The following is a 230,686-nucleotide window of genomic DNA, read 5'->3' as shown; positions in this document are numbered from 1 at the left end:
AGTACTTTTGAATAAAGTGCAAATTATTATGGGTGAATAAATTTAACTCTTGAAATTTACCAAAATTAGTCATGAAATTTGTCCATTTAACAAAGAATAAAATGAGGAGATATTATGGAAAATCAAAATAAAAACAAGTCAGAAGTTATTAGTGTTTGTGTGGACATAAGGAATTCAACAAACCTACATAATGTTGTTGGTGATCTTGAAGAAACAGCAGATATAATTTCAGGTTTCATTTCTAAGGTTTATGATGCTATGAGAGGAGTTAATGAAAATTATGTTGACAAGTGTATATATTCAGGAGATGGCATTATTTTTGTTATTGATGTTGATAAAAATAATAGAGATGATTCTTTTGAAAATGTTGTCAAAATAGTTTTTGAAATTAAAAGTATAATTGAGTATTATGTTGAAGAGTATAGTCAGCATAAATTTATGGTAGGAATTGGTGTTGATACGGGTAAAGTTTATCACAAGAAAGTTGAAAATTTAAAAAATATTTTCAATAATACTTTATATGTAGGTAAAGCAGTTTCATTTTCAACAAAAATTTGTAATACTATGCCATTTAAAAACAAAAAGGATAAGAAAAATAAATATATAGGTTTAGGCATTGAATTTTTCAAACAATTAAAAGGAGAAAATTTGAAAAAGTTTACCACAACTAAATCAAAGAAAAAGACGGTGGAGAAAATTGATTTGTAAAGAAGAAATAGTTTTAAAGGAATTTGATTTTTTAAAGGCTGAACAGAGATATATGGAAAGTAAGCTAAATATTCTAGGTGCATCAATTATTTCAGCTAATTCTTTTATACTGATAGCTATAAATAATTTTTTTCAATTTAGTAAAATAGAGATACTGATATTATTATTTTTTACATTATTTCCTATAATATTTTTATTGATTGGCATCTTACCTTTGCGTAAAGTGGTTGAAAAAAATGAAAACTATGAAAAAAATAAAAATTTTAACTTATTCTCACAAGAAAGAGAACCAATTAATGAAGATAATTTTATAGATCAATTTAGATTTCAAAGTAATCTAGCAATCAGAATTATAAGACGAAAGAATAAGTATTCAAATTTAATAATATGAAGTGAAATATTATGAATTGCAATTATGATTATTATTGTAATTATTTCTTGGGTTAGACTATAGATTAAAACAAATTATGTAGTTTTAGATAATTTCTCTTAAATTATTATATTTATATGAAAATTGATTTTTTTGGTTGTAAAGATGCAGGGAAATTAAGTTTATATAAATTTATTAAGTAAAATAGAAAAGCACTTTTCACTTTAATCAACCAAATGAAATTGAAAATTTTAAAAATTTTGGCGATAAGAAAAGATTCAGGAAATAAAAAATGTTACTTGCTAAACTTGAAAAGTAAAATTATCTTTCCCAAGAACCATGCAATAATTTTATTAAATTTCCTTGATTTTATCAAGTTCTAAGTGCAACAACATATTCATCATGATAATTATCCTTTTCATAATCTGGAACATTAATTCATTTTGAAATTACCCATTCAACTACATCAAAACTGTGAAGGATAGTATCAAGTGCTAAAGTGTTGGCACCATTGGTTTTGATTGTTTCTAATCAGTCAATATCTGAAAAATATTGTATGACAACAAATCCAGTGAGCTGGGTAATTTCTCTAACTATTTGGTGTAACCTTTTCCCAACAATAATTAATCTATCTTGACTGGGATTAAATTTTGCTAAAATATTTTCAACCTTATCAACATGACAAATGTTGATTTTTTTATTTAGTTTATTATAATACTTTTTTTCACTGCAATATAAGTAAATCATAAATTTCCTGTCCTTCTATTTTTTATTATCTATTATGGATTTAATATGTAATTCTGTTAGTAATTTAATATTTTTGTCACCAAGAGTACTTGAACCTAAAACTAGGATTTCAATGGGACCAATGTTATTTTGGTAGTCTTCATAATAATATTGACATGAAGTATTAAAAGTTACATTATTTTTTAGTGCTTTTGCCAATAAATTGGTAAAAGCAATCCCTGTGATTCACAGAACAAATCCAAACTCACAATTATTACTTTTAAATTCTTTGATATAATTTTTTACATTTTCAACTAAATCAGTTGAGATATTATCAAGATGAATTACATCCAGTTGATCTTTACTTTTCTCAAATCTGCTAATTAATGATTTTTTTAATTCTAAAAAACTATCATTAATTAATACCAAAACTTTTTTCTTCTTTGTATTAGTCATTTTTACTCCTTTTTCTCATTATAGATAAATACAGGCTTAAAATAATTTCAAAATAAGGCATTTATTCCTGATAAAAGTACATAAAAGCGAATTAATATATAATAATATTTATAAGAGGGGTGAAAAATAATGGATGAAAAAGTATCTCTACTTTACAAGATTGAAGAAATTAAAAAAAATGGCCAAAACCCAGTTTACAAAAGTATTGCTGGAGCTGTCTTATTAAATCTGCCAAGAATTGGTGAACTTAAAGTTAGCACAATTGCCAAAACAGCACAAGTTTCAACTTCATCTGTAACCCGATTTTCTCAAATGCTTGGTGCAAGTGGCTTTAAAGAACTAGCATTTAGTTTGGTTTGAGAAAGAGATTTACAAACAAAAAATTATCGCTCAGAGATTGTTGAAAATGTTTCAAACATTTCACACAAACTCCCAGAGGTTGAAAAACTCTTTGTTTCAAAGCTTTGAACTGCTAATAGAAGTGATTGTAAATCAATTTGTAATATTGCTTCAGTTCTTAAACAAAATAAAGTTGTCTTTCTTTTTGGAACTGGAGAATATGCCCAACTGTTGCAAATATTTAAAAATGATTTGATGTGAGAAGATAAAACCATTATCTTTTCATCAGATTTAGATAACCAAGTCCATTATTCTAAAAATATTTCAAAAAATGATGTGGCATTTTTTGTGGATGATGCTATGATTGGCAATGAATTTTTAGAAATCTTAAAAAATGTTCAAGCAAAAACAAATAAAATCTGTATGTTAACTTTTAATTCCCGAATTTTTGAACCAAATATTTATTGATTAAATTTACTAGCAATCTCAGGGAAAAATAAAGTAGCTAAATTGGCTTTTGTTATTTTGGTCTTGAAAACTATTATAGCACTAATGGGAGGAGAAAAACTCAATGTCTAAGAAATTAGAAATTAAAGATGGATTTTATATCAATAATACCAAAACCAAAATTGTTTCTGGGGCAATTCACTATTTTAGAGTTGTGCCTGAGTATTGAGAAGACAGAATTATCAAACTTATTGAAATGGGTTGTAATACAATTGAAACTTATGTGCCCTGAAATTTGCATGAACCATATGAAGGTAATTTTTGTTTTGAAGGAATTGCTGATTTAAATCACTTTTTAGAATTATGCACAAAACATCAGTTAAATATCATTTTAAGACTTTCACCTTACATATGTGCTGAATGAGAATTTGGTGGTTTTCCTGGCTGACTCTTAAAGTATGATAACCTAAGACTGCGAAGTGATTGTGCTATTTTTTTGCAAAAAGTTGACAATTTCTATAAGAAAATTGCACCAATTGTTGGTCAACATTTAGGTAAAAATGGGGGCAACATAATTATGTTACAAGTTGAAAATGAGTATGGATCATTTTCATATGATAAAGAATATCTGCTTAAAATCTACAACATTATGGTTAAATATGGATTGGATTATAACTTATTTACAGCAGATGGCCCATGAGATAATTTAATGCAGCAAGGAGCAATTCCAAATTTAGCATTACCAACAGGTAATTTTGGTTCTAATGCACCAGAAAGATTTAAAAATCAACTAGAGTTTACTAAAAATAAAGATTTATTAATGTGTATGGAATTTTGAGATGGTTGGTTTGATTGTTGGGGTGATAAAAAACATAACACCAGAGCAGCTGCCGAAGCCACCACAGAATTAGAAGCTGCATTAAAGCTGGGGAGTGTTAATTTATATATGTTTCATGGAGGCACAAACTTTGGGTTTTGAAATGGTTCAAATTTCAAAGATAAACTTTTACCAAGAGTAACATCATATGATTATGATGCCCCATTGAGTGAAGCGGGTGAAAGGAGGACTAAATTTTTTGCTTTTCAAAATGCAATTAAAAAATACTTGCAAACTCCTGTTAAAAAAACTCTAAGTGTTGAATTAAATCAAAATTTTAGTGGGAGTTTTTCAAACCCAAAAAAATATTCTTTACTAGACAATCTAGAAACTGTTTGTAGAAAGAAAGTCTGAAATAAGTATCCACAAAATATGGAGAAGCTTAATCAAAACTATGGATACATTGTTTATAAGAATATTTTTACCTCAACTTACAATTTTGAAGGCAAACTAGAGTTATTTGATACAAATGATAGGGTACATATTTATGTGAATAAAGTTTTGACTGCCATTATTGAAAATGAAAACATCAAAAATGGGGTTACCATCCCAATTGTGACTGGAGAAAATGAAATCATTGTTATGGTAGAAAATCTAGGAAGAGTAAATTATGGTCCCTATATTCATATGCAAAAGAAAGGCATTGTGGACAATGTTACTTTAGACAAGATAATTCTTATTAACTGAGAACATTATGTTTTGGATTTTGAAAATATTGCAGATTTATACAATCATAATTTTTTTGAAACCTTTACTTATCAAGGTTCTCCCATATTAAATATTTTCAACTTAAGTGATACTAACATTTTTCAAGACACATTCATAGACACTTCAAAATATCACAAAGGTCAAATTTTTGTCAATGACTTTAATTTAGGAAGGTATTGAAAAATTGGTCCCCAAAAAAATTTGTATGTTCCAAAGTACCTGTTCAAAGCAAAATCTAATAAAGTACTAATCTTTGAAACAGATTGTGTGGGCATTAGTGAACTCCTATTTTCCAATAAAGAAAGTTTGTAATTAAAATTTTTTCATAAGAGCAAAAACATTTCACAACTAAGAAGTTGTGATTTTTTTTATCACTATATAATAAAAATGGATTGGAGGAAAAAGAGATTAAATGAATAAAATAATAAAATACTGGCGTTATAGTATTGCTGTCTTGTTCTTTACCTTACTATTTGGATTTGTCATGGTTAAATATGGTTATTTAAATGGTCAGTTTTATGGAAACATATCAACTTATTATGTTGGACTTGTCATAATGTTAGTAGCTTGATTAGTTATTGAAATTTGTCTTGCAAAAGAAGCACTACAAAAATTTGCCATTCCCACAGCAATAGTTTTATGTCTGACAGCCACTATTTTGATTAATGGTTATCTAGCAATGATTGGTGGAATGTTACTAACTGTAGATATTTCAATGTGGTACTTGTTAACTAACAAAAAGTTTACAACCAAAAAACAAACTAAAACAGAAGAGAGGGATTAATTATGGAGAATAAAATTAATATTGTTGCTTCAAGAATTGACCAAAGGTTATTGCATGGACAAGCTACTATGTTTGTTAAAAAACTTAATGCTAATTTGGTAATTGTGTGTAATGATGCCGCAGCCACTGATAAAATCCAACAAAATTTAATGAAGGTGTGTATCTCAAGTGACATTGGGTTAAGATTCTTTACAGTGCGACAAACAATTGATCTTATTTGAAAAGCAAGTCCTGAACAAAAAATCATTATTATCATTGGAAATGTGAAAGATGCCTATGACTTGGTAATGGGAGGTGTCCCACTCACTCAAATCAACATTGGCAATATTCACAGTTCTAGTGGTCGAAAAAAACTGAATCGATTTATAAATCTTTCAGAAGAGGAGTCTAAAATGTTAGCACAAATGTATAAAGAGAAAAATGTTAAATTCTCAAATTATGGTTTAAGCACAGATGTCACAGATAGCCCTCTGGATTGAGAAGGGATACTTAATAAATGGATATAAATTTTGGTCAAGCCCTAGGGATTGCTATCTGAAGTGGCTTTATAATTTCAGGACCTATTTTTACACCATTAATGGGTATGCTTAAACCTATGTTTTCAGGATTAGTAATTGGTTTAATCTTGGGAAATGTTGAATTGGGATTAATTGCTGGAGGAACATTTGATTTAGCTTATCTAGGATTTGGTAGAGCAGGTGGAGCTAATCCACCATCAAACGCAGCACCAGCAATTTTTGGAGTAATTTGAGTGGTTACTTTAGGAATGGATATTCAAGTGGCTTTATCACTTACTTTCCCATTGGCTGTTTTCATTGCTTTTATGAATACCTTCATATTTTCAATTATGGCACCAACTTCAAAAATTGTTGAACCAGCAATTAGAGCAAAGAATAAATTAGGATATTACTTCCTTGCCAATTCAACTTTATTTGTCTTATTTATTTTGGGGGTTTCTATTGGCTTTGCTGCTTGTTACTCACTTGATGGTATTAATGAAGCAATTCAAAGTTTACCACAATGATTGATGAATGTTTTTAAAGTTAGTGGTAACTTACTACCTGGAGTTGGATTTGCAATTATTTTAAGTATTATGATGAAAAAGAGTTACATTCCCTTTGCTTTATTGGGCTACTTTGGTACATCATACTTAGGATTAGGATCAATTCCACTAGTAATTTTAGGAGTAATTGTTGCTGCAATTATTCTACTTGTTGAAAAAAACAACAAAAATTATTTTGATGAAAAAATTAAAGATTTTTCAAATAACAATATAAATGGAGGTGTAGTTAATGGTATCTAGTAGTCAAATTGAATCAGTTGATACTGTAGAGATGTACCAAGATGGTACTTCAGCAAATCCTGGTAAAACTAGTAAATCAATTGTAGCAAAAATAATTGCTTTAACTTGATTTACATTAGCAAATGCATTTAACTATGCAACAATGCAAGGAATTGGCTATGGTTTTATCCTTTATCCTGCACTAAAACAAATCTTTAAAAATGATCCAGCTAGGTTAAATCATGAACTTATTGAAAATTCAACTTTCTTTAACTGTAATAATTCATGAACACCACTAATCATTGCCTTGCACATTAAAATGCTGGAAGCCGGAGCTTCAACTAAAGAAGCTATTATGGTTAAACTCTCACTAATGGGGCCATTGGCCGGAATTGGAGACACATTGTATTCATTTACTATGGTTCCAGTGTTTACCATTATTGGGGTACAATTTTCTCAAAATGGAAGTGCTTTTGGAGCAATTCTATCAGTGGTAGCTTTATCACTTTACTTCTTTGCTGTTATGCTTTCAGTAACCTTATTAGGTTTAAAAATGGGTGAAAAAATTGTTGATGATCTAGCACAAACTATGAAAACTATTTCATTAATGGCTTCAATTATTGGTATTACTGTAATTGTTGGTCTCTCATTAACATTCGTAAAATTTAACTTAGATATTTCTTGAACTCAAGCAGTAGGTAGTGGTCAAAAATCAAATAGTATTAAAGAGATTTTAGATAATGTGGCCCCAAATTTACTACCTGTAACTGCAATTTCAACATATGTAGCTTTGATCAGTAAAGCCAAATGATCGGTTATTAAAGTCATTATGTTTACTTTTGTAGTAGCTATTGTTGGAGCAACAGTTGGGTTCATTACTCCTGCTTAGTAAGATGTACAAAATTTTATTAACAGGACATGGTAAGTTTTGTGAAGGTTTAATTGATGTTTTTGAAATGTTAACTGGGGAAATTGGAGTGCTTGAAAGTTTAGCTTTAACCAAAGACATGGAATTTGATGTTTTTGCCAAGCTAGTTGCAAATAAAATTAATCAAGATAATTGAATAATTTTAGCAGATATCATTGGAGGAACTCCAATGAAGGTTTTTTTAGAAAAACTTCACCACCAAAATAACAATTCAGTTTTAATTGCTGGAATAAATTTACCATTGTTATTAGATATATACTTTAAAATTGGTAACGAATGTAATGAGATTGAAAAAATAAAAAAAATTATTAGAGAATCAATTGAGCAATCAAGAGAAAACATGGAAATGTTTGATTCTAGTTTTATAAGAGGTGAATAATGAAAAAATTATTAACTTATTTTGGGATCTTTGGGATCACAATCACAGCACCAACAACTGTAGTATCATGTCACTTTGGAGAAGAAATCCGAACCCCAAGTGATTTAAGTAAGTTTACAGAAAGTGACTTTGTCCCAACAATCATTAATTGATTAAAAAGTGAGACAGGTCCAACAGCCACCACAATGTATAGTGATGTTAAAAATGTAATTTTAAATTACTTGAAAGCAAATTCAATTACTATTAATGACTTTGATTTAACAGTATTAATTGAAGCTAATAGTCAAGTTTTACCAAAAGATAACACTGAGGTTGATTTAAACCATGATGGAGAAAATAACTTTACAATAAAGGCATGAGTGCCATCATTTATTACAGCTGTGAGCAATAGTATTGATGTAAAAATTGAAAAAATTAAAATTAATTTTTTAAGCATTAATGATTATTTTGCTGAATTAAACAAATTAAAATTTAGTGATTTCAATAAAGGAATTAGAAACCTAGAAAAAGTTTCAGGTGAAGAACTAGCAATTATGTTTACAAATATGACAAACAGTATTTTAGGAAATAAACCTTATGAAATCAACAACCCCTTAAGGGGAGTTGATTACTCATTTGAGATTTTGACTAAAAACAATAATGTCATTGATAATCAAATGACTTTTGATTTAAAAACATCAGGATTGAAAGAATTAAATATTAGTCTTAAATTAAATGATTGATCGATAAATATTTGAGATAGTCAAATGATTAATCTAATAATTTCTATTGACGATCAAGGTGATATAATATTTGTAAATGAAGACTCACTGTAGTTGAAAGTGAAATCCAAAAATAGGGTTTCATTTTTTGGAGGTAAGATAATGCCAGAGTATGTTTACTGAATAGTTATTGGTTTAATGTCTTTTGTTGTTTTATATTTAGCATTTGTGCTACCATTTTTTAGAAGAAAAACAAATAAAAAAGCACAAACAAAGCACAGTGAACTGGTAAATACCATTAAAGTAGGTTCGAAAGTCATAATAATGGGTGGAATCTACGGAGAAATTGTGAAATTTGATAAGTATTTAATGCACTTAAAGATTGCAGAAAATGTAGTAATTGTTGTTGACCGAAACTCAATTTATGGGTAAAGTCAAAATGAAGTCTGAAGATAAGAGAAAGATTAAAGGTGATTAGCATGGAAATATTAGGATGAGTGTTAATAGGTCTTGGATCATTGGCACTAATTATAGTGACAATTGTTAAACTTGCTTTATATGTTTCAAAATCTAAAAGAGAGTTGTTAACAGGGAAAAGCAAACCTCAAACTTTTGTAAGTAAAAACATTAATTATTTTTTGTTCTTCATTCCAATTTTGATAATTGCAGCAGGATTATTTATTAACTTTGGAGATATTAAACTCTAATGATTTTAAAAATTACTGGCTATACATTATTTGCCACAATTTGTTTAGTTGTTATTGCTTGATTACTGTTTGATCAAAAAAAGAAAAGAACAAAAAGAGCTGGAATGATGCCATTTTTAGAACAACAAAGAGATAGAGCTGCTGAATTGTTTGCTGAACTTGATGTAAAAAAATTAAGTGAAGTTTTAAAATATTGTGATGGTAAAGCATATCAATCTAGTTGATTTAACAATTATGATTGAAAGTTATTTTCCAATCTTAAATCGCAATACGATTCATTTGTGCTGTTGGTTTTAAATGTAGAAGATAATTCAGTAGTCCCAGTTTATTATTCTAAATGTGAATACAAAAATATCTACTTGTTTATGAAAGAAATAATTTATAGCATCGACATTAGAATTAAAGATGTTGATAATAAAAAACAATATGAAGATGTATATTTAGCAATAGCAGAGTATTTAATTTTTCATCAAGTAAGTTTAGATGACATAATTTTTTTGCCATTAAAAAATGAAATTGATGACAGTGAATTGTTAAAAATAAGTTATACTTTTGGCTTCAATAATGTTGAAAAACCAAGAAATCCATTTGAACTTGCTTCTAAAAGATTAAGTATAAACAACAGTTCGAATGACATTTCTTGAAACCAAGATCAACTTGGTGAAAGAAAGTATGATGATGTATTGACACAAACCAAAATAAAAGAATTAAAAAATGAAGATGACAATAAAAATATGTTGTTGATTTGACTTGAAAATTCAAGTCTAGATTATCAAAAAAATTTCAAAATACCTTTTTTAATATTAAATAAAAAAGAAATCCAAAAGTATTTTGATGAAGATGAAAATTTAGAAACACAAATTGAAACTATATTTAATAATAGTACTTTTGAAGAAGAAGTTGCAAATCCAATTTATAACTTAAAACAATTTAAGAATAAATTTGGTGGAGAGTTAAAATGAGAAATTGTTGACAGCAAACAATCACAAATAAAAAAAATAATTAAATCAAAAAGCAATTTAATTAGAACACTGAGGGTTTAAATATTATGGAGTTTTCAATATTATCAAAAATAAAATCTGCTTGCAAATTAGATTTAGCAGAGAATGGTATTTATGTTTCAATTGCAAACATTCTACTTGAAAAATTAAATGTTCTTGATAAAATTTCAATCATTTCATTATCAAAAGAAGCAAATGTTTCACCAGCTTCAATAACTAGATTTGCTCGAAAATTTGGTTACAGTGGTTGAAAAGATTTTATTGAAGCTCTTAAACGTGAATATAATATGTCATCAACTCCAATTGTTAGTAACTCAAGTAAATCCAAATTATTGTTATATGCAAAAACAATTACAAACTCGATCACTGCAGTAGCAAAAGAAAATGCTAATTCAATTGATGAAGTTGTTGCAAAACTAGATAATTTTAAAGATTGTATTTATCTTTTTGGTATTGGAGCCAACATGGATGTTATTAAAATTTTTAGTAGTGAACTTTCGGCATTGGGTTTTAATGTGAGATATGATTCAGATTATGCAAACCAAATTCGATTATCAAAAATTGCAAAACATGAAGATCTAGTATTTATTTTTTCTCATTCAATGATTGGGGAAACTATTGAAGCAATCTTTTCAAATATAAAAAATCAACAATGTGAAATAGTTTTAATTTCACATAATAAAATTAGTGACACAATTTTCATTAATGTCCCACAAAATGAAGCAGTACATAAAAATAGTCATTCAAAAAGTTCTTTTGCAATGTTATTTTTAGCATATGCAATTATCAACAACATTATTGAAATTAAATTAAAAAATGAAAAAAGGACGAATTAAATTATGAAAAACATAGATAAAGCAGTTAACCATATTGTAGAAAAAATGGAGCAAAATTATTTAACATTAAATAATCTTTTTCCTGATTCACATACAATTTGTGGGAAATACCCAAAAGTAAGCAATTATTTAATAGAGGCTGGGTGAACTTCTGGATTTTGAACTGGTATGCTATGGATGATGACGATGTATAGTAAAGAAAAAAAATATCAATTACTTGCTGAATATCATCTAACTTCATTTCGTGCAAGACTTAGAGAAGAAATTTTGATCAATCATCATGATTTAGGCTTTTTGTTTTTACCATCAGCTTATTCACAGTACAAACTAACAAATTTTTCAAAAGCCAAAGACACAGTTGTTTGAGCTGCTGATAAACTTTGTGAAAGGTTTGTAGTTCCAGGTGAATACATTCAAGCATGAGGTGAAATAGATAAAAATAAAAATGGGAAATTTATTATTGATTGTAATCTGAATGTACCTTTATTATTTAAAGCACATGACTTGACTGGTGAACAAAAATATTTAGACATTGCTGTAAAACATTTAAAAACAGCAAGTCAATTATTAATTAGAAATGATGGTAGTACTTTTCATTCATTTAATATGAATGCAATTGATGGAAAACCTTTATTTGGAGAAACAGTTCAAGGGTTCTCTGATACTTCATGTTGGTCAAGAGGTCAAGCTTGAGCAGTTTACGGTTTTGCTATTGCTTACAAAAGAACTGGTTTAGAAATTTTTAAACAACCTTACTTTAAAGTAACAAGTTACTTTATTAAAAACTTACCAAATGATTTAGTTCCATATTGAGATTTAGTTTTTACAGATGCAGATAGTGCAACGCAAGAAAAAGATACATCAGCTGCAGCAATATTTATTAATGGGGTTTTAACTATGAGTGAAACTCTTGGTGAAGAAAATAGTGAATTTAAAGATATTGCTATAAAATGTTTAGAAAGTCTAACCCAAAATTATCTTTCAGATCAAAATAGTGAAGGGATTTTAAGTCAAGGTGTTTACAATAAAAAATTAAATGTTGGAGTTAATGAATCAGTTATTTGAGGAGACTTTTATTTTATGCAAGCAATTTTTTTATTAAAAGGTTTAGATTTTTATAAAATTTGAGAATAATAAATTTATAATTTTATTGTTAAAAATTTGTTAGGATTAAAACTATGAAAAATAATATAAACCTTTATGAACAATTTGCTGTTGAAAATTTAACTGAGCTACATAACTGATGCAAAAACTTTGATAATAAAAATAATGAACTTAAATACCTTGAAGAAATTGTTGATTATAATTTAAAAAATAACCAACAAACAGTTTCAAACACAATTCTTGAAGCTGAATTAGTTGTAGATAATAAATTTCATTTTATTGATCCATGAGATATGGAAAGATGTGAGCAGTTAATCTCATTTACTGAAATTAATTGAGAGCATAAATACAATGGAGATCCAGAATGAATGTATATGATTTGTAGAATGTCATTTTTAAAAAAATTAGCAAGAGCATATGCTTATACAAAAAATCCAAAATTTGCAAATAAAATAATCGCTCTTGTTAAATATTTTTCAACTAAGTATAGTGACTATAATGGCAATGAAAACACAACCTGAAGAACAATTGATGCAGGAACTAGATTTTCAAATTTAATCTATGCTTTTTTGATAATTAAAAATTGTGAGATAATCTCAGAAAATGACATTGAAATGTTTTTTAAAGTATTTTTAAAGCATATTGAATTTCTTACTGTTAAATATGAAAGTTGAAAACGTTTGTCTAATTGAGGAATTTTACAATCTCTGCCCTTGTTGCAATTTTCACTAATTTTTAAAGAGATATTTCTTGAAAGTAATAATCTTTTTGAACTTGCAATGGAAAGATTAACTCAATCACTTAAAATTCAAATTTTAGCTGATGGAGGTCATTGAGAAAAATCACCTCTATATCATAATGAGGTGCTAGACACTTTTTCAAAAGTTGTAAACTTGTGCTTGATTAATAGTATAGAGATTGAAGATTGGATTCTTAAAAAAATAATTTTAGCTCATGAATATAATCTAAAAATTTTAAAACCAGATCGAACTCAACCAATGCAAGGAGACAGTGACAATACAAACTTAACTTCAAGATTACAAGTTGCTGCCTTATTATTTCAAAGACAAGATTTTAAATTCTTTACTGGTGAGACAGTTTATGAAGAGAATGTTTGAGATTATGGTTTTATGTTAACTAAAAATTATCAAAACCTAAAAAGTAAAGTTCCAGCATTCAAATCATTTTGTTTTCCAGTATTGGGTGAAGGGTATTATCGATCAAGTTGAGAGCAAGATGCTGATTGATTGTGGTTTTCTTGTGGTTCACTTGGTTCAGGTCATGGTCATGGAAATAGCTTGCACTTTAGTTTGACAATTAATGGTAAAGATTTTCTTATAGACCCAGGACGTTACACTTACAAAGGAACTGATAAAAATAGAGAATATTTAAAAAGTCAAGCAGCACATAATACAATTATTGTTGATGATACTCCAACTCAAAAATTTAAAGGTTCATGAGAAATAACTAAAACTCCAAGATATATCTGTGCAAATATGCAAGAATACAACAATGAATACACCTTTTTTGAAGGAACAGATCTTGGAAGGGTTGATAATGGTCAAGTTATTAATAGACAAATTTTAATAGTAGATAACTTTGCAACAATTATTGTTGATGATCTTTTTAATTATGCAAATATCACAAATGTAAAAAATAATTTTATACTTGATAAAAATGTAAATGTAAAAGAGTTTGAAAATTACTTTGAAATGACAAACAATGGCACTAGTATTTATTTTTATAATCTAAATCAAGTTAAACCAAAAATTTTAAGAGCTGTTGTTTCATATAATTATAATTCAATTGAAGATTCAAAAAAAGTTGTTTGTGAAATTTCAAATCCAAAAACTGGAATGATAAATATTTTTGCAAAAAGTAAATTAAATATTAAGAAGCATGATGTTTTCAATAAAGAAAACATCAAGTTAAATGATAAAAAATTTAAATCTTTTACTTTGACAAACAACAATCAAAGCTATACAATCTATTTTGCTTTTGAAGAACTGGTTGGTGGAAGTCCATTGGTTTACATTAATCATGAAACTTTCTATGGCAAAGTTGTTGCTAAAAATAATAATTCAGGTCAAGTAACTATTATTAAATAATATTTTAAATTAGAATTGAGGTTAAAAAATGAAGAATATCTTAGAGTCCATTAATCAGAATAAAATCATTGCAGTAGTGCGACATAAAAATTATGAAGAAGCAAAAAAAATGTGTCTTGGCTGTATTGAGGGCGGGATAAAAATTATTGAGATCACTTTAACAGTCAACAATGCCTTTGAATTGATTTCTGAAATGGTTAATTTATTTCCTGAAATTATTTTTGGTGCTGGGACAATTTTAACTTTAGCAGATGCAAAACAAGAAATTAAAAATGGTGCTGAATTTTTAATTAGTTCAAATACTAATCTAGAAATTTTAAATTGAACAGCAGAAAATCAGCACTTATATATTCCAGGTGTAATGACAATCAATGAAATTGAATTTGCTCGTAGTAAGGGTAGTCAAATTCAAAAATTATTTCCTGGAGATGTTTTAAAACCTGGATTTGTTAAAAGTGTCTTAGCACCAATGCCAGATGTAAAGTTAATCCCAAGTGGAGGGGTTGACATAAAAAATGCTAAGGAGTGATTGAATAATGGAGTTTTTGCAATTAGTGTTGGGGGTAATTTGGTAGGAAAAATAAATGAAACTATCAACCAAGATGAAGTTAAACAAAGATCAATAAAGTTTCTAGAGGCAATTAACTAATGAGTATTTGTTTTCTTGGAGAACCTTTATTGCGTTTTTCAACAACTAATTGCAAATTACTAAAAGATAGTATAAACTTTAATCTTAGTGTTGGAGGCACCGAATTAAACGTGGCTGCAAATATTTCAAATTTGGCCGCAAAACCATGTGCTGATTTTTATACAGTATTACCTAAAAATTTACTGGGTGAAATTGTAAAAAGACATTGTTTTAAAAATAGAGTTAATCTCATTGAGGGAAAACAAACCAGTGAGAGAATGGGTTTATATTTTTTAGAACCCAAACAAGGTAATAAAATGGGAAATGTTGTTTTTGATAGAAAAAACAGTGCCTTTGCTCAATCTCAAGCCACTGATTATGAAATCGAGTCAAAAAAATATAAAATTTTTCATACAAGTGGAATTGCCATCGGTACCAACCCACCAACAATACTTAATTTAGTCAGTTATTTTTTTAAAAATGTAAATAGTGATCTTTATAGTTTTGACTGTAACTATAGATCGAGTATGTGAAGTGCTCAAGAGGCCTTTGCAAGTTATCAAAAACTTTTAACAACTGCAAAAATAAATATTTTATTTGCAAATTCATGAGACATTTGTCAGATTTTAAAATTAACTAATCTTAATATTGATATTAACGATAAAAATCAATTTGCTGAACTTTGCAAATTAATATTTAAAAAATATAAAAGTTTAAAATATATTATTTGTACAAAAAGAAATTTTAAAAGTAATACTGAAACATTTGGTTATCAAGCAATGTACTTTGATGGTAAGGATGTTTATGAAAGTTCTGAAAGGTATGTTGCCACAATTATTGATAGAATTGGGTGCGGTGATGCTTTTGTGGCTGGAGTACTTTTCAAATTGCTTGAAAATTCATCAATCAAAGAGGCTGTTGAATATGGTTTGTGTTGCAGTTGATTGAAACATTCAATTTATGGAGACACATTAAATTTATTGCAAGCTGAAATTGAACCATATTTAGAATTTGATAATTCAAAATTAGTAAATAGATAGGAGAAAAAAATGAAAACAAATTATGTTATAGAAACATTTGGTTTACAAGATAAAGTTGTAATAATTACAGGAGGAAACACTGGACTTGGTCAAGCTTATAGTGATGCCATGGCTCAATCTGGAGCAAAACTCTTTATCACTTGTTATGATAAAACTGGTGTTGAAGAAATGCAAAATCTTTATGATCAAAATGGTTGAGAAGTGGCTTTTGCTTTTGGAGATTTGACAAATCCTCAAATTCAAGATGAAATTATTGCTAAGTGTTTAAAAAAATATAAACGAATTGATATTTTAGTTAATAACTCTGGAACAATTTCGCGAAATCCCATCCTAGAAGGAACAGATGCAGAGTGAAATAAAGTAATTGATATCAACATGAATGTCGTTTACCGACTATCTCGTGAAGTTTCAAAAATCTTTAAAAAACAGGGTGGAGGGAAAATTATTAATATTGCTTCAATGTTGTCATTTCAAGGTGGTAAATTTGTGCCAAGTTATACTGCCTCAAAACACGGGGTGGCTGGTTTGACAAAAGCTTTTGCAAATGAACTGGCAGAATTTAATATCAATGTTAATGCAATTGCTCCAGGATACATTGAAACCAAAAATACTGCACCAATTCGAGCTGATGTTAAAAGAAATAGTGAAATTTTAACTAGAATTCCTGCAAATAGATGAGGAAAGCCTAGTGATGTTGCTGCAACTTGTGTTTTTTTAGCAAGTAAAGCCAGTGATTACTGTAATGGTTTTGTCTTTGCAGTTGATGGAGGCTGACTAGCTAGATAGGAGAAAAAAAATGAAAAAAATACAATTAAGTGATGCAGTTTCAAAAAAAGAGTTTAGTAAATTAACTAAAAATGATTTAGTTGCAAATTTTAAATTTAATCTTTTTGAAACTGATGAAGTTAAAGCAGTTTACACATATTATGATAGAGTGTTATTAATGGGGGCGGTTCCAAAAACAAAATTGCTTGAAATATCAAAATTTGGAACAGAATTAAATGCTAAATATCTACTTGAAAACCGAGAAATTGGAATAATTAACTTAGCGGCTCCAGGGATTGTAATTGTTGAAAATAAAGAGTTTCTTTTAAACAAGAATGAGGCCATTTATATTGGTAAAGGTAATGAAAAAATCCAGTTAAAATCTCAAAACCCAGACACTCCAGCAATGTTTTATATGGTTTCAACCCCAGCTCACAAGGTTTTACCAACAAAAATTATCTCAATAAATGATGCAAAAGTTGTTAATTGAGGTAAAAAAGAAACCTTAAATGAGCGAACAATCTATCAATTAATTCATCCAGAGGTTGTTGAAACCTGTCAATTGTCTTTGGGGGTAACTTGTTTGAAACCTGGAAGTGTTTGAAATACTTATCCGCCTCACACTCATGAACGCAGAATGGAGTGCTACTTGTATTTTGACTTAGATCATGAAAGTGAAGTTTACCATTTTATGGGGCAAAAAGAGGATGTGAGAAATATAATAATGAGAGATAAAGATTGTGTTGTCAATCCACCTTGAAGTGTTCATTATGGTGTTGGGACAAAATCATATAGTTTTGTTTGAGCAATGGCTGGTGAAAACAAGGATTGGACTGATATGGATTTTATTGAAACTAAGGATTTAATTTAGAGCATATTGATGTAAGTGATGCTATTAAACCAATTAAAATGTGACATTATCATATAGAATTGACACGATCCTGAATTAAAATATTTTAAAAACTATTGATTTTTAAAATATTTATGGTAACATTTAATTGTCAGGCAACAGTCGTCTATTGCTTAGATATGTCAGAAACTAAGATAAACTTCTTAGTGAAGGGTTGAGCATCCCTAAACCTGCTCTTTTTTTTGTTTAATTTCTCCATTTTCTAAAATTTATGTTAAAATCATTAAGAATGATAGAAAATGGAGAAATTTATGAAGAAACATATACTTGGTTTAGACTTGGGAATTAGTTCTGTCGGGTGGGCTGTGACAACTTTTGATGATGAAGGTGGTTATGAACCATGAATTGATGATTTTGGAGTGAGACTTTTTGAAGTTCCAGAAAACCCAAAATCAAAAGTATCTCTGGCTACTGAGAGAAGGATGCTTCGAAGTTCAAGAAGATTAAACAGAAGAAAAAAAGCTAGAATAAAGTTAATTAAAAAGACTTTTGAAGAGTATGGAATTATTAGTGTTGAAGAAATTAATAATGGGGTTTTTGATTTTAAAAATTCTAAGTTAAAACCCACTAATAAGGTGGATTATGATGAAAACTTATTTTTTAATCCATATGTGTTAAGGAATAGGGCATTGACCCAACCATTAAGCAAAGAGCAATTGGTAATAGTTGTTACTCATATTGCAAAAAATAGAGGTTTTGCAAATCTATTTGATGTTAACAAAGGTGAGGATGTCTCAACTTTAACTGACCAATCAAAAGTTAAAGAAGATGACAGTTATACAAACTCAATTTTTGAGGCTAGAAAAATGATTGGTTATGATCTAAAAACTAAAAAATGTCAAAAAACCATTGCAGAAGCGATAATTGCAAATGAGTTTGGCAATACTCGGGTAAAAAACAATGATAATCTTTTAGATGTAAGAAATAATGTTAAAGACAAGAAAAGTGGTGAAGGGACAAAGAGTGGTGATTTCAAATTCTTGTTCCCTAGGGAAGCCTATCAATATGAATTAGAAATGATTTTAAATCAACAGGCAAAATATTTCCCAGAAATTACAAGTGAATTTATTAAAAAAATTATTGAAACTGCTTTTAGACAAAGGGATTTTGAGGATGGTTTTGGTCCAAAAGGTTATACAAGAGATCAAATCAAGAAAAAAATTCAAGATCAATTAGCAATTATGAAAGCAAAAAATGTTAAGGATAGAAATTTCTTAGCACTGAGAGATAGTTTGAAAGCATATAAATTGTATAAGCCATTTACTGAATTAACAGGTAAATGTACATTTTATCCAGATGAGAGTAGATATGTTAAATCAAGTATTATCTTTGAAATTTATCAGATGGCTGTTGAGGTTTCTAAATTTTCTTCTCTTTTAGAAACTGAAGAGAAAATTTGTGAATTTCACAACAAATTATTTGAAAAAGCACTTAAAGATGATAAATTCATTACTGGTAGTAGTAAAGCAATTGATAAAATATTAATTGAAGATTTTAAAGTTGAAAAAGAAGAAGTTAAAAACTCTAAGGCAATTGAAAATGCTAAAAAGACTACACTATTTGAGTTTACCAAGCGTTTTATTAAGGTTTTTGGAATGGAAATACTTAAAAAAATTGACTCAACTACCTTGGATAAAAATTTTATTGATGATTTGGGAATACTATTGAATCAAAACATTACCCCAAAAAGAAGAGAAGAGAAAATTAGAGATTGAGCAAAAAATAATAATCTAGAAATTGATAATGAACAAGTAAATGAATTACTTTTCCTACCTGCAAAAGTAACCACAACAAGTGGGTTGTCAAAAAAAGCAATGCTTGAAGTTATTGAAAAATTCTTGGAAGGTAAAATTGCTGGTGTTTATCAAGATGAAATGAAAGCAAATGCAGTAGAACAAACCTTGGCAAAACCAGGTAGATTTTTAGAACCAATTAAAGACCCTGATTTAGTGAGAAACCCTGTTGTTTTTAGAGCAATTAATGAGGCTAGAAAAGTTATTAAAGCACTCTTTAATAGATATGGAGACTTTCACAAAATCAATGTGGAAACATCAAGAGAGTTGGGGAAATCTGCAGAAGTTAGAAAAGAATTGAATACTCGTAACCTTGAAAATAGACTTAATAATATGGGGATTTCAAAAATTTTAGAAGACAATGGACTAAGGGCAAATCATACCAATATTTTAAAATATAAGCTTTGAAAATCACAAGATGAAAAGTGTATGTATTCATTAGAAACAATTTTATTGGAGCAATTTGATACATATGAGTTGGAGATTGATCATATTTTACCAATTTCAAAGTTTCCAGATGATTCAATTGAAAACAAAGTCTTGGTTTTTAATAGTGAAAATCAGAAGAAAAAAAATAGGACACCTCTGGAATACTTGAATGCTGACAATCCAGGTGTAGTTAGCAACTTCAAAAAAAATTGCTTAAATTTATATCGAAAAAACAAAATTAATTGAAACAAGTATGAAAATCTAATGGTCGAATCTGTTATGAAAATTGAAACTGATTTTGCTAAACGAAACCTAGTTGACAATTCATATATTGCAAGGTATTTTGCAAATTGATTGAAACAACAATTAACTTTTAAATATGCAAACGAAGGCAAAGAATATAAATCAAATGTCTTGATGATAAAGGGAATTGTCACATCAAGATTTAGAAGAAAATGGTTATTTAATTCACCATGAGGATTAGACACAAAAGTTAGAGATATTACTCCATACCATCATGCAGTTGATGCAATTGTTTTAGCTCAGTTTAAAAATCAAGGATCAATTGATTTTGCCTCAGACTTACTTATTTTAGGCGATGAATTTAGGAGTTGAAATAAAAAAATAATTACTGATGAACAATGAAACGAGCGAAAAACAGCAGTATTTAGTAAATGAAGAAAAGAGAATGGGTATATCTGGTACCATGAAATACCAAATGCTTTAGAAAGACTTGAAAATTATATTAATTCAGGTTGCAAACAGACAGGTATGTATGCACTTGTAAAAAATCTTAAAGAAGTTATTGAATTAAGAATGCCTGTTGAACTCACTATAGAATCAATTGAAGAAACTGAAAAACTAGATGAAAAACAAATTAAGAGAAAAATTAAAGAAACCAAGCGCTATGAAATCTTTAATGGATTAACTGAATTTAAAAGGAAAGTTAAAACTAAGGTGCCAAAGTTTGTAAAAGTTAAAGATCCAAAAGAATATTTAAAAACATTAGACGACGCTAATATTCAGGGATTCAAACATTATCCTTTTGTTTCTTACAAAATCAATAAAAAATTAAAAGGTGCAGTTACAGATAGCCAATTGATTAAAGGAAAAAATGTAGCAATTGACAAAAAAACAGGTAAATTTAATAGTGAAAAATACTTTACAAGTAAAAATGGTGATATTTGAGAGAGTACTATTTATTATGGCCTGAAGTTGAATAAATTAGAGCAAAAGGCAAAGCCACAGTGAGTTAAAAAAGTTGATATTTTTAAAGATAAAAGTATCTTAAGTCTTAAGGGTGGTGAAGTTTTGCTTGTTAAAAATACCACATTTTCATATATCAATAAACATAGTGAAATTGAGTATAAAGTATTGAGAGGAAAAAAGGGAGATACTAGCTATGTTCACAAGATAAATACAACTTTTATATCTGATGAAAATAAAAACAAAGAAATTTTTAAAGAACAAAATTTTCGAGCTACAACATCTCAATTATCTAATCAAATTTCAATTCTAAATATTAGCATCCTTGGTTATTCATTGATAGACTAAGATTTTAAGGTTTTAGTTATCTGACATATCTAAGGAATAGGCGACGTTTTATCAAATTCAATTGTGCTCAAGTGCGTTTTAGTTATCTGACATATCTAAGGAATAGGCGACTAAATGCTTTGTCTGCTCAATTTGCCAGGAGTTTTAGTTATCTGACATATCTAAGGAATAGGCGACTAAGGCACCATTTCCGAGAAAAGAAAAGAAGTTTTAGTTATCTGACATATCTAAGGAATAGGCGACCACTTAAGTAGTTAATCATACTTCATTCATGTTTTAGTTATCTGACATATCTAAGGAATAGGCGACGCTGAGTTTGTACTAGACTATTATAGAAAGGTTTTAGTTATCTGACATATCTAAGGAATAGGCGACTTTAAACTACCAAAGGTACCTGTTAAGTCTAGTTTTAGTTATCTGACATATCTAAGGAATAGGCGACTGATGATCTATAAAAATCTTCCTTACCATCGTTTTAGTTATCTGACATATCTAAGGAATAGGCGACCATACACTCCCTCACCTTGTTCATAATTGCGTTTTAGTTATCTGACATATCTAAGGAATAGGCGACCTTTAAAATCAAAAATCCAAATTTCAGCAAAGTTTTAGTTATCTGACATATCTAAGGAATAGGCGACTCATTAAAACTTGCATTAAACACAAGTGCAGTTTTAGTTATCTGACATATCTAAGGAATAGGCGACTGAGTTTAAGCGAAGTGATGGGTCAAGTCCGTTTTAGTTATCTGACATATCTAAGGAATAGGCGACTGGCCTTAGGGCCATATAACCGAGAAAAGAGTTTTAGTTATCTGACATATCTAAGGAATAGGCGACTCATGGTCGAATATGAGGAGTTTACTACAAGTTTTAGTTATCTGACATATCTAAGGAATAGGCGACATCCATCCTCAACTTCCAGCTTAGTCGCTCAGTTTTAGTTATCTGACATATCTAAGGAATAGGCGCTCCATTGTAGTTTCTCCTTTCTAACTATTTGTTTTAGTTATCTGACATATCTAACAAATAGACGACAAAATTTTAATTACTAGAGATCAATAAACAATTTACTTTAAATTAAAACCAGTAATCAAGATTTTAGAAATAAACTTATAAGTTTATTTTTTTTTGTTATAGTGTAAATAGGTGAAAACCTAAGTAATTTAAATGAAAGAAGGTACTTAAATGTCATGGAAGACATTATTAATTACTAATTATGACAAACTTTCTCTAAAAAATGGCTTGTTAATGGTGACAAACCTAAAAGCAAAGAAGGAACTTTATTTTGCAATGAATGACTTAAATTGTGTTGTTTTAGAAAATAATTACACTACTTTAACAACACAAGTTTTATCTAAACTTGTTGAAAACAATGTTTATTTAATAATTTGTGATGATAAGTATGAACCCAATGGTTTAATAATGTCCTTTCACAATCACTGAAAACCATTAACAATTTTTGAAAATCAAATTAAATTGCAAAACTATCAAAAAGAGCAACTCTGAAAGTTGGTTGTGGAAAAGAAAATTGAAAACTCAATTAATGTGATGGGGATGCTGGGCTGTTCACAAAGATCATTGACAATGATGTCAAACTTTTTTAATACAGTTAAACTAAATGATGCTTCAAATCGTGAAGCCTTAGCTGCTAAGGTGTTTTTTAGAGAACTTTATGGAAGTAGTTTTTTGAGATTTAGTGAAGACATTATTAATGCAGCTTTAAATTATGGTTACACAATTTTAGCATCAGCTATTTCTAGAACTTTAGTAAAATATGGACTGCATTGTTTTTTGGGAATTTTTCACAAAGGTAAAACCAATAACTGAAACTTATCATATGACTTGGTAGAACCATTTCGACCAATGGTTGATTTATGGGTTAGCACCAATATTGAGAGCTTACTTGCAAATGAAACTTTACATTATCAACATCGCTTGGAACTAATTAATCTTTTAAATCAAAGTGTAGTTATTGATGAAAAAATCCACACAGTGACTAATGCTATTGAAATAGTGGTTAAGAGTTATTATACTTATTTGAAAACTGCAAGTTTAACAAAATTGAAGTTACCAACAATTGTCCAATTTGAAGAAAGAAGTAGTCTTGATGAGACAGAAGAGTAGGTATCGCCAGATGAGATTAATGGTTTTTTATGATTTACCAAATACTACCAAAAGTGAAAACAAAGAATACACTAAATTTAGAAAATTTTTAATTCAAAATGGATTTTATATGATGCAGTTTTCAATTTATGTAAAACTCTGCATGAACCATGATATTGTTTTAATAACTCAAAAGAAAATTGAAAAAAATAAACCAAAAATTGGAGATGTGAGAATGCTAGCGATTACAGAAAAACAGTACAATGATATAAAAATTTTAGTTGGTCAAAAGTCAATCCAAGAAAGTTACCAAAATATTGATTATTTGGTGGAGTTATAAAAATGAGAAATTATTTATCACTTAATAGTAAGTATTTTGGCAAAGTTAAAATTTCATTTTTCAATAAGTTAGCAGTTTTGTATGGACCAAATGATAGTAAAAAAAGTTTATTATTAAATGAGCTTTCAAAAGTTTTAAACACAAAGTCAGGTAAAACAAGTGGTTTAAGTTTTGATTTGTTTGAAAATGGAGCCAGTGATTTTCAAGTGATTTATTTAAAAGAAGTTTTTGAACTTAGTTCAGAATTAAAGTTTTCAAAAACTGGATTTTTAAAAGATAGCATTTTAAAATATTTAAATAAAAAAATCTATGAAGAAAAGGTCATTAATAATTTTGATCAACAACTAAGTGATATTTCAAAAAATCTTGCATCAGCAGTTGAAGAGTACTTTGCTGAAAACCACTTGTTAGATGAGATTGTTGGGAAAATTGATTTTAAAACAGAATTACAGTTAAATTCAGTTGAAGTTATTTTAGAAAAATTAGTTAAGTTAAATATCTACAATGAAGACAACAGAACTGTTGAAGAGAAAAACTACAGTAAGTTTTTAGTGAGAATGTTATTATTAAAAATTATTTTAAATGATGTTGATTTAAGTGATACCTTAAGACCAGTAATAATTTTACTGGATTTACCAGAAAGTTGTGCTGATGATTTAAGTATTAGTAAATTAAGAAACTGAATTAAGTTATTTGCTCAAAATCAAATTGCTTGAATTGTTACTATTAACAATTCTCATAGTTTAAGGTTGTTAAATCCAAATATTCAATCAGTCAATTTCTTTGAAAAAGATAAAATTAACTTTGTTGTAAATTATAAAAATTATGTAAAAAACATCACTATTTTTTCAGCATTTTTAGAAAGTAAATACTCAAATTTAGATCAGTTTAAATTTGATTTAAATAAAGTTTTAACAGTTGATGATTTAAAAATTGAGGGGCAAAAGTTTCAAAAGTACTATGAAAATATTTTGTATAAGTGTTTTATTTATAAAAATATTGTTATTAATGAAGATGAAGCTTTAAATTTCTTTTGAGAAGTTAACACAACAAATGACTTAACATTCCATCTTAATGCAAAGAATATTTGCATAATCTTGATGATGATCATAGAATTAAAATTAAACCTTAAAGTCACATTTAATGTAAAAACTCAGAAGTTAAAAAATTTGATTGACTTAGTATTTTAAGAACATTATTACCATAAAATTAGAGAAAGTTTAAAACACAAGTAATTTAATACTTGTGTTTTTTTGTTTTTAATCAAAGTGTCTAACAAAATCGCATTTGATGCTATTTTTAAGTAAGGAACTATTATTTTAGTATTTTTATAAATTATTCTATATTTTTTATAAAAAAAGCAATATACTATATTTGTGGAGGCCAACAAGTTAAAAATATAGTAAAATTTTGATATTTCTTTTTTATATTTATTATGTATTAAGACTTGACTGGATTTATGTAGCTAAACTCTTTAAATTAGATTACATGAGTTTAATAGTAAAACTTAATAAATTTTATCTAGAATTACAGAATTTATTGAACTTCTGATTAGGCCCCTAAAATATTACAACTGAATATTTTTTAAAAAGAATGAATTATTAAAATTCATTATGAATAGTAAAATAACCTAATACATTAAGAGGTTTGATAAATAAGTTATTAATAAAAAATTTTAAGAGGAGGAAAAAAATGTCAGAAAGATATTTAAAATATAAGCAATATAGAAACATTGCAATAGATGTTAGTGACACTAAAGATGAGAAAAAAGTAAAGTTAATTTTAAACACCTCAATTAGAAATCTTGGAGAGCTAGTTGTATTGATTGGTCCAAATAATGTAGGGAAATCAAACATTCTTAGAAGTTTAAATTCTTTAAATCAAGCCACTCTATCAACTAAACTTGATAAACCTTCATTTTATGAATATGACAAAGCTGAGCCAGAAATATGTCTTGTTTATAATGAAAATAAATATAAATGTTCTTATTTTATAAATGAAAAAACTAATTATTATGAACATAATTTAAATGGGGAAAATATTGAAACAAAAATAACCGTTCCACAATTAGTTGAAAAAATTATAGAATTTGGAATATTAATTTTGAACCATTACTTAGAAGAATTAAGTCATGAAAATAGAAATCATGATTACCAATATGGCAGAAATATTTCACAATTAATTATTAATGCACAAAATGCAATTAGTTTTTTTCAGAACATAAGTGATTTTAATAAATACATTTTGCATATTGATGAAAATGATAATGTGATGTTTGATTTAAAGGGTGAAATGTCAACTGCAGTGCCAACTACATATGAGGCATATCTATATTTAGTGAAATCGGGCAAATATCAGTGAATTAAAGAAAAAGTAGATTCATCTGATGAGCATATAATTGGAGACGAGTATATTTCAATAAGGAAAATGTTTGCGAACTTAATATCAGCAGATGTCCATATATCAAATATATTTACTGAAAAATATGGTTTTAATATAGTACCAAAAGTTTATGAATTTATTGAGCCAAATTTTAATATAAATAATCTTACTTCTAGAATTGATAATGATATTTTGCCAACAAATTGTTTTAATATTTTTTTTAAAAACATTATTCTTGATAAATTTAAAATAGATAAAGACAAAATAAACAGTATATATGAAAAGGAAAAAAGTGGCAGCTACCCAGGGTCATTAAGAAAACTTGAAGCTGAAATAAATGAAAAACTAATTGAAGTTTCAAAAGATTTTAATGCAATTTATAATAAAAATAAATCAAAATATAAGTTTTCAATTGAAGTTTCAGAAAGCAAATTTAGTTTTGCAATAACAAGTGATAATGAAGTTATTAGTCTTGCAAGACAGTCTGAGGGCTTTAAGTGATTTTTTAGTTTTTATTTTGATTTTCTGATAACTAACAATATCAAAAAAGGGGATATTATTCTAATTGATGAAGCTGGTTCAAAACTTCACCCCCAAGGATGTGTTGAGTTAAGAAAATTTTTAAAAAAATTTGCACTTGATAATGAAGTTACAATTGTAATTGCGACACACTCACCATTTATGATCAGTAATGATCATCTTGATGAATTAAGAATTATAAAACAAAACAAAAACTCACTAGATATTATCAATAGATTTACTGTAGATGAGTTTGATAGTTCAGATTCAAATGTTACAAAAAATATTTTAGATGCCCTAACAGTTCAAAAACATGTAATATTTAATCCAGAAAATACAATAATTTTTGTAGAAGGAATCACAGATTATTGTTATCTGACAGCTTTTAAAAAACTACTAAATCAAGACAATGTTTATTTTTTACCGTTTCAAGGAGTAGCAGGTCCTGAAAAAATTTTAAGTGAATTATCTAATATTATGAAAAATCCAGTTTGTCTAGTTGATGGAGATGAGGCTGGAAGTGAATTTGCCTCTAAAGCAAAAGAAAAAGATATTAAGTGTTATTCACTAAAAGAGGCTGGAAGTACTTTTAAAGACATCGAAGATTTATTTTCAAAAGAAATGAGAGAAAAATTTAAATTGGATAGTAAAAAATTTAATAATGCAGTTCAATTTAAAAATGCAGTTGAAAATGAAAATATTAAAGTTGACGAGAAAACAAGAAAAAACTTTGAAAAAGTCTTCTCTTTAATTACAAGGGAAAGTTAAATTACCTGATAGTTCTTCATTGATAAAAAAATTGTTATTCAACCAAGCAAATACTTTTTGCATTAAAGAATAAACTTAGTTGCTGATTAATTAAAAATTATTGATTAAGTTGCATAGAGTGGATATAAATATTCAATACATTGTAATGCAGCAATGAATGAAAAAATTCATTAAAGAGGATTTTACTTTGAGTGATTAAAATGCATAAATCATTCCATAGTAACTTTAATAGAAATATGGTGAAACAATGATACTTTTTGAAAGAGAAATGATTTTAGATAATGATAAAAAATTTTCATATTTGAAAAATTTATTAGATAATGACTTTAAGTTACTTGATAAAAATCAAATAATTTTTGGTTGTAATGGTGCTGGTAAATCAAGCATCTCTAAATTTATTAAACAAAACAATAATGCTGTTTTCTATTTCGATCAAACAGATGAGATTGAAGATTTTAAAAATACTGATGATTGAAAAAAAATAAGAAAATATAGAAGAAATAAAGAACTTATCATAAAATATAATACCCTTAAAATTGATGAAAAAGAAGAAGAGATTGAATTGTTAAAAAGAGAAAATCAAATAAACACTAATCTTATAAGAGTGGTGGGTCACTCTTCTAAAGAAAATACAGATGTGATAAGTGAAAGAATTAGCAGTTACTGAAAAGATGAGTTGTTTTTTGATTATGAAATCCCAAAAGAAGACCTAGAGTACATAAACAGTGAATCTAATCTAGAAGTTATACGTCAACTATTAAATTATTATGTATGAAAATTATTTAAAGAAATTGAATTAAAAGATTCAGAATCTAAAAAAATAAGAAACTCAATTATAGGATACTCATTTGAAATTTTATTAAAATCAGAATTGGATGATAAAACTTGTCCAATTTGTAGTACTCAGTTAGAAAGTCTTAGGGAAATGCTTGCCACCAAAACTAAGGAATTTAATGTAGGAAAATCTAAAATTTTTGAGCTATTTAAAAATAAATCAGTAATTTTTAGTGAAGAATCTTTTAAAAAGTTTTATGAATTATATCTATATTTAAAAAATAGAGAAGACTTGCTGATTGGTCTAGCTATTTCTGAATGCAACTTAGAAAAACTTAAATTTATATGTGATAATTCAAAAAAAATAAATAAGGCAAAAAGAAAACTTGATAAATTGATAGATGAATCAAAAAGTAAATTTGAAATTCTAAGTAAAAACAAAACTGAATTTATTCATAATTTCAGTTCATATTTAAAGATTGATAAAAGAAATATAAATTTCAACTCTTTTTCATATGAAATTGAGATTGTGCTAAATAGATAGGTTGAAAAGCATAGCACTGGTGAGATTAACTTGATACACTTTTTATATAGACTTCATTTATTTAAAGGTAGTAACATCAAAATAGGAGTTTTTGATGATCCAATTTCAAGTTTTGATTTAGTTAATTGTTATAAAATAATTTATGAAATAATATTGGCATGTGCTCAAGATAAAAAGACTATTATTTTATTTACCCACTCAATAGATGTAATAAATATAGTAAATTCACAATATAAAGGTATGTTTGTCTATAAATATCTTGAGAAGTTTAAAGGGGTTACTTCAATAAAAGATATTGATACCAAGGATTTAAATGAGCACATATTATCATTAGATTCTTTAAAGGAGAAGTGTGTCAAAGGTGATTATTATAATGCATTGAGTGCATTAATAAAAAAAGAGAATCCAAGTTTTAACGAATTAGATAATATACATAAAATATTTCACTATACAATTGATGAAAAAATAAATGAATTAAACAATTCTAAATATTATATAAATTCAGAAAAACTAATAGACTTAATTGAAAATTATATTGAATTGAATAATGAGGATTTTTTCTCAAATACCATTAAAAAAGTAGTTCTACTTTCTAGTTTAAGAGCATGAATAGAATCAAAAATATATTCTTTGATTTCCAATGAAGAGGTAAAAAGTGAATTCATAAATTGTTACACTTTTAACGAAAAGATCAATATAATTTTTGAAAAAAATGGTAACTTGAAAGTGAAATTGTCAAAAAAACTTAGTAGAAAATACTTAATGTCTAAAAAGGTTTTTTTGAATCATTCAGTGCATTACAATAGCACTGTAATACCCCTTCAATATCCATTGAGTGTTTCAATTGATGACATCAATAATGATATTCAAGATTTAAAGGAATATTTTAAAAACTTGCAATCTTTATAAAATTAATTATTATATTTTTAATCTATCAATTAACTGCAGTAGTAGTTTATGGATAACAATCAATCTAGTGAAATGTTGGTGAAAATTTATAACAATAACTGAATTTATAATTAATTGTAAAAGGAATTTACTTATGGGAAAATAAATTTAGTAAATTGAAATAGCCATTAGTGGAGGGGTCATTCAAGAAAAAGTAGTGAATTTTGTAGTAACAATAGAAATATGTAAGAGTTATTTTAAAGTTTAAACCAAAAATGAGTATTGGTTAGGCTTTTTAAAAGATAGTAATATGCTGTATTAAATTTAAAAGGGTTTATTGGAAATAATATATCCTTTTTTTGTTATTCAATTAGTTACTCATATAAAAAAATTTTTTCTAATCAAAATTTAGTATATTTCAAGCCGTTAATTCTTAAAACTAATGATGAGATAACTATTGTTTCATCTATTAGTAAGATTATTCAAAGCCTCTAAAAATTTGTAATAAAACTATTGTGTATTTTCTTATATAGTTTTCTGAATCATTCATATGAACATAAATGACTGTTGGAAAGTATCTTAAAATTGGTATAAAATTAAAAGGTATCATAGACTAAGCAATGAAATTGAAGATATAGTGATATATCGAAGCAGGAGGAAAAATGAGTACACTAACAAAAAGAGAACAAGAAGCCTATGATTATCTAAAAAAACATTCTGACTTATTAAACACTTCAGTTGACAACATTTGCAAAGAGTTAAAAATAAGTTATGGAACCATTTATTCATTGATAGAGAAACTTGGTTACAAAGGCTATAAAGATTTAATTATAAATATAAGTTCAGAGATTATTAAAGAAAAGTCGGGATTAAGTCATAATTATCATGAGTTAATTGATGCAAATTTTAAAATTGACAATGAACAAAACTTAGAAAAATTCTTCAAAATAATAAAGGACAAAACAGTTGTTTTTATTGGAAAGTCCCACAGTCACATTATTGCCAAGAAATTCAGTCTTGATTTTAACAGATTAGGAATCAAGTCATATGTTTTAGAAAATGACTATGATCAAATAATTCTGTCAATTTCAAACATGACAGCAGATTGTGTTTTGGTAGCAATTACAAATTCAGGTACTACAGATTGAATTTTAAGTGCTTTAAAAATGGCAAATTCCCAAGGAATTAAATGTGTCACAATTACTTGTGTTAATTCAAAAAAATTAACAGAACTAAATGAATTAGTGATTACTATGGTTAACAGAAATAAACTGATGATTAAAAGCAGAATTACAAATTTCATCCCAATTTTAATATTTTTAGACATATTTTGAGAAAAAGCCATTGATAAATTATAAGATTTAAAATGCTTTTTAACAGAAATTTCCTTTTTCCAATGTAAACAAAACTGTACTAAGAATAAGTAGTATAAATTTTTACTACTTTTTTTAAAAAAATATAGTAAATTATTACATTACGATTTATAATAAATGTGGAAAGGAGATCATATGTTAACAAACCTTAAAGAAATTTTAGTGGCTGCTTACAAGGGCGGTTATGCAATACCTGCCTTTAATGTTGACAATTATGAAATTATGAAAGCTATTGTGGATGCTTGTGAAGAACAAAAACACCCAGTAGTGTTAATGTTCACCCAGTCAGCAATCAAGTATTATGGTTTGAATAATCTAATAGCAGTTGCTAACAATTTAGCAAATTCAGTTAGCATCCCAGTGGTGACTCACTTAGATCATGAACTTGATGTTGAAACTTGTAAGGCTGCCATCAATGAAGGTATTCAATCAATTATGTATGATGGTTCACACTGTTCACTTGAAACAAACATCAATAACACAAATCTAGTTTATGATTATGCAAAAAGTACTTTAAAAGAAATTTCTCTTGAAGCAGAACTTGGACAAATTGCTGGAGTTGAAGACTGAAAAAAAATCAGTAAATCAGTGTACACAAACCCAGAAGATGCATTGCGGTTTTGAACTGCCACTAATATTGATTGTTTAGCAATTTCAATTGGCACTGCCCATGGAATGTATCAAACAAAACCCTCACTAAACTTAGAGTTATTAGAAACTATTAATAAGTTATTGCAAAAACCCTTGGTGTTGCATGGGGGCAGTGGTCTAGCAAAAGAGGACATTCAAAAATGCATAAAACTTGGAATTGCCAAAATTAATTTTGGTACTGAAATCAAAATAAAATTTGCATCAGCTTGTGTTGAATACATTAAAACAAATCAAGATTGCCAAGATGTTCGCAAAATTTTAACTTATGCTATGACTGAATTAAAACAACTAATTTATGAAAAGATAAATATATGTAAAGGAAAGTAAAATGAAATATGATAAAAATTTGTTAAATGAATATGAAGGTTTTACTTGCTGAAAAGAAATGTTAAAAACTTGTGGTGCATCATTAATTGTCAACAATTACATAACTGCTAGTTATTTAGAAGTCATTATAGCTTCAGTAATAAAACATGGACCATATTTTGTGGTTGCAGAACAAGTGGCAATTGCTCATAGTGATATCAATTTAGATAATATCAAAAAAACAGGTGTTTCTTGAAACATATTAAAAAAACCTTGCCAAATTGGAGACATCAACCCCAAAGCAGTTAAGTATTTAATTATTTTAGCTACAACTAATGGTGTGGAACACTTAGGATTTTTAAAAAAATTCTCGCAAGTTTTTTTGGATGAAGCTAAAAGAACAGAGTTTTATCAAATCCAAACCAAAGAACAATTAATTATTTTTCTAGAGAAACACTTTTAAAGGAGGTAAATTATGTATAAATTTATGTCAGTTTGTGGATCTGGACTTGCTTCAAGTTTCTTAATTGAAGAAACTATTCAAGCAGCTTTAAAACAACTTAATACTGAAGGAGAGGTATCTCACACAAGTGTTGGGAGTTTTGCTCCTGACTGAGACTTAGACTTTGTCATTGTGGGTAATGATATCACAGATTCTGTGGAATTTCCCAGAAAAATAACTCTTGATAACCTTTTTGATGTTGAGGAATGTAAACAAAAAATTTCTCAAGCACTTACAAATTATAAAAAATAAGGAGGTCAATTATGGATGAATTTATAATATTTTTAAAAACCTTTTTTGGAACACCTTCAATCTTAATTGGAATTGTTGCTATGATAGGTTTATTAATTCAAAGAAAAAGTTTTACCCAAGTTCTTACTGGAACTTTTAAAGTTATTATTGGATTTTTAATTCTTGGTGGAGGAGCCACTTTACTATCTTCTTCACTATCACAATTTTCACCAGTCTTTATTAATCTTTTTGGTATTAATGGAGCTATCCCCAATAATGAAGCCACAATGGCACAATTGTTGGATGTAATTCCCAAAATTATTACCATTGGAACTGGGGTTATGATTGTGGCTATGCTAACAAATGTTGTGTTAGCAATTGTCACTAGATACAAATATGTTTATTTAACAGGACATGTCTTGTTTTATATGTCAGTTATGACTGCAGCTTGTTTGGTGTCTGCTGGAATGGATGACAGCAAAGATTTATGAATGATTATTTTAACTGGAGGTTTATTTATGGCAATTTACATGCTGTTTATGCCTTTAGCAAATCAAAAATTTATGCGTCAAGTTACTAAAGGTGATGTCATTGCCATGGGTCACACTGGAGGAATTGGTTATTTTATTGCTGGGTGAATTGGTAATGGGATTGGTGCTTTACAAAAAGGTAAAGTGAGATCTACTGAAGATATCAAATTCCCAAAAGGCTTATCATTTTTAAAAAATTCAAATGTTGCAATTAGTATTACAATGATCTTTTTCTTCTTAATAGTTTATATTGCAGCATATGCTGCAAAAGGGCTTGATGTCTTTATTGGTACAGATGTGCTTGATGGCACAGGGGCAATGGCAAATCATTGATTTGTTTTTGCAATCATTCAAGCCTTTACTTTTGCTGCGGGAATTGAAGTCATTTTACTTGGAGTCAGAATGGTTTTAAATGAACTAGTGCCTGCTTTTAAAGGAATTTCAGACAAGTTTGTTAAAAACGGAAAAGCAGCTCTAGATTGTGCAGTTGTGTTTACTTATGCACCCAATGCTGTTTTAATTGGATTTTTAGCATCATTTGTGGCTGGGATTATTGGAATGTTTATAACTTATGGGGCTGGTTTACCAATTGTTTTACCAGGAATTGCCGCTCACTTTTTCTTGGGAGCCACTGGTGGAGTATTTGCTAACTCAAAAGGTGGGATTTGGGGAGCAATTGTTGGTCCTTTTGTTCAAGGATTAATTATAACATTTGTACCAGTCTTATTTTTAAAATTAAATGCTTATGCTGGAGTTGAAGCCTCAATTTCAACTGGATGAGGAGATACTGATTACATTTTAGGGTTAATTCCTTTATTAATCACTAGACATTTAGGAAAATGAGTGACTTTTGGAGTAGTTTTAGCTTTTATTATTGGTTTGGTGGTTGAAGAACAAATCTTTATTCAAATTAAAAGAAAAAAAGCTAAACTTGCAGCACCGAGTTCAGTTGTCACTGGTGTTAATCCTGAACTGGTTGAGGAAGTAAATGACAAACAATAAAATTGGAATTGTTTGTTCAGGGGGAGATGCCCCTGGAATTAATAATGCCATTTATGGACTTGTTCATAAATTAGCACCAACATATCAAATCTTAGGATTTTATGATGGTTTAGAAGGCATTTATTTACAAAAGTATCTTGTTTTAGATCAAGTAAATGTTGAAGGAATTCAATTAGAAGGTTCTGCAATAATTGGGTGTGAAAGATTTGCTGAATTTAACAATTTCGCAATACAAGCACAAGTAGTTGAAAATTTAAAAGCTCTAAATATCCAACATTTAGTAGTGTTTGGTGGTAATGGAAGTTTAATGGCTGCAAAAATTTTAGTAAAACAAGGGATTAAAGTGCATTTTATTCCTACAACTATTGACAATGATGTGGTTGAAGTCAAAACCACACTTGGTTTTGATACAGCTTTGAATTCAGTTGTGGAGTTTATTAGAAGAGTAAACTATAGTGCTAAAAATCATAAAAAAGTCCAAGTTTATGAACTAATGGGTAGAGAATGTAGTGATTTAACTAATTCTGTCGGTCAAGCAGTTTATGCAGATTATGTAATTAATAATCAAAATTTTACAAATCCACATTTAGTGGCAGAAATTGTTAAAGCTCTTAAAGAATCAAATAAAAGAACAAATATTATTTTGCTTTCTGAAAAACTTTTACAAACTCAAGCTTTAATAACTGAAATTTCAGCTAAAATAAGTAAACGAATTTGATTTACAATTATTGGTCACTTTCAAAGAGGCGGAACTCCTAGTTTTGGAGATTGTCACTATGGTGCAAAGTGTGTTGACAAAATTGTAAAAAATATTCAGATGCAAAAAGCAAATCTGATTTATAGTTTGGCTGAAGAGGTGGTCATATAGAATGTGATTGTGAATGTCACTAGGTTTACTGCTTGGCTTGCTTACAATAGTAATTGTGCGAAACATAATTATAAAAATTATGGTCATTAAAACTTATAAGCAAAACAGTAAGAAACCAATTTTTAAACAAATTATTAAAAATCAATTTCGATTGTTAAACAATTATCAAGTTTTGGGTTGGTATTATGAGATCAAAACAAATTTATGAGCTACACAAGTAAAAGTTTATTTTACTTGTGAACTAAAAAATGACCTAAGTCCAAGCAAAATTAGAGGAACTATATTCTTTTCAAATGCTAGTAACAAAAACATAGATTTACAAGAAAAAATACAAGGAGCTGTTCTTGGTATTCATGCAAAAGAATGAATTTAACAAAGATAAAGGTAAATTTCTCTTAATCTATCGTATCTTGGTCTTGATATTTTTAGGAATAATTACAAGTGTTTTGATTTATTACGTAAGTCAGAATGATTTTGATTTAAAATTAATTGTTATTTTGTCTTTGTTTGTCATCTGTTTATTTTATTGCTTTATAAATTATTTTATGATTCCAATTTTGAGATTTAAAAATTTTAAACAATCATTACTTTGCAGTTTAATTTCTCAAAAATTCATTGTTAAGAAGTTTAGATGAAAAAAAGAAATTGTGGCTTTAAAAGGAGACACCATAATTTTGATAACAAGAAATGAAGACATTGATCAAAAATATCAATTGTTTGCACAAAATAACTGCTTAAAAATAGTTAAATCGAACAACTTCAAAACTGTTGGTTTACTTTGTTGTAAAAAAGAAAATGGATCAGACAATGAGGTTATTATCAAATTTCTAGAACTATAGATACTTATAAAATTAAAAAATAGACCTAAACCAAATGGTTTAGGTTTTTTGTGACTTACTTTGATAAAAATATGTAAGTAAATACTTTATTTTCATCATTACAATATGAGCCATTACTTAGATAATTTTAGTTAGAACACTATAAGATTATAAAATATTTCTAATTACACTAATATTTTGATAGAATTATTATAAAGGGGGATTTTTAATGGGTCATAAGTATGAATATATAACAAAAAGTGAATTAAAACCAGTAAGAGTAAAAATTGAAAAAGTAATCAATGAATTACAAAAAAAGTTAAAAGAAGTGCAAATTACATTTCAGTTTCATTTGATAGGTAGTGGTAAAAGAACATTAGTTACTAGATTGGTTGGTGAAAATAGGGAGTTTGACCTTGACTATAATTTCTATCTACAAAAATTTGATGAAAATATTGAACCAAAGGAAATTAGATCAATGTTTATTAAGAGTTTGAATGAAATTGTAATAAAACATGGATTTGAATATGTCAGTGATGGTGGACGTGCAATAAAACTAAAACTTATTGATAAAAAAAATAAAACCATTACCTATAGTTGTGACTTTGCAATTATGTATGAAGATATAGAAACAGAAAAAAAATTTATTCTTGAACATGTTAAAGTGAGCAACAAATGTGTTTGAGAGGAAGAAAAATTAGGCAGAAATTATGATGATAAGGTATCAAATATAATTGCAAATGGTTTATGAATAGATGTTAGAAGAGAGTATCTTAATTTAAAGGAAAACAATAACAAACAGGATAAACAAAGTTTTTCACTATATTATGAGGCAGTAAATAATATTTACAATAAATATGATTGAAAGTAAAAAGAAGAAACTGCCTTTAAATATAAGTATTGATAAGTTTGTAAGTAAAATGATTTTTCCTGATGAAGACAATAAATTGGAGGAAGAATGTAGGAATTATTTAAGACTTAAAGGAGTTGCATATCTCACTCAATTAGCAAATTTCATAGAGTTAAATGATAATGGGAAAATAGAATACTTAAAAGTTTCAAAATTATATAGATATGACAAAAGAATTAGAAATATCTTATACAAATTTCTATCAGCATTTGAAGAGAGCATCAGAGCATTTATAGCAAATAAATTTCTAGACAATGTTAGTGAATTTAAAAGTGAATCTCAAAAAAATGGTAAAAAAATTGGTAAAAAATTAATGGGTAAACTTAGTGAGTGTAAAAGCTTATCATTTTCACTTGGCTCTCTGAGTCTTTCTGAATTGATGGAATTGTTTAACATATTTACAGCAGATGAACAAGTGCTTTTATTTGAAAATCTTGACCATATTGACGAAAACCTATCCGCAGTTAGGGAATTAAGAAATGCTGTTAGCCATCATAGAATGTTGTTTGTATATGACGAGTTTAGTGAGTGTTGAATTGATGGAATTCAAAAGGAAGGAAATTTAATAAATAGTATAAAAAATCTTAGAGAATTAATTGATCCATTTTATAAAGATTATTTAACTAGTGCAATTAATGACAGTTGTGAAGATAAACAAGACAAACTATTTGGAGAATATTTAGTTAAAAAAGCAATAATTAAGTTGTAGGATATAGGCTTTTTGGTTTTAAATTACAAGTTTGAATAAACTTGTAATTACTAGGAAAATTATAAAAACAGTATTTTGCTAATTATAAGTAGTAAATATTAATTTTGATAATTTTTTTTAAAATATAAAAACATGATTTAACTAGAACAAATATCAAAATTAAAGTAAAAAAAATGAATGATATCATTTGTATTAATTAAATAGAAAGTTATAATTTAGAGTTAACATAGTATTTTATTTGTAAGATAGATGATTATGTAATTTTAGAATTGTTATATAGGCAAGCAAGATGAAGAATATTTATATTAAAGTTGATTCAGAAATAAAAAAAATTAGTGATACAATTGATGAAAATATTGAATCTTTAAATACCAAACCTGGTTTGTTATCCCAAAATATTTTGGCTCAACTTAGAACTCTTGTAGAGCACATTGCACTTAAAATTTTAATTAGAGATAAAAATGAAGAATATGCCTATGGTTATTCTAGTCTGACTGCTGCAATTAAACATTTAAGGGAAAGGAGCAACTATATATTTTTAAGACATTTTCACAATAACTTAAGAGTATCGACTTCACATTATATTTCATCAAAAGATAATTCTGAAAGGTTAATGTACAAGTACATTAAAGAAATTTTTGCTATAAAAGAATTTATGAAAGAAGAATTTAACCAAGAAATTATTGAAAAAATTAGTGAATTTAAGTTTTCTGTGGATGAACAGTTGGAGGACTATTATAATAAAATTCTTGAAAAAATTAAAAGTAATTTGAATAATCAAAATAAAACTTGATATAGGCTATATATATACAAAAAAAAGTTAATTTATTTAAATAATGAAATATACTATGAGTTGTCAGGAGCTTTAGCAAGAGGGTGGTATAATGATAAGGTAGATAGAATTATTATATACACAAAGGAAAATGTTCAAGAGAATTATGCAGTGGGTTTATATTTAGTAAAAGATAAGATTGATTTGTTTGATGAAAAAATTGAAATTAATATTGCAATAGAATCAGAAGTGTCAATTAGACCATGTGAATATGAGTGACTAGCAAAGGTGTTTGGTAAGAAAAATAAAGGCATAGGGAAATCAAGTGAGTCAAAAAAAATAAATGAATATATTACTAAAAATAATTTGAACTTAATAGATATAATTGATTTACCACAAAATAAATTTGATGAAATTGAAAATGAAATAAATAAAAAAAACAAGAATAAAAGTATATTTGAAATTTTAAGAATATGTAGAAAATTAGATGCAGGTAAAAATATTATAAGATATATTTTGTTTTCTATGAGATATAAGATAATTAAAGGGCAATATTTCGATAGAGGAAATCCTTTACTATCATCATTATTTTTAAAATTTGAATCCATCCCTTTTGACAGAATGCCTTTTTGCACAGATCCTGCAGGAAATATAGCAGTAAAAAGATGAGTATATTGCGCAATTGATTGTGACGCTAGGGAACACGAACTTTTGGCACTAGACCTTGAAAATTACATAAAAGATAGTGGCAATATTTATAATGATCTTAAAGATTATATGGACAAAGATAAATTAATTAAAGTATATAATAGTAATATTTATCAAAAGCATAGAATTCAAAGGTTAATAAAAAACTATGGAGATAAAAATTATCACTTTAGTGGAGATGAACTAGATTTGAAAAAAACTATTAAAAAATTTCAAGAGGGTTCATTATCTGGATTTGTGGGATATAATGAAAAGGTTAAAGAATGGTTAAAAACAGTTGATAGTGATGATTTTGATGAAAACAAAAAAGAAATATTAGAGAATTTATTCAAAGTATCAAAGGTTGCATTTGTTCATGGCCCAGCAGGTACAGGTAAAACCACATTAATAAAGTATTTATCTAATTATTTAAAAGAATACTCTGACAAGAAAATTCTTTATTTAGCACAAACAAATGTGGCAGTCACAAATCTAAAGAAAAAAGTAAATAATAATAATGCAGAGTATAGAACAATAGATTCATTTTTATTAAAGGAGTCTCAATCGCAATTTAGTCTTGTGGTTATAGAAGAATGCAGTACAATAAGTAATAGTGATATTATCAAAATTCTTGAAAAAATAGATACAGAACTTATTTTGTGTGTTGGTGATAAGTTTCAAATTGAATCAATTCAATTTGGGAATTGATTCAGTATTATTAAATCATTTTTAAAGGATCAAGTTTGATCAGAGTTAACAAAGCAACATAGAACACAAGATGCAGACCTGTTAGAACTTTGAAATGCTGTTAGGGAAAACAAACCAAATATTGTGGAACTAATTTGTAGGGGAGAATATTCAAAAGAATTAGACAGTGGAATTTTTAACCAAAAATCTGTTGATGAGATAATTTTGTGTCTAAATTATGATGGTTTGTATGGTATTAATAATATCAATAAGCTATTACAAATGAAAAACAATGGGAAAGAAATTGAAATTGGTATAATGAAGTTTAAAGTTGGAGACCCAATCATATTCAGAGATTCAAAAAAATTTAGGAATGTATTATATAATAATTTAAAAGGTGAAATTCTAGAAATCAATGAATTAGATGATATGGTTGAATTTAAAATCATAATTGATAAGAAAGTAGTTCAATTTGAGTTGAGTAATACAGGAATTGATTATTGTGATGATGAAGATGGAAAATCTATTATCAAATTTGAAGTAAAAAATTCTACAGACACTGATGAAGAAGATGAATTTGAGAATTCTCTTATTCCATTTCAAATTGCATATGCAATGTCGATACATAAATCGCAGGGATTAGAGTATGACAGTGTTAAAATAGTTGTAGATAATGATATTGATGAAAAAATTGATCATAATATTTTTTATACTGCAATAACAAGAGCAAGAAGTAACCTTGAAATTTATTGATCTAAAGAATCAATGAATAATGTAGTATCAAACTTTGAAATTAAAGATTACAGTAAGACTGTAAATGTTTTAAAAGAAATAATAAATAGAGACTAGTAATTATAAGTATAGAGATTATTTATACCATTAATAATTACATTCATAGGAGATTTTGATTATGGAATTTTTAGTTAAAAATGATTATTTTACTCATGAATTGAAATTAAAAATTAGTGAAAGGTTAACTATTATTTATGGTTCAAATGGATCTGGAAAAACTATGATTTCAAACCATTTGAAAGATAAATATAATGCTTTTGTTTTTAATCAAGATTACATAAGTAGGAATGTTTATATTTCAAATGAGAATGGATTTGTTGATGTATCTCCTGAAAACAGGAAAGAAAGATCAAAAATATTTGTCTCTGAAACTTGTCACAAAATTGATAACAAGATTTCAGAATTAAATAATTTAAAAGAAGAAATTGACATAAAAATTGATGTTAATGATTTTTTACTTGAAAATGATGATTATAAGAATTTTGTAGAAAGTATTGATGAAAAAAATAAAATTAGTATTAATGAAAAATTAAGTTCATTGATAGATAATGAAACCAAAAAGTCTTTGGAAAGATTTAAAAAGGATATTAGTTTAGTAACTAATTATACTGAGGTTATGAAAAAATATGTGTATGCAGTAAATAAGCATAAAGAATGATTAGAATTGAAAGGGGTGTATCTAAAAACCAAGGCTTATGATGAGAGTAAGTTTAAAAATTTTGTTACTTTGAATCTTAATCAGCAAATGGTAGAAAGATTTAATGAAAAGTATAAGTATTGAAATAATTATTTAAAAGGTACTATTTTTGAAATTAATAATTCACTTGATGATTACTATAATAATATACAAATGGATAATGTATTTAATGAATTAATTAAAAAATTTAAAAATGAATTAGAAAAGCATGTTAAATTGTCAGAAAGTGAATCTAAAAATATTTCTGACAATAAACATATTCATAGAATTAAGAAGTGAGTAAATGAAGGTAAGGATATCCACAAAGATATAGAAGATTTTTGCTATTATTGTAAGAATAACATGATATTAAAAAAACAAGAGATTGATGACATTCTAGATGGGATATCAAATAGTGATTTAGCTTCAAAATTGAGCTTGTTAAAAGAACTTTTACTAGATAAAATCAAGGAGATTAATGAACGAAATGTTGATTTGAAAAATTTCTTGAATGAATGTATTGGGCTTGGACATGAAAATTTAATTACAAGTAGTTGTAATATTTTAATTAAAAATATTAATGATTATCAAGATTTACTAGAATCATATCTATGTATAATAAATGAAGAAAAAAGCTTAAAAATTTTTATCAAAAAAAACAAAGTATTCAACCAAGTAGAAAATTTAGAAATTTCAACAGAACAAATAAGTATTGAGGATAATTTTGATATGATTATTGCAATGTTAATGTCAAAAAATAGAGATCTATTAATTAAAAAAATATATGATTATTACTTGTCAAATATTATAAAATTGACAATTGAGCGCATGAAGAATTACTTAGAGATTGAGAACTCAAAAATGTCTACAGATATTAAAAAAAGATATGATGAGTTAGTAAAGCAGAATATATCTCCAATCAGAAATATTAATCTATCATTAGTAAAAAGTGGTGCTAGAACAAGAGGGAAAGAAAATGTTCAATTGGAAATAAAAAACTCTAGTACAGATAAAGCTCCTTTTAATGTAATTAGTTCTGGACAAAGATCAATGCTTGCATTCATCATTTTCATTATGAGTCTAGAAAAAAAACTAAAAGTAAATAAGGACAGAGATGAAATTATTGTTATTGATGATCCTGTAGATTCTATGGATTTGTTTTCATATTTTGCTGTGACAAATATGCTCCAAGAAGTAATTAAATGTGCTCCAATAAAAGTTAAATTCATAATTTTGACCCATAATTTTGAATTTATTAATACATTATTATTTGCGTTTTTTGATAAAATTAGTCTTAAAAAGCTTGATTACTCAAAAGAGCTAATTGATTTAGAAATAAAAGATTTAGTTAATTCAGATATATCACTAATTATTGCTTTTATAGAACATTTTAATCTTACTAAGGATGTAAATTGCCATTGTTTAAATGCTTTTTATTTAATGACTACAGGTATTCTCCTAGCAAAGGTAATGGATAATTACTTTTATAGTCTAATAGAGAAAAACTTAGGAGAAAATAGAATACCAGCTGCAAAAATTTACAAAGATATTAGGGAAGTCTTAAATAATAATCGTGATAAAATTGAAGATTATGAACAAAATTTTGAACTATTTGAGTTTTATACTAGATTTAGAACAGGTGAAAAGGAAGACAAAACATCAGGTATTTTTAATTGTGATTTGTCCAATGTAAATAAGCACATAGAAAAAATGAGAGAACTCATTGAAAAATATGCTAATTTAAGTTCTGAACCAAAATTAATTAATGTAATGAAAAAATTATTATGTAAAAATATTAATGTTTCAATTAAAAATCTTAATTTTTTGCAATTTGAAATTCCCTTAAATTTAGAGTTTAGATTAGTTCAGGTAATAAAAGCTGCAAAAATAATGTATTATGCAAAAACAAGTGATGAAAAATGCGAAAACAAAACAATTAATAAAATTTCAAACCATTTTAGACACTCACCTTATTCAATGTCTAGCCCATTAATCTCATTTGATTATGATGAATTACTAAGGTTAATAGCAAATTTAAATAACTAGGTACTAGTAAAATCATTTAATTTTAAGATGCATTTAAATAAATAACCAGAATAATATGAATTAAAAGTTATAGTAATATTGAAATTGATCTATCCATTTAATGTGCTATGGATGTTATTATAGTAAAAAATATAGAAAATAATTCTGGATAAATATAATTAAACACCTGAGAAGCAAGTGATTAGTATAAAAAGCAATAAACAATTTCTGCAATTAAATATAGATGCTGAACTTTGGGGAATACCTCTCATTATGCATAATTTTGTACAGAAAAGATAATCTAAGCAAGTTGTATCAGGTTAAAAAATATCAATTTTAAACAAAATATACTACAACATATTATATAAAACTGATATTTCAAAAAATTTTATTTCTGAAATTTGTTGATTAGTCAGAGTAGCAGTGCAATAATCTATTTATTAAATTAGAAATGATGAGGTAAAAAATGATTACAAAAAATTTCACATATATTGCCACTAATAAAGCAGATATTAAATTGTTTACCAGCTTATTAACTAAAGCAGTTAACTCTAACTATCTTAAAAATGAGTTACTTGATTTGAAGGTTATAACTAAGAATGAACAAATTATAAAGATTAAAACCACAGATAAATTAAATAAACAATGGATCACAGTTTACAAGCTGTTATATGTTGATTATGAAGAAATTCAAGATTATCTATTTAAATTGTGTAACTCTTTATTAGAAATTGTTATGGCAAAACTACCAAAACTAAAAACCAGCAAAGGCTATGAACTCAATGTTGATGCAATACCTTCAGGTTCACAAATATCATGTTTAAATTCTTTCATATATTATGGGTGACATGATGCCCCAGAACATAATTGAATTAGCAAAGCCACTGATTTATTGATTAGGTTTTGCCAAGGACATTTTATTTTTAATGGCAACAAAAGAAGTGCTGTGTTGATGATGACAGCATTTCTATATGAAAATCGTATATATTTACAAAAATCATATAATAATGATGAATACATTGAAAGGTGAGAGAAAATAGTTTGTGAAATTGTTGATAGCTGTGAGTATAAAAAAGTAAGGAAAAATGGTAAAATTGTACTAGAAAAGATTAATTCAAAAATTTTTTCTAGTGAAGAATTGTTTCAATATGTATATAATCATTTATATAAAGAAGCATATTTAAGTTTATTTTAGGAGGGGTCAGATATGGCAAAAAAAATAATTGAACTTACAAGAGAAGACTTTAAAACAACCTCAGCAAGTGAACTAGTTGTTGACAAAGAAAGACTTCAAGAAGCAGTAGATTTTGTTGCAAACAATAAAAATATGCAAGAACTTTTTGAAAGATTGAGTAAAAAGTAAATCTCGTTAAAGTCATTTAAATACTAACAAAATACTATATTAATTTTTAAAAGGATTTATCAGAAATGATCTAAATCCTTTTTTTGATTTTCATAGTATAGTAGGTTTTAAAACTCATAATACGTTAGTTGTTTGTGAAATTTTTGATGCTGTAATTGTGGTTTAAAAGAATTTGACTAGTAAAAGAGAATTCAAAAACTATTTCTAGCAAAGAATTGCTTCAATGTGTATATAATCATTTATATAAAGAAGCATATTTGAGATTATTTTAGGAGGTTTAAAATATGGACAAAAAAATAAAAGTATTTACAAGAGAAGACTTTGAAACAACTTCAGCAAGCGAATTGGTTGTTGATAGAAAAAGTCTTCAAGAAGCAGTAGATTTTGTTGTAAACAATAAAAATATGAAAGAACTATTTGAAAGATTGAGTAAAAAGTAATTATTGATAAGGTTTATTAGAAATTATCTAATAAACCTTGTTTTTCTTACAAGAAACACATATTTTGGTAATAATTCTAAATATTCGTAGTATTATGTATAATATTTTTGCAGACAAAAATTTTAAAAATTACAGGAGAATATAGAAAAATGGCAAATAAATTGATAAAAAATTTCTCAGTTTTTACAATATCATTAATGCTAGTAATTTTTGTATTTACATTTATTGGATTTAACTATTCAACTTATGTTTATGACACATATACAGAAAAATTAGAAAAATATGGGGATATCTATTTAGATTCAATTGAAACAATTAAATATACATATGATTATTTTTGGGTAGGAAGTTCAGATTTTGAAATTATTAAAATTCCAACAACTTTATACATCTCATTTATTGTAATTGCAGTCTTTGTGAGCTTGCAAGTTGTACTAGTTTCATCATTGTTATTGCGTTTTAAAAATAAAAGAGTCTATATTTTATTAAAAATGCTTAACTTATTTATAACAGCAATTATCATAACTTTTGTGTTTGTTGTTCTATTTAATTACATAAATGATATTAGTAAAGTTAAAAAAGCACTAGAAAACATGACTCGTGGTGAACAGTATTATGAAATTGAGGAAAAATTCAGAATTACTATAGCTACTAAAACCTACATTTCTTTTGCATTGTTATTTACTGTAGTGATTGCTTCAGCAATTGCCACAGTTTCAAATAATTCATGTATCAACTCAATCATTGATAAAATTTTTGGTGGTAAAAAACCTGTTGATCTAAATGAAAATAAATTTGCAAACAGATCAGAATTATAAAAAATGACTTCAAAACAAAACTTTTAGATACTCTACAACCAGTACTTATAATGAAGATACTGGTTTTTTATTAAAGTTTTGTCATAGTTGTTTGTAAAGTTTGGTGATTTGTGAAATTGACAAAAGAAAGAAGTAATTGTATTATAAACAAGAGGTAAGAGAAATGACAGAAATTGAAAAATTATTAGAATTAAATTACACTGAATGTTGTGATTACTTAATAAAAAAATATGACTCAGTGCCTGGAGATTATTTTTTAGATGAAGAATGCACTAAAAAGAACACAAAAATCACCAGAGGAAAAGAGGGTTTATATATTCATCATATGGATGAGGACAAAGCAATTTTGTTATCAACTCCAGATTGAGCTAGAAAAAATTTATTTAGCTATCAAACAGCTGATAGGCTAGTTTATTGCAATCTTTTAGAACACTTGGTTTTACATATTAAAATCTTTGAGTTTCCAAATGCTGATAAAAATCCTGGTGAAAATGTTGGAGTCGGGGGAATCTATGACTTTATATTCCCAGAACTAAATGATATTTATTCAGGCATCCAGTATAAACAACCATGAAAGCAAAAAGTAGTAGAACTTGTTTTGCCACTAAAAGATGATTACTTAAAGTGTATTAAAAAGTTAGTTGATTTGGATTTTAATTATCCACTATTAACTTCATTTGTGTTTAATGAAAGAGCTGGAATTTGAAATAAAAAAAATAATCAAAAACTTTTTGATGAATTTACTAAATTAGGAGTAAAAAGATAAAGCCAACAATTTTTGATAATACTTGATTAATTTTGTTTTAAAAAATACAATAATGGGAATAAATAGGTAATAAATCATGAATAAAAAAATCAGAGAAAGAATAGTGTTGTTAAGTAGAAACCCAAATGACAGTGTTGAAAAAGCAATTGCCAAGTATGTTTTGTTAAATTATGACAAAGGCTGTTTTAGAAAACTAAGAGAAGTTGCTGATGAATGCCATGTTTCTGAATCAACAGTCACAAAATTCTCAATGAAATTGGGATTTAGTGGATATCGAGAGTTTATCTTTGCTCTTAAAACTGAAAAAGAAGAATATAACCAAAGAACAATTGTAAATACAAGTGACACTAGCTTTTTGAGAGAAATAATATTAGACTTTGATGTTCAATTGAATAATAATATGTTATTTATCAATGAATTGTGCAGCAAAATTAGTAAGTGTAAAAAAATTTACTTATTTTCATCATATGAAAGTAATGATGCTGCAAAATACTTTCAAGACATTATGATGAATCAAGATATTGAAGTCTATTTCACAGAAATTAGACCAATTTCAACAAAAATAATTCAAAATATTGGTACTGAGATTCCAATTTTGTTATTGCTAAATGGAGTTGACAACCAGTTCTTAATAGATCACCTAGAGGTGGTTGACAAAAAGATCCTTTTAAATAACCTTTTTATCATTACTTCAGAATCTCAGCAAGATAAAATCAAAAATTTTCACAGTAAGTTTGTGATTGGTTCAAGCAAATATTTTGCCTACATGTTTCGAAGATTATTTTTTGATTATTTGTTTATCTTTTTATATACTAAATTAAGTGATAATCTACTTTCCAATTAGGAAAGTAGATTTTTTATTTTAAAACCTTATAAACAAAGAGTCTTTTAATATTAAAATAGTTCTAAATACGACTTACCATATGGAAAAAAGTTGTAATAAAGGTCCAAATAAATATAATCAAAACAGGAGGAAAAAGTATGAATGCTATTATTGATGGGCAAATATTTTTAAATGATTTTTACGGAATATTAACTTTAATTCCAATAGTCATTTATAGTTTGACAGTTATATCAATTCAAGTTATGGAGAAGGTATATAAAAAATATTTGCTGAGAAAAAGATTAATACTAGTTGCAATTCGAGTTTTTTGTTCAATTGTTGCCATTATTTTGCTAATCTTAGCACTGATGTTATAGGAGGAAAAAATGGCAATTAATTTTGAAGAAATTTCATTTCAAATCATAACTTTTGCAGGAGAAGCAAAAAGCAAAGCTTTTGCAGCAATCAATTCTGCAGAGAGCAATCAATTTGCAGCAGCTTGGCAAGAAATCGATTTAGCTTATAAAGCAATTATTGCTGCTGAAAAAGTTCACCTTGAAGTTATTCAACAAGAAGCACAAGGAGTTAAACATGAATTCAGTGTTTTATTTATGCATGCTGAAGATCAAATGTTAACTTCTCAAAGTACAATTGATTTTGCAGAAAGATTTATTAATATTTATAAATTAATAAATGACAAATGCAACAACAAAACAAACAATAAATAAAGTTATACCTAAAAGACTTGATATTAAAATTAAATATTTATATCAATGTTTATGGTTGTGTCTAATTTTTGTTTGGAATCGACAATAAAGTCAAACTATAAAAGGTATCGCTAAAAAGATTCCTCCAACAATTACAAGGGCATTAAACATACTCTACCTCCACTAATACAAATATTTTATAGTAAAAAATAAGAAAGGTAAAAAACAATGTTAAAATTTCCTAAAAATTTTAAGTTTGGTGCAGCTATCAGTGCAATGCAAACTGAAGGAAAAGGTACAACAGAAATTGGTAAGTTAGCTTTTGATAAATTTTATGAATTAGATCCGCAAAAGTTTTATGACCAAATTGGTCCAAGTGTAACTAGTGACTTTATGAGACACTACAAACAAGATTTAAAAATGTTAGCAGATATTAAAGTTGAATCAATTAGAACAGGTTTTTCTTGAGCAAGATTATTTCCTGATGGAGATAAACTAAATACCCAAGCTGTAAAATTCTATCATGATTTAATTGCTGAAATGAAAAAAAATAATATTCAAGTTATCATGACTTTATTTCATTTTGATATGCCACTTTGAGCACAAGACCTTGGTGCTTGAGAATCAAAAGTAGTACTTGAAAAATTTAAAAACTATTGTGAGTTTGTTTTTGATGAGTATGGAGGTGAAGTAGAATTATTTGTAACTTTCAATGAACCACTTGTCCCGGTGTTTGGAGGTTACTTAGGAGATTGACACTATCCTGGTGTCAATGATGTCCATGCTGCAATCAATCAAACTTGAGGAATCTTTTTAGCTCATGCAAGAGCTGTACAAATTTTTAAACAAAAAAATATCAAAACAAGTCAAATTGGAGTTGTTTATAACTGAAACATTAGTTATCCAGAAAATGATTCACCAGAAAATAAAATTGCAGCAGCAATTCATGATGCTTATGTTAACACTGGTCCCATGAAGATTATGGTAAATGGAGAAATTAGTGAACTGTTAGTTTCAACTTTAAAAGAATACAACTGTTTACCAAAAACTACACCAGAAGAAATTGAGTTAGTCAAAGCTACAAAAGTTGATTTCTTGGGAATTAATTATTACTTTCCAAATAGAGTCAGAGCAAAACCTAATCCTTAAGCCAGATTTGCATTAGATAACATTGAACAATTTATTCCAGCTGATGCAAAAATGAATATCTATCGAGGTTGAGAAATTTACCCAACTGCACTTTATGATATTGGAATGTACATCAAAAATAATTTGAATAACATTCCTTGATACATTGCTGAAAATGGAATGGGTGTTGAAAACGAAAAAAGATTTGTTGATGACTCAGGAATCATTCAAGACGATTATCGCATTGAATTTTATAATGATCACTTAACTGCTTTAAAAAAAGCAATTGATGAAGGCAGCAATTGTTTTGGTTATCATGTTTGAGCTGCAATTGATTGTTGAAGTTTTAGAAATGCTTATAAAAATAGATATGGTTTGCTTGGGGTTAACTTAGAAGACCAATCACGTTTTTATAAAAAATCATCTTTTTGATATAAGCAATTAATAGAAAGTAGGGAGTAAAATGGAAAACAAAGAAGAAAAATTCAGTCCTCAACGAGAAAATGTTGAGAAGTCTGAAAGTAAAGTAAAATCCTTCTTTAATAAACAAGTTATCCCATTTATGGGAAAAGTTGGTAACCAAACTCATCTTTCTGCACTGAGAGATGCCTTTGGTACAATGGTTCCATTGCTTGTTGCTGGATCAATGGGTCTACTTTTAGGATTTATTGTCTTTGGTGCTGGAGGAACCGGAAAAATCTCATTGTTGGGATTATTATGTAAAGCAGCCACTGGTTGAAGTTGAGATGCTATTGACAATTTTGGAGGTGCAACAACAGGTTGAGCTAAAGTTTCTCAAATTGGGGGAGCTATGTTTGCTGTACTTTCTGATATAACAATTGGAGCTATGAGTATTTACTTTGTCTGATTGTTTGGGTATTTCATTGCTCAAACTCGAAAAGCTCCTCAACCAATTATGGTTGGATTCATTTCACTTGGTACATTTTGAGTTGTCAACATGGGTCAAATAACTTGATCTATGGGTGCACAAGGATTATTGTCTGCAATAATTTTTGGAATTGCCAGTTCAGAATTATTTATATTTTTAAGTAAAAGTGAAAAACTTAAAGTGAAACTACCAGATGGGGTTCCCCCAGCAATTGGTAAATCATTTAGTTTATTATTACCAATAATGATGACACTGGGGGTGGCTGCAATTGCAAATATTGTTGTTCTTGCTCCAGCAATTGCTTCAACTGGTTGAGCTGTAACTGCTCAACAATCAGTTGAAATTAATTCAGAAAGTTTCATGACTGCTTGAACTAGTGAAGTTAACTTTGATGCTTTAATTGCAAAAGAAGAATGAAGTTCATACTCATCAGTTTTAACAGAAATGAAAAATCTGTGAGGATCTGAGAATCTTCAAAACTAGATTGATTGATTTGAAAAATTAAGTGATGAAAACAAAAGTGTTGTATCAAACTTTAGTTTAATTGAAATCTTTGGAAAAGATATTCAAGCCGAATTTTTAAATAAATATGCCAACACTAGAATGGTAATTATTGATCAAGAACTTATGGGTGTATTTTCATATCAAGGTATTGTCATTGGTAGTGACAAATTTGGTTTAGGTCAAGCCATCTTTAAATTTTTTTCAAGTTGATTTATTGGTATGGCTATGAGTGATGCTGGATTAGGTTTAGCAATTATCAGTATCTTCTTTGCTCAATTCTTCTGATTCTTTGGAGTTCATGGGGCTAATGTTATGGCTGCCATCTTTGATCCAATCTTCTTTATGGTAACTGCTATTAACATTGCTTTGTACTCTACTTTGGGAATTGAAGCTGCAATTGCTACAGGAGAAATGGGCTATTGAGGTGCCAACTGAAGTAAATGATTTATTGACATTGGAGGAAGTGGGGGAACACTTTCACTAATTGCAGCTACATTTATTTTCTCAAGAAGAAGAGAATATAAAGAGCTTTCAAAATATGCAACCCCACCAGGATTATTTGGAATTAATGAACCTGTTATCTTTGGATGACCACTAGTTTTAAATGGAATCTATGCAGTACCATTTATTTTAGGACCACTACTTTCAATCTTCCCATACTATATTTTCGGGCCAGTCTTGAAAGTAATTAATCCACCAGTTATTATTTTACCTTGAACTACTCCATCAATTTTAGGAGCAGTGCTTGCAAACTTAGATTGAAAATCAATCATTCCATTCTTCATTTGTTTTGGAATTCAGTTTGCCTTATGAGTACCATTTATCTTTATAGATAATAAAAACCACTTCAAAAAATTAAAACTTTCAAATCCAGAAAAATATGAACTGGAAATGAAATATTTAAAAGATAAAGATTACAGAATGTCTGTTAAAGCAGAAATTAAAGCTAAAAACTTAGCAAGAAAAGAAAAAGCAAAAGCAAGAAAACTTGCAGCTGCTAAGAAAAAAGATGATTAAAAATGGATGTAAATAAATATAAAAATCCAGTTGTTAATTCAGAGCAAGAACTCTTTTCTTTAAATCAGCAATTTACTGAAAAACACCAACAACTTGAAGTGCGCTTATTCAATTCAAATTTAAGTGAAAAAACTAGATTCATTTTTTGAAGCTATAAAAAGACAATTAAATATCAGCAAACTGATTTAATTGTAAAGTTTTTCAAAGCAACTTTAAAAGATTTAAATAGCAATATAAATTTAAGTGATGTTTATGATGGTTGTTACATTAAAGGTGGAACAAAAAATAAAGGTAGAACTGCAAAAATTGAAAAAATAGACTTAAGTCAGGGTATCTTACACATGAAATGAATTGCTCAAGATGCATTAGTTGAGAGAGAAGTTAAAGTAAAACCATCCTTTTTCAAAGGAAAACAAAATATTATTGTTCATGAAAAAACAACTGGTACCAAATCTTTACAAGGTTTACAAGGAATGTTTTTAAAAAATGATTATGTTAAACAAAGGGTAATTAACCTACAGATTGGTTTATTAAATTTTGAAATAGAGATCAATCCCGAGTTAGAAATTAAAAATAAAAGTAAAATCAATACTTTAAAGAAAATATTGGAGAAATAAAATATGTCAAAAATTACTATTATCAAGGGTAATTATGCTGGGTATAAAATTAAAATAGATAACACTCTAGCCCAACAGTTACCCTCACTAGATTTAGCAAAAGAAAGGGCAAAAACACTTGCTCAAAAATATAACCAAACTAGCATCGAAATATTTGATGAAGATCAAGAATTAATTGAAAACTATATTTTATAAAGGAGATTAAATAGATGAAATTATTATTAGCATGTGCTGCTGGGATGTCAACTTCAATATTAGTGAAGAAAATTAATGATGCAGCTCTTGATGAAGGAATTGAAATAGCAGTTCAAGCAGTCCCAGTAACTGAAGCATTAGAAATTGGAAATGCTTGAGATGTAGTTTTGCTCGGACCTCAGGTTGCATTTAAACTAAAGCAATTTCAAGAAACACTTAATGTTCCAGTTGCAGTAATTCCAAGTATGGATTATGCTCGAGGAGATGGTGAAGCTGTTTTAGAATTTGCTCATGAGATGTACAATGATTCAAAATAAATCACAAATTTTATATTTTTGTAAACTGAGTTTGAAAGGGTGTCAAGATTGATTGTTGAAATAATTGGTTGAATCTCTGCTGGTCTGACAGCGATTTATTTAATACCTCAAATTATTAGAATTATAAAAACCAAAAATACTAGTGATATTTCATTTTATTCATTAGCAATCTTGTTGTCAGCCTCAGTATTATGAACAATTTATGGTATTTTATTAAATACCATTCAAGTTTATATGACAAATATTTCACAAGCCAGTTTAGTTATTATGATCTTAACTTTTAAAATTGTCAATACTATTAAGGCAAATAAAAGTCAGGCACCTGAAGTTGCAAGTTAGAAAAGAAATTCTCAATGTTTTTAGGGATTGAATTATTGTGACTTAAAGCATTCTTGTTTGTTATTCATAAAAGTTACTAACATTAAGGTAATTTTTGTGAAAAGAAACTTTAAAATTACTTACATCAAATAAGGTATTCAAATTTTTAGTTTTAGATAAACTAATTATTTAGATGAATGCCTTTTTTAATTTTTAGAGTCTTTTTATGTGTTTGGACTTTAATCTTTGTTTCACTCTTCAATGATTTTGTTTCCTATTTTAATTAAATTATTTGCAATGTTTTCAAGTCTGTTAAAAATTTCAGTAAAAATTAAGTCTGCTAAAATCAACTGAGAAATTTTTGAACTAATTGCTGTAATTCTATTTTTTTGTTCAAATACTGCAAATGAAATAAAATAGTTAATTTTATCTTTTAGTGGATATTTTTTATTTGAAGTCATAACACATAAGGGTACTTTTAAATCTAGACACTTTTTAATTAAAAAGTTAAGCTCTTTTGCATTTAAGGATTTTGAAAAAACTATCACTAAATCATCATCAGTTAACTTAGTTAAGTTTAATAATTGCATATGAAAATCATTATTCATCATGATATCAAAACCAATTTTTTCTAAATTAGAACCTAACTCATTGCAGGCATTTCAACTTGAACCAATTCCAAATAATTGAATTTTTTTTGAAGTAATGATTTTATGAATTAAAGCAGAGATTTTTGTTAAATCTAATCCATTTAAGGTTTCCTTAATTGAATGAGTGTGAAAAACTTTGAGATTATTAATAACAGCCTCAATTGCTTTATCATTTAAAACTTCTGTAGTTTGTTTTAAACTAGCCAGTTTATTTGAAACCGCAATTTGAAATGACTTTAAACTTTTAAAACCCAATTTTTTATACAATCTTGTCACTGTTGAGTTAGAAACATTAGCTTGTTTTGAAATATCCCCAATATTATTGGCAATGAAAAAATGAGGATCTGTATTTATAAAATCCACAAGATATTTTTCTGAGTTAGTTAATTGTTGGATACTTTCCACATATTCTATGACAAACATTTTCATAATCACCATTAAGATTATACATCAATGGAAATTATTAACATAATATAATTTATTTTAAAAAATTTCCTTTTTTAAATCATAATATAAGTGGAAAGGAGACATATGATAAATAAATTTAAAAATAAATTAATCATTTCATGTCAAGCAATTGATGATGAGCCTTTAAATGATGCTTATATTATGAGTAAAATGGCTTATGCCTGTCAATTGGGTGGGGCAGAAATTTTAAGATTAAGTCAAGCAGAGCATATTAAAGAGGCAAAAAAACTAATTAATGTGCCAGTAATTGGTTTAATTAAAGAACATTATGTGGATTCAGAAGTTTTTATCACACCAACAATGACAGAAGTAGACACTCTTGTGGCACTTGGGGTTGAAATTATTGCACTTGATGCAACTTTAAGATCTCGTCCAGACCAAGAATCTTTAGAACAATTCTTTAAAAAAATTAAAACAGTTTATCCAAACCAAGTACTAATGGCAGATTGTAGTTCCCTTGAAGACATGGTTTTTGCAGAAAAACTTGGGTTTGACTTAATTGCCACAACTCTAAGAGGATATACAAAAGAAACTGTTAATGAAAGTAATGTTGATAAAAATTATGAATTTATCAAAAGTGCCCAAAAAGTTTTAAAAACACCATTAATTGTCGAAGGGGGCATTTGAGAAATTAATGATGCCAAAGCAATTTTAAAATTAGGGGTTCATGCTGTTGTGGTTGGAAGCGTCATCACAAGGCCTCAACAAATTGTTAAACATTGATTAAAAAAAATTTACGAATAAAGAAAGGAGAGAAAACATGACTAAACAAAATACTACTAGTTTTAAAAGCCAAATAATGGAATTTTTACAAAAATTCGGGAGAGGGTTAATGTTACCAATCAGTATTTTACCATTTGCTGGATTATTACTAGGAATTGGGGGAGCAATTGGAAGCAACATTCATTCTGAAGCCGGAGTGGTAATTGCAGGAATATTTAATGGAATGAGCAATGTTATTTTTTCTAATTTACCATTTTTGTTCTGCATTGCTGTTGTCATTACTTTTACTGGAGAATCAGGAAGTGCAGCCTTGATGGGAATTATTGGTTATTTAGTGTTCACTTCATCTCAAACTGTTTTTATTAATTTTGATGAGACTGGTGGATTTAAAAATATCTTTTGGTTTCATAACCAATCAGGATTATCTTCATTGGTAGGATATAACTTGGGAATAAGATCTTTGCAAACTTCATTATTTGGGGGAATCTTAATTGGCTTTCTAGTAGCTTGAATTTACAATAAATTTAAATATATTCAACTGCCCAACCTAATTAGTTTCTTTTCAGGAACAAGATTTCTACCATTTTTAATAATCCCAGCAGCATTCACCACAGCATTAGGATTTTTAATTTTTTGACCATGGGTTGGATTGGCAATTTATTGACTTGGTTCAAAAGCAATGTTAGCACCAGTTGGTGTGGATGGTTTGATTTATGGGATTTTTACTAGAGCCCTAATGCCATTTGGTTTACACCAAATTGTCATAGCTGTAGCATACCAAACACCATTTGGAGGTAGTTTAAGTTTGGACCAACTATCAAGTGTGTCAAACATTAGTGAAGTTGACAGAGAAATATTGTTGACTGCTTTTACAAGTTTTTCAAATGGAGCGTTTGTAATTGAAGGTGATCAAAACCTGTGAAACTTTATTAACTCAATTCCTTTAAACAGAATTGATGGGATACCAATCTTTGATTGATTTCACAAAAATTTAAACATTTATGCTGGTCGTTTTACCCAAGATTATCCAACATACTTAGGTTTATGTGTTGGAATTGGACTTGCTCTAATCTTAACTGCTGATAAAGACAAAAGAAAAGTAACAGCATCAGTTATTGGAAGTGCAATGGTGGTGGCCTTTTTAACAGGAATCACTGAACCACTAGAATTTACTTTCTTGTTTGTAACACCAGTATTATATTATGCAGTTTATGTACCTTTAAGTGGGGTAAGTTACATGTTAATGCAATTGGTGGGAGCCCATGTTGGAGTTGGTTTTGCCAGAGGGTTTATTGACTTAATGATTTATGGAGCCTTACCAGTAATGAAGGGGACTAGATTTTATTGAGCCTTTGTGTTTGCACCACTTCAAGGTGGGTTAATCTTTACAATCTTTTACTTCACAATTAAAAAATGAAATTTGGCAACACCAGGAAGAAATGGTAATGAAGTTGTCTTAATTAGTAAAAAAACCTTTGAAGAACATAAAAATAAATCAAAAAAAGAAACACTTGATGAAAGCACCATAATTTACAGTCAGTCACAAGTTGTGCCACTCGTTTGAGAATTGTTCTTAAAAATGCTCAAATTGTTGACAAAGAGAAATTAAAACAACTAGGAGCCTCAGGTGTTATCTTAAGAGAAAATAATATTCAAATTATTTTTGGAGGTGAAGCTGTAGTGCTTGCTGAAAAAATCAATAATAATTGAATTAAATAAAATATAAAACTTAATCAAGTATATATTTACGAAAACTACATTATAGATTACAAAGGAACAGATGAGTGCTGGTTATTATAGGGTTTGGTTTTAAATATTTTAAAACTGATTAAGATTATAACTCGACTTTAGTAAAGTTGAGTTTTTATTTTCAATAATTTTTCAGAAGTTTTACAAGCAAATTATTTTTAAAAAATTAAAGGCAAATTTTAAAAGAGATCTTAATTGTTCGAAAATAATTATACAACTTTAACTGTCAAAAATTTAAATTTAATTATTAAATTTAAAATATTTAAACCTAAAAAATAAAAATTCGAAGAATGAAAGAAGCCAATAACTAGGTTAGAGATTTTTTTATAGTAACAAAATCTGTCCAGGTAAGCTTTTCAGAACTTATTAATTTATTTTGCAAAAAATTATAAAATTTGATTTAAAAAGAATTAATTTAAAAAAACTATTTAGTTTGAAAACCAAATTTTTATTTTTAATATTCAAAAAAAATTTGTTCACCTGATAATTAATAAAAAGTTCTACAAGAAAATATTGATAAGAATTGTAAATTTAGGTAATGTAATCTTAAAAGGAAGAAATTAAAAATTAACATGAATGAAGTAAAGGACTGAATGAAAATGACTAAGAAAATTTTTAACAATGTGTTTTTTTAATGTAAATCAAATTTTTGAGATAAACAGCTTTCGTGTAATTGGTGGGGTAACTAGTTATTTTTGTTTTGAGTGATGTCCAAAAGTAATTAGTCAAAAAAAATTTAAAGAGAAAGGACAAGTAATTTTTGAACTTACAATAATGAAAGAAGTTTATTAGAAATTAGTTTACATTAAATTTAATAAATTGGGGTATTGTAAAATTCAAAAATTAGTGACAAATAGTTGAGTAAGTTATTTTTTAAAAAATAACTTACCTTAAAAATTAAAAAGATATAAATGAGTAATATCAAAATAAGGGAGATACAAATGAATAATGATGTTATTGCTAATCTAAAGTTCTTAGATAGATATCAATCAAATAGTGAATTAATTATTTCAAAAATTAATCTTGATGATATCAAAGATACTTATTCATGCGATTCAAAATTTATTATTGAATGCAAGAGTAAAATAGATTTAAATAATTTAAATGTCGTAGATTTATACAATACTAAAAAAATTTATACTGAAGAAAATAAAGTTGTCTTTGTGATGGGACAACATGCAGTAAAAATGAAAAAAGCTTTTACTGAATATGTGACTGATAAAAAAATAGTGAATTTAAAAATGAGTTAACTACTAAAAAAACACTGAAAGAAAAATTAATGGATGGAGTGTTTGGAATTTTATTTGCCAGCATTCCAGCTGCAGTAATTTCAGGATTACTACTAGCAGTTTTAGCAATTTTTGAAATGACTGATTTAGTCAAACAAGTTGCTTTAAACTACAATGGTAACTTAGGCCAAGGAGTTAAAATGATCACAGATTATGATCTCTTTACTGGTTTAGTTTATATTATTGCCAATTTGGGAATGTCATTCATTGGGGTAATCTTTTGCTGGAATGCAGTTAGATACTTAAAAGGAAATGAGTTGATTGGAATCCTAATTGGTCTATCTTTAGCAAGTCCATGATTAATGGGTGGCTTAAATTGAAAGCTGTTTTCAATTTGGTCTTTTGATATATCAATTAAATCATATGGTACTTCAATGCTTGTTCAAGTTATTGCTGGAATTGGTTATGTTTACCTAGATCGTTGAATTAAAACTTGAATGCCTGAAGCAGTTGACGGGCTGTTTCGACCAGCACTTGGTTTTGCTCTGACAACTGTAATAATGTTTATTGTGTTTGCACCGTTTCTATCAATTTTAGAAACATTAATAGTTCAACTATTAAACCAAATCCAAAAAATTCCTTATGGAATTAGTGAAACAATCTTTTGCATAATTTGGTTTCCACTTGTAATCACTGGACTACACATTCCTTTGATGTTGGTGGTAATGCAAGCAGTTACTAGTGGAGATCCCCAATCAATTAACTGATTAATTTCAATGCTTTCAATCATTGGAAGTGGGATCACAATTGCAATTTTAATTAAAACCAGAAACCTTTCATTAAAAACAACAGCACTAGCAATTTTTGTGCCAGGGTTAATTGGGATCATTGAACCATTCTTATATGGATTGTTCTTTACCAAGAAAAAAATCTATTTAACTACAACTTTTAGTGCAGCTGTAGTGGGATTCTTGTGTGGAATCACAAAAGTAAAATCACATACAATTGGTGGGGGTGGTTTCATGTCAATCATCCAAGTAATTTCAGGAAAAAATGTGACAGAAATTACAATGGCATCAATTATTCTTGCAGTGGCTTTCATCCTACCATTAGTTTTAGGATTCATTTTTATTAATGAGTTTCAATCTCGTAAAGTTGAAACTAAAAAAACCAATCATCAATTAACAAAATTTATGAAAAAGAATAATTTTGATCAAGCCTTCATTAAAAAACAAACAGATTTAATGAAGTTAATTGGTGAATTATTTAAAGACAAAGCTTTTGGAGCATATGATAAATACATCAAATACAAAATGACTTTGGAATTTAAAAAGGATAAAAAAATAGCTAGTCAAGATAAACAACTAATAAAAATTGCAAATAAAATTAAAAAGTTAGCAAGTAAATCAAAAGATTATGAAAACTTAATTCAAAAATACGAGGCTATAAAATTAAGAAATGATGCTGACTTAATTGCTTTAAGAATTCAAAAACTAGATTTTGATAGTAAACCATTAGAAAATAAAATCAAAAGCATTTATCAAAAAATAAGTAAAGTTGAAACTCAAATTACTTCAGCAATTTTAAATCAAAATGGAGTTAACAGCTTTGTTACTGACTACTTTGACAATCTTTATTTTAATAGTTTGAATAGTGAAGAAATTTTCTTTGGACTTGTTGAATCAAAATATGTTGATAAAAATGTTTTAAAAAATTTTAATGCTTGCAAAATCAAAAGTGAGGTATTTGCTTAATGGACTATCCACAAAACTATTTTAAGAAAGTTTATTCAGGTTGAATTGGTAAAATTGTCGGGATTATTTTTGGTACACCAACTGAGATTTGAAAAAAAGAAGAAATTGCAGAAGTATTTTGTAAATTTGACAATTACTTAGTTAATTATGGCAAATATGCAGCAGATGATGATTACATGTGAGGAATGATTTTTCAAGAAAATTTAAAAGCACTTTCTCAAGCAAATCTTGAGACTGCAAACTTTGCTGAAGCAATTATGAATCTAGTACCTAATGGTCATGGAGTAATGTGGTGAGGTGGCAAAGATGTAGCCACTGAACATACAGCCTACATAAATTTAAATAGTGGGATTTTACCTCCAGAATCTGGGTCAAAGACAGTAAACCCAGATTGAATTACTGAACAAATTGGAGGGGAAATCTTCAATGATCATTGAGGATTGTTGAGTCCATTGAATGTGATTGAAGCTATGAAGCTAGCTAAAAAAATGGCTAGTGTAACTCATGATGGAGATGCAGTGATTGGAGCTATGTTTATGTCTGGGTGTGTCGCTCTTGCATTTGAAGATAATAGCAATATCACTACAATTGTTGAAAAAATTTGTGCACTGCTACCAACTTCACCTTATAAAGAAATGTGTACTGCTATAATTGAATTTAACAAAACTTCAAAAGTTTGAGAGGAAAACTTTGATTACATAAAAACAAATTACTTAGAAAAAGATTATCCTGGTGTTTGTCATGTCATTCCCAGTGCTGCGGTTACTTTAATTGGCTTGCTGTGCTCAGAAAATAGTTTTGATAAAGCACTTGAGTACACATTAAGAGGTGGAGAAGACACAGATAGTAATGTGGGAAATGCTGGAATGATAATGGGTGCGTTGGTTGGACTTGATGGAATTGCTGAAAAATGGATTAATCCTTTAAATGACGAAATCATATGTTCAACAGCAATGGGGCAATTGAATATTCAATATATTTCAGAACTTGCCAAAAGAACAGTGGCACTTTCAAAAAGATATTTTACTGGTGTAAAAATTAGTCAAGAAAATTCAAAATTACAATGAAATTTTGATAATAAATTTGCTAAAAAAGGTTTCAAAACCTCAGTTGGTCCAGACAAAATCTATTCAAAGAAAGTGAATTTCTGCAAGGTTTTCGAAGATGAAAAATTCTTAAGATCATACTTTTCTTTCTTAACACCAAATGACACATTTAGAACGTACTTTAATTCATTTTATTTTGCCAATGAATTTGATGATTCAAGATATGACCCTGAGATTACACCAACAATATTTAGTGGTCAAAAGATAAGCTGTGAAATTAGACAAACGCAAGCAGATTCAAGTCAACAGATTGCAGCTCAAACTTTTGTTGAAACAACAACAGGTGAAGTATATACTTCTGAGTTTAAAATTACAAGTGATGATTGAATGAAATTTGAATTTAATATCCCTAAACTAAAGGATGAACACATTTATAAAGTTGGGATACAATATAATTTTTTAGACAAAGATTTATTTTTACTAAAAAGATTTGTCAAAATTGATATTAAAAATTTTGAAATTACTGGGAAGCCTTTAATTTCACTAGATTTATCAAAAACTAGCAAAGAGGTTTGGACTACAAGACATAGCAATCCATTAGGATTTTCATCATACCAATATGGGTGGGAGATAACTGAAACTGGTCTTACCAATACTAATGATAATAAATTCAATGAGTTATATTTTGGAAGTAACAATAGTTTAGAATTTGACTATACTCTTGAGGTTGAAGTTAACCAGAATTATCATTTTGGTTTATCAGTTTTTGTAAGGGGAATTTATGATAAATTAGCCTTTATTCTTAAAGAAAATACAGTTGAAATAGTCCATTTTAAAAATTACTTAAAATCAGAGTTGCTTACAAAAGTAAACTGTACACCAATTTTAGGAAATAACAAGTTAAGAGTCACATATGTTGATGAAAAAATCAGTTTTTACTTAAATGAGCAATTACTTATTGATGCATTTGATGTCAAAGACTTTGAAATTGAGACAGATGGATCATTCTCATTGCTTGATTACAATGCAAACTCTGTGATCTTTAAACATGTTGAGATAAAATAACTCTATTTACACATCAAAAATTAATTATCAATAATGAAAGAAACAAGATTATCCATCTAAGTTTGGTATCATTAAAGTGTAGAAAGTTGTTTTCAATACTTTTTAGACAAATAAAAGGAGCATTTATGGAAGCAAAAATGATCAAAAGATATTCAATTGATAACTTCATCAAAATTGAAGAATTGAAAGATAATAGTTATCGAGTTAACAAAAAAAGAAGATTAAGGATAGTTTTTGAAACTTTACTCTTGACATTTTTATTGTTACTAGTTTTGGGTACAATTACTGGAGTTGCATACTATTTAATTTTAGAAGCTGCTGGGAAAATCCAATTGAATAAAAAGTACTATTTTGTCATTGTTTCTACTTGTTCAATTGCAATGTTTGCATTTTTGCTCCTTGCCTGAATTGTTTTTTGTGACTTGCTTTACTTTGTTTACAATGGTGGAACTTTAAAGGATGAGAATTTGGCTAGAGAAATTAACAAAATTGATTTCATAGGAATTTATAATCAAGTTTTAAAAGTTGATTACCCAGAGCAAAAGTTGGAATTTGAAAAATTTCACGTTGATACAGAGTTTGTTAAAGTTAATGAAAATCAAATTTTCCAGGCAAATGTTTACAAATTGAGATATGCAGAAGCTGAATTTCAATGTCAAATTAGTTTAGCAAAGGTTGACAATTCTTTCAAAGAAAGTCTCAGAATATTTATTTTCAAGATGATTTATGTTTGAGCAGTAATTGCAGCAGCTACTATTTTTGTGGATGCAAATGCTAAGCGACCAAATCCAAAAGTAATAAAAACTAAATCATTTCGCCGAAATTTATATAAGTTAAAACTAATAAAAAATGGTGAAATAGAACAACCTATGGAAACAAAGCATGCATTACATTTAAATAACTTTTGTTTTGGAGATTACTTTAACTATCCCCAAACAATGAATAGAATAATCAATGCAATGAAAAGAAACATTGCTGGCATCATTGAAGTTTTGACTGCAAAATAACAAGATTGCACAATAATTAATTACTATAGAAGTTATAACTTCAAAGAGAATTCTACCCAGATCATAGTATCTGGGTTTTTATTAGTTTAAATTCATCAATTACATTTTTATGATTGCTAAAGGGGGTTGCTAATGTTTAAATAATACACCTAAATTTTCTTTTTGCAATGATAAATTAAAAAAAATAAATTTAAATTATTAGCTGTGAGCATTAATTTTGACTGAAATTTGCTCGATGAATAAGGTAGGAATAGGCTAGAATCGGGTTTTTTGACAATAGTGACAATCAACAAATCTCACAGATTTTCTAAAAAAATTAAATTGTGTAAATATTCAAATTGATTTTTAAATGTTTATAATATTTTTGGAAAAACAAGTATAATAATTTTATAAGTTTACCCCGACAATTATTCATTAAGCAATTTACCATAAACTTCAGACGACAAAGAGCAACCTTATTTTAAAATTACTTTTTCAAGAAATTATTAGAAAACTTTGGAGGACAAAGATGAATTTACAAGAAACAATTGAAAAATATAAACTTAATGAGGTGGTTGATTTTAAAAGAATAGAAAAACTAGCAAACATCAAGTGGTTCACAGTTTATTCAATTTTTTCCTTAATATTCTCAAATCTACTTCTGGCATGATTTGCATACTTATTCATTCGCTTGTTTTTATATTTAGCAGGTGGTTTAGGAGGCTTAGGGTCTGAATATATACTTCTTTTTTTAATTCTGGTTGCATATCTTATTGTTGCTATTGTATTTGCCAGTTTGCTTCTGACAATTTACATTGCTAAAAACCTAATTTATGGTAAAAGATTAGATATTCATAAAAAACTCAGAAGTGAATTAAAAAAGATTGATTACAATGAAATTCTTAACCGAGTTATTGGCAAGCAGCATATTAAATTAATGCAAAATTCCACTGATGAAGACATTGTAGAGTTGTTATGGCCAGAACAAGCAGATACTTATGCATCAGAAAATAGTTTTAGGTCTCCAAAAAGAATTTATCATATTAATGGTTGCGATTACTTATATACATACTATTATAAGGGACGAAGAATTGATCCTTGAAAATTACTAATAGCAATTGGTTGTTTTGTAACTTTACTTGTATTACTTTGAGCCCCTGCACCTGAAAGTGCCTTGATAGGAAGTGGTTTTTTTACCAAACCAACCCATGCAGGAATATTGTTCTTTAAAAAAACTCAATCAAAACAAAATCTAACAAATTTAACTTTGGTAGAAACTAAATTTAGTGAGTTAAATTGTGTGGAGGTTAAAGAATTTAATAAAAGCTCTTTAGATGGTTTTGAAAAGAGATTTAAGTTAAAACGTTGAGTTTTAAAATTAGTTCAAAGTTATGAAAAAGAAGTCTCAACAATTGAAAATTTGATCACTCAAATCAACAGTTAGTAGTATGTAAACTATGGAGGAAAGTATGAATTTACAAGAAACAATTGAAAAATATAAACTTAATGAGGTGGTTGATTTTAAAAGAATAGAAAAACTGGCAAACACCAAGTGGTTCACAGTTTATTCAATTTTTTCCTTAATATTCTCAAATCTAGCATTAGCCTTGGTTGCATACTTACTTGTTCGCTTATTTTTATATTTAAGTGGTTGAGGAAACTATGACTTTGGTTATATACTTCTTATTTTAATTTTGGTTGCATATCTTATTTTTGCTACTTTATTTGCTAGTTTGCTTCTAACAATTTACATTCTTAAGAACTTAATTTATGGTAAAAGATTAGATATTCATAAAAAACTTAAAGGTGAACTAAAAAAAATTAATTACAATGAAATTTTTAATCGGGTTATTGGCAAACAACATATCAAGTTGATGCAAGTTTCCACTGACAAGGACATTGTAGAAATTTTACAACCAGAACAAGTAGAAACTTATGTATCAGAAAATAGTTTTAGATTTCCAAAAAGAATTTATTATATTAATGGTTGTAATTACTTATATACATATTATTATAAGGGACGAAGAATTGATCTTTGGAAATTACTTATAACAATTGGTTGTTTTGTAGTTTTATTAGCTACTCTAATAGAACCAATATATGTTGGAGATTCATTAACCGAAAATAATTTTTTTACCAAACCAACTTATGCAGGAATATTGTTCTTTAAAAAAACTCAATCAAAACAAAATCTAACAAATTTAACTTTGGTAGAAACTAAATTTAGTGAGTTAAATTGTGTGGAGGTTAAAGATTTTAAACAAAGTTCTTTAGATGGTTTTGAAAAGAGATTTAAGTTAAAACGTTGGATTATAAGATTAGTTCAAAGTTATGAAAAGGAAGTTTCAACAATTGAAAATTTGATCACTCAAATCAACAGTTAGTAGTGGCGACTATGGAGGAAAGTATGAATTTACAAGAAACAATTGAAAAATATAAACTTAATGAGGTGATTGACTTTAAAAGAATAGAAAAACTGGCAAACACCAAGAAATTTATAACCACAACATTTTCCATATTAATAATATCAAATATCAGTTTTTTGCTAGCATCAGGAACATTTATATGACTGTTTTTAACTATGATGGAGGATTCAACACATGACTCTTTTAGTAGATTTTTCATGGTGTTTTGCATTTATTCTGCATTTATAGGATTGTTTAATATCAATGAACCAATGATTTTTGGGTTACCAATTATGCTAAATATTGTTTGATTTATTCCATTTGTTTTACTACCAGTTCTTAATGCAGCAATAGTGTACCTAGTTATGAGTACAGGAATGGTTGATGCAACCACAATTGACAATCCTTGGACACTACCATTGTTTACTATGGCTTTCTTAAATAGTTCATTAGACTGAAAAGCAATTGTGCTGTGGTTTGCTTGTGCTGGAGTCTACTTTGTGGGATATACTCCATTTGTAAAGATAGCAGAAAAACAAGCTGCCAGATTAGAATTAGAGAAACTTGCATCTGAAAAATTAGCAACAAATCATTTGCATCATAGCAATTTTAATGTAAAAAACAAATAGAGATGAGAGATAGTGTGAAAAAAATATTACTAGCTTGTAATGCTGGGATGTCAACATCATTGTTGGTCAATAAGATGAAAGCAGCAGCCACAAAAAATTTAGCTGTTGAAATAGAAGCGGTTCCAGTTAGTGAAGCAGTTCAAATTTTAGAAGGTTGAGACTGTGTTTTACTTGGTCCACAAGTTGGTCATGAACTTGCTAAATTTAAAAGAGCTACTAGAAACTTAGACATAACTGTTGAAATTATTAGTGCTCAAAATTATGGGAGAGTTGATGGAGAAGCTGTGCTAAACCAGGCTCTATCAATAATAAAAGACTAGTTTGTCATTAACAGTTTGAACAATATTACTGGTAATTTTATCAGTAATATTGTTGGCTAGTATTTTTCTCGTAATTAAACTTGTTAATTGACTAAGTGAATCTGGTGGTAAAAATATGCTTGATAAAATAATTAAAAACACTTGTAGTGTAGCACTGGGACTACTAGCACTTGCTAGCGTACTGGTTGCTGTAATAATAAATTTGAGGTAAAAAAAATGAAAAATTTAGTATTTGATATTGGTGGTAAATCTACAAAGATAGCAATTTTTGAAAACCAACAAATTGTAAAAAGAGATCTTTTAGATTATCACAATGAAATTTATTCAGGAAAAAAATTACTAACTGAAATTAATAATTGAATCAAAGCAAAAATAGCAATTGAATCTATTGATAACATTTGTATTGCATCACCAGGAATAATTAATACAAGAACTGGAGAAATTAGCGGCTTAAGTGCCATTGAAAATCTTACTCAAATTAATTTCAAAACATTTTTTGAAAATGAGTATAAAATAAATGTTTTTGTAGACAATGACTCCAATTGTGCTGCAATTGCAGAATTGGAATTAGGAGTTTTAAAAAATTGTGAGAATGGTTTAATGTTTGTAATAGGAACAGGGCTTGGTTGTTCAATTATTGTTAACAACAAATTACATAAAGGTTCACATTTGCTTGCTGGTGAAATTGGTGCAGGTTTATCAAGATATGAAACTGGAGAATTTATAAATAATTCAGTTGACTGTGCCACCTTAGGACTTGAATGAAATGTTGAAAACAAATATAAATTGAAACTTTCTGCAAAAGAAATTTATAAAGAATTTGAAATTAATAATAAATTTGAAGAAGAAATTAACTTTCAAATTCATAACTTAGCTAAGTTAATTGCAAATTTAAGTTTTGTAATTGATCCAAAAATTATTGCCATTGGGGGAGCAATAAGTGAAAACAAAATATTTATAAAAAAACTAAAACAAGCGATTTCAAAAATTATTATTGATTCAGAAATGCCTCAATATTTTGAGATAAAAACTTGTAAGTATTTTAATGATTCAAATTTAATTGGCGCTAATTTATTAGCAAAGAAATAAGGGGGATAAAATGAAAATTAAATTTAAAAAAGATTTTTGATTTGGGGCAGCATCATCTGGCCCGCAATCAGAAGGAAGTAAAAATAAAGTAAATAAAAGTATTATGGAAACATGATATGATCAAACACCAACTGATTTTTTTGAAGGAGTTGGACCAGATGAAGTAATTGACTTGTACTCAAGACATACTGAGGCAGTTGAGTTACTTGATGAAATTAAATTAAATAGTTATCGAACATCAATTCAATGAAGTCAACTAATAAATAATTTTGAAACACTTGAAGTAAATCAAGATGCAGTAAATTTTTATAGAGATTATTTTAAAGAAGTTAATGCGAAAGGTGCAAAATTAGTTGTAAATTTGTTTCATTTTGATATGCCAACAGTTCTCCAAGAAATTGGAGGTTGAACCAATAGAAAAGTAGTTGAACTGTTTGAAAAATATGCAAAAGTATGTTTTGAATTGTTTGGGGACTTAGTTGATTATTGATCAACATTTAATGAACCGGTGGTACCAGTCGAACTTGGCTATTTGTATGGTGTTCACTATCCAAAACAAACTAATTTTTCTGAAGCTTTACTAGCAGGTCATCATACAATTTTAGCTCATGCAAAAGTGGTAAATGTTTTTAGAGAGGTTTTTAAAAACCAAAGTAAAAAACAAATTGCAATTATTTTAAATCTGACTCCAACATATCCAAAGAATGATGAGGCTGAACATGTCAATGCTGCAAGAATTCGTGACTTGTTATGTAATAAAACATTTCTAGAGACTGCAATTTTTGGGAGATACCCAAAAGAGTTGGTGACTCTTTTAAAAAATGAAAACCTTATGCCTGAGTTCCAAAAAACAGATTTAGAAATAATTGCCAAAGCTAAAATAGATTTTTTAGGAGTAAACTTTTACCAACCTTGTCGTGTTCAAGCACCAAAACCTGAGAATAAGGATTATCCTTCACCACAAAGATGATTTGAAGAGTATATTCTCCAAAAAAGAAGAATGAATGAATCAAGAGGTTGAGAAATTCATCCTAAAACCATTTATAATATTGCAATGGATATCAAAAACAATTATGACAATATTCCATGATATATTTCAGAGAATGGAATGGGAGCACATAATGAAGAACCTTTCAAAAATAGTGATGGCATAATTCAAGATGATTATCGAATCAATTTTATTAAAGAACATTTATACTTTTTGCATAAAGGAATTGCTGCTGGTTCAAACTGTTTTGGTTACCACCTCTGAACTTTAATTGATAATTGAAGTTGAAATAATGTATTTAAGAACAGATATGGTTTTATTGAATTTAATCTAAAAACTAAGGAATTTAAGGTTAAAAGTTCAGGACTATGAATCAAGTCAGTTAGAGAAAACAATAATGAATTTGAAATTGAAGAGAGTTTAATTGCACTAAGTGAAGGAAATCAAAATGAATAGGGAACTTAATTTTGAACAAATTTCCTTTCAAATTATTGCATCTGCAGGTGAAGCAAAAACCAATGCCATTAATTCAATTAAATTAGCAAAAGAAAATAAAATTTTTGAAGCTAATTTATTAATTTCTGAGGCAGAAAAAAGTATGATTGAAGCTGAAAAGGCTCATATGGAGGTAGTTGTTGAAGAAGCTAGGGGAAGCAAATTTATCTTTCCAGTTATTTTTATGCATGCTGAAGATCAACTTTTAACAACTCAAACAATTATTTTGATGGCTAAGGAATTTATAGAAATTTATGATAGATTTAATAATGTTAAAAATTAATTAATGGTTTTGAAAGGCATTTGAATAAATGCCTTTTTTAGATTTCAAATTTTTATTGTTTGAAAATTCCTCTCAATTTCAAATGCTAACTATGATTTACACACTTTTAACAGAACTTTATAAAATAATTTAGTGAAAATATTAGTTACAAATAATGATTTTATTATGATTCTATTCAAAAAATTATGACAAAAAATTAGTTTACTAGCAAATATTTTTTATTTTGTAAACTTTTAATTTATAAATTTTCTAAACTTTTATATGTTTCAATTATTGACGCATTATTTAGGTTTGTTATAATTTTTTTGAAAGGAGGAAGGATGAGAAAACTATTGTTAGCAATAAACCTATTTTTACCATCAACTTTAGGAATATATTCATGAAAGTGTTCCACATCAGAAAATTCCCCTTCAAAACCAACAATTTTTGGGACGTTTAATGATGGTTATGGTAATAGTGATATTTTACAAATATTAAAAACAGCAAAGTATTATGACATTGAAACAACTAAATTTGAACCAATAGAGTTCAATCCAGATAAAACCTTGCTAAATGAAGTTCCCAGTTACTCAGATTTTACTGACTGAGATGGCAAAAATATAAATTTTTATAAAGGAGCACCATTAGATCAAGCTTCATCAAATCAACTTTTCGATGTCTTTGTTGAATCTAAAAATCAACAAAGTTCTGAAAATGTTGAGTATGAATTTTCTTTTACTGGAAATTCTGATAGTGAAAAAGTATATTTATTTTTTCTAAAGAAAGAGTCTGGATTTTATAATTTAGGTATACCTTATACAAAAACTGAAGAAGTCTTTGCTTACTATATAGATCTTGAAAAAATAACTTATACAGATTTGACATTAATACCAGACTATGATGACAAAGATATTCTTAGGTTTTTAAAAGATGAGGCAGCTGTTTATAATTTTGAAAGTAGTGCTTATGAGAATATACCATTTGTTGGAGATTATAAAATAGCAAAAGATTTTTTTGATACAAAAGAGTTTGATGAAAATGGTGAAGTTTTAAACTTTTATGAAGGAACTTTATTTGATAATAAGTCATCAAATTTATTATTTAATTTTTTTGAAGAAACAATTGATCTTGAAGAAAATGAAAATTATACTTATAAATTTTCATTGGAAAGTAACTCTAGGTTTAATGTTTGTTGGATATATTTATTACAAGTTAATCAAAATATTGCAACTAAAAATTCAATTATTACAAAATCTATATATGAAGTACCATTATATAATTTTGAATATATGTAAAATATTTTAAAAAACATTATAAGACATGCAATTAATGTCTTAGTAGGAAGATAAATGCTATCAAAAAATTATTATCAATTTTTGGTACACTAGGATTAACAATTACTAGTGGTACATCAATGATTACAAAGAACAACTATGAAAATTATCAAGAATTAAACATTAATGAAAAATATTATTTAAATTCATTATTAACAAAATCATATAGTGAAAATACACTAAGCTTTGCACAAGAACAAAATAAAAAAATTTCAGAATCAGTTTCAACTTCTTGAAGTGGTTCAAAAAGTAAAAGCACAGATACTGTCACAGTTGAAACTAATAGATACAATTCAATCAATAATAAAAGTTATTTATTAAATAATTTCAAATATGTGCAAGTTGAAATGTCTGTTGCAATTGGAATTTATGAAAGTAATAGTAGTAATTATTCATTTTTTAGAGGAATAGTAAAGTTTCAAACTTTATTGACTAATGTGTCTACAGATACAAGTATATTATCTAAACCAACAATAAAGTATGGTAATAAACTAGTGATTCCAAAGGATGCATCCTCAGGAATAGGGTTAATTGGAACTGGAACAGATGCACATTTTGAATTCAATCACACTACAAGTGGAATTTATAAAAAATATGCATATATGAATGTTGGTTTTTATTGAAATAATGCTGGTTCAATTGTTATTAGACATAACGTCTATATGTATTTTAAAAATGCTAATACTAAAACAAAATATTTGAATGTTTCATGAGATATATCTAAAGTTAATTTGCTCTCTTAGATGTAAAACTTTATTTTATAAATACATAGTAATTTACAAAAAGAATTTTTTAGAATTGTTTTTGAGGAGGAAAACAAGTGATAAATATAAAAAATGTTAGCAAACATTTTCAAGAAAAGACTGCTAATAAAAAAATATCAATTGAAGTAAAACCAAATGAAATTTTTGGTATCTTGGGTCCTAATGGTGCTGGAAAAACTACACTAATTAGGCAGGTTCTGGGTTTTATAAAACCTGATTCTGGTGAGATACTTATAAATAATGTTAACCCATGAAATAATTCAAAAAAACTAATGCTGGATGTTGGCTATCTTGCTGGTGAAATAGCAACATATGATTTTATGACTGGAAGAGAGTTTATTGATTTCAATATTAAGTTTAAGCAAAATACTAATAAGGAATTTTTACAAGACCTCATTGATTATTTTGATTTTGAACCAAGTTTAAAAACTAAAATAAAAAGAATGTCAAAAGGGACAAAACAAAAAGTTTCAATAATTGTAGCTACAATGAATAAACCTAAGTTTTTAATTTTAGATGAACCAACAAGTGGACTAGATCCAGTAATGCAAGATAAGTTTAATAAACTGATTTTAAAACTAAAAAAAGAGGGAACAACTGTGCTTTTGTGTTCTCATATGTTTGCTGAGGTTATAAAACTTTGTGAAAGAGCTTGCTTTATAAAGGATGGCACCATAATTAGAGAAATAGCAACAGATTCACTTTCAGTTGAAAGTTTAGAAAAAGATTTTTTGGCATTATATTCTACAAAGGAGTTAATTTAAAATGGAAACATTTAAATTTAACAATAAAATCTTGGCCTTTCATTTGAAAATGGCTTGAAAATGAATTCTCTTTTTTGGTATTGTAGCAATTTTTGCTACCTCAGCTGCTATGCTTTTTGCTCAAACAGTTCCTGGAGAAGTAATTCAAGGACCATATATTGCAAGAATCTTTATTTCTGAGAATACAGCTGAGAATGGTTCAAACTACCTTTTTATTGAAACATCTCAGTCAGGGGTTATTAATGGCTTTTTGTTTACAGCACCCAGTTTATTGATTTTGGGAATAATTTCAACAGTTTTTATTAATGATTTCATTTTGAAAGAAATTAATCAAGGAAAAATCCTTTCCTGATTAACATTTGCAGTTTCAAGAAAACAAGTTATTTTACTTAAGATAATTGCTATTAATGTCATTAATTTAATCTTAACTTGTACAATGTCAATCATTATTATGGTTTTTTGTGCTCTTGCTGTGGATGCAAATCAGTATTTTGGTAGAGTGGTATTATATTGCTTTAATTTTATTTTATTTAATCTAGTTTTTACAACCATTCTAGCACTAGCTGCTTTATATATGACTGAGAAAATTAGAATCTTTAATTTACTAGTTGCCATAATTTTGTTATATCTTTTTATCACTTGATTCTTATACTTTGTGGTCTATGTTGGACAAGGTGGAGACATTCAAGAAAATGCTTTTAGAGGGTTAAAAGCAGTGAAGTACTTTTCAATTCAAAGTTTCATAGTAAATCCTCTTGATTTTACAGATAAATCTAAAACAGTTGAAAACATTGTTGGAGATTATTTTGTAGTGACTGAAGTATTTGAACTAAATCAAAAAAATGAGTGATTACTTTGATTTGGACCTATTGCATACCTTGGAGTTTTAGCTAGTACAGGTTACTTGTGTGCTTGAAAATTTACAAGAGCAGAAATTATGGTTTAAAAATAGACCTAGCATTTTAAAACATATAAAACTCACCATTGGTGAGTTTTTTAAATGCTATTTGTAATAATTGCTTCAAAAATATCTTTTGAACAAGTTTTAATAGTTCCTCTAGAGTTAACTTTTGTGTAATCAACTAACATGAATTTTTTTGCAGCATTTTCAATCATCTTTTTAATAATAAAACTTTCATAAATGTCATTACAGTAAATGTAGTCACTGTCATAATGATCACAACTCATAAATAATTTATCTACATTAATTTCATTAATGTGATCTTCAAGCATGGGTCCATAGGTTGAGCGCTTTTCTTTATTAATAATCCCTCCAAAAATAATAGTCTTTTTTATGTAACCATTATTTATGGCAGCAAAAGCTATTTCAACTGAATTGGTTAGTAATAGTGAGATGGGTTTATTAATTTTCTTTACAAAATAGTGCATTGTTTTACCACTAGTGACAAATAAACTATCATCTTCATCGATTAATTCAATTGCTTCACTTGAAATTGTTTCATAATGTTTATCAAAATCAAATAAATCATAAACTTTGTCACTGTTGTACTTTTCATAAGTTAAGATATCAATACTTCCATATTTTAGTTTTAAATAACCCATAGCTTCGAGTTTGTGCAATTCCCGACGAATTGTAATTTTTGAGCACTCAAACAAATTTGATTTTTTTAAAAGTGTCTTGGTCGATCTAACATTTTTCTCTTGAATATAATCAATTATTTTTTTTGTTCTATTTTTGCTCATTTTTTTAAAAAAGTAAAATTTCCAAAAAATTTTACAAATCTTCCTTTCAAAATGATTATACCTTGATAATTTCCAGATAATTTATCAATTTATCAAAATATGAATACATTTCAATTTTTAAAAAAATTTTTATGATAATTTGAAATTTTTATATTTTTACCAATAGTGATTAACTAATAATGTAGGATAACTACTAGAAAGGAACTAGATATGCTTTTAGAAAAAGAAAGAAATTTACTAGTTAAATATGGTAAAAAGATTTTTGAAAATAACTTAACTGTTGGAACAGGTGGTAATCTAAGTATTTACAATCGTGAATTAAACTTAGTAGCTTTAACACCCAGTGCAATTCCATACAAAAAAATTAAACCTGAAGATATTTGTGTGGTTGATCTCAATGGAAAAGAGGTTGAATGTAAACAAAAGACCACTAGTGAAATTGCTATGCATCTTGAAATTTATCGTCAACGAGCAGATGTTAATGCAGTAATTCACAGTCATGCAAAGTACTCAACTATTTTTGCAGTTTTACACAAAGAACTTCAACCAATTTTACATGTTTTTGGTTTTGCAGGTACAAAAACAGTCCAAGTGGCACCATATGCCACATATGGAACTAAAAAAATGGCAGAAGTAGTTTGTCAAACATTAGGTCCAACTGCATATAATGTCTTGTTAGCAAATCATGGTAATCTCAGTGTTGGAGTTGATATTGAAAGCACATATAATGTTTTAGAAGAATTAGAATTTTGTGCTGAAATTCAATGAAAAGCTGAATGTATTGGTAAACCAGAATTAATTAGTGATGCTGAAATTGATAATCTAATTAATAAGTTTTATCATGAAGGTTATTAAGATGAACAATTTTGATAAATATTTTCTGGTTGAAGAATGCTACTTTGATGTTAGGGTTCAAGATTTTGCTGAATTAATTGCTAAATTTAGTCAAATTTTCATAACAAAAGGTTATGTTAATGTTGACTGAGCTCAAAGTATGTTAACAAGAGAAAAAAATTATCCAACTGGACTAGATATGGGAGCACATTGTATTGCCATTCCTCACACTTATAGTGAATTTGTGCAGACATCCTTGATTGTTCCTGTAGTTTTACAACAAAAAATACCCTTTGTCCACATGGGTAGTCAAGAAAATATTATTGATGTTGAGGTGATTTTCTTTTTATTAATTAAAGAACCACATCAACAAGTTGATGTGCTAGCAAAAATTTTAAACTTATGTAGCCAAAAAAACTTTATAACTGAGCTTAAAACAGCAAAAACTCAAACAACTATGTATGAAACTGTTTTAAGAAATCTAAATAATGGAGGGATATAAAATGAAAAAACTAATTGTCGCTTGTGGAAGTGGAGTTGCCACATCTCAACTAATTGCTTCAAAAGTAGGAATGTTACTTGAAAAAGCCAATGTTGATGCAGTGGTTGAAGCTGTTGACATTAAATCACTAGATACTTATATAAAAACTGCTGATGGATTTATCTCAATAGTTAATGATGGTATTAATAGAGGTATACCTGAATTTAATGGGATTGCTTTTCTAACAGGAGTAGGAGAGGATGAAGAACTTCAAAAAATAATTGATTTTTTACAAACTTAATTTTTAAAACTGAATAAAGGAGGAAAAAAAGCATGAGTGTGTTTATTACGATCTTTACAACACTTGGAGCTGCAGTGTTTTTACCAATAATATTTTTCATTGTTGGGTTATGTTTGCGACTTAAAGTAAAAGATGCCATAATCTCAGGTATGACCCTGGGAATTGGATTTGTTGGTATGGGAATGTTGATTAACTTTATGTTTGGTTATATGCAACAAACCATGACTCAATTTAATGATTTAACAGGAATGGGTTTAAAAGGAATTGATTTAGGTTGATCTCCTTTGGCTGCAATTTCTTGAGGATTTGTTTGAGGTTTATTGTTTTTACCAATTCAAATTTTCATTAATATTTTAATGATTTCTTTGAAAAAAACTAAAACTTTAAACTTAGACCTTTGAAATATTTGAAACAAAATCTTCTTAGCAATTATTGTTATTTCACTATTAACTGCCATGGGTGCTGAAAAATATGTAGCCATTCCTGTAGCAATGGTGATTGGAAGTATTCAAATTCCTTTTGAATTAATGTTAGGGGATGCGGTTCAAAAAACAGTCTTTAAAGTTACAAAAATTCCTGGAATTACTGTACCTCACTGTATGGGGTTCTTTGGAGCAATTTGTTGACCTATTGAATTTTTACTAAGAAAATCAAAAGTTCTAAACAAAGATTTTAATGCAGCAGCATTAAGAAAAAAAATTGGAATTTTTGCAGATAATGGATTTATTGGTTTACTGATTGGTTTTGTGATAGGTTTAATTGCTTATTGACCAGTTCCAGGTCAACCAGTCCAAATTTACATGGCATTATTAATTGCCATTCAAACTGCAACTGCCTTGGTTCTTTTCCCAATGGTTGCTCGATTATTTATGCAAGCCTTAGCTCCAATTTCAACTGCAGTTGATGGTTTGATGAAAAAGAAATTTAAAGGTAAAGAACTTTATATTGGACTTGATTGACCAGTAGTGGCTGGTAGTCAAGAATTATGAAGTGCTATGGTAATTTGAGTACCATTTACTTTAGCTTATTCTGTGGGAATTGGGTATGCTATTAGTGATTTTGATACTAGACTAGCACCAATGTTGCCTTTGGCAAGTATTATCAACACTTCATTAGGCCCAGCAATCTTACTAGTAACTCGTGGGAATTTAATTCGCATGATTATTTTAGGGTTAATTGTTCAACCAATTTTCTTACTTGGAGGAGCTTGAGCTGGTCCTGTAATTACAGATTACATTAATCAAAATCCTGAAGTTTTAAACCAATTTGATGAAAAGGTTCGTGAATACTTTAGAAGTGGAACCACAATCAGTTCTGCTGGGGTTGAAGCTGTTTGATACAGATTTTCACTAGCTTACATTGCATTAGTAGTAATGCCTAATGCAGCTGATCCAATTTTTGGTATGAAATACTCATACTTAATGGGATTTGCTTTATGATTTACTTGATTAGGATTATTTATTTGGTACTATAAATCTCTGATTAAAGATGGTTATAAAATAGCCCTTGAAGAAAAATTAATGACTCAAGATCAAGTTGAGTTAGAAATACTTAAAACTAGAATGAAATGAAACTATTTAAGAAAAATATTTAAAAAAGAACTTGTCACAATTGAAGGTTTTAGTTCATTAAGAAAATATGAAAAAGCAATTGATGCAGCAAAACTTGCAGCAGCTACTACTGCAAGTCAGGAGGGTGAATAAATGAAACCACAAAAAGCACAAGAATTTAAAAAACAAAAAGTCAATTTGCAAGTCAACTGATATAGTTTGCTGATAAAAATAATTTACACTTTTGGACTATGTAGTACTGCAGTGGTCTTTACTTTTAGCATAATTAATGGTTGATGACCAATAACAATCATTTGTGGTATTTTTTCTATTATTTTTAGTGTTTTATTTAAAAAAATCTTTTATAATCAAAGTGACAAGAAAGCTGGATATGAATGTGTTTATGATGCTGCTGTTGATGGCAAGCTTAATGAATAACAAACTAGGGTAATTAAAAAAAGTTAATGCCACTATTGTTTCAGACTTGTCAAAATAAGAATAGGAGTGAGAAAATTGATGAAACAAATTATTAATGATAAAGTTGATTTAATTCAAGAGATGACTCAGGGAATTGAATTTGCAAGTAATTTTAAATTAAAAAAAGTTAATCAAAGCAACATTTTGATCACAGCAAAACCAAACCCAACTAAAGTTAGTTTGATTTCTGGAGGGGGTAGTGGGCATGAGCCCTCACATGCTGGATTTGTTGGAGATGGAATGCTTGATGGTGCAGTTTGTGGAGAAGTCTTTTCTTCTCCAACACCATTTGATGTTTTTGAAGCAATAAAAAGTGTCAACAATACCCAAGGTGTTCTACTAATTGTTAAAAACTATTCAGGAGACATTATGAACTTTACTATGGCTTGTGATATGGCCAATGAAGCTGGAATAAAAACTGATTATATTGTGGTTGATGATGATATTGCTGTTAAAGATAGTTTATATACTCAAGGTCGTCGTGGAATTGCTGGAACAGTTTTAGTACATAAAGTTTTAGGTTACTTAGCAAAACAAGGTTCATCACTAGCAGAATTAAAAGAATTTGGAACTAAATTAATTAAACATATCAAAACTATTGGAATTGGTTTACATGCTTGTACTTTACCAACCACAGGTAAAGCCAGTTTCGAAGTAAAAGATGATGAAATTGAATTTGGTTGTGGAATTCATGGAGAACCTGGTGTTAAAGTAGAAAAACATGTTAGTGCAAAAGAATATGCTCAAAAAATGTTGGCAAGTTTAGATGCTGAACTGAAATTTGATACAAAAAAAGAATACATCTTATTAATAAATGGTTTTGGTCGAACAACTTTATTAGAACAATACATTTTTACAAATGCTGTGGTCTCACAATTAAGTGCAAAAAAAATTAAAATAGTTCAAGTAAAAGTTGGTAACTACATGACTTCATTAGACATGAGTGGTTTATCTCTAACTGTTTTAGAAGTATTTGACAAACAAATTATGACAGCCATTACAAGTTCAGTAGATATTTTAGGAAACTTATTTTAAATGTCAGTCACAAAAACATTAGATTTTAGTAAGTGTTTTTATGAACTTGTGCAACAAAACCTGGAGTTATTAAATGATTTAGATAATGCCATTGGTGATGGAGATCACGGTAGTAATTTATTAAAAGGTTTAGAATACTTTAAAGTAACTCACCAAACCAAAAGTTATACTAGTGAAGCAGAGATTTGAAAAGATTTAGCTATGAGCTTTTTAGCAAAAGTTGGAGGAGCTTCAGGACCTTTATATGGTTCAGCTTTCCTAGCAATGGCAAAAGTTGTTGGAGTTCAAAATTTTGGTGAAGTTTTAGTTACAGGAAGTAATCAAATTAAAGTGTTAGGAAAAAGTGATTTAAATCAAAAAACTATGCTAGATGTTTGGATTCCAGCAACTAGTTTATACCAGGCACAAAAATTAACTGTGGCAAAAATTGATGAACTTGTGGAAAAAACTAAATTAATTCCTGCTATTAAAGGTAGAGCCTCATATTTAGGTGAAAGAGCTTTAGGTCATATTGACCCAGGTTCATATTCAACAGGTTTAATGTTTAAAGCAATTTTGCAAGCAGGTTTATAAAATGATTGGCATAGTCTTAGTTTCTCATTTAGAAGAAATTGCCAGTGGTATAAAAAAACTTCTTCAAGAGTTCAACAAAACTGTAGCAATTACGTTTGCTAAAACCAATGGAGCAATTGGCACTACTTTTGAAGCAGTTCAAGCAGCTATTGATGAAAATCCAGCAGAAGAAATTTTAGTTTTTTATGATTTAGGAAGTAGTAAGATAAATGCCCAATTAGTTATAGATTTGGGTTCAACAAAACAAATTTGTATTTTAGATACTGCTCTGCTTGAATCTGCTTTCTTAGCAACAAACCTTATTGGTTTTGATCAAGATTTTAAAACAATTATAGCAGCTCTAAGAGCAGAAGAATTAAAATCAAAAACTAATTTATAAAACAAAAGAGGATTAAATCCTCTTTTTAAAATTTAATTACCTTGATTTAAATAAATTCAAGTAAAACCTATGTAATAAGAATTTTTTAGGGCAAGTTTTCATTTTTTTTAAAAAAAGAGTAAAATATTTATGTTTAAAGGAGTTAGTTATGAAAATATTTTCATTTGTTGTCAATACATTATTTTTATTAGTTGTTATTCAACTAATTATTTTTGCAATAAGAGTTACTTTTATTTTAAGTTGGTATACCACAATTGATCAAAATTTAATGTTTAATAAAATGTTCAAAGTGGATTGAGCTACAACTGGTGTAACTTTTTATGCAAATTTTTGAAATACTTATGCTGGATATATGTATGCAGCAGTTTTATTCTTCATAATTCTTTTAGGATGAGGAATTTTTAACTTAATTTTTGAAAAAAGATTAAAAAGAATGGTGAAAATTAATATTAAACATAATAAGTACTTAACTCAATATTGTCCTTTCCTCTCATGAACTGCAATTTTTTTAGGTTCTTGTGGTTTATTTTTAACCTTGGCCTACATTTTTACATATGTTGGTTCAAGCATCACAATTACTGCTGACAGAAATTACACAATTACTGGAGCAATCAAAGCTGCAATTACTGTTAAGGTAAACGGTGCTAAAGATACATATTATTTTGATGTTGGCTGAGAATATGCTCTTTACCCTAAATACATAGTTAATCTTACTTATTTAGTGATTGCAGTTTTTGGGTTAAACTATTTATTAGCAATTTTTTATCATTATAAGTTAGAATTTGATCCTAAAATAAGCAGTGATCCAAAATTATTGGGTTGAAAAATGCCAGCAAATATTCCAGTAGAACCTATAAAAAAACAAATTCAAGATATTAAGAGTATAAAACACTTTGTTTATAATAGTACACTTTGAATTAGTGCCGATCTTCCCAAAGATAGCAGTGAGGAACTTTTAAAAGAAACTTATTTAAATTTAACTAGTACCAGAAAACAAGAATATGCTATGTTACGAGAATATGCAAAAGACCATTATTATGAAATAACTATTAAAGATAGAAGCCTTAAGGTTGCTGTTTTTCCTTTTGTGATGGAACCAACTCAAGTTTTTGAGTGAGTCAAAACCAAGCTCTTTTTAAAAAAAGCACAAAAAATGATTGCAATTTGTTATTTTAATTTTGCAATTCAATTGTCAATTTCTTTAGAAAAAAACTTAAAAGCTTTTCAAGCCACAAGGCAAGTAGACTTGCTTCAAGTGCCAGCATTTGTTAAAAAGCTAGCACAAATTGGTGAAAAAGTGGTTAATGATTTTATGAAAGAACTTGAACTATTTGTAGCAGACCACTTTAAATATCTTAACAATTATGGTTTTGGATATCTTTATAATTTTGCAGGAGAACTTCCACACTTTGCCAATGTTTTAGATAGTGTTGAAGAATTATTTACAGAGTATGATCTAACTATTGCAAAATTAGCCAAAGCAAAAGGGGTTCAACCCCCAGAAACTATTTTTACACTTGATGAAGCAGAAGTAACCCAAGCACTAACTGCTTTTAAATTAACAAAAAAAAGTAGTTTTAAAGAATACCATTACAAATATAAGCAACTATTGTATAAAAACCATCCCTCAAATCTTCATTGGCGAGAAACTGCCAGTCTGGATTTAACAAGCATGAATAATTATAAAACCGTCTTAGATAAATACTTTGCCAATAAAAAGGCTGAAGTTACTAACAAATATTTACTAAAATAAACCTAAAATAGTGGTTTTACACTTCTTTGAGAACTTTAAAAAGATTAGTTATTAGTTTTTTTGGGTTTTGACAAGAATTTAATAAAATGGCAAATAAAAACCAGTAATTTGCATTTTACACTCAATAGAAACTGTAGCTATCAAAACAAATTTGGACTTTTAGTAATTTTAATACAACTTTTAATAAATTGCTAGTTTAATAGGAGTGCTTTTTATATCAACTTGAGTATTTTTTCTTAAAAAAGATAAAGTTTGATTGAGCTCAGACAGAGTTGTTTTTAATTTTTTGTGGCATATCTTCAGGTTTCACTCCTTCATTTTCAAGAACAACTTTTGATTTGTAGAGCATTTCATTATCAAATTCAATCATACTATAATAGTTATCACCAAGTGATGCGATAAGGTTACCATCACAACATTGAATTATCATAATCTCTCGTCTAGGTATATTTAATGGTGTTGTGAAATTGCATATAAAGTACTTTTTCTTTTCATAGGTAACAGTTAGATCTCTTGCAACCACTCTAATTGATTTGTGTCCCAAAATAATATTTAGATCTCCCTCAAATTTTTTGAATGAATTTGTAGTAAAATCTTTTTGAAGGGTTACAACATGATTATTTAAATACTCAACAAATTTTGGTAAGACTAGATTGGCCTCATTAATATTTGTGACTTTATTTTGTTCCATAAAGGTAGTGATTGTACATTTAATGGTTTTTCAGAGCCTTTCAATCCTTGGTTTGAATTGTGGTGAAATTGATGATTGGATGTCAATACCTAAGTTTTTAGCTACAAATGCAAACTGAATTCGAGAATCTTCGGGCGAAGATTCTTTTTTTTCACTCCAAAAAGTTCTGCGTTTGTCAGTTCTTAGCACTTCAAAAGTCCCATAATTTTTTAAGACCGGTTTCAAAGCATTGAAATAACCTTCAGTAGTTTCTTGATGATCAAAATATAATCCTAAAACCTCTCCACTTGCCTCATCAATATAACCATGCAATGCCCAAATCTCCTCATCACTGAATCTTCAAAATGTAGCATCAGCTTCAACAACATGACCACGCCTTTGGGTTCTTGGCCTTGCAATATGGATATTTTCTTTTGCTCTTTCTGTAGCTGAGGAGGGAACCAGTAGACTTTGAGGTCTATTTTTCAACTCTTCTTCTTTTGCTAACAATTTGATAGTTTTTTTATGTGCCAGTTTTGAGCAATGATTTTTAGATCTTAAAATATTGTAAATATATGAATAACTCACCCACTGATAGTCATATCTTTTATCTGCTTTTAAATAGCGCATAAAATCCCTAAAATTACAGTTTAAGTACTCATCCCTAAAAATCCTGCTAATCTCTAGTGCTTGCATATGGGTTCGCTTTTGAGCATGCTTATTGTTTTTATTTTTGTGGATAAAGAAGGCCTCACCAATTTCTTTGTATTTTTTAATGGCATCATAAAACCATGATCTACTGCCACCACTTTTTATCAAAAGTTCTCTTTTGGCTGCTTTATCCCTGGATAAAGCAGCCTCCCTAATAATATCTTGTATATGTTTGTTGGTTTTCATTTGTCTTTTACCTCTATAATTTCTTTTCATTTTTATTCCCTGATTTCCTTTATTATTATAATAAAGTCCAGTTTTGTTTTGATAACATTTAGTCCTTTTTTGTTTTGATAACAATGGTAATTTGCATTTTACACTCACTAGAAACTATAATCTTGAAAATAGTAGTGTATAATATAGTTGTTAATAATTTGCTATGATAAATTATTAAAAATGCTAATATCAAAAAATAAGAAAGTAAGTAGAATGATTGGTAAATTTTTTTAATATCAAAAAAAATTTACGACCAGGAATTTGAAAAAATATGTGTTGGAAGGAGAGTTTATGAAAAAGTTATTAAAATTACTCGGAAGTATTACCTTGTTGATTACTTCAACCACAGTGACAAGCTGTACAATTAATTTTAAATATGGTAACAATAACACAGATGATAATAAACCACCAGGGTTTCTTGAAACTAACACAAATAATTTAAACTCTTATAAAAATGGGGCTGAATGATTGAGATATGAAAGTTATCGTCAATTTAATTATCTAGACCAACGTTTTGTTACATCAACAGTTGCTCCAATTGGCACATATGTGAAAAAAGATGATGAAGTAAAAGTCTATCTAGATTTAACAAAAATGACCTCTGCTGAAGTAAGTCTTTTAACAGGGAATGATACTGTTTTTCTAATTGGGCTTGATGGTGAATGACAATCTACACTATCTTTACCTGCTTTTATTAATACTCAATCTACATCAAGGGCTGGTATTACAGTTGAAAGTTATGAAGAAAAGGATGGTCAACTTATTTTAAAATTTATAGCACCAAAAGATGGTTTACTATACCAAAGAATTGCAGCAACTTTAAATATAGTAAAGGTTGTTGTAAATGATGTTGAAGATGATATTTCAAAAAAAGTGTTAGTTTATGATAGGGATGCTCGATCAGCAGTTTTTGATGAAAATTATAGAGGTTTTTGAAATGAAATCTATGAACAATTAGATCAGTTTGTTGCTGATGAATATAATGTTCAAAAACAATTTACTGAGAGAACTCCAATGGTTATTTTTAAATCAACAAAATTTAATTTTGTCATCGACATGCCAAAATTATTTTTAATACTAAAAACAGCTGAAAAAGATGGAATTGATTATCGAGACAATAATTTAAATACATTTCTTGATGTTATGGATAAAAATTATGAATTAAATAGTGAACTATATGGAATTAGTTCAAAAGGAATTGGTGTCCATAATTTTGAATTTGATTTTCAAAAGATTAACATTTTTTTAAGTGATAACAAACCTACTACATTTGATGCTCCTGTAGCTGAAAATTATATTAATTTTCACTCAAGTTTACCACCAACGTCAATGGATTTTGAAGCACTATTAGAATCTGAACCAGGGTTTTATAAAAACCAATAGTTTGCTTTAACTTTTACAGGAAAGGGTGGACAAGGTTATCATGAAACAAACTTAGATAGTGCTTTAAAAAATTACTTTAGTCAAGATATTTCAAAATTCACCAATGCTGTTGGTTATGTTAGACAGAATGCAACTCTTTTACTTGATAAATGAAGAGATGTAACACCAAATCTTAATACTATTGGTATTACACAATTCTTGTACAAGACTGACTTTAGTAATGGTGCACAATTTTATGATGCAGTCTTTAATTCAGACTTGTTTAAAGCTGATCCATCATTTTTGGAAGGTATTAAACAAAATGCTCTTTATCAAAAGCCAAATGAAGATGGTGAGATTGTTTATGGAATAACAAATAATCATAAAGCAGATGTTATAATAACGGAAACAATTTTTTGAGACCAACTAATATTGGGTTTAGGAAGTGATTTTTTAGCAAACTTCAATAATTATGCTCGTTATTATAGAAAAAATATCTTAGATAAAATTGCTGCAAAAGAAATTGAATATAAAGATGATGCAACTGCTGAAGGTTATGAACCAAAATACCGAGCAATTTTAGATGTTATTATGGAATTGGTTACAAAAGTTTCACAAACAAATTTATCTTCTTTTTTTGAAAAATGAGGTTTACAAATACCCACAGAAGTTCAAGAAATTGCTTCAGCTTATGGAACAGATTATGGAAATGACATGTTTAAAATACTTTTAGATCACGATTATTCAGGATTAGATAATATTTCTACTTGAAAAAACAATGTCCTACAAGGTTTTTTAGTACCTGGAATTAGTGAGAAATTAAAACCATTTAAATCATGAGGTGAAATTGGTGGAGAATTAACAGCTGTTGAAGTTACAGAAGACAAAAGATTATTCCCTCGTGCTGAGGGAAGACAAATTGCAGTTTTAAAAACTTTCAAAAACTCAACACTGCCAAATATTAATTATCTAAGTAGTGTTCCCTTTGAAGAAGACCCAGAAAGTTCAGAACTTTTCCCAACTTACATTAAAATTAGAGGAAATGTTGAACAAAATGATGGTGCAAACAAGCATAGTATGCATATATGAGATGACAGAGAAGCTCAAAAAATAAGAATAAGAACTTATAACCCTCCAATTAATAATATTGATGGAGTCTTTGTAGAAGTAAAATTACTTGATGAAAATAATGAAATAATTCAAAGCCGAGAAATTGAAGGGAAGAATATGACTCTAGATTCAATGGACTGAGATTATCAAGAGGGGTACACTCTACAAATTAATTTCCTGCAAGATGGTTTTGAACTTGAAGGAAATCGTGGTTCAAAAATATTTGATCATAATAGTAAAACTTTTATACCAATTAAAGATTTTACTAATTGAAATGGTGATTCACATGAGTGAAAAATGACTTTGTAATTTTTTGTAGACTCAGATTTTAACTAAATTGAAAATAGATTTTTAAGTCTAGAATGCTTTTTTTAAAATATTATAATACAATTATTCTATGGGGGAATGTTGATTATGAATGAGTATTCATTAAGTCAAATTATGCGTAAAACTTTTACAACCTTATCTCAATTAAAAAACTATGTAAAACATGGTCTTTTAGATGATTCAATTTTTGAAGATAAAGTCTTAATGACTCCTGAGCAAGTTAAAAGAATTTATGAAATTAAATTATTTATTAATATGAACTTTTCTTTGAAAGAAATTCAAATAATTTTTGCTAATGCAACCAAAAGCAATATCCAATCAATTTTTAAATATTATTATGCGTTGCACTGAATTGATACTAAAAGTTTTTATATGGAATTCGACAGAATAATTTGTGAAGACAATCTAGAAAAACCATTTTCAACTTTAAGTTTTAATTTATTGAGTAATTATGCAATTACTCCATCAATATTGACAATATTATTTTCAGCAAAAAAAGAATGGTATCAGAATGAATCAGATAAATTTTTTATAAAAAATTTTCGCAAGCAAGTTTATAAACATTTTACTGACTACAATAGTTCAAAGTATGATGACATTTCTCAAAGATTAACTTCCATTTTTGAAGAATTTTTTACTTTTTTAATTTCAAAAGACCTTACTTCATGGTTATATTTTTATGCATTTATTCATTGAATCACCTGGGCCCCAAGATACTTAAAAGAGATGAAGAGATTAACAAAGATTAATTTTAGTAATGAAATTCGTGAAATGGCATTAAATTGAATTATTTTGAGGACAAACTAGTACTGATATGATATCAGTACTTTTTTTAACTACACTTTTAAATTGCAAAGTTTTAAAATGACAATGAGGAGGAAAATTATGGAAATAAAAATTTATGCACCAGTTGATTGTGATGTTTTACCAATCACTGATTGTGATGATGATGTGTTTGCCAAAAAAATGATGGGTGATGGCCTTGTCTTGATTCCAAAAAGTAATGAGTTCAAATCATTCTTAGAAGATGGATCAGTTGCTCTAATTTTTGATACTAAACATGCAATTTTTTTTGAAACACAAGCTGTGAAAATTTTAATGCATATTGGTATGGACACAGTAGCTTTAAATGGGAAACCATTTAATGTTAAAATCAAAAAAAATCAAAAAGTTGATTTAAAAACAAGTGTTGTGGATGTTGATTTTGAAAAAATCAAAGAACAAAAGCTTTCAATTCAAACTCCAATTTGTTTTGATTCAGAAAATCTTAAAAATATAGATATAAAAATATTAAAAAAATCAGCAAAACAAGGGGAATTGATTGCAACTGCTCAAGTGGAGTTGCAAACAACACAAACTAAACCAAAAGATGAATTGTTTTTAGAAGAGTATCTTTCAAAATATACTCAAACAGCTCAACAATTAATTGAGTTAGTTGGTGGTAATTCAAACTTTACCAAAGTTTATAATTGTATGACAAGAGTTCGTTTTTTAGTTAATGATTTGTCAAAAATTGACCAACAAAAAATTAAAAAAATTGAACTTGTCAAGGGAACAAATTTAAATGGAAGTGAACTCCAAGTAATTATTGGAGGGGAATGTTATAAAGTTAAAGATGAAATTGAAAAAATTCGCAGAGGTGATTTAACTGGTAAAAGTAAAGTTGAAGTTAAAAAGCCACCAGTTTACAAAAGAATTATGACTGCAATTTCAGGAGTAATGGTCCCATTAATTCCACCACTAATGGCAGTTGGAATCTTTAGTGCTTTGTACTCTGTTTTATTGCAAGCAAATATTATTGTTGACTATGGAAGTACAAACAACCCAGATGTTTGGTCAACAATCTTTTATGTTTTAAGCAAAGTTGCTCTTAATTTAATTGGGGTTATGTTCTGTTATTCAGTTGTAGCATATTTTGGAGGTAATCCAATCTTTGCAATTCTAGTAGGATTGACTTTATCTTCAAGAATTTTATTAGCAGGAGTTAGTGCACCAGTTGCAGACCCTGGGTTTGGACAATTTATTGTAGATCCAACCAAGGGAATTAGTGGATGACTTTTATTTAAAATTTTAGATTATCCATTTGTTGTTACAGCATATGAAGGTAGTGTTTTACCATATGTTTTTGCAGCATTTATTGTAATTTTTGCAGATAAATGAATTAAAACTTGAATGCCTACAAGTGTTGATATCATCTTTAGACCATTCTTGGTATATTTTTTAGCAGTTATACCAACATTATTTATCTTTGGACCATTATTAGGTCTAATTGAAATGGGTTTAAGTCAAGTTGTTATGACCTTTGAAAAAGATGTTACAGGAATTGGAGTAGGACTATTTGCCTTTTTATGATAAATATTAGTACTAACTGGAGTTCATGTGGCAGTTTATATGACTGTAATGATTGGAACTATTTTGCAAGACCCTGTTATACCAACCACAATTTTGACAGCAATTGGAGCGGCCACATTTGCTCAAATGGGCGCAACTATTGGAGTTGCTATTAGAACCAGAAATGCTCAACTAAGAGGTGTGGCCTATGGAAGTATTCCAGCTGCTGTTTTTGGAGTTACAGAACCACTTATTTATGGGGTTAACCTACCAAAACTTTGACCATTCTTAATGGGATGCATTGGAGCATTTTTTAGTGGAATGCTTTTAAAATGGTTTGATGTCACAGCAGTAAGACCTGGTGGGTCTGGAATCTTTGCAATCCTTAGAGTGGAAGGTTGAAAAAATCAAATTTTAGTAGTAGTTTCATGATTAATTGCCATTGGGGTGGCTTGTGGACTTACAATACTAACATATGTTGAAAAAATTGATGAATATAAATATTCAAACCGTTTAACAAGAAGAATCAAAGCCAAAGCTATAAAAATTTTAGTTGCAAATGGTACCAGCACAGAAGTTGCTAAACAAACTTGTGATGAAATTGGGGTTGAGTACTTACATCTTGTTAAAGAAAATCAAGAGTTGTTTAAAAACTATATGAAGTTTTTAACAACAAAAACAAGTATTGAAACTAAATTAATCAAAGTAAAAAATCATGAAGAAAATCTTTTAAAAGCAAAATATAAAAAAGCTTTAAAATTAAAAAACAAAATAGATAAAGTTGATAGAAACTTAGTTGTTAGTGCTATTGCAGATTACCAAAACTTTAATCTTGATGCAGCAAAAGGAGTTTTACAAGCAAAACTTGATGAATTATTTACTGCAAACCAACAGTTAGAAGTAAATTATCAAGAAACTGTCAAAAAATTGACCAAAGCATACCAAGAAATGCTTGATAAATATATTAAAATTACTGATGCCACAATGTTTTTAAATTACAAAGCTGGCTATTTCAATGCTATTAATGCTTGCGAAATAAATTACGGGATAATCGATCCAGATGTAATTGCCTTTTCAAAAGCTGAAAAACAACAACTAAAAATATTATCAATGGCTAAGTCAGGAGGAAATTAAAAATGAAAAAACTAACATTTCCAAGTAAATTCTTACTTGGAGGAGCTGCCTCGGCAAGTCAGTATGAAGGTGCTTTTGATGCTGATGACAAGGGTTTAAGTATTGCAGATTTTAAATTCTATGATCCCAACCTAGACCGTAAAAAAATCAATATTGATGCAATTGAATTCTTTGAGGATTCATTTGCAGAAGTTTTACAAAATACTGGTGACAAAATCTTTGCTTATCGATGAGGAATTGATTTTTACAATCGCTATGAAGAAGATATCAAACACTTTAAAGCAGTAGGAATGAATTGCTTTAGAACTAGTATTGCTTGAAGTCGAATCATGCCTGAAGAAGGGGTCATTAATCAAAAAGTAATCACCCACTATAAAAAAATCTTTCAAGTTTGTAAAGATAATGGGATTGAACTTGTGTTAACTTTATCACACTATGATTATCCCTTATGATTAACTCAAAAATATAATGGGTTTTTAAACCCAACAGCAATTGATAAATTCTTAGAATATGCAAAGGTTGTTTTTACTGAATTTAAATCATATTGCACTTACTGACTAGGGTTTAATGAAATTAATGTAACTTCACACTCTGCTTATACTGGAGCTGGAGGAGTATTACCCAGAGGTGATAGAAAAAATCAACAAATGCATTATCAAGCAATACATCATCAGTTTGTGGCACAAGCAAAAGTGGTGAAATTAGCTCATGAAATAGATCCAAATTTAAAAATGGGAAGTATGATGGCGGCTGTTCAAAGTTATCCAGCCACTTGCAATCCTCAAGATGTCTTAGAAAATCAAAACTATTTGCACATTAATAATGATTTTTACTTTGAAATGGTTTGTCATGGGGAATACCCACAATACATGTTAAATTGATTTAAAGAAAAAGATATTAATTTAAAAATTACATCAACAGATCTTGAGATTTTAAAAGCAAATCCAGTTGACTATTTAAGTTTTTCTTATTACACATCTTCAATTATGGGTAAAGAATTAGCTGAAAAGGGTTCAGGAAATATTTTCTTTGGAGGTAAAAATCCTTATTTGAAAGCCTCAGAATGAGATTGACAAATTGACCCAATCGGTTTAAGAGTGGTTATGAACAACTTGTATGATCGTTACCAAAAACCATTAATGATTGTTGAAAATGGTATTGGGGTTGATGAGAAATGAGATGACAAAAATAATCAGTTAAATGATGAATACCGTATTGATTATTTGAAAGAACATTTAAAAAACCTTTTACTAGCAATTGAAGATGGAGTTGAGTGTCTTGGTTATACCACTTGAACTGCAATTGATTTAATTTCTGCATCAACTAAAGAAATGTCAAAACGTTATGGTTTAATTTATGTAGATCTAGATGACTATGGTCAAGGAACTGGTGCTAGAAAAATTAAAGAATCAGGAAAATGATTTAAAACTATCGCTGACTCAAATGGTGAAAAACTTTGAGACTAAGTTAAACTTAAAATGATACTTAGAAAATAGACATTAATGTTTAAAACCCACCAAATGGTGGGTTTTTACTAGTTTTGAGTTAGATTTTTTTATATTCTTTATTTTTTAGACTTGTAGAGTAACTCACTTTTAGACACAGAAGCTTATTAAATGTCCATAATTAAAAACTAACTTTTTGAATAATCATGATAAAACTTAAAAATTATAGAAAATTATTTGTGATATGCTAATCCGTAACTCTTTTATGATTTTTATAAAATTTATATTGAGTCAGTGTAAATTTTAAAGTCTAGAATGTTTTTTTTAAAATATTATAATACAATTATTCTATGGGGGAATGTTGATTATGGATGAGTATTCATTAAGTCAAATTATGCATAAAACTTTTACAACCTTATCTCAATTAAAATACTATGTTAATTATGGCCTTTTGCCACACACAATTTTTGAAGACAAAATTTTAATGACTCCTGAGCAAGTTAAAAGGATTTATGAAATTAAATTATTTATTAACATGAACTTTTCTTTAAAAGAGATTAAAATAATTTTTGATAATGCAACTAAAACCAATATTCAGTTAGTCTTAACACACTATTATGCTCTACACTGAATTGCGACTAAAAATTTTTACTTAGAGTTTAACAGAATTATTTGTGAAAACAATCTAGAAAAGCCATTTTCTACTTTAAGTTTTAAGTTATTAAGTAATTTTGCAACTACTCCAACAATTTTAACAATCTTGTTTGCTGCAAAAAAAGAGTGGTATCAAAACGATTTTGAAAAAAAGTTTCTAAAAAATTTTCGCAAGCAAGTTTATAAACATTTTATTGACTATAATAGTTCAAAATATAAAGAAGTTATTAAAAGTTTAGAATTAGTTTTTGAAGAATTTTACGATTTTCTAGTTTCAAAAGAACTAGACTCATGACTTTATTTTTATGGATTTATTCATTGAATTACTTGAGAACCAAGATATTTAAAAGAGATGAAAAGATTGACAAAAATTAATTTTAGTACTGAAATTTGTGAAATTGCATTAAAATGAATTATTCTAAGAACAAATTAGTACTGATGTAACATCAGTACTTTTTTTCCATATTCTTTTAAATTACGAAGTTTTAAAATGACAATGAGGAGGAAAATTATGGAAATAAAAATTTATGCACCAGTTGATTGTGATGTTTTACCAATCACTGATTGTGATGATGATGTGTTTGCCAAAAAAATGATGGGTGATGGCCTTGTCTTGATTCCAAAAAGTAATGAGTTCAAATCATTCCTAGAAGATGGATCAGTTGCTCTAATTTTTGAAACTAAACATGCAATTTTTTTTGAAACACAAGCTGTGAAAATTTTAATGCATATTGGTATGGACACAGTAGCTTTAAATGGGAAACCTTTTAATGTTAAAGTCAAAAAAAATCAAAAAGTTGACTTAAAAACAAGTATTGTGGATGTTGATTTTGAAAAAATCAAAGAACAAAAACTTTCAATTCAAACTCCAATTTGTTTTGATTCAGAAAATCTTAAAAATATAGATATAAAAATATTAAAAAAATCAGCAAAACAAGGGGAATTGATTGCAACTGCTCATGTGGAGTTGCAAATAACACAAACTAAACCAAAAGATGAATTATTTTTAGAAGAGTATCTTTCAAAATATACTCAAACAGCTCAACAATTAATTGAGTTAGTTGGTGGTAATTCAAACTTTACCAAAGTTTATAATTGTATGACAAGAGTTCGTTTTTTAGTTAATGATTTGTCGAAAATTGATCAACAAAAAATTAAAAAAATTGAACTTGTCAAAGGGACAAATTTAAATGGAAGTGAACTCCAAGTTATTATTGGAGGGGAATGTTATAAAGTTAAAGATGAAATTGAAAAAATTCGCAGGGGTGATTTAACTGGTAAAAGTAAGGTTGAAGTTAAAAAGCCACCAGTTTACAAAAGAATTATGACTGCAATTTCAGGGATTATGATGCCTTTAATTCCACCACTAATGGCGGTTGGTATTTTTAGTGCTTTATATGCTATTTTATTACAAACAAATGCTATTGCAGACTATGAAAGTTCACCAAACCCAGATGTTTGGTCAACAATCTTTTATGTTTTAAGCAAAGTTGCTCTTAATTTAATTGGGGTCATGTTCTGTTATTCAGTGGTCTCATATTTTGGAGGAAATCCAGTTTTTGCAATTGTTGTTGGACTGACATTATCTTCAAGAATCTTACTTGCAGGAGTTAGTGCTCCAGTTGCAGACCCTGGGTTTGGACAATTTATTGTAGATCCAACCAAGGGAATTAGTGGATGACTTTTATTTAAAATTTTAGATTATCCATTTGTTGTTACAGCATATGAAGGTAGTGTTCTACCATATGTTTTTGCAGCATTTATTGTAATTTTTGCAGATAAATGAATTAAAACTTGAATGCCTACAAGTGTTGATATCATCTTTAGACCATTCTTAGTTTATTTCTTAGCAGTAATACCAACATTATTTATCTTTGGACCATTATTAGGTCTAATTGAAATGGGTCTAAGTCAAGTTGTTATGACCTTTGAAAAAGATGTTACAGGAATTGGAGTAGGATTATTTGCCTTTTTATGACAAATATTAGTACTAACTGGAGTTCATGTGGCAGTTATTATGACTGTAATGATTGGAACAATTCTACAAAATCCAGTTGTGCCAACTACCATTATGACTGCAGTGGTTGCAGCTACTTTTGCTCAAATGGGTGCAACTATTGGAGTTGCCATTAGAACCAGAAATGCTCAACTAAGAGGTGTGGCCTATGGAAGTATTCCAGCTGCAATTTTTGGAATTACTGAACCAATAATTTATGGAGTTAACTTACCAAAACTTTGACCATTTCTATGTGGATGTTTAGGGGCTTTCTTTGGCGGAATGTTCTTAAAATGATTTGATGTTGCAGCAGTAAGACCTGGTGGAATGGGAATCTTTGCCATCCTAGTAGTTGATGGTTGAAAAAATCAAATTTTAGTAGTAGTTTCATGATTAATTGCTATTGGAGCAGCTTGTGGATTTACTATACTAACTTATGTTGAAAAAATTGATGAATATAAATATTCAAACCGTTTAACAAGAAGAATCAAAGCAAAAGCTATAAAAATTTTAGTTGCAAATGGCACTAGCACAGAAGTTGCTAAACAAACTTGTGATGAAATTGGAGCTGAATACTTACAGCTTGTTAAAGAAAATCAAGAGTTGTTTAAAAACTATATGAAGTTTTTAACAACAAAAACAAGTATTGAAACTAAATTAATCAAAGTAAAAAATCATGAAGAAAATCTTTTAAAAGCAAAATATAAAAAAGCTTTAAAATTAAAAAACAAAATTGATAAAGTCGATAGAAACTTAGTTGTTAGTGCTATTGCAGATTACCAAAACTTTAACCTTGATGCAGAAAAAGGTGTTTTGCAAGCAAAACTTGATGAATTATTTGCTGCAAACCAACAATTAGAAGCAAATTATCAAGAAACTGTCAAAAAATTAACCAAAGCATACCAAGAAATGTTGGATAAATATAGTAAAATTACTAATGCCACAATGTTATTAAATTACAAAGCTGGTTATTTCAATGCTATTAATGCTTGCGAAATAAATTACGGGATAATTGATCCAGATGTAATTGCCTTTTCAAAAGCTGAAAAACAACAACTAAAAACATTATCAATGGCTAAGTCAGGAGGAAATTAAAAAATGAAAAAACTAACATTTCCAAGTAAATTCTTACTTGGAGGAGCTGCAGCAGCAAATCAGTATGAAGGTGCTTTTGATGCTGATGGCAAAGGTTTAAGTATTGCAGATTTTAAATTCTATGATCCCAATCTAGACCGTAAAAAAATCAACATTGATGCAATTGAATTCTTTGAAGATTCATTTGCAGAAGTTTTACAAAATCCAGGTGATAAAATCTTTGCTTATCGATGAGGAATTGATTTTTACAATCGCTATGAAGAAGATATTAAGCACTTTAAAGCAGTAGGAATGAATTGTTTTAGAACCAGTATTGCTTGAAGTCGAATCATGCCTGAAGAAGGGGTCATTAACCAAAAAGCAATCGCACATTATAAAAAAATCTTTCAAGCTTGTAAAGATAATGGGATTGAACTTGTGCTAACTTTATCACACTATGACTATCCTTTGTGATTAACTCAAAAATATAATGGGTTTTTGAGCCCAGTAGCAATCGATAAATTCTTAGAATATGCAAAGGTTGTTTTGACTGAATTTAAATCATATTGTACTTATTGATTAGGGTTTAATGAGATTAATATGACTTCGCACTCTGCTTATACTGGAGCTGGAGGAGTGTTACCAAGAGGTGATAAAAAAAATCAACAAATGCGTTATCAAGCTTTGCATCACCAATTTGTAGCACAAGCAAAAGTAGTGAAATTAGCTCATGAAATAGATCCAAATTTAAAAATGGGAAGTATGATGGCTGCTGTACAAAGTTATCCAGCTACTTGTAACCCACAAGATGTCTTAGAAAATCAAAAGTTTTTACATGTTAACAATGACTTTTACTTTGAAATGGTTTGTCGTGGAGAATATCCTCAATATATGTTAAAATGATTTAAAGAAAAAGACATTAATTTAAAAATTAACCCTGCAGATCTTGAGGTTTTAAAAGCAAATCCAGTTGATTACTTAAGTTTTTCTTACTATATGTCTTCAATTATGGGTAAAGAATTAGCTGAAAACAGTTCTGGAAATATCTTCTTTGGAGGTAAAAATCCTTATTTGAAAGCTTCAGAATGGGGTTGACAAATTGACCCAATTGGTTTAAGAGTGGTTATGAACAACTTGTATGATCGTTACCAAAAACCATTAATGATTGTTGAAAATGGTATTGGGGTTGATGAAAAATGAGATGACAAAAATGATCAGTTAAATGATGAATACCGTATTGATTATTTGAAAGAACATTTAAAAAACCTTTTACTAGCAATTGAAGATGGAGTTGAGTGTCTTGGTTATACCACTTGAACTGCAATTGATTTAATTTCTGCATCAACTAAAGAAATGTCAAAACGTTATGGTTTAATTTATGTAGATCTAGATGACTATGGTCAAGGAACTGGTGCTAGAAAAATTAAAGAATCAGGAAAATGATTTAAAACTATCGCTGACTCAAATGGTGAAAAACTTTGAGACTAAATTAGACTTAAAACAATGCTTAATAAAGCATTAATAAATAAAACCTGCCATTTGGCAGGTTTTTTATTCATCATTTTGTGTTAGATTAAATTTTTCATTTTTTTGTTGATTTTTTCAGGTGTAGATTTCTTTGAATTTACATAATAACTTATTTTTTGGTAACCAAATTCTTTGTACATACACAAGTAAAAACCATTTTTAGTTTCAACCACAATTCCAGGAATTGTTTGTTTTAAAGTTTTTGTTTTAAAGAGATTGATAAAGTAAATTGCATGTCTGTCAACCAAAATGCTAACAACAGGAATCATTAAAAGACCAAAGATTGTTGAAAATTCCAAATCACTTAATCAATGAAAGCGGAAAACCATAAGAGGATATTTCATTGAGCTTAAAATTAAGAAACTAAAGACTAAGACTGCAATTTTTTTATTAGTTAGTTTTCTACCTTTGTGTTCTCCCAAAAAACAAAATCATAGTCCAAGGGCAGAAAAAGTGGCAGCTGTGTGACCTGATGGAAAGGCTCTATTTCATCAAGCATTTTCGCCTTGAAGACCACCATTTTCACGTTTAAATCAATATCTCATATTTTCAAAGAAACCATTGGGTTGTCATCATTCAAAATAGGGGACATCTCCTCGTCCATCAACACCAGCACCTCATTTGGTAACATTTTGATCATATGTGTAACCCAGGGCTTCAATTTCTTTTAAAATACTTGAAAAAATATTATCATAGTAGAAGGGTCTACCAAAACTCCACTTGACAGCTAAAATCATTAATGACATCACAATCATATATATGATGCCTTTAAGGGCATCAATCCAGTATTCTTGGGTGAAAACATCTTTACGTTTCGAAAAAATGTAACGACAATAATAGGCACCAAATAACATTAAAGAAACTTGAATAACTCGAACAACAGCATAAGCTCAATGTCTTCATGAGATCGATTCTAATAATTTTGGATCAAAAGAACTCCCAAAACCTCGGTCATAATTACCAAATCTTTCTAGAGTTTGAACATAGATAAAAACTGCACTTAAAATAAAACAAACTATGTAAAATACATAACTAGCTCAGGCATGTTTGTTAAAAAACTCATTTTTGGCATATTTTTTTTGGTATAAAACAAATGTTTCTCATCAAATTGCAAACATTACAAAGACTGAAGGTTCAAAAATATAAACTCCTAATTCATCCATAAAGATAATTCAGATTTTTGAAACTTTATTATTAAAACCTTTAGCAAAAATTACTGCAATTTGCCAATCAAAAAAACTTGAAATTATAAATAGTAGCACTGTGATAATTAAAAATGCTAAAATTATAATTCTAAAAGCATTAAGTTTTTTCTTAACTATTAATTCCATAACAACTTTTCCTCAACGTTATTATAGCAATAAAACGTACTTAATGTACTTACTTTTTTAGTTTTTGTTAAAATATGTTCTAATTAATAATGTTTGTGGGGTAAAGTAGGTTTTATTTGTAAATTACTTATAAAAAGCAATTTATTTAGAATAAATAGGGGTTTTTAATAGTAGAAAACTCGGTTTTACAAAATCCAACCACAATATTGTCATTTTAATCTGCTTAGTTTTACAGTTAAGTCAAAAAATAAAGATCAATTAATATCTTAATTAAACTTATGAAAATCTAACTGGGTTTTCAAAAAATCTGAACTGGTTTTTGTAAAAACAGAGCAAAATTACAAGCCAGATTTCAAAGTAGACTTATTAGTTTATATTTAACCACCTTAAGTGGTAAGTTAACTAAAATTCCGGATTTATTTAACTTAATCAAGACATATATCAGTCATGAAAGTGTAGATAATCAATATTATCCATTTTTTAAAAAAAAATAAAAAAAATAACGAAAAGTTGATATAATGATGTTGGAGTAAAATCCATAGAAGGAGAAAATGAATGGAAGTATTATACTTCGTACAAACGTTTTTCGCAACACCAGCGATATTAATAGGTCTGTTTGGAATGATTGGTTCTATTTTACAAAAAAAGAAAGCAACCCAAGTTCTAACATCGACCTTTAAAACAATTACTGGATACTTAGTTTTAGGAGGTGGAGCCGGAGTTTTAGTAGGTTCTATCAGTCACTTTAATAGTGTTTTTGAAGCAGTATTTGGAGTAAGTGGAGTTATTCCCAATAATGATGCCCTTGGAGCAGTTTATGCAGCCATGGCACAAATTGGAACTCTAGCAGCTCTAATAATGATCATCGGAATGATGGGAAATATCTTATTAGCAGCAGTTACAAAATGAAAATATATTTATCTATCAGGACATGTGTTATTTTATATGTCTTGTATGATTGCAGTAGCTTTACAACAAATTGGAATGAATCCAGCTTGAAATAAAGATGCTTGAATGATCTTGATGGTTGGAGGCTTATTTATGTCAATGTACTTGATAATTTCCCCAGCAATTTCTCAAAGATTTATGAAAGTAATTACTAAAACTGACACAATTGCTATGGCACACACTAGTGGAATTTCATATGCAATTGCAGGTTACATTGGAGAAGGATTATTGAAAGTTTCTAAAAAAGATAAATTAAAATCAACTGAAGAAATTAATTTCCCAAAAGGATTAGCTTTTTTAAGAAACTCAAATGTTTCAGTAGTGCTAACAATGTTATTGTTGTTTATTATTTTATACATCACAGCCTGAATCAAAATAGGTAAGGCAGGACTAGTTGACATTGGTTATGTTAGTTCTGACGGTAGTGTTATTGTTCAAATCATAATTGATGCCTTTACATTTGCTGCAGGAATTGAAATTATTCTGTTTGGAGTTAGAACAGTTCTAGCAGAACTTGTTCCTGCCTTTAAAGGGGTTAGTGAAAAACTTGTTAAGGGAGCAAAACCTGCCTTAGATTGTCCAGTAGTCTTTCCCTATGCACCAAATGCAGTATTTATAGGTTTCTTATCTTCACTGGTTGGGGGAATTATTATGATGGCAATTACCATTGGTTTATCAAAAGCTGATAGTGTCTTATTTGCTATTATAATCCCAGGAGTTACAGCCCACTTCTTTACAGGAGCTACTGCCGGAGTCTTTGGTAATGCCAAAGGTGGAGTTTGAGGTAGCATTCTGGGAGGTTTTGTCAATGGAATTTTAATTACACTAGTACCAATTGCTTTTTGAGCTTTAAGTTTAGTTGATAAAACTGAACCAATGGTTTGAGGAGATGCAGATTATGCCTTTGGTTTAATTTTAGGAATCTTCTCATTTATTAAATTAGCTTGAACAAAATACCTAGTACTTGCAGTCTTCTTAGTTTTATTTGGCTTCATGGTCACACTGGGTGCTATTTTACAAAGAAAAGTAAATAAAAACACTAGTGCTAATACACCTGAAACCCCAAAGGTTTCTACAACAGAGACAACAAGAACTGTTAAAAAATAATCAAGACTTAAACTTTGGTTAATATTACCAAAGTTTTTAAAAAAATATTAAGGTTGAGTGAATTTATGAAATTAATTTGTAAAAAATATGCAGTGTATTTAGATAATGACAGTGATGATTGAATTAAAAATTTAAAACTAGGAATAAAACCTCTAATTGCTGATGGAGTTATTGATGAGTTGTGAATTGAAAAATTAATTCAAACCACAAACAAGTTAGGACCATATTTTGTTTTTAGTGATCTATTAGCAATGCCTCATATTAGTCCAGACTCTAGCACCAAAAAACTTGCTACAGGGTTTATTTATTGTAAAAAACCTTTAAAGTTTTTTGGTAATGGCTATGAAAAAACATGTCAAATCATTGTGCCCTTAGTGACAACAGATGCCAATAGTCATATGGAATTGTTAGCACAATTGGTTTCACTTTGAAATGACCAAGATTTTATAAAAAAACTAACAAGCATTTCTGATCAAAAATCTTTTGACAGTTTTGTAGCTGGGGTTGAAAATGAAAGCTAATGAAATAATTGCCATTGTTGGTTTAGCATTGATAATCATTATTGGTTGCGGTTATGCTATTTGATATAGTTATCAGAAGAAAAATAATCCTGATTTTGAAAATGTTCAAGTTGATTTTTTAGCATTTAAATTAGCTAAAAAATTTAAAAATGATCCAAAAATAAAATTCATAATGCATGAAGAAATTAACTATGAAAATTTAAGAGAGTTAGATAAAAATTATCGAGCAATTATGATTTCAGAGAGAATGATTTATTTGTTAAAATTTTTTGCCACTGATCCTGAAAAACAATCAGCTGAATCACAACAAAAAGAAACAAAATTAATTGAAAAATTAAGTAGCAGATTAAATATGGAACCAAAAAATTTTGCAATCTTAAAATATTTTAATGACAGATTATATGTTAGTGAATTAAATAAATGAGCAAAGAAAAGTTCAGAAATATTATTATTGATTAATGAAATCTTGTGATTAAACAAACCAAATGAAATCAATCAAAATAAAATTCAAATTATAAAAAAGAAATAGAGGTAATAAAATGAAAATTGTTGCAGTTTGTGGACATGGACTGGGAAGTTCATTCATTGTTGAAATGAATATTAAAAAAGCATTAGAAGAATTAAATCGTAAAGATATTGAAGTTGAACACACAAATTTAGGTTCATTTGATCCTACCACAGATGTTTTAGCAGTTGTTTGTGGAAAAGATCTTGAAGATAGTATTGAGTTTGATAAAAAAATTGTTTTACTAAATTTATTAGATTTAGTTGAAGTTAAAAATGCCCTTGCCGAATTTTTAAAAAAAGAAAATTTATAAATGCAAAAAGAATTTAAAATTACTCCATCAATTATGACTTGTGATGTTTTAGCAATGCGTACAGAAATTAAAAAATTAATTAAAGCAGGAATAACTCACATTCATTTTGATTTAATGGATGGTCATTTTGTTAATAACTTAGGACTCAGTATTGAAAATTTAATTAGTATCAAAAAAGAATTTCCCGAATTAGTAATTGATGCTCATTGTATGATTAATAATCTTGAAAAATTAATTGAACAAATTTGCATAGCAGATTACATCACATTCCATTTGGATTCACAACAAAGTTTAACAACAAAAGAATTAATTGAAAAAATAAAAACCAGTGGTTGTAAAGTTGGACTCGGAATTGATTTAGCAACAAACTTAGATCAACTTGATGATTTGTTAAGTGAAGTTGACTTGTTAACAATTATGTCAATTAAACCAGGATTTGCAGGACAAGAGTTTGAAGAAAAAACTTGAACCACAATCAAAAAAATTAAACAAAAAATTGCAAAGCAAAATCTTAAAATAAAATTACAAATTGATGGGGGAGTTAGATGAAGTAACATTAACGATCTAATTGCAATGAAACTTGATTTTATTGTTGTTGGTTCATTGTTATTTAAATCTTCTGACTATCAAAAAACTTTAAATGAAATTTACAAGAATTAAATTTAGAAAGGATTTGAAACTATGAAAATTGTTGCAGTTTGTGGATCTGGTCTTGGATCAAGTTTCTTAATTGAAATGAACATTAATGAAACTTGCAAAGCTTTGAAAATTGATGCTGAAGTTTCTCATATTAACTTAGGTTCTTTTGATCCTAATGCTACAGATGTTGTTGTTTGTGGTGCAGACCTTGAGGATAGTATTGAATTTCAAGAAAAAATAGTTCTACAAAATATTGTCGATAAAGATGAAACGTTTGAAAAAATAAAAAAATATTTTAATAAATAAAGGAGAAAAAAAATGACTGATTTAATTAAAAAATCTATTACCAATTTAAGAATTTTGGGAGTTGAACAAATTCATAATAGTAAAACTAGACACCCTGGGATGGTTATGAGTGCAGCACCATTAATGCACACAGTATATCTAAACCATTTAAATATTGATGTAACAGATCCTTTATGAGTAAACCGTGATCGCTTTGTTTTAAGTGCAGGTCATGGAAGTGCTTTGTTATATGCTCAACTTGTAATGGCTGGTTTTGATATTCCAATGAAAGAATTAAAAAATTTTAGACAAATAAATTCTTTAACTCCTGGTCACCCAGAGTTTGGAGTAACTCCAGGAGTAGATGTTTCAACAGGACCATTAGGACAAGGAATTGGTATGGGTGTTGGACTAGCAGCTGCTGAAAAACATTTAAGTCAAAAATATAACCAAGGTGATTTAAAAATAATTGATCACTATACTTATGTAATTTGTGGTGATGCCGACTTAGAAGAGGGTGTTGCCCATGAAGCAATGCAACTTGCTGGAGTTTGAAAACTAAATAAATTGATTGTCTTGTATGATTCAAATGACATCCAATTAGATTCAGCAGTTACCAGTGTACAGTTTAATAAATTTAAACAAGTCTTTGAAGGTTATGATTGAAATTATCTTAAAGTTGAAGATGGAAATGATGTCAAAGCAATTGATGCTGCCATTAAAAAAGCAAAGCAACAAGACAAACCTACCATAATTGAATGTAAAACTTTAATTGGAGAAGGGCATAAGAAATCTGGAACACCAGCAATGCATGGTGAACCATGAAATGATGAAGCTATGAAAGATGTTTATAGTTATTACAATTGAAGTTATGAAAAATTTACAGTTCTTGATGAAGTAAAACAATTGTGAAAGAAAAACTCAATTGACAGAGGTTCAAAAAATAAAATTTCTTGAAACAAAATTAAAGACGAATACAAAAATAAGTTCCCACAATTTTATCAAGAACTATTTGAAAAACACACAATTAAACAAGAACAATTTAAAGATTTACTGCATGAAAAATCTGAACCAACAAGAGCATCTGGAGGTGAAGTTTTAAAAAAAATGCACCAACTGGTGCCAAATTTATTTGGTGGTAGTGCTGACTTAATTGCAGCTACTAAAGTCCAAGGATACTTTGGTGACTTTTCAAGTAGCAACCCCCAAGGAAACAATATTTTATTTGGGGTAAGAGAATTTGGAATGGGTGCAATTATTAATGGAATTGCTTTACATTCAAATCTCAAACCATTTGGAGCAACTTTCTTAGTTTTTTCAGATTATATGAAAAATGCCATTCGATTAAGCGCTTTACAAAAAGTAGCTCCAATTTATGTCTTGACTCATGATTCAATTGCTGCAGGATATGATGGACCAACTCATCAACCCATTGAACAATTGGTTGGTTTGCGTGCAACTCCAAACTTAACAGTTTTAAGACCTGCAGATCTTAAAGAAACAATTGGTGCATATACTTATGCTTATAATTCAACATCAACTCCAACTGCAATTATTTTGTGTAGACAAAATGTTGGTCCATATCAAGAAACTTGTTGAACAAAAACATTAAATGGAGCATATGTTGTTGGTGGTGAGGATTCAAGCCAACCACTTGATGGAATAATCATTGCCACAGTTAGTGAATTGGCTTATGCACTTTATGCTAAGTCTAAAATCACAAATAAAAATTTAAGAGTTGTTTCAATGCCATCAGTTGAATTATTCAACCAACAACCACAAGAATATCAAGAACAAATAATTCCCAAAAATTTTGAAAATATTATTACAATTGAAGCTTCATCAGAGCTTGGTTGACATAAGTTTGCAGGTAAAAAAGGTCTTGTTATTAGTGCTGACAAATTTGGTGATTCAGGTTTTGGAGATGATGTTCTCGCTAAACAAGGATTTGAAAATGAACAAATTTTAAAAAACATCAAAACTTATTTAAATAAATAATTTTTAACAAACAAAAAGTCCACCAAAATGGTGGACTTTTTTACTCATCTTGAGTTAGACTAAATTTTTTCATTTTCTTGCTGATTTTTTCAGGTGCTGATTTTTTTGGACTTATATAATAACTTATTTTTTGGTAACCAAATTCTTTATACATACACAAGTAAAAACCATTTTTTGTTTCAATAACAACTCCAGGTATTGTTTGTTTTAAAGCTCTTGTTTTAAAGAGATTGATAAAATAAGTCATATGTTTATCAACTAGGCTGTTAACTGCAGGAATCATTAAGATACTAAAAATTGTTGAAAATTCTAGATCACTTAACCAATGAAAACGATAAACCATTAGTGAAAACTTCATTGAGTTTAACAATAAAAAACAAAATACTAAAACTGCAATCTTTTTATTAGTTAGTTTTCTACCTTTGTGTTCTCCTAAAAAACAAAATCATAATCCAAAAGCAGCAAAGTTTGATGTTGTGTGACCTGATGGAAAGGCTCTATTTCATCAAGCATTATCACTTAGATTACCAGCACTGTCACTAGCAAACCAATACTTCATATTTTCAAAGAAACCATTGGGTTCTCATCATTCAAAATAGGGGACATCTCCTCGGGCGCCAACTCCAGCACCTCATTTAATAATGTTAGGGTTGTAAGTATAACCTCTGGCCTCAATTTCTTCTAAAATACTTGAAAAAATATTATTGTAATAAAAGGGTCTACCAAAACTCCACTTGACAGCTAAAATCATTAATGCAAGTGTCATCATGTACAACATACCTTTAAAGGCATCAATTCAATATTCTTGGGTGAAGACATCTTTACGTTTTGAAAAAATATAGCGACAATAATAGGCACCAAACAACATTAAAGAAACTTGAATTACTCTAACAATTGCATAAGACCAGTGTCTTCATGAAATTGACTCTAATAATTTTGGATCAAAACTACTTCCAAAACCACTATCATAATCTGCAAATCTTTGAATTGTTTGAAAATATATAAAAAGGGCACTTAAAACAAAACAAACAATGTAGAATATGTAACTGACTCAAACATTTTTGTTAAAAAACTCATTTTTGGCATATTTTTTTTGGTATAAAACAAATGTTTCTCACCAAATTGCAAACATCACAAAGACTGAGGGTTCAAAAATATACATTCCTAGTTCATCCATAAAGATAATTCAGATTTTTGAAATTTTATTGCTAAAACCCTTAGCAAAAATCTCTGCAATTTTTCAATCATAAATGCTTGAAATTATAAAAAATAGCACAGAAACAACTAAAAATGTCAAAATTAAAACCTTAAAAATATTAAATTTCTTTTTAACTATTAGTTCCATATTCACTCTCCTTCTGTGTTATTATAGCAAAAAAACGTACATCAAATTAATAATTTTGGAGTTTCTTTCACTCAAAATCCTTTTATAAGTGGGTTTTTTGAAAAAAATCAAGTCAGATTTTATGTAAATTCATAAAAAAAAGCAGTTTTTAAAAATAGCTAATTTTAGTTAAGTCAAGAAAATAGTTTTTTTCAAAAAATGTGATTAAGAATTTGAGTTTATTTAACAGTTTTCAAATTTAAGTTAAGTTAAGTAATTTAAATTTATAAGACTAAGTGCAAGCTGGTAAAGCTACACTTTTAAAATTATTTCTAAGATAATTCTAAAATACTAGAAATTATTTTAGATAGTGTTATAATATTTTCAGGAGGAAATTAAATATGAAGGTAGCAATTTGTGAAAAATTAGGCGAAAAATTAACAATCAAAGAACTTCCAACACCAAAAGTTGGAGATAATGATTGCTTAGTAAAAATCAAAGCAAGTGGTGTTTGTCATACAGACTTACATGCAGTAACTGGGGATTGACCAATTAAACCAGTTTTACCTCTAGTCCCAGGTCATGAAGGGGTTGGAGAAGTTATTGAAGTTGGTAAAAATGTTGACTTCTTAAAAGTTGGAGATAGGGTGGGAGTCCCATGATTATATTCAGCTTGTGGACGCTGCGAATGATGTGTGGGAGGAAGAGAAACTATTTGTCCTTTTGCACAATATTCAGGTTATACAAAAAATGGAGGTTATGCCACTCACTGTTTAGCAGATGCAAAATATGTGTGCAAAATTCCAGAAAATTTAAGTTATGAAGCTGCAGCACCAATCTTTTGTGCTGGTGTAACAACTTATAAAGCATTAAAACAAACTAAAGTTATTCCAGGAGGTTGAGTTGGTATCTTTGGAATTGGTGGTTTAGGACACTTAGCAGTTCAATATGCAATTGCTATGGGTATGAAAGTTGTAGTCATTGATATTGATGATAAAAAATTAGCACTTGCTAAAAAATATGGAGCAAGTTTACTAATAAATGGTGCAAAAGAACCAACAAGTGAAATTATTAACAAAAAAATTGGTGGTTTAAATGGAGCAGTGGTAACTGCTGTTGCTAAAAAACCATTCTTAGATGCATTTAACTCAATTAGAAATGGGGGAACTATGGCATGTGTGGGATTACCACCAGAAAACATGGAAGTACCAATTTTTGATACAGTTTTAAAAGAAATTAATATTACAGGTAGTTTAGTTGGAACTCGTTTAGATCTCCAAGAAGCACTAGACTTTGCAGCAATTGGAAAAGTGGCTGCAGAATTTAGTACTGCCAAACTTGAAGATATCAATGAAATCTTTGATAAAATGAAGGCTGGGGAAATTACAGGTAGAATTGTTTTAAAAATTGATTAAATTCTTCACTCAAAGTTAAAATTAAAGATAAGCAAAATATCAAATAAATTGTTTTGTATTAACAAAGTTCTTTGTCTTATGTTTAGCTTTTCATAAATTTATTTCTATTTTTTGAATAAAAATTTAGAAATATTTTTTATGTTTAAATAAAAAATAATTTTAAAATTCCTTGTTTTGATGCATTTTTTGGTAAAATTAAATAGTAATTACATAAAACAGTAAAAAAATCATAAATTCTCACTAAAAAATGCCATTTACAATACATTCTTTCATATTTTAGTGTATAATTTATGTATGTTTAGAGGTTTACAAATTTAAACAAAACTACCTCTAAATCAAATAAAAATGTTTAAATTAGAAAGATGGTGCACATAAATGTCAAGTACACAAAAAGGACCAGACAAAGCTGCAGTTAAAAGAGCTGCTTCAAATGCGAAGAGATCACAACACATTCAAACTAGAAAAAAAGCTAGTGACCCAAAACCAAACAGAATTAACCTTAAAGATGTTAAATTAACAGAAGGTCAAGAAAAATTTGTTTGAGAAAAAGCTGATCCAGTATCTGCTACAAACCCTGCAATTTTTAGAAAAGATGTTGCAGGAGCGATTCTAAAATTCAATGAACTTGGATTAGAATCAGAATTTGGATGAGTTTATTCGTTAATTGATCCAGAGGGAGAAAATGATGACATCAACAACGTTGTGGCAATGCACTGAAAAAATGCAAAAGTTAAACGCAAAGCTGGTGACATGTGAATAGCTCCAGTTACAGGTGCAAGAGAACACAGAGACATCTATAACTATATGAAAGATGTTAAAATTACTGCGGATGCATTAGATAAAACTAAAAAGACTGTCTTATTCCAAGATACAAAAGTTGAGCCTAAAAAAATTAATGTTGAAATTAGAAAAGCTCCTAATGGAAAAAAATAAGACAATAATGCAAAAATATCTCCTTTTAGAGATATTTTTTTATTTTAAAATCTGTTCTGTTTTTTTTACTCAAATGGAATAAAAATTATTGCTAAAAACAACTAGACTTTTGCTACAATGATATTGAAATTTAGTTGAGTTTGATGTCAATTTTATAATAAAAATAATTAATAATTAATGAGATTGTGTACTTCCACCTTTTTCCGGACAAAAAATTAAATTACATTTATATTGAATGTAAAATAATATTGTTAGGAAAGAGGTTTTTTTATGGGACATTACTCAGCAAAGCAAAAAGAAAAAATAATTTTAAAATTTAGAGAGAGCAAGACAAAGGCCAAGAATTTTGTTAAAAGTTATGGCATCTCAGATCAAACACTTTTAAATTGGTGTAAAAAGTATGATCAATCTGGAATTGATGGTCTTGGGGCACCAAATTCAGCTGATAAAGAAGAACTAATAATTTTAAGAAATGAAGTTAAAGAACTGAAGAAGAAAAATGCCGAATTAGAAACTAGAAATGAAATGTGAAAAAGAATTGAGGCCCTGATAAGTAAAAAAAAGTAGTTAAATGGGAGCTTAATATAATTAAATGCTTAGTTGTTGAGGAATTTATCTACAATGAATTCAAAATACCTAAAAATGGCTTATTAAAAATTGCTCAACTTCCAAAAAGTACATACTATGAATGAGTGAAGCAAGGGAAACCTAGGGTAAGATATTATGATCATGATTTTTATTTAAATATTGAGCAGAGCTTTATTGATTCAGGAAAAACCTATGGTTGTAAAAGAATTGCAATAGATTTGCTCACTAAGGGGATAGCTAAGTCATCACATAAAAAAATATTGAGATACTTTAAAATGAGAAGCATCTCCACCAATAATCATGTGAAATGAAAAAATAAGGTAGCAAAACCTGAAAAGGTTGGTAAATACCCAAACTTGTTAACTGATCCTGAAAATTTTGATAAGTATGGTGATGTTTTTTCAGTAGACATAACAGAAAAGGAATTCAATGGTGAAAGATACTATACCTGTGGTTTTTATCATATTAAAATGAAAAAAATCTTTGGTTTAGTAACAGAAAAAAATAAAGGGAATCAACTTGTAGAAAAATCATTTCTAAAAATGACTGATGAATTTGGTGTCTTCTTGCCAAACAGTGTAATACACTCAGATAATGGTTCTGAATTTAAAGCATATAATTATAAGTTGATGCTAATGTACTTTAATTTGATTCCAAGCATGTCAAGAATAGCCAAGTCTACAGATAATGGTTGGATTGAAGGGTTTTGATCAGTTTTTAAAAGAGAATGCTTAAAAGAAAATTACTGTTATAAAGGACTTGCTGAGTATCAGCTAAATGCAAGTTTATATCAAAAATTTTACAATTATGTGAGAATAAAGTTGTAAAATATGTGTGTCCGGAAAAAGGTTACCTGTCAAATTAATGAGATTGGGTGATTTAAAACCATTTTTATGCAAAAATAGGTGAGGTTGAGATATAATATAAGTGTCCTTCGGGACACCCAAGAATACTTGTTTATTCTTAAGTTTGCGTGAGTGTCTAAAACCGCTCTATAAGTTAGTATTCCCTATCTCATGCATTTCACAGCGGTTGGGGGTATTTTTATTTTTAAGATGTTTAATCAACATTAGAGATTTTAAAAATAAGAAGGAGAAAAAAGGGTATGAGCAAAATCATTGTCATTGTTGGACCAACTGCCTCTGGGAAAACTGATTTATCAATTAGGTTAGCAAAAGAGTTTAATGGTGAAGTTATCAATGCAGATTCAACACAAATTTTTCAGGGCACAGATATAGCTACAAACAAAATTACCACAGCAGAAATGCAAGGTATTAAGCATCACTTGCTCTCGATTAAAGCAGTTAATGAAACTTATTCTGTAGCTGACTTTCAAAGAGATGCTCGTAATTGTATTGCAGCAATTCAACAACAAAAAAAGACCCCAATTGTGGTTGGTGGTACAGGTTTATACATCAATGCTTTGTTGTATCAGTATAATTTTTTGAAGTTTGAACATATTCCTGGTTTTGAAAAACAGTTTGAGCAATTATCAAATCTTGAGGTTTGACAAAAGTTAGCTGCTTTAGACCACCAAGCAGCTTTAAAAATTCACCCAAACAATCGTTACCGAACAATTAGAGCATTAGAAATACTTCAATCAACAGGTCAAACAAAAACGGATATAATTGAAAATAACCACCAATACTTTTATGAGTCCCAAGATCTCATCATTATTGGTTTAGCACCAAATAGAGAACAACTGTACCAGTGCATTAATCAGAGAGTTTTGCGGTTAATTAAGCAAGGTTTATTTATTGAAATTACTAATGCCTACAATGCCACTGATTTCCAATTAACTCAAGCCTTGACTTGTATTGGCGGTAAGGAAATCATTCAATACTTAATGCAAAAAATTAATTATGAAACTTGTATTAGTTTAATGCAAAAAAACAATCGCCATTATGCTCGTCGTCAATTCACATGATTTAAAAATCAATTACCAGATTGTCACTGATTTGAATTTAAAATGGAAAATTTTGACAATGCCTGTGAAGATATTATTAAGTTAATAAAAAGAATTATAGTATAATTATCAATATTAGCAGCCTAATTAATTTTAAAACAAATTATATATAAGGAGTGGAAAGTCTATGATTTCTGTTTATGAAAGAGTTGAAAATTTAGCACTTGATAGTAAAAATACTACTTTTACTACAATTGCCAAGCAAATTTTAAGTGACTTTAATGAAGGTATTTTTAGAAATCAGAATGAATTGTCTGATATTTGTTTTGTTTCAATGTCAACAGTAACCCAATTTTCAAAAGCTACTTTGTGTGAAGGTTACAAAGAGTTAACTATTCGCTTAAAAATTGAATATGAAAATAGAATGCTGGTAAAACCAATTAGAGATGCAGAAAATGTTGATGAACTTTCGTTACAAGTTTTAGAAATAATTAATGCATGAGCAATTGATGCCAAGGAATTTATCTTAAGTTTAGCTAAAGAAATTAATCAGAAAAAACGAATTTGAATTGCTCCATCAAGTCAATCATTGCCAGCAACTCGAAATTTACATGACATCTTGTTAAATCAAGGTGTTGATGTTAAATTAATGGATTCTTCAACTAACCTTGAGGTTGCCAGACACTTTGATTTTAAAAATGAACTGGTTTTAATGGTAGTGACTGGTAGAGATACATTGACTTTGCAAAGAATCTTAGAATACCTTGAAAAACTAAGTCGCAAAGTTTATATTATTACCACATTAAATCATGCTGAAGAAATTCCTGTGGTTGATGGCTGAAACATTTTATACTTAAATTTAAATAAATATACAGATTATAAGTATAAATTACATGCTCTAAACACACTTTATTTTTTATTGGGTGAAAAAATTGATAACAAACCAATAATTTTATAAGTCAATTTTAAATTAAGTAATCAAAAATGCAGATAAAATTTGCATTTTTTTTAATTAATAAAAATATTTTTTTTGTGACAAATTCTCTTATTATTTAGCGATTAATAAATTGAGGGGGTGAAAAAATGAATAAGGAATATATTATTTATCAAGTAAAACTTCACAAAAGTAAACAAGGTATTAGACTTGTACCAACAGTGTTTGTTCCATGGAATGATCCAATATTAATTGAAGATTATGAATGGTTAAAAAGTTCTAAAACAGATAATGAAATTGATTTAGTTAATGAAGATAATAAAGTAATTAAAAAGTTGGTTTTAAAATATAATATTAAAACAACTCCAAAAATTTGTCGTCCATTATTGACAAAAGCAATTGCAGATACAAAGAAAGAGTTTGAAGAAAAACTTACAAGCCAACAAAAAGAATTTAATGAAATTTCACTCAAAAAGCAAAAAGAATTTGATGCAGAGATTGTAAATCAGAAAACTGTATTCAATGAAAAGATTGCACATCAACAAAAAGTTATAGATGAATTATTGTTTCAAGTTAAAGGGTTTAAAAATAAGTAGCAAATTTTTTTAAAAGGATAAGTTCAAGTTTTGAACTTGTTTTTTTAGTTGGGGGAGAGAGAAACAGAATAAATGTATGATATACTAATTAAAGATTATGAAATATTAATGATTATAGATAGAAAAGGAGATTAATAATGATTATTAAAGAAAATAGGGAAATTAAAAGTGACAGTCTTGAATCTATTCTTGATTCACTACCACCAGTTTGTTGTCCATATGCAAAAAGAGAATTTGCTAATTTAAAAAAAGAATTTGATGAAAAACTTACAAATCAATATAATGAATTTATTGAAAAAAGTGACAAACAATATAATGAATTTATTGAAAAAAGCAACAATCAATATAAAAAATTTATTCAGGATTTGGATAATATGCAAAACACAATAGATAAGTTAGTGCTTGAACTTAAAGAACTTGAAAACAATAATAGTCTAAGTTCCAAAGGATAAATTCACAATTTTAGAATATTTTGGAACAAGAAAGCTTGTATAGCCATGACATAATAATTAAAGATTATGAAATATTAATGATTGTAGATAGATAAGGAGATTAATAATGATTATTAAAGAAAACAGGGAAATTAAAAGTGAAAGTCTTGAATCTATTCTTGATTCACTACCACCAGTTTGTCGTCCATATGCAAAAAGAGAATTTGCTAATTTAAAAAAAGAATTTGACGAAAGACTTACAAATCAATATAATGAATTTATTGAAAAAAGTGACAAACAATATAATGAATTCATCGAGAAAAGTAACAATCAATATAATGAATTTATTGAAAAAAGTGACAATCAATATAAAAAATTTATTCAGGATTTGGATAATATGCAAAACACAATAGATAAATTAGTGCTTGAATTTAAAGAGCTTGAAAACAATGATAGTCTAAGTTCCAAAGGATAAATTCACGGTTTTAAAGTATTTTGGAACAAGAAAGCTTGTATAGTCATGACATAATAATTAAAGATTATGAAATATTAATGATTGTAGATAGATAAGGAGATTAATAATGATTATTAAAGAAAACAGGGAAATTAAAAGTGAAAGTCTTGAATCTATTCTTGATTCACTACCACCAGTTTGTCGTCCATATGCAAAAAGAGAATTTGCTAATTTAAAAAAAGAATTTGATGAAAGACTTACAAATCAATATAATGAATTTATTGAAAAAAGTGACAATCAATATAAAAAATTTATTCAAGATTTGGATAATATGCAAAACACAATAGATAAATTAGTGCTTGAATTTAAAGAACTTGAAAACAAAAAAATTAGTTAAATTTCAAAGGATAAGCCATAGATTTGTGCTTATCCTTTTTTTGATGACTTAAGTGCTAAATTTAATGCAATTTTTAGTTAAATTATAAAAAATATTTTAAATCACATTAATTTGATAGATAATTATCCTAGGAGAGAGATATTTTTACAAAACAACATATAAAACTATTAGTAAGATAGCTATTGCTCAAAAAAGAACAAAAGCAGCTAGAATCACTCATTTAGATCAAGTAAAAGAAATTTGCTTAATTTTATCTAGAAAACGAAAAACAGCCCAAACAATAAAGGGGAGGGCAAAACCAATTCCAGCTAAGATACTTGTTAATGCAATAGTCATAAACTCACTCCCTTGTTAAGTTAATTATTACACATTTTTAGTAAAGGTAAGGTAAATATATGAAAAAAGACAAATTTTATTTTTCAGTGTCAACAAATGCATTTCAAATTGAAGGTGGACGTAACTTACATGGTCGCACTGATTCACTTTGAGATTGATTTACAAAAACATATTATCACATTCCCCCAGTCAATAGCACTGCTCGAGAAATTAACTCAATTGTTGAAGCTAGTGACTTTTATCATAAGTATCCAAGTGATGTTAAGATTTTAAGTAAACTTGGAGTTGATGCTTTTATCTATAATTTAGATTGAGCTAGGGTTTTTCCAACTGATGGAACTAAAATTAACCCAATGGGAATTCAATTTTATGATAGAGTTTTTAGTGAATTAGTGGCAGGTAATGTTAAACCAATCCCAATTTTATTTCACTGAGATACACCAATGTGAGCTGAAATCAAAGGTGGTTGAACTAACCGAGAGATTTTAACAAGTTTTAAAAATTATTGTGCTGCAATGTTTAAGTACTTAGGAAAATATACAGATATTTGGTTTGTTAATGATGAAAACAAGTCATTTACAGTTGATGGTTACTTAACAGGACAATTTCCTCCCTGTTTTCAAGATGAAAATGCCTTTGTTAAAGCAGTCCACCATCTAGCACTTAGTGGAGCCATTGCTAAAGCAGAGTTTAAAAAAGCCAAAGAACTAGGTTATGTTAGTCCTGATGCAATTTTAGGGATTGATGATGATTGATCACCCCCAGTTATTATGGCAGGGGTTGATGCTGATCAAAAATTAATTGACAATTATAATGCTTGGATGCGAGATTTATGGTTAGATCCAAACTTAAAAGGTACCTACCCTCAAGAGTTTTTAGACTACATTAAGTCTAAAAAACTAGACTTAAAAATAACCCCAGCTGATTTAAAGTTATTACAAGATAATAAATTAGATTTTATTGGCTGAAACTTTTATCGACCATACTTTATTACTAGTAAAACAGCCTTGATTCCAGAAGACCAGTTACATCGTCCACCAGGAAAATTACCTTTTGGTGATTTTCAAATTGTTTTACCAAAAAATCATCCCCACTATACTAAATGAATGTGACCAATTGCACCCCAATACTTACAAGAGGGTTTGCAAGGTTTAAAAGCAAAATATGATTTACCAGTCTTTATTGTTGAGAGTGGTTTTGGAGATTTTGATGATAAAAGCCAAGAATTAATTTGTGATCTTGATCGCATTGCTTATTTGCAAGGAATGTTAACTGAAGTCAAAGCAGCCCGAACAAAAGATTTAAACTTAATAGGTTACTCAATTTGAACTTATTGTGATATATTTTCACCAAGTGCTGGTTATCGAAAAGATTATGGTTTAGTGAGCGTTGACTTTAATTCACCAATTAAAGAAAGAAAACCAAAACTAAGTTATGTTTGGTACCAACAAGTAATAGAAAGTCGAGGAGAAGATGTCACAGTTAATGAGAAACTATTGGTAAAAAAACTACAAGAATTATTAAAAAACTGAGACATCTTTTTAAAGTAGTATGGCAGAAAAAGAATTTCAAATTACTGATAGTGTCGAAATTGCTGCACTAGAAAAAAGTTTTGCTGAACAGATTGAAAAGTTAAATAAGCAAAAATACACATCTTTAATGGAAGAAAGAAAACGAGTTAGTAAATTAACTTTAAAAAAGAGCATCAAAGCTCCACTAACTGATGTATTTACAACATTTATGGATATTTCCTTAGAAGATCTTAATCCACATTTAAAAGTGAGTGACTTAGTACCTGGAGGTTTTTATAAATCAAGTAAAAAATAATCGAGTTATTTTTAGAGTCAAGCAATTAGTGGTTAATGAAATTTTTCAAATTGAGTGATTGGCAAATAATCAATTATTTTCAAAGACAATTTGGTTTAAAGATAATGGTTCAAACTTAGTCCACATTAAATTTCATGATTTTGTCAAAGGTGACACCTCAATTATGGGATTTTTTGAAAGACATATTTTAAGTGTTTACATAAAAAGACAAGTCATTGCTTTTAATGTCCAAGTTTTAAAAGCAAAATTAAGATTAAATTTGTACAACGAGAAATCTGCAAATGCTGTTAATCGTAAAATAACAAGAATGTTAGAATATTCAAAACAACTTTATTAGGAGAATGATAGAATGAAATTAAAATTTGACAAAGACTTTTGATTTGGGGCTGCTACAAGTGGGCCGCAATCAGAAGGAACCCTAGATAAACCCAACCAAAGTATTTATGATTATTGGTATGAAACTGAACCATCAGCTTTTTGAAACCAAGTTGGTCCAACTGTTACTTGTAATACATATCAAACTTATGCAAGTGATGTTGAAGATTTAGAAAAACTTGGTTTAAATAGTTTCCGCACCTCAGTACAATGATCACGATTATTTGATGATGTTGAAAAACTAACAGTTAGTGAAAAAAATTTAAAATTTTATCGAAATTATTTTAAATTATTAAAAGCAAAAAACATCAAGTTTGTTTTAAATTTGTTTCACTTTGATTTACCGCAAGTATTAATGGCTAAAGGTGGTTGAGAAAATGAGGAAGTCGTTCATTTATATGCACAATATGCTCGTAAGTGTTTTGAACTATTTGGTGATTTAGTGGACTATTTTACAACTTTTAATGAACCAGTTGTAGTTCCAGAAGCACAGTATTTAATGGGCTTGCACTATCCATATCACAAAGATTTTCAAAAATTTATGCAAGTTTCTCACCACATAGTCTTGGCACACTGTTTAGCAGTTCAAGAATTTAAAAAGTATTTCAAAACTGATCAATCTAAAAAGATTGCTATTATTTTAAACTTAACTCCATCATATCCAAAAAATGATGCCAGTGAAAATGTGCAGGCTGCTCAATTAAGAGAATTATTATTCAATCGTTTTTACTTAGATGTAGTTACAAGGGGTGCATACCCTCAAGAGTTATTGGACTTTTTACAAGCACAAAACTGCATGTTTAATTACACCAAAGCTCATCAAGAAATCCTCACTCAAGGTATTGTTGACTTTTTAGGTGTGAACTACTATCAACCTGCCAGAATTCAAGCTCCTTTGGGAGAAAACCAAAATTTACCATGAAAATGATTTGAACATTATGATTGACCAGAACGCAAAATTAATCCTCACCGAGGGTGAGAAATTTACCCTCGAGCACTTTATGATATTGCTTTAACATTGAGAGATGAATATAACAACATTCCTTGATATCTATCAGAAAATGGAATGGGTGTTGAAGGTGAAGAAAAATTCATGGATGCTACTGGTGTTATTATTGATGACTACCGCATTGAGTTTTACCAAGAACATTTATATTGATTGCATAAAGCAATTCTTGCTGGAGCAAATTGTTTTGGTTTTCATGCTTGAACTTTTATTGATTGTTGAAGTTGAGCAAATGCTTTTAAAAACCGTTACGGTTACATTAGTTTAGATTTACAAACTGGAAAAAGAACAATTAAAAAATCAGGACAATGAATTAAACAAGTTTGTGCAACTAAAACTATTGAAATTGATCAAGATTATGAATAAGCTTAAAGTTACCCAACCCAATTTAACAATTGGGTTTTATTTTTTTAGATTTAAGAGAAGATATTGTAGAAAACCCCAAACGAATTCTAATAATGTAATATAATTAACATAAAAGGAGGACTTAGTACATAAATAATCTAAATATTTTAAAGATTGGAGAAAAAAATGAAAAAAATAAATTGAGAAGAAGTCAGTATGACAATTATTAGTTATGCTGGGATGGCAAAATCAAATGCAGTACTAGCAATTGGTGAAGCTGAAAATGGTGCTTTTGAAAAAGCTGATAGTTTATTAAAAGAAGCTGATGAAATGATGATTGTTGCTGAAAAGGCACATATGGATATTATTGTTCAAGAAGCACAAGGGGTTCAACATGATTTTAAGGTTTTGTTTATGCATGCTGAAGATCAAATGCTAACAACCCAAACCTTAATGATTCTAGTTCAAAAATTCATTAACCTCTACAAAAAATTAAAATAAGAAATATTAAACTTAATTTTTTGTAGGATTGGAGAAAAAATGATTAAAATACTATCAATTTTAGCAGCACTGTTTATTGCAGCACCGTTCTTTATTTGAGCATGTATGTCATTTTATTCGAAATCCAAAAAAGTTCGCATAAGCAATTATTGAAAGATTATTTTAGGACTCATTTTTACAGGTTTAACCTTAGCACTGGTGATGATTGTAATTATGATCTTTGTGATTTAAACCAATGAAATATGAAATAAAAGATAAAATAATTATTGCTTATGGAGAAGAATATCAAAAGCTAGTTAAACTTTTTGAAGAAAATGAAAAAAAATTTGAAGAAAAACAACATGGTTCTATGACTGAAGAAGTTAGAAGAATCTTTAAAACCTCTTGTAAAGGCAATATTGCCATGAATCTTGAGACTGCATTTTCAAATTTTTTAGAACTAGCTTCAAAAGATATTAATGGAAATCTTGATAAAAATGACTTAACAGAAGGGACATTTTATGTTTCTGGACAAAAAAATGAGAATGCAATCATTAGATTAAATGAATTAGAAAAAAATCAGCTAGTTGAAATTCTATGGTTTACAAAAACCCACAAATTCATTCGAAGATTAGTTTTCAAAGAACTAGGTAAAAACAAAACAAGGATTAAATTTATTGATATTTGTAAGGGCATGTCAACAGTTTTTGGATTTATGGATAATTACAAAAAAAAGATGTACCAACGAAATGTTAAAAAATCATTTCAAGTACAAATGTTAACATTAGAGTTGTTGATTACAACTGACAAATTAAAAATTAACAAAATTATGGAAAAAATAGCAAAATTAAGAAAAGTAAAATAAGATATCTGAAGTAAAAAGCATTTATTTCTATTACAACACAAATAACAACATTCCAACTTATTCTATGCAAAATAGATTTTTTTATTAAAAATAAATCTAACGTGGTAAAATTTATTTATAGAAAGGAGATTGAAGAATGATCAAAATTTTATTGTGTTGTTCAGCAGGGATGTCTACAAGCTTATTAGTAAATAAGATGCTTTCATACACAGGTATGAATGGAATTGATTGCATAGTAGAAGCAGTCCCAGTTTCAGAAGCTAAACAAATGTTGTCAGAATGAGATGTGATTTTAGTAGGTCCACAAGTAACTTATGCTTTAACTGAGTTAAAGCAAATGACTAAAAAACCTGTGGCAGTTATTCCTCCCCAAATATATGCAACTGCAAAAGGTAAAGAAACAGTTGAACTTGCAGTTAAATTATATAATGACTCAAAATTATAAAGTTAGAGAAAATTTATAGGAGAATAACTATGGAAAATAAGAAAATGGATATTAAACAATGATTTAGTACAAAACTTGTTCCAGGTATTAATAAGTTAGGTTCTCAAAGACATTTAGCATCACTCAGGGATGCATTTGGAACCTTAATTCCACTAACTATAGCAGGATCGCTTGGAATTATTATGAGTGGTATTGTGTTTGGTGGAAGTGGTAGTGGATACGTTTCCTTACTAGGACTTATTTGTAAAATGGCACATCCAGAGATGACCTGAGCAGAAATTTCAAACTACTTTTGAGCAGATAATGGTTTTAACAAAGCCATGTTAATTGGAGCAAATGTGTTTGGACAATTAAGTACTGTGACCATTGGGATGACTGCAATGTGATTTGCATTTACCTTAGGTTATTTCTTGGCACTAACAAGAAATTCAAAAAACCCAGTTATTGCAGGTTTTGTTTCCTTGGTAAGTTTTTTAGTAACAACCATGGGACAAATAGCATTTTTCCAAGGAGCTGAAGGGTTAATCTCTGCCTTGCTGTTTGGAATTATTAGTACTGAATTATTTTTATGATTAACTAATGTAAAAGCATTATATATTAAATTACCTGATGGAGTTCCACCAAGTGTAAGTAAATCATTTGCGGTCTTTTTACCATTCTTAATAACAGTTGGAAGTATTGCCTCACTAAACTTAGTGTTTGTTATTCCAAATGTTTTAGGGGCTGGTTTAAAAGTTACCAAAGCTTCTTTTGCAAGTTTTACAGGAAGTTCACTTGAAGATTTATTTAAAAATTTTCAAGCAACAGGTTCTGTTGAAGCTGTGCTTGGTGAAACATTTGTTGGCAAAGAACAAATTATTAATGATTTACAAAATATTTTTAGTCAAGCAAATATAAATGAGGAGGGTGTGGTCACAAATGCAGCTGAATTAATGCAGCTACTTGAAAATTATTATAAAGCATCAGCTGACCAAGCCTCAATTGCAACAATGTTTGCAGTAATGAGTGGAGTTGATTCAAGCACAATTAGTGATTTAGCAGCAAATGCTTCACTAGAATTTATTGATGCTAATGGAGTTCACGTTTTATTATCAAAATATATTCAAATTCAAATTCAAGGAGCACAATTTGGATGAAGTGCTGCCATTTATCAATTCTTTGTTAGTGCTTTATTAACATTTGCCACAGGAAATGGGGGATTAGGACTTGCTCTTGCATATGCTTTCTTTATTTCATTTCTATGATTCTTTGGAGTTCATGGTTCAAATGTTGTAAATGGTGCTTTTTCACCAATCTGATCAATGATTGGAACAATTAATTTAACTTTAATTGCACAACTTGGTTACCAAGCTGCTGCAGCAAGTGGAGAAATGGGTGTATTTTCTGGACAATTCTTTGATACATTCATGAACCTTGGAGGAAGTGGAGCTACATTAATGTTAATTGTGGGAACTCTAATTTTTTCAAAAAGACGAGATGTCAAAAAAATAGCAACTTATGCAGCACCAAGTGGAGTTTTTCAAATTAATGAACCAGTTTTATTTGGTTACCCAATTGTCTTAAACCCAATTTATTGTGCACCATTTGTGTTGTCACCAATGATTAATGTGGTAATTGGTTGAATCTTCTCCCCAGATGTTATGGGGAAAGCCTCTCCAACTGGATATGCTCAAATTGCTGTACCTTGAACTACACCATATCTAATTGCAGCTGTTGTTGTTTATCTGACACCAAAAGCCCTGATACCAGCACTACTGGTTAGTGGAGCATCATTTGCTGTTTATTTACCATTTATTTGATTAGATAACTCAATATATTTCAAAAAATTGAAAAGAGACAACCCAGAAGCTTATGAAATTGAGAAAAAATTCTTTGATGATCCAAGATACCATTACCAAGTAATAACTAATAACAAATTTGATAGAAAAATCGAAAAAGCTGAAGTTATTATTGGTAATGCTCAAAGTCAAAATAGATTCTGAGATCAAAAAATGCCTGATGGTGAAAAATTAGAAAATAGAAAAAAAATTAACAATGCAATTGCAAACATTAAGTATAACTATGCTCTTGCAATTGCAAATGAATACAAAGATCTACGTTTAGAAAAAGAAAAAATCTATGATAAAAAATGAGATCTTAAAAATGAAATTTTCAGTTTAAAAACTGAATGTAAAACAAAACTAAAAGAAACAGCAGATAAGTCTGCAGCAGCTACTATTAAAGCAGAGTATCAAAACAAAATCTTAGCTGTAAAATCTGATTTTATTGCTAAAAAACCAGATCTTTTAGTAAATATAGCAGAATTAAAATCAACATTAGCAAATAGCAAAAAAAATAGTAAACAAAAATTAGTGACACTTAAAGGTGAAACTAAACAAAAAATTTTAGAAATAAAAAGTGCTTAATTGCACATTATAAAGTTAATAATCTTTTAAAAGGTCCTGGATATACCAATTTTCCAGGATTTTTTTTAGTTATTTTTTCGTTTGGAAATATTTACTTTTTTGTACGAATATTCAAAAAAGTATTATATAATGAGTTAAAGGAGGAAATATGAAGAAAATTTTATTAATTTGTTCTGCTGGAATGTCAACGAGTATGTTAGTTAAGAAAATGCAAATGTATGCAAGTTCTAAAAGTTTGCAAGTTGAAATCCAAGCAGAAGGAATAGCACAGGCTAAACAATTAATAGAGAAATTTGATGTGATTCTATTAGGACCCCAAATTAGCTATGCTTTAGACGATGTTAAAAAAATAGCTAATGGTAAACCTGTTGATGTTATTCCTGCTCAAATTTATGCTCTTGCTAAAGGTGATGAAGCAATTAAGTTAGCATATAAAATTTCAAATGATGAATTGAAATAGAAGGTAGGAAAAATTATGGATGATAAATTTACCCCAAGTAAGGGTAGTCGTTCACAAGGAAAATTGCCATTTAAGGAATGATTTAAACAAAAAGCCATTCCTGGCATGGCAAAAGTCGGAAACCAAAGGCATTTAGCTGCCATTCGAGATTCTTTTGGAACAATGATACCCTTGATTATTGCAGGGTCTATTGGTATTTTAGTTAATGCCATAGTTTTCGGGGGGCTGGAAGTGGTTATGTTTCATTACTAGGACTAATTGCTAAAGCTGCAAACCCCAATCTTGCATGAAATGAAATTTCTAGTTTATTAGGAAGCACAGAAAATGGTTGAGGTCAAACTTCAAGAATTTGTGGACTTGCTTTTGGACATATGAACACAATTACAGTAGGAATGATGTCAATTTACTTTTCATTTCTATTTGGATACTATATTGCAATTGGTAGAGGGTTTCAACAACCAATTATTGCCGGATTAGTATCAACAGCAGGTTTTACACTTGCATGTCTTGGAGAAGTTGGTTTCTTTATGGATGCCAAAGGACTAATTGGAGCTATTATCTTTAGTTTAATAGCAACAGAAGTATTTATTAAACTATCATCAGTTCGAGCATTAAATATTAAATTACCAGATGGAGTACCTCCAGCTGTTGGAAAATCATTTGCCTTGTTTTTACCAGCAGTTATTACCTTAGCATGTATTGGTGCTGCAAACATTATTGTTTTAGCACCAGCAGTAGTTACAGGTACATTAGTGGTTACAGGTAACCAACAAACTTTAATTGCAGATAATGCTGATGATATCACAGCTTTATTTGGTAAAATTGGTAACCTAAGTGCAGAAAATATTGCAAAGATTTTAAATGTAGATCTTGCAAATAATAGCTGAATCAGTGAGTTTGTTACTAATGTTGGTAACAATCAAGCATTTGTAACTTGATATGAAAACCAATCATCAAGTATTCAAGCAATGACTGCAGCCTTATTCTTAAATCAAGGTTCAGAAGTTGGTATTGATAGCTTTAAAGCAATTGCTGCAAACAATATTATAAGATTTGGTGTTGACAATGGAGTTATTAAAGTAATTTCAGGGTCATACATGGGTATTGTTCTGGGTTCAACTCAATTTGGACTAAGTGCTGCCATTTATCAATTCTTTACATCATGATTTATTGGCTTTGCCACTGGTGAAGGGGGACTAGGATTAGCAATTGTCTTCGTCTTCTTTGTTGGATTCTTTTGATTCTTTGGAGTTCATGGATCAAACCTAATGGCAGGGATCTTTGAACCAATCTTTTGAATGATATTAGGAATTAACACTGCGCTTGTAAGTAACTTAGGTTATACAGCAGCAGTTGCCACTGGAGAAATGGGAGTATTTACAAAACCATTCTTCGATTCATATATGTATGTTGGAGGTAGTGGTGCTACTTTAGGACTATTAGTAATGACATTAGCATTTTCAAAAAGAAGAGAATTAAAAGAAGTTGCAAAATATTCAACCCCAGCAGGAATTTTTCAAATTAATGAACCAGTAATTTTTGGATACCCAATTGTCTTAAATCCAGTTTATGCTGTGCCATTTATTTTTGCCCCAATTATTAACTTAGTAATTGGATGATTATTCTCACCAGCAGTTTTAGGAGTTGTTAAATATTCATATGTAGCTACTCCTTGAACTACACCATGATTTATAAGTGCTATTATTACTTAGCTTGATGGAAAAGCCATCATTCCAGCTGTAATAATCTTTGGAGTAGATATCTTAATTTACATTCCATTTGTATTATTAGATAATAAACTTTACTTCAAAAAATTAAAAGCCACAAATCCTGAAAAATATGAAACTGAAATGCGTTATTACAGTGACAAGTTATTTAAATTTAAACTTGACACTGAAACAAAAATAACAAGTTATGAAAACAAAGCAGAACTAGCAGTGTTTGATGCTCAAACAATTGTTGATTTCTGAGAAAAACGTATGGTTAATAAAGACAAATTAGCAACACGTAGTGCAGAAATTTTGAAAAAAGCTGAAATAAAAAAAGCTAAATTCGAACAACAAAAAGCTGAGTACCAAACAAAGAGAGATGCTAAATACTTGATTTTAGAAGAAAAAATCAAAGCAAAACCTCAAAAAACTAAAGAAGCTTAAAAATAGAAAATTCTACAACTGTAGAATTTTCTATTTTAAACAAAAAATGATAAAGTAACTATGATGATAACAATTAATGAACAAGATACTCCACTACATAGATAGAAGATATTCTTTTTCAAAAAATAACGATGGGCAAGTCTTTCAACCAATTCAATTGTGACAATTGTGATGAACAAAATCCCAATAGGAATAAAACTATAATAAAATAAGTCTGAAAATTCCACTGTTATCACCACCAATAGTATTATTATACAAAATAGTTAAAGGAATTGATAGTATGTCAAAAATTAATTTTGAAGAAATTTCATTTCAAATCATAGCTTATGCTGGAGAAGCAAAAGGGAAAGCAATTCAAGCAGCAAAACAAAAAGACTTTAATAAAGCTGCCAGTTTAATTGCTGAAGCTGAAAAAAGTTATGCAATAGCAGCTCACAGTCACATGGATGTGGTTTCAGCAGAAGCAAATGGTGAAAAATTGTGTTTAACTGCTTTGTTTGTCCATGCAGAAGACCAAATGTTAAATGTTGAAACAATAATCTTACTTGCTAAGGAGTTTATTGAAGTATATCAAAAAATTTAGCTTTTTTGATATAAATATTTTTTTGAAGTCTTTTTGCGGTATAAAAAAGGTAGATAAACAGGAAGGAAGTGAATTTGCTAATACCTAAATATCTTTAAAATAATTGAAGATATTTGAGAAGTTATTAACAAAATCCTATGAAAAGAAAATTAGGAATTTCAATCTATCCAGAGCAATCAACTTTTGCCAAGGATAAAGAATATTTAGACACAGCCAAAGATTTAGGCTATGAGATTATGTTTACCAGTGCTTTGCATTTTGTTCATGATCAAGATTTTGAAAGTAAAATTAAAAAAGTCTTTGCCACAATTAAATATGCCAAGCAGATTGGTTTTTACACAATTTTAGATGTAGAAGACCTATCACTTAAAAAAATGCAAATTGACCCTCAACTTGAGAAATTAAGAGAATTAGGGGTTGATTGTATTCGTTTAGATACACCATTGCGTGCTAGTGAAATTGCTTGATACACTTACAACAAGGCTAAAATCGATATTCAGTTAAATATGTCAAATAATGATAGTTTAATTGATGAAATAATTGATTTTAAACCAATTGTTTCAAGAATAAATGGTTGTCACAATTTTTATCCATTAAAATATACTGCACTACCATTTGATTTTTTTGTTGAATGTAACAAAAAATACTTAAAACATAGGTTAGAAACAAGTGCTTTTGTTGGATCTCACTATGGAGAAATGACTACAGCCACTGGTTGAAAACAGTTACCAACTTTAGAAATGCAAAGAGAACTACCAATTGCAGCACAAGCAAAAATTTTATTTTATACTAATCAGATTGATAATGTTTTAATTGGAAATGCTTATGCAAAAAAAGAAGAATTACAAGCATTGGCATGTGTTGAAAGAGAAATAATAACTTTTGATTTAAAACCTGAAATAGATTTAACAACTGGTGAACAAGAGTTATTGACAAGTGATTGACATTATCGTCGTGGTGATATTACAGAGTACTTTGTTCGTTCAACTATGACTCGAGTTATTTTTAAAGATCTAACCATAAAACCAAGAAATCATCAAAAAAGTTATGCTTATGGAGATGTTGTTATGATTAATGACAATGATGTTAAATATAAGGGTGAAGTTCATATCATCTTGGTTCCAAGTTTAACTGACAACTTAAATAAATATAATTTTGTTGGTCGAATTGCTGAGAGTGAGTTAAAACTCTTAGAATACTTAGAACCAAATACACACTTTAAATTTAAAATAATTAAGTAAACTATAAAATTCTCATGCAAATGAGAGTTTTATTTTAAATTTCTCTGAGCATTTGGCAAAATAGTTGGTATAATTTCTTTGTGTCTGAATTACTCAGACACTTGAAAAAACTAATTTTTTTAAAAAAACTATTGCAATGATTTTGTAGTTAGTATATTATTTTAATGTATTTGCGGGTGTAGTTTAATGGTAGAACTTCAGCCTTCCAAGCTGACTGTGAGGGTTCGATTCCCTTCACCCGCTCCATTATGAACTTAAATCTCTATTGAGATTTTTTTACTTTTTAATGATAAAATTATATGAAAGAAGGTGATAAGTGTATGGAACTAGAATTTGATGATCAAACGTTAACTGAAAAACAAAATATGTGAAAGACATTTAATGATGAAAGAACTGATTTTTGAATTTCATTTGCCTTTATTTTACTTGAATCAATAATTCCAGGATTAGCAATTTGGATTTTAGTGGGGAATGATTTTACAACCACAATGAAAAATAATTTACCTAGTCCAATTCTGGGGTATGTTATTTTAATTGGTATTAGTTATTTGATTTATACTGGACTTGTTACTTTTTTTTGTTATAAAATGAAATGACATAGGGCAGATAACTTCACATACTCATTAACATTTACTTGCATTTTTATTACAATAACCTTGATTGGTTATGGTTTATCAAACTCAACAATGTTTTTGGTAGTTAAATTTATTATTGTAATTTTAGTGGCAATTGTTTGCATAACTGGAGCTGTATTCATGACTTATTTGGCCAAGAATTCTGAAATAAAAATGCAACAAAAGTTTCAAGAAAATTATGCAGCTTGAAAAGCTGGAGCTGAATTGAAACCAGGTTTAGTAAAAAAACTGGTAAAGTATGACAAAAAACAACAAGCTTTGTTGGCTCAGCATGAAGAAATTGAAAGCATTAAACGCAAAGTTCAAAAAAAAATCAATGCAAAATTGATACTTGAAGAGGAAGAGAAACATATCAAGATTGCAAAAATTGATAAACGTCTAGAATTAAAAGAAGAAAAAAAACGTGCAAAAGATAAAAAAATAAAATTCTAATCAGATTAGAATTTTTCTCTTTTATGACAACGAGTAAACTTATCTTGAGCAATTTCTAAGTATAATTGCTCTTTGGTGACTTCATACATATAATTTGCTCATAAAGTTCACAAAATGTCTTGATAGGCAATGCAATCATTGAGTAAATTTAATTCAGATTCATGAATAATGTTTAAATCTAAACATGCTTTAACAAAAAAATGACTCATTTCAAGATTGTCATTGCAAGTTTCAGTGATAAAACTTGCAAGATCAAAGAACTTATTGTTCAAACAAATATAATCATAATCAATCAGTTTCAGATTATCATTTTTATCAAGTAAAATATTGCCAGGGACCAAGTCATTGTGACTAATAACTTGATCTAGATTTGTAAATTGAGAAATCAAGGCTTTAATCTTTGTAAGTTGTTGTTGATAGTCAAATAAAGGTTTTGAAATATTTTTTTCAAATACTTCTAGCATTTGTAAATAATCAAATTTTTTGATAGGGGCATTTTTAAAATTTAATTTATGAAAAGCATCAATTATTTCACAAACCTTGATTACAATTGCTTTGTTTAAGGGTAGTATTTCTAAACTTTGGTATTCAGATAGATAAGGAAATTTTGAATGTAATTGATTATCTTCAAAAAAAAATGAACTAGGTTTGACTAAAATATTTTGATCTAAAGTTAAAAAACATAAGAGCACATTGGCTTCATTGTTCTTATCCAAATATAAGTCATTAATTGGTTTTGAAATTTTATAAACTTCATCATCAATTAGATAGACTTCATTTGTTAAACCAGCAAGTTTTTGCATGGATCACCAACTCAATTCTATATAATTATCTTACCACCATATTTATAATGTATAATATGGTTAATTTAAAAAGGAGTTTTTATGCTAACTATTTGATTTGCTTCAACCAATTTAGGGAAAATTACTGAATTAAAATATTTGCTACCAAATTATGAAATAAAATCAATTCTAGATTTACCAGAAGTGATTGATATTGCTGAAACTGGTGCTACTTTTGAGGAAAATGCTTTAATTAAAGCACAATTTTTAAGTTCTCTACTACCTGGAGAACTTATCTTAGCAGACGATAGTGGTATTTGTATTGATGGTTTAGGTGGATTTCCAGGTATTTACAGTGCTCGTTGAGCCTCTCCTGAAACTGACTGGGTAAAAATTGTAGATAAATTACTAACAAAAATGCATTTAGCAGGACTAAACTCAAAACAGCAAAGAAGTGCTTTTTTTCAATCAACTCTTGTTTTTATTGACCCAACTCAACAAATTTGTCAATTTTTTACAGGAAAAATTATTGGCAGTATTGCTTTTGCTCAAAAGGGTACTAATGGATTTGCTTATGATACAGTTTTTATGCCAATCACCAGTTCAAAAACTTATGCTCAAATGGAATTTGAAGAAAAACAAAACTCTTCCCATCGAGTTGAGTCAATTAAGTTATTGAATGAGTTTTTATCACGAAACTATTAAAAGTTATTTTTTGTTGTAAAAGGCCTAAACTCAAAAAAATTCAATTTAATTTGGAATTAATAAGATTACTAGCAAAATTTTAAAAAAGTATTCATAATAAATTTTCGTGATAAAATATATTTGTAAAGTGGTGGATGGGGAATGTTCTACAAAAAAATTACTATTCTAGGGACTTTGTTAATAATCCCAAGTCCAATTAGTATATATAACCAAAATGAGTTTAGTTAAGAACTGTTTATAGTTCAAATTTCAAAGATTAATTTAGCCATTTTGAATATAAAAGAATTAGAAGTTGATATTAGAGGAGAAATTGCAATAAATAAAATCAAAAGTTTTGTTCTGAAGAAAATTGATCTAATATCTGATGATTCAGAAGCGGCATTTTTCAAACATTATGCAAAAAATAGGAATCTCTACAGCACACCTAGTTCTCTCAATTAAAATGCCTAGTTTGGATAATTTAACTACATTTAAATATAAGAGTCTAGATGGAACAAAATTTGAAATAAATCTGGGTATAAATAACCTCAGATTTAATTAAGGAGAATAAAAAAAATGAAAAAATTATTAGTTCTTTTAGGAATTAGTGGCTTAACTTTTGTAAATTTATCAAATGTGGTGTCATGCAGTGCACCAACAGCATCCCATGAATCAACCCCAAGTGAACCGGACCCCAGTGAAAAATTACTAGACATAAATGAATTCCTTGGAGATATCCATGAAATTATGATGAACAATGAGGATGAACGTTTATTGGATGAGGAAGGTAAGTTTAGTGATGAATTAGCTATTCAACTTTTTATAAATAATATTTCAAAAATTAAACCAGAGTTCAACCCTGATCTATTTAATTTTTCAATAGATGCACCTGATTTATTTTATAACCTTAAAATAAAACCAAAAAAAGATAACCGAATGTTTGACCACAGCATTGAAGCTGATGTGTTTATACTGTTGATTAGAAGGAAGCCATTTGTTCCACCAGGTTCAACAAACTTATGAGATTGAGAATTCTTTAGGGATTGGACAAATTACTTTTTAATAAAGGGTGTAAAATTCTTAAAAACTAATTTCATAGATACAAATATCTTTGGTAAAGACACAATTTTGTTCCAAGAATATGCTAGAATGCAAGTTCAATATCAAATGCTAAGATTGATTTTAGCGAAAATAGAGGAAAGTAATCAAAATGATAGTGAAAATATTGTAACAGAAGGTGTTGAAGTAGAAGAAAATAAGATTAATGAATTAGTAACTAGCTTACAAAAAATGATTTGAGAAGAAACTTTTAATGATATTAAAAAATTTAAAGATTTTGCTATTTGTTATGCGATTTCTTAGTCAAAAGTTGGAATTTATTTAATTTTTTACTAGAATTTCCTATACTTTTTTTCTAAAATAGTGTAAAATGTTTTCATAAACATTTTATATGGAGGAAATGCCTATGAATTATGAGAAAATAAATGGAAAATTATGATTTGAAACTAGTAAAAACTTAAAAATTGCATTACCATATCAATATAATTTTTTAAATTATATTTTTACAAACTTTTCAGAGTTTCACTCAATTTTTGAACTGAAAGAAATTGTAACAGATGATGGTTTGGGGTTAATTGACTGCTTAAAGATATCTTATGATTTGGCAAGTGAAATTATTGGAATGATTCATGAGGTTAAATGATTAGAACAAGTTAATGATAGTTATTTTGAGAATTAATTAAAAGACCTTAGCCTCTTTTTTAATTTGAAAGGAAATAGAGAAATGAAAAAAATAAATATAGTTTTATTTGAACCAGAAATTGCTGCAAATGTTGGAGCAATTATGAGAACTTGTGCTTTAACAGATGCCAAGTTACACTTAATTGAACCTTTTGGTTTTGTCTTTGATAAGCGAAACTTTGCCCGTAGTAGTGCAAACAATTTTGAGGGGTGTGAATATTTTAAATATGATGATTGAGAAGATTTTAGTCAGCAGAATCCTCAAGCCTTATTGTTTTGTTTAACTCGTTATGGTAAAAAACCAATTAGTAGTTTTGATTTTACAAAAATTGATCAAGAAATCTTTTTAATGTTTGGTAAAGAATCAACTGGAATTCCAAAACAAATTTTACAAGCAAACCAAGAACATTGCTTTCGCATTCCCATGGTAGCCACTGGTCGCAGTCTTAATATTGCCAATAGTGTTGGTATTGCCACTTATGAGGTACTACGTCAATGAGATTATCCAAGTCTAAGTTTAGTTGAAGTTGAAAAAGGTGAAGATTATTTAGACAATTAGTATTAAACAGATATAATTAATAGAGTAGAGCAGACAAGGAGGTAATTTAGATGAAATTTTCAGATTTTGGTTTCAAAAAGTTTTTGAATGATGCTTTAGTTGAAATTGGTTTTCAAGAACCAACTTCAATTCAAACTAAAGTAATTCCTTATTTAAAAAAACACCAAGCAGTCATTGCTCAATCTCATACTGGAACAGGAAAAACTCATGCGTTTTTACTGCCAATTTTAAATAACTTAGATTACACAATGGCTAAAGTACAATTTTTAATTATTACTCCAACAAGAGAACTAGCTCGTCAAATTTATGATAATATCAAAACCTTATTGGAGTTTCAAACCCAAGCTTCAATGGCTTTATATGTTGGGGGAGATGACTTAAAAAAACAACAAGAAGCTTTAAAAACAAGTCAACCCATGATTGTGGTAGGAACTCCAACTCGTTTGCGAAGTTTGTATGAAGAAAATTATCTGCAACTAACCACAGCAAATTATGTAGTTTTAGATGAATGTGATATGGTATTTGATTTAGGATTTATTGATGATGTGGATTTTATGATTGAAAAAATTAATCGCCAAGCTATTATTAGTTTATTTTCAGCAACAGTTAGTAATGCTATTAAACCATTTTTACTAAAATACTTTTCTAGAGCAATTTTTATTGAAAACCTTGATAATAAACCAAGTAATAAAAATATTGAACATATTTTAGTTTGGACAAAAGATAAAGAAAACAAAGCAGTTTTAAAAATCATTAAAGAAGCAATTAATCCATATTTAGTGGTAATTTTTGTTAACAAAAAAGATCAAGTTCCAGAAGTTGTTAGTTGATTGAGAGAATTTGGAATTAAAAACATTGGTGAACTACATGGAGATTTAGATGCTCGAACTCGTACCAATATGCAAAAAAGGATCCAAAATATGGAATTCAAATGAATTGTGGCTAGTGATGTAGCTTCAAGAGGAATTGATATTGTGGGAGTAAGTCATGTTATTTCAATTGATTTACCAAAAGATTTACAGTACTACATTCACCGTAGTGGTCGAACTGGGCGTAACAACTACTTGGGACAAAGTTATGTTTTATTTAATTCAACCAATCAAAGTCAAATTGATGCTTTGAAAGGTATGGGGATTGAATTTACCAATAAAAAATTAGTTGGTAGTGAACTTGTCCAAATTAATGACTCAAAAAAGAAAAAAAGTTTTAATCCCCAAGCTCCTGCAGTAATTGAAGAAAATAAAATAATTAGTCGTTATCATAAAAAAAAGGTTAAACCAGGTTATAAGAAAAAAAGAAAGGCTGAAATTGATAAAGTTAAAAAAGAAATTAGAAAAAAACATATTAAAGAATCAATTGCTAAAGTCAAAAAAGAAAAATACAAAAAAAGAAGAGAAGATTTATTTGAATAAATTAACCAAAAAAACTATTTATAATTTTTATAAATTGTATGATAAAATTTAAGCAGATTAGATGGGAATCTGATTTGTAAATAATTAAAAAGTAAAAATGATTGTTGAAAGTAAAACTATTAAAAAATAAATTATTTTGAAAAAAAATTTACGATTAAGTAAATTTTATTTGCTGAGTTTTAGATGTTTCACAATCATTAGAGGAGTGAAAATTTTGTTTAAAAAAATATTAAAAGTGCTAGGTATTGGAGCAATAATTGGAGGATCAATTAATCTAGTACCAATGACTTATTCTGAATCTCAGGCAAAAACTTATACTACTGATTCATACCAAACAGCTTATGCTACTAATGAAGGTTACAAGGAGTTATTGGATGCAGATAATACTGAATTGATGTATTATGGAGCTGTTTTAAAATATTATTTGGTCAACTCAGTAATTAACGGCGATGCAGATATTGCTGCTATTTATGCAGATTTGGATAACTATTCTCCATCAACTGTAGATGTCTTTGTGCAATCATTAATTGCTTCAACAATTAACATTAGTCTTTATGGTTCTTCAAAAAAACAAGAGTTTTTTGCAGAGTCATTTATTAAATGAATGTTAACTCCAGATGCACAAAAAAATAAGAGTTGAGAATTGTTGAATTACTTTTTTGTTGAAATTCTTCCAGGGTTAATGTCTAATGGAGGTAACTTTGGGGTGCGAGGTGAAGCAATTCAAGCTTATGTTGAAAGTAAATTTGCTGCTGCTGATGCTCCAAAGTACAATTTAAATTTACAACAACCCCCAACAACTGGAGCAGTTGAGTTAGGGTATAGCAATAATCTGTTTGATTTAAGAAATACTAGTTCTTATTTTGTTTCTTTTTTTGAGCAATATTTTTCAAGAAATAGTTTCGAGATATCTCTTTGATTGAGAACTGATTACCCTTTCTTAGAAACATGAATTAATGATTCATATACAAAAGCCTCAGATGATAGTTTGCAATTATTTCAAGATGCTAATTCAAATCACTTTGCAGATTTTGCAACATTGGATAATTTTTTCTCTGAAAATACTAAAGATGTTACAGGGGTAAGTCAAATTTGACTTTCAAATAGTTTTCAAGCAATTGAAGCCGAATATCTTAATTATTCAACAAATAGTGATACTGAAAAATGAACTGAAGCTACAACTGAAAAATTAAGAGAGTCAACATTAAGAATGTTTAATTATTTATATACATTTGCAAACAATGAGATATGGTTTAAAAGAATGTGTAGTGCTTTAATTTTTGCTGAAGATGATAGTCTAGTTGGTCATGATTCTAGTACTTTAGGGGTTACATCAACCTCATATTTAAGTAATAATTCATCAACTTATGAATCTTATGTTGTAATTTTGGGTAAAGCTTTATTGTTAAAAGAATTTAACACCCAATATCAACTTGGTTTTTGATCAAGTCCTGAAAAATTTGCAGTAATTATTCATGAATTTGGACATGTTCTAGATGGTTTTGGTGGAAAACGTAATGTCCTTAGACCTGAAGATAATTCACAAGCATCAACATTAAGTTCTAAATATGAAGGGAAGATGTTTGGAATTGCTAGAAATAATCCAAGTAATGGACTATTATCAAGTTTCTTCATCTTTGTTATAGTTTTAGTTTCAGTAGCTGCTGTGGTTGGAATTACAGTTTCAGTTATTATGTTAGTGCCTAAGAAAAAGAAGGGTTAAGAGATGTAAATAATAATGGTTAAAAATACCATTATTTTTTTGTTAAAATTAAGATATTGATTTATAATCATAATATTGAAAAGCAGAGGTATAAAAAATGGACATAACAGAAAGAATTAAAAAAATTATTGAAGCAATTTCCTACCAAGTTTATGAAAAAGAAACAATCTTTAGGTTGGCAATGCTAGCTCTACTTGGTGAAGAATCAATTTTTTTGCTTGGTAAACCCGGAATTGCCAAGTCTTTGATTTCAAGAAGGATGAAATTTGCTATTAAAAATGGAACCAATTTTGAGTATTTAATGTCAAAATTTTCAACACCTGAAGAAATTTATGGACCAATTGACTTAAGACTATTAAAAGAAGGTAAATATGTCAGGGTTGTTGATGGTTACTTACCAGCTGCTAACATTGGGTTTTTAGATGAAATTTGAAAAGCAGGACCAAGTATCCAAAATACCTTGCTAACAATTATTAATGAAAAAATCTTTAGAAATGGTGGAACAGATGTTAAAGTTCCTTTAAAATTATTAATTTCTGCTTCAAATGAGTTACCTGCAGAAGGTGAAGGTCTTGAAGCCTTATTTGACCGCTTTATTATTCGTTACATTGCAGAAGGTTTGCATGATAAAAAGAACTTTGAAGACTTACTTGATGGGGAATCATCACTTGATGTTGATGTTGATCCAACCCTTCAAATTTCAGTAGCAGAATTAGAAGCTTGAAAGCGTCAATCAAAAGAAGTTGGTCTATCTCGTAAATGTCTTGACTTTATTCATTACTTTAGAAAAAAAATGAATTTAGAAACTCATGGTGAAGCATATATTTCTGATCGTAGGTGAAAAAAAATCGCTGGTCTAATGAAAACTAGTGCTTTTTATAATGGTCGCAAAGAAGCAGATATTCCTGATTTATTTGTTATCCCTCATTGTATTTGAGATAATGAGGAACAAGAAGCAAGTTACAAAAACATTTTTTATCGCGCTTTTTTAGAACAATTTGGGTTAGAATTTAGAAATGAAAAAAATAACTTGTTAAATGATCTTGATAGTTTAAATGCTCAAATTAGTCAAATTGAAGCACAATACTTGCGTTTAACTCCATACACTGATATTTTTAGAGGTCATTTGAATGGGGTTTATTATTTAGTTGATTTTAAAGATGGAGGAGAAAACTATAAATTTTGCTTCATTTCAGCACAAGATTGAAACCGAGTTAAAGCTTTACCAAGTGAAGAATTTGAAGTGGACCTACACTTTGGTCCAACACAAAATAAATACTTAGGTAGTCAAAAATTTAGAATTAGAGCTAATAAAGCAGATCAAATTTTACTTATTAATGAAAACAAACGTTATCAAATTCAAAGTGACAATCCTGGTGAATATAATAACCAAATGTCAAGTTTGACTCAAAAAGTAGAAGAACTAGAACAACAAGTTAAAGAAGTTTCAAAAAAAATGCTAAAAGAATATAAAAAATACACAAATATGAATTGTGTCTTCTTTGAAGATATTTACAATGAAAAAATTGGAGAGGCATTTGATTCAGTTCCAAAAGGCAAACAAACTCCACAAATTGAGCAAAACACTCAAATGGACCAAGCACCAGCAATGTCAAGGGCTAATTCTGAATTAGAAGCTGCACCTGCACCTGGTTTTGATGATGACTTTATCTTTTAGAACATAAAAAGAGTGGGTGAAAGAAATGAACTTTGATTTAGAACAACCAGCTAATCAAATTAAAAAAGAAATTGAGAAGCTTCGTCAAAAAGACCTTCATAACAGTGATTTCATTGAGTTTAAAAAAAGTCATGAGTATGCTGCAGAACAACTTGACGACAAAATCAATGGTTTTTACTCTGCCCCAAAATTATCTACAATTAGTCAAATTAAACTTCCTGATCCAATTCGTAAGGAAATCATTTATTATAATTTTATTTCAGATAAATTTGATGAAGTTGATTTTGCCAAAAATCTAAATCTTGTTCAAAAAAAATTAGAAGAATTTGATTCACCCTTTAGCACTTACATTGACACCATGCGTTGAAAAATTGATAATGGTTACATAGAATTAAAAGATCGAGATTGACTAACAGATTTTTTTAAAACTTGAACTTTCATGTTAACAAAAAGAATTATTGATTTTCGTTTAAAAACTGTTGAAGACTTACGTTATAACTATTTAGTTGAAATTTATGCTATTATCAAAAATTATACAAAGTATGCTAGAATTTATAAAACTATGTATGATGTATTTGGGAAACTTGCCAACATTGAAGATGAGTTAAAAAACCAAAATATTGAATCAATTTCCCGTTTTGCCGAGTTTCTATATAAAGATCCCAGTATCTTAACCATAGCTCAACTTTTAGGTCGCTTAAATGGTGAAGATGATTTAATGGAAATAAACATTACTGAACAAATTACCACTTATCCAACATTTGTAAAATTACCTTACAACCCAGAAGAACTAGTGGGGGTCACTATTTCAAAAGATATTGAAAGATTACTCCCTATGGAACTTGCCAATCTTTTTGATCCAGAACTTGAAATTGTGTTTTACAAAAAATATGTGGAATCTCAGCTACAATCATTTTTATTTGAATCACAAGAATCAATCATTGAACATGAAATGGAAGAAGTTGAATATGAAGCTCCAATCCCATTAGAACAAGGTAAATTTATTATTTGTATTGACACTTCAAGTTCAATGGAAGGGGCAGGAGAATACATTGCCAAGGCCTTGGCAATTGCGGTTGCAAAAGTTGCTTTAAAAGAACACAGAGATATAGTTTTTGTTAATTTTGCCAATCAAGATGTTGAAGAATTTACAATTGATGGACTTAATGTTAATATCAAAAAAATGTTAGAGTTTTTGGCAAAATCATTTTATGGAAAAACTAATGCCAAACCTGCTTTTCAAAAAGTAATTGACAAAATGAAAACTGAAAATTTTAAAAGAGCAGATTTATTAATGATTTCAGATTTTATGATGGACACTATTCCTGATTCAACCCGAGCTTTGGTCAATGAGTTAAAGGAAAACTACAACAGGTTTCATTCACTAGTGGTTGGAACAATGCCTAATGTTGAAACTCAAGAAGTTTTTGATAATGTTATGTATTATGATCCCAACGATCCTTTTGCAACACAACAGATTGTTAAATCACTTAATGAAACTTTAAGAGATTTAAGAGAATTAAAAGATGAAGAAGCAGCCTATCGAGATGAACAAATTGCAGACCTTAATAAAGTTAGAGATAAAAAAAGAATGCGTCCTGTGCATACTGATAGTAAAAAATTCAAAAAAATGGAGCAAGCTAAGACAAAAGAAAAAGAAAAAGCAAAAAAACTTGAAGAGAAACGTTCACAACTATATGGAAATGCGGAGGATATCATTTAAATGGAAATAAGAGAAAAAGGAAATCTTTTAGTAGTTTATCTTTCAAAAGATGAAGATGTAATTACTATTTTACATAATGTTGTGCGTGAGTATGTCATTATTGATGCCAAAATTTCAGGATATGGTTATTTTAGTAGAATTGAATATGGGATTTTAGCAGAATCAGATCCACTGTTTTTTTCAAAACACCAATGTGAAAAATTAGTCACAGCCCCAATGTTGTTTGGGATGATTGACAACCGTGAAGTTAATTTATTAATTAGCTCAGTTGATTTAGAAAATAAAAATCATTTTGGAAAATTATATTCAGGAATGGTTGAATTAGAATCAGTATTAGTGTTAGATATTTTAAAAACAGACTAGAGTCTGTTTTTTTAAAACTTTCAATGTTAAAAGTAAAAACTGATTTTATGAAAAATAACACTGGCTAGGAAAAATTAAAATTAATTTCAAAATATAATTATTTTTTTATCTGAAACAAATCGCTATTGTACTTCCACCTTTTTCCGGACAAAAAATTAAATTACATTTATATTGAATGTAAAATAATATTGTTAGGAAAGAGGTTTTTTTATGGGACATTACTCAGCAAAGCAAAAAGAAAAAATAATTTTAAAATTTAGAGAGAGCAAGACAAAGGCCAAGAATTTTGTTAAAAGTTATGGCATCTCAGATCAAACACTTTTAAATTGGTGTAAAAAGTATGATCAATCTGGAATTGATGGTCTTGGGGCACCAAATTCAGCTGATAAAGAAGAACTAATAATTTTAAGAAATGAAGTTAAAGAACTGAAGAAGAAAAATGCCGAATTAGAAACTAGAAATGAAATGTGAAAAAGAATTGAGGCCCTGATAAGTAAAAAAAAGTAGTTAAATGGGAGCTTAATATAATTAAATGCTTAGTTGTTGAGGAATTTATCTACAATGAATTCAAAATACCTAAAAATGGCTTATTAAAAATTGCTCAACTTCCAAAAAGTACATACTATGAATGAGTGAAGCAAGGGAAACCTAGGGTAAGATATTATGATCATGATTTTTATTTAAATATTGAGCAGAGCTTTATTGATTCAGGAAAAACCTATGGTTGTAAAAGAATTGCAATAGATTTGCTCACTAAGGGGATAGCTAAGTCATCACATAAAAAAATATTGAGATACTTTAAAATGAGAAGCATCTCCACCAATAATCATGTGAAATGAAAAAATAAGGTAGCAAAACCTGAAAAGGTTGGTAAATACCCAAACTTGTTAACTGATCCTGAAAATTTTGATAAGTATGGTGATGTTTTTTCAGTAGACATAACAGAAAAGGAATTCAATGGTGAAAGATACTATACCTGTGGTTTTTATCATATTAAAATGAAAAAAATCTTTGGTTTAGTAACAGAAAAAAATAAAGGGAATCAACTTGTAGAAAAATCATTTCTAAAAATGACTGATGAATTTGGTGTCTTCTTGCCAAACAGTGTAATACACTCAGATAATGGTTCTGAATTTAAAGCATATAATTATAAGTTGATGCTAATGTACTTTAATTTGATTCCAAGCATGTCAAGAATAGCCAAGTCTACAGATAATGGTTGGATTGAAGGGTTTTGATCAGTTTTTAAAAGAGAATGCTTAAAAGAAAATTACTGTTATAAAGGACTTGCTGAGTATCAGCTAAATGCAAGTTTATATCAAAAATTTTACAATTATGTGAGAATAAAGTTGTAAAATATGTGTGTCCGGAAAAAGGTTACCTGTCAAAACAAATCGCTATTAAATTATTTTATAATCTTATTGTATTTTTAATGTATTAATTATTTTGTGATGTGAGATAAATAATTCAACTTAAAATAAAATGAATAGTTAGTACTTAAAATATACAAAAAAAGAGAGTGAATGAAAAAATGAAAAAATTATTAGTGCTTTTGGGAGCTTTAAGTCTAACTGCGTCTGCTAGTGCTGGAGTAGTTGCTTGTTCTCCAAAAGAAGCAAACAAAAATGATGCAAGTGCATCAAAAGTTTTAGTTGCAAAAATGATGAGTGAATACAGTAAAGCATTATTTTTAAGTCAACATGGAACAACAAAATCAAAAGTTCATGTTAGTTCAACTGACATCTTCAATGAAGTTATTGGTAACTTTAAAATAGCTGATATGAATTTACAAGATGCAGCACCAACTAGTACTGACAAAACTTATTTTAAACAACTAGTTGCTGAAAAAATTGATACTCAAAACCTAATTAGTGAGGCAAAAATTAGTGGGGAAGCATACACTGCTGGAGTAATTAGTTTAAAACCAAAAAGTAATGAGACACTTGATACTATTATTTCACAAGTGCCAAAAATATTAACATTATTAGCTTCACCGCAATCTGCAACACAAGCTATCCAATTAATTGGTGGAGATGATATTTCTCAACTAGTGTCTCCTGACACTTTAAAACAACTTGCACCAAGTTTGGATGCCACCAATCTTGCAAAACTTGCCACAGCATTTAGTGCTGATGTTTATGCCGGGTTGACATATAGTCAAGCTATTGATTCAAGTATAATTGGTTTGGCAAATGCTATGAATCTTTTAACAAATAATAATTCAGATAAAGAATTTGCATATGCCACAAGTGCAGATATTGACACAAATATTGAAGCTGCAGTGACAAGTTTAGCTAAAAATATTCATAGTTTAATCAAGGGTGAAACTAAAATTAAGTTTGACATTAACAAAGATATTCCAGCCGTTGCTGAAATTATTCGTTTTATTAGAACATTGCTAGTTTACTTAAATACATTTAGTAGCGAAGAAATTACTGGATCAATACTTTCTGTTGATACTGTGCAAAAGCATAAGGCTGCTCAATTTGATATAACAAAAAATCAATTTGATGTTAATAAGTTATTTCAAAGTTTGAGTTTTATGGCAAATAATGAGGATGGAGTTACTGTCTTTAAAAATATCATTAACATTTTATTAAGTAGCAAGGGGTCAATAAATGCCTTTGGTGACCATAGTAAATCAAAAAATGATTGGGGTTACACTTCAATATTAACAAAACTAACTGAACAGCTTGCAGGTCAATCTAAATTTGAGGCTGCGGGTTTTCCTGTCTATGTAGACTCAATAATTAGAATTATCCTTAACAAAGGAGTTGGTCAAACAAATATTATAGCACCTATGATTTTTGGAGCGTTACCAAAACAAAAAGATAAATTCCCTGATTTTTTAAAAGACTTAATCACTAAAATTGATATAAAAAATGGGGAAGAATGACAAATATTTCAAAATGATTGATTGGATTACCTTTGAGAAAATGACAATAAGGTTTTAAATTTCACAATTAAAGATATGTTAAAACAACCCATAAGTGATTTAACAAGTAAGTTCTCAAAACCTGAAGTTGGTTTTGAGAAAGTCACCAACTCAGAATTAACTCCATTGACAAATCAAAGTTTTCAAACCATTGTTACAGATATTGCTAATGACTTGAGTGGTAAACCAGCCATCATAAATTTTGATGCCTTTAAAGATTTTATTACTGCTTGTCAAAAGGATGAAGTTTTAGCAAGCGCTTTAAATAATCCTGAAAAATTTTTTACAACTGTTGGTTATGATAAAGACCACCAAGAAATAATTAAAGGTTCAGCTTTAGAAAAATTAGTAAATATTACAAGTAATAGTAAATGAATTAATTCAGTTATCAATATTTTTCAAAAATATATAGCTGCAGAAACAGAAAAATTAGCTGCAGTTAAAAGTGATGTCATAGCAGATTTACAAAAAATCTCAGTCACCACTGTAGAAACTGGTAACAATATATATTCATATAGTGTCACTGACGGGAATGTTACAAGTTTATATAAAATTAAACTTGGATTATTAAAAGGTAAATATGTAATTAACTCAATTGATTTTTAATAAAATTTACATATTTTAAAATCTTCAAAATAATAAATAATTGTATTTTCAAAGTTTGTCAAAAAATGCCAAGCATATTGTCTTGACAAATATTTTAGAACTAATTAGATTTATAATTTCAGTTCTTGATAACTAAAAAATTATTTATTAAGTCCAGAAACTCTCAAAGTATTTGAGAGTTTTTTTTAAATTACTGATTGTTTTTTGAAAAAAAGAATTAATTTTAAAATGTTGATTTTTGCCCATTTTTTTTAGTATAATAAATGTAGTCTTTATCTTGAGTTATTAATTTTAGGCTTGATGATAAAGGTTAAAAAACAGAAAATATGAGGTGACAGAGAATGATCGGAATTATTTCGACCGCTTACTTTACAGTTAAGGACCGTTTAGGAGTTAAAACTGTTAAAAAATATTGATGAAGAAATATGGTTATCCAACATGTTAAATACAGAGGAAAATTCTTCATTATCGCAACAATAGGTTATGGTAAAGCAAATGCTGCTATGGCAATTACTTATTTACTAGAAGAATACAAAACTTTAGAAACTGTATTCAATGTAGACTTAGCTTTATCAACAAATGACAAATTTGATACAACAGATACTGTTATGTCAACTAAATTTATTTATAGAGATGCAGATCTAACACCATTTAAAGATATTAAATATGGACAAATCGTGCATGAACCTGAAGCTTTCTCATTCAACACAGAATTGGTAAGTAAAGTTAAAAACTTTAAATTAGGAGTATCAGATGGAATTGTTGGAACTGCAGATATGTTAATCTACAATTCAAAACAATTTAAAGAAATGGTTGACAAATTTGGTCAAACAATTGATGTAATTGATACTGAAGCAGGAGCAATTGCTCAAGTTTCAAAAAAATCAAACGTAAACTTTGTTTCAATGAAAATTATGTATAACAATGCTTTATCTCCATGAGATAATGATCCATTACACAAATTTAAAATCTATGAAACAACAAATACTTTAAAATACTTATTAGCAAGATTATTAAACTTAATGTCATCAAATTACATTATTGATTTCACAAAAAATTCACATGATGAATTAGAAATTATTAATGAACTATTTGAATTAGAACATGACGCTTGAGTAAAAAGATTCAAAAAAGATACAGTATCAATTATTTCAGGATTAGGACCATCAGTTATGTTAATTGATAAAAAAGGTCAAAAACCAGAAGCATTAGATATTGTTGAAGTTATGAAACCAAAAATTGAAGAAGAAGGACCATCAAAAGTTATTTTAGGTGAGGATGAATGAAAAAATGCTCCTAAAAAATGATTGCGTAAAATGATGTTCTTAGAAAATATTCATGTAAATGACGATGAATTGTTATGAAATAAATCAGCTAAATATGATTTAAAAAATGCAAAAATTTACTCAATTGAAGATGTAACAAAAAATATTTCAAAATTAATTGCAGATAGATCACAAGATAAATCAGCATATGCTTATGATGGAACTACTGTAAATAAAAAACACTTATTGGTAGCAATTGATGCACCAATCGTATTCTACATTTCAAACAATGACACTCATGAATTTGTTGATAGTAGAAAACATGGTTCACAATTAGTAGCAAATGAATTTATTAAATTCTTAAATGCACAATTAGCAGAAGTTGAATCTCCATTTGAAAAAATTATTATCTATGGAAAAATTCCAGCTATTGGAGCAACTAAACTACCAATCTTTATTACAACAAAATCAAAAGCAAATCAACCAATCGTGTTCTCCGGATACTCACAAGCAGATCAGAAAAAATACACAGTGGTTGACATTACTAGAAATGACAACGACCCAATTAAAGTTGGATCATTCAAAGTTACAATTCGTTTAAAATCACACTTCTAATTAGTTAGAACTGATTTTATTAAATCTTACAATTAACCCATTCAGTACTTGAATGGGTTTTTTCATTTCATTTCTTTTTTTATCGCTAAATTTGTGTATAATCATCATATGTAGGTGAAAATATGAGCAAAAAAAATCAAGACAATGTAGATCAAATATTTGAGGAACTAATGTCATTGCGAAAAGATAAACAACCAACAAATACTGAAAAAACTAATGAACCAAAGAGCTTATTAAGTATCATTAACCATGCCAAGGCAACTATGAGCCAGGTTAATGCTTCAAAATGAGCAGATCCCGATGATGACACTGAAAAACAAAAGCAACTTAAAGCAAAAGGCAAATCTATGTATGATGCAGATGTTTTACGTGAGTCAATTTTAAAAAAACAAGCAGAAAAAAGAGCAGGTAATTCCTTTGAAGCATTACGTGCTACAATCAAAAAAAACAAAGAAGAATATGAGAAATAAAATGTTTTTTAACAAACAACTATTTTTTTGTGATAAATTATTTCTAGACAAGGATATTAATAATTTGAAAGATAGGGGAACAGGGCAGTGAAGGATACAGCAAAAGTAACCGAACAAACTGAAGCACTTGATGAAGTTGTTGAGCAAATTCATGAAGAGTTTAGTTCAAAAGAAGAAGAAAAAGCTATTAAAAAAGTAGCAAAAGCCTTAATTAAAGACAAAAATCAAATTGATTTGTCTCACATTGAACACAAAATTATGTCTCGTCGAGAACAAATCTTGTTAGTACAAACATATTTTAAGACTAAATTTTGACGAGATTTAGCTTGACTAACCTTAGCAGCATTTTTAGTAACCATTGCTTTTGACTACTTTATTTCATCAACTGGACGTGTTGGTCTCTTCCCAGCAGGGATTGGGGCCATAGCCAGGTTTTTTGCTATTTGAACATTCAAAAGTAATACTCAAATGCAAAGTTCATTTTACTTTATTTATTATTTTGCTATGAATATTCCCTTATTTATTTTTGGATACATCAAGTTGGGAAAAAAATTTACTTATACTACTATTTTATTTATTGGTTTACAAATTGCTTTTGACCAAATTTTACAATTAATTCCAGTAGTAAACCCAAATTCTTTTCACTTCATTGTTAACTATAAACTTCTAAGTGGTATTCAAGGGTCATGAAATTCAGGAATTTGATTATTCATTTTTGGAACCCTAGGAGGAGTGCTAGTTGGTTCAGCTTATGCTTTAGTGTATAAAATTGGTTCTTCAACAGGAGGATCAGATTTCTTTACTATGTATTTTTCAAACATTAAAAATAAACCAATTGGGACTTTAAACCGAAATGTTAACTTTATCATTTTAGCTTTAGTAATTGTGTTAAATACTGCTATTTTACCTGTCTCAATGGTTACTCCAGATGTAAAAGTCAATATTTTACAAAGCATAAGTGTTGAAGATGCTCTAAAAAGATTAGATAAAAATAATCTTGACTTAGTTAGATCAATGCTAGAATATGCTCAAGCAAACCGTGCTTACATTAATGGAAATTGAGACCCACAATTTTTGTTTAATTTAGGTATTAATTCAAATATTCCAGATGGAGATGTTATCCAAGCAATTTGAGATAACTTTAATACAGCTCCAACCACTTTTAATCAAACTCAAGCCTACCAGTATTTGGTCCAGTTTGTTTGTAAAGACGGGTATGGTGATGTCTTACCATTAAGTATTGTAGCTCGCATTAAACTAGCCTACATTTTTGGACCATCATTATTTTCTTCAATTGCCTTAGTGTTATGTAGTGCTGTTGCCACTAACACACTATATCCAAAATATAAAGCTAGAACTTATTTAATTACTACAAATAAACCAAAAGAGATTAACAAAATTTTACTAAATAAAGGTTTTCAAAATGATATTTTAACTTGAGAAGCTACAAACAGAATTAATAAAAACTATTTGCACCGTTCAGTGTTGATGGTAGCAATGTCAGTAATGAGTTGGGATTTGCTTGAAAAAGATGTCTTTTTAGCAGATCCACAAGCTAAAATTAATATCTTAAAAACCAAAGATGTTAAGGGTATTTTTAATTATGAAATTAAAACCAATGATGAAAGGGATGTTATTCACAGAAAGGTCTCGACTGATGATGCAGAACTTGAAAAAATTCGTCAAATTGCTATTGTTAAATACAATAAAGAGCACAAACGTAAAATTAGAAAGAAACAAAAAAAATCTGATAACCAAGATTCAAGTCAAGTCTAAACATTTGTTTTTAACTAGTCTTTAAGTTAAAAACCTAATGAAAAATAAATAAATATTTTTGTAGCTATCAAAACAAATTTGGACTTTTAGTAATTTTAATACAACTTTTAATAAATTGCTAGTTTAATAGGAGTGCTTTTTATATCAACTTGAGTATTTTTTCTTAAAAAAGATAAAGTTTGATTGAGCTCAGACAGAGTTGTTTTTAATTTTTTGTGGCATATCTTCAGGTTTCACTCCTTCATTTTCAAGAACAACTTTTGATTTGTAGAGCATTTCATTATCAAATTCAATCATACTATAATAGTTATCACCAAGTGATGCGATAAGGTTACCATCACAACATTGAATTATCATAATCTCTCGTCTAGGTATATTTAATGGTGTTGTGAAATTGCATATAAAGTACTTTTTCTTTTCATAGGTAACAGTTAGATCTCTTGCAACCACTCTAATTGATTTGTGTCCCAAAATAATATTTAGATCTCCCTCAAATTTTTTGAATGAATTTGTAGTAAAATCTTTTTGAAGGGTTACAACATGATTATTTAAATACTCAACAAATTTTGGTAAGACTAGATTGGCCTCATTAATATTTGTGACTTTATTTTGTTCCATAAAGGTAGTGATTGTACCTTTAATGGTTTTTCAGAGCCTTTCAATCCTTGGTTTGAATTGTGGTGAAATTGATGATTGGATGTCAATACCTAAGTTTTTAGCTACAAATGCAAACTGAATTCGAGAATCTTCGGGCGAAGATTCTTTTTTTTCACTCCAAAAAGTTCTGCGTTTGTCAGTTCTTAGCACTTCAAAAGTCCCATAATTTTTTAAGACCGGTTTCAAAGCATTGAAATAACCTTCAGTAGTTTCTTGATGATCAAAATATAATCCTAAAACCTCTCCACTTGCCTCATCAATATAACCATGCAATGCCCAAATCTCCTCATCACTGAATCTTCAAAATGTAGCATCAGCTTCAACAACATGACCACGCCTTTGGGTTCTTGGCCTTGCAATATGGATATTTTCTTTTGCTCTTTCTGTAGCTGAGGAGGGAACCAGTAGACTTTGAGGTCTATTTTTCAACTCTTCTTCTTTTGCTAACAATTTGATAGTTTTTTTATGTGCCAGTTTTGAGCAATGATTTTTAGATCTTAAAATATTGTAAATATATGAATAACTCACCCACTGATAGTCATATCTTTTATCTGCTTTTAAATAGCGCATAAAATCCCTAAAATTACAGTTTAAGTACTCATCCCTAAAAATCCTGCTAATCTCTAGTGCTTGCATATGGGTTCGCTTTTGAGCATGCTTATTGTTTTTATTTTTGTGGATAAAGAAGGCCTCACCAATTTCTTTGTATTTTTTAATGGCATCATAAAACCATGATCTACTACCACCACTTTTTATCAAAAGTTCTCTTTTGGCTGCTTTATCCCTGGATAAAGCAGCCTCCCTAATAATATCTTGTATATGTTTGTTGGTTTTCATTTGTCTTTTACCTCTATAATTTCTTTTCATTTTTATTCCCTGATTTCCTTTATTATTATAATAAAGTCCAGTTTTGTTTTGATAACATTTAGTCCTTTTTTGTTTTGATAACAATGAAACCTAATGAAAAATAAATAAATATTTTAAAATTTTAGTCATATTTTTTGTATAATTATCTAGTATGGTGGTTGTATGGAAAAAGAGATATTTAAAGAGATTGTAGGGAAATTGCTGGAACTAAAACTTGTAGAAATTAGACGAGAAATTCCCCCTACAACAATCAATGATCTATACAATTATTTGATGAATGTAGTCTTAATTAATAACCAAATTAGGGATGTTAATGATGCATCATTCTTGATTATGAACATTAAAGTCAATAGGATTTATGAGTACTTAAATTTAAAAGATGTTACTGATAAATCAAGTGATACTTTAGAACATGATTTAAAATATATATTAGAAGGATAAGTGGTTGAAGTGATTGACAACACACAACAAAAAGATGTCATAAATAACCCCAAAAGGTCTAAACCTAAAGCTAAGCGTTTTTTTAACATATTCACTATTTTATTAATGATAGGGGCATTAATTTCAGGAATATTTTTCAGTACTCAATACTTTTCAGAAAACTACAAATTGGGGAGTGACTTTAAAGGACATTATTCTGCTTTAGTAGCAGTTAGTGATATTAGTGCTGATGCCAAAGAAAGCCAAAATAACCAACCAAATGGTGATGCTCGTGAAGCTGCTTCAGTTTTAGAGCAACGTTTAAACCCAATGGGAACAAACCAAATTATTGTTGAAACTGCTGGGGCAAACTATTTAAAAGTTTTGTCACCAATTGATGCATACAATAGTGAAACTGAATTTAAAAACCAAATTCAAAGAAATGGTGGAGCCATTATTCTTAATAAAGATCTAAAGGACATGCAGTTTACTGATGACACTAGAAAAGGTATTAATGAATACTTCACTTCAGCAAAATCAACTTCTATCACAAGCAATGCTGGTAAAAATCCAGCTATTGAATTTGATTTAAATGGTGAAACTTTCACTTCATTATTTGGTGAAAGTGAAAGTGAAATTTCATCAACAATTATGATTGATGCAGATGGACTTTATAATGACATAAGAAACTGATATAACTTAGTCCCAGGCAATGACCTAAGAACAAGAGTTGAAAGTTTTTATGACAATGTAATTAGAACACTTAAAATTAGTTATAATGCTGCTGGTGATAATAAACTAGATGAAAATCAAAAAAAAGTTATTGATGACCTATTTATTGGAAGATATTTAGAACGTAGTACAGGTAATGTTGAACAATACCGTTATGTCAATGTTTTAAATATTGCATCAGATCGTGAAGGATTTGTTACTACCTTCACCAACTATTTAAATAATGGATTTGAATATGTTTCAGATACTTCAAAATATGTTTATGACCCCAATGCTACAACTGATGATTTTGCAGCTGGAGGAAAATATTCTCAGAATGTTAATGGAAATGCCTTATCTGGTTCTGGTGGGGTTTCTCAAATTGAATTAGGTGTAATTCGTGATGTTTTTGAAAGAATAAATACTTTCATGGTTAAATTTGTGCGTGATTCAATTAATAGTTGAACTCAAAATTCAAAAATAATGGAAACAAAAATTCAAAGTTACTTTTTAATGGATGGAACCATCTTTAAAAGTGCAGGATCTACTAATGGAAACATTTTATTAGCAAACTCATATATTAGAGACAATAAATTAATTATTGAGTATTCAAATCAGCCTGAGTCAAAGGCAAGAATTGGTGCCGCTATTTTCAATGCATCAACCAGAGGTTTTGTTTTTACAGTTAATAACATTTCAGCAATTGGAGCCACAATTACATCAATAATGTTGTGAGTTTCTGCAGCCTTTCTACTATGTTTTGTCTTAGCGCTCTTAATTTATGCTTTAATAGCTTACAGAGTTATGGGAATTATTATGCTTGCCATCATTAGTGCAATTACAATGCTCACATTACTGGCTTCAACATGATTTAGTTTAACCTTAGGTGCAGAAGCAATCTTCGCAGTGTTTATTATTACAGCAATTAATCTAGAAATCTTTTCAATGATTTTTGAACAAACCAAGTTTAACATTTTCTTAAAGCAGAGAAATACAAAGGTGAGTTACAGTATTGCCGTGAAAGAAACAATTACTTTGGCAGTAGATATGTTAGTGGCCTTGATTATTCCAGCAATTTCAATGTTTTGAATTTCAACTAATGCCATTCAATCATTTGCTATTCTAGTCTTAATGGGAGTTGCTTTCTCATTTGTAATTGGTTTATTGTTTGGATTAATCCTTTATAAATTAGTTATTGCTACAAATATGTTTGAAAATAAAGCAGCATTATTTGCCTTAAACACAGATTTTGCCAATCAAAATAATGCTTGATTAGCTTATAAACTAAGAACTCTAAGAGTTAAGTTAGACAATTTAAATAATGCTACAAGCAAAAATGCTGCAAAAATTAGTGTAGTCACTAACAAAATTGCAGTTATAGAACAAAAAATTAGCAAAATTGATGAAAAAGTTAAAGCTAAAAACTTAAAATTAACAGAAAAATATAAATCAAGAATTACAAAAAAAATTACAAAATTAGAAACAAAAAAAACCAAACATCCAAAAAAGGTTTTCAAATTGGATTTAAAGATTGAAGAATTAAAATTCATTTTAGCAGATGATACTCAAGAAATCATTGAAGCTGAAAGTGAAATTCTACTATCAACAAATGCCAAAGTAAAAACCAATGTTGTTGAAAAACAAATTAAACGTGGTTCAAAAATCTTTGCTATTGTTATTGCTTCACTAACTGCAGTTGCTGCAGTAATTGGGGGTCTATTTGGACCAAATTATGATAATACTTTTGGTAATAGAACAGAATACACAATTTGAGGTAACCAGTTAGATCAAGTTTATACTGCCATTGAAAATGTACCTAACCGTACTGATATTGATGAGAGTTTAAGAAGTGAACTAGTTGACTTGCTTTCAAATCAAAGTACAGGAACTAATTCAGAAATTAGCATTGAATATACAGTTTCAAGTTTCTTAACAATTTTATTTAACAACCCAAGTTATGTAAACCAAGTGGCACAGTTGTCAAATATGAGTACTCGTCGTCAGTATCAGAATCATAAATTTATTGTTTCTCATGGTTCAAGTTTCACTTTCCAATCTGGAAGTACTTCTGACGAAGATGTACCTTGAGTTACCTTAGCTGTAATGACTACTAACTCAACCCAATCACAAGCAATTAGAAATCTATTTACAGTGGTTGGTGGTTTAAACCGTGAACAAGCTGTTAGTGAAAATGGTGGATACATTACCAAACAAATTCGTGCTTCAACAATCTTAAGAATGTCAGTGCAAATTTCATATGCATTATTATCAATTGTCCTAGTTATGTTAATTTACATCCTAATTAGATTTAAGTGAACATATTATATTGCTATGGTAATTGGAATTGTCTTAGTACCAGCAATTACACTTGCTGCAGTTATTGCCTTACACTTGAGTTTTGGAGTAGGAGTACTTGTGGCTATTTCAATTAGTATGTTGGTAATGGTCACATCAATGATGAGTGTGTTTGGGAAGTCGCGCTCCTTGATTGCTACAAAAGATGAAAATAGTCTAAAACAATTCTTCAAAGAAGAAATTAGTTTATCTGCTGAATTAAAGAATCTAAAAAGAATGATTCGTGATGAAATCTTTGTACAAAAAACTGAGAAAAAAGTTGCCTTAAAAGCAGATAACTTAACCAAAGAAGATATTGTTAAAATTAAAAATGATTTTAAAAAATACAAACATGAAAAATGATTAAGTTATAAAGATAAAAAACGTGAAACTAAGATTCAAATTAATCGAGTTTCTCGTAAAAATAACTACTTGAAAGAAGTTATGGTGCAAACCTTTAAATATGGTTTAAAACGTTCAATTCTTGTAGGTTTAATTTATATTGCCTTTGCAGTGTTGTTCTTAATTGCCTTTACACCAATTGCTACAATCGGAATTGCAATAGTAATTGCAGTTGTGGCCTCAATTGCAGTAATGTTGCTAATTTGTTTACCAATTTGAATGGCCTTAGAACAAATTAGAATTAGAAACCACTTAAGCCGTAAGCACTTTATCAATAACTTAAAAGTGAGTCGTGAAGAACAAATTATTGAAGGGATCAACGACTAGTTGATTAAAGGATTAAAGACATGGATCTAAAAAAATATATTGTTGATGTTAAAGACTTCCCAATTGAAGGTATAGTTTTTAAAGACATTACACCATTATTAAATGATGTTGAAGCATTTAAATACACAGTTGATGAGATGGTAAAACAAGTTAAAGCATCTCAAGCAACAGTAATTGTTGCACCTGAAGCACGCGGATTTTTGTTTGCTAGTGCAGTAGCTTATGCTGCTGGGTGCCGCTTTGTCTTGGTTAGAAAACCAGGTAAACTACCAAGAGAAGTTATGAATAAAGAATACAAATTAGAATATGGACAAGGTCATATTCAAATGCATATTGGAGATTTACAACCAGGAGATAAAGTGGCCATTATTGATGACGTTTTAGCTACTGGGGGAACAATGCAAGCAATTGTTAATCTAGTTCAAGATTGCCAAGCTAGTGTTGAAAAAATAATCTTCTTAGCAGATTTATCATTCTTGCATGATGCCAAATTATTTCAAGAATACAATAGTGTAAGTTTAATTACTTACTAAAAAAAGTCAAACTTTGCAGTTATCACTTCTGATCGTTGCAAAGTTTTTTGTTGTTTTCGAGACCTAATTATAATATAATCATTAGAGTAAACAGGGGGTGGCTTTATGTCAAATAAATTGAATGAAGAGTTCCACTATATTGAGTGTCGCGATGTCAACTTATTGTTAGAAGAAATGCGTAAATACATCCATAATGAAACAATTATTGAAGAAGTTCGTCAAGCTTATTTATATGCTGAAAACAAGCATGAAGGTCAAATGCGTAAAAGTGGTGACAAATTTATAATTCACCCTTTATCTACAGCATATTACTTAGCTCAATGAAAAATGGGTCCCAAAACAATTATTGCTGGACTTTTACATGATGTCATTGAAGATACACCTGTAACCCATGAAGAAATTGAACAAATTTTTGGAACTGATGTGGCAAACATTGTTGAATCAGTAACAAAAGTTAGTTTTTTTACCAAAGAAAATCGTGCTCAAATGAAAGCACAATACTTAAGAAAATTGTTTATTTCTATGATTCGTGACATTAGAGTTATCATTGTAAAAATTGCTGACAGAATGCACAATATGTTAACTTTAAAATACATGCCCCCTGATAAACAAAAAATTATTGCCAAAGAAACCTTAGAAATTTACTCAACTATTGCTCACAGAATTGGGATGAAAACTGCTAAAAACCTTTTAGAAGATTGAAGTTTTCGTTACTTAAATCCAGAAGAATACCAAAGAGTTTCTGCACTACTAGAAGAAGATATTGAAGCACGTGAACAAATTATTGATGAAATTATTTCAGATATTGAAAATAAAATAAAAGATTCGCAAAAAATCACTAAATTTGAAGTTTATGGAAGATCAAAGTCATTTTACTCAATCTATCGTAAAATGACCACATTTGGAAAGAATTTCACAGACATCAATGATATTATTGCAGTGCGGATTATTACAGAAAATGTGGATGAATGTTATACAGTAATGGGTTGAGTCCACCAAATGTATACACCTTTATCAGGACGTTTTAAAGACTATATTGCCACTCCAAAAAATAACTTGTACCAGTCATTACACACCACAGTCGCCAATAAGGATGGGATCATTTTTGAAGTTCAAATTAGAACTTTTAATATGGAAGACATTGCTATGCATGGAGCTGCAGCTCATTGAAAATATAAAGAAAATGAAAAAAATGTTAGTGTAGAAGCAAAACAAAAAGAAATTGATGAAAAAGTTGACATGTTTACTAGAATCATGAACTTAGAAAAATTAGCCTCAGAAGGTGAAGAAGTTGAATATGAATCTGGAATGGATAAATTAGAAGCTGAAATTGAAGAAACAGTTAAAAGTGACTACTTAACATCATTAATTTATGTATTAACTCCTGATGGACAAGTGGTAACCTTGCCATTTGGAAGTACAGTTTTAGACTTTGCATATAAAATCCACACTGAGGTTGGAAACCACACAGTTGGTGCTAAAATAAATGGGGTTTTTTCTCCATTTAATACAACCTTAGAATCTGGAGAAATGATTGAAGTGCAAACTTCAACTGAAATTGAACCACAAGAAAAATGGTTGAAGTTTGTTAGAACTTCAACAGCTAAAAAAGCAATTGAAAATTTCTTAGCAGATAAATCTCAAAAAATTGTCAGAGAAGAAACTATTTCAAATCAAAAATTAATTAGAAATACTAAAAGAGAGATTGATCGTTACATTATTGAAAATGACTTAAAGTGAAAAGTAAATTCACTAGAAGAAATTAAAAGAAAATTATTGGTTTTAGATTATAAAAATATTGATGATTTTTTATTATCAATCGGAAGAGGGGACTTTTCCATTAAAGAGGCCGTTGAAGTTGTTTTTGTTGAGGCCACTGATGAAATGAATGATGATCAAATCCTAGATATTAAAACTAGAAAGTACAAATCAACTTCAAGTCGAGGTGATATAATTATTAATAAAATGGAAAACCTGAGTTCAACCATTGCTGAATGTTGTTTTCCACTACCAGTTGAAGAAATTGTGGCTTTTATGTCTAAATCAAAGGGTTTTCAAATTCACAGAAGTAAGTGTGTTAACATTTTAAATACAAAAAATGTTAAAAATATTTTAGAAGCAGTTTGAAATGTTAAGAAATTAGCAAATCTCACTTACAAAGTTAAAGTGAGAATTGTTACAAGTGTTAGACCTGGAGTTTTACAGGGAATAGTTCAAGTGTTTGGTACACAAAGAATTGAGGTCACAGAAGCTAAATTGATTACTAGTGAAGAAGAGTTATTAACTCGTTCTTCAATGGTGCTTCAAGTCAGAGATCTTGAACACTTCAATACAGCTATAACTGCAATCAAAGAAGTTCCTGGTGTTGAATTAGCTGAAAGAGCATCTAGTGTTGTTGAAGAAGAAACAAATTAGTTAGTTCTGAAAAATTGGATCCAATAAACTTTTACTCACAATAAATCAATTTTTTTGACTTATTAATACTAAAAACAATACTAATTTAATTAATATTGTTTTTTCTTGGTTGTCTAACTTGTTGACCACTATATAAGGGTTGTTTTAATTGTTGAAATACGTTATTATTTAATTAATAGAATCGGAGATTAATATTATGAAAAATAAGGAAATGATTTATTTACCAATTAAAGATTTTGTTAGAGCAAATCTTGATTTTAATATTGCTTCAACAAGAAAAGATTCAGAACTTGACTTTAACTTCACAAGATGAAAAACAGTAATCTTTTCAAGTCAAAAACTTAAATTTATTTTAAAATATGCTCAGTCAGTTTTACAATATTTAAATAAAGTTGTTGACACTACAAATTTTAATGTAGCAATTGATATTACAACAGTTGATCGTTTTAATTTCTCAATCTATGAAGTAGATCGACACATTTTTAATTGTACTTTGTTTACAAACTTTTATTTAATTCAAGAGGGAGATTGGGCTGAAAAGATTTTTGAAATGCACTCATCAAAATTTGACTTAATTAGTGGAGAATTAGTCCATCATGACTTAACTACATTTTGAAGAGGTGAAACAGGCTTTGAAAAATTCATCAATATTCTTTATACAATTATTAAAGATACTCAAAGTTTTGAACGCGAATTTCCAATTCAATGACAAGTTGATTTTAAAGATAAAAAATTAGCCTCTTCTCAAATTAGAATGCAACTTGATTCTCTAACTAATACTGGAATTAGACCTGAAGATCCATATCTAACTATGGAACAAGCTTCAAAAATTGAGCAAGGAGCAAATCCAGACAAAATTGCCAAAGAAGCTAAAGAAGAAAGTTTAAGTAAAGAAGTTATTAATCCTATTTGAGATGAAGCAATCGAACAAGAGTATCAGTTTAGAGACATAAACTATGCCATGGCTAAATCAAGAGGGGTTGACCCAGTCAAGAAGCGTAAAAAAAGATAATAATCAAAAAGAATGCTAAAATCAAGTTTATTGGTAAATACCAAAAGTTGGTTAAGCATTTTTTTATTTTGCTTTTAGAACAGTAATTTAGTTAGATTACTACTCTATTAAAGTTTTGGTTGTTTTTTAATTCTTTTGGTTGATTTTGGTTGTTTTTTTAAATTAGTTGATATACAATATGTTTGAGGTGATAAAATGCTTAAAGAAGAACGTTGAAAAAATATCTTAGATTATGTTAATAAGAAGGGATATTGTACCAATGAAGAATTATCTAAGGTTCTGAGCATCCCATTTACCACCTTGCGAAGAGATTTAACAGATCTAAGTGAAATCAATAAACTTGAAAGAGTACATGGTGGGGCTAAATCTGTTAAAGAAAAATCAATTTTAGAAGAGATACTAGACTATAAGTTAACTACAAATGTTGCAGCCAAACAAAAAATTGCTCAAAAAGCAATTTTTTGTGTTAAAGAAAATGAAACAATTTTTTTGGATGCAGGATCAAATACTTATTTTTTAGCACAACTAATCACCCCAAACTTAAATGTTAGAGTTTACACAAACTCAATTATCAATGCTCAAGTGTTAGCAAATAATGGTGTTAAACATATTTATGTTTTACCAGGGAGATTAAAATTATCAACTCAAGCAATTTGTGGGGTTGAAACCTTAAATGCAATTTCAAATTACAACTTTGATGTAGCTTTTATTGGGGTCAATGCTGTTGATAATGAGTATAATTTTTACACTACCAATGATGATGAAGCAGAAATTAAGAAAAAAGCCATTCGTTGTTCACAATTGAGTTTTGGATTAGCAGATAAAAGTAAAATGGATTCAAAATCATTTATAAAATTTAGCAACAAAAAGGAACTAGCCTTAATTAGTGATGAGGAGTAAAACATGATTTATACAATTACATTAAATCCTGCAATTGATCACATTGTTTTAACAACAAAAAAAGTTCAACTAGGGGTTACAAATTATTATAATGATGAGTATAAAGTTGTTGGAGGAAAAGGTATTAATGCAGCCGTCATCTTAAACAATTTGGGTGCTCAGGTTCAAGCTGTTGGAATTATGGGTGAAAATAACAAAAAGATTTTTACAGATAAATTTCAAGAAATTAAATTATCAACAAATTTCATCTATAATCCAGGCAGTACACGAGTAAATTATAAAATTAAGCATTTAGCTTCACACCAAGAAACAGAATTAAATGGAATGGGTTTTACAGCAGAGCCAGAAATAGTACAAGAGTTTTTAAAAACTCTTGCAGCTAAGCTTATTCCTGGTGACATAGTTGTCACAACAGGAAGTGTTGCTGTGGGAATTGATTCAACAATTTATGAAGCAATTGGGAAAATTGTCAACGAGCAGCAAGCAACTTTGATTTGTGATGCTACTAATGACTTATTAAAAAATGCCTTAAAAGCACATCCTTTCTTAATAAAACCCAATCTTGAAGAAATTTGTTCAACATTAGGTGTGGAATTTAAACCAAATTTTGATTTTGCAGAAATAAAAAAACTAATCCAAAATTTAAAAGAGTTAGGGGCTCAAAACATTTTATTAAGCATGGGTTCAGAAGGAAGTATCTTCTTTGGACAAGATAACACTAACTTTAAAGTTGGTGTTGCTCAAGGTGAATTAGTTAACTCAGTTGGAGCCGGTGACAGTATGTTGGCGGGCTTTGTCTATGGAATTGATCAAAAATTTTCAATCAAAAAATCACTGCAGTATGCAGCCGCCAGTGGGGCTGCTACTGCATTCACTGAATGGTTAGCAGATAAAAATGCTATTACTAGTTTAGTGGACAAAATACAAGTAAATGAAATCTAGGAGGATTTGAACATGGAAATAAAAGACATGTTTTCAAAAAGTATTTCATTTTTTAGTCAAGATTTAAAAACTAAGGATGAAGTTATTGACTTTTTAAGTTCAAAATTAGTTGCAGAAGGTTTTGTAAAAGATGAAAAAGCTTTTAAAGCAGCAGTTTACAAACGTGAAGAACAAGGTTCAACTGGAATTGGTGAAGGTATTGCAATTCCACACGTTTTAAATCCAACAGTGAAACAATCAGCAATTGCTTTTGTTTCACTAAAAAATGAAGTTGAGTGACAAAGTCTCAATGAAAAACCAGTTTCTTTAGTTTTTTTGATTATAACAAATGGTAAAGATGGGAATGAACATTTAGATGCATTAGCAAATTTATCAAGTTATTTAATTAAAAGTGAAGTACAAGAAGGATTAAGAAACGCAAAATCAGTAGCAACTGTGCAAAAATTATTTAGTACACCAAAAGCTGTCAAAGCAGCTCCAAAATCAGGACATTATGATGTAATTGGTATTACAGCTTGTCCAACAGGAATTGCTCATACCTATTTAGCTGCTGAAAAAATTGAAGAATATGCTTCTCAACTAGGGTTAACAGCAAAAGTTGAAACCCAAGGTCGTCGTGGGGTTGATAATAAGTTAACTGCTGAAGATATTGCTAATGCAAAATACATTATTTTGGCTCATGACAAAGCTATTAATGGTATGGGAAGATTTAATGGTTTTGAAGTTATTGATACTTCTACTAAAGATGCTATATATAACGGAAAAGAATTAATTAATGACTATAAAAATCACAAAAATTTGAAAAAAATTGAAAATGTTAAAGATGACAATGAGGGTAGTGGTGAACTAACCCTAGGTCAATTTAAAAAAGTTAAAGATAACTTGCTAGCAGGGGTTTCAAGAATGTTACCATTTGTAGTAGCAGGAGGAATCATTTTAGGAATTGGTTTCTTACTAGATTACATCTACTTAACAGTAAATGGTTTTGTTGGTGTAGCTAGTCCAGCTAAATTAGCAGCACTTGTTGGTTCAGGTGTTGAAGACCCATCAATAACAGCAGCTTGGGATATCTTAGGATCAGGACAAACTTATGTTATAAATAATGTAACTTATTATTCATCTGGAAGTTTTGGAACAGTGTGAATTGTTGCTCACTTCTTTAGTGCCATAGGTAAAGTTGGAATGGAATTAATGATTCCAATTCTATCAGCATATGTATGTTATTCACTTGTAGGAGCACAAGGGTTGATGCCTGGTGCTGTTGCTGGATTACTTGCAAATGGAAATGGTATGGTTTATGGAACTGCTGGAAATTGGTCTGGTGCTTGAACAAGATTTTTACCTGAAAGTTTATCAGGATTATCAAGTGGATTTATTGGAGCTCTAGTTGGTGCTTACCTTGCAGGTTTAGCAGTTTTAGGACTAAGTAAATTAATGAAAAACTTTGGAAAAGGTTTACAAGGAGTTAGAGACATAGTCTTTATTCCAGTGTTATCACTACTAGCAATTGCAATTATTATGCTAGCAATAAACATTCCATTAGGTTATGTAATGTTTGGTTTACAAGAAGGTATTACTTACTTGGCAAGTAAAAACTTGATGTGATTAGTATGTATTATTATTGGAGCTATGATGTGTGTTGACATGGGTGGTCCAATCAACAAAATTGCTTACGTTTTAGGAGTACTTTCAGTTGGATTTGCACTTGTAAAAGATACAAATAGTGCAGCTTATGACCAACAAACAATGGTTATGACAGCAGCTATGACAGCTGGAATGATCCCACCATTGGGAATTGCAGTTTCAACTGTTTTATTCCCAAGACAATGAAGTGAAAAAAATAGAGATGCTGCTAAAGCAAACTGATTAATGGGAATGTGTTTCATTTCAGAAGGGGCAATTCCATTTATGATTGAAGATCCAAAAAGAATTATGGGATCTGCAGTTGCTGGAGGAGCAACTGCAGGGGCAATTGTGGGAATTTTAAAAATTGCTATTAATGCACCACATGGAGGAATCTTTGTTTCACCATTAACAAATTCTTTACTATTTGATTCTGCTAGTGCACAAAAAGCTATGGGAGTTGTTGGATTTATCTTAGCAGTAATTGCTGGAACATTTGTAATGGCCTTAATTTTAGGATTCTGAAGAATGGCTGATATTAAAAAAGGAAAATTAGCTTTATCTGGAACTAATGGAGTTAAAGAATCATTAGAAACTAAAATTGCTAAATTTGCAGATAATCCTGCAAAACAAGATGCTTTGAAAGCAAGACTTGAAAAATATAATGCTTATGAAGCAGATTTAGTAGTAAGACAAGCAGCTTACCAAGAACTTGTAGTTCAAAGAGAGTCACAAAAAGCTGCTAAAAAAGCTATGAAATAAATTAAATTAAAAGTTACTCTAATGAAAAACTCTGATTTTTAACAGAGTTTTTTTGTATTTTTTTCAGTTATGTTCTTGAATTACTTTTAAGAAGACAATTTATAACACTTAAAGTGTTATAAATTTCAATAAACACCAATAATAGTAAAAAAATTCTAAAAATTAAAGTATTTTTTGAAAAAAAATGTATTTTTTAGAAAAAGTGATATTATTTATTTAGGAGGTATAATTAATGAAAAAAAGTAAGAAAATTTTAGTAGTTTTCTTAACAATGATTGTATTAATTGCTACTGCCTTAACATTTTTAAATAATAGTCAAAAAAATGCAGCTTATGCAGCTTCAAAAATTAATCAAGCATATTTCAATTAGTTTTTAAAAAGGGTAGTTTACCCTTTTTAAAGTGAGGGGGAAAATAATGAAATTTAATATTTGTTACAAATATTCATTAAAAAGTATTTTTATAAAAAAGTCCTTTTTAATTGTTAATATCTGTTTTATCCTAGTTTTACTTGTTTTAAATTTAGCTTGGGGAATATCAAATGTGATGGTTGTTAAAAATGAAAACTCTGCTTGAATTTTAAACATTGTCAACTCAGTCTTTATTTTTTCATTTTGTGGAAGTTTAGCAACTTTACAACTTCATGAATTTTTAAATGTCCAAAAGCATAATGGGATTAGAACTATTGAAGCTAAAAATGGATTAAAGTCATGACAAATATTTTTTGCAAAACATTTAGCTGTCATTACAAGTAACCTTGTAAGCTGCTTTGTTTTTGCTACATTTGTGATAATCATCAGTGCCATAGTTAATTACAGTAATCCATATTATGTAAAGATGATTTCAATAAACTTATATGCAACAATATTGCTACTACTAGTATTCATAAGTTTTGTGTGTTTATTAACCTCAATAATCTTTTTTAAAATTAGTCTAATAATTTCAGGATCAATTATAGTCATTTTGTCATTTTATCCAATGTTTAGCAGTATTTTAATAAATTTAAATTATGAAGAAGTTCAAAATGACATGACTGGGAACCAATTTAGTTTTGGAAGTGAACTTTATTTTCACACTCTAGCAAAAGAAATAGATCAAGCAATGGGAAATAGTGAACTAATTAAGGAACTTCGAACTTATACAAACAACTGTTTGAGAAAATCTGTGATAAGAATTGAAAACTCTGAAACCCTAGATTCTGAGATAGAAGAAACTTACAATTCAATAAGAGAAAGATTAGATAATTCAATGATATCTTCAGGAAAACTTGTTGAAATTGTTGATGAACTTAATGAATTAAGTGAAAACTATTTAAAAGATGCAAAAAATCATAAATTTTTTGTTGAAGATTGTGAAGATAGAGAGTTTGAATTGTTTTTGAAATCAGCAGATATTGAAAAAACTAATTTAAATGTTCTAGAGGCAGACATAATAAATAAAGATGCAACATACTTGGTCAAAGAATTGAAAACCTATATAAATAATATAAATTCAAAAATTAAGTTTAATGAAAAATATAAAAAATATGCAAAAGAGGTTGAAAAAATAAATCAGTTAATCTTAGAATTTTATTTTAGATTCTATTATTTTTCTGGTCATAGTATGTGAATTACCAATTATTTAGCATTTCTTGATAATACACCTACATATGAAGGAAGGAGAAACTTTATTAAAGAAATTTTTCAAAAACAAAATATGTCAAGTGCTAGAATCATGTACCAGTCTGTTTTTTTTGAAATTATAAATTTTTCAAAAGAAATTGATGGTTGAAAGAAAAAATCAACAGTTCAATATCTAAATAAAGATTTATTGTATAACTACTACATCAATCCAGTTCTTTGATTTGAATATTTTAATTTATATACATTTGTGCCAATGAATTTCAAAATTGTTCAACCAATTTGAGAAAATTATGGTTTAAGTAAGAATTACTTTTTTAAAGGTATTTATATTGATCATAATATAAATATTGATCCGAATGGTCCACCAGAAAAATTAGTATATGTTGGACCAAATAAAGGACTATTAATTTTTACTCTAATTTCACTTAGTTTTGTTCTAACAGGATTAGCATTTTGTGTATATAAAATTAGATTTTTTAAATAGCTAAAAGAATTTAGTGTCTGTTTTTATAATTAATAACTAAATAATCTTAAAAATTTGAATATTAATTCAGATTTTTTAAATATTAATTGTATTTTCTTTTAATTTAACTAATAAAGTCATATAATAAAAATAACTTTAAAAGGGGGAAATGAAATGAAAAAAATTCAAGAAACTTGTCCTGAGTTGTTTGAAGCAATTTTTTCTCAAACAAAATCAACAAAATTTTGAATAATTACTTTTATTAAACAAATGCTAGGTTTAATAGTAGTCTTATTGCTTGCAGTTACAAGTATGACTGCAAATTATGTTGTCAAAGCAGCTTTGCCTCACAATAGTGCTTTAGTAACATGAACCACTTGGATAAGTTTAGCATTTACAATCTTAACATACCTTTACTTTCTATCATATATGTTAAAGCTAAATAACAGAGTTTGGTTCCAACAAAAAGTTTATAAAAATATTGATGAAGATGATTTAATTAATAACAAAAAAAATATTTTCAAGGAGCTTCTTTCAAAAGAGGAAGATAAAAAAATTGGACAACATTTCATTCAGTTAGAACTAATTTGATTATTAATTTATTTTATTACCTACTTGTTGTGAATTTTTTGAGCAGCAACTTACATTTCAAAATCTGCTGCAAGTTTAAATTTTAACCAAAACGTCATTAATATTTTCAACTTTTTAATTAATACAGTTGGTTTAGGATTTGTTTCAACAGGAGTTAGTCGAATCCATAGGGGTTACACTAGGGGTAAAAAATTTTATGGTGAATGACTTAGAAACTCTAAAATAGCTTATGATAATTTATTTCAAGATCTAGTAATTGTTAATGAAGTAAATTTTTACAATAAAAAATTTGATTGAAATTTTACAAATGAGTTTGTAGAATTTTATGGTAATGACACTGAATGCCAGGTTTGAAATATGTTTTTATTACAAAAATATCAAAGGGTTTGAAAAGAATATTGAACTTTTGTTAACTCACAAATTGGTGAAGAATTCCTGGCCAAAAAACAAAATTATCGAACAATTAGGGTTGTGAATTCATTTTTTGCAAACTTTTTAGCGATGGCTGCTCCTCAATAATGGGTTTAACTCATTATTTTTACTACTTTTAAAGCAAAAAACCCATTAAAATTGATATATTAAAAATCTTAAAATTAGTGTAAAATTAAAAAGTTAGAAAATAGGTGAATTAAATGATTCAAAAACCAAGAGGTACTGAAGACATATTTGAACAAAAAGCTAAAGAGTTTTTTAGTCTAGAAATGATAATTAGAAATTTAGTTGATTTATACAATTACAATGAAATTAAAACACCTATTTTTGAAGTTACAGAGCTTTTTAAACGTGGAGTTGGTACAGAAACTGATATTGTTTCTAAAGAAATGTTCTCATTTTTAGATCGTAAAAATAGGGAATTAACTTTAAGACCAGAAGGTACAGCACCAACTGTTCGAGCAGTTTTAGAAAACAAACTTTACATCAATGAGAAATTACCCTTAAAATTATTTTATTTTGGTAACATGTTTCGCTATGAAAGACCTCAGGCAGGACGTCAAAGACAGTTTAATCAATTTGGAATTGAGGTTTTTGGTCCAAAAACCTTTGAGATTGATAGTGAAATTATTTGTTTAGCAGTTTCAATTTTAAAAACAATTGGTTTAGAGCAACACCATGTGCACTTGAATTATTTAGTTAGTGGTGCTGCCCGAAAACAATACATCATTGATTTAAAAGCACAACTAAAATCTTTAACCTTATGTGCTGATTGTGTAAGCCGTTTAGAGACAAATCCATTACGTGTTTTAGATTGTAAAGTTGACAACCACCTGTTTGGAAATATTGTTGCTATGAGTGATTACTTGAATGAAGCAGATCAACAACACTATCAAAGCTTAAAAACATTACTAAGCAATATTGGTATAAAATTTGTGGAGGATAAATTGTTAGTTAGAGGTCTAGATTATTACACAGGTTTTGTTTTTGAAATTAAAGATTCAAATAATTCAACTCTTCTTGGAGGAGGAAGATATGATAATCTTGTTAAAGAATTAGGTGATGTTGATTTACCTGCTGCTGGATTTGCTTTTGGATTAGAAAGAATAATTTTAGCACTTGAATCTTTAAATATCAGCTTAGTTGAAGAAAATTATTTGGATGCATATATAATAGGTTTGACTCCAAAAGCTAAACACTTTGCCAATATTTTGTTATTAATGTTGCGTAGTAGTGATTTAAAAGTTGATTTTGATTTTATGGATCGCAGTTTAAAATCTGCTTTTAAACAATCAGAAAAATTTAATGCTAAAAATATTATCATCATTGGAGATAATGAGTTAAAAGAAAATGTTGTGGTAATTAAAAATCAAATTACTAACAAAGAGCAAAAAGTTAAAATTGAAAATATTGTAGAAACTTTAAGAAAGGGGTTTTAATATGAAACGTACTCACACTTGTGGTGAATTAAATTTAAAAAATGTTGGGACAAAAGTTATTTTACAAGGTTGAATTGCAAAAATTCGCAAAATGGGAGCCTTGACTTTTATTGATTTAAGGGATCGTTATGGAATTACTCAACTAGTAATTGGTGAAAAACTTAGTTCAAGTTTAGCAAGTTTAAAACCTGAATATGTTATTGAAGTTAGTGGACTTGTAATTGAAAGAAAATCAAAAAACCCTGACCTTGCAACTGGTGCAATTGAAATTGAAGTAAATGAAATTGTTATAATTAACAAGTCTGAATTGACTCCCTTTGAAATTAAAAATCAAATCGAGTCACAAGAAGATACTCGTTTAACTTATCGATATTTAGACTTAAGAAGACCAGAGATGCAAAATAATTTGTTGGTGCGTAGTCAAATGAATCATTCAATTCGAAATTATTTTATTGAAAATAATTTTATTGAAATTGAAACTCCAGTTTTTGGGAAATCAACTCCTGAAGGTGCTCGAGATTTTTTAGTGCCATCAAGATTAAACCAAGGTAAGTTTTATGCCTTACCACAATCTCCACAATTATATAAACAATTGTTTATGATCTCAGGATTTGATAGATACTTTCAAATTGTAAAATGTTTTCGAAATGAAGACTTAAGAATTGACCGTCAACCAGAATTTACTCAACTTGATATGGAAATGAGTTTTGCAAATAGTGAAGATGTTATGCAAACAATTGAAAGTCTAGTTAAAAAAGTTTTCTTAGACATTAAAAAAATTAAAATCAACGAACCAATCACCAGGTTGTCATGAGCTGATGCTTTTGATAAGTATGGCAATGATAAACCAGATCTGAGATTTGGTTATGAAATCAAAACTTTAAATGATTTATTTTTAAAAACAACAATACCATTGTTTGAAAATATTAATAATAAAGTAATTAGAGCAATTTGTGTTACTGGTTTATTAAATAAAAAAGATTTAGAAGCATTAACTGAAACTGCCAAACAAAATTCTGTTGAAATATTACCATTTGTTAAATTTAATAACAATGAATGAAGTGGGAGTTTAGCATCAAAACTATCTGACAGTGAAAAACAAAGTTTAATTGAAAAATATAATTTAAAAGAAGAGGCTACAATTTTATTTGCAGTTGATGATTATATAAAAGCATCAAAAGCCTTGGGAGCAGTTCGTAACCATATTGCAAAACTACAAGATCTTTTAGATCCAAATATTTTTAAATTTGCCTGAATTACAAATTTCCCTTTGTTTGAATTTTCAGAAGAAGAAAATCGTTATGTTGCAGCACATCATCCTTTTACAATGCCTAGTGATGAGTGTCTTGACAATTTTGATACTGATAAAGAAAATGCAACCGCCAAAGCTTATGACCTAGTTTTAAATGGTTTTGAAATTGGAGGAGGTAGTCAAAGAATTACAGATCCAAATATTCAACAAAGAATGTTTGACGCAATTGAATTAACAAAAGAACAAGTTGAACAGAACTTTGGTTGATTTGTTAATGCTTATCGTTATGGTGCACCTTACCATTCAGGTTGTGCTCTTGGTCTTGACAGAATCTGTATGTTATTAACTGGGAGTGAAAATATTCGAGAAGTCATTGCTTTTCCAAAAAACTCATCTGGAATTGATCCAATGACAAATGCTCCAGATGCAGTAACTCTAAGTCAACTTGAGGAATTAAATTTACAAATAAAAAAATAGATTAAAAAAATCTGGCTTCCAGATTTTTTTAATAGACAGAATTGATAAAAGTATTCATCACTTGAGAAAAGTCATTAATAAAGGCATAATATTCAATCATCGCAGCATTTAAACCAATGAAATCTTCTTCTGAAAGTTTCTTTTTTTTAAATAAAATGCTGACATACTTTAAAGTTAAACCAACAAAAACAAAAGTGTTTGTTAATGAACTATCAGTGCAAACAATGTTATTAAAACATAAGTCAATATACTTATCTTTTTTTAAAACTGTCTCAAGTTTTTTTCTAAAACTTTGTAAATACTTTTCAATAATTTCATTTGAAGTATCAATAATAAATAATTTTTTGTGACTGATGTTTTCATAATTAATTGATTGATAGTAGTTGCAAATAATTTCAATTGCCTTAATAATTCCTAAAGTAGCACAATAGTTATCAATTAACTTTTGAAATTTAGAAAGCATTTTAGTTGATGTTTTTATTAATGAGTACTTTTGATTAAGAAAACTTTTAAAATGATCCACTTGTTTAAATAAATTAGGGTATTCCTCATAATTTGTAAATGATTTAATCTCAAAGTTCTGAGAGTTTCCACTAAACTTAACAAGTCATTTATTTAATTTTGAAACTCTTTGCTTTAAAGATTTACTTCAAAAGGGATTCACATTCTTTAAATCTGTCAAGTTTACCAAAGAAGGTTCAAAAGGTTTAAATAAGTTTATCATAAAAAAGTTCAGCTCCTCAACTGTTTTTATTATATAGTATTTATAGATAAGGTGGTCAAAAATATGTTAGGCAAGTACAATTTCACAGCAGAGCACTTACCAAAAGTTTTAAAATACTTTGAAATAACAACCAGTTATGCATTTATTTGACTAGACTTAGTAAATGAAGCTTTTGCAAGCAACCAAATTGAATTTAATAAATTACAAAAGATTAAAGAAAAATTGTTTAATTTAGAATATTTAGATACCTTTCAAGAAGTTAGGGATGAATTTTACTTTGCTTATGAAGATGCATCATTTTTATTAGTTAAATTGATTAATGAGGGACAAGCTGTTAATGCTTATGATTTAACTAGCAAACTTTATTCTTTAAAAGAAACTTTTTTAATTACAGATAATTTAATCAGATTTTGTTATGATTTTATTAGTCAAAACCAAAAAGTACCTGATTATGATCAGGTTGTTGGTTTTATTTTCAAAAAACTTAAAATTTATTTAAAACAAATTTTGGACAATAAAATAGTTTTAAATGAAGTTTTTGATACAAAAATAATCAAAAGTTTTAGCACAAATTTAGCAAATGAAGATTTAGACACTTGAAGCAGAACCCTAGAAACTAGTATTGAAAAATTTGAAGCAAATTATATGGAAAATCATGATCTTTTTTTACAAACCAATGACATGACTTTAAACTATTGAAAAATTATGGGACTTTTAACTCAAATGCAAACACTTTGTGAAATTATTAATTTATTTAGACAATAAACTCAGTTTTATTGGCTTTTTTTAACTATGGTGAAAAAATAAATTACAAGTTTTATTAAACTTATAGTACCATTTAAAGCCAAATGATTCCAAATAATCACTCAACTAATATCAAATAAAATCAATCCATACCCCCAATGATGTTTATTTTTACTGCTATTTTTGGTATAATATAACTAATTTATTGAGGTGAACATCATGCAAGTAAGAAAAATTATTCTAAAAAATTTTATAAAACCAGGAGTGCAGACATACATTTTTGATAAATATCAAAAACTAGTTGCTGGTAAATTTTATGATATAAAACAACTACAAGTAATCAAAAATCTCTTAGCAGGTAAGTGGGATGAGGAAAGTCTAAGTTTTAACAAATATTATCCTAATTTTAGAAAAAAAATACCCAATATGGATCTCCAAATAGATGCACTTATTGGTTTCACTGATGAAGAGTTACTTGATTTTAATAAACTAATTTTACCAATTTGTGGTAAAATTCAAAAATCAAATAACTGATTTTATACAATTAAATGTGTTTATCCATTTTTATTCCCAATTGTCAAACTTACTCCTGCAGATCATAAATTGGACCAAAGTTTTATCATTGGGTCCCATTATGATAAATTTAATAAACCAAATGCTAGCAAAAGTGAACTTTTAACTGTAGTTGCTTTAAATGCAATTAACTTAATTCGTGAAAAATACTATGAGTATATTAACTATGAAGTTAAAGCAGAAGAATTAGCAGAGCACAAGCATTACCTTGAAATTCTACATTCAATTTTTACAAATCAAGATGATTTTATTGAAAAAGTAAAGCAAGTTTTTAACAACATTGATGATGGAGATGTCATTCGTTTTGGAGATGAAAAGGAGTTTTTCTTAAGGTCTAAACCAATGGTTGATTTCATTAATAAATATGAGCTCTTTAAAACTAATGCTTATATTGCAGAAAACTTTAAATCTCTACTAGCTGAAACATTATTTATTGATGTAGAGTGAGTTTTTGCCACAAAAACTGCAAGTAATGCTATTGAAATGAGAAAAGTAATTTGAGAAAACTATGGTTATCGTTGTATACCAACAAAAGACATCATGAAGCTGATGAAATTTAATTTCCAAACAGACAGGGTAATAAGCAAAGCAATTAAACAAATTGAATTTAAAGATTCTAAATCAAATCCAATTTTATGAACAAATCGTCATAGAAATATTAATTTTTTTGCAAAAGATTACACTAATCCAGGTTTACCAAAAGTAGATTTAAAAGTAGATCAAAATTTATATAATGTTAATAGAAGATCTGCAAGTATTGCACTTAAAAAAATGAGAAAAGATAGCAACAAATAAAGCTATCTTTTATTATGTTTTAATGGGGGAAATTCTTATATTTAATCATAAAAACCTATTAAAAGTGTAAATTTGTGTTGAATCAAAGTCTTTACAACTTTTATAGGTAACTTGACCAATTTATTTCATTCTATTTTGGTTGTTATTTAAATTTTTCTAAAAATTATGATAATATAAATATATGAAAGTAAAGGGAAAAATATAGTCTTAATTTATTAAAAAACTTTTTAAATGTAAGGTTTTTTAAATCGAAATTAATTTCAAAGGTATTATTTCAAAGAGAAGACTAGTTACACCCATCTAATTTCATAAAATTAAAGTTTTGAATACATAAAAAAACAGCTATTTTATGAATTTGATGGGTTATAGTTTGCCTCTAAAAAATACTGAACTAAAGTATTGAACTTTTGCTTTCTATCTAATATTTGATAAGGATTTTGAGAAGATGTGTTAATTTCAAGATTATTATAAAACTATCAAATAGAGATTAAGCTAATAAATTATATTTAAGAGAACAGAAATATTTAAACATTAAATTGTTTGAAGAAAATGAGTGATGTGCCACAGTTATTTTAAAAATAACTGTGACTTTAAAAAATTTAGTTTAACAAACGTTGGGAATAAAACATTATGTAGGAAAACAAATTTTGTACAGTTAATTTTGAAATTTTTATAAAATTTTAAAACAATAAGTTTAGTTAATTAATTATCTAATTTTAACTGACTTTTTATATAACTTTCCAAAATTGCACACTATGCTAGTATTTTATCCTGTTAGTTTAAATATTTTTTTGGTGTATGACCAAAAAAATATGAAAAAAAAGTAAATATTTTAATATTTTAAAATATAATGAAAAAAAAGGAGAATTGTATATGAAAAGTTTAAGTGTTGGGGAATCATTAATAGATATAATTATAAGGCCAGATAAAGACAAAATCTTTAACATAATTGGTGGGGCTGCACTAAATTATGCAACAATTTATGCACAATCTGATGATAACACTTCAACATTGCTTAGCAATGTTGGTAGTGATGAGCATGGTAAAAAAATCAAAAGTTTTTTACTAAAAAATAAGATTAATCTAATACCAATTACAGTTAATGACAACTTTACTATTAAAGCTATGGTACGTACTAAAAGTGATAAATCAGTTGAATTTAAATTTATCTACAAAAATTTAGATAACTTTAGTAAACTATCTCCAATAGACATAGATGAATATGATGTAATAAGCTTCACAAGTGCCTTCTACTTATGAGAGGAAAATTACTTTAGTAATGTTTATTTAAGTATTTTGAGATCTGCAGCTGCTAAGAAAAAAACAATTGTTTTTGATCCGAATTACCGTAAAGATATTTGAAAAAGTGATGCAAATTACTATCAAAGAGCTCAGGAATTTATTAAAAATGCCGACTTTTTAAAATTAAAGGACAGTGACATTGACTTACTTGAAAAAAGTGCCGACCTTTTGGGTGTTAAAGTTGATATTCGCAGTTCAATCAAAACAAAAGCAGTCTTGATAAATACCAAAGAGAATAAACAAATTGAAATTTATTGAAATAAAGATAAAATTAATTTTGAACATCAAATTATTAATGATATTGAAGATGCAACTGGAGCTGGTGACATTCTAGTAAGTTCATTTGTCAACAATATCTATGGAAAAGTAATTAACAAAAAAGCAATTATTGAAGCAATGAATCAAGCACTAATTACTGTTGAAAAAAGCCTAAAAAATAAAGGTGCTCTTGGTTTCTTAAAAGATTCATATTGAGAAGATGACAAAATTCAATTTTAAAGGAGTATTTATGGAAAAGAAAAACAATTATAAAGTTGTCTTGGAAACAATCAAACAATTTAATAACATAACTTTTAAAGAATTACAGGGACATGTTAACATTCCTGAATCTACTACACGTAGGATTCTAAACAACCTGGAAAAGGGTGGTAAAATAGTTAAAGAATTTGGTGCCTACCAAATTCTCTCAGCTCCACTTGTTAAGGAAATTCCCTATTTAGAAACAGCAAACATAAACATTGAACAAAAAAAAGAAATAGCAAGAAAAGCCTTTTACTGTATCAAACCAGGTGAGTCAATCTTTTTAGATGGCGGAACCACAATTGATTTTTTAGCAGATTTGCTAACGGTAGATTTGATGATAAATATTTTAACAAACTCAATTCCAATATTTATAAAATTATATGAAAAAGGATTTAGAGATATTGTTTTAGTTGGTGGAAACTACAATATTGCCAACCATTCATTGGTAGGGTACAGTGCTGTAGATTTCATAGAAAAATACAATTTTGATATTGCATTTTTAGAAGTATCATCAGTCGATCAAAGTTTTAATTGCTATACTACTCGCATGGATGATTTACAAATCAAGCGAAAAGTAATCGAAAGGTCAAAATTTGTTTTTGTCTTAGCTGACGAATCAAAATTCGACAAAAAGTCATTTATTAAATTTGCAACAAAAAATGAAGTAGTAATTATTTCTGAATAAGTGTGCTTAGGCACACTTTTTTATTTGCCTAATTTTATATAAAAAAATAAATTTTATTCAAATTTAACAAATATTTCTAAACAATTTTGAAATTTTTTCGATTTTTGTGATTAAATAATATTGAAATGGAGTCATTTCAATAGAAAGGAAAAAATAATGAATTTATTTAAACAAAAAAGCAAAAATAATGAAGCTTTTAAGATATTAAATAAGAATCTTGGTGGTTCAGAAAACATTATCAGCATTAATCACTGTGCAACCCGATTAAGAATTGTCTTAAAAGATCCACAATTAGTTAATCTAGAGGAAATTGAAAAACTTGAATTTCACAATGGAGTACTTTTAAAAGGTGATGTCATACAACTTTTAATACCAAAAGACATTGAAAGTTTTAACAAAGAATACTTAACCAGTTTAGGTATTTCAGTTAATAGAGTTGCCAACTTATTTGATGTTGAATTAAAACCCAAAAAAGGTGGTTTAAAAGCATTTATAAATGGAATTGGGGTTATTGTCACTCCAATAGTACCATTTTTGATTACTTTGGGAATTGTTGCCACAATTACCAATGTGATTAAATTAATTGATGAAAATAATCCAGTTTATGAGATGTTTGCAATCTTACAAAATGCATTAGTTTTAGGATTTTCAATCCTAATTCCATGATCAATTTTTAAAATGATGAATGGGAGACAAGCAATTGGAATTAGTCTTGGAATAGTTTTATGTGCAAAAGATTTAAGTAGCACTTTACTGTTTATGCAAAGTGGCAACGATTTATTTAAATGAACTGGAACAGACTTTTCATTTAGTAATTTAGTGAGTGGTTATCCTTGAAAAATTTCTTTTGAAGGGCAAATTCTGCCTCTTGTAGGAATTGGTTTTATGGGAGTTTACTTGGAAAGACTTGTCAATAAAATAAAATGAGGTGTCATTAAACAACTAATAGGAATTCCTGCAGTCACAATTATTACATTTTTTGTAGCACTACTAGTTATTGCTCCAATTGGGATGCTAATTACTTATGGAATGAATATTGGAGTTTTGTGAGCTACAACTCACCAAGTGGCAAAATATGTTTTTAACCCAATCTTTGGCTTAATACTACCATGAACTGTGGTGACTGGTTTTATTCAAATCTTTGTAGTTATTAACTTACAACAATTTGCTGCCTACAATGCTACCACAATGATGGCTTTGTTTACACAATTAAATATTGCAGTAGCTACAAGTACTTTAGCAGTTGCTTTAATTCACAGTAAAAATAAAGAGTTACAAAAAACTGCCACTCCTTCATACTTAATTGCCTTTGCAAGTGGTTCAACTGAACCTGCCTTATTTGGATTTTCTCTACGCTTCTTGTATCCAGTTATTGCTGCAAGTATTGGTTCTGCAGTGGGAGCAGTTATTACCACTTCAACAGGAGTGTTAGCGATTTTAGGAACTTCATCACTATTAATTTTTCTATCAGTGATCCCCCAAGCAAATGTCCCAGATTATGCTAACTTTGGGATAACAACTTTAAGTGGGGGTGGCTTCTTGTGAATGGCTGTGGCTTTGGTGGCAACAATTGGAACAACCTTTTTAGCCACAATGTTATTGTCAAGAGTCAACTATTTTAAAAGTTTATCAAAATCAATTCTTGAAAAAGACTTTAGTCCAATTTTAAAAACTGACTAATTAAAAAGAGGAGAGAAAAATATGAAATTAAAACCCGAATTAATTTGAATAAAAAGCAATCAACATAAACAAAAAGATATTGATGCATATAATAATTTAGTAGCAAGTGATAAATATTATCGACCAGTATTTCACTTAGCACCTCCAAATGGATTGATGAATGATCCCAATGGATTATTATTTAAAGATGGAGTTCACCACATTCACTACCAATGAAGTCCCTTACAACCATATCATGGTTTTAAACACTGACTCTATGTAACAACTTCAGACTTTGTAAATTATCACGATCATGGAGAATCAATTATTCCCGATCATCCCAAAGAAGCAGGAGGTGCTTTTTCAGGAAGTGCCTATGACTTTGGTGATAAAGTAAAAATTTATTATACAGGAAATAATGAAGATGGTAATGGAAATGTTATTGAAGAAGTTCAAATTGCTGCTGACTTTGTCAATGGGAAAATCATCAACAAAGAAGTGGTTGTAGAAAATGACTTTGAAAGATTCACAGCTCATGTTCGTGACCCAAAAATCTTTGAATACCAAGGTAAAAAGTATTTAGTTTTTGGAGCTCAATGTCGTGATACCAAAAAAGGTGGTTTAGTATTTTATGAAATGCAAACACCAGAAAAATTCACTTACTTTAAAACATTAACTTCTAGTCTTAATGTGGACTATGGTCATATGTGAGAATGTCCCAACCTAGATCCTCTTGAAGATAAAATTTTATTTATGATTTCTTCAGAAGGATGATTTAAAAATGATGACAAATATGAATTAAACAGTACTAGAAATGTTGTTTATACTGCAATTAAGGAATTTGATTTTGAAAACAACAAGTTAAAGGAAGAGTTTGAAATGGTCACAATGGATTATGGGTATGATTTTTATGCACCCCAAACTTATTGAGTAGATAAAAAATTAGTGTTGCTAGCATGATTTGGAAATGTTGATGTTCAATATCCAACTGACCAATTTGCTTGACATTCAATTATGACCATACCAAGAGAATTGAGCTGAAACAAAAATGTTTTAGTACAAAAACCTCTAGCTGAGTATTGTAAAAACATTTTAACTAATAAAACTAAAAAAACAGTTACAGAAATTAAAGACAAACAAGTTATGCATTTAAAATTTGAACTAGTTGGAGATTTAGAGATAAAAATTTCAAATGATAAAAATGAATTTATGAATATAAAATTTGACAGTAAAGAAATTTCAATGGACAGAACTCACCAATCTGAACCTGTTGACTCAACTTGTGAAGCACCAAGATATGCCATTAGAAAAATTGACAAACAATTTGTTGAAATGTTTATTGACAGATCTTCAATTGAAATGTTTGCAGATGATTATCAAACCATCTTCACATCAAGATTCTTCATTAGAGATTGAAATAAAATTGAATTCTCAAAAGAAATTAATGTTGAAATTTCAGATGTAAACCGTTAAAATTTAAAAAATAGGAGAATTAATATGAAAAAAACTTTATGCATTGGTGAAGCCTTAATTGATGTAATCAAGCAAGGTGATGCTGTTATTGAAGAAAATGTTGGGGGAGCTCCACTTAATGTAGCTTGTTCAATTGGACATTTAAAAGGGAGTGCTTCATTTTATGGAGCAATAGGTAAGGATGATAATGGTCAAAAAATTATTAATCTTTTAAAAAAGCATAATGTTGGTTATGACAAAATGCAAGTTCTTGAGAATAACAAAACAACATTAGCATTTGTAACAATCTGAGGAGAAGGTGAAAGAAACTTTGAGTTTGCTCTTGATGCAGATCAAAAAATAAGTTTTGCTGCAATCAAAGATTCTATCAATGATTTTGATATCTTTCATTTTGGTAGTGCCACATCACTTTTAGCAGCAGAACCATGTGAAAATTATAATCAAATTCTTGAAGCTACTATTGCTGCAAAAAAATTTATTTGCTTTGATCCAAACTGAAGAAACTTATTATGAAAAAATGATGTTAAACAATTTTGTGAAAAAGTAAAACCATTTTTAAAAAGTGCCAATCTAATTAAAATGAATGAAGAAGAACTTATGATAGTTTCAGAAGTCAAAGATTATCAAAGCAGTTTAAAAAAAATGATTGAACTTTATCCACAAGCAACTTTCTTAATTACTTTAGGTAGCCTTGGAAGTGTTGTTGCAAATAAAAATATTTTACAACATTTTGAAATTAAAAAATCTCAAAATCCTGTTGACTCAACTGGAGCTGGTGATGCTTTCATTGCTTACATTATTAATGAGATTGCAAAATTTGAAAATCCAAATGATTGGACTAGTGAATTAAGTAGAATTATTAATGGAGCAAACGAATTTGCTAAAAAAAGTATTGAGTATAAGGGAGCATTAACTTTCTTAGACAATTAAGATCACATCAATTAAAAATAATTAGAAAAAATGCTTCTAAAATATTTGGAAGCATTTTTAGTTTTAAAATTTTTAACTTGAGATGTCATATAATTTTTTAAATAAACCTGGTTTACTAATTAAGTCATCAAAGGTTCCAATCTGAACAATTCCCATTCTTGGTTCAAGTACAAAAATTTTATCAAAACTTTTTATTGTACTTAAACGATGAGCAATTGCAATTGTGGTTCTACCAACCATAAGTTTTTCAAGTTCTGCTTGAATTTCCGCTTCCACAATATTGTCAAGAGCACTAGTAGCTTCATCTAAAATTAAAATCTCAGGGTCTTTTAAAATCAAACGAGCAATAACTAATCTTTGTTTTTGTCCACCTGACAATTGACTTCCACACTCAAATAAAATTGTGTCATAACCATCAGATCAACTCATAATTAAGTCATGCAATTTTGCCTTTTTTGCAGCAATTACTATGTCTTCATTTGAAACATTGTCAAGTCCATAAGCAATGTTTGCATAAATTGTTCCACTTAATATTTGTGGTTCTTGATCAACATAACCAATCTTGTCCAATCATGACTTTAGATTTAGGTCTTGTAAATTATATTTTTGATTAATTTTTATAAGTCCACTTGATGGATCATAAAATCTTAAAATCAATTTAGCAATTGTTGATTTTCCACTTCCAGTTGGTCCTACAAAAGCATATTTATAATTTTTTTTGAGTTCAATGTCTAAATTTTTTAAAATGATTTCATCACTACTTGGATATTTAAATTCAACATTTTCAAAACAGATTTCTGTTAATGGCTCAGAAATAATTTGGGTTTTGTGTTTATCAATGCAAATAGTTGAATCTAAAATTCTTACAACAGATGCTGCAGCAACATGTGCTGCTGGTTCATCAGCAATTACTTGTCGCAATTGCAAAATTGGAAGAGTCATTACAATAACTCCAGCAGTAAAAGCAGTCATTACACTAACAAGTGCTTGAGTTTGTTCATAATATAAAAAGACACCAAAGATAATACTAGCCATTGAGAAACTTCCAATGCCTCCAACAATTAAAGCATTGGGAATCTCAGCTAAAAATAATTTACCTTTATTTTTTTTATCAACAAAATTTATTGACTCTTGAAATTCTGTTTTCTCTTTATTAAAGGTTCCACTTGATTTAATCAAACGAATGCTATAAACTTTTTCAGTTAAATTATTATCTAATTTCTGACTTGCTTGGTGAATTTTTTTAGTGCTACTATTGGTTATCAAAATAAAGATAAAAACTAAGATTAAAAAGATTGCTAATAATCCAAAAACACTCGAAGCTAGTTTTCAATTAATTTTAAACATCATAATTGATGAAATCAAAATTGTGACACTAGATAGGGTGTAGTTGGCTGGTGCTTCTTTAATGTGTTTTGCTAGAATACTACTTTCTTTAACCAAGGTACCAATTAGTTCACCAGTTTTATTTTGACTAAAATAATCTAAATCTTGATCAATTAACTTGTCAATTAAAGCTTTTCTAATTTTTGCCTCATAGCTTCCAGCAATGTAGCCACTAATGATGTAAACTATGTAAACCACTAAAATAACCAAAGCAATATCCACAATCATAATTTCAACAAGGTTATAAAGATTTAAGTTTAAACCCCAAAGAACTAAGTAAACTGTGTGATTTGTATAATTAACATTGCTATAAAAAAATGTTTCGATTACATCTTGTAAAAAAGCTTCACGGTCTTTAATAGTGTTATTGAGATTTTCTAAAATTATTTTTTGCAAATTTGGATCAGTTACTCAACGACTAAAAAAACCATTGGCTTTTTCCACATTATTTGCAGCATCAATAACACTTTTTGATACTAATAGAGCAGTAATGTATTCAATAATTTTTATATTTGTAATTAATAATAATGACATAAAAATTGTCAAGGTCAACATTAAACTTGCCAAAAACCATCTATCTTTTAAAGACTGTCAGATTTGTTTGTACAAATTATTCTTAAGAATGAAGACCTGCTTTTTCTGATTTTTCATTTCTAGTCTCCTTAATTTAGTGTTATAATACTTAGGCAAGTGCCTAATATTTGATTGATATTTTGTAAGGTTTGTAATAATGTTGTTTTATATGAAACAATATTATTTTATCATAATGAGGAATTAGAAATGCCAAAAAAATACAATATTGATGATTTAAATATTCATGTTAAACTTTATTTATTAGTAAACTTCTTAATGAGGGAATTTCGTCAAAGGTTCACTAAGGCATTCCCAAAACTTTATGCTGATGCCTTTGTTCATTTAATGTTTATAAAACATGCTGTTGGCATTAGCCAATTTGAACTTGGAGAATTAAGCAATACTAATAAATCAACTTTATCAAGAAATATAAAAATTTTGTTAGATAATGAACTAGTGATTAAAAAACAGCAGCCCGAGCTAATGAAAATGAACTATATTTATCTAAAAAAGGTGAGTTAGTTGCTGGTGAGATTGAAACTTGAATTGAAGAAGCAAGAATTGAAACTAATTTACAATTAGAAAATAATGACCGTATCACTCAGGTTGTTTCGAGTTTTGTTAACAAATTTTTAAAATGAGAGCAATAGTTAATCCAAAATCAATTATGTGGAGGTAAAGAAAATGGATAAAGACAAAATTAAAGAAATTAACACAGTCAGTGAGGCTGATGTTATGAAAGAAATGTGCAATAACACTCTATCAAATAAAGATAAAAACCAATTCTTAGAATCAATTATGGAAAATTATTATCTTGACAATGATAATATTAATTTTTTAGAAGATAATGGGTATAGTTTTTTTAAATTTCAAAACCAAGACCAGTGTTTTTGCTTGAGTGGTAAAGTTTTTGCAGAATGTTGTCAAACAAAGATGCAACCAAAACGTAGTGAACCTTATACTTCATATGAAAAAAGTTTACTAAATCCTGATGAATTTAAAGTGTTTCAAACAAAAATGACAGAACTTTTTTTAAAACACTACCAAAATTTAGGTGCTAAACAAGTTTGTGCAATTCCAACTTGTCAAAAACAAGCAGTGGAATCAAATTTATACCAAATTGATTTTGCAAATGAAAAATGATATTCAACCAATAAAATTAACCCTTTAGATTCTAATTTTAAAATGGGGGAAGTTTTCTTTAATACTGTTGAAGCCAATAATTTCAAATATTTTGGTTGGTGTGCAGATCATGAGCAAACTAACCAAAAAAACGTTTTGTCAAAAGAAAGTAGTGAAATAGAAATCATTCAGATGCATACTTGTGCAATTTTATTCAAACTATTTATTGCTCAAGTTTGTTTGACTGCCAGTCAAGAGGACTTTTTAAGTAATTTTAACTCAATCGCAGAAACAGGTTTTCAAGCAATTTTTGTTTATCGTTTAAAAAAACTAGCAAACCAGGTTCAATCTTTACAAAATATTTTGTTAAAATATTTGAAAAGTTATGAAAAAAACACAGATTTAAAAGTAATTACTTGGGAATTGGGGCGTCAAAAAAACTTTCAAATCTTGGACCTAATCTATCCACAAATTAGTCCAAGTGATTTTCAAGTAATCAATTCAGTAAATAACGTTTTTGTTGCTGAAAATCCCATAAGTTTTTGTGTGAATGATGTTTGTAAAAATACACTAGTAACCATTGTTTTTGACAAAACCAACAAAAAATTGCAGAATTTTATCAACCAATATTTATTAATAATTGATGAAAAAAGCAAGGCCAAAGAGTATTTTGTATCAAATTGTGCCTTAATCCTAGCAGATAATATCTTATTTTCTGCTAAATACTTTGAAAAACTAAGTCTTGATGATAAAGTTTTTCTTTCAGCACTTAATAAATTCCGCTATGAAAACCCCACAGCTGGACATGAATATGTTAAAATGCAGTTTTTTGCTGGCTTTACTAAGGGAAATGACTTTTTTAAATAAAAAAATAACTCACAAAATGAGTTGCTTTTTTTACTCTGTATCCTCAATTGAATCAATTGCTTGTTGTCAATCAACATCATTTTCTTCATCAATGTGTTCCTTGTAGTGTTGGTCACACACTCTCATCGCAATTTCTTCTTGTAAATTTTCATCATAAACATAAATTCTTTTTGGATCTTGAGGATTTAAAGTTTGTTTACAATCTTTTATTTCACAGTTTTTCATAAAACCACTCCTTTACACATATTAATTTTACTCTTTTTTAAATCCAGATAAAAGGGTAAACAAAAAAAGATTTTTAATCTCTTAAAAATCTTTTGCAGCTTTTGTGATTTTATCAGCAATTGTAGCTACTGCTTCATCTGGACTCATTTGCATAATTGGAGCAACTTTAGTACCAGCAAATAAAATTGGTTCACAAACTTTTGCCCCCACAAATTCTCAAGTACCTTTTAAAAAGGCTGTGTGGTCTCCAAAGGGATATCAACCAAATGGTGCTCCTTGGGTAGTTAAAATTTGCACTTTTAAGTGATCTAAAAGCCCAATTGCATCTCCTTTTTTAGAGTATTTGTATGAAAAGGTTTGATTTGCTAAAAGAATATGGTCTAAGTAGTTTTTAATTAAACCACTCACATTAAAGTTATTCATTGGACTTGAGATAATTACTTTTTGAACTTCTTTTAATTGGTTAATATATTCCATAGCATCTTGTTCATTTCAATATTCAGTTTGGTTTGTACGAGTTAAAGTTTTGCTAGCCATTGGGGCTGTATTTAAGTCTAACTCAATTAGTTCGTCATCTGGGTGACTTGCTATGTAAGCTTTAACAAAACTTTTTGTTAAAGCAATTGAATATGATTTTTCGATTGGACTAACTGTCCCTGTTATTACTAAAACTTTTGCCATTTTTTTCCATCTCCTTATTCATATTTTACTCTTTTTTTATTAAAGATAAGAGCAATAAAAACAATGAAAAAAAATTTTACTCAATAACTTGTAAAAGTATTTAAAAAATTTAGTTGGCAATGACAAGTGAATGTTTTAAAAAAAATTGTACTTCCACCTTTTTCCGGACAAAAAATTAAATTACATTTATATTGAATGTAAAATAATATTGTTAGGAAAGAGGTTTTTTTATGGGACATTACTCAGCAAAGCAAAAAGAAAAAATAATTTTAAAATTTAGAGAGAGCAAGACAAAGGCCAAGAATTTTGTTAAAAGTTATGGCATCTCAGATCAAACACTTTTAAATTGGTGTAAAAAGTATGATCAATCTGGAATTGATGGTCTTGGGGCACCAAATTCAGCTGATAAAGAAGAACTAATAATTTTAAGAAATGAAGTTAAAGAGCTGAAGAAGAAAAATGCCGAATTAGAAACTAGAAATGAAATGTGAAAAAGAATTGAGGCCCTGATAAGTAAAAAAAAGTAGTTAAATGGGAGCTTAATATAATTAAATGCTTAGTTGTTGAGGAATTTATCTACAATGAATTCAAAATACCTAAAAATGGCTTATTAAAAATTGCTCAACTTCCAAAAAGTACATACTATGAATGAGTGAAGCAAGGGAAACCTAGGGTAAGATATTATGATCATGATTTTTATTTAAATATTGAGCAGAGCTTTATTGATTCAGGAAAAACCTATGGTTGTAAAAGAATTGCAATAGATTTGCTCACTAAGGGGATAGCTAAGTCATCACATAAAAAAATATTGAGATACTTTAAAATGAGAAGCATCTCCACCAATAATCATGTGAAATGAAAAAATAAGGTAGCAAAACCTGAAAAGGTTGGTAAATACCCAAACTTGTTAACTGATCCTGAAAATTTTGATAAGTATGGTGATGTTTTTTCAGTAGACATAACAGAAAAGGAATTCAATGGTGAAAGATACTATACCTGTGGTTTTTATCATATTAAAATGAAAAAAATATTTGGTTTAGTAACAGAAAAAAATAAAGGGAATCAACTTGTAGAAAAATCATTTCTAAAAATGACTGATGAATTTGGTGTCTTCTTGCCAAACAGTGTAATACACTCAGATAATGGTTCTGAATTTAAAGCATATAATTATAAGTTGATGCTAATGTACTTTAATTTGATTCCAAGCATGTCAAGAATAGCCAAGTCTACAGATAATGGTTGGATTGAAGGGTTTTGATCAGTTTTTAAAAGAGAATGCTTAAAAGAAAATTACTGTTATAAAGGACTTGCTGAGTATCAGCTAAATGCAAGTTTATATCAAAAATTTTACAATTATGTGAGAATAAAGTTGTAAAATATGTGTGTCCGGAAAAAGGTTACCTGTCAGTTTTAAAAAAAATTAATTCAAACAAACAAATATGGTTTAAATAATTTATAATTAATATGAAATAGGAGAAAGCAATGAAAAATGTAACTATTATAATTATTGCCGGAGGTAGTGCTAGTGGTAAAACTAATGTTGCTTTAAAAATAGCTAATGAAATTTTAGAAGGAGAACCTGTGGTACATGTTTCTATGGACCATTATTATAAATCTTTTGCCAACTTGTCCTTTGAAGAAAAGCAAAAATTAAATTTTGATCATCCAAGTACTTTAGATATTGATTTATTGTGTCAGCATTTAGACCTGTTAAAACAAAGAAAACCAATTGATATCCCAATTTATGACTTTACCACTCATTCACAAACTGGTACCAGCACCCGAGTTGAACCAAGTGATGTTGTGATTTTGGATGGAATTTTATCACTTCACATTGAAGAAATAAGAAAAAGGGGAGACATTAGAATCTTTATTAGAACAGATGATGATATTCGTTTTATTCGTCACCTCCAAAGAGATACAGTTGAAAGAGGTCGCTCAGTGGCAGACATTATTGAACAATATCTAACAACAGTTCGTCCAAGTTATAAGTATTTTGTGGAAACTTCAATTGATCATGCTGACATTATTGTGCCTTATTCAGAGTATAATACCATTGCTGTTGACATGATTGCTACAAAAATTAAGAGTTTATTAAGGAAAAACTAAGCTCTGGCTAGTTTTTTCTTTGTCTTAAACTAGAAAAATGTCAATTTTGGTAAAAATGTGTTATATTAAATTTATTGATAATCTAAAATGTAATTGATAAGGGGTTGTAAGAAAATGTCAGATACAAAAAAAGATCTAAATTATACTGAAGACAGTATCCAGATTTTAGAAGGTTTAGAAGCAGTTCGAAAGAGACCAGGAATGTACATAGGTTCAACCGATGTTCGCGGTTTACACCATTTAGTTTGAGAAATTGTTGATAACTCAATTGATGAGGCCTTAGCAGGCTATTGTACTGAAATTAATGTTGTCTTGGAAAAAGATGGTTCAGTCACCGTAAAGGATAATGGTCGAGGAGTTCCAATTGGAATGTACAAAGGTACAAGCCAATCAACACCTGAAATTATTTTTTCAGTTTTACATGCTGGGGGAAAATTTGGTGGTGATGGTTATAAAACATCAGGAGGCTTACATGGAGTTGGTTCTTCAGTTGTTAATGCTCTTTCAAGTAAATTTAAAGTAGTAATTTATCGAGATGGTTTAATTTCTCAAATTAAATTTGCCAAAGGCGGACAGTTAACTGCTCCACTAAAAGAAACTGGAACTTCAAAATTAACAGGAACAGTAGTTAACTTCACTCCTGATGAAACTATTTTTAGTACCACAAAATTTTCATTTTCAACAATTTCAGAACGTTTAAAAGAGTCTGCTTTACTAAATTCAGGTTTAAAAATAACTTTAAAAGATGAACGTAGTGATAAATATGTTGAATATCGTTTTGAAAATGGGTTAATTGAATTTGTCAATGAGTTAAGAGGTAGTGCCAAACAATTGTGTAACCCAATTATGATTAAAGGGAACGAGAATGAAATTGATGTAGAAATTGCTATGACTTACACAGATGACTTTGCAGATAACATTATGGGATTTGCCAATAATGTTAAAACTAGTGATGGGGGAACCCACATTACAGGTTATCGTACTGGTTTATTAAAAGCACTTAATGAATATGGACGTGCCCAAGCAATTATCAAAGAAAAAGATAAAAAATTAGACCAAGCAGATATTAAAGAAGGTTTAATTGCAGTTGTAACTGTAAAAATTCCTGAAAATTTAATTCAATATGAAGGTCAAACCAAAGGAAAATTAGGAACCAGTGAAGCACGTAGTGCTTGTGAAAAAATTACTGAAGAAATTTTTGGTTTTTGATTACAAGAAAACAAAACTATTGCTGTTAACATCATTGAAAAAGCTCTGTTAGCAAGACGAGCTCGAGACGAAGCTCGTAAAGCTCGCCAAGCAGTTCGAGACCAAAAAAATAAAACCAGAGGTAAAACAATGCTGGGTAAATTAACTCCAGCCCAAGGTAAAGATAAAACCCAAAATGAATTATTTTTAGTTGAAGGGGATTCAGCTGGTGGTAGTGCTAAATCAGGAAGAGATCGAAAATTTCAAGCAATCTTGCCATTACGTGGTAAAGTAATAAATGCAGAGAAAACAAAGTTAATTGATTTATTGAAAAATGAAGAAATCACTACCATTATTAATGCAATTGGAGCTGGAATTGGTAGTGACTTTGATGTTGATGATATAAATTATGGCAAAATCATCATTATGACTGATGCGGATACAGATGGAGCTCACATTCAAACTTTGCTATTAACTTTCTTTTATCGTTATATGAAGGATTTAATTTCAAATAAAAATGTTTATATTGCTATGCCTCCCTTATTCAAAGTAACACAAGGTAGTAAAAAAGACTTTATTTACTTGTGAACTGAAGATGAATTGGCAAACCATATGAAAAAAGTTAAAGGTAAAGTTGAAATCCAACGTTATAAAGGTTTGGGTGAGATGAATGCAGACCAATTGTGAGAAACCACAATGGATCCTGAACAAAGAAAGTTGATTCAGGTGCGAATTGAAGATGCCTTATCTGCTGAAACTGCTTTTAGAACTTTAATGGGAGATAATGCTGAAAAAAGAAAAGAATGAATTGAAGAAAATGTTAAATTTACACTTGAAGACAACATAGAATACATTGAAGCAAAATAATTCAATGAGATTGGGGTATTATAATGGAAAAAATAATAGCAACAAATAAAGAATACATAATAAAGTGTATTGATGAATACAATAGTATCAACAAAGAACTAAGTCGCTATGTAATTTTTAATGACTTTATGGTTATTTGAAAAGAAACTGACAATAAAATCATTTTAGATATGTATCCCAGTGAAGAGGTCAAAGGTGATTGAGATGCTTTGTTCAGAAACCCACTAGTTCTTGATTTGACAGATCAGTCAAAAATTGAATGACTTAAATCAATTATTAAAATTTTGATGAATAATGCTAAACAAAAATTAGATGAAGCCAAGCAATTGGCAAGGCCACAAAATGGAATTTTAATTTATGATAGTCAGACTGATGCTTACTTTTTAAACCCCAATACAGCTAGTGCTATTTTAAAATCAAAACAAATCAAAAAAACTATTATTTGAACAAGACTTGAAATGTTTGGCATCTTCATTAACTTACATGAAATATTGTTTAACTTAGATTTTGCCAAGGAAATTGCTGGTTTGTCGCTTGAAGAAATTATTACAAAAACCCAAACTGCAATTGTTGAAACTCAAACTATGGCTAAGAATGAAACTGTGTTACAATTTATACCAAGTTATCTACTTGAAACAAATTGTCTTGGTGATGAAGTTGAGTTAAAAGCTTCAATTAAAGAAATTTTAGACCAAAATTTACAAGAAAGTGTAGCCTTTGAAAATAAGTTTTATGCAAGTTATGATAACAAAGAACAATTAATTGATTTATACAATAATGTTCGTCGTGGTCAAACAATTGCAAACCATTTAGCTGAATTAAAAGCTAGGTTAGTGGCAGAAAACAAACCACAAATTTTTACAAAAAACCAAGCAGGTCAATATATTGCAACTGAAGTTGGTCAAAAAATTTATGATAGACTTAATTTATTAGAATTTTTAAATAAAGATGTAACTGAAACAGTGTTTGAAATATAAGAAAGGAATAAATTAGTATGGCAGATAAAAAAGAAATGGGAATTTTGGGATACTCAGTTGAAGAATTAATGGGTGATCGTTTTGGGAGATATGCAAAATACATTATCCAAGAAAGAGCTTTACCTGATGTTCGTGATGGGTTAAAACCTGTCCAACGAAGAGTCTTATATGCGATGAATGAAATTAATTTAACCCATGATAAACCCTATAAAAAATCAGCTCGTATTGTTGGGGATGTTATTGGTAAATACCACCCTCATGGAGATACTTCAGTATATGATGCATTAGTGAGAATGAGTCAACATTGAAAACTTAACATTCCACTTGTGGATATGCATGGTAACAATGGATCAATTGATGGCGATAGTGCTGCAGCGATGAGGTATACAGAGTCTCGTTTAGCAAAAATTACTAGTTTATTGCTTGATGACTTACAAAAAAACACTGTTTTATTTGCTCCAAACTTTGATGATTCAGAACGTGAACCTACAGTTTTACCTGGTTACTTTCCAAATATCTTAGTTAATGGAGCTACTGGGATTGCTGCAGGTTATGCTACCAACATGCCTCCACACAATATTTGTGAAATTATTGATGCCACAGTGGCTTTAATTAAAAATCCCAATCTCAAACTTAAAGACTTATTAAAAATTGTGCAAGGTCCTGACTTTCCAACAGGAGCTATTGTAATGGGGCAAGAAGGAATTGAGTCTGCTTTTGAGACTGGAAAAGGTCGAGTAATTATTCAGTCAAAAATGCATCGTGAAGAAAACAACATTATCATTGATGAAATTCCTTATGAAATTGTCAAACAAGATTTAGTTAAAAAAATTGGTGATGTAGTTGATGCAAATCCACAAATTGAAGTTAAAGAAGTTCGCGATGAAACTGACCGTACTGGTCTAAGAATTGTGATTGAACTTTCAAATAAAGCAGATTATGAATTAACCAGAAAATTTTTATTAAAAAATACACCATTACAAGTTTCATACAATTACAATAATGTGGTAATTGTTGATAAACAACCAAAACAACTTGGGTTAATTGCAATTTTACAAGCTTACATTGCACATTACCAAGAAGTTTTAACTCGTAAAACAACTTTTGATTTAGAAAAAGCAAAAAAACGCTTAGAAATAATTGATGGACTAATCAAAGCAATTTCAATTCTTGATGAGATCATTCAAGTTATTCGTGAATCAAAAAACCGTACTGATGCTATTGAAAATTTAGTTAATAAATTTGCTTTTAGTGAAGTTCAAGCCACTGCAATTGTTGATTTAAGATTGTACCGTTTAACTTCAACTGATATTTTAAAATTAGAAGAAGAAAAAGCAGAATTAGCTTTACAAATTAAAAAATTTGAAGCAATTTTAGCTGATAAAAATATTTTAAACCAAGAAATTGTTGATCAATTAACTCAAACTAGAACTGAGTTTGGAATTCCAAGAAGAAGTACCATTATCAAAGAAATTGAAAATATTGATGTTGAAATTAAAAAAACTATTGTTGAACATAACTTTACAATTTGAATTTCTCAGGATGGATATTTAAAGGCAATTGAGGATTCTCAACTTGGGAAAAATTCAATGGCAGACTTTAAAAGAAAACCTAATGATATTTGAATTTCAACAGTTCCAGCTTCAAGTTTAGATTTCTTACTATTAGTTTCAAGTGCTGGAACTTACTACTCAATTCCAGTTTATAAAATTACTCCAAGTAAATGAAAAGATACTGGAATGCACTTAAACAAAATAGCCACTTTGACTGGACAAAATGAAAGAATTTTAGCAGCCTTTGTAGTTCATGAATATGTTAATGCCAAACAAGAAATCTTGTTGGCAACTAAAAAAGGAATGATTAAAAGAACTCCAGTTGAAGATTTAGAAACTCGTCTATTTTCAAAATCATTTAGAATTATGAAATTACAAGAAAATGATGAAATTGTCTCTGCTTCACTAGTAACTTCAAAAACCAAAACTGTTACAATGTTAACAAAAAATGGTTATGCAGTTCGTTATGATATTGGTGAAATTCCAAGTGCTAGTGCTAGTGCTAAGGGAGTTAAGTCAACAGTTGTTAAAGATGATGACATCATTGCTGGTAAAGCATTTGACAGTGGAGATATTTTAATTTTAACTAACAAAGGTAATGTTAAAAAAATTAAACAAGACCTAGTACCATTAATGAGCCGTCCTAAAAAGGGAGTACGCTTGTATCCATGAAACAAAAAGCGTGATGAGTTTGCAACTTTCTTGTACAACATCCAAAGTAAGGATATCTTAAACATTCTAGATGAAGAAGATAATTTAATCCAAATTAATGTTGAAAGTTTTAAATATGAAGAGTTAGAAGATGTTCCTGCAGACTTAGATATGCAAAATGAAATTATTACAACTTCATTAGAAAAATCTTATATTATTAAAAATGGAGATATTCCTCCATCATCAAAATCTGGAGATGATGAAGGTGGTATTGGTGAACCTGAAAAAACTAAACCTGTTAATAAAGTTAAACCTATTGTCAAACCAAAACCAAGTGGCGGTGTAGTTAAAAAAAATCCAAGTAAAGATGTCAAGGCTAAGGCAGCCAAACAAAAAAATGACATTGATTTAGACCTTGATGATATTTTTTAAAATGAATACCAAAATGTATTCATTTTTTATTTGAAAAATAATTTATGCTAAAATTATTTATGACACAAGTATAAAAGTCTATTTATAGACTTTTGCAAATTTAAAATCAGGCTATTAATTAAAAAACTATAAGACCAAGGAGGTATGTATGAAAATTGTGGGTATAATCAAGGAGTTTAAAACTAGAACTGGAGTTAAAGCCGTTGCTAGAATCGAAAGACTTGATCAAGTGGAAAACACCTTTATTAGAGGTGATATTAAAACTTTAAAAATCAACATCCCTTATGAATTTAAAGGTGAATTTGCTGGTCATAAAAGCTATCACAAAATTTTTGAAACTGTTTCTTATCAACCAACAACTCAGTTAGATAACCAACAAACAATTAATTATTTAAAATCTAGTGTTTTTGATACTATTGGTGAAAAATCAGCCACAATGATTGTTGAACAAATTCCAGTAGATACTTTAAGTAAAATAATCACAACTCCTGAGTTATTAAAAACAGTTCCAGACTTGGAGTTAGAAAAAATTAACACTCTCACTGACACTTTAAAGCAATTATACAACACTGACTCAATTAGTGAAAAATTTTTAGAAAACAATTTAAAAGAAGAGTTCTATGATTTTTTAGTCAAAGATTGTCTTGATGATGAAGAGGTCTGAAGAATTTTAACAAATTATTTTTTTGAATATGCTGATGAAAACAATCTTTCAAGTTTTGAAGAGGTGGACAAAGTTGTTTTGTCATTTGACACCACAAACAATCTATTAGAAAAAAGAATCTATTGATGAGCTTATAAATATAGTAAAGACATTTTGTTTACTACAGGAAACACATGATTAAAACTAGCTGATTTGCGCAAAAAAATTCAAGAAAAGTTCTTTGATTTAAGTTATGAAGAAATCGATAGAGCAATTGCACTAATGAATAAGCAATTAAAACTTTTTGTTTTTGATGCTGGAAAAAAAGATAACATTAAAAAAATTTACACAACTGAAAGCTATCAAGATGAAATTACAATTGCCACACAGCTCAAGGCAATTGAAGACTCACCCAATAAAACTATTGATACAGATTTTGAAACCTTGATCCAAGAAGTTGAAACTGAAATTGGAACAGCTTTACAAATTCAAGACTTCAAATATAATCTTGAACAACTCCAAGCAATTCGAAATTTTTTAACAGCAAATGTCTCAATTATTACTGGAGGTCCTGGGACAGGAAAAACCACAGTGATCATGGGCATAGTCAAGTTATACCAAAAAATTTATCACAGTAAACGTTATGCAATTTTAGCTCCAACTGGGAGAGCTGCTAGTCGGATTAATGATATTGAACAAGAAAATAAAGCAGTGACAATTCACCGTTTTTTAAAAGCCAGGGGAGATGGTGAGTTTGAATACAATCTTAACAATCCAACTTCAAAAAAAATGTTAATCATTGATGAATGTTCAATGATAGACAACCATTTGTTTGCTTCACTACTTGTTGGAGTGGTTGATGTTGAGAAAATAATTTTGGTTGGAGATAAGAACCAATTGCCAAGTGTTGGCTATGGTAATCTATATGAGGACTTGATTGATTCACAAAAATTTTTGACAACTGAATTATTGCAAAACAATCGTCAAACAACAACAGCTGGAAAGAATTCAATTATTGATCTGGCAACTGCAATTCAAAGTAATACAATTAAAGCTTTTGATTTTGAGAATTTAAACAATGTAGATTTTTCTTTTGAAAATGATGCAAAAGAAATGCTCAAAAAAATAAAAAAAGTTTATTCTGAAAATAATCCTGCAAAACTAACCGATCAACTAACTGATATTCAAGTAATTGCCCCCATGTATAAAAATGATTTAGGAGTAGCTAATTTAAATGTTCAGATTAAAAATTTAGTTAACTCTGCAAAAAGTACTGAATATAAAAAGGGTGGTTTAAGTTATCGAATTAATGATAAAGTTATGTATACTGAAAACAATGCTCAATTAGAATTATACAATGGTGATATTGGTTACATTAAAGATTTAAAAATTACTAAAAATTCTTTAAATTTAGCTTTATTGAGTTTTTCTGAACAAGATAAAGAACTAAAAGCAAAGCAATTTGCTAATGTAGTTTTGAGTTATGCTTGCACAATCCACAAAACCCAAGGGAGTGAGTATGAAACAGTAATTTTAGTTTTAGATCATGATAATCCAGCATCAAGGTGATTTTTAAATAAAAAAATGATTTATACTGCCATCACTAGGGCTAAGCAAAAACTTTACATCTTTTCAGATAGACAACTCTTCATCAATGCTTGTGGTAAAGAGATGAAACGAAGAGAAACAACATTAACAATGAGAATTATTGAAACTTTTAGTGAAATAGTTATATAATTATAGAAACAATCAAGGAGACAGTAATATGAGGCATAAATTTCTCTATGCAACTTCTTTGGCCACAGGACTTGCATTCATATCAATACTTATCACAACATGTGTTTTGGCGAGCACAATCAATGTTAGTGATGAATTAAAAAAGATTGCAGAATTTGGTCAAAGCAATGCAGAATTTGACAGATATATTAACCTATTAATTGATGGTGGACAAATAAAAAATCCCTTTCAATTAGCAACATTTTCTTTTTGAACTGAAGGATTTATTACAACTTATCAAATCCACTCGTTTGCTGCAGCAACCTTCATCTTTTTTTGAAGTTTTGTCTTACCAATTGTGGCAGTGGCATTTGGAATTAACCTTGTAACAATGATTTCATTAATTTTTGTAGAAAGAATTCGAAAAGAATATCAATACAAAACTTTAAAAGCAGTAGGTAAGTGAGGGATGTATTCTTCATTTCTAGTTTTTGCAGTTTGTGCAATCACTTTCATTATTTTGATAGCTTTTTTAGAAAAACAATTTGACAAGGTATCATTATTAGATCAGGGTTCTAAAAGTTTTGGTAGTGCTGAGTACCAAACTGATCACACTAGAATTAATTCATTTAACTTCTTTTTAAATGGTACTTTAGCTACAATGTTTGGCAATGGTTTAATTCATGTTGATAGTCGTATCATTGATTCAACCATCATCAACACAAATATGTTGATAACTACAAATATCTTTCTAGCAGTTCTCATACCAATTTCATTAATTTGCACAATTAGTTTTAGCTCAATTTGAATTGCCACTTTTATTTCTAACCGTAATAATGGTTTATCAAAATTCAGCCGTTGACTTGGTAATGTTAGAATTGATTCTAGGAGAGAATTTGCTGGAGTTATCTTAAGAAACTGATGATTTTGAATTTTAGCAGCTTGCTTTTTAGTAACAATAATTTATCCAGGACTAGTTCATGATTATCAAACTGGAACTCAAATCACAATAGCAGTGGTTTCATTAGTCTTACTACCAGTTTGTTTTATTCCATTGTTTATAGCTATTTATAAAATCTTTAAAATTAGGATGTTTAATTATAACAAAATGATGTTTGCTCAAATTCTTTGTTTAAGTATCACCACAACTTCACTACAAGTTATTATTTGAGCACTATTTGGTGAACAAATTATGGGTCCGGCTTGATTAATGATTGGTTTCCCATTACTAACTATAATTACTTCGATCTTATGTACTTTTGGATTCATTAAATGAAAATCTTAAAACTTTACACTTTTTGAAGTGTTTTTTTAATTTTACTAATATTTATAAATTTCTTGTTAAAATATTTTATAGTAGGGAGAGATAATTTATGAACTCAAAAATTAACCCAAAATCATATGTTTTTGTTAAATATACTTTCACATTTTCTATGCTTTTGTGATACTTAATTGGTTTTGTAAGTTTAGCTGTTGCAATTAAGCAGCAAAATGGAGTTTTTGATGAGTGGATTAATCTCAATCATTTAAAACTAAACTTAGTATTTTTAGGACTAGCCTTAGTTGCAGGAGTGGTTTACCTGATGCTTAGAATTTATTTACATAAAAAATCAAGCTATACTTTAAAACCCAAAGAAAAACAAAAGATAATTATTAATATCTGTCTTTATTTATTGGTTATGGGCCTTGCAATTGTGCTAATTTGTGGTTCATTAATGTCAGTGGTCGTATTTTATGGTCTAGCCATAGCTCTTTGTATAATTTTAATTTTACTAGGAATTGTAATTTCGATGCTCGATACACTAAGTATTGCGGGTGAACAAGTGCTTGTGGTTCAAGCCTGAAATGAAAAAGATCCAGCAGATCTTGAAACACCAAATGGTGTTGAAGAAAATCAAGTTAAACTAGAGAAAAAGGACAAAACTAACCCCTTTATGGAGGAATAAAACATGATAAGAATAGGGATTATTGGTGATAATCAAGTTGAAAATGATTTTTTAGCAGCCCTTGCTACAGTGGTTGATCTAAAAATCAGCTGTGTTTATGCAGCATCAACAAGTGAAGCCAAAGCATTTATAAACAAACATAATTTAATTGCTAAGCCCACAAATAGTTTTGAAGTACTAGTTGATGAGGTGGATGCAGTTTATATTTGTTCTGCTGTTGGGCAACACTACCAACAAGCAAAATATTTCTTGCAACAACAAAAGCATGTGCTGATTGAAAAACCACTGACTCTTGAGTTTGAACAAACCTTAGAATTATGCCAAATTGCTCAAATTAACAATGTTGTTTTGCTAGAAGCACACCGTTTTTTACAAACTCCAATTTTATCTAAGTTATTTGATCTTGTAAACGACTGCCAACCATTTTTTGCCAATTTAAATGTCACTAAAAAATTCCCTTATTTAAATGATTTAGTTCATGGTGATTTTTTACCACCATTTGATGAAATTAATGGTAAGGGTACAACTTATGACTTATTAATTTACCCAATTTTACTTTGCATATTTTTATTTGGTAAGGTTAAAGATGTTAAAGCTATGAGTTCTAAGTTAAGTAATGGCACTTCTTTAACAAATTTAGTCAATTTAAGACATGAAAGTGATGTTTTAGTCAATATCACTTGTTCTGCCTCATACCAAAGCAAGTTATTTAGTGAAATTGTAGCTCAAAACCTAACAATTGGTTTAGAAGACATCACCAATATTGAAAGCATTATGCTTTTTGAAAAAAATAGTTCTGAAATTAAAGAACTAATTGAACCAGAAAATAAAGATGAATTAAATTCTTTTGTGTATTTATTAAGAGTATTTGTTAAAATGATATTAAGCAATAATAACAATTTGCGTGACTATTTACTAGGTATGTGTTGTGAAACTATGCGAGTATTAAATTTAGTTGAGAAAAATCAACAAGAAATTGGAGAAAATTAGGACATGAAATTAAATAAATATATTGATCACACTTTATTAAAACCAACTGCTACTAAGTCAGAAATTAAAACTCTATGTGAAGAAGCATTAAAATTTGACTTTGCCACAGTTTGTGTCAATCCTTGTCAGATTGAATATGCAGCCTCATTACTAAAGGGAAGTGATGTTGGAATCACCACTGTAATTGGTTTTCCATTAGGAGCCACCACTAGTGCAGTTAAAGCTTTTGAAACAAGTGATGCCATTAAAAAGGGTGCTACTGAAATTGACATGGTAGTTAATATTGGAGCTATCAAAGATCAAGATTGAGACTATGTTTTAAATGATATGAAGGCTGTTAAAACTGCAGCAGGAAAAACCATAGTAAAATGCATTATGGAAAACTGTTTGTTAGAAAAACCAGAAATTGTCAAAGCTTGTGAACTTGCTGTTCAAGCAGGTTTAGACTTTGTTAAAACTTCAACTGGTTTTTCAACTGGTGGGGCCACTTTTGAGGATGTTAAATTGATGTCTCAAACAGTTAATGGTAAAGCCCAAGTTAAGGCAGCAGGTGGAGTCAGAACTTATGATGATGCCATGAAAATGATTGAAAATGGTGCTACTCGCTTAGGAACAAGTGGTGGAGTGGCAATCGTTCAAAAACAAGATAACAATTCAAGCTATTAAGCTTAGTAAAACCCTAATTTGAGGGTTTTTTTCATATTTTGTCAAATTTAGCTCTCAATGGTGTAAAAAGTGTACTTCCACCTTTTTCCGGACAAAAAATTAAATTACATTTATATTGAATGTAAAATAATATTGTTAGGAAAGAGGTTTTTTTATGGGACATTACTCAGCAAAGCAAAAAGAAAAAATAATTTTAAAATTTAGAGAGAGCAAGACAAAGGCCAAGAATTTTGTTAAAAGTTATGGCATCTCAGATCAAACACTTTTAAATTGGTGTAAAAAGTATGATCAATCTGGAATTGATGGTCTTGGGGCACCAAATTCAGCTGATAAAGAAGAACTAATAATTTTAAGAAATGAAGTTAAAGAACTGAAGAAGAAAAATGCCGAATTAGAAACTAGAAATGAAATGTGAAAAAGAATTGAGGCCCTGATAAGTAAAAAAAAGTAGTTAAATGGGAGCTTAATATAATTAAATGCTTAGTTGTTGAGGAATTTATCTACAATGAATTCAAAATACCTAAAAATGGCTTATTAAAAATTGCTCAACTTCCAAAAAGTACATACTATGAATGAGTGAAGCAAGGGAAACCTAGGGTAAGATATTATGATCATGATTTTTATTTAAATATTGAGCAGAGCTTTATTGATTCAGGAAAAACCTATGGTTGTAAAAGAATTGCAATAGATTTGCTCACTAAGGGGATAGCTAAGTCATCACATAAAAAAATATTGAGATACTTTAAAATGAGAAGCATCTCCACCAATAATCATGTGAAATGAAAAAATAAGGTAGCAAAACCTGAAAAGGTTGGTAAATACCCAAACTTGTTAACTGATCCTGAAAATTTTGATAAGTATGGTGATGTTTTTTCAGTAGACATAACAGAAAAGGAATTCAATGGTGAAAGATACTATACCTGTGGTTTTTATCATATTAAAATGAAAAAAATATTTGGTTTAGTAACAGAAAAAAATAAAGGGAATCAACTTGTAGAAAAATCATTTCTAAAAATGACTGATGAATTTGGTGTCTTCTTGCCAAACAGTGTAATACACTCAGATAATGGTTCTGAATTTAAAGCATATAATTATAAGTTGATGCTAATGTACTTTAATTTGATTCCAAGCATGTCAAGAATAGCCAAGTCTACAGATAATGGTTGGATTGAAGGGTTTTGATCAGTTTTTAAAAGAGAATGCTTAAAAGAAAATTACTGTTATAAAGGACTTGCTGAGTATCAGCTAAATGCAAGTTTATATCAAAAATTTTACAATTATGTGAGAATAAAGTTGTAAAATATGTGTGTCCGGAAAAAGGTTACCTGTCAATGGTGTAAAAAGCATCATTTTCTTGATAGACCTATATAAATAAGTCTGATATTTTGATATAATATATTCAACTTATGTAACATATTTGGAGGGGTTTAGTATGGCAAAAAAACATGGTATTGAGGTTCCAGATTTTGGATTAAGCAGTACAATTCGTCGTCGAATTGATGAATTAATTGATTTAAATTTAAGTCCAACCACAATTAATATTTTTACAAGAGAATTTTCAAAAATTGACACAAAAACTCGTGATGGCATTGGCAGATACATTGCCAAATTGTTAGAAATTCAAAATGATGGACTAGAAGAACACCTGAAAAAAGCTAAAGCCAAAAATGCAGGTAGTACTTCAAAACAAGAAATTATTTTAAAACAAAGAAAATCAAATCTTTTAAGAATTCAAAGAGCATTTTCAACTGGGGTAGTTAACTCACAAAAAGATGTGCAAAAAAATATTAATGAAACAAGTACTAGTTTGCGAAATTCAGCATTAAATGTTAGAAATTTAATGGTTACAAAAGGAATTGATGAGCCAAGCGAACAAGAACAACAAAAAGAAAAATTAAAAGAGTTAGCTAACAAAAAAAGGCTAATTGAGCTTGCAATTTTTGAAGAAGAACAAAAACAAAAATTAGCACAAAGACAATTAACTCTAGCCAAAGAAAATAATGACACCAAAACTCAAGAAATTAAATTACAAGTTATTAGTGATAGTAAAAACAAAATTAAAAGAATTAAAGATAAAGTTGATGAATATGACAACATCAGTGATTTTCCTTTAGAAATTTTAATGGAACCAGATGAAACTGTCGATTTTGAACATGATGAAGAAAAATTAAGAAAATATTTAGCAGAAAAACAAAATGATTCTATTAAGGATTTACAAGAACAAGCTAAAAAATTAAATCAAAATGGGCTTGCTGATGAGTCGTTGGATTTAGATGATTTCTTTTATGTTGAAGGTAATTATGAATGTCACTATCATGAACATAAAGATTTAGATGATGTAGAACACCAACAATTACATCAACAAGAAGAAAGTGAAAACATTGAAAAGATTCTTGCAAGTGACACTGAAGAAGATTATTTAAAAAAACAAATGGATTCAATTTTAGCTGATGAACCTGAAATTAATCAGGTTAACACAACTGAAGCAATTGCAGATGTTAAAGATAACCAAACCATTGAAAATCCTTTTGATGATTTAGTGCAACCAGATACAAAAACAACTGCACCAATGCAAGTTTTTAAAAACAATATTGAAGAATATGATCTTGATTATGATCAACCTGAAGCTGATTTGTGAACTAAAACTTCTGAAATTTGGTTAGCAAGTGATGAAAAAATTATTAAAGAAAATGAAAAAGAGCTTGCTAAGTTAAATGAAAAAGAGAAAGAATTAAATCTTTACTTTGAAAAATTAAACAGTGCTAAAAAAATTGTTAAAAATAATTTAGAGGCATCGCTTCAGTTTGATAAAAATCTTGATGAAAAAATCTCAGAGCAATCTCAAAAAGTTGCTGAGCTTTCAGCAGTTGAAGAGAAGCAAAAAATAATGCAAGAGTATTTAGAAAAATTAAAACAAGCAAAAAAAATTGCAAAACAAAATGAAAAAGAAGTCAATGAACTTTGAGCAAGAAAAGAAAAAAAATGATTACAAAGAGATGAAGAGTTACTTGATTCAATTAGTGAAGCTGAAGTTAAAATTGAAGCAAGTGATGATAAAGATTTAATTATTAAAAAAATCAAAAAAAATTCAAAAGCTAAAGATAAAAAAATTGAAAGAATTAGACGTGAAAGAGATCTTTTTGAAAAAGAATTAGTAGAATTAAAATTACAACAAAAAGTTGAAGAACTTAGAAAAATTGAAATTCAAAAATTAAAAGCAATTGAGAATATTGAAAATGTTGAAAAACAAGAAAAACTTAAGGGGTCAACCACAAGAGATTTATTGAAAGAAAAAGTTGTTGGACACATTGCAACTTCATCATTAATTTCAAAAGATAAAGCAAATCATGCTGTTGAAAATTTAAAAAATATTGCTAATTCGGCAGAAGATTTTGAAAATGGAGACTTTGATCAAATTGACGATTATGAAGCAGTTGATGTTAAAGAACTAGACAAACATGATAAAATCAAAGGACATTCATCAACTGAATTGTTAAAAGAAAAATCTCATGGACATATTGCAAAAACTACTTTACTTGCAAAAGATAAAGCAGTTCATGCAGTTGATAATTTAAAAGCAGAAGCACATAAACTTGAAGGTGATAAATTTAAAATCCTAGCAAGTTCTAGTGTTTCAGAATCACATTATGATTCTGAAACAGATACTCAAATTTCAAGTTATGAGTCTGATGAATTATTGTTAACTCCAGACATGGGGAATGATTTTAATGTTGAAAAATTTATCAGTAAAAAATCAGTTCATGTTTCTAAAACAAGTGATGAAAAAGATGAAGAACGTAAACGCATTGACTTTTTAGAACGTAAAAGAAAATTAAATATAATTACCAAAGATGAAGAAGAAGAATTAGAAAAACATTTTGTGAAACAAAAAAATAGAAATATAAATAGTAAAGTAATTCTAAAAAAATATTCATTGGTAATTAAACATAAATAGAAAGAATTAGATTATGAACAAGTCATTACTATCGATCGCAGATTTTGAATTATCTGCATATACAAAGAACAGTAGTAAAACTTTTTTTAAAAAATTATCTCAGAGTTTTGGTTTTGTAATTGTTTTAATGCCAATCTTTGGGCTATTTTTAGTTGTAGCAAATATTATTGATCTTAATCAAACAGGGACAATGGTTGCAAAATATTTTAAAGATATTGGTAATTTATTATTCTCAAATATTGGAATGTGATTTGCTTTGGCAATTGTAATTGGTTTTGCCAACAATAAGGGAGTTGCTATTTATGGAACAATTATTTTTTATTTAATTTTTACAATTACAAATTCAGCTTTGATCCAAGTAGACATCACAACAACAAAATTTAATATTTTATTTTGAAAAGATTTACAGTTAGCTATTTTTACAACCAAAGCTTTTGGTTTTACTACTTTTAACTCAGGAGTTTTTGGTGGATTAGTTTGTGGGACAATTATGATTTTAGTTTATAATCATTTAAAAAATACTAAACTTCCTCGTGGTTTAGAATTTTTTGGTGGAGAAAGATTTGTATTAATTATTATTCCTCTTTTTGCTGTTGCATTAGCAATTTGTTTCGCAATCGTTTGACCACTATTAGGAAAAGGGTTACTAGCAATTGGAGAGGTAGTTGCAAAATCACCTCAAGGTTTAGATGCTTTTATTTTTAGAATGGTACAAAGAATGTTTATTCCTTTTGGAACTGGAATGTTGTGACAGGCACCAATTTGATACACAAACATTGGTGGAAGTATTGTTGGTCTAGAGGGACCATTATTGGCCACTTACTTGCAAAGATTAGCTTACAATGGTGAGATCGATTTTTCCCAAGCAGCTTATAATTATTTTTACAATCTTAATATTTCAAATCTTGATAGTTTTTTAGAAAGTGTTAACAAAGCAACTGAAGGTTACTTATTTGAATATGCTACAAAAATTACTTCATGAGTTGAAGGTGCAAAAGTATCAGATGTTTTTAATGCAGTTGGAGATCAATTTTTAGCTCTTAAAGTTTTAAACACAAGTGGTGGTTTATTAATCCAAGATTTATGAACATTAAATATTCGTGCCTCAAGATTTGTAGCGCCAGGGTTTTCAAATTCAATATTTGTTTTACCAACCATGGCAACAATTATGTACTTTAGAATTCCTAAAGCTGAGCGAAAAAATCACCTAGGAATGTTTATCAATGCAACACTTACTACAATGTTACTTGGTGTTACTGAACCAATTGAATTATTATTTTGTTATACTGCACCCGTATTTTTCTTTTTAATTTATAGTCCATTAAATGGTTTGATAGGATTGTTCACTTCAATATTTGAAATTAAGGCTGGAACTGCTTTTTCGACAGGTCTAATTGATTTTACTTTTAGCGGAATTATTCCATGGTTTACTGGTAATGATACAAGATTTTACTTAGTACCCATAATTGGGGTAGTTGCTGCAGGACTTTTAGGAGTTATTGCATATTTTTGATTTAGAAAAATTAATTTTTCACCAATTAAACTTAATTTAAATAATCAAGCACAATTAAAAGCAAACATTTCTGAAATGACAGAATGATTTGGTAAATATAAAAATATCAGTTCTATTAAATTAAATCATGAATTATTAGAAGTAGAATTAAAAAAACCAATTAATATTAATGATTTCAATAAATGATTTGATAATATTGAAAGTCAAAAAAATAATCAGTATTGTTTTAAAATTAAAGCTGACCAAAAAATAATTGTTGAAACTTTTTTTGAATCAATTATGTCCAAGAAAAAAATTCTTGAGGTGAAACAAAATGATTTAAAAATTTATAAGGCTGATAAAAAAATTTATCTGAAACATAAGCATCAAATTTCATTAGCGAATTTTAAAAAAATATTTAAGATAAGAAATGATGCAAAAAAAATGTAAATTATTTCAAAAAAATAATTTACATATTGTCATGTATAGCTTTTAAAATTTCAAGTGCAACTTGATTTTTTTGTGATACAGGGAAATCAATTACTGATTTATTTTTTGCTAATAGTATTTTAATTTTATTATTGTGAGAAGCAATTGCTGAAGTTAAATTTACAACTAACATATCTAAATTTTTTTCTTTGATTTTTGTTCAAGCTTTATCTAAATCAAAATCATTTGCCAAACTAAACCCAACTAAGAATTGATGAGTTTTAATTTTTCCAAGCTCATATAAAACATCAACAGCTGCTTTTAAATTAAGTTGTAGATCTGCATTAGTAATACTGCGTTTCTCAATTTTTTTATTTTCTTTTTCAGTAACTTCAAAATCATAAAGTGCAGCTGAACAAATTACAACATCTGCTTTTTCAAAATGCTTTTTCATTTCAATCAACATTGCCTCATTTGTTTGAGCATAAAAGTTATTTTCATTAGCCACAAGATTGAAATCATTATCACCAAAAACTGTAGTTACTTTTTGAAAATGAAAACTTGCTTGATCTCGAATTGCTAAACCCATTTTGCCTGTACTTGCATTTGTAATATAACGAACTGCATCAATTCAACTTCTAGTTTTACCTAAATTTAAAAGCAGCTTTAATTCACTAAATTTTTTAAATTTTAAAAAATGTTGGTCAACAATTTCTACAACTTCATTTGGTTCTCATGCTCGTCCAATTCCAATATGGCCACTTGCCATTTTACCAACTTTTGCTTCAAATCAATGAAAATTATTTAATTGATTTAGAATTTCTTGGTTTTTTTTAAAGATCGGATTTTCATACATGTTAAAATTCATACTAGGAAATAAAAAGCAAGGAGCCTTGCTAGCAGCAAAAAGCAATGAAGGCATATCATCACTAATCCCAGCAGCTATCTTTCCAACATAATTGTAGGTTGCAGGATAAACAATATTTAAATCAGTTGTGAAGGCCAGTTGTAGGTGGTCTCCAAAAGTGTGATTATCTGAATAAAATTCTTGATCAAAAATTTCATCATAGATTTCTAACCCAGTTTTATCAACAAATTTTGCAGCATTTTTTGTTAAAACTAATCTAATATTATATTTTTTTGCCAATAACTCATATAATGCTAATGCTTTTGAGGCTGCAATCCCAGCAGTAATTATCAAATTAATGTTTTTCATTTTGTATTCTCCTTAAACTAATCATATTATCTATTATTTTAAGAAAGTTGGGTAGTAAAATGCAGAACTTTTTTAAATTTAGGTGATTTTTTCCACATATAAGTTTGAAAAAAAATAAAAAATTTGTAAAACCAATTGCATATTAAAAATTAATATATATAATTAATATTGTACTAGGAGTTGAATACTAAATGGCAAGTGTTGTAATACGTGATGGAGAACCTATTGAAAAGGCTCTTAAACGTTTTCAAAAAGTAGCGGCATCATCAAAAGCTGAAGCAAGAAAACGTGAATATCACCTTAGCAAAAAAGAAAAAAGAATTTACAAACAAAAACAAAATAGAAAATTCGGCTAGGCTGAATTTTTTATTTTTATAGAATTGTTCTTTAAAATAACTGGCTTTAATGTATAATATTAATATCAATTTATAAAGGAGAGAATTTACATGGCAGTACAAAAGGCAACTAAAAAGGTTTCAACACCTATTGAAGAAAAAACATTGTCAGCAAGACCAAAGGTATTGAGTGCTAGCACAAACCGCTCATATCAAATTACTAGGGCACAAAGAACTGGAATGACAAAAAATGGGGTTTCAAATTTAGAGAGTCTACCACCAGGTGTGCAAGAATCAATTAAAAACAAAGCGAGAATCCAAAAAGTTTTAAATACAGGTGCTGAAAGTGTAGCTATTTCTGAATTACAAAGTAAGTATAACCCAGGTAAACCTCTTACAATTAAAACTGCAAGAGTTATTACTCAACAAAGAAATGAATTCTTTGCTGAAAATAGACAGAAATGGGTTAATGATCCCGAAGAACCTATTGCAAAAAAATCAAAATTAACAGCAGCTAAAAAAACTAAAACAAAAAAATAACAAATTTTATTTATACAAGGGGAACAAAAACCTTCACTCAATTTAGGGTGGGGTTTTTATTTTCAATAAATTTCTTTGTTATAAAATTATGGGCATCATAAAAAAATAAAATTTGTAGGCGAATTTTAAAAAAATCATACGATTAAATACTTGGAGGTAATAAAATGTTGTATATGATAGTAAAAATCATTGAACAAAAAGGTCATAAAATAATGATCGAAAATAATCAAATTGGATACTTGGGTTACTTTATTGGCACTAAAGACTTTGTCAATTTAGAACAAGTCCAATTATACTTAATTCGAGTAAGAAATGACTATGTGGATGAATATATTTTCTTCTCAGATTTAGCCACTCGAAACCTAAGCAAAATCTTGTTAGACATTAAAAACTTAGGTATTAAATCATTGCTCGAATTATTTGATAAGTTAAGTTACAAAGAATTAATCGCTTTATGTAAAGAAAATGAGTTGGACAAAATTTGTCAAATCACAGGCTTGAGTCTAAATATTTGTAAGGAAATTGTAGCTGTAACTAAATCAAAAGTATTTGATATTAAATATAGTAAAAAACAAATGCTGGTTATTAATTCATTGCATAAATTGGGATATAAAATTTCAGACATTTATAAAGTGTTAGCATTAACAAGTGAAAGACAAGACCCTGAAATAATCATTAAGGAGGCTTTAGTTAAGCTTAATGAAATACAATCTTAATAATGTTGAACGTCCCAGTTCATTTAAAACTTACATTGGTCAAGAAAAAATTATTGGCAATCTAAAAATTTATATCCAGTCAAGCAAACTAAGAAATACCCGTCTGGACCACATGATCTTACATGGAGGTAGTGGTCTCAGGAAAAACTTCACTGGCATACCTAATTGCTTATGAGTTAAGTAAAAAAATCTATATTCTTAATGGAACTGCCTTACAAAAACCGAGTGACATAATTTCTCCTCTAACATCAATTAAAGAAGGAGAAATCATTTTTATTGATGAGGTTCATGCAGTTTCAAAAGAAGTTTTAGAAGTTCTGTATCCTGTTTTAGAAGACAATAAGATCAATCTAATTATTGGCAAAGAGTACAATGCAAAAATTATTAATGTTAATCTGCCTCAATTTACTCTAATTGTTGCAACTACTGAAATTAACAAATTAACTGCACCCTTTATTAATCGGTTTCCAATTAATTTTATTTTTGCCAGTTATTCAATTCCTGAAATTAGTAAAATTTTAGCAATTCAAAGTCAAAAAATGAACCTGAATTTAGATGCTCAACTCTTTGAGTTTCTTGCAACTCACTGCAAAAATAATCCTAGAATTGCAGTTAATCTATTAAAAAGGGTTCATGACTTTTTAATTATTGAAAAACCAGTTTCACTGAATTTAGAGTACTTAAAGACTGTTTTAAGACGTTTAGATATTTATAAATATGGTCTTTCATCACTGGATTTAGCTTACTTAAAAATCTTAAAAGAAAATCAATCTTTGGGTCTTGAATCACTTAAACAAATTTTAAATCTGCAATATGGGTATATCCTAAATAGTATTGAACCCAACTTATTAGTTAATGGGTTAATCATCAAGACTCAAAAGGGGAGACAAATTACCGATAGGGGAGTTCTCCTCTTAGAAGAGTTTAATGATAAATCTCAAACTTACTAGTAAACTACATTAACAAATTTGGTCTCTTTGTAAATTTATCCCACTAACAAAGGCTACAATTGAGAATAACCAAAAATATCTAGTAATTCATAGCAATTAAGTGTATAATAATAAAAATATTTATAGGAGCGACATAATATGGAAAAGAAAGTTTATAATTTGAAACAATCTAGTCTAGGTAAAATTACCTTCCTAAGTGGTACCTGTTTTATTGGTATGAATTTTAGAGCAGATAATGGTGAAAAAATTAATGAAATTGTCATTATGCCTTCAATTGAAGATGGTTTAAAAGTTTTCCCAAAAATCGCTTTTAAATTAACTAACCAACACATAAGTGAACCATTAGTTTTTCATAATAAAGTTATCAATTGGTTAATTGAAAACTGACTTGAAAAAGGGATTGTTAGTTTCAAAACTGAGTTGGCTGAAAAATATGGATTTAAAGACTTTTTAAATCAAGATCCAATTGAGTGAATTAAAGCAGAACCTGAAATGGTTGGTTTAACCTTAGTCCACATTGCTTCAAGATATACAAATGGTTTTTTGAAATTACCCTCAGAACTTAATGATGTTGAAATTACTGTCAAATTTATTAAAAACATTCTTGCAGTTAATTTTTGAGAAGAAGGTAATCCCAAATCAAGTGAACCAATCAAGTAGATATAATTCGAATTATAGTTGACAAGAATTGCAATTCTTGTTTTTTTATTGTTATAATCATAGCAATAGAGGTGAAAAAATGTCAATGAAAAAATACTTAAAAGCCAACTCAGTTTTTGGTGCTTTAGCTACTGTTTTACTAGTAGTTTCATGTACTACAAATACAGGTTTAGAAGTAAAAGTTGATTTAAATGATTTTGTTGCCCTAACAAATATTTTTACATCTAAAGATGGTCAACAATTTACAATGAACTACACCTTAGAACAAATTAGTGATAAATCAAGTTCTGACCCAACAAAATTAACAACAAAAGAGACTAGTACTACTAATCAAGTAATCTTTGAAGCTGATTCAAACTACTTAGTAAATGATTGTCAAAATTTTGTTTGTGGTGACATTGAATTTGAAGGTAAAGAGTTAGGTATTGATGAGTATAATAATTTGACTGGTTTACCTTTTGACAATAACTATTATAAAAACTTAGAAAGTTCTCAATTTTCAATTGATAACTTAGCAAAGATTATGAACATAGTTCCTTTTAGTGAGTCAGAAGAAATAATTTATGATTTTTCACAAGTCAACCTAACAACCTCAACAGCTAATTTAAAATATTATTATGCTCAACTTGATGAAAGTCAAAAACTTTATTTACAATCAATCCAACCATTAGTTATAAAAAATTTGCAAAATGATAACACCATAGCTGAAACATATAACTTTTTTGATCTAAAAAATCCCTTAAATCTTGCTATGATAAGTTTCTATACAGGAAACATGCCAACTTTAGAATTAAATGCAGTTGATGAGGGTGAGGAACCTGATGTTGTTAATCTACCAGCAACTTATGCCTTAAAATTTAGTGTTTATAATGCTGATTATAATGAACTTAAAACAATTATTGATAAATTATTTTACTTTGCCAATGATCAAACTGGATTAGAATATACAGAAATCATAGTTGATCCTGAAGTAACCCCAACAACATTTGCTGATGAAAACAATGGGGAAGACGGAGAAGATGAAGAGGAACCTGAAGTTATTGAGCCAAATAAACATTTTACAGCTAAGTTTGTTAAAAATTTCTCAATTCAAAACAAATTAGTAGCAAAAGTTCACATTGAAGTGATTCCAGATCCTAGTCAAGAGGAGGCAGCATAATGAAAAAAACTTTACTTTCATTGATTGGAATAATGTTCAGTGCCCCAATTAGTTCCTTGGCTGTGGCATGTCAACCAATTGAGCAATTTCCCTCAAAAAGTGCAATTGTTACTGATGAGACTATCAATGAGTTGTTTCAAAACAATAAAATTCCCTTAGTTTATTTTGAATATTTAAGTTATATAAATGGTTTTTTTGAACACTTAGATTTTGAAGGTAGTTTATCAATCAGTAAAACCACTTCACCAATAATCAATATTAGTGATGATTGGAATATTGAAAAACAAAATTACTATAACTCACTTGCAGAAATTTATAACCCATTAGTAGTTAATGATCAAATTAACTTTACAGGTTTAACTTACATCATTGAAAATATTTTTATTGATGAATTCAACTTCTCACAAACTTCAATTATTAATGTAAATTTAAGTACCACAATGGCTGTGACAGTTATGAAAGGTTGAAAAACAGTTGGTAAATTACTTTTAACTGTGTCAAGTACTGGACCATTTGATAGTTGACAAATAAATTTATTTTTAAATGCTTGAATGAGGTCTCTTGCAAATTTGAAAATTACACCAAACCTTGATGAAGATAATTTTGAAATTGAAACTAACTCTAGTATTCCAAACTTAATTGAAGCATTTACAAACCGAAATAATCAAATTAAAGGTTTAAACTTGACAAGTGAAAATTTCAAAATTAATGAAGATGAGACTGGTTTTTCTTTTAATGGTTATGAATATCTTTTAAAAAATAAATAAAAAAAAACTTATGAAAATAAGCTTTTATTTCTCTTTGAATTTATTGTAAATCTCAGCACAGAATGATGACTTAATTAAAATAAATTCAGAGATTTCAACACCTTTATTTACTTCAACAATTTCTTCAGCACTAGAGCTGATTGTTTGTGTATTTTCAGTATCATTTAAAAATTCTGAAATAGTATTCATAAAAACATGCTCAATTGTGTGACTAATGTCTGCAACTTCTAAAATGCTTTTACTTTCATTTAAATTTTTTAATTCTTGAGAGAGTTTATTTGAAAATTTAGGAAATCTTGAACTTCATTCATTTAATTCAAAAATTTGGTTTTCCAACAACTTAATCAAAATATATTCTAAATCTTCAATATCAATTTCAGTCAAACTCGAATCAGCTCCAAGTTTATTTGTTAAATCAAGGTTAGCACTTAAGGCATTTTGAAACATAACAAGTGAATTAGAAATGTGAGACTGTAATAATATTTCAGTTAATTTATCTTTATTTTGTTGAAAATTTTCAACAGTTTTTGCTAATTCTTTATTGGTAAAAATATCTTGAAATTTTTTATGATTTAATGTATATTTATTCATAAAAATTACAATTTCACTGTAATTTTCTAATGAATCAACATTGGCTTTGATTTCAGAGACATAACTATTTAATGTCTGAACATCAAAAATTTGCATTGCCATTGCATCTGCATTTTCATTAGGAATCTCTAAAATGCTTTTCTTTAAATCTGTTAATTTATCATCAAAATTCTCTTTGAATCACTTGATTGAAACTATATCTAAAAATTCTTTTAAGTTATTGCCTGTCTTCATTGTCTAATTCCACCTTACATACTATTATAATATATCATTAAATTTTATTATAAGTTAAAAAATTGTTATAATAATGTCATTAAGTAAGGTGGACTTATAATGAAAAAGAATTCAATAAGTATAATTGGTGATGGGTTTTTTTTAATTAATGAACATCAAACCTTTAGGTTTGATCGGAAAATGGCACGAAGTGCAATTGAAAATATTCAATTTCCAATTATTGTACTAGATACTGAATTTGTTAACTACTCCCATGATACTGGGGAATTTACAAGCAAACTCTATGATAAAAAAAATAGGGATTTAGTTTATGTCATTCAATATAGTTTTGCAAAATCTTTAAAAGAAATTTCTAGTAGAAATAACAAAAAAGCAATTAAGTCAATAACCATTAAAAGAGCCTTTAATGACTCAGACTATGATTTTTATGACCAATATTCAAAAATGATTAAGAGTTTTTTAAATATGTGTCGCAATAAGGAAATAAAAACCATAGTCTGTGCTGGAGGAGTTAATGATATCAAAATCATTAACCAGTGAATTAATGAAAATAAAAAATTATTTGCTCGAAAAACCTTAAATATGGCTTTTTACAACAAAGATACCAAGGAACTAAATGCTAGTTACTTTGACATTTATCATGTTTTAGAAAACTCATTTAGTTTTTCAAACACTTGCAGTGATGGAAGTGAATTTTATAATGCCAACAATCTTCCCAAGGGAAAACAAGCAGATGATATGATTGCTTTAACTAGTAGTAAAAAATTCTTTGATTGATTTGAAGGGGTTGGAAGCAATAATATTTTAAAATCTGAAAATGAAGAAATTCATGACTTGTGTAAAAAAGCCTATAAACTCTATGCTTATCCCTTACAAAAAAAGATGAATTTTGATGAATATAAAGTTCTTAATAAAGCAATCAAACAAGTTATAGATCATTGCTACAATGATGTTTTAAGAGTTTTAGTATTTTTAGAATTTATTTATGAATTTTCTTATCTTTCTTATACTAAAAACTCATACATAAAAAAATAAACTAAATTTATATGGGATTTACAAATAGTAACTAAACAAGTACATTTACTCTTATTTGTGACAAAAAAAGTACATTTTTTTTACTTTTTTATATGTTTTTTTGATTTTTTGTATATAATAATTAAGACAAATCAAGAAGTTATTATGAAAACTATTAATTTAAAAGCAAGAAATCTTCACATTAGCAAGATTGTTGTGATTGATCGAAAACTTATGCACTAAAACACACTAGTTACCTGCTATCTATGTGTTTGGAATGTGCATTATACAACACACTCAAGAAATGTTTCATTATAATAATTTTAATAACAACTTAATATTAAAAACTATTCTTATAGGGAAACTATGTTTTTGAGTTAGCTTTTAAAATAGCAGCAAGAAAACAATAGAATAAACATAGGAGAAAAAATTATGTCACAAAGAGCAAAGACGTTAACCAAATTTGCTGTTGTCTTTATGAGTTTTGTAACCATTTTTGGTTTTAGAAATATCATTAACAATGGTTTTCAATTTGGTTTACTAGCATCAGTGCTATTCTTAATTGGGGGGGCTATTTATGCCATTCCAATGGTCTTAATTACTTCAGAATTTGGAAGTATTAAAAAATTAGAAAATCAAGAGTCAGGTTTAGGAAGCTTTTGTAATTTTGCCTTAGGGGGCAAAGGTGGGTTCTTAGCAAGTTGAGCAAGTTATTTTGGTAACTTATTCTTCTTTGCAACAATTGCTCCATTTACAGTAGTTGCTACCAGTTATTGTGTTTACGGAGCTAATGGCTTTGACAAAATAACAGAATTATTAACAAAAGAAGGTTGAGGAGATAATTCAGCAAGAATGAGTACCACAGTACTAGCTTGTTGTGCTATCTTAATCTTTTGAGCTGGAACTTACATCTCAAAACAAGGTCCAAAATGAATTGGAAAAATAACAACAATTGGAGGAATGGCTAGTATTACATTAGGATTACTATTTATCATTATTGCTTTATGTTATACTATTCCAACTGGAAAAGTAGTTGCTGGTTTTGGAAACTCAGCAGCTTGAAACCCAGTTTCAAGTGAAGATTGATGAAGTTTCTTATCAGCATTTCCATGATTGATCTTTGCATATAATGGGATTGAAACCATGTCAGCATTTATCAAAGATGTTAAAGGTGGAGCAAAATCATTCAAATTTGCTTCATTAATTGGAATGGGGGTTGTTATCTTTGTAATGGTTATTGGAGTCATTGTTTTAAGTGCTACAATCACACAAGAAAATATTAGTAGATGAGGTATAGTTAATTCATATTACTTTGTCTTTCCCCAAATTTTAGGATTAGAACTTGATTCAACTGCTGGAAAAGTTGTTATTCACATTGTTGGGTTCATCACTGCAGTTAGTGGATTTGGTTCAATGTTCTTTTGAACAGCTGGACCTGCAAAAGTTTTCTTCTCAGAAGTTCCAAGTGGAGTAATGGGAAAATACTTATCAAAAACTGATAAAAATGGTATGCCTACAAATGCCTTACTAGTACAAGCAATTGTAGTAACAGTAATTTTGTTAGCATTTGGTTTAACAACAGCAGGTCACTATAATTTTGTTAAAAATACAATTAAGCAAAATGACTTTTTTGAAAGAATCACTCAGGCCGCCACTTCACTAGCAACGGTGCAGATGTTCTTCTACTTTTTTGCCTACATTAGATTAAGATTAAAAATGGATGATGAAGAAAGATCAATTGTTTTCTTCAAAAATAAATGAATTCCAATTACAATCTCAATCATTTCACTAATACTTTTATCAATTGCCTTTTTCTTTGGAACTGTTCCAAGTCCAGTAACTTGAAAAGCCGATTGGTCTAATGCTTTAATTGATTTCTTATTAATTTTTGGAGGATTTATCTTCTTTATGGGTGTTGGTGTTTTAGTTTGATATTTAAATGTAGAAAGAAAAGCTAAGTTAAATGGTACTGATGGTTCACAAGGAACTGCAAAAATTGCCAAAACAAAACCAAAAACTGCTAAAGTTACAAAATAACTTTAATTAAGGAACACTATTTCTTTACTGAAAGGTGTTCTTTTTTTCACTTTTACAACTTATTTTATTGCAAACCAGTAATTTAAAAGCAAAAAAATGTATAATATTAGTAATAATATTGGGGGTGCCATATGTCTAAAAAGAAAAAAGGTTTTTTAATGTTGAACTACTTTAAACCTTCAATTTATTTAGAAAGCTATAAAAAAATCAACTTAGATTCATTGCGAAATAGTGGAATTAAATTAGTTATGTGTGATATGGACAACACCTTAATTGGATGAAATGAACGCATTCCCAGTCCAAATGTAATTAACTTTGTAAAATCAGTTTATGCACAAAATATGGAATTTGTTTTATTTTCAAACAATGTTCGTAGTCGAGTTGAAAACTTTGCCAAAAAAGCTGGGATTAAAAATTACTTTTGAGATTGTAAAAAACCACTATTAGGTAAAATGAAATTTGTCAGAAAACTTTTACCATATAAAGAAAGCGAAATTGTTTTAATTGGTGATCAATTAATCACAGATGTTTTAGTGGCAAATCGCAGTCACATCAAAAGTATTTTAATAACACCTTTAAGTAGGAATGATGGGGGTTCAAAGCTTGTGGGGTTTTTAGAAAACATAGTCTTTAAGCGATTGGCTCAAAAAAATATCTTACATGAAGGTTTTTATAATGAAGGAGAATTAGGAGGGAATTATGAAATTCTTTAAAAATAATAATGCAGTTAATGAAAACTTAGATGAGGACATTACCTTAGAGGAAGTTCATGGAGTTGATGCAAAAAAAATCAAACAAAATCAAAAAATAAGTTCACAAGAATTGGATCGAGGCATTGGTAATACAACCAACATTATTGGTGATGGACCCAAGAAATGTATTGGTTGCGGTAAAACTTTACAAATTGATGATGAAACTCAACCAGGTTATGTCAAAGATATTGTTCAACAAGATTATTGTTTTAGATGCTTTCGCATCAAACATTACAATCGTTTAGTTGAACAAGAAATTAATGATGATGATTTTGTGGCAATTTTAAAAGAGATTAACAAATCACTTGAAAAAATTCGCTACTACTATGTAGTTGATATTTTTGATTTACCTGGAAGCAGAGTTGAATGATTAGAACAATTAATTGCTGAAAAAGAAGTAGTTATTGTGGTTAATAAAATTGATTTAATTCCAAAATCTGTTAACAAGTTAAAAATCATCAAGTATGTTAAAAACTTTTTTGCAGACTCACCAATTAAAAATCCTAAATATATTCTTACAAGTTCAGTAAAGTTAGATTATGTTTATGCTCTTTTAAAAGAACTAAAATCAATTAGTTATGATCAATACATCATTGGAATTTCAAATGCTGGAAAATCAAGCTTAATTAATGCTTGTTTGAAAGAAAATTTACAAGTACCTTCAATTGTAACCTCAAAATATGTTAATACAACTTTGGATAAAATTAAAATTAATTTTACTGCCAAAAACTATGTTTTTGATACACCAGGTTTGGTAAAACATCATCACATTGCTACTGCTACTGCACCAAATTATTGAGATTTTTTCTTCTTTCAAAAAGAAATCAAACAAATTACCTACCAATTACACCCAATGCAATCAATTTTTTATGGGGGACTTGCTTGATTTACTTTTAAAACCTCAAACCAACTTGACCCACAAAATAATAAATTGAAGAAAACAAATTTTCATTTTTATGTTAATAAACAAATGCCTTTACATCGTACTAAAGCAGACAATGCTTATAACTACTATAAAAAAAATCGTGTGAGTTTAGTACCAAGAGTTGGAGATGTTAATCAAAAATTCACAACCATTGATTTTGAGTTTGATAAATCAGATAATGTTGATTTACATATTTCAGGATTGGGTTGAATCAATTTTAAAACTCACCCAGGGATGCAAGTTAGTGTAACTGTTCCCATTACAACAAAAGGAGTAAAGGTTATTTGTTTACCAGCAATGATCTAAAATCATTATTTGAATTAAAAAAGGAGAACTATTATGAAGCAAATTCTTGTTATTGTTATCGGAACAATTTCATCAAAAATTGCCTTAGTAAATAACTATGGGGACATTCAGTTAAAATTTTATGTAGTTCATGATTTTCAAGCAGGACTATTAAAAAACTTACGAGAAAAAGTAGTTGAAGGTTTAGAGTCAATTGGTATTGACTTTGAAAATAGTGTTGAAAAAATTGGGATTGCTGTGCAAGGATTTATTGATCATGAAATTGGGATTGTTAGAAAAAATGAAGATAATGGTTGAGAAAATTATTATTTAAAAGATATGGCCGAACAAGAATTTAAAAAATCTTGTCATGTTTTAAACAATAACAATGCCAAAGCACTAGGAGAATTTTGAGTAGGAAATGCTAAAACTATTTACTCATTAATTTTCATCTCAATTGGAGAAGAACTTGGAGGGTCAATAATTTTAGATGGAAAACTACTAACTGGAGATAGAGGTTTTGCTGGAATCAATGGACATGGTGGTGGTTTTCCAACTCGTTATGAATGTAACTGTGGTTTAAAAGGATGTTCAAACCAAATCTTGTCGTTTCCTGCCATTAAAAGAAGATTTGTGGATGACATCAATGCCCCAGATTCTCAAATTGCTATGTGGTTTGAAGAGGTTAGTGATCCAGAAGAATTAACTGTGGGAAAGATTGTTGAAATTTATTTAGAAACAGGTCGACCAAAAGCTATCAAAGCAATCTTTGATGAACTTGGTGATTGTCTAGCTGTCAAAGCAGGATCATTAATCCAAAGTCTAGATGTCGAAGCTATTATGATATCTTGTGATAATAAAGATTTATTAAAAATTTTAATGGATTCAATGACAAAAGCGCTGCCAAATTATGTTAATGAAATTTTCTTAGATGACTTAGCAATTTTAACAGATAAATTGGGTGAAGATTCAGATCTAATTGGTAGTGCAAATTTTGCAATTAATGACTGAAAACTATATTAAAAGGAGCAATATAAATGGAGCAATTAATAAAAAGAATCAATGAACTTGCAGCCAAACAAAAAGCAGGAACTTTAACTGTTGACGAACAAGCAGAACAAAAAACTTTAAGAGAAGAGTATTTAAATAAGTTTCGCGGCAATTTCCTTGGTCATTTAAAAACCATTAAAGTTGTTGATGAGCAGGGAACTGATATTACCCCAGAAAAGTTAAAAAAAGTTAAAAAAAGTTAAAAAATAAATAAGGTCAAATTAATTGAATTTTTTTCAAATTTAAAGGTAAATTTAGATTAATTCTAATTTTGACCTTTTTTTTGTGCAAATAAAATTATATAATTTATTTTGAAAGGTTAGGAATTTTAACATGAATAAAAATAACAAAAATTTAAATGCCATGAGAATTTTGGGAGTTGATGCTGTCAATCAAGCAAACTCAGGGCACCCAGGAATCATTCTTGGAGCTGCACCAATTGTTTATACACTATTTACTAGAGTAATGAACATAAACCCCCAAAATCCACAATGATTTAATCGTGATAGATTTGTCTTAAGTGCAGGACATGGGAGTGGTCTTTTATATTCTGCTTTGCATTTAGCAGGCTATGATTTACCAATTGAAGAGGTAAAAAAATTTAGACAATTAAATTCATTAACTCCTGGACACCCAGAATATGGTCACACAAAGGGTGTTGATGCTACCACAGGTCCACTAGGACAAGGATTTGCTATGGGAGTTGGTATGGCATTGGCAGAGAGTCATTTAGCAGCAAAATACAATCAAAAAGGTAAAGAACTAATTGATCACTATACTTATGTTTTATGTGGGGATGGAGATTTACAAGAAGGTGTTTGTCAAGAAGCAATGTCTTTTGCAGGAAGGTATCAATTAAATAAATTAATTGTTTTACATGATTCAAATGACATCCAATTGGATGCACCTGTAGCAGTAGCTCAAGCTGAAAATATGCAAGAAAAATTTATAGCAGCTAATTGAGATGTGCAAATTGTTTATAATGGTGAAGATGTTGATGCTATTGAAAAAGCTATTGAAAAAGCTAAAAAATCAAAAAAACCATCTTACATTGAAGTTAAAACAGTAATTGGAATTGGAGCAACAAATGAGGGAACTCAAAAAGTTCATGGAGCTCCACTAGGTAATGATATTGATACAGTTAAAAAATACTTTAACTGATCTGCTGCTCCCTTTGAAATTAGTGCAGATATTTATGAATTTTACAAAAAAACTGTGCTAATTAGAGGACAAGAAGCTAATGAAAAATGAGACAAATTATTTGCTGAATACCAAAAAAACAATGCCCAACAAATGGCACAATTAACTGCAGCAATTAACAAGGACTGAAATGTTAATCTTGATGAATTGTTGAAATTAAACACTAATGCTGAACAAGCAACCAGAGTATCATCAGGAAGTGTTATTAACTACTTAAACAAAACTGTTAGTGGTTTTATTGGTGGAAGTGCAGACTTAACTGAATCTACTAAAGCCAAAGGTGCTGATGGAAATTATGACATTGAAAATAAAACTGGGCGAAACATTATGTATGGTGTAAGAGAATTTGCAATGGGGTCAATTAATAATGGAATTGCTTTACACCAAGGTTTACTACCATTTGCTTCTGGTTTCTTTGTTTTTGCAGATTATATGAAACCAGCAATTAGATTAAGTTCAATCATGGGATTACAAGCATTGTACATTTTTACACATGACTCAATTGCAGTAGGAGAAGATGGGCCAACCCACCAACCAATTGAACAGTTGGCAATGTTAAGAAGTATGCCAAATATCAATGTTTTTAGACCTTGTGATATGCAAGAAACAATTGCCAGTTATTGAACTGCTTTAAATGATAAGAATAAACCAAGTGTAATTGTGGCAACACGTCAAAATTTAAAAGAGTTAACTCACCAAGATTTGATTGACAATGCAAAAAAAGGTGGTTATTTAATCAGTAAAGAAGTTGGAGCAAATATTACACTATTAGCAGCTGGAAGTGAAGTTGCTGTGGCTCTTGATGTTAAAGAAAAATTAAAAGCTCAAGGACACAAAGTGAATGTAGTTTCAATGCTAAATATGAATGAATTTATGAAACAAGATCAAAGTTACATAGATACAGTGGTTGATAAAAAAACTCAAAGATTTTCAATTGAGCTTGGGTCAACTTTTGGATGACATCGTTTCTTAGGAGACAGTGGTCATGCCTTTGGAATTGATACTTATGGTTACTCTGCTCCATTTGGAGATGTAATTAAACACATTAAATTTACAGCTGATGAAATTTCTAATAAAATCATTAAATTACTTAAGTAAAAGTGTGTTATGATAACATAGATTATCAAAAGGAGAGATTATTATGATGACATGATGAGGGGTTCTTTTAATTGGAATTGCTTGCCTAATTGTTGGGGGAATTATTGGTTTTATTATTACTAGAAAAATAATTCAAAAACAATTAAAAGACAATCCACCAATTAATGAAAATCAAATCAGAGCAATGTATAGAAGTATGGGGAGAAAACCCAGTGAAGCAGACATCAAAAAAACTATGAATGCTGTAAAAAGAGGTAAATAACCTCTTTTTATTTTGCCTGATAAAATCTTTCACTTATTATTTTTAAAAGTTTCTTACTAAAAATAATTTATAATAAAAAGGTATGTAATTTAATAAAACTTTGAGATTAGGGTGAATTTATGAAAAATGGAGTTGAGATATTAAGCAAAAAAAGTTTAAATAAAAATTTAAACTGCATTTTAATCATCTTTTTAATTGCTTTACTCCAATTGTTTATCTTAATTTTTAGAACTAAGTTGATTGGAAACCTTATTGACCAAAATAGCATTAAATGAGACATTCTAAGTCAATGAAACAAGGTAGAAATTTTGACTGAACCATTAAATGAGGGAATTGTTTTAGTATTATTTTCAATGATTTGTCTTAGTTTAAATCAAAAGAAATCAGAAAGCACTTATAAAATTGGGTTTTGATTTACTTTTTTTTGTTATTCTTTGATAGCACTAATCTTAACTTTTAGTATTAAAGATTATTTAGGTTTTTTCTTTACCAAAATTGCTTCAGAAGAACCAATCTATTTTGAATTAATGATCTGGAATAAAGTAATTACTGCAGTTTTAATTTTAAATCTAGCTCTTCTAGTTGCCACCAAAAGTTATAAAGCAATTTATTGAAACTTATTATTGAGAATAGTTCTTATTATTGCTCTGGACTTAGTTTTTATTAATGTTAAAATTGAAAATCAAACCTATGCTGGACTTGGGTTAAGTTTATTTTTATCATCTTTAATTTGTTTATCAATAAGTTTTATCTTTGTAATTTTAAATCTAACTGATAAAAATATCTTTAAAATTGAAAAAATTAAATTCAACAAAACTGCTCTTAAAAATATGACAATGGTTTTTATTGAGTCATGCTTGAGAAATATGTTTTTTTTATTTTTAATATCATATTACATCTCAATGTTTAGTCAGACCACAACCTTATGAATTATAAATACCATCTTTTGAAATCTAATCTTGATTCCAACAGTTAATTTTTATAAATTTGAAAAATACTATCAAACTAATCATGGTTTAATTAAAAGAAAATTTGTTATGTTGAGTCTTGTACCCATTTTTTATTTTTTGCTTTTAACATTAATAATGCTTTTTGCAGGCAACCAAATAATCAATTGATTTACTTGACCCGATCAGCATTTCACAAAAAAAGCAATGTCTTTTTTTGTGATACTAAGTGGTTTTTACTTTTCTCAGATTTTAAATGAACTCATTGGAGGAATTACAAAAATTGGAGATTTCAAAAAATTAGCTCTGCTAAGAAGTTTAATCATGGTGCTAATTCTTTATGTTCCTGGTTTAATTTTAGCCTCACTAGGTTTAATGAAAACAAATTTATCTCTTGTAATCATAATTTTTGGTTGTAATTTTTTAGCAGCATTATTCATAAATTGTTGTTATCTTATTTATTATAATAAGAAACTATGGCTGACTACAAAACAAATAGGTTAAACAATACTGTTAGAAACTAAATTTATTTAGTTTTTGATGACACTAAGAGATAATATCGCTTCCTAATTCAGAAAAATAATTATTTTTTTTAAAAAAAATAATTATTTTTTACATTTTATATGTATAATTGTAAGGGTTTGAGAAAAAGGAGTAGTACAAATGATACAAGTATTTACTGATAAAAACTTTAGAGATACGAATGCATATTTGTTGTACAACAATAACAATGAAGGTATTTTAATTGATACTGCAAATGGCCAGTATAATGATATTTTAACTTTTACAAGTGAAAAAAATATTATCATTACTGATATTTTTATAACTCATGGTCACTTTTCTCACTGTTATGGAATTAATGATATAGTAAAACAACATAATCCTAAAAGTGTTTACATTGGTAAAGCAGATTTATTAATGCTATTTGACCCAAATAAAAACACTAGTGCTTATTATAATATTGAAAATGAAGGTTGGGTTGCTGATCCATTTAAGAATCTCAAAGTAATTTCAGAAAATTGTGAAATGAAAATTAATGGTTATGATCTTAAAATTATTACTTGTCCAGGACACACAGAAGGTTCAATCGCCATTATTTTCCCTGACTTAAAATGTATTTTTAATGGTGATAGTATCTTTTTAAATAAAAATCCCTTAACAATTTCAACAACAGCTTATGATGAAGAAAAACTTCTAAATAACTTTATTTATCTAATTGAAAACTTTTATCCAGGTTACTCATTGTTTCCAGGTCATTTTGATTGTGGTTTTGAACTTGATCGCATTATTATTGAAAATGATTGAATAAAAAAAGAGTGTCAAATTAACACCCCAACAAAAGACAAAAAATAACAATGACTTGTCAACTGTTATTATTTACAAACATTATTCAAATACAAAAAAACTCCAACAATTTAGGGAGTTTTTTTAATGATTCTTAGAAGTTACTTGTTTTTAAAATTACATAATCAACTTTTTTGATATCACTAACTTTTTTACCACCTGAATATGAGATTGATGATTGTAAATCCTCTCTCATTTCTTTATAAGTATCCATTAGTTTACCTCTAACTTTGATTAGTTCTTTTTTTCCTTCAACATAACGTTTTTCACCCTTGTTATATTCACTAGCACTTCCATAGTACTCTTTAAACATAACATCATCAACTAGCACATTTTTACCTGGTGATTCTTCATGGGCTGCAAATAAACTACCAATCATACACATAGTAGCTCCAAAACGAATTGATTTGGCAATGTCTCCATTAACTCTTAATCCACCATCTGCAATAATTGGTTTATTAGCGGCAGCACTACATCATTTTATTGCTCCTAATTGTCAACCTCCAGTTCCAAAACCAGTTTTTAATTTAGTAATGCAAACTTTACCAGGACCAACTCCAACTTTTGTGGCATCTGCACCTCAATATTCTAAATCTCTTACTGCATAAGGGGTTCCAACATTTCCTGCAATAACAAAAGTTTTGTATTGCATATGTTTTTTGATGTGTTCTATCATATTTTTGACATTCAGTGAATGACCATGAGCTATATCAATTGTGATGTATTCAGGAATTAAGTTTTGTTGAGTTAAGTCTTCAATTAACTTAAAATCAGCAGCTTTAACTCCAACTGAAATTGAGGCTATTAAACCTTGGGCTTTCATTTTTTTAACAAATTTAATATTATCTACATTAAATCTGTGCATAACATAAAAGTAATTTTCTTTAGCTAATTTTTCACATAATTCTTCATTAATAACTGATGCCATATTTGCGGGAACTACTGGCATCAAAAAGGTGTGATTACCTAACTTAACAGTTGTGTTACACTCAGTTCTTGAATTCACAATACACATACTTGGTACTAATTGAATGTCTTCATAATCAAATGCGTACATAATACTTCTCCAATCCTTTGAAATTATACAATAAAAAAATTAATATTTTTTTGCAAAATAAAAAATCAAGAAATCTTCTTGAAATATATTTATCAAATTTCTTAAAATATGCATAAAACCTAATTGGTTTTCTTAGTTGGACTAATTTTTTGCTCAAGATCATTTGTTGTGGATTTTTGCTTTTTAAATTCAAAGAAAGGGGGCTCAGTTTTTTTAATAAGTCTCACAATGTTTTGTCTGTGTTTAAAAATTAAAATCACAACACTTATGGTCATTATAATTTGAATTACAAAGAAACTATCAAAAAAATTAGCATTTGATGATTTATTGGGAATCTTGTGGAGAGCATTAAATGGCATAGCAATTTCTCAATTAGCAGTGGATTTTAAAGTTGTAAAGAATTCAAACCCATTATAGTCAAAATAAGTTTTTGAATTTAAATCTGCAAAAGTTAATAATGATAATGGGGGTAGTCAAATCAAAATCATAACCACAATGGCTCCAAAAATACTTGAAACACTAACACGACGGAAAATAAAAATTAAACTAAATCACACCAAGGTGAATGCTAAAAATAAAATTCAGTTTGTTACAAATAAAAGACCAATTAAACAACTTACTGCTTTTCCGCCTCTAAATTTATAATAAATTGGGTAGCAATGTCCAATTAATGTAAAAAGACATGGTATAAAATAACTTGTTTGATTAAATGCTTGGTGAGGGATTAACGAAATTAAAAATGCAATTAAAACTGTGAGCAGAATTTTTCCTGCATCCATAAACATTATTGCCAATCCTCATTTTTTGCCAATCATTCGACTAGCATTAGTAGCTCCTGCATTTTTGCTACCAAATTCTCTAATATCTTGTTGCGATTTTCATCTAACAACCACAATTGAAAATGAAACACTTCCTAAAAAATAACCTAAAATAGAGGTTAGTATTGTTCCAATTATTCACATAATTCCACGCCTTTCATTGCCTGTTCATTTTTAATAATACTACATTTAGTTGTCCCTATGCAAGAAAAAATGGTGTAAAATAATGTAAAAGCATCAAAAAAATAAAGGGGGTCCAAATATGAAATTACAAGAAAAAATAGATCTTAAAAACTTGGTATTCGAATTTTATAAGGCTGATGTTAAAAAATTGCTAGGAGCAGGTGAATTCAATATTTCTGATTCTGACAAAAATCAATTACTAAATTTAGCAAAATCTCAAGACATTAAAGTATTATATGAAGGTATTAAGACAATTTTTGAAAATAATCTTAGTGCTGAGCAATTTGATTTAAGTATTATGCTAACTTTACTAATTCAACGCTACAACTATTTTTACATTACTGAACAAGAGTGACTAAAATATTGCTTAGAAGTTAAAGATTTAGCTTTACAAGATGATTTAGGTTTATATATTGATTATGTGGCACATTTTTTTACCAAGCAAATTGATTTATATGTTAAAAATTATTTAGAAATTTTACAAACCTATGAAGTAAATGACTGAAATGAAAAATTTTATCTTTCATTAAAAAATCTTGTTCTTGAAATTGAACTAGCAGAAGATTTTGTTATAAAATTAGAAGCAATGGAACAACTAGTTATTTTCTTACAAGATACAAAAAATATTTATGCTTCACTTGAAGGTGTGGGAATTGAAGAACGCAAAAAAGAATTTCTAGCACATTCAAATGAAGTTAAAATTGTCTTTCAGTCAATGGACAATTTGATTAACCAAATTTTGTTAGATTTAAGAAAGTAGGAGTTAATTATGTTTAAAAAATATTTAAAAATGGATGCAACACAATTAAACTCTGAAAAAGCAAATCTAACTGCAAGATTAAAAACTTTTAGAGAGGACATCAAAAAAATTGAACGCAAAATCAAAAAACCATGTTGATGAGTTTTGGTCATTCCATTATTTGGTTTATTTATCTTTAATGGAATGGTTAATAAAAGGAAAATCAGCACTGGTTTAGGTGATGAGTTAATCGAGCTTAAATCAAATGAATTATATTTAGAACTTGAAATTAAGTTTATTGAACAAAAAATTGAAGAATTAAAAAAATAAACCAAATCAAGATCAAGGGGGAAATAACAATGAACAACAATAAAAAAATATTTAAAATAGGTAAAGATTTAGAGGTAACACTGAACCGTATTTACTTTGACATTCCATTTATGAATTGTGCACACAATAAAATTGCATTAGATCTTAGAGATAACATTTACAAATGCATTAAACCTGGGTGTTGAAGACAATTTTGGTTTGAATCAACAGAACAATATAAGATATTTCGTCACAGAGTCCAACCAAAATTTGACTTTAGAAAAGCAGAACTAGATTATAAAGCAACATTCAATGAAAACTATTAATTATCATTTTTTAGCATTGCTTGCATAGAATAGGGGTAAATTGATGACTACTTTTTTTACTTATAACAATTCAACGACAATTAATGTTGAATTTCAACCAAGTGTAGCATTACTTGCAGATTTTGAAAATTGAACTGCTTTTGAAGATGAACAAATTAGAACACTAAAGGAATTTGCTAAAAAAAATAATTTGCAAACAACTTTATTGGTGCCTTTTGACTCATATTACAATCCTGGTCTGTGAAATCAAGAAAATATCAAAATACTTGCTAGTAAAGTTCAAGTAGATTTAGTAATTTTTTATGCTATAAACCCAATGTTTGCAAAGTTAGAAGATAATGAAATTTATCAAGATCTAGCAAATTCTTTAAATTTAAAAAAAATTATGGTAGCAGATAATTTTCAAGACAGAGTTTGTCAGAGATTAAATACACTTTTTTGCAAATCCTTTTGAAAAGAGTCTTGTCAAATTGTTGGGGATTTTCAAACAAAACCAACTCCAATATTATTAATAGACCTATTAGCACAAGCACAATTTAAAGAATTTAAAGAACATTCTGGATTAGATTTTTGTTTTAGTGCTCTAGTAAGTCATGGTAAAAAACTAGGTAGACAACTTGGTTTTCCTACAATAAACTTATTAACTCCTCAAAGACTACCATTAAATGATGGAGTTTATGCTTGTCAAGTCAAAATTACTGGGGTTGACTCCTTATTGAAGGGGGCAGGATTTTATTGAAAAAACGAACTTGACCAAGAGGTTTTTGAAATTAACTTATTAGATTTTGATCAAGAAGTGTATGATAGAAAAGTTGATGTGAAAGTCATTGCAAAAATTAGAGAACCAATCAAATTTACTCAGCTAGAAGATTTAAAAAAAACCTTATGTGAAGATGTTCACCAGGTCAGAAAGGTATTTAATAATTATGAAAAAAACTAATTTTTATTTAGGTAGTCATGTTAGTATGAGTGCGAAAGAAGATTATTTGGTTGGAAGTGCTCTAACTGCAATAAAAAATGGTGCAAATACTTTAATGTTTTATACAGGAGCACCACAAAACTCAATTAGAGCAGCCACTTCAAAACTAAATATTGAAAAATTCCAACAAATTTTAATTGAAAATGAACTTGATATCAACAAAGTAATTTGTCATGGTCCTTACATTATTAATTTAGCCAACACAATTAAGCCTGAAACTTTTGAGTTGGGGGTTAGATTATTAAAAGAAGAGTTAATTAGACTTGAAGAAATTGGTGTTCACACAGTAGTTTTACATCCAGGAGCTGCAGTTGGTGGAGACCGTACTTTAGCACTAAATTCAGTAGCCAAAGGAATTAACCAAGTTTACCAAGCTTTACCAAACTCTAAAGTAAAAATTGCCTTAGAAACTATGAGTGGTAAAGGTACTGAAGTTTGTATTAGTTTTGAAGAATTAAAAATTGTTTTAGATCAGGTTGAAAAAAAAGAAATGGTGGGAGTGTGCTTTGACACATGCCACTTACATGATGCAGGTTATGATATTAAAAACAATTTCAACCAAGTGGTAGTCGAGTTTGATAAGTTAATAGGTTTGGATAAACTATTTGCCATTCACTTAAATGATTCAAAAAACCCCATTAATGCTCATAAAGATAGACATGAAAACATTGGTTATGGTTATATTGGTTTTGATGCACTTTGTGAAATTGTTCATAATCCTATTTTTAGTGAGATACCAATAATTTTAGAAACACCATGATTAAATGATAATTCAACTCCATATGCTGCAGAAATTACTATGCTAAAAGCTAAAAAATTTGCAGATGTTTTTAAAGATAAAAGATAATTACCTTACTTTTATTTGTACAAATGCAACTTAAGTTGCAAAGCTTCATCAAGTTTCTTTGCAATATTTAAAAAATTTGTTACAAGTTTGGGTGAGATTAAATTTAATGAATCTTGATTGGCGCTAACCATTAAAAAACTTGTTTTAATGAAGTTATGTCACAAAACTGAATTTGTTTGATAATTTGGCATTTCATTTAAATTAATGTCCTCAGCCTCAAAAACCTGAGAAAAATTTAGCTTGTATCTATTTAGGCAATCTGCTTGTAAAATCTCAAAGCAGGTTGAAATTTCTAATAAATTATTGAAGTTTATTAAAATATCTTCACAAAATCCATCTATTTCTTTTGAACTATATTTGGGCTTTTCAGCATCACCAAGTAAGTGAAATAGGGTATTTAATTCATCAGAATTATCAAAAAAAGCTGCGCTCATATACAAAATCTCCTATATAATTAGTATATATTAGTGCAGAGGGAACTGCAAAGGGGAAATATAAAAATGAAAAAATTATTAGGATTATTAGCAGGAGCTAGTTTAATTGCAACTTCAACAACCACAGTTGTTGCATGTAATACCAGAACATTGGGTTCTGAATATTCAAATATTTCGTCACTTAATAGTATTTGGACAAATTCATTAATCAATAATGTACCATTAAACTTGATACTAAATGGGAATTACTTTGGTACTGACTCTGATGGCGGATTAAGTAGTAAAACTAAGTTAGAACACCAATTAAGTAACTTAATTAGTTTTAGACTTAGCAATTTTGAAAAATGAGAAGAAGTGTTTAATTCAGGAGATTTAAGTTTTTCATATAAATTTGAAGGAATTGAAGTTCCTAGTGATGAGGCAGAAATGAATAGTTTTTTTGACAATTTAATTGCCAAACATAAGGGTGCTGCTAGAATTTCAGGAACATTTAAAATTACAAGTGGCAGCAACTCAACAAATGATTTAGAATTTAACTTAACTGCTCAAGAAGCATTTTCAACAAAACTAAACGTTGATAATAAAACAATTGAAGTTGATACACCTCTAACTAAATTTGTAGAATTAGCTAGTGACACATTATGGTTAGATCAAAGCAAAGTAAATAAAACAGAAATGACAACTGCAGAACTTCAAGCAATTGCATATCAATCACTATTAACACAAATCAAAAATTCTAACTACTCAGTTTATGTTAATCAAATTTACTCACAAGTGTCAGCATCAAACTTTGTTTTAAACTATCAAGCACTTAATATCTCAAACCTTATTAGTTACTTGATGAATCCCTTTAAAAATAAGGATGAAAAATTAACTTTTGTTACTGGTAATGAAGGAAAACTTGAAAAAATTGAGGGTGGTTCATCAACTATTAAAGACTTTAAACTGTTTGGAGTTAACGTTACTTTAAGAAGTTTAACAAAAATTAAAATCACAGATGGAGTTACACCAACCCCAACTCCACCAGAAAATCCAGGAACTCCAGAAGAAGCTAGTAATCAATAAATTATAGTTAAGCAAAAATTCTCATAAATATATGAGAATTTTTTAATTTACAAGGGTTGTTTCTTGGTGATTGTAAATATTTTGTTATAATAAGAAGGATAACTTCAAAAAAAGGAATTTACTTATGGAAAAAACAGTTAGCTATTTAAAAACTAGAAGAAGGTATTGTGTACAAATCTTGTATAAGTTATACATTGTTGATGAGGATTTAACCAAGTTAAAACAAGAGGTATTAGATGGAACACAATTTGAAGAAAACAGTGATGATATGAGTAACTTCATCATGAAGGTACTAGATCATTTTGTTGAAATTCAAGAAGCAGTGAAACCTTTAATTAGTGAAAATTGAACTTGGGAACGTCTCCCCAATATTATCAAAGCAATTTTGATTAATGGTAGCTATGAAATAACTCAAAAGATCACAAGTAAAGCAATTGTAGTTAATGAAAGTATTGACATGGTGCGAGAATTCTTGCCAAGTTGAGATACTGCATTTTTAAATGCTGTTTTAGATAAAATTGAATAAAGGTGGTGGAAAAATGAGTGTAAGAAACACAAAGATATTAAGAGAACAATTAAATGATTATAAAGCTAAAGTTTCTCAAACAATTTATAATTTGCTAATGAAAGAATTTAATGTCTATTTGGAAAGAACTAAACTCGGGATTGAAATGTATGATTATAAAACTCTATTAACTGAAGCTTTTTGTGACTTTTATTTACTAAGTTTTATGATAGACTTTGCCAAAAAATCTTTAAGTGAAAAAAGTTTTGGAGTAATTAATGAATATTTATACTATGCTCAGCAAAAAATCAAAAACAGACAAATTAAAAATGTTGTAATAATTACTGCAGCCAGGGTTGAGAAAACCGACACTCAATTCATGGATTTTGTTAATCAAATTAACCGTAAATTCAAAGTTGGTGTTAAGGTTCGTAACACTAACTGGTATTACATTGATTTCTTTAAAGATAATATTCTACACTATGATTCAATGTATCGTTTACAAAGTAACTTATCAAAACATTTTAGTAAATTTGATAAAAATATTTTTACAGAAATAGCCAATGAAGAAGTTTTAAAGCTAAAATTAGACTACAAAATCTTGTGAAATGATTATTTTTCAAGAATAATTTTAAATTCATTTGGACGCTTTGACATTATGCCAACAAATTATGTCAAAGGACAAACTGAAGAAACTCAAAATAAAGTTTTAAAGTCATTAGATCCAACAACTTTGGTAATTTATTACAACAATGTTGATGTTCAAAAAAATTATAAAACAGCTTTTTTAAATGACATCAAAATATTTAACAATCTTTTAGTTCATGATGTTCCAGTTATTAGTGTGGGAAAATATGAAGACCTGAGTTTGATTAATCTTATTTCTCAAAAAAACTTTAGAACTCTTACTGAGACAGCAGTTGTTTTTCAAGGTGATCCTCATAACTTATTAGAAGTTATTGAAGCTCCAACTTCAATCAACACTTCTCGTTCACTAATTAATAACAAACCTCTTGAAAATAAAAAAACAGTTCAAAAAGAAAAAGTTAAGAAAAAAATAAAACCAAAAGTTGAAGAGAAACCAGAAGTAACTCAACAAATTCCAATCAATACTACAAATACATTGAATATGTTTTGAGATGAAATTGCCAATGACAGTCCGGCAACTGAAAATGATTTAATGAGAACCACAGACCTTGATGAACCTGAGGTTGTTGAAACAATGTTCAAACTTAAAAATTCAAAAACAGTTTCAACCAAAACTGTCCAGTTAAATAGCGAAGTTACAGACCTTGAATCAAAAACTGTGGACTTTGATGAAGTGTTGAAAAGAAATGAAGCTAAATACAATAATGCCAATTCATTAATTGATGACAACTTAGCAGAACAATACTCAAAAACAATTGACTTCAACAAAGGAATTGATGATGAGGAAATTGATAACTCTGAGGATTTTGAAATTAATAGTGATGAAAATTTTGAAACCAAAACATTTTCAAGTGAAAATAATTTTAACAATGATGAAAAAAATGATACAGAGATTGTTCAAAAAATTAATAGTATCTTTGATGAGGTTTCAACAAAAAAAACCAAAACAATTAATTTTGAAAATGATAATTTAAAGGAAACTCAAACCATCACCAAGACACTTGATCTTGATAAACTTGATACAGATACTGACTTTGAAAATATTACTCAGACAAATTTATTTTCCAAACAAAAATATTCAGAACTTTTGTTAACAGTTTTAAATAATGATAACATTGAAAAAATTGATGATTATGTTTATAAACTTGATGACTATAAAAATGTTTTTAAAAAATTTGAACATCTGTTTATTGTTAATACAAAAAAAATTAAATTCAGTTCAACAGATGTTGATGACAAAATTATTAATGAAACAAAGTTTGAAATATCGCAAGCTGATTTTAAAGAGTTAAGTGAATTTATTTCAAAAAATTATTCAACCTATGAAAAAAAATTAAATTCAGGAATAATTACAAAAGAAGAATTTATGATTTACTACTTGGTGTATCTAAAAGTAAAATTATCTATAAGTAAAATTGAGTATATTGAATTAGTCTACTAGCAAGAAAGGTGATCAATTTGCAAGTAACAGAATTTATAAAAATTTCAGAATTTAGTGATCTTATTAAAGAAGTTTTAGAAAATGAAAGGTCATTAAAAGATGTAGCAGTCAAAGGTGAAGTTGCTAACCTAACTTTCAACAAGTCAGGTCATGTTTATTTTTCTTTGAAGGATGCTGAAGCAAAAGTTGATTGTGCTATTTGAAAAAGTCGAGCATCAATCATAATGAATTTAAATGTCAGTGAAGGAACAGAAGTCATTGCAATTGGAAACATAAGTTATTATAAACCATCAGGTAAAATAACTTTTGTAGTTAACAATCTTCAAATTGATGGGGTTGGAGCATTAGCAATTGAATATGACAATAGATTAAGAGAAGTTCAAGAAAAAGGTTGATGTGATGAAGTCAACAAAAAACAAATCCCAAAAATTCCAAACAACATTGGGATTGTCACTGCAGCCACTGGTGATGCAGTTAGAGATTTGATTAGTAATATGCGTCGTCGTTACAAAGTTGCAAATATTTATTTGTTTCCAACCTTAGTTCAAGGTGATGGTGCAGCAAAAGATATTGCAAGTAAAATAATTATGGCAAATAATTTTTCTCACAAGCTTGATGTATTGATAGTCGGAAGAGGTGGAGGAAGTTATGAAGATCTTTGAGCATTTAATGAATGACCAGTTCTTAATGCAATTCATGAATCAAAAATACCTATCATAACTGGGATTGGCCATGAACCTGATGTCACCATTGCAGATTATCTTGCTGACAAACGTGCCTCAACTCCAACTGCTGCTGGAGAATATGCAACACCTGATATTAATGCAATTTATAAAAGTTTGGATAATACCCAAACTCAGTTAGCAAATATTTTACAAAACAAGTTAACTCTACTGAGAACAGAAATTATAAATTTAAAAAATAATCTGCAAGCTCAGTTAGAAAATAAATTAATTGCTTTAAAAAATAATATCAAAAACTTATTTTTGTTATTAAATCAAATTGTTCAAGCAAGACTTGGTAACATTAAATCATCGCTAACAACAATGTTACAAAATCAAGTTAGCCAATTAAAATTAAAATTTAATGAAGCACAACAAAATATTAACAATCAAATTGAGAAATTGGATTTGCTAAATCCAATTAAGCCACTTGAAAAAGGATTTGCTATATTAAAGCATAACAATAAAATTGTAAGAAGTGTTACAGAGTTAAATGCAAATTCTAAATTAACAGCTCAATTGCATGATGGTGTAATTGACTTAGATGTTGTTAACATCAGAAAGGAAAAAACAAATGAGTAATAAAAATTTTACTGACACAATCGCACTATTAAAAGATCTTACAAACAAACTTAATGACAGTTCAACTAGTATGGAAGATTCAATAGAACTTTTCAAACAGGCTTCAAGCTTAATTAAATCTGCTAAAACAGAACTTGAAACAATTGAAGGGGAAGTCAAAAAAGTAATTAGTGAACTAGACATTGAAGATTTTAAATAAGCATTTTTTGCTTATTTTTTAATAGGTTTTAAACTAAGTATTTGGTTCTAAGTAATTAATCACAATTTATTTTTTGGTATAATAAGAACAAGTAAAGGAGGGGTTTTAATGAATATTCAAGAAGAAAAACAATTTTTTATTGATAAATTATTAAAAGACAAAGATGTAAAAAATCTCTTAAGAAATGTCCCTCCTGAACAGGTTGATGCTTTTTTAAATGACATTAACCAAATCAGAAATGTCTTGCATATCAAAAATAACAATGACCGAATCATTTTAAATGAATATGAAAGATTATTTGTAATTCCTGAGGGGACTGAACAAACTTTAATTCGGGAGCTACACCAATTCAATCGGGATTTTTATGAAGATAAACTTCCAGAACATTATATTTTAAATTTTGATTCAGATAGTGTTGAGATTAATTCTGATTATAATAACTTTTATCAAAACTACAATGAAAAAACTTTACAACAATCAAACCAAGCTTTAAACACCAAAAAATTTAGTATTGATGATGACCAAACAATTGATTTGAATGGTTCTTTCTTTGAAAAACAACAAAGTTCAATCAATGATCAAACTTCTTTAACTTTAGAAAACATGATTGACTCAAATTCACAAGGTAATTTTAACACAGTTGAAATTACTCAAGCTGATTTAAATATTGATGTTAAAAAATCAAATCAAGTAATTGATAAAGGATTAGTTGATGATGAACTTTACACAATTGATATGGTTGATGATGAGGATAAACCAAACAAAAAACTTAGCAAAAAATATGCAAAGCAACTTAAAAAAGCACAAGCAAAAGAAAAAACAGATTCTAGTTTAAAAGTAGCGCAAGAGCTAGCACCATTAAATATTGATAAACTTTTTACTCCAACTCGTCAAGTAACTTCAAGGCACTCAGATTTAGAGGATATAATTAATTCTGGTTTAAATAAAAAACCAATTATAAATTTGGAGAACGAGATTGAGGTTGAATCTGAATCTGAAAAACAACATGAACTAGAAATTATTAAAGATCATTTAGATAATGGCAAATATGGACGCTTAAATTTATCACGTCCAATGTCACTAACTTGTGCAAGGTATATGCGCAGACTTGAAAATTTAAAAAAAGGATTCGAAAAAACTTATGGTTCTGAACTCTTAAAGAAAGTTACTGAATGAGTTAAAATGGAAAATGCACTTTATGCAAGTCTGGATAGCAAAAGAAATTTACAAGAGTTAAATAAAAAAAGAGATAAACTTAAAGTTAAGTCAGTTAAAAAATTTAAATAATTTTTAAGAATAGGGGTGATTATATGAAACAACGTTTAGATCAAATTTTACTTGAGAAAAATTTATTTGATAATAGAAATAAAGCTAGAGGTTTTATAATTGCTGGTAAAGTAATTATTAATAATGAAAAAATTATAAAACCAGGAACAATGTTTCATCCTGAAAATTTACAAATTAAAATTTTAACTGATGAAAAAGAATTTGTTAGTCGTGCTGGTGCAAAACTTGAAAAAGCAATTCAGTTTTGAAAAATAGATTTAGCAAATAAAGTTTGTTTAGACATCGGAAGTTCAACAGGTGGTTTTACAGATTGTTGTTTATTTTTTGGTGCAAGTTATGTCTATGCAGTTGATGTTGGTACCAATCAACTTGATTGAAAGTTGAGATCTAATCCAAAAGTAAAAGCAATGGAGAAAACAAATTTTCGCAATGTGACAAAAGATTTTTTTGAAAAAAAAATAGATTTTTTCTGTTGTGATGTTAGTTTTATCTCTGTTGAAAAAATTTTAATACCATTAAAAAATATTGTTGAAAATGATATTGATGGTATCATTTTAATCAAACCTCAATTTGAATCTGATCGTGAGGATGTCAAGAATGGTAAAATAAATCAAAAATCTGGACATAGAAAAAGTATTGAAAGGGTTTTGCAATACTGTCAAGAAAATAATTTCTCAGTAAATGACATTAGTTGATCACCAATTTTAGGAAATAAGAAAAAAAATATTGAATACTTATGTTGAATAAAAAAATGCCTCAATCCAATTTTAAATATCTCTGCTGCAAGAATTGAACAAATTGTTAATGAGTGTTGAGATTATTTTAAGGATATTGAAGATGAAAACAAATAAAGTAATTTTTTTGTTGGACATGGATGCATTTTTTGCAGCATGTCACATCGCGACCGACCAATCATTAGCAGATAAAAATGTAATTGTGGCAACTCCAAATAACAAATCAATAATTTCAACTGCTAGTTATAATGCTCGTAAATTTGGAGTCAGAGCAGGGATGCCTGTTTTTAAAGCTAGAGAACTTTGTCCAAACTTAACAATTGTAAATTCAGATTTTTCTCTTTACATAAAATTTTCACATCTAGTTTTTGATTTGATCTCAGAAAACTTCACAGATCAAATTGAAGTTGCATCAGTTGATGAATGTTATATTGATGTGACAAATATTTGAAAAAAATATGGCACAGTTAAAAAATTAGCACAACAAATTCAAGAAAAAATCTTGAAAGAGCTAAATTTATCTTGCTCAATTGGTATTAGTACCAACAAATTTCTTGCAAAAACTTGTGTTAACTTTAACAAACCATATGGAATATCACAATTGCTAATTGAAGATGTTCCAAAACTTTTATGACCAATGCCAGTTAAAAAAATGCATATGATTGGTCCTGCAACTGAAAAAACTTTAAACATTAACAATATTTTTACAATTTATGATTTAGCACATGCAAAACTTGAAGATATTCAATTATTGCTTGGCAAAAAAGGTTTTCTATTATGGAACTGAGCTAATGGCATAGGTATTGATGAGGTTCATGTTGAAAGCAATGAATTAAAATCAATTGGAAATGAATTAACTTTAAATTTTCCAACAAACAATAATAAAGAAATTGAAGATATTTTATATGAATTATCTTTAAAAGTAAGTGATAGATCAAAAAAAAGATATTTAAAAGGAAGAACCATAACTGTTGTTATTAAATACCGTCGTCAACAAGGAGTTGTGTATAATTGACAAATTCATAAAAAAATAACAACAAAACAAGAAACAATTGCCACACCAACAGATAACCCAAATGTAATTTTTGCTTCTGCAAGAAAAAGTTTTTATGAACTGTGAAATGGTTCTGAAATTAATTTAATTGGGGTAAGACTCTGACATTTAAGCGATGACATCAAACGAATGATGCAAATTTCAATTTCAGACATTGTTAATGATAAATACAATAATAACAATGAAATCGATATGCTTGTCAAAGAATTAGAAGCAAAATTTGGTGCCAAAACAATTTTTACAGGTGACAAACTTTTGAAGTATAATAAGAAAAACAGAGCACAAAGTAAATATTTGAAAAATGATGATGTACATCTTTCAAATGACAGCATTATTAAAAAATGAAATAAAAAATAGGGGTGATTTAAAGT

226 protein-coding genes, 1 tRNA gene, 1 pseudogene and 1 CRISPR repeat array (1 of these 229 cut by a window edge) are annotated in these 230,686 nt (G+C 28.5%); of the genes and pseudogenes, 208 read left to right on the top strand and 20 right to left on the bottom strand.

Features of this window, described 5'->3' with window-relative positions; all coding sequences use genetic code 4:
- Positions 1–114 precede the first annotated feature (114 nt).
- Together SCLAR_RS04430 and SCLAR_RS04425 are read left to right on the top strand one after the other, a co-directional pair.
- Positions 115–708, top strand: coding sequence for a hypothetical protein (locus SCLAR_RS04430; protein WP_100254727.1), 594 nt, complete (start codon positions 115–117; stop codon positions 706–708).
- Entirely contained in the window at positions 698–1,162 is a 465-nt protein-coding gene (locus SCLAR_RS04425) for a hypothetical protein (protein ID WP_100254726.1), read from the top strand. Before SCLAR_RS04430 ends, SCLAR_RS04425 begins: the two co-directional genes overlap by 11 nt.
- 285 nt (positions 1,163–1,447) lie before the next feature.
- Here the strand turns inward: SCLAR_RS04425 and SCLAR_RS04420 are convergent, their stop codons facing one another.
- A complete protein-coding gene (locus tag SCLAR_RS04420) occupies positions 1,448–1,825 on the bottom strand; it encodes a hypothetical protein (RefSeq protein WP_100254725.1) in 378 nt (125 codons plus the stop codon).
- A gap of 15 nt (positions 1,826–1,840) precedes the next feature.
- Entirely contained in the window at positions 1,841–2,260 is a 420-nt protein-coding gene (locus SCLAR_RS04415; RefSeq protein ID WP_100254724.1) for a hypothetical protein, read from the bottom strand.
- 129 nt (positions 2,261–2,389) lie between these two features.
- Between SCLAR_RS04415 and SCLAR_RS04410 the strand changes: the two genes are divergently transcribed.
- The 52 genes and pseudogenes from SCLAR_RS04410 to SCLAR_RS04160 all read left to right on the top strand — a co-directional run bounded on the left by SCLAR_RS04410 (position 2,390) and on the right by SCLAR_RS04160 (position 53,362).
- The gene (locus SCLAR_RS04410) at positions 2,390–3,178 is read left to right on the top strand and encodes a MurR/RpiR family transcriptional regulator (protein ID WP_100254723.1); all 789 of its coding nucleotides are present in this window, start codon (positions 2,390–2,392) and stop codon (positions 3,176–3,178) included.
- Positions 3,171–4,943: a glycoside hydrolase family 35 protein gene (locus tag SCLAR_RS04405; RefSeq protein WP_100254722.1), complete on the top strand. Its 1,773-nt coding sequence runs from the start codon at positions 3,171–3,173 to the stop codon at positions 4,941–4,943. The genes SCLAR_RS04410 and SCLAR_RS04405 overlap by 8 nt, the downstream gene beginning before the upstream one ends.
- A gap of 100 nt (positions 4,944–5,043) precedes the next feature.
- Entirely contained in the window at positions 5,044–5,415 is a 372-nt protein-coding gene (locus SCLAR_RS04400; RefSeq protein WP_100254721.1) for a hypothetical protein, read from the top strand.
- Positions 5,416–5,417: 2 nt separating this feature from the next.
- On the top strand, positions 5,418–5,921 hold the full coding sequence (locus tag SCLAR_RS04395; protein WP_100254720.1) for a PTS sugar transporter subunit IIB: 504 nt from the start codon (positions 5,418–5,420) through the stop codon (positions 5,919–5,921).
- A complete protein-coding gene (locus tag SCLAR_RS04390; RefSeq protein ID WP_100254719.1) occupies positions 5,912–6,718 on the top strand; it encodes a PTS sugar transporter subunit IIC in 807 nt (268 codons plus the stop codon). The genes SCLAR_RS04395 and SCLAR_RS04390 overlap by 10 nt, the downstream gene beginning before the upstream one ends.
- On the top strand, positions 6,708–7,586 hold the full coding sequence (locus tag SCLAR_RS04385; RefSeq protein WP_100254718.1) for a PTS system mannose/fructose/sorbose family transporter subunit IID: 879 nt from the start codon (positions 6,708–6,710) through the stop codon (positions 7,584–7,586). Before SCLAR_RS04390 ends, SCLAR_RS04385 begins: the two co-directional genes overlap by 11 nt.
- Positions 7,587–7,590: 4 nt before the next feature.
- Positions 7,591–8,004: a PTS sugar transporter subunit IIA gene (locus SCLAR_RS04380; protein WP_100254717.1), complete on the top strand. Its 414-nt coding sequence runs from the start codon at positions 7,591–7,593 to the stop codon at positions 8,002–8,004.
- Entirely contained in the window at positions 8,004–8,819 is an 816-nt protein-coding gene (locus SCLAR_RS04375; protein WP_100254716.1) for a hypothetical protein, read from the top strand. The genes SCLAR_RS04380 and SCLAR_RS04375 overlap by 1 nt, the downstream gene beginning before the upstream one ends.
- 48 nt (positions 8,820–8,867) lie before the next feature.
- Complete coding sequence (gene yajC / locus SCLAR_RS04370) at positions 8,868–9,137, top strand: preprotein translocase subunit YajC (protein ID WP_100254715.1); 270 nt, start codon at positions 8,868–8,870, stop codon at positions 9,135–9,137.
- Between the two features lie 47 nt (positions 9,138–9,184).
- Complete coding sequence (locus tag SCLAR_RS04365) at positions 9,185–9,412, top strand: hypothetical protein (RefSeq protein WP_100254714.1); 228 nt, start codon at positions 9,185–9,187, stop codon at positions 9,410–9,412.
- Positions 9,412–10,455 carry a hypothetical protein gene (locus SCLAR_RS04360; protein WP_100254713.1) on the top strand — a complete coding sequence of 348 codons (1,044 nt, stop codon included), beginning with the start codon at positions 9,412–9,414 and terminating at the stop codon, positions 10,453–10,455. The genes SCLAR_RS04365 and SCLAR_RS04360 overlap by 1 nt, the downstream gene beginning before the upstream one ends.
- 5 nt (positions 10,456–10,460) lie before the next feature.
- Complete coding sequence (locus SCLAR_RS04355; RefSeq protein WP_100254712.1) at positions 10,461–11,249, top strand: MurR/RpiR family transcriptional regulator; 789 nt, start codon at positions 10,461–10,463, stop codon at positions 11,247–11,249.
- Positions 11,250–11,252: 3 nt separating this feature from the next.
- On the top strand, positions 11,253–12,383 hold the full coding sequence (locus tag SCLAR_RS04350; protein ID WP_100254711.1) for a glycoside hydrolase family 88 protein: 1,131 nt from the start codon (positions 11,253–11,255) through the stop codon (positions 12,381–12,383).
- Between the two features lie 44 nt (positions 12,384–12,427).
- Complete coding sequence (locus tag SCLAR_RS04345) at positions 12,428–14,461, top strand: heparinase II/III family protein (RefSeq protein WP_100254710.1); 2,034 nt, start codon at positions 12,428–12,430, stop codon at positions 14,459–14,461.
- Between the two features lie 28 nt (positions 14,462–14,489).
- Complete coding sequence (locus SCLAR_RS04340) at positions 14,490–15,110, top strand: bifunctional 4-hydroxy-2-oxoglutarate aldolase/2-dehydro-3-deoxy-phosphogluconate aldolase (protein ID WP_100254709.1); 621 nt, start codon at positions 14,490–14,492, stop codon at positions 15,108–15,110.
- Positions 15,110–16,129, top strand: a complete 1,020-nt coding sequence (locus tag SCLAR_RS04335) for a PfkB family carbohydrate kinase (protein ID WP_100254708.1) — start codon at positions 15,110–15,112, stop codon at positions 16,127–16,129. The genes SCLAR_RS04340 and SCLAR_RS04335 overlap by 1 nt, the downstream gene beginning before the upstream one ends.
- A gap of 9 nt (positions 16,130–16,138) precedes the next feature.
- Positions 16,139–16,915, top strand: coding sequence for a 2-dehydro-3-deoxy-D-gluconate 5-dehydrogenase KduD (gene kduD / locus SCLAR_RS04330; RefSeq protein ID WP_100254707.1), 777 nt, complete (start codon positions 16,139–16,141; stop codon positions 16,913–16,915).
- Between the two features lie 10 nt (positions 16,916–16,925).
- Positions 16,926–17,765: a 5-dehydro-4-deoxy-D-glucuronate isomerase gene (gene kduI / locus SCLAR_RS04325; protein WP_100254706.1), complete on the top strand. Its 840-nt coding sequence runs from the start codon at positions 16,926–16,928 to the stop codon at positions 17,763–17,765.
- 290 nt (positions 17,766–18,055) lie between these two features.
- Complete coding sequence (gene cas9, locus SCLAR_RS04320; RefSeq protein ID WP_157795148.1) at positions 18,056–21,580, top strand: type II CRISPR RNA-guided endonuclease Cas9; 3,525 nt, start codon at positions 18,056–18,058, stop codon at positions 21,578–21,580.
- A gap of 9 nt (positions 21,581–21,589) precedes the next feature.
- A CRISPR array of direct repeats spans positions 21,590–22,617; the repeat unit is 36 nt; unit sequence GTTTTAGTTATCTGACATATCTAAGGAATAGGCGAC.
- A gap of 150 nt (positions 22,618–22,767) precedes the next feature.
- Positions 22,768–23,706, top strand: a complete 939-nt coding sequence (gene cas1, locus SCLAR_RS04315; protein ID WP_100254704.1) for a type II CRISPR-associated endonuclease Cas1 — start codon at positions 22,768–22,770, stop codon at positions 23,704–23,706.
- Between the two features lie 10 nt (positions 23,707–23,716).
- A complete protein-coding gene (cas2, locus tag SCLAR_RS04310) occupies positions 23,717–24,025 on the top strand; it encodes a CRISPR-associated endonuclease Cas2 (RefSeq protein WP_100254703.1) in 309 nt (102 codons plus the stop codon).
- 2 nt (positions 24,026–24,027) lie between these two features.
- Positions 24,028–25,215: a hypothetical protein gene (locus SCLAR_RS04305; protein WP_100254702.1), complete on the top strand. Its 1,188-nt coding sequence runs from the start codon at positions 24,028–24,030 to the stop codon at positions 25,213–25,215.
- 502 nt (positions 25,216–25,717) lie between these two features.
- On the top strand, positions 25,718–27,694 hold the full coding sequence (locus SCLAR_RS04300; protein WP_100254701.1) for an AAA family ATPase: 1,977 nt from the start codon (positions 25,718–25,720) through the stop codon (positions 27,692–27,694).
- 247 nt (positions 27,695–27,941) lie between these two features.
- Positions 27,942–29,012, top strand: a complete 1,071-nt coding sequence (locus SCLAR_RS04295; protein WP_100254700.1) for a hypothetical protein — start codon at positions 27,942–27,944, stop codon at positions 29,010–29,012.
- 240 nt (positions 29,013–29,252) lie between these two features.
- On the top strand, positions 29,253–29,921 hold the full coding sequence (locus SCLAR_RS04290; RefSeq protein WP_146637953.1) for a hypothetical protein: 669 nt from the start codon (positions 29,253–29,255) through the stop codon (positions 29,919–29,921).
- 641 nt (positions 29,922–30,562) lie between these two features.
- On the top strand, positions 30,563–31,258 hold the full coding sequence (locus SCLAR_RS04285) for a MurR/RpiR family transcriptional regulator (protein WP_100254698.1): 696 nt from the start codon (positions 30,563–30,565) through the stop codon (positions 31,256–31,258).
- A gap of 150 nt (positions 31,259–31,408) precedes the next feature.
- Entirely contained in the window at positions 31,409–32,251 is an 843-nt protein-coding gene (locus SCLAR_RS04280) for a class II fructose-bisphosphate aldolase (RefSeq protein ID WP_169921852.1), read from the top strand.
- Between the two features lies 1 nt (position 32,252).
- Complete coding sequence (locus SCLAR_RS04275; protein ID WP_100254696.1) at positions 32,253–32,693, top strand: PTS sugar transporter subunit IIA; 441 nt, start codon at positions 32,253–32,255, stop codon at positions 32,691–32,693.
- 12 nt (positions 32,694–32,705) lie between these two features.
- Positions 32,706–32,984, top strand: a complete 279-nt coding sequence (locus SCLAR_RS04270) for a PTS sugar transporter subunit IIB (RefSeq protein ID WP_100254695.1) — start codon at positions 32,706–32,708, stop codon at positions 32,982–32,984.
- Between the two features lie 11 nt (positions 32,985–32,995).
- Positions 32,996–34,495 carry a PTS ascorbate transporter subunit IIC gene (locus SCLAR_RS04265; protein ID WP_100254694.1) on the top strand — a complete coding sequence of 500 codons (1,500 nt, stop codon included), beginning with the start codon at positions 32,996–32,998 and terminating at the stop codon, positions 34,493–34,495.
- Positions 34,482–35,363 (top strand): 6-phosphofructokinase, encoded by an 882-nt coding sequence (locus SCLAR_RS04260; protein ID WP_100254693.1) that lies wholly within the window; start codon positions 34,482–34,484, stop codon positions 35,361–35,363. The genes SCLAR_RS04265 and SCLAR_RS04260 overlap by 14 nt, the downstream gene beginning before the upstream one ends.
- 1 nt (position 35,364) lies before the next feature.
- Positions 35,365–35,736, top strand: a complete 372-nt coding sequence (locus SCLAR_RS04255) for a hypothetical protein (protein WP_100254692.1) — start codon at positions 35,365–35,367, stop codon at positions 35,734–35,736.
- Entirely contained in the window at positions 35,717–36,202 is a 486-nt protein-coding gene (locus tag SCLAR_RS04250) for a hypothetical protein (protein WP_100254691.1), read from the top strand. The genes SCLAR_RS04255 and SCLAR_RS04250 overlap by 20 nt, the downstream gene beginning before the upstream one ends.
- Positions 36,203–36,410: 208 nt before the next feature.
- Entirely contained in the window at positions 36,411–37,052 is a 642-nt protein-coding gene (locus SCLAR_RS04245) for a hypothetical protein (RefSeq protein ID WP_100254690.1), read from the top strand.
- Complete coding sequence (locus SCLAR_RS04240; RefSeq protein ID WP_100254689.1) at positions 37,039–37,800, top strand: Abi family protein; 762 nt, start codon at positions 37,039–37,041, stop codon at positions 37,798–37,800. Before SCLAR_RS04245 ends, SCLAR_RS04240 begins: the two co-directional genes overlap by 14 nt.
- 289 nt (positions 37,801–38,089) lie before the next feature.
- On the top strand, positions 38,090–40,795 hold the full coding sequence (locus tag SCLAR_RS04235) for an ATP-dependent DNA helicase (protein WP_100254688.1): 2,706 nt from the start codon (positions 38,090–38,092) through the stop codon (positions 40,793–40,795).
- Positions 40,796–40,856: 61 nt separating this feature from the next.
- Positions 40,857–43,460, top strand: coding sequence for an AAA family ATPase (locus SCLAR_RS04230; protein WP_100254687.1), 2,604 nt, complete (start codon positions 40,857–40,859; stop codon positions 43,458–43,460).
- A 445-nt stretch (positions 43,461–43,905) separates the two neighbouring features.
- Positions 43,906–44,634: a hypothetical protein gene (locus SCLAR_RS04225; protein WP_100254686.1), complete on the top strand. Its 729-nt coding sequence runs from the start codon at positions 43,906–43,908 to the stop codon at positions 44,632–44,634.
- A 12-nt stretch (positions 44,635–44,646) separates the two neighbouring features.
- A complete protein-coding gene (locus SCLAR_RS07060) occupies positions 44,647–44,802 on the top strand; it encodes a hypothetical protein (protein ID WP_157795146.1) in 156 nt (51 codons plus the stop codon).
- 284 nt (positions 44,803–45,086) lie between these two features.
- Positions 45,087–45,242 carry a hypothetical protein gene (locus SCLAR_RS07055; RefSeq protein WP_157795145.1) on the top strand — a complete coding sequence of 52 codons (156 nt, stop codon included), beginning with the start codon at positions 45,087–45,089 and terminating at the stop codon, positions 45,240–45,242.
- Between the two features lie 149 nt (positions 45,243–45,391).
- Complete coding sequence (locus SCLAR_RS04220; protein ID WP_100254685.1) at positions 45,392–46,060, top strand: hypothetical protein; 669 nt, start codon at positions 45,392–45,394, stop codon at positions 46,058–46,060.
- A 163-nt stretch (positions 46,061–46,223) separates the two neighbouring features.
- A complete protein-coding gene (locus SCLAR_RS04215; RefSeq protein WP_100254684.1) occupies positions 46,224–46,826 on the top strand; it encodes an SAV1803-related protein in 603 nt (200 codons plus the stop codon).
- Between the two features lie 76 nt (positions 46,827–46,902).
- Positions 46,903–47,670, top strand: coding sequence for a MurR/RpiR family transcriptional regulator (locus tag SCLAR_RS04210; RefSeq protein WP_100254683.1), 768 nt, complete (start codon positions 46,903–46,905; stop codon positions 47,668–47,670).
- Between the two features lie 137 nt (positions 47,671–47,807).
- Positions 47,808–48,026, top strand: a complete 219-nt coding sequence (locus tag SCLAR_RS04205) for a hypothetical protein (protein WP_100254682.1) — start codon at positions 47,808–47,810, stop codon at positions 48,024–48,026.
- A 9-nt stretch (positions 48,027–48,035) separates the two neighbouring features.
- Positions 48,036–48,377, top strand: a complete 342-nt coding sequence (locus SCLAR_RS04200; RefSeq protein ID WP_100254681.1) for a PTS sugar transporter subunit IIA — start codon at positions 48,036–48,038, stop codon at positions 48,375–48,377.
- Between the two features lie 207 nt (positions 48,378–48,584).
- Positions 48,585–49,946: pseudogene (locus SCLAR_RS07230) on the top strand (glycoside hydrolase family 1 protein).
- A gap of 1 nt (position 49,947) precedes the next feature.
- The gene (locus SCLAR_RS04185; RefSeq protein WP_100254679.1) at positions 49,948–50,856 is read left to right on the top strand and encodes a PTS sugar transporter subunit IIC; all 909 of its coding nucleotides are present in this window, start codon (positions 49,948–49,950) and stop codon (positions 50,854–50,856) included.
- Positions 50,857–50,976: 120 nt separating this feature from the next.
- A complete protein-coding gene (locus SCLAR_RS04180) occupies positions 50,977–51,894 on the top strand; it encodes a PTS transporter subunit EIIC (RefSeq protein WP_100254678.1) in 918 nt (305 codons plus the stop codon).
- A gap of 2 nt (positions 51,895–51,896) precedes the next feature.
- Positions 51,897–52,511, top strand: coding sequence for a hypothetical protein (locus tag SCLAR_RS04175; RefSeq protein WP_100254677.1), 615 nt, complete (start codon positions 51,897–51,899; stop codon positions 52,509–52,511).
- 3 nt (positions 52,512–52,514) lie between these two features.
- On the top strand, positions 52,515–52,706 hold the full coding sequence (locus tag SCLAR_RS04170; protein ID WP_100254676.1) for a hypothetical protein: 192 nt from the start codon (positions 52,515–52,517) through the stop codon (positions 52,704–52,706).
- 14 nt (positions 52,707–52,720) lie between these two features.
- Positions 52,721–53,023, top strand: coding sequence for a PTS sugar transporter subunit IIB (locus tag SCLAR_RS04165; protein WP_100254675.1), 303 nt, complete (start codon positions 52,721–52,723; stop codon positions 53,021–53,023).
- A 39-nt stretch (positions 53,024–53,062) separates the two neighbouring features.
- Entirely contained in the window at positions 53,063–53,362 is a 300-nt protein-coding gene (locus SCLAR_RS04160) for a SemiSWEET family sugar transporter (RefSeq protein ID WP_100254674.1), read from the top strand.
- 218 nt (positions 53,363–53,580) lie between these two features.
- Here SCLAR_RS04160 and SCLAR_RS04155 read toward each other — a convergent pair whose 3' ends face one another.
- Positions 53,581–54,414, bottom strand: coding sequence for a MurR/RpiR family transcriptional regulator (locus tag SCLAR_RS04155; RefSeq protein ID WP_169921849.1), 834 nt, complete (start codon positions 54,412–54,414; stop codon positions 53,581–53,583).
- A 108-nt stretch (positions 54,415–54,522) separates the two neighbouring features.
- Between SCLAR_RS04155 and SCLAR_RS04150 the strand changes: the two genes are divergently transcribed.
- From SCLAR_RS04150 to SCLAR_RS04070, 18 genes are all read left to right on the top strand, one after another.
- Positions 54,523–55,203, top strand: a complete 681-nt coding sequence (locus SCLAR_RS04150) for an N-acetylmannosamine-6-phosphate 2-epimerase (protein WP_100254672.1) — start codon at positions 54,523–54,525, stop codon at positions 55,201–55,203.
- 16 nt (positions 55,204–55,219) lie between these two features.
- Positions 55,220–56,791, top strand: coding sequence for a PTS transporter subunit EIIC (locus SCLAR_RS04145; RefSeq protein ID WP_211277543.1), 1,572 nt, complete (start codon positions 55,220–55,222; stop codon positions 56,789–56,791).
- Positions 56,713–56,901, top strand: coding sequence for a PTS sugar transporter subunit IIB (locus tag SCLAR_RS07355; RefSeq protein ID WP_425319464.1), 189 nt, complete (start codon positions 56,713–56,715; stop codon positions 56,899–56,901). The genes SCLAR_RS04145 and SCLAR_RS07355 overlap by 79 nt, the downstream gene beginning before the upstream one ends.
- A 971-nt stretch (positions 56,902–57,872) precedes the next feature.
- Positions 57,873–58,181 (top strand): hypothetical protein, encoded by a 309-nt coding sequence (locus tag SCLAR_RS04140; RefSeq protein ID WP_100254671.1) that lies wholly within the window; start codon positions 57,873–57,875, stop codon positions 58,179–58,181.
- A gap of 29 nt (positions 58,182–58,210) precedes the next feature.
- Positions 58,211–59,914: a PTS sugar transporter subunit IIC gene (locus tag SCLAR_RS04135; RefSeq protein WP_100254670.1), complete on the top strand. Its 1,704-nt coding sequence runs from the start codon at positions 58,211–58,213 to the stop codon at positions 59,912–59,914.
- Positions 59,914–62,025: an ADP-ribosylglycohydrolase family protein gene (locus SCLAR_RS04130; RefSeq protein ID WP_100254669.1), complete on the top strand. Its 2,112-nt coding sequence runs from the start codon at positions 59,914–59,916 to the stop codon at positions 62,023–62,025. The genes SCLAR_RS04135 and SCLAR_RS04130 overlap by 1 nt, the downstream gene beginning before the upstream one ends.
- Before the next feature lie 125 nt (positions 62,026–62,150).
- Complete coding sequence (locus tag SCLAR_RS04125; protein WP_100254668.1) at positions 62,151–63,032, top strand: hypothetical protein; 882 nt, start codon at positions 62,151–62,153, stop codon at positions 63,030–63,032.
- Between the two features lie 508 nt (positions 63,033–63,540).
- Positions 63,541–64,455: a hypothetical protein gene (locus SCLAR_RS04120; RefSeq protein WP_100254667.1), complete on the top strand. Its 915-nt coding sequence runs from the start codon at positions 63,541–63,543 to the stop codon at positions 64,453–64,455.
- 25 nt (positions 64,456–64,480) lie between these two features.
- On the top strand, positions 64,481–65,395 hold the full coding sequence (locus SCLAR_RS04115; protein ID WP_100254666.1) for a hypothetical protein: 915 nt from the start codon (positions 64,481–64,483) through the stop codon (positions 65,393–65,395).
- Between the two features lie 23 nt (positions 65,396–65,418).
- Positions 65,419–66,045 carry a PTS sugar transporter subunit IIC gene (locus SCLAR_RS04110; protein ID WP_100254665.1) on the top strand — a complete coding sequence of 209 codons (627 nt, stop codon included), beginning with the start codon at positions 65,419–65,421 and terminating at the stop codon, positions 66,043–66,045.
- 14 nt (positions 66,046–66,059) lie between these two features.
- A complete protein-coding gene (locus SCLAR_RS04105; RefSeq protein ID WP_100254664.1) occupies positions 66,060–66,365 on the top strand; it encodes a PTS sugar transporter subunit IIB in 306 nt (101 codons plus the stop codon).
- 216 nt (positions 66,366–66,581) lie between these two features.
- Complete coding sequence (locus SCLAR_RS04100) at positions 66,582–67,454, top strand: ROK family protein (RefSeq protein ID WP_100254663.1); 873 nt, start codon at positions 66,582–66,584, stop codon at positions 67,452–67,454.
- 10 nt (positions 67,455–67,464) lie between these two features.
- On the top strand, positions 67,465–68,898 hold the full coding sequence (locus SCLAR_RS04095; RefSeq protein WP_100254662.1) for a glycoside hydrolase family 1 protein: 1,434 nt from the start codon (positions 67,465–67,467) through the stop codon (positions 68,896–68,898).
- On the top strand, positions 68,891–69,220 hold the full coding sequence (locus tag SCLAR_RS04090; RefSeq protein ID WP_100254661.1) for a PTS sugar transporter subunit IIA: 330 nt from the start codon (positions 68,891–68,893) through the stop codon (positions 69,218–69,220). Before SCLAR_RS04095 ends, SCLAR_RS04090 begins: the two co-directional genes overlap by 8 nt.
- A gap of 320 nt (positions 69,221–69,540) precedes the next feature.
- The gene (locus SCLAR_RS04085; RefSeq protein ID WP_100254660.1) at positions 69,541–70,494 is read left to right on the top strand and encodes a hypothetical protein; all 954 of its coding nucleotides are present in this window, start codon (positions 69,541–69,543) and stop codon (positions 70,492–70,494) included.
- A 119-nt stretch (positions 70,495–70,613) separates the two neighbouring features.
- Complete coding sequence (locus tag SCLAR_RS04080) at positions 70,614–71,276, top strand: hypothetical protein (protein WP_100254659.1); 663 nt, start codon at positions 70,614–70,616, stop codon at positions 71,274–71,276.
- 77 nt (positions 71,277–71,353) lie between these two features.
- Positions 71,354–72,061, top strand: coding sequence for an ABC transporter ATP-binding protein (locus SCLAR_RS04075; RefSeq protein ID WP_100254658.1), 708 nt, complete (start codon positions 71,354–71,356; stop codon positions 72,059–72,061).
- Between the two features lies 1 nt (position 72,062).
- On the top strand, positions 72,063–73,007 hold the full coding sequence (locus SCLAR_RS04070) for an ABC transporter permease subunit (RefSeq protein ID WP_100254657.1): 945 nt from the start codon (positions 72,063–72,065) through the stop codon (positions 73,005–73,007).
- 50 nt (positions 73,008–73,057) lie between these two features.
- On the opposite strand, the gene SCLAR_RS04065 is transcribed toward SCLAR_RS04070, so the two are convergent.
- The gene (locus SCLAR_RS04065; RefSeq protein ID WP_100254656.1) at positions 73,058–73,765 is read right to left on the bottom strand and encodes a DeoR/GlpR family DNA-binding transcription regulator; all 708 of its coding nucleotides are present in this window, start codon (positions 73,763–73,765) and stop codon (positions 73,058–73,060) included.
- Between the two features lie 210 nt (positions 73,766–73,975).
- On the opposite strand from SCLAR_RS04065, the gene SCLAR_RS04060 reads away from it, so the two are divergent.
- The 9 genes from SCLAR_RS04060 to SCLAR_RS04020 all read left to right on the top strand — a co-directional run bounded on the left by SCLAR_RS04060 (position 73,976) and on the right by SCLAR_RS04020 (position 81,148).
- Positions 73,976–74,620, top strand: a complete 645-nt coding sequence (locus SCLAR_RS04060) for a class II aldolase/adducin family protein (protein ID WP_100254655.1) — start codon at positions 73,976–73,978, stop codon at positions 74,618–74,620.
- Positions 74,607–75,101: a PTS sugar transporter subunit IIA gene (locus tag SCLAR_RS04055; RefSeq protein WP_100254654.1), complete on the top strand. Its 495-nt coding sequence runs from the start codon at positions 74,607–74,609 to the stop codon at positions 75,099–75,101. The genes SCLAR_RS04060 and SCLAR_RS04055 overlap by 14 nt, the downstream gene beginning before the upstream one ends.
- Before the next feature lies 1 nt (position 75,102).
- Positions 75,103–75,381 (top strand): PTS sugar transporter subunit IIB, encoded by a 279-nt coding sequence (locus tag SCLAR_RS04050; RefSeq protein WP_100254653.1) that lies wholly within the window; start codon positions 75,103–75,105, stop codon positions 75,379–75,381.
- Between the two features lie 32 nt (positions 75,382–75,413).
- On the top strand, positions 75,414–77,084 hold the full coding sequence (locus SCLAR_RS04045; RefSeq protein ID WP_100254652.1) for a PTS transporter subunit IIC: 1,671 nt from the start codon (positions 75,414–75,416) through the stop codon (positions 77,082–77,084).
- Positions 77,085–77,369 (top strand): hypothetical protein, encoded by a 285-nt coding sequence (locus SCLAR_RS04040; protein ID WP_100254651.1) that lies wholly within the window; start codon positions 77,085–77,087, stop codon positions 77,367–77,369. It abuts the gene before it with no gap.
- A 78-nt stretch (positions 77,370–77,447) separates the two neighbouring features.
- Positions 77,448–78,443 carry a dihydroxyacetone kinase subunit DhaK gene (gene dhaK, locus SCLAR_RS04035; protein ID WP_100254650.1) on the top strand — a complete coding sequence of 332 codons (996 nt, stop codon included), beginning with the start codon at positions 77,448–77,450 and terminating at the stop codon, positions 78,441–78,443.
- A complete protein-coding gene (gene dhaL / locus SCLAR_RS04030; RefSeq protein WP_100254649.1) occupies positions 78,444–79,016 on the top strand; it encodes a dihydroxyacetone kinase subunit DhaL in 573 nt (190 codons plus the stop codon).
- A 1-nt stretch (position 79,017) separates the two neighbouring features.
- Positions 79,018–79,395 carry a PTS sugar transporter subunit IIA domain-containing protein gene (locus SCLAR_RS04025; RefSeq protein ID WP_100254648.1) on the top strand — a complete coding sequence of 126 codons (378 nt, stop codon included), beginning with the start codon at positions 79,018–79,020 and terminating at the stop codon, positions 79,393–79,395.
- A gap of 148 nt (positions 79,396–79,543) precedes the next feature.
- On the top strand, positions 79,544–81,148 hold the full coding sequence (locus SCLAR_RS04020) for a hypothetical protein (RefSeq protein WP_100254647.1): 1,605 nt from the start codon (positions 79,544–79,546) through the stop codon (positions 81,146–81,148).
- Positions 81,149–81,344: 196 nt separating this feature from the next.
- Here SCLAR_RS04020 and SCLAR_RS04015 read toward each other — a convergent pair whose 3' ends face one another.
- Positions 81,345–82,745: a DDE-type integrase/transposase/recombinase gene (locus tag SCLAR_RS04015; protein WP_100254646.1), complete on the bottom strand. Its 1,401-nt coding sequence runs from the start codon at positions 82,743–82,745 to the stop codon at positions 81,345–81,347.
- Positions 82,746–83,036: 291 nt separating this feature from the next.
- On the opposite strand from SCLAR_RS04015, the gene SCLAR_RS04010 reads away from it, so the two are divergent.
- From SCLAR_RS04010 to SCLAR_RS03970, 9 genes are all read left to right on the top strand, one after another.
- A complete protein-coding gene (locus SCLAR_RS04010; RefSeq protein WP_100254645.1) occupies positions 83,037–84,128 on the top strand; it encodes a hypothetical protein in 1,092 nt (363 codons plus the stop codon).
- 198 nt (positions 84,129–84,326) lie between these two features.
- A complete protein-coding gene (locus SCLAR_RS04005; protein WP_100254644.1) occupies positions 84,327–85,526 on the top strand; it encodes a hypothetical protein in 1,200 nt (399 codons plus the stop codon).
- Positions 85,527–85,631: 105 nt separating this feature from the next.
- Positions 85,632–86,351 carry a MerR family transcriptional regulator gene (locus SCLAR_RS04000; RefSeq protein ID WP_100254643.1) on the top strand — a complete coding sequence of 240 codons (720 nt, stop codon included), beginning with the start codon at positions 85,632–85,634 and terminating at the stop codon, positions 86,349–86,351.
- Between the two features lie 78 nt (positions 86,352–86,429).
- The gene (locus SCLAR_RS03995; protein ID WP_169921848.1) at positions 86,430–87,899 is read left to right on the top strand and encodes a glucose PTS transporter subunit IIA; all 1,470 of its coding nucleotides are present in this window, start codon (positions 86,430–86,432) and stop codon (positions 87,897–87,899) included.
- A gap of 24 nt (positions 87,900–87,923) precedes the next feature.
- Positions 87,924–89,009 (top strand): PTS sugar transporter subunit IIABC family protein, encoded by a 1,086-nt coding sequence (locus tag SCLAR_RS03990; protein WP_100254641.1) that lies wholly within the window; start codon positions 87,924–87,926, stop codon positions 89,007–89,009.
- A gap of 2 nt (positions 89,010–89,011) precedes the next feature.
- A complete protein-coding gene (locus SCLAR_RS03985; RefSeq protein WP_100254640.1) occupies positions 89,012–90,475 on the top strand; it encodes a glycoside hydrolase family 1 protein in 1,464 nt (487 codons plus the stop codon).
- 346 nt (positions 90,476–90,821) lie between these two features.
- Positions 90,822–91,541 carry a MerR family transcriptional regulator gene (locus SCLAR_RS03980; RefSeq protein WP_157795141.1) on the top strand — a complete coding sequence of 240 codons (720 nt, stop codon included), beginning with the start codon at positions 90,822–90,824 and terminating at the stop codon, positions 91,539–91,541.
- Between the two features lie 78 nt (positions 91,542–91,619).
- Positions 91,620–94,199: a PTS glucose transporter subunit IIABC gene (locus SCLAR_RS03975; protein WP_169921847.1), complete on the top strand. Its 2,580-nt coding sequence runs from the start codon at positions 91,620–91,622 to the stop codon at positions 94,197–94,199.
- Positions 94,200–94,202: 3 nt separating this feature from the next.
- Entirely contained in the window at positions 94,203–95,666 is a 1,464-nt protein-coding gene (locus tag SCLAR_RS03970) for a glycoside hydrolase family 1 protein (protein WP_100254637.1), read from the top strand.
- Between the two features lie 80 nt (positions 95,667–95,746).
- Here the strand turns inward: SCLAR_RS03970 and SCLAR_RS03965 are convergent, their stop codons facing one another.
- The gene (locus SCLAR_RS03965; RefSeq protein WP_100254636.1) at positions 95,747–97,036 is read right to left on the bottom strand and encodes a phosphatase PAP2 family protein; all 1,290 of its coding nucleotides are present in this window, start codon (positions 97,034–97,036) and stop codon (positions 95,747–95,749) included.
- A 555-nt stretch (positions 97,037–97,591) separates the two neighbouring features.
- Between SCLAR_RS03965 and SCLAR_RS03960 the strand changes: the two genes are divergently transcribed.
- The 7 genes from SCLAR_RS03960 (at position 97,592) to tkt (ending at position 103,352) form a co-directional block, all read left to right on the top strand.
- Entirely contained in the window at positions 97,592–99,091 is a 1,500-nt protein-coding gene (locus tag SCLAR_RS03960) for a PTS ascorbate transporter subunit IIC (RefSeq protein WP_100254635.1), read from the top strand.
- A gap of 65 nt (positions 99,092–99,156) precedes the next feature.
- Positions 99,157–99,612, top strand: a complete 456-nt coding sequence (locus SCLAR_RS03955; RefSeq protein ID WP_100254634.1) for a PTS sugar transporter subunit IIA — start codon at positions 99,157–99,159, stop codon at positions 99,610–99,612.
- Positions 99,602–100,141: a hypothetical protein gene (locus tag SCLAR_RS03950; RefSeq protein WP_100254633.1), complete on the top strand. Its 540-nt coding sequence runs from the start codon at positions 99,602–99,604 to the stop codon at positions 100,139–100,141. The genes SCLAR_RS03955 and SCLAR_RS03950 overlap by 11 nt, the downstream gene beginning before the upstream one ends.
- A gap of 10 nt (positions 100,142–100,151) precedes the next feature.
- Positions 100,152–100,430 carry a PTS sugar transporter subunit IIB gene (locus SCLAR_RS03945; RefSeq protein ID WP_100254632.1) on the top strand — a complete coding sequence of 93 codons (279 nt, stop codon included), beginning with the start codon at positions 100,152–100,154 and terminating at the stop codon, positions 100,428–100,430.
- Positions 100,431–101,090, top strand: a complete 660-nt coding sequence (locus SCLAR_RS03940) for a ribulose-phosphate 3-epimerase (RefSeq protein ID WP_100254631.1) — start codon at positions 100,431–100,433, stop codon at positions 101,088–101,090.
- 21 nt (positions 101,091–101,111) lie between these two features.
- Entirely contained in the window at positions 101,112–101,375 is a 264-nt protein-coding gene (locus SCLAR_RS03935; protein WP_100254630.1) for a PTS sugar transporter subunit IIB, read from the top strand.
- A 12-nt stretch (positions 101,376–101,387) separates the two neighbouring features.
- A complete protein-coding gene (gene tkt, locus SCLAR_RS03930) occupies positions 101,388–103,352 on the top strand; it encodes a transketolase (RefSeq protein WP_100254629.1) in 1,965 nt (654 codons plus the stop codon).
- A 40-nt stretch (positions 103,353–103,392) separates the two neighbouring features.
- Here tkt and SCLAR_RS03925 read toward each other — a convergent pair whose 3' ends face one another.
- Positions 103,393–104,697: a phosphatase PAP2 family protein gene (locus SCLAR_RS03925; protein WP_100254628.1), complete on the bottom strand. Its 1,305-nt coding sequence runs from the start codon at positions 104,695–104,697 to the stop codon at positions 103,393–103,395.
- 380 nt (positions 104,698–105,077) lie between these two features.
- On the opposite strand from SCLAR_RS03925, the gene adhP reads away from it, so the two are divergent.
- From adhP to SCLAR_RS03875, 10 genes are all read left to right on the top strand, one after another.
- On the top strand, positions 105,078–106,091 hold the full coding sequence (adhP, locus tag SCLAR_RS03920) for an alcohol dehydrogenase AdhP (RefSeq protein WP_100254627.1): 1,014 nt from the start codon (positions 105,078–105,080) through the stop codon (positions 106,089–106,091).
- A 375-nt stretch (positions 106,092–106,466) separates the two neighbouring features.
- Entirely contained in the window at positions 106,467–107,024 is a 558-nt protein-coding gene (locus SCLAR_RS03915) for a hypothetical protein (protein ID WP_100254626.1), read from the top strand.
- A 270-nt stretch (positions 107,025–107,294) separates the two neighbouring features.
- Positions 107,295–107,591 carry a transposase gene (locus SCLAR_RS03910; protein ID WP_100254044.1) on the top strand — a complete coding sequence of 99 codons (297 nt, stop codon included), beginning with the start codon at positions 107,295–107,297 and terminating at the stop codon, positions 107,589–107,591.
- A 125-nt stretch (positions 107,592–107,716) separates the two neighbouring features.
- A complete protein-coding gene (locus tag SCLAR_RS03905) occupies positions 107,717–108,439 on the top strand; it encodes a DDE-type integrase/transposase/recombinase (protein WP_146637825.1) in 723 nt (240 codons plus the stop codon).
- A 278-nt stretch (positions 108,440–108,717) separates the two neighbouring features.
- A complete protein-coding gene (gene miaA / locus SCLAR_RS03900) occupies positions 108,718–109,644 on the top strand; it encodes a tRNA (adenosine(37)-N6)-dimethylallyltransferase MiaA (protein WP_100254625.1) in 927 nt (308 codons plus the stop codon).
- Positions 109,645–109,705: 61 nt separating this feature from the next.
- On the top strand, positions 109,706–110,476 hold the full coding sequence (locus SCLAR_RS03895; RefSeq protein WP_100254624.1) for a MurR/RpiR family transcriptional regulator: 771 nt from the start codon (positions 109,706–109,708) through the stop codon (positions 110,474–110,476).
- 125 nt (positions 110,477–110,601) lie between these two features.
- Entirely contained in the window at positions 110,602–111,048 is a 447-nt protein-coding gene (locus SCLAR_RS03890) for a hypothetical protein (RefSeq protein ID WP_100254623.1), read from the top strand.
- Positions 111,049–111,185: 137 nt separating this feature from the next.
- Positions 111,186–111,500, top strand: a complete 315-nt coding sequence (locus tag SCLAR_RS03885) for a hypothetical protein (protein WP_100254622.1) — start codon at positions 111,186–111,188, stop codon at positions 111,498–111,500.
- A gap of 106 nt (positions 111,501–111,606) precedes the next feature.
- Positions 111,607–111,954, top strand: a complete 348-nt coding sequence (locus SCLAR_RS03880; RefSeq protein WP_100254621.1) for a hypothetical protein — start codon at positions 111,607–111,609, stop codon at positions 111,952–111,954.
- Between the two features lie 106 nt (positions 111,955–112,060).
- Positions 112,061–112,330: a hypothetical protein gene (locus tag SCLAR_RS03875; RefSeq protein ID WP_100254620.1), complete on the top strand. Its 270-nt coding sequence runs from the start codon at positions 112,061–112,063 to the stop codon at positions 112,328–112,330.
- Between the two features lie 144 nt (positions 112,331–112,474).
- On the opposite strand, the gene SCLAR_RS03870 is transcribed toward SCLAR_RS03875, so the two are convergent.
- Entirely contained in the window at positions 112,475–112,666 is a 192-nt protein-coding gene (locus SCLAR_RS03870; protein ID WP_100254619.1) for a hypothetical protein, read from the bottom strand.
- A 59-nt stretch (positions 112,667–112,725) separates the two neighbouring features.
- Here SCLAR_RS03870 and SCLAR_RS03865 point away from each other — a divergent pair, with 59 nt between their 5' ends.
- The 13 genes from SCLAR_RS03865 (at position 112,726) to SCLAR_RS03805 (ending at position 123,027) form a co-directional block, all read left to right on the top strand.
- The gene (locus tag SCLAR_RS03865; protein ID WP_100254618.1) at positions 112,726–114,216 is read left to right on the top strand and encodes a glycoside hydrolase family 1 protein; all 1,491 of its coding nucleotides are present in this window, start codon (positions 112,726–112,728) and stop codon (positions 114,214–114,216) included.
- Position 114,217: 1 nt separating this feature from the next.
- Positions 114,218–114,493, top strand: a complete 276-nt coding sequence (locus SCLAR_RS03860; RefSeq protein WP_100254617.1) for a hypothetical protein — start codon at positions 114,218–114,220, stop codon at positions 114,491–114,493.
- A 58-nt stretch (positions 114,494–114,551) separates the two neighbouring features.
- On the top strand, positions 114,552–114,830 hold the full coding sequence (locus SCLAR_RS03855) for a hypothetical protein (protein ID WP_146637886.1): 279 nt from the start codon (positions 114,552–114,554) through the stop codon (positions 114,828–114,830).
- A gap of 12 nt (positions 114,831–114,842) precedes the next feature.
- A complete protein-coding gene (locus SCLAR_RS03850; RefSeq protein WP_100254615.1) occupies positions 114,843–116,240 on the top strand; it encodes a glycoside hydrolase family 1 protein in 1,398 nt (465 codons plus the stop codon).
- A 165-nt stretch (positions 116,241–116,405) separates the two neighbouring features.
- Positions 116,406–116,720 carry a PTS sugar transporter subunit IIA gene (locus SCLAR_RS03845; RefSeq protein WP_100254614.1) on the top strand — a complete coding sequence of 105 codons (315 nt, stop codon included), beginning with the start codon at positions 116,406–116,408 and terminating at the stop codon, positions 116,718–116,720.
- A gap of 39 nt (positions 116,721–116,759) precedes the next feature.
- Positions 116,760–116,951 (top strand): hypothetical protein, encoded by a 192-nt coding sequence (locus SCLAR_RS03840; RefSeq protein ID WP_100254613.1) that lies wholly within the window; start codon positions 116,760–116,762, stop codon positions 116,949–116,951.
- A gap of 4 nt (positions 116,952–116,955) precedes the next feature.
- Positions 116,956–117,564, top strand: coding sequence for a hypothetical protein (locus SCLAR_RS03835; RefSeq protein ID WP_157795140.1), 609 nt, complete (start codon positions 116,956–116,958; stop codon positions 117,562–117,564).
- A gap of 136 nt (positions 117,565–117,700) precedes the next feature.
- Positions 117,701–118,009, top strand: a complete 309-nt coding sequence (locus SCLAR_RS03830) for a PTS sugar transporter subunit IIB (protein WP_100254611.1) — start codon at positions 117,701–117,703, stop codon at positions 118,007–118,009.
- 29 nt (positions 118,010–118,038) lie between these two features.
- Entirely contained in the window at positions 118,039–120,414 is a 2,376-nt protein-coding gene (locus SCLAR_RS03825) for a PTS transporter subunit EIIC (protein WP_100254610.1), read from the top strand.
- Between the two features lie 148 nt (positions 120,415–120,562).
- Positions 120,563–120,874 carry a PTS sugar transporter subunit IIB gene (locus SCLAR_RS03820; RefSeq protein WP_100254609.1) on the top strand — a complete coding sequence of 104 codons (312 nt, stop codon included), beginning with the start codon at positions 120,563–120,565 and terminating at the stop codon, positions 120,872–120,874.
- 15 nt (positions 120,875–120,889) lie between these two features.
- Positions 120,890–121,126 carry a hypothetical protein gene (locus tag SCLAR_RS03815; RefSeq protein ID WP_100254608.1) on the top strand — a complete coding sequence of 79 codons (237 nt, stop codon included), beginning with the start codon at positions 120,890–120,892 and terminating at the stop codon, positions 121,124–121,126.
- A gap of 119 nt (positions 121,127–121,245) precedes the next feature.
- Complete coding sequence (locus SCLAR_RS03810) at positions 121,246–122,586, top strand: PTS transporter subunit EIIC (protein ID WP_100254607.1); 1,341 nt, start codon at positions 121,246–121,248, stop codon at positions 122,584–122,586.
- Positions 122,587–122,724: 138 nt separating this feature from the next.
- A complete protein-coding gene (locus tag SCLAR_RS03805; RefSeq protein ID WP_100254606.1) occupies positions 122,725–123,027 on the top strand; it encodes a hypothetical protein in 303 nt (100 codons plus the stop codon).
- A 35-nt stretch (positions 123,028–123,062) separates the two neighbouring features.
- Here SCLAR_RS03805 and SCLAR_RS03800 read toward each other — a convergent pair whose 3' ends face one another.
- The gene (locus SCLAR_RS03800; RefSeq protein WP_100254605.1) at positions 123,063–123,254 is read right to left on the bottom strand and encodes a hypothetical protein; all 192 of its coding nucleotides are present in this window, start codon (positions 123,252–123,254) and stop codon (positions 123,063–123,065) included.
- A 53-nt stretch (positions 123,255–123,307) separates the two neighbouring features.
- Here SCLAR_RS03800 and SCLAR_RS03795 point away from each other — a divergent pair, with 53 nt between their 5' ends.
- From SCLAR_RS03795 to SCLAR_RS03780, 4 genes are all read left to right on the top strand, one after another.
- Positions 123,308–123,610, top strand: a complete 303-nt coding sequence (locus tag SCLAR_RS03795) for a PTS sugar transporter subunit IIA (protein ID WP_100254604.1) — start codon at positions 123,308–123,310, stop codon at positions 123,608–123,610.
- A gap of 137 nt (positions 123,611–123,747) precedes the next feature.
- Entirely contained in the window at positions 123,748–124,851 is a 1,104-nt protein-coding gene (locus SCLAR_RS03790) for a MupG family TIM beta-alpha barrel fold protein (RefSeq protein WP_100254603.1), read from the top strand.
- A gap of 172 nt (positions 124,852–125,023) precedes the next feature.
- Positions 125,024–125,097 (top strand) — tRNA-Gly (locus SCLAR_RS03785).
- A gap of 53 nt (positions 125,098–125,150) precedes the next feature.
- Entirely contained in the window at positions 125,151–125,918 is a 768-nt protein-coding gene (locus SCLAR_RS03780; RefSeq protein ID WP_169921846.1) for a DxFTY motif-containing membrane protein, read from the top strand.
- A gap of 5 nt (positions 125,919–125,923) precedes the next feature.
- On the opposite strand, the gene SCLAR_RS03775 is transcribed toward SCLAR_RS03780, so the two are convergent.
- Positions 125,924–126,721: a phosphotransferase gene (locus SCLAR_RS03775; protein WP_100254601.1), complete on the bottom strand. Its 798-nt coding sequence runs from the start codon at positions 126,719–126,721 to the stop codon at positions 125,924–125,926.
- 81 nt (positions 126,722–126,802) lie between these two features.
- Between SCLAR_RS03775 and rdgB the strand changes: the two genes are divergently transcribed.
- From rdgB to SCLAR_RS03700, 15 genes are all read left to right on the top strand, one after another.
- A complete protein-coding gene (gene rdgB / locus SCLAR_RS03770; protein ID WP_100254600.1) occupies positions 126,803–127,405 on the top strand; it encodes an RdgB/HAM1 family non-canonical purine NTP pyrophosphatase in 603 nt (200 codons plus the stop codon).
- Positions 127,406–127,960: 555 nt separating this feature from the next.
- On the top strand, positions 127,961–128,746 hold the full coding sequence (locus SCLAR_RS03765) for a hypothetical protein (protein ID WP_100254599.1): 786 nt from the start codon (positions 127,961–127,963) through the stop codon (positions 128,744–128,746).
- A 103-nt stretch (positions 128,747–128,849) separates the two neighbouring features.
- Positions 128,850–129,122 (top strand): hypothetical protein, encoded by a 273-nt coding sequence (locus SCLAR_RS03760; protein ID WP_100254598.1) that lies wholly within the window; start codon positions 128,850–128,852, stop codon positions 129,120–129,122.
- A 45-nt stretch (positions 129,123–129,167) separates the two neighbouring features.
- Positions 129,168–129,683: a tRNA (cytidine(34)-2'-O)-methyltransferase gene (locus SCLAR_RS03755; protein WP_100254597.1), complete on the top strand. Its 516-nt coding sequence runs from the start codon at positions 129,168–129,170 to the stop codon at positions 129,681–129,683.
- Positions 129,684–129,733: 50 nt separating this feature from the next.
- Positions 129,734–131,095, top strand: coding sequence for a DEAD/DEAH box helicase (locus tag SCLAR_RS03750; RefSeq protein WP_100254596.1), 1,362 nt, complete (start codon positions 129,734–129,736; stop codon positions 131,093–131,095).
- A 214-nt stretch (positions 131,096–131,309) separates the two neighbouring features.
- On the top strand, positions 131,310–132,818 hold the full coding sequence (locus SCLAR_RS03745) for a hypothetical protein (protein WP_100254595.1): 1,509 nt from the start codon (positions 131,310–131,312) through the stop codon (positions 132,816–132,818).
- A 97-nt stretch (positions 132,819–132,915) separates the two neighbouring features.
- Positions 132,916–134,496, top strand: a complete 1,581-nt coding sequence (locus SCLAR_RS03740) for an AAA family ATPase (RefSeq protein WP_100254594.1) — start codon at positions 132,916–132,918, stop codon at positions 134,494–134,496.
- 25 nt (positions 134,497–134,521) lie between these two features.
- Positions 134,522–136,219 carry a vWA domain-containing protein gene (locus SCLAR_RS03735; RefSeq protein ID WP_100254593.1) on the top strand — a complete coding sequence of 566 codons (1,698 nt, stop codon included), beginning with the start codon at positions 134,522–134,524 and terminating at the stop codon, positions 136,217–136,219.
- The gene (locus SCLAR_RS03730; protein ID WP_100254592.1) at positions 136,220–136,582 is read left to right on the top strand and encodes a hypothetical protein; all 363 of its coding nucleotides are present in this window, start codon (positions 136,220–136,222) and stop codon (positions 136,580–136,582) included. It begins immediately after the preceding gene.
- Between the two features lie 210 nt (positions 136,583–136,792).
- Positions 136,793–137,089 (top strand): transposase, encoded by a 297-nt coding sequence (locus tag SCLAR_RS03725; RefSeq protein ID WP_100254044.1) that lies wholly within the window; start codon positions 136,793–136,795, stop codon positions 137,087–137,089.
- 125 nt (positions 137,090–137,214) lie between these two features.
- Complete coding sequence (locus SCLAR_RS03720) at positions 137,215–137,937, top strand: DDE-type integrase/transposase/recombinase (protein ID WP_146637825.1); 723 nt, start codon at positions 137,215–137,217, stop codon at positions 137,935–137,937.
- 176 nt (positions 137,938–138,113) lie between these two features.
- Positions 138,114–140,123, top strand: coding sequence for a lipoprotein (locus SCLAR_RS03715; RefSeq protein ID WP_100254591.1), 2,010 nt, complete (start codon positions 138,114–138,116; stop codon positions 140,121–140,123).
- Positions 140,124–140,464: 341 nt separating this feature from the next.
- Complete coding sequence (gene fib, locus SCLAR_RS03710) at positions 140,465–142,003, top strand: cytoskeletal motor fibril protein Fib (RefSeq protein ID WP_100254590.1); 1,539 nt, start codon at positions 140,465–140,467, stop codon at positions 142,001–142,003.
- Positions 142,004–142,125: 122 nt separating this feature from the next.
- Positions 142,126–142,473, top strand: a complete 348-nt coding sequence (locus SCLAR_RS03705) for a hypothetical protein (RefSeq protein WP_100254589.1) — start codon at positions 142,126–142,128, stop codon at positions 142,471–142,473.
- 87 nt (positions 142,474–142,560) lie between these two features.
- A complete protein-coding gene (locus SCLAR_RS03700) occupies positions 142,561–144,249 on the top strand; it encodes a YitT family ABC transporter (RefSeq protein ID WP_100254588.1) in 1,689 nt (562 codons plus the stop codon).
- Between the two features lie 123 nt (positions 144,250–144,372).
- On the opposite strand, the gene SCLAR_RS03695 is transcribed toward SCLAR_RS03700, so the two are convergent.
- Entirely contained in the window at positions 144,373–145,773 is a 1,401-nt protein-coding gene (locus SCLAR_RS03695) for a DDE-type integrase/transposase/recombinase (RefSeq protein ID WP_100254164.1), read from the bottom strand.
- A gap of 162 nt (positions 145,774–145,935) precedes the next feature.
- On the opposite strand from SCLAR_RS03695, the gene SCLAR_RS03690 reads away from it, so the two are divergent.
- The 13 genes from SCLAR_RS03690 to aspS all read left to right on the top strand — a co-directional run bounded on the left by SCLAR_RS03690 (position 145,936) and on the right by aspS (position 164,429).
- Positions 145,936–146,214 carry a hypothetical protein gene (locus SCLAR_RS03690; protein ID WP_100254587.1) on the top strand — a complete coding sequence of 93 codons (279 nt, stop codon included), beginning with the start codon at positions 145,936–145,938 and terminating at the stop codon, positions 146,212–146,214.
- Positions 146,215–149,967 carry a protein translocase SecDF, variant type gene (locus SCLAR_RS03685; RefSeq protein WP_100254586.1) on the top strand — a complete coding sequence of 1,251 codons (3,753 nt, stop codon included), beginning with the start codon at positions 146,215–146,217 and terminating at the stop codon, positions 149,965–149,967.
- Between the two features lie 20 nt (positions 149,968–149,987).
- The gene (locus SCLAR_RS03680) at positions 149,988–150,500 is read left to right on the top strand and encodes an adenine phosphoribosyltransferase (protein ID WP_100254585.1); all 513 of its coding nucleotides are present in this window, start codon (positions 149,988–149,990) and stop codon (positions 150,498–150,500) included.
- Positions 150,501–150,605: 105 nt separating this feature from the next.
- On the top strand, positions 150,606–152,915 hold the full coding sequence (locus tag SCLAR_RS03675) for a RelA/SpoT family protein (protein WP_100254584.1): 2,310 nt from the start codon (positions 150,606–150,608) through the stop codon (positions 152,913–152,915).
- Between the two features lie 196 nt (positions 152,916–153,111).
- On the top strand, positions 153,112–153,927 hold the full coding sequence (locus SCLAR_RS03670) for a hypothetical protein (protein WP_100254583.1): 816 nt from the start codon (positions 153,112–153,114) through the stop codon (positions 153,925–153,927).
- A gap of 195 nt (positions 153,928–154,122) precedes the next feature.
- Positions 154,123–154,827: a DeoR/GlpR family DNA-binding transcription regulator gene (locus SCLAR_RS03665; RefSeq protein ID WP_100254582.1), complete on the top strand. Its 705-nt coding sequence runs from the start codon at positions 154,123–154,125 to the stop codon at positions 154,825–154,827.
- Positions 154,828–154,830: 3 nt separating this feature from the next.
- Positions 154,831–155,769, top strand: coding sequence for a 1-phosphofructokinase family hexose kinase (locus tag SCLAR_RS03660; RefSeq protein ID WP_100254581.1), 939 nt, complete (start codon positions 154,831–154,833; stop codon positions 155,767–155,769).
- Between the two features lie 12 nt (positions 155,770–155,781).
- Complete coding sequence (locus tag SCLAR_RS03655) at positions 155,782–158,154, top strand: PTS fructose transporter subunit IIABC (RefSeq protein ID WP_100254580.1); 2,373 nt, start codon at positions 155,782–155,784, stop codon at positions 158,152–158,154.
- Between the two features lie 232 nt (positions 158,155–158,386).
- The gene (locus SCLAR_RS07050) at positions 158,387–158,524 is read left to right on the top strand and encodes a hypothetical protein (protein ID WP_157795138.1); all 138 of its coding nucleotides are present in this window, start codon (positions 158,387–158,389) and stop codon (positions 158,522–158,524) included.
- Between the two features lie 46 nt (positions 158,525–158,570).
- Positions 158,571–160,259: a hypothetical protein gene (locus SCLAR_RS03650; protein WP_100254579.1), complete on the top strand. Its 1,689-nt coding sequence runs from the start codon at positions 158,571–158,573 to the stop codon at positions 160,257–160,259.
- 153 nt (positions 160,260–160,412) lie between these two features.
- Positions 160,413–161,348, top strand: coding sequence for a hypothetical protein (locus SCLAR_RS03645; RefSeq protein ID WP_100254578.1), 936 nt, complete (start codon positions 160,413–160,415; stop codon positions 161,346–161,348).
- A 113-nt stretch (positions 161,349–161,461) separates the two neighbouring features.
- Entirely contained in the window at positions 161,462–162,700 is a 1,239-nt protein-coding gene (gene hisS, locus SCLAR_RS03640) for a histidine--tRNA ligase (protein ID WP_100254577.1), read from the top strand.
- 1 nt (position 162,701) lies between these two features.
- On the top strand, positions 162,702–164,429 hold the full coding sequence (gene aspS / locus SCLAR_RS03635) for an aspartate--tRNA ligase (RefSeq protein WP_100254576.1): 1,728 nt from the start codon (positions 162,702–162,704) through the stop codon (positions 164,427–164,429).
- A 28-nt stretch (positions 164,430–164,457) separates the two neighbouring features.
- On the opposite strand, the gene SCLAR_RS03630 is transcribed toward aspS, so the two are convergent.
- On the bottom strand, positions 164,458–165,153 hold the full coding sequence (locus SCLAR_RS03630) for a hypothetical protein (RefSeq protein WP_100254575.1): 696 nt from the start codon (positions 165,151–165,153) through the stop codon (positions 164,458–164,460).
- 63 nt (positions 165,154–165,216) lie between these two features.
- Here SCLAR_RS03630 and SCLAR_RS03625 point away from each other — a divergent pair, with 63 nt between their 5' ends.
- From SCLAR_RS03625 to SCLAR_RS03595, 7 genes are all read left to right on the top strand, one after another.
- Entirely contained in the window at positions 165,217–165,918 is a 702-nt protein-coding gene (locus SCLAR_RS03625; protein ID WP_100254574.1) for a hypothetical protein, read from the top strand.
- Positions 165,919–166,116: 198 nt separating this feature from the next.
- The gene (locus tag SCLAR_RS03620; RefSeq protein WP_100254573.1) at positions 166,117–167,265 is read left to right on the top strand and encodes a hypothetical protein; all 1,149 of its coding nucleotides are present in this window, start codon (positions 166,117–166,119) and stop codon (positions 167,263–167,265) included.
- A gap of 873 nt (positions 167,266–168,138) precedes the next feature.
- Positions 168,139–169,065 (top strand): PfkB family carbohydrate kinase, encoded by a 927-nt coding sequence (locus SCLAR_RS03615; RefSeq protein ID WP_100254572.1) that lies wholly within the window; start codon positions 168,139–168,141, stop codon positions 169,063–169,065.
- Positions 169,066–169,075: 10 nt separating this feature from the next.
- Positions 169,076–169,774 carry a DeoR/GlpR family DNA-binding transcription regulator gene (locus SCLAR_RS03610; protein ID WP_169921844.1) on the top strand — a complete coding sequence of 233 codons (699 nt, stop codon included), beginning with the start codon at positions 169,076–169,078 and terminating at the stop codon, positions 169,772–169,774.
- A 156-nt stretch (positions 169,775–169,930) separates the two neighbouring features.
- Entirely contained in the window at positions 169,931–171,454 is a 1,524-nt protein-coding gene (locus tag SCLAR_RS03605; protein ID WP_100254570.1) for a PTS transporter subunit EIIB, read from the top strand.
- A gap of 21 nt (positions 171,455–171,475) precedes the next feature.
- A complete protein-coding gene (locus tag SCLAR_RS03600) occupies positions 171,476–172,906 on the top strand; it encodes a glycoside hydrolase family 32 protein (RefSeq protein ID WP_100254569.1) in 1,431 nt (476 codons plus the stop codon).
- Positions 172,907–172,930: 24 nt separating this feature from the next.
- Positions 172,931–173,836 carry a carbohydrate kinase family protein gene (locus SCLAR_RS03595; RefSeq protein ID WP_100254568.1) on the top strand — a complete coding sequence of 302 codons (906 nt, stop codon included), beginning with the start codon at positions 172,931–172,933 and terminating at the stop codon, positions 173,834–173,836.
- A gap of 72 nt (positions 173,837–173,908) precedes the next feature.
- Here SCLAR_RS03595 and SCLAR_RS07225 read toward each other — a convergent pair whose 3' ends face one another.
- Positions 173,909–175,873, bottom strand: a complete 1,965-nt coding sequence (locus SCLAR_RS07225) for an ABC transporter ATP-binding protein (RefSeq protein WP_100254567.1) — start codon at positions 175,871–175,873, stop codon at positions 173,909–173,911.
- Between the two features lie 129 nt (positions 175,874–176,002).
- Between SCLAR_RS07225 and SCLAR_RS03585 the strand changes: the two genes are divergently transcribed.
- Both SCLAR_RS03585 and SCLAR_RS03580 read left to right on the top strand, forming a co-directional pair.
- Positions 176,003–176,317, top strand: a complete 315-nt coding sequence (locus tag SCLAR_RS03585) for a MarR family transcriptional regulator (protein ID WP_100254566.1) — start codon at positions 176,003–176,005, stop codon at positions 176,315–176,317.
- 162 nt (positions 176,318–176,479) lie between these two features.
- Positions 176,480–177,784 (top strand): hypothetical protein, encoded by a 1,305-nt coding sequence (locus tag SCLAR_RS03580; protein WP_100254565.1) that lies wholly within the window; start codon positions 176,480–176,482, stop codon positions 177,782–177,784.
- A gap of 30 nt (positions 177,785–177,814) precedes the next feature.
- Here the strand turns inward: SCLAR_RS03580 and SCLAR_RS03575 are convergent, their stop codons facing one another.
- Both SCLAR_RS03575 and SCLAR_RS03570 read right to left on the bottom strand, forming a co-directional pair.
- Positions 177,815–178,009, bottom strand: coding sequence for a hypothetical protein (locus SCLAR_RS03575; RefSeq protein ID WP_100254564.1), 195 nt, complete (start codon positions 178,007–178,009; stop codon positions 177,815–177,817).
- 81 nt (positions 178,010–178,090) lie between these two features.
- Complete coding sequence (locus SCLAR_RS03570; protein WP_100254563.1) at positions 178,091–178,690, bottom strand: FMN-dependent NADH-azoreductase; 600 nt, start codon at positions 178,688–178,690, stop codon at positions 178,091–178,093.
- Positions 178,691–178,920: 230 nt separating this feature from the next.
- On the opposite strand from SCLAR_RS03570, the gene SCLAR_RS03565 reads away from it, so the two are divergent.
- The 15 genes from SCLAR_RS03565 (at position 178,921) to SCLAR_RS03495 (ending at position 198,325) form a co-directional block, all read left to right on the top strand.
- Positions 178,921–179,217, top strand: a complete 297-nt coding sequence (locus SCLAR_RS03565) for a transposase (protein WP_100254044.1) — start codon at positions 178,921–178,923, stop codon at positions 179,215–179,217.
- Between the two features lie 125 nt (positions 179,218–179,342).
- The gene (locus SCLAR_RS03560) at positions 179,343–180,065 is read left to right on the top strand and encodes a DDE-type integrase/transposase/recombinase (protein ID WP_146637825.1); all 723 of its coding nucleotides are present in this window, start codon (positions 179,343–179,345) and stop codon (positions 180,063–180,065) included.
- 107 nt (positions 180,066–180,172) lie between these two features.
- Positions 180,173–180,799, top strand: coding sequence for a uridine kinase (gene udk / locus SCLAR_RS03555; protein WP_100254562.1), 627 nt, complete (start codon positions 180,173–180,175; stop codon positions 180,797–180,799).
- 114 nt (positions 180,800–180,913) lie between these two features.
- The gene (gene parE, locus SCLAR_RS03550) at positions 180,914–182,854 is read left to right on the top strand and encodes a DNA topoisomerase IV subunit B (RefSeq protein WP_100254561.1); all 1,941 of its coding nucleotides are present in this window, start codon (positions 180,914–180,916) and stop codon (positions 182,852–182,854) included.
- Positions 182,855–182,877: 23 nt separating this feature from the next.
- On the top strand, positions 182,878–183,831 hold the full coding sequence (locus tag SCLAR_RS03545) for a hypothetical protein (RefSeq protein WP_100254560.1): 954 nt from the start codon (positions 182,878–182,880) through the stop codon (positions 183,829–183,831).
- Positions 183,832–183,848: 17 nt separating this feature from the next.
- The gene (gene parC / locus SCLAR_RS03540) at positions 183,849–186,467 is read left to right on the top strand and encodes a DNA topoisomerase IV subunit A (RefSeq protein WP_100254559.1); all 2,619 of its coding nucleotides are present in this window, start codon (positions 183,849–183,851) and stop codon (positions 186,465–186,467) included.
- A 148-nt stretch (positions 186,468–186,615) separates the two neighbouring features.
- Complete coding sequence (locus tag SCLAR_RS03535) at positions 186,616–188,847, top strand: ATP-dependent DNA helicase (RefSeq protein ID WP_100254558.1); 2,232 nt, start codon at positions 186,616–186,618, stop codon at positions 188,845–188,847.
- A 28-nt stretch (positions 188,848–188,875) separates the two neighbouring features.
- Positions 188,876–190,111, top strand: coding sequence for a motility-associated protein Scm1 (scm1, locus tag SCLAR_RS03530; RefSeq protein ID WP_100254557.1), 1,236 nt, complete (start codon positions 188,876–188,878; stop codon positions 190,109–190,111).
- Between the two features lie 88 nt (positions 190,112–190,199).
- Positions 190,200–190,772 carry a hypothetical protein gene (locus tag SCLAR_RS03525; protein WP_100254556.1) on the top strand — a complete coding sequence of 191 codons (573 nt, stop codon included), beginning with the start codon at positions 190,200–190,202 and terminating at the stop codon, positions 190,770–190,772.
- A 3-nt stretch (positions 190,773–190,775) separates the two neighbouring features.
- Positions 190,776–191,762 (top strand): Gfo/Idh/MocA family protein, encoded by a 987-nt coding sequence (locus tag SCLAR_RS03520; protein WP_100254555.1) that lies wholly within the window; start codon positions 190,776–190,778, stop codon positions 191,760–191,762.
- 3 nt (positions 191,763–191,765) lie between these two features.
- On the top strand, positions 191,766–192,428 hold the full coding sequence (gene deoC, locus SCLAR_RS03515; protein WP_100254554.1) for a deoxyribose-phosphate aldolase: 663 nt from the start codon (positions 191,766–191,768) through the stop codon (positions 192,426–192,428).
- Positions 192,429–192,582: 154 nt separating this feature from the next.
- On the top strand, positions 192,583–192,879 hold the full coding sequence (locus SCLAR_RS03510; protein WP_100254044.1) for a transposase: 297 nt from the start codon (positions 192,583–192,585) through the stop codon (positions 192,877–192,879).
- Between the two features lie 125 nt (positions 192,880–193,004).
- Positions 193,005–193,727 (top strand): DDE-type integrase/transposase/recombinase, encoded by a 723-nt coding sequence (locus SCLAR_RS03505; protein WP_146637825.1) that lies wholly within the window; start codon positions 193,005–193,007, stop codon positions 193,725–193,727.
- 133 nt (positions 193,728–193,860) lie between these two features.
- A complete protein-coding gene (locus SCLAR_RS03500; RefSeq protein WP_100254553.1) occupies positions 193,861–196,383 on the top strand; it encodes a hypothetical protein in 2,523 nt (840 codons plus the stop codon).
- Positions 196,384–196,396: 13 nt separating this feature from the next.
- Positions 196,397–198,325 (top strand): PTS transporter subunit EIIC, encoded by a 1,929-nt coding sequence (locus tag SCLAR_RS03495; RefSeq protein ID WP_100254552.1) that lies wholly within the window; start codon positions 196,397–196,399, stop codon positions 198,323–198,325.
- Positions 198,326–198,344: 19 nt separating this feature from the next.
- On the opposite strand, the gene coaBC is transcribed toward SCLAR_RS03495, so the two are convergent.
- Positions 198,345–199,520, bottom strand: a complete 1,176-nt coding sequence (gene coaBC, locus SCLAR_RS03490; RefSeq protein ID WP_100254551.1) for a bifunctional phosphopantothenoylcysteine decarboxylase/phosphopantothenate--cysteine ligase CoaBC — start codon at positions 199,518–199,520, stop codon at positions 198,345–198,347.
- A gap of 191 nt (positions 199,521–199,711) precedes the next feature.
- On the opposite strand from coaBC, the gene rpsU reads away from it, so the two are divergent.
- The 8 genes from rpsU to SCLAR_RS03455 all read left to right on the top strand — a co-directional run bounded on the left by rpsU (position 199,712) and on the right by SCLAR_RS03455 (position 204,647).
- Entirely contained in the window at positions 199,712–199,876 is a 165-nt protein-coding gene (rpsU, locus tag SCLAR_RS03485; protein WP_100254550.1) for a 30S ribosomal protein S21, read from the top strand.
- A gap of 90 nt (positions 199,877–199,966) precedes the next feature.
- Positions 199,967–200,395: a hypothetical protein gene (locus tag SCLAR_RS03480; RefSeq protein ID WP_100254549.1), complete on the top strand. Its 429-nt coding sequence runs from the start codon at positions 199,967–199,969 to the stop codon at positions 200,393–200,395.
- A gap of 164 nt (positions 200,396–200,559) precedes the next feature.
- Positions 200,560–201,111 (top strand): hypothetical protein, encoded by a 552-nt coding sequence (locus tag SCLAR_RS03475; protein ID WP_100254548.1) that lies wholly within the window; start codon positions 200,560–200,562, stop codon positions 201,109–201,111.
- On the top strand, positions 201,095–201,295 hold the full coding sequence (locus tag SCLAR_RS07350) for a hypothetical protein (protein ID WP_416374963.1): 201 nt from the start codon (positions 201,095–201,097) through the stop codon (positions 201,293–201,295). Before SCLAR_RS03475 ends, SCLAR_RS07350 begins: the two co-directional genes overlap by 17 nt.
- Positions 201,234–202,061 carry a Holliday junction DNA helicase RuvB C-terminal domain-containing protein gene (locus tag SCLAR_RS03470; protein WP_244900149.1) on the top strand — a complete coding sequence of 276 codons (828 nt, stop codon included), beginning with the start codon at positions 201,234–201,236 and terminating at the stop codon, positions 202,059–202,061. Before SCLAR_RS07350 ends, SCLAR_RS03470 begins: the two co-directional genes overlap by 62 nt.
- A 138-nt stretch (positions 202,062–202,199) precedes the next feature.
- Entirely contained in the window at positions 202,200–202,721 is a 522-nt protein-coding gene (locus SCLAR_RS03465; protein WP_100254547.1) for a hypothetical protein, read from the top strand.
- 85 nt (positions 202,722–202,806) lie between these two features.
- Positions 202,807–203,880, top strand: a complete 1,074-nt coding sequence (locus SCLAR_RS03460) for a hypothetical protein (RefSeq protein ID WP_157795137.1) — start codon at positions 202,807–202,809, stop codon at positions 203,878–203,880.
- On the top strand, positions 203,880–204,647 hold the full coding sequence (locus SCLAR_RS03455) for a hypothetical protein (protein ID WP_100254545.1): 768 nt from the start codon (positions 203,880–203,882) through the stop codon (positions 204,645–204,647). The genes SCLAR_RS03460 and SCLAR_RS03455 overlap by 1 nt, the downstream gene beginning before the upstream one ends.
- A gap of 24 nt (positions 204,648–204,671) precedes the next feature.
- Here SCLAR_RS03455 and SCLAR_RS03450 read toward each other — a convergent pair whose 3' ends face one another.
- A complete protein-coding gene (locus tag SCLAR_RS03450) occupies positions 204,672–205,472 on the bottom strand; it encodes a hypothetical protein (RefSeq protein WP_100254544.1) in 801 nt (266 codons plus the stop codon).
- A 99-nt stretch (positions 205,473–205,571) separates the two neighbouring features.
- Here SCLAR_RS03450 and SCLAR_RS03445 point away from each other — a divergent pair, with 99 nt between their 5' ends.
- From SCLAR_RS03445 to SCLAR_RS03400, 10 genes are all read left to right on the top strand, one after another.
- Complete coding sequence (locus SCLAR_RS03445) at positions 205,572–206,507, top strand: hypothetical protein (protein ID WP_100254543.1); 936 nt, start codon at positions 205,572–205,574, stop codon at positions 206,505–206,507.
- 411 nt (positions 206,508–206,918) lie between these two features.
- The gene (locus SCLAR_RS03440) at positions 206,919–208,523 is read left to right on the top strand and encodes an amino acid permease (protein WP_100254542.1); all 1,605 of its coding nucleotides are present in this window, start codon (positions 206,919–206,921) and stop codon (positions 208,521–208,523) included.
- A gap of 131 nt (positions 208,524–208,654) precedes the next feature.
- Positions 208,655–209,236, top strand: a complete 582-nt coding sequence (locus tag SCLAR_RS03435) for a YqeG family HAD IIIA-type phosphatase (RefSeq protein WP_100254541.1) — start codon at positions 208,655–208,657, stop codon at positions 209,234–209,236.
- On the top strand, positions 209,223–210,506 hold the full coding sequence (yqeH, locus tag SCLAR_RS03430) for a ribosome biogenesis GTPase YqeH (RefSeq protein WP_100254540.1): 1,284 nt from the start codon (positions 209,223–209,225) through the stop codon (positions 210,504–210,506). Before SCLAR_RS03435 ends, yqeH begins: the two co-directional genes overlap by 14 nt.
- A 33-nt stretch (positions 210,507–210,539) precedes the next feature.
- On the top strand, positions 210,540–211,508 hold the full coding sequence (locus SCLAR_RS03425) for an ROK family protein (RefSeq protein WP_100254539.1): 969 nt from the start codon (positions 210,540–210,542) through the stop codon (positions 211,506–211,508).
- Between the two features lie 14 nt (positions 211,509–211,522).
- Entirely contained in the window at positions 211,523–211,738 is a 216-nt protein-coding gene (locus SCLAR_RS03420; RefSeq protein ID WP_169921843.1) for a DUF896 domain-containing protein, read from the top strand.
- Between the two features lie 130 nt (positions 211,739–211,868).
- Positions 211,869–213,833 (top strand): transketolase, encoded by a 1,965-nt coding sequence (locus SCLAR_RS03415; protein WP_100254538.1) that lies wholly within the window; start codon positions 211,869–211,871, stop codon positions 213,831–213,833.
- 46 nt (positions 213,834–213,879) lie between these two features.
- Positions 213,880–214,095: a YneF family protein gene (locus SCLAR_RS03410; RefSeq protein ID WP_100255223.1), complete on the top strand. Its 216-nt coding sequence runs from the start codon at positions 213,880–213,882 to the stop codon at positions 214,093–214,095.
- A 119-nt stretch (positions 214,096–214,214) separates the two neighbouring features.
- The gene (locus SCLAR_RS03405) at positions 214,215–215,546 is read left to right on the top strand and encodes a hypothetical protein (protein WP_100254537.1); all 1,332 of its coding nucleotides are present in this window, start codon (positions 214,215–214,217) and stop codon (positions 215,544–215,546) included.
- A gap of 159 nt (positions 215,547–215,705) precedes the next feature.
- Positions 215,706–216,395, top strand: a complete 690-nt coding sequence (locus tag SCLAR_RS03400) for an MBL fold metallo-hydrolase (protein ID WP_100254536.1) — start codon at positions 215,706–215,708, stop codon at positions 216,393–216,395.
- A gap of 85 nt (positions 216,396–216,480) precedes the next feature.
- Here the strand turns inward: SCLAR_RS03400 and SCLAR_RS03395 are convergent, their stop codons facing one another.
- Both SCLAR_RS03395 and plsY read right to left on the bottom strand, forming a co-directional pair.
- Positions 216,481–217,443 carry a GMP reductase gene (locus SCLAR_RS03395; protein ID WP_100254535.1) on the bottom strand — a complete coding sequence of 321 codons (963 nt, stop codon included), beginning with the start codon at positions 217,441–217,443 and terminating at the stop codon, positions 216,481–216,483.
- Between the two features lie 119 nt (positions 217,444–217,562).
- Positions 217,563–218,405 (bottom strand): glycerol-3-phosphate 1-O-acyltransferase PlsY, encoded by an 843-nt coding sequence (gene plsY, locus SCLAR_RS03390; RefSeq protein WP_100254534.1) that lies wholly within the window; start codon positions 218,403–218,405, stop codon positions 217,563–217,565.
- A gap of 118 nt (positions 218,406–218,523) precedes the next feature.
- Here plsY and SCLAR_RS03385 point away from each other — a divergent pair, with 118 nt between their 5' ends.
- Genes SCLAR_RS03385 through SCLAR_RS03365 form a run of 5 tightly spaced genes read left to right on the top strand, consistent with a single transcriptional unit; the run spans position 218,524 to position 221,644 of the window.
- Positions 218,524–219,204: a hypothetical protein gene (locus SCLAR_RS03385; protein WP_100254533.1), complete on the top strand. Its 681-nt coding sequence runs from the start codon at positions 218,524–218,526 to the stop codon at positions 219,202–219,204.
- A 9-nt stretch (positions 219,205–219,213) separates the two neighbouring features.
- Positions 219,214–219,513 carry a hypothetical protein gene (locus tag SCLAR_RS03380; protein ID WP_100254532.1) on the top strand — a complete coding sequence of 100 codons (300 nt, stop codon included), beginning with the start codon at positions 219,214–219,216 and terminating at the stop codon, positions 219,511–219,513.
- A gap of 29 nt (positions 219,514–219,542) precedes the next feature.
- Positions 219,543–219,818, top strand: a complete 276-nt coding sequence (locus SCLAR_RS03375; RefSeq protein ID WP_100254531.1) for a hypothetical protein — start codon at positions 219,543–219,545, stop codon at positions 219,816–219,818.
- Between the two features lie 43 nt (positions 219,819–219,861).
- Positions 219,862–220,758, top strand: coding sequence for a riboflavin kinase (locus SCLAR_RS03370; protein WP_100254530.1), 897 nt, complete (start codon positions 219,862–219,864; stop codon positions 220,756–220,758).
- On the top strand, positions 220,712–221,644 hold the full coding sequence (locus SCLAR_RS03365; protein WP_342351774.1) for a deoxyribonuclease IV: 933 nt from the start codon (positions 220,712–220,714) through the stop codon (positions 221,642–221,644). The genes SCLAR_RS03370 and SCLAR_RS03365 overlap by 47 nt, the downstream gene beginning before the upstream one ends.
- Positions 221,645–221,655: 11 nt before the next feature.
- Here the strand turns inward: SCLAR_RS03365 and SCLAR_RS03360 are convergent, their stop codons facing one another.
- Complete coding sequence (locus SCLAR_RS03360; protein ID WP_100254528.1) at positions 221,656–222,078, bottom strand: hypothetical protein; 423 nt, start codon at positions 222,076–222,078, stop codon at positions 221,656–221,658.
- A gap of 66 nt (positions 222,079–222,144) precedes the next feature.
- Here SCLAR_RS03360 and SCLAR_RS03355 point away from each other — a divergent pair, with 66 nt between their 5' ends.
- From SCLAR_RS03355 to SCLAR_RS03315, 9 genes are all read left to right on the top strand, one after another.
- The gene (locus SCLAR_RS03355; RefSeq protein WP_100254527.1) at positions 222,145–223,143 is read left to right on the top strand and encodes a lipoprotein; all 999 of its coding nucleotides are present in this window, start codon (positions 222,145–222,147) and stop codon (positions 223,141–223,143) included.
- 124 nt (positions 223,144–223,267) lie between these two features.
- Complete coding sequence (locus tag SCLAR_RS03350; RefSeq protein WP_100254526.1) at positions 223,268–223,669, top strand: transcription antitermination factor NusB; 402 nt, start codon at positions 223,268–223,270, stop codon at positions 223,667–223,669.
- 13 nt (positions 223,670–223,682) lie between these two features.
- On the top strand, positions 223,683–225,737 hold the full coding sequence (locus tag SCLAR_RS03345) for a hypothetical protein (RefSeq protein ID WP_100254525.1): 2,055 nt from the start codon (positions 223,683–223,685) through the stop codon (positions 225,735–225,737).
- A gap of 17 nt (positions 225,738–225,754) precedes the next feature.
- A complete protein-coding gene (gene xseA / locus SCLAR_RS03340) occupies positions 225,755–227,041 on the top strand; it encodes an exodeoxyribonuclease VII large subunit (protein WP_157795136.1) in 1,287 nt (428 codons plus the stop codon).
- Positions 227,034–227,240 (top strand): exodeoxyribonuclease VII small subunit, encoded by a 207-nt coding sequence (xseB, locus tag SCLAR_RS03335; RefSeq protein ID WP_157795135.1) that lies wholly within the window; start codon positions 227,034–227,036, stop codon positions 227,238–227,240. The genes xseA and xseB overlap by 8 nt, the downstream gene beginning before the upstream one ends.
- Before the next feature lie 108 nt (positions 227,241–227,348).
- Positions 227,349–228,527: a hypothetical protein gene (locus SCLAR_RS03330; RefSeq protein WP_100254522.1), complete on the top strand. Its 1,179-nt coding sequence runs from the start codon at positions 227,349–227,351 to the stop codon at positions 228,525–228,527.
- A 23-nt stretch (positions 228,528–228,550) separates the two neighbouring features.
- Positions 228,551–229,378 (top strand): TlyA family RNA methyltransferase, encoded by an 828-nt coding sequence (locus SCLAR_RS03325; protein ID WP_100254521.1) that lies wholly within the window; start codon positions 228,551–228,553, stop codon positions 229,376–229,378.
- Positions 229,365–230,672 carry a Y-family DNA polymerase gene (locus tag SCLAR_RS03320; RefSeq protein ID WP_169921842.1) on the top strand — a complete coding sequence of 436 codons (1,308 nt, stop codon included), beginning with the start codon at positions 229,365–229,367 and terminating at the stop codon, positions 230,670–230,672. Before SCLAR_RS03325 ends, SCLAR_RS03320 begins: the two co-directional genes overlap by 14 nt.
- A gap of 12 nt (positions 230,673–230,684) precedes the next feature.
- A protein-coding gene (locus SCLAR_RS03315) for a SprT-like domain-containing protein (protein ID WP_100254519.1) crosses the window boundary here: on the top strand, positions 230,685–230,686 show a 2-nt sliver of it. It continues 664 nt past the right edge of the window; a 2-nt sliver of its 666-nt coding sequence is all that appears in the window; the start codon is cut by the window's right edge — 2 of its three bases fall inside, at positions 230,685–230,686; the stop codon falls past the right edge of the window.

It is taken from the genome of Spiroplasma clarkii (assembly GCF_002795265.1).
In the GTDB taxonomy this organism is placed as follows: Bacteria; Bacillota_I; Bacilli_A; order Mycoplasmatales; family Mycoplasmataceae; genus Spiroplasma_A; species Spiroplasma_A clarkii.
This window is presented reverse-complemented; position numbering and strand designations above follow the sequence as displayed.